Consider the following 225257-nt stretch of genomic DNA (forward strand, 5'->3'; position numbering starts at 1 on the left):
ACGCCCGGTTCCATTCCGAACCCGGAAGCTAAGCTCGATTGCGCCGATGGTACTGCACTCGGGAGGGTGTGGGAGAGTAGGTCGCCGCCGGACATCTTCATCGGGAAGGGTGGAGGACGTCGCTGGGATGCTCGTGAGAGTGTCTCGCCGTCCCCGCCCTTCCCTTTTTTCATGCCCCATTGCAGGCCGAGGCGTCCGGAGAGTACTCGCGTCGTCGCCTGCACGTCTTCGACGTACCGCGTCAGCGCGCGAGCAGGCGTGTGGCGTTGACCCGGTCGGGAGCATGCGGCCGCGGCGCGAGGAGCCACGCCGGGTAGACTTCAGCGGCGCACCAGGGGCAGGAACGCCCCTCGCGTCGGGCCTCGGCCCGCCACCGTTCTTCGTCCGTCGGTCCGCCGGCGAACGCCGACCCTCAGGAGAGCCATGCAGTCCTCGCTGCCGGCCGTTCCCGACATCGACGACGTGATCGCGGATCGCATCGTCGAGCGCCTCGTCGAGGTGGAGGAGCAGCTTCGCCAGTCCGTCGCCACGAGCGACGACATGGTGCGGTGGACGGGCAGGCACCTCATGGACGCCGGCGGCAAGCGCGTGCGTCCCATGCTGACGCTGCTCGCCGCCTCTCTCGGGGACATCGACGCGGAGGGCGTGGTCGACGCGGCCGTGCTCGTCGAGCTCACGCACCTCGCGAGCCTGTACCACGACGACGTCATGGATTCCGCGACGACCCGTCGCGGCGCCCGCAGTGCGCACGCGATCTGGGGCAACAACGTCGCCATCCTCACCGGCGACTTCCTGTTCGCCCGTGCGAGTGGGCTGAGCGCGAGCATCGGCACCGAGGCCGTGCGTCTGCACTCCCACACCTTCGAGCGCCTGTGCCTGGGGCAGCTGCACGAGACCGTCGGCCCCACCGAGAAGGACGATCCCTTCGAGCACTACATCTCCGTGCTCGCGGACAAGACCGCCTCGCTGCTCGCCCTCGCCGGCCAGCTCGGCGCCCTCCTCGGCGGTGCGGGGGAGGGCGCGGCGGAGATCATGCGCCGTTACGGCGAGAAGGTCGGTGTCGCCTTCCAGCTCGCCGATGACGTCCTCGACCTCGCGAGCGACGCGGGCACGAGCGGGAAGACCCCCGGGATCGACCTCCGTGAGGGCGTACCGACCATGCCGACCCTCATCGTGCGCCGGCGGGCCGCCCAGGACCCTCAGGACGAGGGCACCGCCGAGATCGTCCGCCGGCTCGACGGCGACCTCGAGGACGACGCCGAGCTCGCCGCGCTCGTCGCGCTGCTGCGGGAGGACCCGGCGCTCGAGGAGACCCGTCAGCTCGCCGAGCGCACCGCGGCGGAGGCCATCGCCGTGCTCGAGGAGCTTCCCGAGGGGTCGGTCCGCGAGGCCCTGATCACGTTCACCTCGACCCTGGTGCAGCGTCGCCGCTGAGCCCGGACCAGGCCCTCCTCCCGCGGGGGACCGGCTCTGCCCAGGTGGGGCGCCTTGTGGACACATGGCGCTGAACGCGACCTTTGAGTACCCTGATCGGGTCGTGCATGCGGTGGTCCGAGCCCGGGGGAGGTCCTGACCGGTCAACCGGACCCAGAGTGGCCGGTCGCCCGCACAGCGCCCGCCTCGGTGCGGAGGTCCGGTGCGGTTCCCCGGAGTTCCGCCCGCCCTCAGCACAGGTGCTCCGCGTCCACGACTCTCGAGCGAGTCTTCATGGGGGAACGAGCATGTCCGTCGACACCGGTGCGATCCGCCGTCGCCGTCGAACCGGCGCGATCTCCGGCGCGGTCCTCGCGATCGCCTCGCTCGTCATCACGGGGTTCGCGATCCACCACCCCGGCCTGAGCTCCTCCGAGGTCGACGTCAACAACGGCGGGGTCTGGGTCACCAACCGCCACGAGGGTCTCATGGGCCGCCTCAACGTCGACGCGCAGGAGCTCGACGCCCGCATCGCACAGACAGGTGACGACCTCGGGCTGCTGCAGTCCGGCTACGACGTCATCGAGACCGGCCCTCGCGGCTTCACGCCCATCAACACCGAGGGCCTCTCCCGCGGCGGCGTCGTCGAGCTCGCCACGGGCAGCCAGGTGAAGCTCGGCGGGGACCGCGTCGCGATCGCCTCCCCGGACGGCAAGGTCTGGGTCATGTCCCCGGACGAGGCCGCCGCCTTCACCCCCTCCGGCGCGGATCCCGTCTACGAGTCCCAGGGCACGGCGCCGCGCATCGCGGTGAGCACCGAGGGCACCGTGTTCGTCCTCGACGGCGACCAGCTGCTCACCTTCCCCCGCGAGCCCAACACGCGCAACACCAAGAAGGCCGCCCGCAAGCCGGTCACGATCAGCGGCGTCTCCTCCAAGCCGGAGTCCCTCCAGCTGTCGACCGTCGGCGAGGAGCCGGTCATCCTCGACGCGGAGAACCAGCTGCTGCGCCTGGGAACCAAGGGCAAGGACGTGAGCCTCGTCGACCAGGGGGTCGCCTCCCTCGAGGACGCCAAGCTCCAGCAGCAGAGCACCGAGTCCGACCAGGTGGCCGTCGCCACCGCCGATGCGCTGTTCCTCATCCCCCTCGGCGGCGGTGACCCGCAGAAGATCCCCGCCGGCGGCAACGGTGAACCGACGGAGCCTGCACAGGTCAAGGGCTGCGCCTACGGGGCCTGGTCCACCTCGAACCGCTACGTGCGTGCCTGTGAGGGTCAGGAGCCCGTGCCCGAGGCGGTCCCGGACACGCACGGGGGCGAGGAGCTCACCCTTCGCGTGAATCATGATCTCGTGGTCCTCAACGACCAGGAGTTCGGCCTCTCCTGGATGATCGCCGAGCAGATGCAGGTCGTCGACGACTGGGTCATCACCCAGGACATCGAGACCAGCACGGCGAAGGAGAAGGAGAAGGAGACGCTCACGACCACGATCACCAACGTGGCCGCCGAGCGCGACAAAGAGAACCGCAAGCCCACCGCGAACAACGACGAGTTCGGCGTGCGCGCCGGCCAGAGCATCGTGCTGCCGGTCGTGCGCAACGACACCGACCCCGACGGCGACGTGCTCACCGTCGGCGTGAAGGGTCGCCGGCCGTCGATCGGGACCGTGACACCCATCGAGGGGGACACCCAGCTGCAGGTGGACGTCGCGGACGACGCCACCGGCTCCCAGACCTTCACCTATACGGCGGACGACGGCCGCGGCGGCACGGACACAGCGACCGTGACGCTGAACGTCGTGCCGGAGGGGGAGAACTCCGCCCCCCGGCCCGCCGAGGACCGCCTCACCAAGGTGCAGGTGCGCTCCGGCGAGTCCGTCTCGCTCAACATCCTCCCGTACTGGGAGGACCCCGACGGGGACGCCTTCTACCTCTCCAACGCCACCATGGAGCCGGAGGACATCGTCTCCTTCACCCCGGACGGCCGCCTCACGATCAACGACGCGGGCCTCACGACAGGGAAGAAGGAGGTCACCCTCCAGGTCCGCGACGAGAACGGCAAGGTGGGGGAGGGGACCCTCGAGATCGAGGCCGTCGCGGACGCCGACCTCACCCCGATCACGACCGCGGACCACGTCAGCATCGTCCAGGGCCGCTCCGCGACGATCAAGCCGCTCGCCAACGACCTCAACCCCAACGGCGGCGACCTCGAGCTCACGAACGTCTCGAAGGACGACCGCCTCGAGATCGACCCCGCGCTCGAGGCCGGCACCGTCAAGGTCTCCGGGCAGGAGCCCGGCACCTATTACCTCGACTACGCGGTCGCCTCGAGCGGCACCACCGAGACCTCGCCGGGCGTGATCCGCGTGGACGTGCTGCCCGAGAGCTCCGAGGATCTCGTGCCCGTCGCCGTGGACGACCTGGGCACGGTCACCACCGGCACCGAGACCCTCATCGACCCGCTGCAGAACGACGTGGACCCCACCGGCGGCGTGCTCGTGGTCAACGGTGTGGACGTCCCCGAGGACAGCGGGCTGAAGGCGACGGTCGTCGGCCACAGCCTGCTGCGGATCGAGGCCGAGCCCGGGGCCGAGGTCACGGGCCGTCCCGTGCCGCTCACCTACCACGTCGCGAACTCCGCCGGTCAGAGCGAGGGCACGGCCCGGGTCATGCTCGCCCAGACCGACACCCAGTTCGCGAACCCCGTCACCGTCCCCGACCGCGCGACGGTCCGCGCGGGCGACATGGTGCTCATCGACGCCCTCGACAACGACTCCTCGCCCACCGGCTCCGACCTCACCGTCGAGAAGCTCCTGGACACCGAGAGCGCCGACGCGAAGGGACGACTCGAGGTCACCGAGGACAGGATCCGCTATCTCGCGGACCCGGGCACGAGCGGCGAGGTCACGCTCACCTACCAGGTGATCGACGAGACCGGCCGCCGCGGATCCGCACGGGTGACGATCTCGATCATCGCCGAGGACGCCGCGAACACCCCGCCGCGGCCGGAGAACCTCACCGCCCGGACCGTCTCCGGCACACCGGTGCGGATCCCCGTGCGCACCACCGGGGTGGACCCCGACGGCGACTCCGTCATCATCACCGGCATCGCCTCCCCGGCACCCTCGCTCGGCGAGGTCACCGAGACCACCGGCGAGTGGATCGAGTACACCCCGCACGACGGCGCGACCGGCACGGACCGCTTCCGCTATCAGGTGATGGATCGCAGCGGCGCCGTCGGCACCGCCGAGGTGCAGGTCGGCATCGCCGCCCCGAGCGAGCAGAACCAGCCCCCGTACGCCGTCAACGACACGGTCGAGGTGCAGCCGGGCCGCGACGTCCAGGTCCCGGTGCTCGCCAACGACACCGACCCCGAGGGGGCGCCGCTCTCCGTGGACGCCGGCCAGGTCGAGGCGATCAGCGAGATCGAGGTCGCGCCCCAGGAGGAGTCCCCCGAGGGCATGGTCACCGTGACCACCCCCGAGGAGCCCGGCACCCACACCGTGCAGTACGCCGCGAGCGACGGCCAGCTCTCCAGCACCGGGACGATCACCGTCAAGGTGAACCCCGACGCGCCGCTGCTCGCCCCGATCGCGCGCGACGACTTCGTCTCCCCGGACGACGCCCTCGACCCCGAGATCGAGTACGTGGACGTCGACGTGAGGGCGAACGACGCCGACCCGGACGGCGCGACGACCGACCTCGAGGTGACCCTGCCCGACGGCGCGCCCGAGGGCACGCAGGCCCGCGACGACGGCACCGTGCGCGTCACCCCGCGGGAGGAGCAGCAGCGCATACGCTACCGCGTCGAGGACCCCGACGGCCTCGAGGCCTACGGCTACATCTGGGTGCCGGGCACCGCGAAGCAGCCCCCCGTGTGGGTGGGCGAGCCGGTCACCGTCGACTTCGAGGGCGAGGCCAGCATCGATCTCTCGAGCCCCGAGAACGTGCGCGTGCGCCCCGGCGCCGAGGCCGCGACGATCACCGACGCCGAGAGCGTCTCCGCGGATCACGCCGACGGCTCGCAGCTCGTCACGGACGCCTCGACGATCACCTACCGCCCCGCCGCGGGCTTCTCCGGCCAGGACACCGTGTCGGTCGAGGTCTCCGACGGCGCGAGCGGGGACGCGACCGCGGCGACCGCGACACTCGCCATCCCGATCGAGGTGAAGCCCTCGACGGAGAAGGAGGAGAACCTCCCGCCCACCTTCCAGGGCGCCTCGCTGCGGGTCGAGCAGGGCGAGTCCTCGCCCCCCGTGGACCTCTCGGCCGGCGCGGAGGACCCCGAGGGGGACGCGCTCCAGTACGCCCTCGGCGCCGTGCCGGAGGGCAAGGGCGTCGACGTCGCGCTCGAGGGCAGCACGCTCACCGCGACGGCGTCGACGACGGCCGTCAAGGGGACGATCATCGACGTGCCCGTCACGGTCAGCGACGGCAGCCACGACCCTGTCGCGGCCTCCGTGCAGGTCAACGTCACCGGGTCGAACCGTCCGCTGATCTCCGCCGGCCTCGACACCGCGACGATCGACGCGGGGGAGACCCGCACGGTCGACGTGCTCGCCAACGACTCCAACCCCTTCGAGGACGGGAAGCGGACGATCGAGAGCGCCCGGGCGACCGCGGGCGAGGGGAAGGCCGTGGTGAAGGGCGGCCAGGTCGAGATCTCCCCGGACGCCGGCTTCCACGGCACCCTCACCGTCGAGTACGCGGTGCTCGACGACACCGGCGACCCCGACCGCCGCGTGACCGGCGAGGTCCGCGTGACCGTGCGGGACGTGCCGCAGGCGCCGTCGGCCCCGCGCATCGGCGAGGTGGGCGACGGCAGCGTCGAGCTGAGGTTCTCCGCCGGGGACGACAACGGCGCCCCTATCACCGGGTACACCGTGACCCCCGCGGGCGGATCGGCGAAGCCGACGCAGTGCCCCGCGACCTCGTGCACGATCACCGGGCTCGCCAACGACACCGAGTACACCTTCCGGGTCACCGCCACCAACGAGGTCGGGGAGTCGGAGCCGTCCGTCGCCTCCGCCAAGGCCCGGCCGGACGTGAAGCCGGAGAAGCCCGCCGCGCCCTCCGCCGAGCGCGGCGACACCCGCCTCAAGGTGGCGTGGTCCGCCCCGGAGAACCGCGGCTCCGCGATCCAGTCCTACGACGTGCAGATCCAGGACACCGCGACCGGGCAGACGGAGGTCGTGAACGTCGAGGGCGGCGCGACCACGCACGAGTTCTCCGAGCTCACCAACGGCACCGACTACCGGTTCCGGGTGCGCGCCAAGAACCTCGCCGACGACCCCTCGGACTGGTCCGCCTGGTCCGCCCCCGAGCACCCGGCCGGCAAGCCCGGCAAGCCCGGCGGGAAGATGGAGGCCTCGCGCGTCAACGATCCGATCGGCGGCGGCGTGACCGTCACCTGGCCCGCGATGACCACCGCGGAGTCCAACGGCGAGCCGATCACGCAGTACGTGATCACCTCCTCCGGCGGGCAGAAGAAGACCGTCACGGCGCGGAGCGGCACGAACTCGTACACCTTCCGCGGCCTCGACGAGGACACCGAGTACTCCTTCACCTACACCGGCGTGAACTCGGTGGGCACGGGCACCTCCGCCTCCGCCGCCTCGAACGAGGTCGTGCCCTGGGCGAAGCCCGAGGCACCGGGGAAGGTGACCGCGAAGCTGCCGGACGAGGGGAAGGGCGCCGGTCCCAACGGCCGCGTGGACGTCTCCTGGGAGGAGGCGGACGGCGGCGGCACCGCCGTCAAGGACTACGTGGTCAGCTGGTCCGGGCAGACGAAGATCGTGGACGCCTCTCAGCACTCGACGCGGATCGAGGGCCTGACGAACGGGAAGGCCTACACCTTCACCGTCAAGGCGCGGAACCGCTTCGAGGGCGGCGAGAGCGCCTACTCGAAGGCGTCCAACAGCGTCACCCCGTACACGACGCCCGCGGCGCCGAGCGTCTCCGCCGCTCCCGGCAGCTGCTCCGGCAGCTCCTGCTCGGTCACCTTCTCCTCCTCCGCCAACGGCAGCGGCGGGGCGGACCCGGTGACCCTCACCTGCAGCATCGACGGCGGCGCCTTCGGCGACTGCCCGGGCTCGGTGAGCGGCTCGAGCGGGCAGAAGCACACGATCACGGTGCGGGCGAGGAACCGCGGCGGGCTCGTCAGCGAGGCGAGCGCCGAGGCGAACGCCCCGACCGCGACGCCCACCCCGAGCGTCTCGGGCGAGGGGACCGTGGGCGACGCGAGCCATGAGAAGGGCTGCACGACGAGACGCGGCTGCTACTACATCGACTTCACGGTCTCGGGACTCGATCCGAACACGACCTACACCTACTGCGTGAAGGGTGAGGGCCTCGCCGGCGGGAACTGCTGGTACCCCACGACCGACGGCAGCACCGCCACCACCGGGACCCTGACCACGGACGGCAACGGCAGGTGGCAGCTGCACGGCGACGGCCGGAAGCCCTACTGGGGCAATGCCGACAAGGCCGTCTGGATCTGGGTCGAGAAGGACGGGAAGTCCGCCGACTCCAACAAGGTCCATCCGGTGAAGTGACCGCCTCCCCCGCGCCGTACCGCCCCACCCCCGACCACCCCACTCCGACCCCGAGGTGCTGACCCCATGAGCATGACCCCCGAACAGGCCCGCTGGTTCTCCGACACCTTCGACAAGCTCGTCCAGAGCGTCGGCCAGGCGGTGATCGGGAAGAACGAGGTGGTGCGCCTCGTGCTCACCGCGATGATGGCGCCCGGCCACGTGCTGCTCGAGGACGCGCCCGGCACCGGCAAGACCTCGCTCGCCCGTTCCATCGCGGCGACCGTGCAGGGCTCGAGCGCGCGGATCCAGTTCACCCCGGACCTGCTGCCCTCGGACGTCACCGGCGTGACGATCTACGACCAGACGAGCAAGCAGTTCGAGTTCCACCGCGGCCCCGTCTTCGCGAACGTCGTCCTCGCCGACGAGATCAACCGCGCGTCCCCGAAGACCCAGTCCGCGATGCTCGAGGTCATGGAGGAGGGGCGGGTGACCGTGGACGGCGTCACCCATGAGGTGGGCAGCCCCTTCATGGTCATCGCGACCCAGAACCCGATCGAGCAGGCGGGCACCTATCGCCTGCCCGAGGCGCAGCTGGACCGCTTCCTCATGAAGACCTCCCTCGGCTACCCCGACCACGCCTCGAGCGTCCAGATCCTCCAGGGTGCCTCGGTGCGCGACCGCAGCGCCCAGCTCGCCCCGCGGATCTCGCTGCAGGCCGTGAACGACATGACCCAGCTCGCCTCGACCGTCCACGTGGACCCGGCGGTCCTCGAGTACGTCTCCCGCCTCATGGAGGAGACCCGTCTCGCACCCGAGGTGCGGGTCGGCGTCTCCATCCGCGGCGCGCTCGCGCTCATGCGCGCCGTGAAGGTGTGGGCCGCGGTCAACGGCCGCCACTACGTCATCCCCGACGACGTCAAGCACCTCGTCGAGCCCGTCTGGCTGCACCGTTTCGTGCTCGACCCCGAGGCGGAGTTCGCGGGCACCACCGCGAAGACGGTCATGACGAAGATCCTCAGCGAGGTGGCGCCTCCGCAGGCGCGTCAGCAGACCGCATGAACGTCGACACCTCGCTGCCCCAGGACACGGCCGACGCGGAGGCCGCCCGCCGGGAGTCCCGCCGACGCCGACGGAGCTCCGGGCCCACGGACCCGCGCGGCGGCGCGCCCGCCCCGCAGGGCGCCGTCCAGGGCGACGGCGAGAACCCGGAGGCGGAGCCCACCGGCGCCGCGAGGATCCGCTCTCGCCTCGCCCGCCTCTGGCGGAGGCGGATCCGACCCGTGCTCGGCGTCGTCTCGCCGATCGGTTGGGCGGTGCTCGGCGTCGCCGTCGCGGCCTGGACAGCGGGCCTCCTGCTCCACGTCACCGAGCTGAACGTGCTCGCCCTCGTGCTCACCATCCCGCTCGTGATCGCGGCGGCCTTCGTGCTGGGGCGCGCGAACTACCGGGTGACCCTCGACCTCCAGAGCCACCGGGTGGTGGTGGGGACGCGCGCCGTAGGCCGCGTCGAGGTCTCCAACCCCACCCAGCGGCTCATCCTCCCCTCGCGGATCGAGCTCGCCGTCGGCGCCGCCACCGCCCAGTTCCTCGTCCCGCGCCTCGCCCCCGAGCAGACGCACGAGGAGCTCTTCGCCGTCCCCACCCGCCGACGCGCCGTGCTCGTCGTCGGCCCCGTCCGCTCCGTGCGCGACGACCCGCTGTCCCTCATGCGTCGCCAGGTGACGTGGGCCCGCTCCCAGGAGCTGTACGTGCACCCGCGCACCGTGCGCCTCGACGAGGCGGCGAGCGGCTTCCTCCGCGACCTCGAGGGCACCCCGTCCTCGGACCTCTCGAGCTCCGACATCGCCTTCCACGCCCTGCGCGACTACGTGCCCGGGGACGACCGCCGCCACGTGCACTGGCGCACGACGGCGCGCACCGGGAAGCTCATGGTGCGGCAGTTCGAGGAGACCCGGCGCTCCCACGTGGTCGTCGCGCTCGACGACCTCCGCGACCACTACAGCGGCGAGGACGAGTTCGAGCTCGCCGTCTCCGCCGCCGCCTCGATCTCCGCCCAGACCTTCCGGGAGGAGAAGGAGCTGACCGCCTTCACCGTCACCGCGAACCAGCGCACCGCCGCGTACCGCCCGCTCATGGACGACTACACGGAGCTCGAGCTGCGCGCCGGCCGCCAGGGGCTCCACGAGCTCGGGCAGAAGGCCGCCGACCTCGCCCCGAACGCCTCCGCCGTCATGCTCGTCGTCGGAGCCCACGCCACCGCCCGGGAGCTGAACGCGGCGGCCACCCAGCTGCCGCTCGGCGTGCTCGCCGTCGCGATCCGCTGCGTGGACGGCGCCGAGGTGCGCCGCTCCGCGATCGGCGGCCTCGACGTGGTGACCCTCGGCGCCCTCGACGACCTCCCCAAGGCCCTCCGCGCGGTGGGTCGATGAGCGCCGCCGCCCGCGCCCGCGCGCCGCGCTCCCGCAGCCTCTTCTCCGAGGTGCCGATGCGCCGTCACGTCATCGACCTCGCGGTCCTGCTCGTCCTGTTCGTGCTCGCCCTGGTCGGATTCCAGCCCGTCTACGGGGGAGCGCAGTACCTGGTCACCGGTGTGCTCGGGATACTGCTCGGCATGCTCATCGCCGTGATCGGCGCGCAGTGGCGCTGGGGCCCGCTGCGGATCACCGCCCTGCTGATCGGGGTCTACCTCCTGCTCGGCGCCATGGTCGCGGCGCCCACCCACGCGCTCTGGGGCGTGGTCCCCACCCCGGCCGCGCTGCTCGAGCTGCTCAGGGCGCCGGTGGCGACCTGGAAGTCCGTGCTCACCGTCGCCCCGCCCGTGGGCACCGCGCAGGGCGTGCTCGGCGTCGTCTGGATCAGCACCCTGCTGCTGAGCCTGCTGGGCTCCACGATCGTGCTGCGCACGCGCGCCGTCGTCGCCGCCTGGCTGTTCCCGATCGCCCTGCTCGCGGTGACGATCGTCTTCGGGACGACCGAGGCCTTCGCGCCCGTGATCCGGGCCGTCCCCTTCGCGATCCTCTCCGTCGCGTGGCTGACCTGGCGCTTCGAGAGCGATCGCCTCGCCGGGGCCCGCTCGACGATCATCTCCGACTCCACCGGCACGGTGAGCCCCGGATCCTGGCGCAACCCCGTGCTGCGCCGCCGTGTGGTGGGCGGCGCGGTGATCCTCGCGCTCGCCGGCGGCGTCGCGATCGGCGCGCAGTCCCTCCTGGACCCGCCGGAGGGTGCGGGCCGCACCGCGCTGCGCGACGAGATCACCCCGCCCTTCGACCCCCGCGAGTACGTCTCCCCGCTCGCGGAGTTCCGGGGCTACTACAAGTCCCAGCGCGATACCGAGCTGTTCTCCGCGACCGGGCTGGCGGGCGGGGATTACGTGCGGCTGGCCTCCTTGGACCGGTACGACGCCCAGGTCTACAACGTCGCGAGCTCGACCTCCAGGAACAGCGCCTCGGGCGCGTTCGTGCGCACCGCGAGCGGCGTGGACCTCCACGAGGGGACGAGCGCCCAGGCGACGAGCACCGTCACGATCGGCGCCTACACGGGGGTCTGGATGCCGACCGTCGGCAGCCGCACGGATCGCATCGACCTCGGTGACCTCACCCCGAGCCGTGAGGCGGACGTGGCCGAGAACCTGTTCCTCAACCAGCGCAGCGGCACGGCCGTCAACGCCTCGGGCATGGTCACGGGGGACACCTACACGCTCTCCTACGAGCCGTACACGCCGCCCACCGCGGAGGATCGACGCAGCGCGACGTTCGCCGACGTCGAGCTGCCCGAGAACCCGGAGCTCGATCCCCGGATCAGGGAGCTCGCCGAGGACTGGGCGGGGACCTCGGCCTCCGACTACGAGCGCTTCGCGAACCTCTCCCGCCAGATCAAGGCGGATGCCTTCTACTCCCACGGCGTGGACGACGACGACGCCGCCTCACCCTCGGGCCATGGCGTCATGCGCCTCCAGGACATGCTCGAGGACCCCTCCTTCGAGGAGGGGAAGGCCGACGCGCGTCCCAAGGGCCCCATCGGTGACGAGGAGCAGTTCGCGGCGCTCACCGCCGTCATGGCCCGCGAGATCGGGATCCCGGCGCGGGTCGTCATGGGCTTCCAGGTCCCCGAGGACGCCTCGGGCACCGTCTCGATCACGGGCGAGGACGTCACCGCCTGGGTCGAGGTGGACTTCGAGAAGCTGGGCTGGGTGCGCTTCGATCCCGCCCCCGAGGAGGACGAGGACCCCACCCAGCCCCAGCCCAAGGAGGTGGACAAGCCGCTGCCGCAGGTCGCCCAGCCCCCACCGCCCCCGGCCGAGCCGCCGAGCCCGCCGCCCGGCGCGATGAGCGACGACGCGGACGACGAGGAGGACGAGCAGGACGAGACCCTCTCCTGGGGCGTCTACGTGCTCCTCGGCGTCTCTCCGTTCCTCCTGATCGGGCTCGTGCTCACGTCGATCGTGGTCGCCAAGGTGGTGCGCCGCCGTCGGCGGAGGAACCGGGACTCGCTGCCGGCACGGGTCGACGGCGGCTGGCAGGAGATCCTCGACCAGGTCACGGATCTCGGCACGCCCCCGGACCCGCGGATGACGCGGCAGGAGATCGCCACGACCCTCGACGCCGCGGCGATGCCCGCAGGGGTGCCAGGTGCGGCAGGCCCCGGGGGCACGGGGACCGGGGTCGGTGCGAGGGCGCTCGCGGCGACCGCGGACCGCGTGGTCTTCGGACCGGACGACGTCCCCGCCGCGGTGGTCGACGCCTACTGGGACGACGTCCAGGGGACCCGGCGCGCGCTCGTCGCGGCGGCCCCGCGGCGTCGCCGCCTCCGTGCGCTGTTCTCGCTGCGCTCGTTCCGGCGCGGCCCGCGGGAGACGGCCCTCGAGCGCCGCTCCGAGCGGGCCCGGGTCCGTGCCCGCGCCGCCGCGGACCGCCGCGGGGCCGAGCTCCGACGCCGCCGGGCCGCCCCCGGCTCCCGCCCCGCCACCGGCGGCGGCGCGCTGACACCCCAGAACCTGCTCCCGGCGGTGCGAGGATTCCTCTCCCGCCTCGCCGGGCGGGTCCCGAGAGCGCCGAGGAAGGGCGATCGACGATGAACCAGACCCGATACTGCAGCACCTGCGGCGCGCTGCTCCCGGAGGGGGCGGCCGTGTGCGGCGAGTGCGGCGCCCGCTATCAGGCCTCCCCGTACGAGCGCCGCGCCACGGACGCACCCGATGCCTGGTCGCCGTCCCCGCGCGCCCGTTCCCGTGACCTCGGTCAGGAGGAGTCCGGCCCCGCGGAGGAGGAGGGGATCCAGCTCCTCTCCCGCGAGGACCTCGCTCCGCGTGAGCCCGGGGCCACGACGCTGCGGGGTGCGGACCAGTACGATCGGCGGATGGTCACACAGCCCGGAACGCAGCCCGGCGGGGACCCCGGCGCCTCGCCCGTCTACGGTTCCCCCGCTCCCGTACCCGCCTCCGCGACCCCGGGGGAGGGCGGCCCCGCCGCTCTCGAGCCCCCGCTGGACGGCTGCGTGCCCGCACCCGCCGCCAAGCGCCTGCTCGCCGCGATCGTCGACGGCGTGATCCACGGCGTCGTCCTCGTGCCGCTGATCATCGGCATCGTCCTGATCGCGACCCAGGAGTCGCCCGGCACCCTCGCCGCGGTGCTCACCGGGATCGGCGTCGCCCTGCCCGTCGCCTATGCCGTGGTGATCATCTGGCTGCACGGAGCGAAGGGCTTCACCCCCGGCAAGCTCGCCCTCGGCCTGCGCACGGCGCGGGTCTCGGAGGGCGGCCGCCTCGGCTTCCTGCGCTCCCTGGGCCGCGCGGTCCTGTACCGCCTGTTCCCGCTGCTCTTCGCGCTGTCGATCTTCCTGGACCCGCGCGGCACCCTGCGCGGCTTCCACGACCGCGTGGTGGACTCGGTCGTGGTCGACGTGAAGGCGGGCCGCGATCCTCTGCGTCCCCGCGCCGACGACTTCGAGCGTCGCAGCGACGCGGAGTACCTCGGCGCGCCCTCCGTCGCCGTCGACGCCCATGACAACCTGCTCGCCGCGCCCGGTGCCGCATGGTCGGGCGGCGTCCCGTCGGCGCCGTCCGCGCAGCCCGCCGGGGCGCCGGGGGCCCCCGACGCCCCGTGGTCGCCGCCGTCGGCCCCCGCGGCTCCCGCGTCCGAGGCGGCCCCGTCGAGCGGTCCCTCGGCCGCGCCCGCGGAGCAGTGGGGCCCTCCTGCTCCCGCGGCCTCGGCACCTGTGGATCAGCCGCCCGTGAGCTCCGCGCCCTCCGGCGCCGGTCACGAGTCCTGGGCTCCGTCCGCGCCGTCGGCCCCCGCGCAGGCGGAGCAGCCGGCTCCCGCCTGGGGTCCGCCGCCCTCGACGGAGCAGCCCGTCCCGCCGGCCGAGCCCGCACAGCCCGCCTCGCCGGTCCAGCCGGCTCAGCAGGCTCAGCCGGCTCAGTTCTTCCCGTCCGCTCCGCCGGCCCAGCCCGCCGCCGGGCACGCGCCCCCGCCCCAGGAGTCCTTCGCCCCGGCGCCGGTCCCGGAGCAGTCCGGCGACATCACGGGCGACGCCTGGGCCGCGCAGCCCGCGGTCGACGGCCCTGCCGAGGCGGGGACCGCCGTCGGCGCCGACGAGGTCGACGAGCAGACCCGCATGACCGCCCCGGTCGGCGAGGACCTGGGTGACCTCGAGGCGACCCGCATCTCCGCCGTCTCCCTGCCGCCCGTGCACCGTGCCCTGCTCACCGTCGACGACGGCACCGAGCACCGGCTCGACCGCACGACGGTCCTGGGCCGCAACCCGAGCGTCGAGGAGGGCGAGGCGGGCGTGGTGCTGCCGGACCCCACGCGCTCGATCTCCAAGACCCACCTGCGGGTGGAGCCGACGGCGGAGGGCGTCACCGTCACGGACCTCGGCTCGACCAACGGCTCCGCGATCCTCCTCCAGGACGGCACTCGCGAGGCGCTCGTCCCGCACACCGCCACCGAGGTCCCCGCGGGGGCGCGCGTGGGCATCGGCGACCGCTGGCTCACCGTGGAGAGGGAGCAGTGATCGACCGCTCACTCTCGGACCCGGACGCGCAGGGCACCATCCGCGTGGTCTCCTCGGCGACCACGCACGTGGGGCACGTGCGCGCCACGAACGAGGACAGCATGCTCGCCCATCCGCCGATCTACCTGGTCGCCGACGGCATGGGCGGGCACAACGCCGGCGAGGTCGCGAGCGCGATCACCGTCGAGGAGTTCGAGCGCCTCACGCTGCAGGAGAACGTGAGCGTCGAGCAGCTCGGCGACGCGCTGACCTCCGCCGGGGACCGCATCGCTGCCCTCACCGGCGAGGCGCAGCAGGGCGCCGGGACCACCGTCGCCCTCGTCGCGTCGATGGTCCTGGACGGCGTGGGCTACTGGGTGGTGATGAACCTCGGCGACTCCCGTGTGTACCGCCTCTCGGGAGAGATCTTCGAGCAGGTCAGCGTGGACCACTCCGTGGTCCAGGAGCTCATGGACCGCGGTGACCTCACTCCGGCAGAGGCGGAGGTCCACCCGTACCGGCACATGGTCACGCGCGCCCTGGGCGCCGGCCCGGACTCCGAGCCCGACTACTGGCTGATCCCGGCGGAGGTCGGCGATCGCATGCTCATCTGCTCCGACGGTCTGACCAACGAGGTCGAGGACGCGTCGATCGAGCGCGCCCTGCGCAGCCCGCGGGACGTGCGGACGATCGGCGAGGACCTCGTCCAGCTCGCGCTGGACGCCGGCGGCCGCGACAACGTGAGCGTCGTGATCGTCGAGGCCGTGGAGATCCTGGGCCTGTCGCTGCCCCCGGAGTCCACGGCGGACCTCCCCGGGGAGGACACCGACGAGCACGAGATCGACGAGGACACGCTGCCCCGCGGTCTCGAGCGCGAGGCCGGCGAGGGACGATGAGCGGAACCGGGGGCGAGGGAGCGGCGAGCACGGGCACCGGGGACGGCCCCGCGCCGCTGCTCGGGGCCGGGATCTGGGTGCAGAACGGGCCGGCGACGCTCGTCGTGCGCGAGCGCGGCTGGATCGTCCTCGTGCCAGGCACCCGCAAGGAGGTCATCGAGGCCGCGTGGAGCGTCCTCGGCGAGGACGCGGTCGACGGCGACTCCCTGCTGCCCCGGACCGCGGAGCTCGCGGGCCTCGAGGGGCCGGAGAAGATCCCGGCGATCCTCTTCGCCCTCGTCAGCGGGAGCTCGGCGCAGCTGGGCGTGAAGGGACGGACCCTGCTCTCGATCCACGACGCCGACGGCGCACGGCAGCTCGAGGGCGCCGACGGCGAGCTGCGCGGCGCGAGCGCCGAGGGCCTCGAGCGGATCGCCTTCGGCGACCTCCCTCCCGAGGATCCGACGGGCGGCCTGCGGATCGGGACCGGGGTCATGCGCACCAAGGGCTTCGTGCACATGCTCGTGGACCCGGCCGCGCTCCCGGACGAGCGTCGGGCCCGTCTCGCCGCGCAGGTCGAGAAGGGCGGTCGTTCGATCGAGTCCGAGGAGGCGAAGGCGAAGCGGGCCGCGGCCCCGGCGCCTGCTCGGCCCGCGGCGTCCTCGAGCTCCTCGACCCCCGTGAGGAAGCCCGCCGCGGCCACCCGCAAGCCGGGGGAGATGCCTCCTTCGATCGCCGGACGCGGAGGCTCCTCCTCGCGGTCCTCGCGGACCGAGCCCGAGGCGCCGCGCGGCCCCAGCGTGTTCGACGGGCTGTTCGGCGGTGACGCGCCGGCTCCCGCCGCGGCGACCCCGGCCGCAGCCCCGGAGCCCGTGGCCCCGGCCGCCGCCCCGACACCCTCTCCGGCACTCGCAGCCTCGCCCGTCCCCGCGCCGGCCCCGACGCAGGACGTGCCCTCGTCGCCGTCGCCGTCGGCGGAGCAGCAGCCCGTCCCGCAGCAGTCGACCGTGCAGGGCCACGCCGAGCAGCCCGCGCCCCGGCGCCGACTCGTGAGCACCTCGCTCTTCGACCGTCGTCGTCCTGCGGCCCCGCCGGCTCCGGCGCCGGCCGCCGCGTCGTCGCCGGTCGCGCCGGAGGACCCGGGGGCGACCCGGATCGAGCCGGCGGAGGACCGGATCGACGTCCCGGACGAGCAGACCCAGGTGCCGGTCACGGAGACCGCTCCCGCGGAGCCGGGGCCCGTAACCCCGGGACCTGCGGCGACGCCCGCCTCCGCATCGACGCCCGCACCCGCGGCGACGCGGGCATCCGCGGTGACGCCCGTGGCTGCGGCGACCCCCGCTCCGGCCTCGGCTCGGTCGCAGCCGGCCCATCGCGCCGCCTCACCGGTCCCCGAGCACTCCGGGGCGCGCGCCGGCTCCCGTCGGGAGCTCCCGCCGGATCTCGACACCTCCCTCACCTACGACGACCTCTTCGGGAAGACCGTCTTCCGCACGATCGAGGACGCCGCGGTCCGTCGCCGCGAGGAGGACGAGGAGCACGAGGGGGAGGTGGACGCACCGGAGCGTCCCGGCGCCGACGTCCCCGATGCGGGACGAGCGGACGCCGCGTCACCGGGGAGCGTCCCGTCGGCGCAGCCTGCCCCGTCGCCGAGCCTCGCCGCCCCCAGCCCGGCGCCCGTTCCCGAGCACACGGGCTCGGACTTCATCGACTGGGTGCCCGGGGTGGGACGCACGGCGCCGGAGATCGCGCAGGCCGCGGCGCAGCGCGCGGCGACCCCGCCCGTCGCCGCCCCCGCCTATCCGCAGGTCCACATGCCCGAGCCGTCGGCCCCCGCGGGCGCGCCGGGATCGCCGGTCGCCCCGCCGCGGCAGCGACCCACTGCTCCGCCGCAGCGACCCACGGCCCCGCCGGCGTCGGCGAACCCTGCGGCGCCCGCGCCCGGCCACCGGGCCGGGCCGACCGTGGTCCCGGCGTCGGGCCCGTCGAGCTCCCGGCCCGACGCGGTCACCCACGAGGTGACCCTCCCCGGGCTCGTCTGCCCCCGCGGCCATGCCAATGCCCCCGAGCGCGCGGTCTGCGCCGTGTGCCGGCTCCCGCTCCAGGGCCCGGTGCGGCCCGTCGCCCGTCCCGCTCTGGGGCAGGTCATGATCTCGACCGGCGGCGGGTTCGTCCTGGACCGCAGCGCGATCATCGGCCGGCGCCCCCGCGCCTCCCGCGTGAGCGTCGCCGACATGCCCCGGCTGATCACCGTCCCGAGCCCCCAGCAGGACGTCTCCCGCTCCCATCTCGAGCTGCGGCTCGAGGGGTGGCACGTCCTGGCCACGGACCTCGGCACCACCAACGGCACGACCCTGCACCGACCCGGCGCGGACCCGGTGCGCCTGCGCCCCCGCGAGGGCGTCGGACTGGGTCACGAGGACGTCCTCGACCTCGGCGACGGCGTGCTGCTGCGCTACCTGGGGGTGCGGTGATGGCGCGCCCGCCCCAGGCACCGCCGGAGCTCGCCGGCTACTCCTACGAGACCGTGCTGGGCTCGGGCGGCTTCGCCGACGTCTTCCTCTACCGCCAGCAGCGCCCGCAGCGACGCGTCGCGATCAAGGTGCTGCTGTCGACCGTGCTCGACGAGAGCGTCGCCCGCCAGTTCGAGGGCGAGGCCAACGTCATGGCCTCCCTCTCCACGCACCCCTCGATCGTCGCGATCTACGCCGCCGAGGTCTCCGCCGACCACCGGCCCTACATCGTCATGGAGTACTGCTCGCGCCCCAACTACGGCGTGCGCTTCCGGCGCGAGCGGATCACCGTCGCGGAGGCCCTGCGGGTGGGGGTGCAGATCGCCGGCGCGGTGGAGACCGCGCACCGCGCGGGGATCCTGCACCGCGACATCAAGCCTGCGAACATCCTCGTCACCGACTACAACCGGCCGGCGCTGACGGACTTCGGCATCTCCATCGCGACGACCGGCGGCCAGGACATCGAGGACAGCCAGGGCCTGTCGATCCCGTGGTCGCCGCCCGAGTTCTTCACCGACCCGCCGCGGGCGGACGTCCGCAGCGACGTGTTCTCCCTCGCCGCGACGATCTACTCCCTGCTCGCCTCCGCGACGCCGTTCGAACGTCGCGGTCAGCGCAACTCCGCCACCGATCTCATCCAGCGGATCAGCACGGAGCCCCTGCTGCCGCTGGACCGGCCCGACGTCCCGCCCGAGCTGGGGCGCGTGCTCGCCGTCGCCATGGCGAAGGATCCGCAGGCCCGCTACCCGAGCGCCCTCGACCTGGGCCGCGCGCTCCAGCAGGTCGAGCTGGGGCTCTCCCTGCCGGTCACGCAGATGGACGTGCTCGACGAGCGGGGACCCGCCCCCGAGGAGCAGGGCCAGGACGACGAGCTCGAGGCGCACACACGCATCCGGCGCGTCTCGACCGTGGACCCCGAGGAGTCCTCCCGTCGCCTCGACCGCTTCGCCGGGGTCGCGCCGGCGCTGTCCGGCCCCCGTCACGGCTCGCCCGGCTCGGGCACGTCGGCACACTCCGCGGCCTCCGCCGCGGAGCCGGGAGGGGAGTCCACCGTCCTGCGACCGGCCGGCGCGGCTCCCCTCGGCGCGACCCGGCTCGCGGCGACCGCCGCCGGCGGCGCGGCACCCGAGCGGACCACCCGGACCTGGCCCTGGATCGTGCTCGCCGCGGTGCTCGTCGTCCTCCTCGGCGTCGGCACCACGATCGGCGTGCGCGCCCTGGTCGTCGAGCCGGAGCCGGTCACCGCGACCTCGCCGGTCAACGTGCCCACGGGCGGGGCGGAGGCCCCGGGCGAGCCCGTCGACCCGAAGGTCGTCGTCATCACCGAGGAGTCGGAGGGCGTCACCGGGCGGGCCAAGGTCACCTGGGGCGTCCCCGAGGGCTACACGGAGGACGACTTCTTCCGCGTCCGGTGGAAGGACATGCCGGACAACTACGAGAAGTTCGGCGAGTGGACCGAGCAGCACGGGCGCAGCTCCGAGGTGCGCGACATGCCGCCGAACCTGAAGGATCGCTGCCTCGAGGTGCAGACCGTCTCCCCGGACGGGCAGTCGAGCGGGATCGTCGAGGCCTGCCTCGAGGACGACGGATGACCGGCACGAGCAGGATGGCCGACGACAGCAGCCCCCGACGGGGGCACGAGCACGAGGAGGGACGCCGATGACGTCCTCGATCTCCGTGGAGTTCTGCGGCGAATGGTTCACGGTCGCCGACGGCGAGGAGCTGACGATCGGCCGCGACGCGGATCTCAGCGTCGACGACGACAACCCCTTCCTGCACCGGCGCTTCCTGTCGATCGTGCAGGTGGACACGCTGTGGTGGCTCGTCAACATCGGCTCACGGCTCTCCGCCACGATCACCGACCCCGGCGGCGCGATGCAGGCCTGGCTCGCCCCGGGCGCCCGCATCCCGCTCGTCTTCGACGAGACCAAGGTCGTGTTCACCGCGGGACCGACCACCTACGACCTCTCCATCCACACCGAGTCGCCGTCCTTCGAGCGGATCGCCGGCCCGGACGACCCGGTGGGGGAGACGACGGTGGGCGCCGTGCAGCTCACCGCGAGCCAGAAGCTGCTCATCCTCGCGCTGTCCGAGCAGATGCTCGCCCGTGAGGGCAGCGGCATGAGCACCGTGCCGACCTCCGCTCAGGCCGCGGAGCGGCTGGGATGGCAGCTCACCAAGTTCAACCGCAAGCTCGACAACGTGTGCGACAAGCTCGACCGGATGGGCGTGCGCGGTCTGCGCGGCGGCCCCGGGAAGCTCGCGAGCAACCGTCGGGCCCGTCTCGTCGAGCACGCGGTCATGTCGCGGCTCGTGACCGCGGAGGACCTGCCGCTGCTCGACCAGGCCCAGCAGCCCGACGAGGACTGATCGACCGGGCGGCCGGCACCGCCGGACGCCGACGACGGCGGGGATGAGCCCGCCCCAGGGGGAGGACCCGCACCACCATGCGCATCAAGCTGACGCTGCGCCGTCCCGAGGACCGGCTCACCGACCTCGAGGTCACCGCCGACGCGACCGCCTCGGTCGCCGACGTGGCCAACGCCCTGTACCTCGCCGACCCCCTTCGCGACGAGGTCGAGCCGCCCGACGGCCTGACCCTCCAGGTCCAGGACCCGGGCGCGGGCCCCGGGGCGAGCGGCGTGCGCTCCCTGGACCGCGGCGCGGACCTCATCCAGGCGGGCCTGCGCTCCGGGAGCGTCGTCTCCATCGCCCGCTCCTCGGAGGACTTCGAGACCCGGGCGGAGTCACGCGGCGCGGCCGTCGCCCTGCTGCGGGTCCTCTCCGGGCCGGAGGCGGGCCGCGAGTTCCCGCTGCCCAGCGGCTCGAGCGTCGTGGGACGCGAGGGCGACCTCGACATCCGCATCGCCGATCCGATGCTCTCCAAGCGGCACGCGCGGATCAACGTCTCGGACACCGTCGAGGTCGTCGACCTGCACTCCTCCAACGGTGTGGTGATCGGCGGCGAGCAGGTCCAGCGCGCCGTCATAGGCCCCGCGGACACCGTCCTCATCGGCGGGACGACCTTCTCCGTGATCACCCTGCACCGACTGGGCGGCGCCGCCCCGAGCAGCCCGGTCGTCGAGTTCAACCGCTCCCCGCGGGTGGTGCCGCGCTTCCCCTACCGGCCGCTCAAGGCGCCCACCCCGCCCAAGGAGCCCGCCCCGCAGTACTTCCCGATCTTCATGATGTTCGCGCCCGTGCTCATGGGCGCCTTCATGTTATCCCTGACCCGCAGCCTCTTCTCGCTCATGTTCGTGGTGATGATGCCGCTCATGGCCACCGCGGGCTACCTCAACCGCAAGTGGCAGCAGAAGAAGCAGCTCGAGCGGCAGATCGAGAACTTCGAGGAGGGGCTCGCCTCGCTCAAGCGCCGCGTCACCGCCGCCCAGGACCTCGAGCGGGCGGTGCGTCTGGTGGAGACCCCCTCCGCCGCGGACACCGTCGACGCCGCGTTCCGCCTGGGCCGCCTGCTGTGGACGCACCGCACCGAGCACAACGCCTTCGGCACGGTGCGCCTGGGCCTCGGGGTCGCCGAGTCGCGCGTGGGCATCGAGATGCCGGGGGAGAACGACGCGATCCCGAAGTACTACGACATGCTCGACGACATGCACGAGAAGTACCGCCTGATCGCAGGCGTGCCGATCGTCGCAGACCTCCGCTCCGCCGGCAGCATCGGCGTCGCGGGCGGCGGGCAGGAGGCGGACGGCGTGGCCCGCGGGCTCGTCACCCAGCTGTTCGCCCTGCACTCGCCGGCGGATCTCGCGATCGCCGCGATCACCTCGCGCACCAGCCGCGACCGGTGGCAGTGGCTGAAGTGGCTCCCGCACACCTCGAGCCCCCACTCCCCGCTGCCCGGCGACCACCTCGCCGACAGCCCCGGCCGCGGCACCGCCCTGCTCTCCCGTATCGAGGAGCTCATCGAGCAGCGGGGCCAGGGCGCCCCGGCCCAGCTGCGCACCCCGCTCACGCCGGACGTGACGAAGGAGCCGCCGATCCCGCCGGAGCCGGTCGCCCCGCTGCTGCTCGTGGTCATCGAGGACGACGCGCCCGTCGACCGCGCCCGGCTCGTGCGCCTCGCGGAGAAGGGGCCCGACGTCGGCGTGCACGTGCTGTGGTCCGCCGCGAACGTCGCCGCGCTGCCCGCGGCGTGCCGCACCTATGTCTCGGTCGACGAGGCCGTGGAGGGCGCGAGCGCGGGCCACGTGCGGCTCGGGGAGCGGTACTACCCCGTGACCGTCGAGACCGTCGCCGTCGACGTCGCCGCCGGGGTGGCCCGCCACCTCTCGCCCGTGGTCGACGCGGGCGTGCCGGTGGACGACGACTCCGACCTCCCGCGCGCGATCTCCTATCTCAAGCTCGGTGGCATGGCGCTCGCGGAGGACCCGGGTCACATCATCGAGCGGTGGAAGGAGAACAACTCCCTCACCCCGCGGGACGGCTCCGAGCCGGTGCGACGCAAGCACGACGCGAACCTGCGCGGGCTGATCGGCCACAACGGCCAGGACGCCTTCCACCTGGACCTGCGCACCAACGGCCCGCACGCCCTCGTGGGCGGCACCACCGGCGCCGGCAAGTCCGAGTTCCTGCAGGCGTGGGTGATGGGCATGGCCACCGCCCACAGCCCGGACCGCGTGACCTTCCTGTTCGTGGACTACAAGGGCGGAGCGGCCTTCGCGGACTGCATCACGCTGCCCCATGCGGTGGGCCTGGTCACCGATCTCTCCCCGCACCTCGTGCGGCGCGCGCTCACCTCGCTGCGGGCCGAGCTGCACCATCGCGAGCACCTGCTGAACCGCAAGAAGGCGAAGGACCTCGTCTCGCTCGAGCGCACCGGCGACCCCGAGACCCCGCCGAGCCTCATCATCATCGTCGACGAGTTCGCGGCGCTGGCCAAGGAGATCCCCGAGTTCGTGGACGGCGTGGTCGACGTCGCCGCGCGCGGCCGCTCCCTGGGGCTCCACCTGATCCTCGCCACCCAGCGGCCGGCCGGTGTCATCAAGGACAACCTGCGCGCGAACACGAACCTCCGCATCGCCCTGCGCATGGCCGACGAGGCGGATTCCCAGGACATCCTGGGTGACAAGATGGCCGCCCACTTCGATCCGGGGATCCCGGGCCGCGCCGCCGCGAAGACCGGTCCGGGTCGCATCGCGACCTTCCAGACCGGCTACGCCGGCGGCTGGACGACGGAGGAGCCCGAGCGGGCCCGGATCGACATCGTCGAGCGGGACTTCGGCACGGGGGAGGCCTGGGACATCCCTGCCCCGCCGGTGAAGGAGGTCAAGGACCCCGGCCCCAACGACGTCAGCCGCATGGTGCACACGATCATCGGCGCCGCGGAGCAGGCCGGCGTGCCGGCCCCGCGCAAGCCGTGGCTCTCCGAGCTCGCGGACGCCTACGACCTCTCCCGCCTGCCCACCCGGCGCAGCGACGAGGAGCTGCTGCTGGGCGTCATGGACGTCCCGGAGCAGCAGGCCCAGCCCACGATCTCCTACTTCCCCGACCGTGACGGCAACATGGCCATCTACGGCACGGGCGGCTCCGGCAAGTCCACGACCCTGCGCACCCTCGCGATCTCCGCCGCCTCGACGGTGCGCGGCGGTCCTGTGCACGTGTACGGCCTGGACTTCGGCGCCTCGGGCCTGTCGATGCTCGAGGAGCTCCCGCACGTGGGCTCGATCGTCCCCGGGGACGACGAGGAGCGGGTCATCCGCCTGCTGCGCACCCTGCGCGGCCTCGTCGACGAGCGCGCCCGCGATTTCGCGCGCTTCCGCGCCGGCTCGATCTCCGAGTACCGCGCACTCGCCGGGAAGCCGGAGGAGCCGCGCATCCTGCTGCTCGTGGACGGCATGGCCGCGTTCCGCGAGGCCTACGACTACTCGAACCTCACCAAATGGTTCACGACCTTCGTGCAGATCGCGACCGACGGGCGCCAGGTGGGGGTGCACGTGATCGTCACCGGCGACCGCCCCAACGCGATCCCCACCTCGCTGGGCTCCTCGATCCAGCGCCGCCTCATCCACCGCATGACCGGGGTGGACGACTACGCGGGCTTCGGGGAGCCAAAGGACGTGCTCGACGGCTCCTCGCCCCCCGGCCGCGCGATCCTCGAGGGCCACGAGGTGCAGGTCGCCGTCCACGGCGGCGACGCGAACGTCGCGATCCAGTCCCGCGAGGTCACGAAGCTCGCGCGGGCCATGCGCCGGGCCGGTGTGCCGGAGGCCCCCGCCGTGGAGCGCCTGCCGGAGCGGGTCGAGCTGTCCTCGCTGCGGCCGGTCGTCGGCGGTCGCCCCGTGCTGGGCGTGGGCGACGAGACCCTCGCCGAGGTCACCTTCGAGCCGCGCGGCGCGTTCATGGTCACGGGGCCGATGGGCTCGGGTCGCACCACCGCGATGCTCACGATCGCCACCGGCCTCAAGGCGCTCGAGCAGCCGATGCGGCTCGTGCGCTTCTCCGCACGACGGACCCCGCTCACGGGGCTCGACGTCTGGGACGTGGAGGCCTCGGACCCGGAGACGGTCAAGGAGCTCGCCGCCCAGCTGCGCGGCACTGTGGAGTCCGGGACCGTGGGGGAGGGGCGTCTGGCCCTCTTCATCGACGGCGTCACCGACTTCACCGGGACGGGCGTCGAGAACGACCTCGACAAGCTGATCCGCGCCTCCACCCGCGAGGGCCAGTTCGTGGTGGGCGAGAACGAGTCCGCCTCGTGGTCGCAGGCCTACGTGCTCGCCCAGCCCTTCAAGTCCGGTCGCCGCGGCCTGCTGCTGCAGCCGGGGGAGATGGAGGGCGACTCGCTGCTGGGGACGAGCCTGGGCAGGATCCGGCGCGCGGACTTCCCGACGGGCCGAGGGTTCCTCGTCGCCGGCGGCCGCGCGACCAAGCTGCAGGTCGCCCAGCGCACGATCGACTGATCCGGTCCCACGTCGGCGCTCCCGCCGCGCTGGGGAGGACCGGTCGTCCACATGGGGACTCCTCCCCATCGTCGGATCCGGGAGGTCGACCTACAGTGAGGACGTCGACCAGGACGCAGGTGCCGGAGCCCCGGGCAGGGGAGCAGGCGCCGGTCCGATCAGCAGAGCACACCGAGCGAGGGGAGAGGGTCCCGTGAACGCCACGCAGGGCATGAACGTCGAGGAGGTCCGCCGGATGGCGAACCAGCTGCGCGATGCGGCGGAGGAGATCACCCGCATCGAGCAGGAGCTGACCTCCGGGCTGGAGGAGGTCGACTGGACGGGTCCGGATGCGGACCGCTTCCGCGGCGAATGGTCCGGGGAGATGGTCCCCGCGCTGCAGCAGGTCATGAAGGCCGTCGAGGAGCTGGGGCAGACGGCCGACTCCAACGCCGCGGAGCAGGAGGCCACCTCCTCCTGATCGGAGGGACGCGGTGACCCCTGGAGACGGGGGACAGGAGGCCCGGACGGAACACCCGTCCGGGCCTCCGGCGCGCTGGTATCTTGGGCGCCGTCACGGGTGGGACGAACGGAGCGGACAGCATGGTCAAGAGCATCTCGTACCCGAGCGCCGACTTCCCCGGGCCGCCGCGGATCAGCGCCGGCGTGCCCGAGGACTGGGAGGCGCTCACGGTCGCCGGTGTCCAGCTCGCTGTCGCCCAGCCGCGCATCGAGGGGCGCTTCCGCGCCAACGTGGTGGTCACCGTGCAGCGCTTCGGGCCCGGGTTCACGCTCGACCAGGCCGGTGAGTCGCTCACGCGCCGCAAGGCCGCCCTCCCCGAGCTCGAGGAGCTCGGCACGGGCCGGATCGAGGTGGGCGAGCGCGAGTGGATCGCGAGCGAGTACGGCTACACCCAGCCCGGCCGGCCCACCGTGGTGCAGGCCGCCCGGTACACGGTGGTCCCGCGCGGGGAGAGCGCGACGGATGTCGTGGAGATCGTCGGCAGCTGCGGGGCGGACGGCGCCGACGACGAGATCGAGATCGTGCGCGGCATCCAGGACTCGCTGCGCATCGACACCGACTGACCCATTCCCCGCCCGCCGGGGCGTCCCCGAGCGGGGAGTGCTCCACGGGGAGTTCTCCCCATCGACCCGCCGCCGGTCCCCGACATAGCGTGGAGCCATCAGCCCGGGAGATCGAGGAGGCGGCCACGGAGGCCGCGGAGGTCACCCGGGGAGAGTCCAGGGAACACCGGATGAGGGGATGGGGACCATGAAGAAGGGGATGAACCCGGAGGCTGTCGATCAGATGGCCACGCAGATCACCGATGCGGCTGATCAGGCGAACGAGGTGTACCAGCGGGTGCTGGCGCGTGTGCAGGAGTTCGACTGGACCGGTGAGGATCGTGACCGGTACGTGTCGGAGTTCGAGTCGACGGTGGGTCAGGCGGTGCAGCAGCTGGTGCAGCAGGCGCAGGATCTGTCGGAGCGGGCGTCGAAGAATGCTTCCGAGCAGCGGGATGCGTCCGCCTGATCGGCGGGTGCGTCAGCTTCTCATGGTCGTCGAGATCAGTTTTTTCTAGAGCGAGGGGATTGTCATGGCTTTCAAGGGAATGAACCCGGAGGAGGGTCGCGAGGTCGCGACCGCGATCAATGAGGCGGGCAGCCAGATCCTGGATGCGATCGATGCGGTGACCGGTGTGGTCAACGGTGTGGAGTGGGTCGGTCCGGATTACGACACGTATGTGGATGACTGGAACGGTTTTGTCTCGGGTCCGGTGAACAGCGTGGTCGAGGCGTGCAAGGCGAAGTCGGATGAGCTGAACCAGCATGCCGAGGAGCAGGACACGACCTCGAACAGCAACTGAGTCCGTCCGGTCGCGTAGTCGTCCGCGCCGCCGCAGGACCCCGTCCCGTCCCCCGCAGGGGAGCGGTGCGGGGTCCTTCGCCGTCCGCCGCCGGGACCGGCGCCGACCCCGGCGGGGAGCTGGGCGAGCGGGGGTGCGGGCCGACGGGGAGCTGGGCGGCCGGGGCGAGCGGCCCGAGCCGGCCGTCATCCACAACGGCTCCGTGCGGGCCGAGAGCGCGATCCCGCCTCTGACCTGTGGTGATGTTCAGCAGGCGGTATGGGGAGGGGGATGGGGAGTTGTCCCCATCGCCAGGTCGTGCAGGGCCGCCTAGTGTGGAGTCATCACCTGGAGGTCAGGGATCGAGGAGGCGGCCACGGCGGCCGCGGAGATCCGGGCCATGGGTGGACCAGGGAAGACACGACGAGGAGGAACGCCATGAAGAAGGGTATGAACCCGGAGGCTGTCGATCAGATGGCCACGCAGATCACCGATGCGGCTGATCAGGCGAATGAGGCGTACCAGCGGGTGCTGGCGCGTGTGCAGGAGTTCGACTGGACCGGTGAGGATCGTGACCGGTACGTGTCGGAGTTCGAGTCGACGGTGGGTCAGGCGGTGCAGCAGCTGGTGCAGCAGGCGCAGGATCTGTCGGAGCGGGCGTCGAAGAATGCTTCCGAGCAGCGGGATGCGTCCGCCTGATCGGCGGGTGCGTCAGCTTCTCGTAGTCGTCGAGATCAGTTTTTTCTAGAGCGAGGGGATTGTCATGGCTTTCAAGGGAATGAACCCGGAGGAGGGTCGCGAGGTCGCGACCGCGATCAATGAGGCGGGCAGCCAGATCCTGGATGCGATCGATGCGGTGACCGGTGTGGTCAACGGTGTGGAGTGGGTCGGTCCGGATTACGACACGTATGTGGATGACTGGAACGGTTTTGTCTCGGGTCCGGTGAACAGCGTGGTCGAGGCGTGCAAGGCGAAGTCGGATGAGCTGAACCAGCATGCCGAGGAGCAGGACACGACCTCGAACAGCAACTGAGGTCCCTCCCGGCCCCGCCGGGAGAGCGCAGGAGCCCCGATCCCACCCCGTGCAGGGGAGGGGATCGGGGCTCCTCGACGTGCTGAGGGGTCGCGGGCGATCAGCGGTAGTTGATGAACCGTCCGGGACGTCCTGTCGACCCCTGCGGATACCTGTAGCCACCTGTTGACCTGCTAGTTTGACACTGGAGGCAACTGGTGCTAACGATCTCTGACGGGGGTTCTTGCGGACTGGCTGCGGACTCACAGACCGCCCTCGAGTAGTCTCGCGTCATGCCAGACCTGCCGAAGTTCGTGCCCCTCGACCACGTCATGCACGAGCTCAGCATCAGCCGATCCCAGGCATACGCGCTCGTCCGTAGCGGCGCTCTCCGAGCGATCCAGGTAGGCGGGCGAGGACAGTGGAGAGTCAGCCTTGACGAGCTCGAGGCGTACATTCAACGCGCCTACGCCGAGACCGAGCAGGCGACGCCTCGGGGGCGTGGCGTCTAGCAGCCGTAGTCGTCCATTACGGGGACTAGGCCGGCGCAGCCGAGGACTGTCACTTCATCGCAGCCCCTGCAGCGCCACGACGGGTGCCCACCACCAGACGCCGTAACGCACCGGCAAAATTCCCACCCGGCGAGGACGCCCGTCGCGCCACACGGACACGGGTCGCGCGGCGGGTACACCCAGCCATGCGCAGTGCGGATCAGATCAGGCATGAAAGCATGATCACGGCTACCCCAGACATGCGAAATGCGCCCCCGCCCGGACCGATGGAGGCCAGACAGGGGCGCATTTGTTCAGCGAATGACGGATGTGCGTCGAGCAGGCGTTCGGCCCGATGACTCGCCTTCATTCTTCTCTGTGGGCGTTTTGGCCCCCAGGACGATGGCGAACGCTTCGGAGAGTGCCCTCAGTCCGTCCGGCCCCGGCCGACTCTCGGCCGTTTCCCTGATCGCCTCAAGTAGGGCACCCGCCGTGTCGCGCTTCAGCTCGTCCCGGAGCTCACCGGGCGTCTTTTCCTGCTCGGCCATGTGGCCACCTCCTCATCGTTGAGGACGACGATCGTCCTAGCCTGGACGGTAGCGCGAGGCTGAGACATCTGGAGCCGGATCTACGTCCTGGGTGTTCCTGGCGTCGGCACGGTGGCGGGACTACTTGCCGAACTTGCCGGTAGTCCGTTTCCGCTCCCACCGGACGAGCTGGTGCGTCGTCCGCCTGTCGTAGCCGATGGACTCCATCTTCTCCCTGATCGCTTCGACCGTCAGCCCCGCATCCGCAGCCTCTTGGAGCAACGCCGGCATCAGCGCCTCGGTCTGGCCGTTCCGATCCCACCCGTTGTTCCCGTAGAAGTCGAACTCGTCAAGGATCTTCCCTTGCTCCGGCGTCACTTCGAGCCACGACGCGTTCTCCGGCTTCCTCGCCATGTCTTTCCCTTGTCTTCGTAGATGTTGCTGTCAGTGTCGCAGTGGATCGCGTGAAGCCTGCCCGCGCTCCGCGGCCTCGGCGTACCTTCCTCTCAATCGACGAGAGGAGGTGAAGATGGCGAGAGGTCGTTCGGCAGGACGCAGCGGAGGCAAGTACCGCAGCGCGATCACGGGCAAGTACGTCAGTGCCCAGTACGGGAAGTCTCATCCCAAGACGACAGTCAAGGAGTCCAAGTGACGCCCTGACCGTCAGGCCGGGCGGGAGGTCACATCTCCCGTCCGGCCGCTCCTGCTCTCAGTCCTCCGGCTGCCCCGCCTTCGCCTTCGCCCGCTTGGCGATCTCGTCCGCATCGAGCGCCCGCAGGCCCCTGTAGCGGTCCCGGGACGACGAACGCGCCTCATCTCGGCGCTCCTCCGCACCATCCGCGGACGCGTACTGAATCCGCAGCCTCGCCCTGTCCTCCGGCGTGACCCCCAGCTTGGCCGTCCTCAGACGAAGCTCAGCAGCCCACCGCATCTCCCCCTTCCCCCACACCGCAGCATGTAGCAGAGCCGTGTCCATCAGGAACGCCCAATCCGAGCCTGTGAACTCCCGCGCGATCGGCTCATCAGCCCACGACTCCCACCACGCCCGCGTCCGCGCAGGCCACGCGTCACCCAGCGGCATCGTCTCCGGCAACTCCGGCTGCGGCACCGGCTCCACCTTGATCACCTTCATCTGGGCCGCACGAGCCTTCGCTCTACCGTGCCCGCCCAGCTTGCTCGGGTCCTTCGGAATAGGTCCGCGTCCTGGCATTACATACTCCAATCGATTGTTCAGATAGTGTTCAGAAAGCTTGCAGAGGCCGTACAGTCCGAGATCTGTAACCCGGGCACTTACCGGCCCGCTGGCGAGACCGTGGCGCCGCGGGAAGGTGGCCCCCGGGGTAAACCGCCCCCCACCTGCGGGTTTGCTCTCGGGGGCGGGGTGACGCCTGTTCTGTGCCTGGCGCTTCCGTGTCGCTTCGTCGGTCGAGGTTCAGGACTCGTCGGCGCTTTCCCTGAACCTGGACCGCCGCCATCTGAACCGTGAGCAGAAGCGGGCACTCGTCGCAGAGTCCGTCAAGGCGGACCCTGGGCTGACTGCCAGAGAGCACGCGAGCCGACAGTGCGACGCCCCCTCGCAGGTGCGTCATTTGACGCACCTGCCGTACAGCAGGGGGCGGACGGGAAGACCTACGCAGTTCCGGCCCGCCCCGCCGCCCCCGCGAACGTCAACAAGGACACCGGCGAGATTGAACCGGAGCGGTTCGCCGTTTTGCTGCATGAGCCGTGTTGTCGATCCGTGCTCTGTGCTCGTCGATGTGTTCGCCGTGATCGAGGTGCTCGATGTATTCGTGCTGTGTTGCTCGTTGCGCCAGCGGATCCGTTGGACTGCTGAGGTAGCGACGGTGCTGGTGTTGCGATGGGAGCGCGAGCAACGTGACGGGTTGCTCGCGCTTCCGCTGGTGGGGTCAGGCGTTGGCGGGCTCGCGGTTCTTCACGGATGCGAGGGCCTGGTCGATGTCGGCCTGGTTGATGTTGCGGCGGTCCTCGGGGTAGAGCCATGCGCGGATGCCGACCAGCTCGGTGTTCTTCGCGTGTTGCTGTTCGAGGTCGGCGAGCGACGGGACCCACAGCTCGGTGTTCCGTGCGGCCCAGAGGATGAACCGTGCGTAGTCCTCGTTGTTCGACGCGTTCATGGGGTAGTGGCCCTTGCCGATGGGGTGCCACGGGGTGGTGGGGGTGCCCTGGAAGTAGGCGCGTGCCTGCTCGACGCCGGGGGCGTCCCCTCGCTCCAGCCCGTACCCGTGCTGCTCGGCGGTGGCCTTGCGGGATCGGAGCCAGTAGGCGTCCACGTTGACGGCGTTCTTGAAGTGCCCGGTGGCGTCGAGGGCTTCGTGGCCGTTGCCGTAGGCCTTCTTCTGTGCGCGGCGGACCTCGCCGTAGGACCCGACGAGGACACGGATGGTGTTCAGCAGATCGACCCCGCCGTCTCCGTAGGCGATGGCGTCCTCGGCGTTCAGGGGCGTGTCGGCGGGGAGGGCGCGTGCAGCGTCAGCGATCTGGTCCATGACCCCGGCGAGGTAGTCGAGGGTCTCCTCGTTCTGCTCCCCGGTGGGGTAGTTCGTGCGGGAGTCACGAATGTTCTGGCGCGTGGTGTCGAGGTTCTGCATCACGCGCTGAAGCTCGTAGTGGCGCATGCTGTCCTGCGCCGCGTCGGCGAGCTGCTCGGGCGTCGGGGTTGCGCCGTTCTCGATCATCTCGGTCACGAGACCGGCGAGCGGGTTGCCGGTGTCCCTCTGGGCGAGTGTGTCGATGGCGCGGTTGGCGAGGTCCATCGCGTCCTTGATCCGCTGCGGCTGGGGGCAGATGTTGGTGTCGATGTGCTCGCGGATGTCGGCGGCGGTGGGGAAGGCCGGGGTCTTGGTCTTGGTCTTGGTGCTCATGGTTGGTGTTCTCCTCAGTAGTTGCTGGTGTTGGGGGTGTAGTTGTGGCCGGCGAGTCGTCCGCGTTCGATGGCGTCGGCTGCGGATTCCGTGTCGTCCGGGTCGTCAGAGTTGATGGCGGACGGCGGTGTCTGCTCGGTGCTGGTCCAGTTCTTTCCGGCCTGGTAGCCGTCGTTGAACGTCGCGCCCGGCTCGTCGTCGTGGCTGTTCATGGTCAGTTCTCCTCCTGGTCGTGATCGCTGCTCGTCGTGTAGGCGATCTGGTTGTTGCTCTGGTCGAGGTAGTCGGCGAGCTGGGTTGCGACGGTGAGGACGTCTTCGTCGGGGAACCACGTGTAGGAGCGGCCCCGTCCGATGCGGACTCCTCGGCGTCGCGGCTGTCCGATTTCGTCGGCCCAGTAGGAACCGGTTCTCACGCTCGTGTGGAAGGTCATGCGTTGTTCTCCTGCTGTTGGGGTTTGAGCTGGTCGATGGTGATTGCGCCGTTGTCGTAGGCGTCGGCTGTGTCGTGGAGTTGGTCGGCGAGGATGCGGAGGTTCGGGGCGGAGATGAACAGTCCGCCGCCGTGTGCGGGGATCGTGATCACCACGCCGGGGATCGCTTCACCTCGGGCGCCCCAGAGCTTCGGGTTGACGGTGGGGATGTAGGCGGTGACGTCTCGCCCGCTCACCCGGCTGCGTCCTTCCGGGGAGGGTCATCGGGCACGCCCTTGTCATGGAGGCGGGCGCGGAGATCCTTGTTATCCGCTTCGGCGCGTCGCGCCCTAGCGAGGACGCGCCGATATGCGGTGATCGGGTCACCGGCCGGGACGGGGCGGCGGGTCACTCGTGGGCCGCGATCTCGTCGAGCTCGCCGAGGATCGCGTCGAGGTGCTGGGTCGGGATGAAGATGCCTCGGCCGGCGTGGCCGGGGAGGTCGAGGAGAGCCCCGGGCTGCCCGTTGAAGTCGGTCTCGGTGACGCGGGGCTTGATCAGTTCAGGCATGGTTGGTGTTCTCCTGCTGTGATGCGGTTCGGCGGGCGGTGAGTGCTTCGAGTTCGTCGCGGATGATGCGTTCGATGACGGGCTCGTGGGTGGCGTCGTAGGCGTTGGCGGAGTCGCGTAGGTGTCGGGCGAGGGCTGCTGCCTCGTGTCGGGAGATGGGCATGGGGGTCCTTTCTCGGCCCGTGGTGGGCGTGTTGTTGTCGGGCTGCAGTCGCCCGTGTTGGTCGAGGACGAAGGTCTCGCCTCGATAGTTCGTGTGCCAGGGCATCGGTCTCCTGGGGATGCAGGGGAGCCCCGTGCCGGTAGTGGCGACGGGGCTCGAGGGGCGTGGTGGCGGCGCTGGTGGAGGGGCCTGCGCCGCCGTGTCAAAAGTGCAACTTCTTCCCAGTGATCCCCTACAACCTCTTCCCACGGGAATCTCTGGGAACTTTTTACAAAGTTGCATCAGTGCAGGTCAGGGAGATTTGGCCCTCAAGCGGCCTGCTCGGCGAGACGGAGCCCGACGAAGGTTCCGCCGTTCGAGCGGGTCCTCGTGATCCCGCCGTACGTCTCCGGCCGATCCTCGATGAGGGACTTCATCCGCCGACTCAGCATGTTCGGCGTCAGGGAGTCCTTCTTGTTCGCCAGCTGCCAGCGCAGGTACGCGGCGTCGAAGTCCTCCTTCGTTACCGCACCCGAGCCGATCACGCACTCCTCGGTGAGGAACTGCGTGAGCGCGTCGTTCTGGTCTCGGTACTGGTCCGTGGTCGCGAGGACCTTCGTCGGTGCCGTGAGCCGTCCCTGCTGCTGATACTTCGCGAGCCCTTCGACGGCCCAGCAGAGGATCGCCTCGAGCTGTGTCTCGAGATCCGCGGTCAGCGTCGTGTCCTCCCTGCCCTCGAACGACACCTCGAAGGGGACGACGCGGAGGCGAGCCCACACGGCCTGCGCGCGGGGATCGACCTCGGGCAGGTCGTTCGTCAGCATGAAGAAGGAGTGCGAGGGCGTGAAGGTGATGGGGTTCTGGCCCATGTGCTTCGCGTTGATCGTGTCGCCGCCCGTGAGCGCCTTCATGGTGGACTCGGCGAGCTTCGAGCCCCGCTCGATCTCGGACATGACGGCCCAGCGTGCCCCGCGGAGCTGCATCATCTGCGCCAGCTCCCCTGCGGACTTCCCTCCGTGACGGGAGGCGATGAGGAGATCGTTCGCGGCGTGCACGGCGTAGTCACCGAACGTGTTCGCGAGCGCCTCGGCGAGGACCGACTTCCCGTTTCGGCCCGTGCCGGTCGCGACGACGAGGACGTGCTCGAGGACCCTCCCGATGAGGGACATGCCGGCGTAGCGCTGCAAGAAGTCCCGGACCGCAACGTCGGGCAGGGACGACTCGAGGAAGTCGTTCCACCTGCTCGACTGTGCACCTGGCTCGTATGCGGCCCTGGTCTGCTTCGTGATGAGGTCCCGCGGGTCCGCGTCGCGCAGCTCGAGGGTCCGCAGGTCCAGGGTGCCGTTCGCGCAGTTGAGCAGCCATGGGTCCGTGTCGGTTTCGATCGCGAACAGCTGCCGGGAGGCGAGCTCGAGGACGCCTCGGGAACCGGTCGCGGTCATCGCGGACCGCACATCTCCTGCAAGTGCTTTGTCGGTGATCGCCTCGGTCCACGAGATGTTCAGGAGTCGGGAGAGCAGCTTGTGTGCCTGCGCGGAGTGGTGGTCGGGAGCCCAGCGGGACCCGTCCCAGTAGTGCCAGCCGGTGCCGTCGACGTAGAGCGCGCGCCCTTCCGCGTACGTTGCGAACCGTCGGGCGATCCGCTGGTGCGAGGTGAGGCCGCCGTCATCCCAGCGCTGGGGAGTCGGCGGGTAGGCGTAGGCGGGGCCCGCGTCGCCGACTGCTGCGTGCTCGCGGTCGAACTGTGCGGCGACCTCGGCCTCCCAGTCAGCCTGTTCGGCGTCGAGCGCCTCGGTGTACTCGGCGATGCTCATCGGCTGTGCGCTCAAGCTCGCACCTCCTGGGCCTCGAGGACGGTCACGAGGGCACGCGCGATCGCGTTGAGGTCCTCGGGGGCGATAAAGATTCGGGAGCGTCCGTTAGTGATCGCGAGGACGGTCATGGAGTCGCCGTCGGGGAGTCGCCAGCGTGCAGTACTTGCGACGACGGTCAGCGGCCTGGTAGTCTCATTCATGAGTTGATTCCTTCTGCCCCGTGGGGCCGTGGGCTCGAGGCGGCAACCTCGAGGCTCGATAACTTCATGCGATGAGGACCGGTGCGGCGATTGTTCAGCCACACCGGCCCTCATCATGTATTCCGCATGGAATCGGTGCTTCGTGCAATACTTTTGTGGCGAAACTTAGTGGATATTCTTGAGGTGCTGCTCGATGCGCCGATCCACGTACGGCTGTAGCTGCTCCTCGAGGTCCGCGAGGATCGCCTGGAACGAATCGCCGTTGCGGAACACGCCGCCCCAGCAGTCGCCGCCGCGGTCCTGGACCATCGTCCCGTCGGGGAGCTGCCCGGTCTCGAACAGGTCCCGTCCAACGCTCGAGAGGGTCCCCGCGACAGCATCGCCGGTCGGGTCCTTGTGCCAGCGGTCCACGTAGTCCTCGAGCGCTGCTCGAGCCTGCCGGATGATCCCGCGGGGGACACGGCGCATAGCGGCGGCTCCGAGGTTCCGGATGATCACCCGCTCCTCGTCCATCGGCTCGAGGGGGCGGGCACCCCGCCGCTCGACGACCTCCCCGCCGTCGTAGCCCTCGACGAGCTCATCGAAGACGAGGAACGGCACCTCGACGATCACGCGGCCCCGGACCTTCCTCGGTTCCGCAGCACGGGCGATCCGCTGGAACACGCGCTTCTTCGCCTTCACGTGCAGCGCCCCGGCCCCTCCGAGCCTCCACGCGGAGCGCGCCTCCCAGTGCCGCCGGTTCATCTCCTCGACAGCCTCGACGGCGGCGAGCCGGTACCCGCCCGTCGAGTCCTGCCAGTGGAGGGGAAGATCAGCACCCCACGTTCGGGCGGCTTCACGGCCACCGGACGCCGCGGCCCGCCGCTGCGCCGGACTCAGGTGCATGTACCGGGGCCGCCACGTGATCCGCTTGCCCGTGGCAGGGTCGCGCCGAGCTTTGCGGAGCCGGTCGACCTTGAGGGCGAGGACGGACGGGAGGTACTGCGCGTCGAGCTGCCGCTGGTAGGTCGAGCGGACGTCGATGCTGTCGGGGTGGGTCACTGGTCCTCCTCAGGGGCGGGGAGCTCGTAGGTGGCGATCCATGAGCGGAGTCGTGCGAGCTCGCCCGCGTAGTCGGGGTCGTGGGCGATCTGAAAGCGGGTCGTCTCCTCGGAGCGGTCCTGTCGGGCTTGCACCGCGGGGTTGCTGGGCGTCGAGTTCCACAGCGCCGGGAGCCGGTCGAGCAGGTTGCTCGGAGGCCGCTGTGGCCTCGAGATCGGGATGACCTTCACGCGGCGTCCCGCCTCATGGCGAGCAGGTCGGACGCCTCGACGCCGAGGTGGTCCGCGACGCGGAACAGGTCAGCGACGGTCGCTTCGCCGTCGCAGCCGCGGGGCTGTGCGAGCACGTTCCCCAGGTCGAACGCCTCGACGGGGGAGAGCACGAAGCCGAGGACCGTCCGCCCGTCGAGACGGATCGTGACCTCGGTCCGGTCCGCGTAGTGCTCGACGTGCGCGGTGCCGCCGTCGAGGGGGACCGTCCGCTCGATCGTGTCGAGGTCCGAGGCCGCGAAGGGCAACTCGTCGGCGGGGGTGGTGTGGTGCTCGGACTGCCACTGCTGCACCTCCTCCTCGGTGCGCGTGTACTCGTAGGCGAGCGGGTCGAAATCGTCGGCGGTGGCGGTGCGGAGGGATGCGGCGTACTTCGCCGGCGTGACGGACGTGTGAGGCATGGCGGGCTCCTTGTGGGTGGGTTGTGGTGAGAGTTCAGGCAGTGGGGCGGTTGCCGCGGAGGTAGGCGTAGTACACGTCCTGCGGTTCCTCGGACTCCCAGTGGTCGGCGTTCCAGACCGGGGCGTGCCCGGCCAGATAGATCAGCGCCTCGTAGTGCTCGGCATCGCTGATCGGGGTGCCGTCGTCGTGAAGAACCAATCGGAGGGCATAAGCGGCTCCATCGCGAACTTCCTGCTCGGGATGGTTGTCGCGCGCCCACACCAGGTGCTCCCGGTTCTCGCGGATCTTGTCGACGGATTCCATGAGGGGGCCGAAGGCGCGTCGAAGGCTGTCCTTGATTGCCTCGGCCCATTCGTCGCGGGTCTGCTGGCGTCCCTTGGCGGGCTGTGCAGGGGGGTCGATTTGACCCCCCCTCGTCGGCGGGGCGCAGGTCGGCTCGGACGGTGTTCCGGGCCAATCCCGTCGCGGCGGCAATCGCCTTGATCGGCATCCCGTGGGCAGCGAGCCCCTGGACGACTCCTCCCCGCTCGCCCTTCCCGAGACGAGGAATCTGTCCCCGGAACTCGGTAGTGCAGTACGCCTCCCAGGACGGGTATCCCAGCGTCTTCCAGTCCTCCGCGTCGTACGCGGCCGTGAGGAGGTCCCAGACAGCGGTGAGCCCTTCACGGATGAGACGGGCGCGGTCGCGGGCGGTCGTGGCGACGGCGCTCACGCGGACTTCTCGAACTGCTCGTTGATCCAGGCGTCGACCTCGGAGCGGCGGAACATGAGGCGCCCTCCGAGCTTCGCGGCGCGGGGGGCGGCGCCCGTGTAGCGGAGCCAGCGGAGGGACTTCTCCGACATGTGGAGGTAGGTCGCGGTCTCGGGGAGGGTGAGCAGATCGGCGGTCGGGGCGGTGGTGGTGCTCATGGCGGGAACCTTTCGGGGCATAGAGAAGCCCCGGTGCCGGGACTGGCATCGGGGCGGTGGTGCTGCGGGTCGTGCGGGTCAGGCGTCGACCGTGGTTTCGCGGTCGACGTAGTTGTTGAGGAGGTTTCCCCAGGCGGTGTTCGCGGTGGGATCTGACTTGCTGGTCCCCGCGTAGCCTCGGCTCATGGCCGACTGGCGGGTCATGTGCTTCTCGGCCTTGGCGATGATCTTCATAGCCTTCATCGGGCCGACGCCGTATCGGGCCATGACCTGATCGACGAGCGTGCGGGATGCGATGTTCTGGGAGTCCATCTGGTGCTCCTTGCTTCGGGGCCCCCGGTCTCTCCGGGGGACTTCGTTTCGAGTGGAACGACCACTGCGATACGTAGTTAACCACGGGAGCTAGTCAGTGAGCAACAGTAAACGCACGTTACTCGGGAGTAGTATTCTCAAAACCTAGTCGCACGTCCACTACCTGCGGTGATACCCTGAATGTCGTGAGCGACACGGACGCACAGATCGGGAAGCGACTCCAAGAGCTGCGGGGCGACATGTCCCAGGCGGCACTGGCTGCGGCTATGGCAGAGCGCGGGCACAAGTGGTCCCAGGCGACGGTATGGTCAGTCGAGCAGGGCAGGCGGCCCATGCGTCTCACGGAAGCGGGCGACGTTGCCGACATCCTTGAAGTACGTGTCGCGGACCTCCTCAAGCAGGACGATTACGACCGCCTCTGGGGCGGCTACCTCAACCACTCCCGGCAGTGGGCTGAACAACTTCGAGCTCTCCATGAGGCGGCGGTGGACCTCGAAACCCTCGGCCAGATCACCCGCTCGTACCGGCACCGGCTCCGACAGTTCGACCGGTCAAAACTCTCAGCCGGTCAGATCGCGGACCTTGACCTGCTAGTCGGGCCAGAGGACGAGGACATCGAGGTCCCTGCCTGGAAGTCGCTGAGGGAGGTCATGGAGGAGCACCGCGAAGACGTGATCGCCGTGGCACGCGAGGAGCTGGAGCAGAGCCGTGGCGTCGATCCAGAAGCGTCCTGACGGGCGCTGGCGAGCCCGCTACCGCGACGCGCAGAAGAAGGAGCACGCCCGCCACTTCACCCGGAAGATCGACGCGCAGAGGTGGCTAGACGAGGTAACCACCGCGGTAATCTCCGGGCAGTACGTCGACCCCAACGCCGGGAAGATCACCGCGCGGCAGTGGTACGGGCAGTGGGCCGACCGGCAAGTGTGGGCAGAGGGGACTCGAGTCGCCGCCGCCCAGGCGATCGGCGGCGCAACCTTCGCGGACCTCGAGCTGCGGTCCGTCGCGCGATCCCACGTCGAGCAGTGGGTGAAGACGATGACCGAGAACGGACTCGCCCCCTCTACGATCCGCACCCGCTTCAACTACGTGTCGATGGGGCTACGCGGCGCCGTCCGGGATCGCGTGATCCCCGTCGACCCGTCAGCCGGAGTCCGCCTACCCCGGCGCCGGCGCGCAGACGTAGCGATGAGCATCCCCACCGTGGAACAGGTAGGCGCCGCACTCGACGCGGCGCCGAACGAGTACAGGGCCGCGATCGCCGTCTGCGCCTTCGCAGGACTGCGACTCGGAGAGATGGCCGGACTACGGGCGGAGGATCTCAATCTCGAGCGGGGACGGCTTCACGTCCAACGGCAGGTGCAGGGGAACAACGTCGCGACGGCGACAGTCGTCCCACCGAAGGCCGGTTCGGAGCGGGAGATCGGCATTCCCGACGACCTGTCCGCCATGCTGCGGACGCACCTCGAGCACGTCGGCACGATCCGCGACGAGGCATACCTGTTCGGGCGGGGGAGTGACCTGCTGAACCGGAGCAGTGCCGGCCACATCTGGCGACAGATCCGAACCTCGATCAAGCTGCCCGCCGAGTACACGCTCCACACGCTCCGTCACTTCTACGCCTCCGCGTTGATCTCCGCGGGATGTGACGTGGTGACCGTTCAGCGGGCGCTAGGACATTCCCAGCCGTCGATCACGCTCAACACTTACTCGCACCTGTGGCCGTCCGCAGAGGACCGCACGAGAGCTGCCGCCGCGGACCTCATGGCGACAGTAGAAAAGTCTCGTGCGGACTCCTCGCGGACTATAGGTCCAAAACTGCCTGCTGAACAGGCCTCTCAGCGGTAGTTGATGAACTGCAGCGCGACCTCGAGGTCCTTGCCCTTGAGCAGGGCGATGATGGACTGGAGGTCGTCGCGGCTCTTGGAGGAGACCCGCAGCTCGTCGCCCTGGATCTGGGCCTTCACGCCCTTGGGGCCCTCGTCGCGGATGATCTTGGAGATCTTCTTGGCGTCCTCGGTGCTGATGCCCTCCTTGAGGGCGGCCGCGAGGCGCACCTCCTTGCCGGACTGCTTGGGCTCGCCCACCTCGATGGCCTTGAGGGAGATGCCGCGGCGCAGGAGCTTGGTCTGCAGGACGTCGAGGACGGCCAGCACGCGCTCCTCGGCGTTCGCGGTCATGACGATCTCGTCCCCGCTGAGGGTGAGCGAGGCGCCGGTGCCGCGGAAGTCGTAGCGCTGGCCCACTTCCTTCACCGCCTGGTTCACGGCGTTGTCGACCTCCTGGCGGTCGAGCTGGCTGACGATGTCGAACGATGAATCGGCCATGGGGTGCCTTCCTTCCTCGGGGGTTCCCTGCCCCTGCATGATGCACGATCCCCCGATGATGCCCGATCCGGGCGCTGCGCCGGGACGTGGCCCTGTGTGCCGAGGGAGAGGCGATCCGCGGGCCGTGCCGGATCGGAGCGGGACGCGTCGGCCGGGCCGCCGGCGGCGGGCCGACGATCCCCGTGACCCGGTGCTGACTCGGCGCTGCCCCGGTGCCGAGCGGGCACCGAATCCGCCGGAGGCATCGAAACTGCAGGTCAGAAGCCCTGTGACCATGGTCATGCGGCGGAGAGGCCTCCCGGGTTCGCGCACCGTCGCCCACCCCGCTATGCTTTCCGAGTCCGCTTCCGGCGGCCCTCGCACCTGGTTCCCAGGGGTGGAGGACGACGGGGGAGGCCAACCCGGCAGGTTACCCGAGTGGCCAAAGGGGGCTGACTGTAAATCAGCTGGCATTGCCTACGGGGGTTCGAATCCCTCACCTGCCACCGCGGAGGGTCCTTGTGATCCGAAGCACCGGGAACACCGCGAGAATTGCTCTCCGAGCAGGGATTGTGTAGTGTTCACCGGGTTGCCCTGATAGCTCAGTCGGCAGAGCATCTCCATGGTAAGGAGAAGGTCAAGGGTTCGATTCCCTTTCAGGGCTCTGATGGATGCCGGCCCGGTCTCGTCTCGAGATCGGGCCGTCGCATCGATCACGCCGGGGTAGCTCAGACGGTTAGAGCGCACGACTCATAATCGTGAGGTCGCGGGTTCGATCCCCGCCCTCGGTACCGCACCGGTCCTACCGGCGATAAGATTCATCTCCCCGCGAGGGGACCCAGCCAGGCGCGCGGGCGAGCGCGCTTCTCGGAACGAAAGAGGCGAGTCGTGGCGAGCAAGAGCTCTGACGTGCGTCCCAAGATCACCATGGCCTGCACCGAGTGCAAGGCCCGCAACTACATCACCAAGAAGAACCGTCGCAACACCCCGGATCGGCTGGAGCTCTCGAAGTTCTGCCCGACCTGCGGCAAGCAGACGGCGCACCGCGAGACCCGCTGACCGGGTCTCCCCAGCGCGACACGACAGGCCACTCGGGGCGACCCGGGTGGCCTTCGTGCATCCTGGGGGGAGGTGCGCCACGGGCGCGCCGTCCTCACGGCCCGCAGGCCACCACGCCCGCGGGCCCGCCGTCGGACCTGCGGCTCCGCAGTGCCACCGCCTTCGATCGCCCGGGGGATCACCCGCCCGGGCACCCTGGGAGAGACATGACCACCACCCCGGATCCGTCCTTCGCCGGTCGCACCTACCCCGCAGGGGCCGTGCACGAGGTCTCGAGCGCGAAGATCGCCGAGTTCGCGCGCGCCACCGGCGCCACCTCCCCGCTGCACCTCGATCCCGAGGCGGCGCGCGCGGCCGGCCACGCGGGCGTCGTCGCACCGCCCACCTTCCTGGTCTCCCTCGCCCAGGCCACCGAGGCGCAGTACATCGAGGACCCGGCCTCGGGGATCGACTTCACGCGCGTGGTCCACGGCGAGGAGGGGTTCACCCTCGAGCGCCCCGTCGTCGCGGGGGATCGGCTCGTCCCGACGCTCACCGTCGAGTCCGTGCGCGCCGCCGGCGGCCACGCCATGGTCACCACCCGGGTGGACATGACCGACGAGGCCGGCGCGCCGGTCGCGAGCGTGCGCAGCATGCTCGTCGTCCGCGGCGACTGACCCGCCGCAGCGACGGCGGCTCCTCGCGGCGACCTGCCGCACAGGGCCCGCCCGCCCCCTCCCCGCAGCGCCCCGGCACCGACGCCGGATCCCCGACCTCCCGCGGCCCCGGCCGCCCCACGCCCCTGGAGATGCGATGAACGACCTCGACCTCAGCACCCTCGAGAAGGGCCAGGTCCTCGCCCGGCGCGAGCACCGGCTCAGCCGCGACACCCTGGTCCGCTACGCGGGCGCCTCCGGCGACTTCAACCCGATCCACTACAACGACACGGTCGCCGAGGCCGCCGGCCTGCCCGGCGTCATCGCCCACGGCATGCTGACCATGGGCACCGCGATCACCGGCCTGCTCGAGGAGCTCGGCGACCCCTCGCTGCTGCGCGAGTACTCCACCCGCTTCACCAAGCCCGTGCCCGTCCCCGCCACCGGCGAGGCCGTGCTCGAGGTGACCGCGACCGTCGGCGCCGTCGACCCCGAGGCCGGCACCGTCCGGATCGACCTCACCGCCGTCACCGCGGAGGGCACCTCGGTGCTGGGCCGCGCCCGCGCCGTCATCGCGCTGCCGGTGCAGGCATGAGGCTCGCCGACCTCACGACCCTGCGGATCGGCGGGGAGATCCGGACCCTCGTCGAGGCGACGACCGAGCAGCAGGTCATCGACGCCGTCTCCGCGGCGGACGCCGCAGGGGAGCCGATGCTCGTGCTCGGCGGCGGCTCCAACCTCATCGCCTCCGACGCCCCCTTCGAGGGCACCGTCGTCCTGCTGAAGGACCCCGGGACCCCGCCCGGCCTCGACGCGACCTGCGAGATCCCGACCTCGGGTGAGCCCGACGGCAGCCCCGCGGATCCCGCCGCCCTCACGCCGCTGGACCCCACCTGCGGCGGCGCGATCGTCGAGCACTTCGCCGGGGTCAGCTGGGACCGCGCCGTGCAGTACGCCGTGGCGCGGGAGCTCGTGGGCATCGAGGCGCTCTCCGGCATCCCCGGGACCGTGGGCGCGACCCCGATCCAGAACGTCGGCGCCTACGGCCAGGAGGTCGCCTCGACGATCACCCGGGTGCGCACCTGGGACCGCGAGCGCGGGGCCGTGCGCACCTTCTACGCGGGCGACTGCGACTTCGCCTACCGCGACAGCATCTTCAAGCGCACGCCCTTCACGGGCGGTGCGCCGTCGGCCACCGGCCGCTACGTGGTGCTCTCCGTGAGCTTCCAGCACACCCTCGGCTCGCTCTCCGCCCCGGTGCGCTACGCCCAGCTCGCCGCGGCGCTCGGCATCGAGGTGGGCCAGCGGGCGCCGATGGCGGAGGTGCGGGGGACCGTGCTGCGGATCCGCGGGGAGAAGGGCATGGTCCTGGATCCCGCGGACCGCGACACGTGGAGCGCCGGCAGCTTCTTCACCAACCCGATCCTCCCGGCGGCGGAGGCCGAGCGGTTGCCCGAGGACGCCCCCCGCTTCCCCGCGGGCGACGGCCTCGTGAAGACGAGCGCCGCCTGGCTCATCAGCCATGCCGGCTTCGACCGCGGCTTCGCGGTGGGGGAGCGGGCGAGCCTGTCCACCAAGCACTCCCTCGCACTGACCAACCGCGGCGGCGCCTCGAGCGAGGATCTCGTGGCCCTCGCCCGCGCTGTGCAGGCCGGGGTCGCCGAGCGCTTCGGCGTCGCGCTGCACCCGGAGCCGGTGCGGCTCGGCGTCGACCTCTGATCCGGGGACGGCTGACCCGGGGCGGCTGATCCGAGGCGGCTGGCCGGGGACGCCGCGCAGGGCCGCGACGCTGCGGGACGGCGTGGACGATCCTGCCCGGGGCGGCGCGGCGATCTAGGATGGAGGGACGGCCCATGCCCGCCGATCCACCCTTGCCGCAGGAGGCCCTGTGAACGACGTCCTCTCCCAGTCCATCGCCGATCTCGACCCGGACATCGCCCAGGTCCTGGATCGGGAGCTCGCCCGCCAGCAGCGCACGCTGGAGATGATCGCCAGCGAGAACTTCGTGCCGCGCGCCGTGCTCCAGGCGCAGGGCTCGGTGCTGACGAACAAGTACGCGGAGGGCTACCCCGGTCGCCGCTACTACGGCGGCTGCGAGGAGGTCGACGTCGCCGAGGAGATCGCGATCCAGCGCGCGAAGGACCTCTTCGGCGCCGAGCACGCGAACGTCCAGCCGCACTCGGGCGCCACCGCGAACGCCGCGGTCATGCACGCCCTCGCCCGCCCCGGCGACACCCTCATGGGCCTCTCGCTCGCGCACGGCGGCCACCTCACCCACGGCATGAAGATCAACTTCTCCGGCCGCCTCTACGACATCGTGGCCTACGAGACCGAGCCCGGCACCGGCCTGATCGACATGGACAAGGTCCACGCCCTCGCCGTCGAGTCGCAGCCCAAGGTCATCGTCGCCGGCTGGTCCGCGTACACCCGCCAGCTCGACTTCGCGCGCTTCCGCGAGATCGCCGACGAGGTCGGCGCCGCGCTCTGGGTCGACATGGCGCACTTCGCGGGCCTCGTCGCCGCGGGTCTGCACCCGAGCCCCGTCCCCTACGCGGACGTCGTCTCCACCACCATCCACAAAACCATCGGCGGCCCCCGCTCCGGCATGATCCTGTGCAAGGAGAAGTGGGCGAAGAAGATCGACTCCGCCGTCTTCCCCGGCCAGCAGGGCGGGCCCCTCATGCACGTCATCGCCGCGAAGGCCGTCGCGCTCAAGGTCGCCGCCTCCGAGGACTTCAAGGATCGCCAGGCCCGCACCCTCGAGGGCGCGAAGATCCTCGCCGAGCGCCTCCAGCAGGAGGACGCCGCCGCCCAGGGCGTGAAGGTCATCTCCGGCGGGACCGACGTGCACCTCGTGCTCGTGGACCTCGTGGACAGCGAGCTCGACGGTCAGCAGGCCGAGGACCGCCTCCACGAGGTGGGCATCACCGTGAACCGCAACGCGGTCCCCAACGATCCGCGTCCCCCGCGCGTCACCTCGGGCCTGCGCATCGGCACCCCGGCCCTCGCGACCCGCGGCTTCGGCGCCGAGGAGTTCACCGAGGTCGCCGACGTCATCGCCCTCGCCCTCACGGGCGGCGCGGACCTCGAGTCCCTGCGGGCCCGCACCGCGGCCCTCGCCGAGAAGAAGCCGCTCTACGCAGAGCTCCAGCAGTACTGATCGACGTTCGCGGGGCCCGGCCGATGCCGGGCCCCGCGCTCGTCCCCGACCGTTCCCAGCGCTCCCCGGAAGGAGCCCCATGACCGCTCAGATCCTCGACGGCAAGGCCACCGCGAAGGCCATCAAGGCCGAGCTCGCCGAGCGCGTCAGCGCCCTCGTCGACGCCGGCCACCCCCAGCCCGGCCTCGCGACCGTCCTCGTGGGGGAGGACCCCGGCAGCGCCGCGTACGTGCGTGGCAAGCACCGCGACAGCGCCCAGATCGGCCTGAACTCGATCCAGCGCCACCTCCCGGCGGAGACCACCCAGGCCGAGCTCGAGGCCGTCATCGACGAGCTCAACGCCGATCCGGCGTGCACCGGCTACATCGTGCAGCTGCCGCTGCCCGCGCACATCGACACCGACGCGATCCTCGAGCGGATCGACCCCGCGAAGGACGCCGACGGCCTGCACCCGATGAACCTGGGCCGGCTCGTGCTCAACGCCTACGGCCCGATCTCCACGCCGCTGCCCTGCACCCCGCGGGCCGTCGTCGAGCTGCTGCTGCGCCACGACGTGGACCTCAAGGGCAAGGACGTCGTCGTGGTGGGTCGCGGCGTGACCGTCGGCCGCTCGATCGGGGCGCTGCTCACGCGCCGCGCGATCAACGCGACCGTGACCCTCACCCACACCGGCACCCGCGACCTCCCCGACCACCTGAAGCGGGCGGACGTCATCGTCGCCGCGGCGGGCGTCGCGCACCTCGTGCGACCCGAGGACGTCAAGCCCGGCGCGATCGTGCTCGACGTGGGCGTCTCCCGGGTCGAGGACCCCGAGGGCGGGAAGGCGACGCTCGTGGGTGACGTGGACCCGGCCGTCGCCGAGGTCGCCTCCTGGATCTCCCCGAACCCCGGCGGTGTGGGCCCCATGACCCGCGCGCTGCTCGTGCAGAACGTCGTCGAGATGGCGGAGCACGCCGCAGGGGCCGGCCCCGCCGCCTGACCCGCTCGCCGCACGCGCACGAGGCCGCCCCGGCCGGTGATCGGGGCGGCCTCGTCGCGTGCGGACGCCCCCCGGTGACGGCGCTCCGGGGGAGGGGCGCGGGCGGCGGGCGTCGGCCCGCCCTGGAATACTGGCGGGCATGACCTTCACACTCGCCACCGTCAACGTCAACGGCCTGCGCGCCGCCGCCCGGAAGGGCATGGGCGACTGGCTCGCCGCGACCTCCGCGGACGTCGTCACCCTCCAGGAGGTGCGTGCGCCGGACGAGCTGCTCGCCGACCTCATGGGGGAGGGCTGGAGCATCGTCGGCGAGGCGTCACGGCTCAAGGGCCGTGCGGGCGTCGCGATCGCGGCCCGCACCTCGCTCGAGCGGATCGATCTCGAGGGCGTGCGGCGCGGCCTGCCCGGCCTCGAGGAGGAGGACGCGCACTCGGGCCGCTGGCTCGAGGCGGACCTCGGCGACCCCCTCGGCGACGGCCAGGACCTCACCGTCATCTCCTGCTACATGCACTCCGGCAGCGTCGACAAGCCGCAGACGATGGTCGACAAGTACGCCTTCCTCGACGTCGCCCTCGAGCGCCTCGCCGCGCTGCGGGCCGACGGCCGCCACGTGGTCCTCACCGGCGACCTCAACATCGCCCACCAGAACAACGACATCAAGAACTGGAAGGGCAACCTGAAGTCCGCCGGGTTCCTGCCCGAGGAGCGCGCCTACCTCGACCGCCTCCTCGTCGAGGGCGACTGGGTCGACGTGCACCGCCGTCTCGCCGGCGACGTCCCGGGTCCCTACACGTGGTGGTCGCAGCGCGGGAAGGCCTTCGACAACGACTCGGGCTGGCGCATCGACTACCAGCTGACCACCCCGCACCTGGGGGAGCGGGCGACCGCCGCGCAGGTGGACCGCGCCCCGAGCTACGACACCCGCTGGTCCGACCACTCGCCGCTCGTGGTCACCTACGACTGATCCGACGCCCTCCTCCGGGACGACGGAGCGCCCGGCCCCCTCGAGGGGGCCGGGCGCTCCGTCGTGCGGGGGCCGCCCCGCAGGTGGGCGGGCCCCGCAGGATCAGACGCGACCGCGGATGACGGCCTGCTTGACCTCGGCGATGGCCTTGGTGACCTGGATGCCCCGGGGGCACGCCTCGGAGCAGTTGAAGGTCGTGCGGCAGCGCCACACGCCCTCCTTGGAGTTGAGGATCTCCAGACGCTGCTCGCCGGCGTCGTCGCGCGAGTCGAAGATGAAGCGGTGCGCGTTGACGATCGCGGCCGGGCCGAAGTACTGCCCGTCGGTCCAGAACACGGGGCAGGACGAGGTGCACGCCGCGCACAGGATGCACTTGGTGGTGTCGTCGAAGCGCTCGCGCTCCTCCGCGGACTGCAGGCGCTCGCGGCTGGGCTCCTGACCCTTCGCCACGAGGAACGGCATGATCTCGCGGTAGGACTCGAAGAACGGGTCCATGTCGACGATGAGGTCCTTCTCCACCGGCAGGCCCTTGATCGGCTCGACCAGGATCGGCTTGGAGATGTCGAGGTCCTTGAGCAGTGTCTTGCAGGCCAGACGGTTGCGGCCGTTGATGCGCATCGCATCGGAGCCGCACACGCCGTGCGCGCACGAGCGGCGGAAGCTCAGCGAGCCGTCCAGGTGCCACTTGATCTCGTGCAGGGCGTCGAGCACACGGTCGGTGCCGTGCATCGTGACGGTGAAGTCCTCCCAGGAGGAGTCCTTCCCGGAATCCGGGTCGAAGCGGTTGATGCGGAGGGTGACCTCGAAGGAGGGGATCTCCGCGGCGGAGGCCTCGGGGGCCGGGGTCTTCTCGGCGACGGCGGTCATCAGAACGTACGCTCCTTCGGCTCGTAGCGCGTGATCACGACGGGCTTGGTGCCGAGCCGGATCGAGGTGCCCTCGGCACCCTCCTCACCCTCGAGGGTGCGGTAGTACATCGTGTGGTGCAGGAAGTTGACGTCGTCGCGCTTGTCGAAGTCCTCGCGGAAGTGGCCGCCGCGGGACTCCTTGCGGTACAGCGCACCGAGTGCGACGGTCTCCGCGAGATCCAGCAGGAAGCCGAGCTCCACGGCCTCGAGCAGGTCGAGGTTGTAGCGCAGGCCCTTGTCCTGGACGGCGACGGTCTCGTAGCGCTTCTTGAGCGCCTCGATGTCCGCGAGCGCCTTCCGGCAGGTCTCCTCGGTGCGGAACACCTGGACGTTGGCGTCCATGGTCTCCTGCAGGTCGCGGCGGATGTCCGCGACGCGGTCCTCGGTGGCCGGGCGGTCGCGGAGACGCTGCAGCAGCTCGACCGTCGGGATCTCGACGCCCTCGGGCAGCTCGGGGGACTCGACCGTCGCCGCGTGCTCCGCGGCGGCGATGCCGGCGCGGCGACCGAAGACGTTGATGTCCAGCAGCGAGTTCGTGCCCAGGCGGTTGCCGCCGTGCACGGACACGCAGGCCACCTCGCCCGCGGCGTACATGCCGGGGATGACGTCCTCCGCGTTGCGGAGCACCTCGCCGCGGATGTTCGTGGGGATGCCGCCCATGGCGTAGTGCGCGGTGGGGAACACCGGCACCGGCTCCGTGTACGGCTCCACACCCAGGTAGGTGCGGGCGAACTCGGTGATGTCCGGGAGCTTCGCGTCGATGTGCGCGGGCTCGAGGTGGGTGAGGTCCAGCAGCACGTAGTCCTTGTTCGGACCGCAGCCGCGGCCCTCGCGCACCTCGTTGGCCATCGCGCGGGCGACGACGTCGCGCGGGGCGAGGTCCTTCAGCGTCGGCGCGTAGCGCTCCATGAAGCGCTCCATGTTGCTGTTGCGCAGGATCGCGCCCTCGCCGCGGGCCGCCTCGGAGAGCAGGATGCCCAGGCCCGCGAGGCCCGTCGGATGGAACTGGAAGAACTCCATGTCCTCGAGCGGGATGCCGCGGCGCAGCACCATGGCGGGGCCGTCGCCGGTCAGCGTGTGCGCGTTCGAGGTGGTCTTGAAGACCTTGCCGAAGCCGCCGGAGGCGAAGACCACGGACTTCGCACGGAAGACGTGGATCTCGCCGGTCGCGAGCTCGTAGGTGACCACGCCGGAGGCGCGGACGCCCTCGTCGGTGCGAGGGTCGCCGGTCATGAGGACGTCGAGCACGTAGTACTCGTTGAAGAACTCCACCTGCTGCTTCACGCAGTTCTGGTAGAGGGTCTGGAGGATCATGTGGCCGGTGCGGTCCGCGGCGTAGCAGGCGCGGCGCACGGGCGCCTCGCCGTGCTCACGCGTGTGGCCGCCGAACCGGCGCTGGTCGATCTTGCCCTCGGGCGTGCGGTTGAACGGCAGGCCCATCTTCTCGAGGTCGAGCACCGCGTCGATGGCCTCCTTGGCCATGACCTCGGCGGCGTCCTGGTCCACCAGGTAGTCGCCGCCCTTGACGGTGTCGTAGGTGTGCCACTCCCAGTTGTCCTCCTCGACGTTGGCGAGGGCGGCGCACATGCCGCCCTGCGCCGCGCCGGTGTGGGAGCGGGTGGGGTAGAGCTTGGTGACGACGGCGGTGCGGGCGCGCTTGGAGGCCTCGAGGGCGGCGCGCATGCCGGCGCCGCCGGCGCCCACGATCACCACGTCGTAGTCATGAGTCTGCATGGTCGGTGAGTGCTCCGTTTCGATCGCGATATGCGGGACGGCCGAGCCGTCAGCCCTGGCAGACGGCGGGCAGGAGGCTGGGCTCCGCGCCGGCCGGGCAGGGGTTGAAGGTGAAGATCACGAGGGTGCCGAGCACGATCGTGACGACCACGGCGACGAGCAGCAGGCCCTTGAGGACCAGGCGCGGCGTCGAGGAGCGGGCGTAGTCGTTGATGATCGTGCGCACGCCGTTGCCGCCGTGGATGAGGCCGAGCCACAGCATGAGCAGGTCCCAGACCTGCCAGAAGGGGTTGGCCCACTTGCCGGCGACGAAGGCGAAGTCGATGCCCTTGACGCCGAGGCCCAGCCAGAGGTTCACGAAGAGGTGGCCGAAGATGAGGATCACGAGCAGGGCGCCCGAGGCGCGCATGAACATCCACGAGAGCATCTCGGTGTTCACGCCGCGCTGGCCGGTGCGGCGGTAGCGCGTGGTGGGATCGGGGATCCGCGTGGGGGAGGTCTGTGCGCTCATGGTCAGGCTCCGAACATGTGCATGAGGTGGCGGGGGAGGAAGCCGGCCATGAGGACCACCCACAGCACGACGACGCCCCAGAACAGGCCGCGCTGGTGCTTGGTGCCCTTCGACCAGAAGTCCACCAGGATGATGCGGAGGCCGTTCAGCGCGTGGAACACCACGGCGCCCACCAGGCCGATCTCGCCGAGGCCGAACACCACCGTCTTGTAGTGCCCGATCACCTCGTTGTACGCCTCGGGGGAGACACGCACGAGGGCGGTGTCGAGGACGTGGACGAGCAGGAACAGGAAGATGAGCATCCCTGAGATGCGGTGAGCGACCCAGGACCACATGCCCTCGCGTCCGCGATACAGCGTCCCGGATTGGGCGGAAGCCACGGAGTTCCTCCAGAAGCGTCGGTTGAGTCGTCGGCGGACGGGATGACGGGCGGGCCCGCAGGGACCTGTCGCGCCGCACCCGGCCCGACGGCTGCAGGGCCCGCACTGGGGACCCGCAGAGGGCCGGTTCACGACACGGCGACATCATCATCGCCCCCGACAGGGGCCCGGCCAGCGTAACACCATGACGTGCGCTTTCTGTCCCGCTCGCGGCGGTGTCGGGTCGGTCCCCGGCGCCTCCACGGAGGGGTTGCAGAACGCCGCTACCCTGGCCGCATGCCCGAGGCCCCCTTCGTCCCTGTCATCCCCGCGGGCGGCTCCGGCACCAGACTGTGGCCGCTCTCACGGCGTGAGCGCCCCAAGTTCCTGCTCGATCTGACCGGCACCGGATCCTCCCTGCTCGAGCAGACCCTCGAGCGCCTGCTCCCGCTGGCCGACGCTCCTCCCGTGGTCGTCACCGGCGCCGTGCACCGGGCCGCGGTCGAGGAGCAGGCCGACGGGCGCGCGCGCGTGATCGCGGAGCCCTCGCCGCGCAACTCGATGCCCGCGATCGCGCTCGCCGCCGCCGTCGTCGAGCGGGAGATGCCGGACGCCGTCATCGGCTCCTTCGCCGCGGACCATCTGGTCGCCGACACCGCCGCCTTCGCCGAGGACGTCCGCGCCGCGCGCGCCGCCGCGGAGGACGGCCACCTCGTCACCCTCGGCATCGTCCCCACGCACCCGGCGACGGGCTTCGGCTACATCGAGCGCTCCACCGCGCCGGTGGCGTCCGTCCTCGAGCGCGCGGGGGCGCTGCCCGTCTCACGGTTCGTCGAGAAGCCGACCCGGGAGGTCGCGGAGGAGTTCCTCGCCTCGGGCCGGTTCCTGTGGAACGCCGGCATGTTCGTGGTCCGCGCGCGGGTCCTGCTCGACGAGCTGGCCGTGCAGATCCCGCCGCTCGCCGAGGGTGTGCGCAGGATCGCCGCGGCCCGCGGCACGGAGAAGGAGCAGGAGGTGCTCGAGGAGGTCTGGCCCTCGCTGCTCTCGATCGCGATCGACCACGCGCTCGCGGAGCCGCTCGCCGCGCGCGGCCGCGTGGCCGTGGTGCCGGCCCGCTTCGACTGGGACGACGTCGGCGACTTCGCCGCGCTGGCGCGGCAGCTGCGCTCGCCGGCGGCCGGCGGCGGCGTCCGGACGGTCGGTGCCGCCGACGGCACCGTCCGCGCGGAAGGTGTCGACGGGGCCGGTGACGGCGCCGGAGGTGGGGGAGATGTCCGGGTGCTGGGCACCGCCACCGTGGATGCCGTCGGCTCCCGGGCCACGGTGTACGGTGCCACGCATCGTCACGTGGCCCTCGTCGGCCTCGACGGGATCACCGTGGTCGATGCCGAGGACGCCCTCCTCGTGCTCGACGAGGACCACGCCCAGGAGCTCACGCGGATCGTCTCCGCCCTGTCCGGCGCCGGGAGGGACGACCTGCGCTGAGGTCCGCGCGGGGACGGGGAGCAGGAGCAGGGCCGGGCGGGGGGAGACCCGGCAGTCGCCGCCCGCGACCGCGGGCGGCCAGGATCGAGGGACGGGCCCCAGGGACCGCCCGGAAGGCAGGACGCACGTGCAGGCGCAGCAGGTTCAGCAGGAGCAGCACCCGGGCGGACCGGAGCAGGCGATGTTCGGCCCCGACGGGCTCATCATGCGCACCGTCCACGAGCGCTCCGACCACCTGCGGGGGATCCGCCGCCACCTCCACCGCCACCCCGAGCTCTCCCACGAGGAGCACGGCACCACCGACTACATCGCCGAGCAGCTCGAGGCGCTCGGGCTGAGCCCCGTGCGCATGCCCCGCACCGGGCTCATCTGCGACGTGCCCGGCAGCGACCCCACCCTGAAGCCCGTCGCCCTGCGCGCGGACATGGACGCGCTGGGGATCCCCGAGCTCTCCACCGTCTCCTTCCGCTCGAGCGTCGAGGGCGTCTCCCACTCGTGCGGCCACGACGTGCACATGAGCGCCGTGCTCGGCGCGGCCATGGCCCTCGTGCGGGTCGCCGAGGAGGGGCACCTGCGCCGCGGCGTGCGCCTGATCTTCCAGCCCTCCGAGGAGCGCCACCCCTGCGGCGCGCTCGAGCTGATCGGCGAGGGTGTGCTCGACGGCGTCGACTCGATCTTCGCCCTGCACTGCGACCCGGGCGTCGACGTGGGTCACGTGGGACTCAAGGTCGGCCCGATCACCTCCGCGACCGACCCGGTCAAGGTGCAGGTGCGCGGTGCGGGCGGCCATACCTCCCGACCCCACCTCACGCAGGACCTCGTCTTCGCGCTGAGCTCGATCGCGACCGGCCTGCCCGCGGCCCTCACCCGTCGCATGGACCCCCGCTCGGGCGTGAACCTCACCTGGGGCTCGATCCACGCGGGATCCGCCTTCAACGCGATCCCCAGCGCGGGCACGCTCGAGGGGACGCTGCGCTGCCTGGACCACGACGCCTGGGACCGCGCGGAGGAGCTGCTCGAGGAGCTCCTCGCCGATCTCGTGCGGCCGTGGGGCGTCGAGGCCCGCGTGACCCATGACCGCGGCGTGCCGCCGGTCTCGAACTCCGCCTCCTCGACCGCGGTGCTCGAGGCCGCCGCCTCCTCCGTGCTGGGCCGCGAGAACGTGGACCCCACCGCGCAGTCCCTGGGCGGCGAGGACTTCGCGTGGTACCTCGAGAAGGTGCCCGGCGCGCTCGCCCGGCTCGGGACGCGCACGCCCGGCGGCCGCAGCTACGACCTCCACATGGGGGACCTCATGATCGACGAGCGCGCGATCGGCAACGGCGCCGCGGTGCTCGCCACGGCGTGCCTGCAGCGCGACCTCGTCGCGCAGCGCGGCTGAGGCGCCGCGCCCCCGGGCGAGCACGACGGTCGCCTGCCGGCCATCTGCCCGTCGCCCGCGCGACGATTTCATAACGGTTCGAGACCGGGACCGCGACGGCGTCTCACGGAGTGTGCGGCGCGGCTAGTCTCCGGAGGACTGCGACGTGGTGACGCCCGACACCGGGCGCGTCCGGCATCCCTTTCCTCGGAGGAACTTCATGAAGAGCATCTCGCGCGCGATCGCCCTCACGGGCGCCGGCATCCTGACCCTGGCGGCCTGCGGCGCCCCGCCCGAGGAGTCCGCCTCCTCCGGTGGCAGCGACGGCGGCTCCGGGGCGACCTCGGACTTCAAGGCCTGCATGGTCTCCGACTCCGGCGGCTTCGACGACAAGTCGTTCAACGAGTCCGGCTTCACCGGGCTGACCGCCGCGAAGGAGAAGCTCGGCATCGAGACCACCACCGCCGAGTCCACCGACCCGGCCCAGTTCGCGACGAACATCGACAACCTGGTCTCCCAGGACTGCAACCTCATCTTCACCGTGGGCTTCCTCCTCGCCCCGGCCACGGGCACCGCCGCCCAGGCCAACGAGGACGTCGAGTTCGCGATCATCGACTCCACCGCGCAGGACGCCGACGGCAACGCGATCGAGGTCGGCAACGTCAAGCCGCTCTCCTTCGACACCGCGCAGGCTGCTTATCTCGCCGGCTACGTCGCCGCGGGCACCTCGAAGACCGGCAAGGTCGCCACCTACGGCGGCATGCAGATCCCGACCGTCACCATCTTCATGGACGGCTTCGCGGACGGCGTCGCCAAGTACAACGAGGTCCACCAGGCCGACGTGCAGCTCATGGGCTGGGACAAGGACACCCAGAAGGGCTCCTTCACCGGCGACTTCGAGGACCAGTCCAAGGGCAAGGCGCTCTCCGACACCTTCTACTCCCAGGGTGCGGACATCGTCATGCCGGTCGCCGGCCCCGTCGGCTCCGGGACCCTCGCCTCCGCGAAGGAGGCCGACGGCCGCTACGTCGTGTGGGTGGACTCCGACGGCTACGAGTCCGTGGACGACGACGCCGCGAAGCCGCTCATCCTCACCTCGGTCATGAAGGGCATCGCCCCCGCCGTCGAGGACGTCGCCACCGCCGCCTCCTCCGACGACTTCTCCAACGAGCCCTACGTGGGCACGCTCGAGAACGAGGGCGTGGGCCTCGCCCCGTACCACGACCTCGACGCCCAGGTCCCCGACGAGCTCAAGTCCGAGGTGGACCAGCTCAAGGCCGACATCATCTCCGGGACGATCACCGTCGAGTCCGACGCCTCCCCGCAGAACCTCGGCTGAGACCGAACACCTAGGTGGCCGCCGCCCCCGTCGGGACCCTCGACGGAGGCGGCGGCCACGCCCCTGCGGCGCCGACCCGGCACCGCCCACCCCGACGGAGAGAGCAGGCGTGAAGCTCGAGCTCAGAGGGATCACGAAGGTCTTCGGCACCTTCGTGGCCAACGACGCGATCGACCTCGTGGTCGAGCCCGGAGAGATCCACTCCCTGCTGGGGGAGAACGGTGCGGGCAAATCCACCCTCATGAACGTGCTGTACGGGCTCTACCGGCCCGACGGCGGCGAGATCCTCCTGGATGACGAGCCCGTCCGCTTCAGCGGCCCCGGCGACGCGATGCGCGCCGGCATCGGCATGGTGCACCAGCACTTCATGCTCGTGCCGCCCTTCACCGTCGCCGAGAACGTCATGCTCGGCAACGAGCCCGGCACCTTCGGGTTCCTCGACCTCGCCTCCGCCCGCCGCACCGTGCGCGAGCTCTCCGCCCGCTTCGGCTTCGACATCGACCCCGACGCCGTGGTCGAGGACCTGCCCGTCGGCGCCCAGCAGCGCGTGGAGATCATCAAGGCCCTCTCGCGCCAGGCGAAGGTCCTCGTGCTCGACGAGCCCACCGCCGTGCTCACCCCGCACGAGACCGACGAGCTCATGGGCATCATGCGCCAGCTGCGCGACGAGGGCACCTCGATCGTCTTCATCACGCACAAGCTCCGCGAGGTCAAGGCCGTCGCGGACCGCATCACCGTGATCCGCCGCGGCCGGATCGTCGGCACCGCCGATCCCTCCGCGGACCAGACCGAGCTCGCCTCCCTCATGGTGGGCCGCTCCGTCGCCCTCGACCTCGACAAGGCCCCCGCCGCCCCCGGCGAGGTGGCCCTCGAGGTGCGCGGCCTCGGCGTGACCGACGCCGACGGCGTCGTGCTCCTGGACGACGTGGACCTCGACGTGCACCGCGGCGAGGTGCTCGGCGTCGCGGGCGTGCAGGGCAACGGCCAGACCGAGCTCACCGAGGCCCTGCTGGGCCTGCAGAAGGGCGCCCGCGGCTCGATCCGCCTCGACGGCGCCGAGCTCGTGGGCCGCAGCACCCGCCAGATCCTCGACGCGGGCGTGGGCTTCGTGCCCGAGGACCGCACCCACGACGCGCTCGTCCCGGACTTCTCCGTCGCGGAGAACCTCGTCCTGGACCAGCACCACCGCGCGCCCTATGCGACCGGCGTGCTCCTGCACCCCGAGGCCGTGCGCCGCCGCGCGACGGCGGAGGTCGAGGAGTTCGACGTCCGCACCGGATCGATCGACGACGCCGTCTCGACCCTCTCCGGCGGCAACCAGCAGAAGGTCGTCATGGCCCGCGCCCTGGGCCGCGACCTCTCCCTGTTCATCGCCTCCCAGCCCACCCGCGGCGTGGACGTGGGCTCGATCGAGTTCCTCCACCGCCGCATCGTCGCCGAGCGCGACAAGGGCACCCCGGTCATCATCGTCTCGACCGAGCTCGACGAGGTCATCCAGCTCTCCGACCGGATCGCCGTGATGTACCGCGGCGGGATCCTCGGCATCGTCCCCGCGGACGAGGACCGTGACGTGCTGGGCCTCATGATGGCCGGCTACACCGCGGAGGCCGCGCGCGAGGCGGTCGCCGCGGGCGCCCGCACCAGCGACACCACGCTCGCCGACGAAGGAGACATCGTATGAGCGCCCCCACCGAGGGCCAGGCGCCCGCGGTCGCCCCCGGCACCGCCACGCAGCCCGGCGACCCCGGCACCCCCGGAGCCGAGGCCGCCGAGCGCTCCGCCGGCTCGGTGCTGCAGTCGATCGCGCGCAGCAACGTGCTCGTCGTCGTGCTCGCCTTCGTCTTCGCCTTCGTCGTCGGCTCCGTGCTGATCCTCGTCTCCGACGTGGACGTGCGCGCCGCGGCGGGCTACTTCCTCTCTCGTCCGGGCGACCTCATCGGCGCCTCGTGGACGGCGATCACCGAGGCCTACGCGGCGATGTTCCGCGGGGCCGTCTTCGATCTCCCCGGCGCGCGCAAGGTCGCCGGCGACATCGCCGAGCGCGGCGGCAGCGGGCTGTACCTGCTGATCCCCGCCTTCCTGCGCGGGATCAAGCCGCTGCTGGAGACCCTCACCGTCGCGACCCCGTTGATCATCGCCTCCGTCGGCATGGCGGTCTCCTTCCGCTCGGGCCTGTTCAACATCGGCGGCACCGGCCAGCTGATCGTCGGCGCGACCGCCGCGGGCTACGTCGGCTTCGCGGTGGACCTCCCTGTCGTGGTCCACCTGCTCGTCTGCATCCTCGCGGCGATCGTCGCGGGCGGCCTCTACGGCGGCGTCGCCGGCTTCCTCAAGGCCCGCTTCGGCGCGAGCGAGGTCATCACGACGATCATGCTGAACTGGATCGCGACCTACGCCCTCGCGTTCGCGCTGACCACCTCCGCCTTCACGGGCGCGAACAAGGCCCAGCCCACCTCTCCCGCGATCGCGGGGACCGCGCGCCTCCCGCTCCTCGCGGGCGACCAGTACCGCCTCCACCTGGGCCTGGTCGTCGCGCTCCTCGCGGTGATCTTCCTGTGGTGGCTCATGAGCCGCTCCACGCTGGGCTTCCGCTTCCGGGCCGTGGGCTCGAACCCGCGCGCCGCGGAGGTCGCCGGCATCGACGTGGGTCGCAGCGCGATCGGCGTCATGGTCGTCGCGGGCGCCCTCGTGGGCCTCGCGGGCGGTGTGCACGTGCTCGGCACGGAGCAGCGGCTGACCGGCTCGATCGCCGGGTCCATCGGCTTCGACGCGATCACCGTCGCCCTGCTGGGCCGCTCCGGCCCCGTCGGGATCCTGCTCGCGGGCGTGCTCTTCGCGGGGCTCTCCACGGGCGGGCGGTTCATGGAGTCCGCGCAGGGCGTCCCGATCGACCTCGTGCAGGTCATCCAGGCGCTCGTGGTGCTCTTCATCGCCGCCCCGCCGCTCGTGCGCTTCCTCGTGGGCCTCGGCGGCGTGGACCGCCCCCGCGCCCCGCGCCGACGCACCGCGACCGGCGCGCACGCCGCCCCGGTCCTCGCGGCCGACGCCGCCGCGGTCGCCTCCGCGGAGGGGCCCGCCGCCCCGCGCGAGGGCGCCCATCGCGCCCCGGTCGAGCCCGCGGCAGGCGACGCCGGTGACGGCGGCGCGCAGCCGCCGGGCCCGCCCGGCGATCCTGCGGAACCCGTCGGCCCTGTCGACTCGGCCGATCCCGCCGACACCGTCGGCACCGACAGCACCGTGGACCCCAGCGGCCCCGACGCCCCGAAGGGGGAGGACGCATGAGCACCCTCGTCCAGGACCCGGGCCCCGCGACCGCGGACGCCCCCGTCGTTCCCGTGCGCACCTCCGAGCGTCTGCGCTCCTGGTGGCACCTGCCCACCGCGCTGACGGTGCTCGCCCTCGCGGCGCTGCTCGTCTTCGGCCTCGGCTCGCCCGCGGCGGACTCCACCACCTTCCGCCTCGCCGCCGAGGGCGACCTCAACCCCGGTGGCATCGTCCCCGGGGACGTCGCGATCCCGGCGCGCGTGCTCGCGATCGTCCTCGCGGCGCTCTGCCTCGTCATCGCGGGCGTGCTCTGGTGGGCCTCGGCGACGGTGACCGCGCTGGGTCGTTGGCGCACCGCGCTCGTGGTCGTCTTCGGCCTGCTGTGGGTGATCGCCTTCCTCGACTGGGCCTTCCACGGCGCGACCGTGGACGTCGGCGCCATGCTGCAGACCATGATGGTGCTCGCCGTGCCGCTCGCCTTCGGCGCCCTCTCCGGCGTGCTCTCCGAGCGCTCCGGCGTCATCAACATCGCGATCGAGGGCCAGCTGCTCATGGGCGCCTTCGGCGCCGTGCTCGTGGGCTCGATGGTGGGCAGCCCCTGGGCGGGCCTGGTCGCCGCGCCCGTCATGTCCCTCCTGATCGGCGTGCTGCTCGCCCTGTTCGCCGTCGGCTACCGGGTCCAGCAGATCATCGTCGGCGTCGTGCTCAACGTCTTCGCGATCGGCCTGACGAGCTTCTTCTTCGGCACCGTCATGAAGCAGAACCCGCAGATGTTCAACCAGCCGCTGCGGCTGCCGACCCTGCGCATCCCGCTGCTCGCCGACCTCCCCGTGATCGGCCGGGTGCTGTTCGAGCAGAACATCCTCGTCTACCTCATGTGGATCATCGTCGCGGTGCTCACCGTCGCCCTGTTCCGCACCCGCTGGGGCCTGCGCGTGCGCGCCGTCGGCGAGCACCCCCGCGCCGCGGACACCGTCGGCATCAACGTCAACGGCACCCGCTGGGGGAACGTGCTGCTGGGCTCCGCCGTCGCGGGCCTCGGCGGGGCGACCCTCACCATCGGCACCGGCGTCGCCTTCGGCGAGGAGATGAGCGCCGGCAAGGGCTACATCGCCCTCGCCGCGATGATCCTGGGCCGCTACCACCCGGTGGGCGCGCTCGCCGCGGCGCTGCTGTTCGCCTTCACCGACGCCCTCCAGCTGCGGCTGGGCACCCTGCCCACCGGGAGCGGCGCCGGCATCCCGAGCCAGTTCCTGCTCATGCTCCCGTACATCGTCACCCTCTTCGCCGTCGCCGGCGTCGTGGGCCGCGTGCGCGTCCCGGCCGCCGACGGCGTGCCCTACGTGAAGCAGTGACCATGGGGGAGCGGCCGATGACGGCGAACGGCACCGGAGACGGCGCCGGCACGGCCGACGGTCGGGCCGGCGAGGAGTTCGCGGAGCTGCTCGCCGCGGCCCGCGAGATCGCCGAGCGCGCCTACACCCCGTACTCGCACTTCCGGGTGGGCGCCGCCGCGCTCACCGAGGACGGCCGCCTCGTGCGCGGCTGCAACGTGGAGAACGCCGGCTACGGGGTGACCCTGTGCGCCGAGTGCGGGCTCATCAGCGAGCTCGTCGCCGGAGGCGGCGGCCGGCTCTCCCGCTTCGTGTGCGTGGGCGGGGACGAGCACCTGGGCCGGGACGAGCGGCAGGTCGTCATGCCCTGCGGGCGCTGCCGGCAGCTGCTCTCCGAGCACGCGGGGGAGAGCCTGGTGGTGCTCACCCCCGCGGGACCGTGCACCATGGACGAGGTGCTCCCGCAGGCCTTCGGGCCCGCGGACCTCGAGCTCCCCTGACCCCGACACCGACGCCGGTACCGCCACCGACACCGCTCCTGAGGAGACCGATGAACCAGCCCGCCCCCGCCGTCGAGCCCTTCGACGCGGTCGACGTCATCCGCACCAAGCGGGACGGCCGCACCCTCGAGCCCGCCCAGATCGACTGGGTCATCGACGCCTACACCCGCGGCGTCGTCGCCGAGGAGCAGATGGCCGCGCTCGCCATGGCCGTCTTCCTCAACGGCATGGACCGCTCCGAGATCGCCCGCTGGACCGCCGCGATGATCGCGAGCGGCGAGCGCATGGACTTCTCCGCGCTCGCGAAGCCCACCACGGACAAGCACTCCACCGGCGGCGTGGGGGACAAGATCACCCTCCCGCTCGCCCCGCTCGTCGCCTCCTTCGGCGTCGCCGTCCCGCAGCTCTCCGGCCGCGGCCTCGGCCATACGGGCGGCACGCTCGACAAGCTCGAGGCGATCCCCGGCTGGCGCGCCGCGCTCAGCAACGACGAGATGATGCGCCAGCTCGACGAGGTGGGCGCCGTGATCTGCGCGGCCGGCTCCGGCCTCGCCCCGGCGGACAAGAAGCTCTACGCCCTGCGCGACGTCACCGGCACCGTCGAGGCGATCCCGCTCATCGCGAGCTCGATCATGTCCAAGAAGATCGCCGAGGGCACCGCCGCGCTCACGCTCGACGTGAAGACCGGCGCCGGGGCGTTCATGACCGACGAGGCCGACGCCCGCGAGCTCGCCCGCACCATGGTGGACCTCGGCACCGACGCGGGCGTGCGCACCGTCGCCCTGCTCACCGACATGTCCGCGCCGCTCGGCCGCACCGCCGGCAACGGCCTCGAGGTGCGCGAGTCCCTCGAGGTGCTCGCGGGCGGCGGCCCGGCCGACGTCGTCGAGCTCACCGTCGCCCTCGCCCGCGAGATGCTCGAGGCCGCGGGCGTGCACGACGCGGACGTCGAGGCGGCGCTGCGCGACGGCCGCGCGATGGACTCCTGGCGCGCGATGATCGCCGCCCAGGGCGGGGACGTGGACGCCCCGCTGCCCACGGCGAAGCACGTCGAGGAGCTGCGCGCGACCGAGGACGGCGTGGTGACGGGGCTCGACGCGATGGGCGTGGGCGTCGCCGCCTGGCGGCTCGGAGCGGGCCGCTCCCGCCCGGGCGAGGCCGTGCAGGCCGCCGCGGGCGTCGAGATCGAGAAGCACCTCGGCGACGAGGTGCGCGCCGGGGACGTCCTCGCCCGCCTGCACACGGACACCCCCGAGCGGGTGGCCCGCGCGCTCGAGGCGATCGAGGGCTCCTGGACCCTCGCCGCTCCCGGCACCGCCCTGCCCGAGCGCCGCATCGTCATGGACCGCATCGCCTGACGTCTGGCAGCGGCTGCACCACGGCCCCTGTCCCGCAGGCGCGGGGCAGGGGCCGTGTCACGTGCAGAGGCGGTGCGTCCGCGACGCCGCGGCCCTCAGGCCCGTCGCAGCGCCGGCAGGATGTGCTCGGTCATGAGCGGGGCGAGGCGGGGACCGGGAGCCGGGTCGTCGACGCTGATCCAGCGGTGGTCCGCGAGCTCGGCGCGCACCGCGAGCGGCTCCGGCAGGGCCGTGCGGCAGCGGAACACGGTCGAGCGCACGCGCGTGCCGGGCTCGTTCGCGGCGACCGCCTCGAACTCGCCGAGCACCTCGAGGTCCTCCGCGCGCAGCCGCACGCCGATCTCCTCCTCGACCTCCCGCAGGGCAGCCGCGAGCGGGCTCTCCCCGGGCTCGAGCTTCCCGCCCACCTGCATGTAGGAGCCGGTGCCGCGCTTGCGGACCGTCAGCAGCTCCACGCCGCCCTCACCCTCGCGGAGGAAGGCGACGGCCGTGATCTCCAGGACCGTGGGTGCCCCGGCGGTCCAGCGCTGGCGGCGCTCCGCCTCGGCGAGCTGGGTGAGGCGGCGCAGCAGGGCCGTCCCCTCGTGGAGCCCCACCGGCCGCATCCCCGCACCGCGCCAGCGCTCGAGGTCACCCCGCTGCTCCCGGGCGAGGGCCCAGCCGCGGCGCAGCAGCGTGAGCGGCGGCTTGCGGCCCTCGCGGAGGTCACGGGTGAGGCGCAGGGCGAACACCACGGGCACCGGCCGGTGCAGCACGATCGCATCCGCGAGCAGGCCCAGCGCCCGCAGCGGGGCGATGAGCTCCGCCGCGAAGATCCCCTCGGCGATGACGAGCTCCGCGCCGCCCACGTCGAGCGTGGTGGTGCCCGTGCGGCGGGAGCGGGGGATCGAGTAGACGGGCACCTGGGCGCTGCCCTCGTGGGCGAGGGAGACGAGCGCCTCGAGCGCGGCCCCGGCGTCCCAGGAGGCCGGGTCGTCCCAGTCCACGATGCCGAAGCGGCGGGGGAGGGAGGGATCGTCGTGGTCCCGGTAGAACTCGTCCAGCGGCACCGTGGGGAGCCCGGCGCGGCGGGACATCTCGCCCTTCCCGCTGCCCGAGGGCCCGGCCACGATGACGATCCGGCGCGGCGGGCTGGAGGCGGCAGCGGGAGCGGTCATGGACGTCGATTCTAGGCGCGGCGCCGGGCCTCGCTGTCCCGACACGGGACTGATGCACGTCGAGGTGACCGTCAAGGAACCCTCCGGGCGCGGGGAGGCGAGCAGCGGATCGAGGACGTGGAGCCCCGTCCCCGGCTCCCGTCGTCCCCGCCGAGCCGGCTGCAGTCGGGATCGACGTCGGACCCGCCCACGCGAGGACGGGGACACCGATCCGCATACGTGCCGGTCCCGGGGCGGGCACCACGTTCCCGGGATCGCTCAGGCGATCGTGAGCACGACCTTGCTGGAGCCGCGGCCCGCCGCCGCCTCGAAGGCGGCCTCCGCCTGGTCGAGGGGGAACTCGTCGCTGATCACCTGCTCGGCCTCGGGCGTGGTCGCGAGCAGCTCCACGGCGCGCTCGATCTCGTCGACGAAGCGGAAGGTGCCGCGGTAGTCGATCTCGCGGGTGACGAGGGTCGCGAGGGTCACCTGGACGGGGGTCGTGGGCAGATTGCCCACCTGCACGACCACGGAGGCTCGGGCGGCGTTGCGCAGGATCCCCTCGAGGGACGGGGCGACGCCGGCGGCCTCGAAGGCGACGGTGAACTCCTCGTCGAGGTCGTCGGGGGACTCGGCGGCGACGTCGGCCCCGAGGGCGAGCGCACGATCGCGGGCCACCTCGGAGAGGTCCACCGCGGTGATGCGGCGGGCTCCGGCGGCGCGGGCCGCGAGCACGACGAGCAGGCCCACGGGGCCGCAGCCGCTCACGAGCACGTGCTGGCCGGTGACGTCCCCGGCGCGGGAGACGGCGTGCATGGCGACGCCGAGCGGCTCGGCGAGCACGGCCCGTCGGGTCGAGAGGCCCTCGGGGAGCGGCACGACCTGGTCCGCGTCGACGGTGACCGACTCGGCGAAGGCGCCGTCGGTGTGCGGCTCGTGCTGGGCGGAGCCGAAGTAGGTCAGCTGCGGATGGAGGTTCTCGCGGCCGGCGAGGCGCTCGGGGAGCTCGCCGTGCGTGCGTGCCGGGTGGACGGTGACGCCCTGGCCCACGGCGAGGCCGGTGACGCCCTCGCCGAGCTCCGCCACGCGGCCGGAGATCTCGTGGCCGAGCACGAAGGGGTGGCGCATGAGGGCGGTGCCGGTGCCGCCGTGCTTCCAGTAGCCGAGGTCCGATCCGCAGATGCCGCCGTACTCGACGGCGATGCGGACCTGGCCGGGGCCGGGCGGGACGATCTCTCGCTCGGCGAGGCGGAGGTCGCGGACGGCGTGGATCTCGAGGCTGCGCATGAGGGTGGTCCTTCCAGGATCGGGATGGGTCGTTCGGTGGGTGGGGTGGTCAGCGGCGGACGGCGAAGTCGGCGGCGGCGGTCATGTGCGCGTCCATCGCGGCGGCCGCGGCGGCGGCGTCCCCGGCGAGGATCGCGGTGACGACGGCGCTGTGCTCGTCGTGCTCGGCGCCGACGAGGCCGCGCTGCTCACGGGTCACGCGCAGCTCGCGCATGGCCCGGAACAGCGGCCCGCTCACGGCGTCGAGCACGCCCTGCAGGGCGAGGTTGCCGGAGAGGTGGGCGATGAGCGCATGGAGCTCGAGGTCCAGCCGCGGGTACTCCTCGGCGTCGCCGAGCGCTTCCCCCATCCGGGCGAGCAGCTCCTCGAGCTGCTCGCGCCCGTCGGGATCGGCGGCGAGGCGATCCGCCGCGAGGGAGGCCGCGCGCACCTCGAGCGGAGCACGGAGGTCCATGAGCACGAGGAAGCCGTCCCCGGGGGTGTCGCGGATCGCGCGGGAGAGGTAGAAGCGCACGATCGAGCTGTCCGGGGGCCGGACGCGGGCGGCACGGCCGTTGCTGATCTCGACGATGCCGAGGGCCGCGAGGGCGGAGAGCGCCTCGCGCACCACGGCCTTGGAGACCCCGAACTGCTCCGCGAGGGTTCCCGCGGAGGGGAGGGCGTCCCCGGCGCCGAGGTGCTCGTCGTCGATGAGCGCGAGCACCGCGTCCCGGGCCCGGTCCACCAGGGTCTCGCGGGACAGGCCGTCGGAGCCGTCGGCCGTCGACGGCGCCGCGAGATGGCGGCGGGCGGCGTCGCCGAGCGGGAAGCCCGCGCCCTCGACGGCGGTCTCAGAAGGCATTGACCAGTCCGATCACGCCCACCGCGATGATCGCCGCGGCGGAGATCCACAGCATGACCTCCGTGGGTCGGCCGTCGCGGATCCGCGGGTCCGTCTGGGTGCGCGCGAGGTGGACCGTCGCGATGGCGGCACCGATCAGGTACACCGCGTTGAGGATGCCGGCGATGATCACGAGCAGCAGCGGTGAGGAGGCGATGGTGCCCAGCAGGCCCCAGCCGATCGGCAGGATGATCATGATGATCCGCTGCCAGCGGTTCCGGGCGGTCTGGTCGCGCCAGTCGTAGGCGCCTAAGACGGCGAGGGTCTGGCCCACGATCCGGCTGAGGCTCGGGACGTTCGCGAGGATCGTCTTGAACAGCGCGAGCCCGGCGCCCACGAGGAAGAGCACGCCGCCCCAGGTGCCGACGGCGGAGTCGAAGATCGAGGAAATCGTCACCATGACCTCGTTGCCCTCGGGGACGAGCCCCTGCGGGTGCAGCACGGCCGCGCCGAGCATGTAGAAGGCGGCGGTGGAGGCGGTGTAGACGACCCAGCTGACCCAGGCGTCGACCTTCATGACGGAGATCCAGCCGCGGGCGCGGGTGACCCAGCCGGGGGTGCCGTCGTTCGGGCCGGTCCAGGCGGCGTAGCCCTTCTCGACGACCCAGTAGGTGTAGGCGGTGGTCTCGCCGGCGCCCACGCCGGTCATGCCGAACATGGCGATGGCGACGCCGATCGCGCCCGCCGCGACCTGGAAGCGCAGGCCGCCGCCGAGGTCGCCGAGCGTCCAGGCGAACTGCGTGCCCTGGAGCAGGAAGACCATGGCGATCGCGAAGAGCGTCACGGCCAGGACGAGCACGGTGGAGATGCGCTCGACGACCGCGTAGCGGTTCAGGGAGTGGATGGCGATCGCGACGACGACGAGGATCGCGACCCAGCTGCCGATCGAGAGCAGCGAGTACGGCTCGGGGCCGATCGGCAGGAGCGAGGAGAAGGCGAAGGCCGAGGCGCTGATGACGCCCGCCTGGCCGATGAAGAACTGCAGGAGCATGAGCAGCTGGAGCCAGGCGATCCAGCCGCGCCTCCCGATCCTGGGCGGGACGTCGTCGTAGCCGTCCACGGCGGTGCGGCCGGTGGAGATGGACCAGCGGGCGAGCTCGATCTGCACCCAGACCTTGAGGAAGGTGGAGACGAGCACGAGCCACAGGAGCATGAAGCCGACGGTCGCGCCGAGGGCGGTGGCGGTCAGCAGCTCGCCGGAGCCGACGACGGCGGCGGAGGTGATCATGCCGGGGCCGAGGAACTTCAGCTTGCCCCGCAGGGTGGAGGGCGGCTCGGCGATCTGCGAGCCGTCCACGACGTAGGGGTCCACCTCCTTGGACAGGATGGTGGTGCTGGGGGCGTCCGCGGGGGCGGGGCCGGGGGACGTCGCCATCGACGCTTCTCCTTCGTGGGGCGGGGCGCTCGCGGAGGACCGACGGCGCCGTACGCGCGCAACCTATCAGATAGCTCGACAGGTGCGATGCTGCGGTCCGTCAGTGCTCGATCGTGGGAGGATTCGGGACATGACGAACCCCGCTGCCGGCACCGATCTCGCCGCCCTCATCGACCACACCCTGCTCAAGCCCGAGGCCACCCGCGAGGACGCCCTCGCCCTCGCCCGCGAGGCGGAGGAGCTCGGCACCTACTCCATCTGCGTCTCCCCGTCGATGCTGCCGATCGAGACGACCGTGAAGGTCGCGACCGTCTGCGGCTTCCCCTCGGGTCAGCACGCCCCCGCCATCAAGGCCGCCGAGGCCGCCGACTCCGTGGCCAAGGGCGCCGACGAGGTCGACATGGTCATCAACGTGGGCCTCGCCCGCGCCGGTGAGGACCAGGCGCTCGAGGCGGAGATCCGCGCCGTGCGCGAGGCCGCCCCGGCCCCCGTGGTGCTCAAGGTGATCATCGAGTCCGCCGCGCTCACCGACGAGCAGATCGTCGCCGCCTGCGAGGCCTCCGAGCGCGCCGGCGCCGACTTCGTGAAGACCTCCACCGGCTTCCACCCCGCGGGCGGCGCGAGCGAGCATGCCGTCCAGCTCATGCGAGCGACCGTGGGCGACCGCCTCGGCGTGAAGGCCTCCGGCGGCATCCGCACCCGCGAGGCCGCAGAGGCGATGGTCGCCGCCGGCGCGAACCGACTGGGCCTGTCCTCCTCGCGCGCGATCCTCGAGGGCGGGACCGGCACCGGCTACTGAGCAGCAGCCCGCACACTCGCGACGGAGGGCGGCCGGGACCACGTGGTCCCGGCCGCCCTCCCGTGTCGGTGCGCTCCTCGATGCCCCGTGCTCAGGCGCCCGTGAGCGCCGTGCGCATGTCCTCCGTGATCGCGGCGAGATGCTCCGCGGCGGCGACGCGGACCGTCCCGAGGGCGGCGTCGTCGGCCCCCGCGGCGACCTCCTCGTGGACCTCGATGTAGCACTTGAGCTTCGGCTCGGTGCCCGAGGGGCGCACGATCACGCGGGCGTCGTCCGCCGTCGCGAGCAGCACGCCGTCGGTCGCGGGGAGGCCCGTGGTCTCCACGGAGCCCTCGGCGAGGTCCTGCACCTCGGTCACCTCGGAGCCCGCGAGGGCGACGGGCGGCCGCTCGCGCAGGCGCGCCATCATGACGTCGCGGTCCGAGAGGTCCGTGACGCGCAGGGACAGCTGCGAGGTCGCGAAGAGCCCGTGCTCGCGGGCGAGCGCGTCGAGCCGCCCCACGAGCGTGGTGCCCTCCGCCTTCGCGTACGCGGCCATCTCCGCGACCATGAGGGCTGCGGAGAGCCCGTCCTTGTCCTTGACGACCTGCGGCAGCACGCAGTATCCGATCGCCTCCTCGTAGCCGAAGACGATGCCGGCGGCGCGGGCGATCCACTTGAAGCCCGTGAGGGTCGTCGCGGCCCTCGCGCCGGCCGCCGCGGCGATCCGGCCCAGCCAGCGGCTCGAGACGACCGAGTTCGCGACCGTGCCCCGGTAGCCGTGGCGGCGCAGCAGGTGGTCGCCCAGCAGCACGCCCAGCTCGTCCCCGGTGAGCATTCGCCAGTCCCCGAGGTGCGGGTCGAGGACCGCCGCGGCGCAGCGGTCCGCGTCCGGGTCGTTCGCGACGACGACGTCCGCCTCGACGGTGCGGGCGAGCTCGAGGGCCAGGTCGATCGCACCGGGCTCCTCCGGGTTCGGGAAGGCGACCGTGGGGAAGTCCGGATCCGGGTCCGCCTGCTTGCCGACGGTGTGCACGTCCGTGAAGCCCGTGCGGTGCAGGGCCGCGACGGCCGTCTCGGTGCCCACGCCGTGCATGGCCGTGTGGACGATCCGCACGGACCGCCCGCCGCCCACCTCGGCGAGCGCGGGCAGATCCACGAGGGCGCAGATCGCCTCGAGGTAGTCCTCGACCAGACCGTCGCCGATCATCTCCGGCTCGGCGTCGTGCGGGATCTCCAGCACGGGGCCGACGGCCTCGATGCTCGCGGCGATCTGCGCGTCCGACGGCGGCACGATCTGCACGCCGTTCCCGTCGGCGTCCGCGGCACGGCCGCCGAGGTAGACCTTGTAGCCGTTGTCCGCCGGCGGATTGTGGGATGCGGTGACGACGATCCCGGCGTCGGCACCCAGGTGCCGCACGCCGAAGGCGACGAGCGGGGTGGGCAGCGCCCGGTCCAGCAGCTGCACACGGCAGCCCGCCGCGGCCATGATCGCCGCGGAGCGGTGCGCGAAGTCGCGTGAGCGGTGACGGGCGTCGTGCCCGATCACCACGAGCGGCTCCTCGAGCCCGAGCGTGCCCACGAGGTGGTCGGCGAGCCCGCGGGCGGCGCGGGAGACCACCGCGAGGTTCATGCGCAGCGGGCCGGGTCCCATGTGGCCCCGCAGGCCCGCCGTGCCGAACTCGAGGGTGCCGGAGAAGGCGTCGGCGATCTCGGCGGCGGCCGACTCGTCGCCGCCCTCCGCCTGCTCCAGAAGGCTGCCGAGGACCGCGCGGGTCTCGGCGTCGGGGTCGTCGGCGATCCAGGCGCGCGCCCGCTCCTGCAGCTCGGGCGTGAGGACGGCGGCGCTCATGCCGGTGCGTCCTCCGTGCTCGCCCCGGTGATCCGTCGCACGGTCTCGGCGAGCAGGCGCGAGATGCGGAGACCGGCCTCGCGGCCCGCCTGCAGCACCTCCTCGTGGGAGAGCGGCACGGGGGAGATGCCCGCGGCGAGGTTCGTGACGAGCGAGATGCCGAGCACGTCCAGCCCCGCCTCGCGGGCGGCGATCGCCTCGAGCGCGGTGGACATGCCGACCAGGGTCGCGCCGAGGGTGCGCGCCATGCGGACCTCCGCCGGGGTCTCGTAGGCCGGCCCGTGGAACTGCATGTAGACGCCCTCGGGGAGGTCCGGGTCCACCTCGCGGGCGATGTCGCGCAGGGCGGGGGTGTAGACGTCGGTCATGTCCACGAAGGTCGCGCCGCGCAGCGGGGTCGCGCCCGTGTGGTTGATCTGGTCGGCGATGAGCACGGGGGTGCCGGGCTCCCACGACGGGTCGATGCCGCCGCAGCCGTTGGTCAGCACGATCGTGCGGCAGCCGGAGGCCGCCGCGGTGCGCACGCCGTGCACGACCGGGTCCACGCCGGCGCCCTCGTAGTAGTGGGTGCGCGCACCGAGCACGAGGGCGTGGGCGCCGCTGCCCTCCACCTCCACGGAGCGCAGGGTGCCCACGTGGCCGGCGACGGCGGGGGCGCGGAAGCCGGGGATCGTGGTCGCGGGGGCCTGCCAGACGGTCTCGCCGAGGAGGTCCGCGGCGCCGGCCCAGCCGGAGCCGAGCACGAGGGCGACGTCGTGCGAGCCGACGCCGCTGGCCTCGGCGATCGCGGCCGCCGCATCACGGGCGAGGAGGTACGGATCAGGGGTCGAATCGCTCATGGGAGAAACCTAGCGCGGGCCGTGCCCGCCGGGGGACGCCCCCGGTCCCTCCGTCGCCGCCCGCGCGGTGCGGGGCCTGGGCGAGAATGGCACCGTGAGCGATTCCACGACCGCGATCCCCGCCGGAGCACCTCGGATCACCGCCGACGACGGCGGCACCCGCCTGGCGGTGATCGGCGGCGGGCCCGGTGGCTACGAGGCAGCGCTCACCGCCGCCCGACTCGGCGCGGAGGTCGTGCTCGTGACCGCCGGACCCCTCGGCGGGGCCGCGGTGCTCACGGACGTGGTCCCCTCGAAGACCCTCATCGCGACGGCGGACGTCCTCGACCTCGTCGCCGGCTCCGGGGCGCTCGGCATCCGCGACGCCGACACCGCCGGGAGTCCCGGCGCCGGAGCGCTCACCGTGGACCTCGCGGCCGTCAACGCCCGCGTGCGCCGGCTCGCCCGGGCGCAGTCCGCGGACGTCACCGCCGCGCTCGCCGAGGCCGGGGTGCGGACGGTCCTCGGGCGCGGGCACCTCCTCGCGCCGGGGCTCGTCGCCGTGCACGCCCTGGACGGGGCGGGAGCGGAGATCGAGCGGATCCAGGCGGACGCCGTGCTGCTGGCCACGGGCGCCCGTCCCCGCGAGCTGCCCGGATCCCCGCCGGACGGCGAGCGGATCCTCTCCTGGACCCAGCTCTACGACCTCGATGAGCTGCCCTCGCACCTGGTCGTCGTCGGCTCCGGCGTGACCGGCGCCGAGTTCGCGAGCGCCTACCGGGCGCTCGGCTGCGAGGTCACGCTCGTCTCCTCGAGGGACCAGGTCCTCCCCGGCAGCGACCGCGACGCCGCGGCGGTGCTCGAGGAGTCCTTCCGGCGCCGCGGCATCACCGTGCGCTCCCGCTCCCGCGCCGCCTCCGCCCGGGTCGAGGGTGACGGGGTGCGGGTCGCCCTCACGTCGGGGGAGGAGATCCGCGGCAGCCACCTGCTGCTCGCCCTCGGTGCGATCCCCGCGACAGCGGGCATGGGACTCGAGGAGGCCGGGGTGCGGCTGCGGGAGAGCGGCCACATCGAGACCGACCGGGTCTCCCGCACCTCGGTGCGCGGGGTGTACGCGGCGGGGGACTGCACCGGCGTGCTCCCGCTCGCCTCGGTCGCCGCGATCCAGGGCCGCACCGCCGTGCACCATGCGCTCGGCGAGGCGGTCGCCCCGCTGATCCGGGCCCATGTCGCCTCCGCGGTGTTCACGAGCCCCGAGATCGCGACCGTCGGCGCGAGCGAGCAGGACGTCGCTGACGGCCTCGTCGTCGCCGGCGTCCGCTCCTACCCGCTCGGCACGAACGCCCGCGCGAAGATGCAGGGCGTGCGCGAGGGTTTCGTGAAGCTCGTGGTGCGCCACGACTCCGGGACGGTGCTGGGCGGCGTGGTCGTCGCCCCGCGGGCGAGCGAGCTCATCCACCCGATCACCCTCGCCGTCGCCCAGCGGCTCACCGTGGAGCAGCTCGCCAACACCTCGATCGTCTACCCGTCGATGACCGGCTCGCTCGCCGAGGCCGCCCGGCAGATCGCGATGACGCTGGGGGAGTGAGCCGGCCCGGAGTCCTCGCCCCGTCGGGGACGGCGCATGAACGTGGCCTCTCGATGGGCGCTCGGCCGATCGGCGGCAGGCCGCCGGGCCTCGACCGTCGGCAGGAGGCCGTCACCGGCGGACCGTCGACCGACAGCCTTCGCCAAGAACCGTCAGCAGGGGCTGCCGACCGCAGTCCGTCGTCGATCGCGGACCGCACTCGGGTCGGGGCGCCCTGCAGAAGAACGCGGACATCATGTACATGATGTCCGGGCTTTCCGGAACAGACGGTGCTCGGGAGCCGGCTCGCCCTCGGTGGGGCCGACCTGTCCGCGGACGACCGGCTCGGCCGACGCGTCCGCGGATCAGCGAGGGAGTGGTGGCCCGGCGGTGCCGGTCACCAGCTCGGTCTCAGTCGTCGATGGTGCAGAGCGCGGCGCCGGCGGAGACGGTCGCGCCGACCTCCGCGCTGAGCCCCGTGACGACACCGGAGCGGTGCGCCGTGATGGGCTGCTCCATCTTCATCGCCTCGAGCACGAGCAGCAGGTCGCCGTCGGCCACCGTCTGCCCCTCCTCGACCTGGACCTTCACGATCGTGCCCTGCATCGGCGCGGTGACCGTGCCGCCGGAGACCGCCGCCTCGCCCGAGGCGCGGTGCTGGCGCTTGCGGCGCTGGCGCACCGTCTGCTGCGGGGCACGCAGGGACGCGGGCAGGGAGATCTCGACGCGGCGACCGTCCACCTCGACGACGACCGCCTCGCGATCCTCGGGCTCCTCCGGCTGCGCGGGCAGGGAGGCCGGCGGGATCTCCCCGGTGAACTCGGTCTCGATCCAGCGGGTGTGGACCGAGAACGGCGCCTCGGGATCCTCCGGGGCGAAGGCCGGGTCCTCGACGACCACGCGGTGGAAGGGCAGCACCGTGGGCAGACCCTCGATGCGGAACTCGGCGAGCGCCCGGCGGGAGCGCTCGAGCGCCTCCTGCCGGGTCGCGCCGGTGACGACGAGCTTGGCGAGCATCGAGTCGAACGCGCCGGAGACGACGTCGCCCGAGCGCACCCCGGTCTCCACGCGCACGCCCGGGCCGCTCGGCGCGTCGAAGCGGTGCACGGGCCCCGGGGAGGGCATGAAGCCGCGGCCCGGGTCCTCGCCGTTGATGCGGAACTCGAAGGAGTGCCCGCGGGCGACGGGGTCCTCCTCGGAGATGCGCTCGCCGGCGGCGATCCGCAGCTGCTCGCGCACGAGGTCGACCCCGGCGACCTCCTCGGTCACCGGGTGCTCGACCTGGAGGCGCGTGTTCACCTCGAGGAAGGAGATGGTGCCGTCCTTGCCGACGAGGAACTCGCAGGTCCCCGCGCCGACGTAGCCGGCCTCGCGGAGGATCGCCTTCGAGGAGGAGATCAGCTGCGCGTTCTGCTGCGGCGTGAGGAACGGCGCCGGCGCCTCCTCGACGAGCTTCTGGTGGCGGCGCTGCAGCGAGCAGTCACGGGTGGAGACCACCTGGACGTTGCCGTGCTGGTCCGCGAGGCACTGCGTCTCCACGTGGCGCGGGGAGTCGAGGTAGCGCTCGACGAAGCACTCGCCGCGGCCGAAGGCGGCCGTCGCCTCGCGCACCGCGGAGTCGAACAGCTCGCGGACCTCGCCCTCCTCGCAGGCGACCTTGAGGCCGCGGCCGCCGCCGCCGAAGGCCGCCTTGATGGCGATCGGCAGTCCGTGCTCGCGCGCGAAGGCGACGACCTCGTCGGAGTTCTGGACGGGGTCCTTGGTGCCCGCGACGAGCGGGGCGCCGGCCTTCTGCGCGATGTGCCGCGCGGAGACCTTGTCGCCGAGCTTCTCGATCGCGTCGGGGCTCGGGCCGATCCAGGTCAGCCCGGCGTCGATGACCGCCTGGGCGAAATCGGCGCGCTCGGAGAGGAACCCGTAGCCCGGGTGGACGGCGTCCGCGCCGGAGCGCTTGGCGACGTCCAGGAGCTTGTCGATGACGAGGTAGGAGCTCGCGGCGGTGGTGCCGCCGAGGGCGTAGGCCTCGTCCGCGATGACGGTGTGCAGGGCGTCGCGGTCCGGGTCCGCGTACACGGCGATCGACCGCAGGCCCGCGTCCTTGCAGGCCCGGGCCACGCGCACCGCGATCTCCCCACGATTGGCGATGAGCACCGTGGTCAGGGGGCGGGGCTTGGGCTGGCGTGAAGCCATGGGGCGAGGGTCCTTCCGGGAGGCGACGACGATCGAGTCTAACGGGGCGGGCGCGCCGATCGGCGCAGGCGGCTCAGCCGGAGACGGCGTCGCCGTCGGCCTCGGGGAGGTCCCACAGATCCATGACGGTCAGCCCGATCCCCGCGAGCAGCTCCCGCAGCAGCGGCAGGGACAGCCCCACCACGGCGTGCGGATCACCGTCGACGCCGGTGACGAAGGGGCCGGCGATCCCGTCGATCGTGAACGCACCGGCGACGCCGAGCGGCTCCCCGGTCTCCACATAGGCCTCGATCTCCTCGTCGGTGACCGCGGCGAAGGTCACCTCGCAGCTGGCCGTCGCGCCGACGGTCGCGCCGGTCCCGCCGTCCTCCTCGTCGCGGTCGTCCACGAGCCAGTGGCCCGAGTGCAGCACGGCGGTGCGGCCGCGCAGCCGGTGCCAGCGCTCGACGGCGACCTCCGCCGTGTGCGGCTTGCCGATCGCCTCGCCGTCCAGCTCGAGCATCGAGTCGCAGCCGAGCACCACGTAGCCGCCCTCGCTGCGGACGGTCGCCGCCTGCGCCTTCTCCCGGGCGAGCAGCAGCACCTCCTCCGCGGCGGTGAGCGGCTCCTCGCCGGCGGCCTCGCGCGCCGCGGCGAGGATCGCCGCCTCGTCGAGGTCCACGGGCAGGGTCGAGTGCGCGATGCGGGCGCCCTCGAGGACGTGGCGGCGGCCCTGCGAGGCGGAGGCGAGCAGCAGCAGCGGCTCGAACCCGTCCTCGGTCGCGGCGGCGGACACGGGGGCGGTGCTCATCAGAGGGCTCCTTCGAGGACGGAGAGGGGGAGGCTGCCGAGCTCGAGGGCGCGGCGGTGGAAGTCGCGGACAGCGCCGGGGGAGGAGTCCGCGGCCGTCGCCCGGTCCCGGATCTGCTCCCAGGTGCGCTGACCGATCTTGTACGACGGCGCCTGCCCCGGCCAGCCGAGGTAGCGGTGCAGCTCGAAGCGGCGCTCGGCCTCCTCGATGCCCCAGTTCTCCGTCATGAAGTCCCAGGCGGTGCGCTCGTCCCACGCACCGCCGTCGGAGCCCGGCACGCCCGTCGGCATGGGCAGTCCCAGGTGCAGGCCGATGTCGAGGACCACGCGCCCGGCGCGCAGGCGCTGCGCGTCGAGCATGCCGAGGCGGTCGCCGTCGTCGTCGAGGTAGCCCAGCTGCTCCATGAGCCGCTCGGCGTACAGGGCCCAGCCCTCGCCGTGCCCGGAGACCCAGCAGAGCATCGCGCGCCAGCGGTTCAGGGAGCCCGCCTGCAGGGTCTGCGTGCCCACCTGCAGGTGATGGCCGGGGACGCCCTCGTGGTAGACGGTCGTGGTCTCCGCCCAGGTGCGGAACTCCTCGGTGCCCGCGGGCACGTCCCACCACATGCGGCCGGGACGGGTGAGGTCCTCGCTGGGGCCCGTGTAGTAGATGCCGCCGGAGCCGGTGCGGGCGATCCGGCACTCGAGCCGGTGCAGCGGCTCGGGGATGTCGAAGTGGGTGCCGGCGAGGTCCGCGATCGCCGTGTCGGAGAGCTGCTGCATCCAGGCCTGGAGCGCGTCGCTGCCGTGGAGGATGCGGGCGGGATCGGCGTTCAGCGCCTCCTTCGCGGCGGCGACGCTGCTGCCGCCGCCGGTGCCGTAGCGCTCGTTGAGGCGCGCGGCGACCTGCTCCTGCTCGGCGATGATCGCGCGCAGCTCCTCGACGCCCCAGGCGTAGGTCTCGTCGAGGTCGATCTCGGTGCCGAGGTAGGTGCGGGAGGCGAGCTGGTAGGCCTCGCGGCCGACGGCGTCCGCCTCGGGCGCCTGCGGCAGCAGCTCCTCGAGGACGTCCGCGATCCCGCGATAGGCGGCGCGGGCCCGATCCGCCGCCTCCCGCACGTGCGCCTTCTGCGCGTCGTCGCCGACGGCCTCGCCCGCGAAGGTGTCGAAGAAGCCGCCGTCGGCCGCGTAGCCGCGGGCCTGCTCGGCGCCCAGGCGCAGCTGCCGCTGGGCGGAGACGGTGCCCGCGGCGGCGGCCTCGCGCAGCGACTCGGCCCAGGAGCCGAGGGCGCGCGGGAAGCCGGCCATGCGCTCGGCGAGCACCTCCCAGTTTGCGGCGGTCTCGGTCGCCATGAGGTCGAGCACGTCCCGGGACTGCAGCACGGAGGCGAGGTTGTTCACGGCGGCCACGTCGAGGTGCTGTTCGGCCCGCTCCAGCTCGAGCCCGAGCCGCTCCTGCAGGGCCGCGCGGGTCACGGCGTCGACGCCGTCGGCGTCGGGCACCTCGGCGATCGCGGTGAGGAGCTCGCGGGAGAGGTCGTGGCGCGCCTGCTCGGCGGCGGGGGAGTAGTCGGTCACCTCCGCGTCGTGGCCGACGATCCCGAGCTGGGTGGAGAGGAACGGGTCCGCAGCGGCGAGGCGGTCGACGTAGGAGTCGGCCAGGGCGTCCAGGGCGGAGGGGGTGCGGCCGGTGGCCGGGGAGTCGCTCGACATGGGTCGCAGTCTAGGTCTCCTGCTGCCGCCGCACGCCCCTCCGATCGAGGTCAGGCCCTCCCGCCGCGGCGGGTGCCGAGATCGATGAGGATCATCTCGGTGTCGTCCGGGGTGCCCGGGTAGCGGGCGTCGTTGCTCGGGTAGTTGTTGTCGTTCGCGATGAGCAGGCGGCCGTCCTCGAGCATCACGACCGTCTCCACGGACTGCATGGGGAAGGAGAAGGTCTCGCCGACGCCGTAGGCGCCGGGATCCGCCGCGAGGCCGATGCCGTCCGGGTTGGGGATCGCGAGCAGGTCGATGACGAGGGTCTTCTCGAGCGTCCCGTCGGCGTCGGTGCGGCGCAGGTCCACCCGGTAGACCTTCTTCGTCACCGCGTCCGGCCCCCACATGTCGTCCCGCTCGAGGATCAGCAGGCGGTGGGGATCCAGGGCGAAGGCGTCGCCCACGAGGTTCCCGGGAAGGTCCGTGCGGTAGGTCCAGCGGCGATCGGTGTACGCGCGGCGGCGCACGTCGAACTCGAGCACCTCGACGCGGTGCTGGTCCTCCTCGCCGGGGAGGTACCCCTCGAGGATCGGGTGCAGGATCTTCCCGTTCGGGGAGGCGGCGAGGGCCTCGAAGCCCTTGCTCGCGCGGACGCTCGGCGTCTCGCCCTCCTCGAGGTACGGGCTCTGCGGGGAGCGCAGGCCGCCCGGGAGCGGGACCGGCGCCTCGAGCAGCGCGCCGTCGGCGTCCGCGTGGAGCAGGAACGGGCCGAACTCCTCGCCGATCCAGAAGCTGCCGTCCTTCGCGAGGACGAGCGACTCGACGTCGAGGTCCGCACCGGTGAGCAGCCGCTCCTCGGTGTCCTCGTGGACGATCGGGAAGTCGAGCACGCGCCGGGGATCCTTCAGGGACACGAAGGAGTCCAGGGAGATCGTGCCCGCCCCGCCGCGGGAGGTCTCCCAGCGCGGGGTCGCCCGGTAGATCCGCAGCAGGAAGTCCGCCGAGTTGCCCTTCGCGCCGAAGCCGTTGTCCGGCATCGCCCAGTAGCTCCCGTCACCGATCTCGGCGACCGCCGAGAACCCCGGGACGACCTGCCCGTCGAACGGACCGGACACCCCGTTCTCGGGGCTCACGGCCGCGCCCGAGACCGGGCCCTCCTCGAGGTGGTCGGAGGGGAGGGTCGCGCGGGCCACGAGCCGCGGGCCGCGGTCATGGCCGCGGGAGGGTGCGGCCAGCGCAGGGGAGGCGACGGCGAGCGGGGACACGGCGAGCGCGGCGAGGACGCCGCGGCGGGGGAGGGAGGTCATGGGCCGATCCCATCGGTCCCCGGCGACCACGGCATGGCGGCCGCGCGACGTCCGGATGAACGCCGTGCGACGCCCGCGGCGGGGCCGGGCGCGACGGGCGGTGCCCGGCGCGCCGGCGCGCTCAGCGGTCCGCGAAGACCCAGGCCGAGGCGGAGGGGTGGTGGCGCTCGCGGTGCCCGCGGGCGTGCGTGTGCACGGGGGAGGTCCAGGCGCTCTCCTGCACGGGACCGCCGTCGAGCGAGCGCTCCTCCGCCTCGAGGCGGCTCGTGACGCTCATCGCGGAGACGACGACGGCGATCGCCGCGAGCTCGTCGGCCTCGAGGCGGCCGGAGACGAGCCGGACGTCGGACCGCCCGTCGGGACCGCCCTCGGCGGCCGGGGACTCCGTGCTCACAGCGGGATGTTCCCGTGCTTCTTGGTGGGCAGGGAGTCGCGCTTGGTGCGCAGGGCGCGCAGCGCGCGGGCCACCTGGACGCGGGTCTCCGAGGGCTCGATGACCCCGTCGATCCAGCCGCGCTCGGCCGCCGCGTAGGGCGTCGCGAACTGGTCCTCGAACTCGGTCTGCAGGCGCAGCCGCTCCGCCTCGACGTCCCCGCCCTCCTCGGCGACCTGCTTGAGGCCCTGCCGGTGGAGGATGTTCACCGCGCCCTGGGCGCCCATGACCGCGATCTGCGCGGTGGGCCAGGCGAGGTTGACGTCCGCGCCGAGGTCCTTGGACCCCATGACGATGTAGGCGCCGCCGTAGGCCTTGCGGGTGATGACGGTGACCAGGGGGACCGTCGCCTCCGCGTAGGCGTACAGGAGCTTCGCGCCGCGGCGGATGATGCCGCTGTACTCCTGGTCCGTGCCGGGCAGGAACCCGGGGGTGTCCACGAGCGTGAGCACGGGGATGTTGTTCGCGTCGCACAGGCGCACGAAGCGCGCCGCCTTCTCCGAGGCGTCGATGTCGAGCGTGCCGGCGAAGTGCGAGGGCTGGTTCGCGACGATGCCGACGCTGCTGCCCTCGACCCGGCCGAAGCCGACGACGATGTTCTGCGCGTAGCCCGGCTGCACCTCGAGGAACTCGCCGTCGTCGAGGATCGCCCGCCACACCTCGCCCATGTCGTAGGGCTGGTTGGGGGAGTCGGGGATCAGCACGTCCATCGCGCGGTCCTCCGCGGTGGGCTGCTCCTCGAGCGGCGTGGGGAACACGGGCGCAGGGCTCAGCGTGTTCGAGGGGAGGTAGGAGAGCAGGTCCTTGACGTACTCGATCGCCTCGGACTCGTCCGGCGCCATGTAGTGGGCGACGCCCGAGCGGGTGGAGTGGGTGCGCGCCCCGCCGAGCTCCTCGAAGCCGACGTCCTCACCGGTCACGGTGCGGATGACGTCCGGTCCCGTGATGAACATGTGGGAGGTCTTCTCAACCATGACGATGACGTCGGTGAGGGCCGGGGAGTACACGGCACCGCCCGCGGCCGGTCCCATGATCAGCGAGATCTGCGGGATGACGCCCGAGGCGCGCGTGTTGCGCCGCATGATCCCGGCGAACATGGCGAGCGAGGCCACGCCCTCCTGGATGCGCGCGCCGCCGCCGTCGAGGATGCCGATGATCGGCACGCCGGTGGACAGCGCGAGGTCCTGGATCTTCTGGATCTTGCGGCCGTGGGCCTCGCCCAGGGAGCCGCCCATGACGGTGAAGTCCTGTGAGTACACGCACACCTGGCGGCCGTCGATCGTGCCGTAGCCGGTGACGATGCCGTCACCCGCGGGGCGCTTGCGCTCGAGGCCGAAGGAGTGGGACTGGTGCGCCACGAAGCGGTCGGTCTCGACGAAGGAGCCGTCGTCCAGCAGGTCGTGGATGCGCTCGCGAGCGGTGCCCTTGCCCCGGGCGTGCTGCTTCTGGACGGCGAGACCGTCGGCGTCGGAGACCGCGGCCGCCGAGCGGGCGCGCAGGTCCTCGAGTCGCTGAGCGGTGGTGAGCGGCCGTGGGGCGTCGGACACGGAGCCTCCAACTGCGACCCTGGGGCCGCCTGATCGGGGTGCAGGGGCGCGGGCGGGGTCCGGCGGCAGGCGCGGGTCCACGGCCCGAAACACAGGGATACTACGCTACCCCTCGGCTCCCGTCGGGGAGCCCGGCAGTGAGCCGCGGCATGCGAGGAGACCCCGGATGAACACGTCAGTCGTCCGCGGAGGGGCTCCCGGCGGGGCCGAGCCGCCCGCGGTCCCCGTCGAGCTCGTCGACCTGACGCCCTCGACGCAGGACCTCGCCGCGCGCCGGCGCGCGGAGGGGCGGGCGGCCCCCTTCGCCGTGCTCGCCGCGCAGCAGTCCGCCGCACGCGGCCGGCTCGGGCGCCGCTTCTCCTCTCCCGCCGGGGGCGCCCTCGCGCTCACCGTCGTCCACGAGTCCGCGCTCGCCCTCGGGGACCGCTCCTGGTTCCCGCTCGCCCTCGGCGTCGCCGCCCTGGACGCCCTGCACGCGCTGCCCGGGGTCGCCGCGGGTCTCGAGGCGGCCGGGCTCGGCCTGAAGTGGCCCAACGACCTGCACACGGCCGCGGGCGGGAAGCTCGGCGGGATCCTCGTCGAGGGCCGCGGCGCCGGGACCGTGCTGCTGGGCATCGGCCTGAACCTGCACGGCCCGATCCACGGCGAGGACGGCACGGAGGTGCCCGGTGCGGTGTGGCTCCATGGGCCCGGAGGGCTGCTGGACGACGAGGGCGGCGAGGGGCTGACCGCGGCGGAGGTGCCCGCGCTGCGGGACGCGCTCGCCGCCGGTATCGCCTCCCGTCTGGTCCTGGAGCTCGAGGCGCTCGAGGCGAGCGGCGGCGACGCCTCGGCCACCGGACTCGACGAGCGCTTCGCTATGACCTGTGTCACACTCGGGCGGGACGTGCGCGTCGAGCCCCTCGGGCACGACGGTCCCCGCGGGGCAGCGCCCCTCACCGGGAGGGCCGTCGGCATCGACGATCGCGGACGGCTCCTGGTCGACCCCGGCCCGGAGCAGGGCGGGGTCGTGGCGGTGGACGTCGGCGACGTCCGGCATCTCAGGGCCGTCCGAGGAAGCGGGGGCACCATGGCAGGTCCGGTTCGGAACGGTCACGACGGCGAGGAGGCAGGGACGCGGTGAGCAGCGACATCCACGGGACGGAGAGCGCGCCCGGGACCCCGGACGCCACGACGGCGCACGGGCCCACGACGCCCGAGGAGGCGGCGGGACAGGCCGCGCCGAGCGCGACGGACACCAGCCCGGACCTCGAGCAGACCTCGATCGACGGCGAGGAGGTGCTCGGGCTGAACCGACGCTTCGCACAGGTGCGCCGCAGCGTCGGCGCCCTCGAGAAGGTCCTCCTCCAGGGTCCCCGCAAGTACTCCCGGCGCGACCTCGCCGAGGAGCAGGGGATCCCCGAGCGCCTCACCTCCGTGTACTGGCGCTCCCTGGGCTTCAGCCCCGTGGACGAGGACACCGTCGTCTACACCGAGGAGGACGCCCACGCGATCGGCGACCTCGCCGCGATCGTCGAGGACGACGCCCTCTCCGAGCGCGCCTTCTCCTCCATCACCCGCGGCCTCGGCTTCCACATGGGACGCCTGGCCATGTGGATCACGGAGGCGATGGTCGACGAGGCGAAGGTGGTCGACGGCCTCGGGGACGCCGACGCCCGGCTCCAGATGCTCGACCGGATGCCCGAGCTGCTCGAGACCCTCGAGTCCCAGGTCGTCTTCACCTTCCGGCGCCAGCTCGCCGCCTACGCCGCCCGGGCGGGATCCGAGGTGCTCCACCGGGGCACCGACGAGCTGTTCCCGCTCCAGCGCGCCGTGGGCTTCGCCGACCTCGTCCAGTTCACCCGGCTCTCCCGCGACCTCTCCGGCTCCGAGCTGGCCGACGTCGTCGCCCGCTTCGAGGCCGTGGGCCGCGACGTCATCTCCGTGGGCGGCGGCCGCGTCGTCAAGACCGTCGGCGACGAGATCATGTTCCTCGCCGACACGCCCGAGGACGGCGCCCAGATCGCCGTCTCCCTCGCCGAGACCATCACCGCGGACCCGGACCTCCCCCCGCTCCGCGTGGGCCTCGCCTGGGGATCGATGTTCTCCCGCTACGGCGACGTCTTCGGCCCCACCGTGAACCTCGCCGCCCGCATGGAGTCCGTCGCGAGGCCCGGGACGGTCATGATCGACCCGGACACGGCGGACGCCGTCGAGAAGGCCGTCCCCGGCGGCTTCGAGGTCGCCGAGGGCGAGGACGTGGACCTCCACGGCATCGGCACGGTGCACCTGGCGGAGCTCCGGCGGGGCCGCTCGGCGGCCCTGGACCTGGGGCTGTGAGCGCGGGACGTACTATGGCTGACGTGACACGACTGCTTCTCGTCGAGGACGACTCGGCCATCGCTGAACCGCTGTCCCGCGCCCTGGACCGCGAGGGCTACACCGTCACCCGGGCCTCCCGGGGGATGGACGCGCTCGCGATCGCCGCGGGGGAGGACCCGATCGACGTGGTCATCCTGGACCTCGGGCTGCCCGACCTGGACGGCCTCGAGGTCGCCCGGCGCCTGCGCAAGGGCGGTCTGGAGTCACCGATCCTCATCCTCACCGCCCGCGCCGACGAGGTCGACGCCGTGGTGGGGCTGGACGCCGGCGCGGACGACTACGTCACCAAGCCCTTCCGGCTCGGCGAGCTCCAGGCGCGCATCCGTGCGCTGCTGCGGCGCGCCCAGGCTGTCGAGGAGACGGGCGACAGCTTCGACGTCAACGGCGTGAGCCTCGACGTCTCCGCCCGCCGCGCCTACGCCGACGGCGAGGAGCTCAGCCTCTCCGCCAAGGAGTACGACCTGCTCACCGTGCTCGTGCGCGAGTCCGGCAGCGTCGTCACCCGCGACGACCTCATGCGCGAGGTGTGGGGCGCCGAATGGTGGGGCTCCACGAAGACGCTCGACATGCACATCTCCTGGCTGCGCCGGAAGCTCGGCGACGACGCCTCCGATCCGCGACGCATCACCACGGTGCGCGGGGTGGGCTTCCGGTTCGAGACCGGCGACGGGAGCTGACCTTTGCGGCAGCGCGTGCTGCAGGCGACCATGATCACGGTGCTCCTGGTCGTCCTCATCCTCGGCATCCCGCTCGGCTACTCGTGGCTGACGCTGTCCCAGCAGAGCCTCACCACCCAGGCGACCAGCATCCTCGACGAGGTCCGCGTCGACACCGACTCCCGGCTCGCGAGCAAGCGCGATCTCGACCAGGCGCTGCTCCAGCGGCACGTCGACGCCCAGACCGACCTCCACGTCGCGATCGAGGTCACCCACGACGGCCAGGTGATCTCCGTCGGCGAGGACCCCGGCGACTCGCCGCTGCAGGTCTCGACCAACGGGGCGAACGGCCAGTCGATCCGTGTGCTCATCCCGCAGTCCGACGTGCGCGCCCACACCGCGAGCGCGATCGTGCTGCTCGTGGTCGCGGGCCTCGCGGCGCTCTCGATCGGCGTCTCGGTCGCGCTGTGGCAGGCGCAGCGGATCTCCATGCCGCTCTCACGGCTCGCCCGCCGTGCCGAGGAGATGGGCAGCGGGCGCGCCCGCGGCCCCTGGACCGACGCCGGCATCGTCGAGGTCGACGAGGTCGCCGAGGAGCTCATCCGCTCCGGCGCCCAGCTCACCGAGCGGCTCGAGGCGGAGTCCCGCCTCGCCTCCGACGCCTCCCACCAGCTGCGCACCCCGCTCACGGCGCTGTCCATGCGGCTGGACGAGATCCTCGCGACGAGCTCCGAGGAGTGGGTGCGCGAGGAGGCCCGCATCTCCCTCGAGCAGATCGACCGCCTCACCGAGGTGGTCCACGACCTCATCAACGCCCCCCGCTCCTCCCAGCGGCGCACGCCCGGCGTGGTCGAGCTGCGCACCGTGCTCACCCAGCAGAGCGAGGAGTGGGCGCCCGCGTACCGCCGCGCCGGCCGGGAGCTGCGCATCCAGGTGCCGCGCAGCGCCGCCGTGTGGGGATCGACGGGCCCCCTCACCCAGGTCGTCGCGACGCTCATCGAGAACGCCCTCATGCACGGCGGCGGCCGCACGAGCGTCAAGGTGCGCCGCAACGACCACTCGACCGTCGTCGAGGTCATGGACGAGGGCGGCGGCATCGACCCCGCGCTCGGGCACCGCATCTTCGAGCGCTCCGTCTCCGGGCGCAGCTCCAAGGGCACCGGCGTCGGCCTCGCCCTCGCGCGGACCCTCGTGGAGGACGACGGCGGCCGGCTCGAGCTGCTGACGGAGAGCCCCGCGACCTTCGGCGTCTTCCTCATCTCCGCGCCCGGCGAGGAGGAGCCGGCGGGGACCGAGCGCACCGACGACCTCTCCTCGCTGCCGCAGGGCTCCGTGGTGCGCCGGCGCCACCGCTCCCGCGGCTGAGGCTCGAGCTCGGACGCCGGCAGGGGCGGACGGCCGGGGACGGCGCCCACGGCCCCGCCTACACTGATCCGGTGCCTGATGCCCCCACCCCCCTGACCTCCGCCCGCAGCGCCCACAGCGCCCACCGCATCGGCGTCGTCGGCGCCGGGCAGCTGGCCCGCATGATGCTGGGCCCCGCGATCGAGCTCGGCCTGGACCTCACCGTCCTCGCGACCGACCCGGCCGAGAGCGCCGCCGCGGTCGCCGGGGACGTCACCCTCGGCGCCCATGACGACGAGCGCGCCGTGCGCGAGCTCGCCGGCGCCGTCGAGGTCGTCACCTTCGACCACGAGCACGTGCCGCCGCGGATCCTCGAGGGGATCGGCCGCGACGGCCTCGCCGCCGTCCGGCCCGGCCCGGACGCCCTCCTGCACGCCCAGGACAAGCTGCACATGCGCGAGCGGCTCTCCGCGCTCGGCCACCCCTGCCCGCGCTGGTGGCGCCTGCCCGACGCGGACGCCCTCGAGGCGGCGCTCGCCGAGGCGGGCGGCCGGATCGTCGTGAAGACCCCGCGCGGCGGCTACGACGGCCACGGCGTGCGGATCGTCGAGCGCGCCGAGGACGTCGCGGACTGGTTCGCCCAGGGCGGCGACCTCCTCGGCGAGGAGCTCGTGCCCTTCGCCCGTGAGCTCTCCGCCCAGGTGGCCCGCCGGCCCGGGGGAGAGGCCGTCGCCTACCCCGTCGTCGCCTCCCGTCAGAAGGACGGGGTCTGCTACGAGGTGATCGCCCCCGCGCCGGACCTCGACCCCGAGGCCGAGCGTCGGATCCGCGAGCTGGCCCTCGCGATCGCCGAGGACCTCGACGTGGTCGGCATGCTCGCCGTCGAGCTCTTCGAGACGGCCGACGGCGTGGTGAGCGTCAACGAGCTCGCCATGCGCCCCCACAACACGGGCCACTGGTCCATGGACGGCGCGGTCACCGGTCAGTTCGAGCAGCACCTGCGCGCCGTCGCGGACCTCCCGCTCGGCGCGACCACCCCGCTCGCCCCGTGCGCGGTCATGGTGAACCTGCTCGGCGGCGCCGCCGAGGACCTCCGCCCCGGCCTCGAGGCCGCGCTCGCCGCGGATCCCGAGCTCACGGTGCACCTGTACGGCAAGTCCGTGCGGCCAGGCCGGAAGATCGGCCACGTCACCCTGCTCGGCGAGGAGCCGGGCGCCCTCCTCGAGCGCGCCCATCGTGCCGAGCGCCTGATCGTCGACGGCCCGGAGGACGGCGACGCCGTCCCCGCCCCGTGACCCGCCACCGCGACCCGACCCGTCCCCGTCCTACCCCCGTCATCGCAGGAGAGACCGCATGAGCACCCCCGCGCCGCTGGTCGGCATCGTCATGGGATCCGATTCCGACTACCCCGTCATGAAGGCCGCCGAGGAGGCGCTCGCCGAGTTCGGGGTCCCCGTCGAGGTCGACGTCGTCTCCGCGCACCGCATGCCCGAGGACATGGTCGACTACGGCCGCGGCGCCGCGGGCCGCGGGCTGCGGGCGATCATCGCGGGCGCCGGCGGGGCCGCGCACCTGCCCGGCATGCTCGCCGCCCTCACCCCGCTGCCCGTGATCGGCGTGCCGGTGCCGCTCAAGCACCTCGACGGCATGGACTCCCTGCTCTCGATCGTGCAGATGCCCGCCGGCGTCCCGGTCGCGACCGTCTCGATCGGTGGGGCCCGCAACGCCGGGCTGCTCGCCGCGCGGATCCTCGCCGCCGGCGGGGACGAGCGCGCCGCGGAGCTCCGCGCGCGCATGGAGGCCTTCCAGGCGGAGCTGCGACAGGTCGCGCTGCGCAAGGGCGAGGCGCTGCGCTCCTCCCGCTGATCCCCCCAGCCCCCGCGGGCCCGCGTGAAGGGCCTGTGGAGGGCCGGGGCGAGATGTGCAACAGCTGCCGGGCCCGCGCCGTGGTTCCTGGGAAGCGGCTGGTCCGCGCGGTATCGTCGAGGCCATGACGAACACCCCCGCGTACCGGGTGGCCCCGGGCGCCGACATCGCCGAGGACGCCGTGATCGGCGCGGGCAGCGCGATCTGGCACCTCGCCCAGATCCGTGAGGGCGCCGTCCTCGGCGCCGACTGCATCGTGGGTCGCGGCGCCTACATCGGCTCCGGCGTCGAGATGGGCGCCGGCTGCAAGGTCCAGAACCACGCCCTCGTCTACGAGCCCGCCCGGCTCGCCGAGGGCGTCTTCGTGGGTCCCGCCGTCGTCTTCACGAACGACCACTTCCCCCGCGCCGTGAACCCGGACCTCAGCCCGAAGTCCGCGAGCGACTGGGAGCCCGTGGGCGTGACCTGCGAGCAGGGCGCCTCGATCGGCGCCCGTGCCGTGTGCGTCGCCCCCCTGACGATCGGCGCCTGGGCGATGGTCGCCGCGGGCGCCACCGTCGTGAAGGACGTCCCGCCGCACGCGCTCGTCGCCGGGGTGCCCGCCCGCCGCCTGGCCTGGGTGGGCCGCGCCGGGGAGAAGCTCGTCCCCGCCTCCGACGGCACCGACGCGTGGGTGTGCCCGGTGACCGGCGAGTGGTACATCCCCGACGAGTCCACGGGCGGCCTCCAGCTCGCCTCGACCCCCGTGGTCGACGCCCCCCGCCCCGCCCCGCTCGAGGCCGACGACGCCGACGACTCCACCGACGCCCCGGCCGCCGTGGGAGCCGACAGCAGCTCCAGCACCGACAGCACCGATGAACAGGACGGATCCGCACGATGACGACCGATCTCCCCATGATCCCCGCGGCCAAGCCGCTGATCGGCCAGGAGGAGCGGGACGCGGTGGATCGCGTGCTCGCCTCCGGCATGGTCGCCCAGGGCCCCGAGGTCGCGGCTTTCGAGGAGGAGTTCGGCGCGGCCCTCGTCGCCGGCCGCGAGTGCGTCGCCGTGAACTCCGGCACCTCGGGCCAGCACCTCGGCATGCTCGCGCTGGGCCTCGGCCCGGGCGATGAGGTCATCGTGCCCTCCTTCACCTTCGCCGCCACGGCGAACTCCGTCGCCGTCTCCGGGGCGACCCCGGTCTTCGTCGACGTGGACCCCGAGACCTTCACGCTCGACCCCGCCGCCGTCGAGGCCGCGATCACCGAGCGCACCGTCGGCATCCAGCCCGTGCACCTGTACGGCCACCCCGCGCCGATGGACGAGCTCCTCCGGATCGCGGACGCCCACGGCCTGTGGATCTTCGAGGACGCCGCCCAGGCGCACGGCGCCACCTGGCAGGGCGCGCCCGTCGGCAGCTTCGGCCGCGGCGCGATGTTCTCGCTGTACCCCACGAAGAACATGACCTCCGGCGAGGGCGGCATGGTCGCGACCGACGGCCCGGAGCTCGCCCGCCAGGTGCGGCTGCTGCGCAACCAGGGCATGGAGAAGCAGTACGCGAACGAGGTCGCCGGCTTCAACAACCGCATGACCGACATCCACGCCGCGATCGGCCGCGTCCAGCTGGGGAAGCTCCCCGCCTGGACCGCCCGCCGCCAGGAGCTCGCCGCCCATTTCGACGCGCACCTCGAGGGCGTCGTGACGCCCGTGGTCCGCGAGGGCGCCGTGCACGTCTACCACCAGTACACCGTCCGCATCGAGGGAGCGAGCGCCGCCGAGCGCGACGCCTTCGCGACCGCCCTGCGCGAGGAGCACGCCGTGGGCTGCGGGGTCTACTACCCGACCCCCGTGCACCGCCTGGACACCTTCCGCGTGGACCTCGACCTGCCCGTCACCGAGATGCTCGCGCGCGAGGTGCTCTCGATCCCCGTGCACCCGAGCGTGAGCGATGAGGACCGCGACCGCATCGTCGAGGCCGTCAACGCCGTCGCGAAGGCGGGGGCGTGAGCATGACGGACCAGACGCGCACCCCGCTCCGGGCCGGGCTGATCGGCCTCGGCATGATGGGGCGCCACCACGCCCGCAACCTCCGCGCCCTCGAGGGCGTGGACCTCGTCGCCGTGGCCGACGCCTACGGCGACCCGCACGGCGCCGCCCCCGGCCACGAGGTGCTGCCGGACGTCGACGCGCTCATCGCCGCCGGGATCGACTACGCGGTCGTCGCGGTCCCCACCCAGTTCCACAAGGACGTCGCCCTGCGCCTCGCCGAGGCCGGCGTGCACACCCTCGTCGAGAAGCCCCTCGCCTTCGACATCTCCGAGGCGGAGGAGATCACCGCCGCCTACGAGGAGGCCGGGCTCGTGGGCGCCGTGGGCTACATCGAGCGCTACAACCCCGCCCTGCAGGAGATGCGTCGGCGCATCGCCGAGGGCCAGCTGGGGGAGATCTACCAGATCATCACCCGCCGCCAGGGCGGCTTCCCCGCCCGCATCGCCGACGTCGGCGTCGTCAAGGACCTCGCGACCCACGACCTCGACCTCACCGCCTGGGTCGCCCAGTCCTCGTACGCGCAGGTCGCCGCGACCTCGACCCGCCGCTCGGGCCGCGAGGACGAGGACATGGTCTCGATCGCCGGGCGCCTCGCCTCCGGCACGATCACCAACCACCTCGTGAACTGGCTGTCCCCCTTCAAGGAGCGCGTGACCGTCGTGACCGGCGAGAACGGCGCGCTCATCGGGGACACCGTCAACGCGGACCTCACCTTCATCGCGAACGCCGAGGCGGACACGAACCACTGGGACCACATGGCGTCCTTCCGCGGGGTCAGTGAGGGCGACGCGATCCGCTACGCGCTCCAGCGCACCGAGCCGCTCGCGACCGAGCACGAGGCCTTCCGCGACGCCGTCCTCGGCCAGGGCTCGAACATCGTCACCATGCGCGAGGGCCTGCACACCGTGCGCACCGTCGAGGCGGTGCTCGAGTCCGCGCGCGAGGGGACCGTCGTCGTCCCCGATCCGGGCCCGGGGGCATGAGCAGGCAGGCCGCCGTCCGCGCCGCGCGCACCCATGCCCTGCGGTGGGCGGCGCGCGGCGCGCGCGTGCTCCCCGGTGCGCCCGGGGACCGCGCGCGCTACATGGACACCATGGACCGGATGGACCGCGGCGAGCTCCCCGCCGACGGCGCCGACGTGCAGGACGCCCTGCTCACCCGCTCCGACGCCCTCGTCGCCGCCGGGAGGCACGAGGAGGCGCTCGGCTGGTTCGACAAGGCGCTGCGCCTCGCCCACCACCCCGCGCAGCACTACGACGCGACCCCGTCGCCGCTCGCCACGGACCCCGCCGCCTTCCTCGCCCCGTTCCGGGCGGCGCGGCTGGGCCCGCTGCTGCTCGACCTCCCCGCGCACGACCCCGGCCCGAGGCGCCCCGCCCCGCGCACCGCGGAGGACGGCGCGCCCGTGCGGCTGCTCGTCGTCGCCCAGCGCAACTGGACCTTCGTCGACCCGGTCATCGAGTCGCTCGGCGCGCGCGGCGTGGAGATCCGCCGCTTCGAGGTGGACTCCCTGCCGGTCGCCGAGCGCCCCTCCCGGGAGCGGGTGCTCCGGGCCCGGCTCGACCTCGCCCTGCACGGTCGGCGCCTGCCCACCCCGGCGCCGCTCGCCGAGCAGATCGAGTGGGCCGACGTCGTCCTCGTCGAATGGGGCCACCACGTCCTGACCTGGATGTCGCTGCTCGAGCTGATGCCCCGCCGCACGGTCGCGCGCTTCCACCGCTTCGAGGTCTACACGCCGTTCCCGCTGCTGACGGTGTACCCGGTGATCGACCGGGTGCTCTTCGTCTCCGGGCACGTGCGCATCCTGCTCGACCACCTCACCCCGCACCTCTCCCGGGCCGGCTCCGTGCTCGAGGTGGAGAACTTCCTCGCCCACGGGCTCGGGCCCGAGCCGGGCGCCGGCCACGACCCGCACCTGCTCGCACAGGTGGGCTGGGTGCGCCCGGTCAAGGACGTGCTCTTCACGCTCGACCTGCTCGAGCACCTGCGGGAGACGGATCCGCGGTTCCGTCTGCTCCTCGTGGGGCCCGGCCTGCCGGACTCCTCCGCGGACGACTCCGCCCATGAGCGGAAGGTCCGCGCCCGCCTCGCGGCGCTGCCCGCCGGATCCGTGCAGATCCTCGGCCCGCGCGACGACGTCCCCGACGTGCTCGCCGGCGCCGGATGGATCGTCTCCTCCTCCCTCGTGGAGGGGGTGCACGAGGCCGTCATGGAGGGCCTCGCCGCCGGCTGCCTGCCCCTCGTGCGCGACTGGCCCGGCGCCCGCGCGTACGGCGGCGCCCGCACGATCTACCGCGAGGACTGGGTCGTGGCGGACGTCGACGCCGCCGCGGAGCGCGTGCGCAGCGTGCTCGAGGGCGGCGACCTCGCCGCGCTGTCCCGGGACGCCCGGCGCTGGGTCGTGGCCCGCCGCTCCCCGGAGTACGTGGTGCAGCGGTACGAGGACGCGATCGTCCCCGGCCGCCGTCCATGAGCACCGACTGGATCCTGCCGACCCTGCTGGCCGCGGCGCTGCTGAGCGCGCCCGGGCTGCTCCTGCTGCGCGCGGGCGGGGCGCGGATCGCCGTGGGCCTCGGCGCCGCGCCGCCCGTGACCGTGCTGCTGACGGTCCTCGCCGGGGCCGCCCTGAAGCTCGTGGGCCTCCCGTGGTCCCCGGTGACGGCGACCGGCTCCCTCGTGCTCGCCGTGCTCGTGGTGCTGCTCGTGCGCGCCCTCCTGCGCCGCCGCCGTGCGAGCACCGCGGCGGACGGGGCGGGGGAGCGGGAGCGGCGCCCGCTCCGGGCGCGGGTGCTCGACGGCCTCCCGGTGCTCGTCGCGGCCGTCACGGGCCTCGCGACCGCGGCCGGTGCGCGCGCCGGCATGGGCACGATCGACACGCTCAACGGCAGCTACGACTCCTTCTTCCACCTCGCCGCGATCGAGTTCGTGCGCGAGGACGGCGACGCCTTCCTGCTCACCGCGCTGCAGGGGATCTACCAGGAGCCCACCTTCTATCCGGCCGCCTGGGACGTGATCACGGCCCTCCTGCCCTTCGGGCCGGTGACCTCGGCGAACGCGATGGCGCTCGCGATGCTCGCCCTGCTCCCCGCCGCGCTCGCCGCGATGACCGGGCTGCTCCTGGGACCGGCGACCCCGCCGCTCGAGCGGCGCGTGCTCACCGCCGCCTCCGCCCTGTGCGCGCCCCTGTTCCTCTCGCTCCCGGTGATCACCCTCGTCATGGGGCTGTGGCCCTTCGTGCTCGGCTCGCTGTGCCTGCCCGTCGCGCTCGGCGCGCTGTGGCGGATCGCGGCGGTCCTGCCCGCGCCGGGCCGGCTGCGGGCGGAGCTCCCGCAGGCCGCGGGGACGCTGCTGCTCGGGACGGTGCTGCTCGTCGGCGCCGTCCTCGCCCACCCCTCGAACGTGTTCTCGCTCGGGGCGGCGGTCCTCGCCGCGCTGCTCGCGCGCGCCGTGGTCGACGTGCTCGGCACCGCCCACCGCCGGCGCGGGGTGCGACTGCTCGTGGCCCTCGCGGCGCTCGCCGTTCTCTACGCGGCGGGATCCGGGGTGCTGCTCGCCTCGATGGACCTCACGACGACCTCCCCCTGGGGCTGGCCCGCGCTGCTCGTCTCCGTGCTCATCGACCGTCCCCGGCTCACGGTGCTCCCGGTGCAGCCGTGGCCCGTGCTCGTGCCCTGGCTGCTCGCGGCCCTCGGCCTGCTCGCCGGCCTCCGCTCCCGGCGCACGGACCCCGCCGCCGTGGCCCTCGCGGCGAGCGCGACCGCGCTGCTCGGCGTCGTGCTCGCCCTCAGCATCCTCACCAACGTCCCCTCGCCGCTCGCCCGTGCCTGGGTGAACCCCTGGTACGGGGCCCGCGAGCGGATCGCCCCGCTGCTGCTGTGCGGCGTCACCCTGCTCGCGATGCTCGGAATGCGCGCCCTGCTGCGCCGCGACCGCAGCGGGCAGGGCCGGCGCTGGCGCACCCCGGTCGCGGCGGCCCTGCTGGGCGCGACGGCCGTCGGCGCCGTCGCCGTCCCGGACCGGCTGCCCTTCGTCGGCTCCCTCGCCTACACGGCGTACGGCGTGCAGCTCGCACCCTACGTCACCCCGCGCGAGCGGGCCTTCATCGAGCGCTCCGCCGCGGAGCTGCCCGAGGGCGCCGTCGTCATCGGCAACCCGCGCGACGGCGAGGCGCTCTACTGGTCGCTCGGGGGAGTGGAGACGGTGTTCCCCACCCTCGCCGAGCCGCAGACCCTCGACTCCCGCCGCGCGGCCCGCTACCTCGACGAGGCGGCGACCAATCCCGACGTGTGCGAGTCCTGGAAGAAGGTGGGTGCGGACCACCTCTACGTCGACACCTCCGCCGAGTCCGGCGAAGCGATCGCCCCGGGCCCCTCCGAGCTGTGGGAGGGACTGCAGGAGATCCCGCAGGACCGCCTCGTGCTCGTGGACCGCGACGGTCCCTATGCCCTCTACCGCATCGAGCCGCTGTGCTGAGCCCCGCCGGCTCGCCCCGCGATAGCGTGCACCCACCGAGCGCGGGGACGCCCCGTCCCCGCCGAGAGGAAGCCCACCCGTGAAACAGACCGTCCAGACCGTGCTGCGCACGATGTCCGTGCTGCCCCGCGACGCCAAGACGTTCCTGTGGACCTTCGCGGTCGTCATGAGCCTGCTCGCGCTGCTGGACGTCATCGCCCTCGGCGCCGTCGCGATCGCCCTGCCCGGGCTCACGGGCGGCGCCCCCGAGGTGACCGTCCCCGTCGTCGGCTGGAAGCTCGTGGGCTTCGGCCAGGTGACGAGCCTCGTCGGCGTGTTCGTGGTGCTCACGATCGTCAAGTCGGTGCTGAACCTCATCACGATCCGCGTCGCGACCCGGCGCTTCGCGAAGCACGAGGTCGCGATCGGCCAGATGCTCTTCCGCTCGTACATGTCCGCCCCGTGGGTGGACCGCACCTCGCGCTCGAGCCAGGAGATCATCCGCATGGTCGACTCCGGCGTCGCCGCGGTCGTCGCGAACGTGCTCATGCCCTCGATGACCGTGATCAGCGAGTTCGCCACGATCTCCGTCATCACCGCGGGCCTGTTCATCGCGGACTGGAAGATGGCGCTCGCCACGATGATCTACCTGGGCATCGTCGCGATCGTGCTGTCGCGGGTCATCTCCCCGCTCGCCGTGCGCAACGGCGCCGTGAACCGCGACAACTCGATCCAGGTGGTGCAGCTGCTCGGCGAGGTGCTCTCCTCCCTCAAGGAGATCACCCTCAAGGGCAACGAGAAGGAGGTCGAGGCGATCGTCGAGGACCGCCGCGGCACCGCCTCGGAGACCCGCGCCTTCGCGCAGTACTACAACCAGATGCCGCGCTTCGTGCTCGAGGCGGGGCTCGTGGGCGGCTTCGTCGTCGTCGGCGGGGTCGGCTACCTCGGCTCGGGCCCCACGGGCGCGCTCGCGTCCGTCGCACTCTTCGCCGTCGCGGGCTTCCGCCTGCTGCCCTCGCTCACCCGCTTCCAGTCCACCCAGAACCGGATCCTCACGAACGCCGCGTTCTCCGAGTACATCATCGACGACATCGAGCACGCCCGGGAGGCGGTCTCCCGCACGGAGCGCCCGGACAGCGGCGTGCTGCCCGCGGGCCCGCGCGACATCGTGCTCGACGACGTCACCTACGTGTACCCCAGCCGTGAGGAGCCCGCCGTGCGCCGCGTGTCGCTGCGGATCCCGGCCGGCTCGTCGGTCGCCTTCGTGGGCTCCTCGGGCGCGGGCAAGTCCACGATGGTGGACCTCCTGCTGGGCCTGCTCACCCCCACCGACGGGCAGATCCGCGTGGGAGGCGAGGACGTGACGACCGTGCTGCGGCAGTGGCGCTCCTCGGTGGGCTACGTCCCCCAGGAGGTCGCCCTGTTCGACGTGTCCGTCGGCGAGAACATCGCGCTCACCTGGGACCCCTCGGGAGTCGACGAGGAGCGGGTGCGGGCCGCCCTCGCACGGGCCCAGCTGCTCGACGTCATCGAGGCCCGCCCCGGCGGGATCCACGGCAAGGTCGGGGAGCGGGGCACGACGCTCTCCGGCGGCCAGCGCCAGCGCCTCGGCATCGCCCGCGGCCTCTACGCCGATCCCCAGGTGCTCGTCCTCGACGAGGCCACCAGCGCCCTGGACACCAAGACCGAGGCCGCCGTGACCTCCGCGATCCGCGACCTCGGCGAAGACGTCACCACGATCACGATCGCCCACCGGCTCGCGACGATCCAGCACTGCGACGTCGTCTTCTACATGCAGGAGGGCGAGGTCCTCGCCCAGGGCAGCTTCGAGGAGGTCGTCGACGCCGTCCCCGCCTTCGCGGAGCAGGCCGCGCTCGCCGGCCTCGCCCACGCCGCCGCCGACGGCGCCCCGTCCGAGTCCGCCGAGGAGCCCGCATGAGCAGCCTGCTGATCCTGTCCTTCTCCACCCTCACCTCCGACCCGCGCGTGCAGCGGCAGATCTCCCTGCTCGCCGAGCAGCACGAGGTGACCACCGTGGGCTTCGGGGAGCGGCCGCACCCCGGCGTGGAGCACGTGGAGATCCCCGACGGCACCCGCGCCTGGCCCAGCTCCAAGCAGCACCTGCTCACCGGCCGCTACCGCGGCGCCTACTGGTCGATGAGCGCGGTCGCCGCGGCCCGAGAGCTGCTCGCGGACCGGGTGGGGACGATGGACGCGGTCCTCGCCAACGACACGAACACGCTGCCGCTCGCGCTGTGGCTCGCCCCGCGCCGCGGCGTGCACGCGGACCTCCACGAGTACGCCCCGCGGGAGAAGGAGCACCAGCTCGCCTGGCGGACCTTCGTCGCCCCCTACCAGCGGTGGCTCTGCCGCACGTGCCTGCCCGAGGTCGCCTCGGTCACGACGGTCTCCCCGGGGCTCGCGCGCGAGTACGCGGCCCGGTTCGGCGTCGAGGTCGAGGTCGTCACGAACGCCTCCGCCCACCGCGACCTGCCCGTGCGCCCCACCTCCGCGCCGATCCGGCTGCTGCACACGGGCGTGGCCCGCGCGAACCGGCACCTCGAGGCGATGATCGAAGCCGTGCGCGGGCTCGAGGGCGCCGTCACCCTCGATCTCATGCTCATGCCCAGCGAGCCCGGGTACATCGAGCAGCTCGGCGCGCTCGCGGCCGAGGTCCCCGGCGCGGCCTTCCGCGACCCGGTGCCCTACGCGCAGCTCGTGGACACCGTCGCCGAGTACGACGTGTCCCTCGTCGTCTTCCCGAACTCGACCTTCAACCTCGAGCACTCCCTGCCCAACAAGCTCTACGAGGCGGTGCAGGGGCGCACCGGCGTGATCGTCGGCCCCTCCCCGGACATGGCAGACCTGGTGCGCGAGCACTCCCTCGGGGCGGTGCTGCCCGCCGCGACCGCCGAGGCCATGCATGCGGAGCTCGCCGCGCTCACGCCGTCGACCGTGGATGCCTGGAAGCGCGCGGCCGACGCCTCCGCCGAGGTGCTCTCCGCCGAGCGGCAGGTGCTCACATGGCAGCGCGCGATCGAGCGGATCCTGTCGGGACGATGAGGCTCTACCTGTCCTCGTACCAGCTCGGGGATCACCCCGAGGAGCTGGTGAGGATGGCGGGCGAGGGCGCCCGCGGCTGGGTCGTCGCCAATGCCCTCGACGGCGGCGACCCCGGGCGCCGCGCCCGCGACACCGCCCGTCAGATCGCGGCCCTCGCCCGGATCGGCCTGCGGGCGCGGGACCTCGACCTGCGCGAGCACGACCCCTCGACGATCGCCCGCGCCGTCGGGGAGCCGGACTTCGTCTGGCTCCGCGGCGGCAACGTGTTCACCCTGCGCGGGGCCCTCGCCCGCTCCGGGCTCGACGCGCTGCTCGTCGCGGGGATCCGTGAGGACGCCTTCGTCCACGCGGGGTTCAGCGCCGGGGCCTGCGTGCTCGCTCCCTCCCTCGCCGGGCTCGAGCACTGCGACGGCGTGGACGAGGCCCTCCGCCTGCACGGGGAGGTCCGATGGGACGGACTGGGCGTGCTCGATCGTCCCGTCGTCCCGCACCTGGACTCCCCGGGGCATCCGGAGACGGCGCTGCTCGGCGAGGTCGCCGCCCGCTACGCCCGTGGGGGCCAGGCCTTCTGGGCGCTCCGCGACGGCGAGGCGCTCGTGGTCGACGGCGACCGCACCGCCGTGGTGTGAGGCGCCGGGCCGTCGGGCGCCCCGCGCTCAGCCGCGGCGCAGGCGCGGCAGCTGCTGGACCGCGAGCGAGGCGGCCATGAAGCGCAGGGGCGCCTCACGGTGCAGGGCGGCGCCGAGCTCGCGCGGCAGCAGCGTGTCCGGGCGGCCGTGGCGGCGCCGGTCCCGCGCTGCGGCCATGAGCTCCGCCGCGGGGATCACCGGGTCCAGGCAGGCGTCGAGCAGGCGCCGGTCCGCTCTGGACAGGGGCCGCTCGCAGCCGGGGGAGCGCTCGAGCACGTCCGCGGTGATCGCGGCGAGGGACGCGCGCTCCTGCGCCGTCCAGATCTCCTCCTCCTGGCGGTAGAAGACCGCGCCGAACACGTGGATGCGCAGGATCTTCGTGCCGATCGCGGCGCGCGCCGCACGGGGGAGGCGCGCGTACCAGGGGGCCTGCAGGAGGTCGGGGAAGAAGCCCAGCTGCTCGGTCATCGGCCGGACGACGTAGGTGACGCGGTCGCCCGCGTCCTCCCCGATCACGTAGGGCGGGCCCAGCCGGTCGTAGGCCGTCGGGACCGTCGCCATGAGCTGCGTGACCATGCCGACGTCGCCGCCGACGGTCGCGCCCTCCACGAGGGCGGCGCCGGTGCGGGCGAGCATGTCGCGGCTCATGAGGCCCAGCGGCGCGGAGCGGTAGGAGAGTCGGTCCCGGACGAGGTCCGCGAGGCCCGCGCGGTGCATGCGCGCGGCGGGCGTCGGCACACCGCGGCCGGCCGAGCCGAGCGCGAGGCGGGTGATCACGAACTCGGCGCCGGTGCGCTCCTGCACGGCGAGCCAGGAGGCGACGGCGCCCGGGGCGAGCGTGTCGTCGGATCCCATGATCCCCACGAACGGCGTGGTCGCCGCGCGCATGCCGGCGTTGAACGGGCCGGAGGCGGAGCGGAAGGCGTCGCGGTGCTCGATGATCCGCGTTGCCTGCCGGTGCTCGGGGCGCAGCGCCCCGCGGATCTCCTCGGCGGGCCGGTTGTGGGCGACCACGAGCACCTCGGCGCTCTCGCCGTTGCCCTCGAGGATCGAGGCGACGGCCCGGCCCACGGGCCGCTCCGGGGTGTGGCAGGCGATGACGACGGTGAGCGGCCTCAACGGACGCTCCCCGCGCCGGCGAGCTCGGCCAGCAGCTGCGTGTAGGTGGCGCCCACCACGGGGGTCGAGAAGCGGTCGCCGATGGTCGCGGCGATCTCCTCGCTGGTCAGGTCACGGGTGCGGGCGTCGACATCGAGGATCGCCTCGGCATAGGCCTCCGGGTCCTGCACGTCGACGAGCGCCCCGACCTCGGGGCGCGTGTACTCGCCCTGGCCGCCGGTCGCGCCGAGCACGACGGGCCGGCCGGCGACGAGCGCCTCCGCCGCGGAGACGAAGAAGTTGTCCGCCTTCGTGGGACCGAAGAAGAGATCCGCCGCGCCGAGCGCCTCCCGCACCCCGGACGGGTCCGCGGTGCCGGCGAGATCCAGGCGGTCCTCGACGCCGAGCTCCCGGGCGAGCGCTGCGGTCGCCTCGCGCAGCGGGCCCTCGCCGAGCCACGTGAGGTGCGCGTCGACGCCGCGGCGCTCGAGCGCGGCGAGGGTGCGCACGGCGACGAGCGGGTCCTTGCGGTCGATGAGACCGCCCGTGGAGACCAGGCGCAGGGCGCCGTCGGCCCGGTCACGGCGGGGGACCAGCGGCCCCGGGTCCACGATGCAGGGCACGACGTCCGTCGGCCGGGCGCCGCGCACGGCGCGCAGCGGCGCGGCGAGGTACTCGCACACGGCGGTCGCGCGGTCCGGGAGGGCCAGCAGACGGGAGAGCACGGGCAGCGCCGCACGGGCCGCGGCGGGGAGCGTCGCGGGTGTGGTCAGCGCGGACCAGTGCTCGGTGTGCAGCCACGGGGCGCGCGGCCGGCGCAGCGCGAAGGGCAGCAGCGTGGAGAAGGCCATCGTGTGCACGGCCTCGGAGCCCTCGAGGGCGGGCCCCAGGGCACGGGTGGCCCGCAGCACCGAGAGCGGGCTGCGGGGGTCCATGGGGATCCGCAGCACCTCGATGCCCTCGTGGACGAGGCGGCGGGTGCCGTCGTCGTCCGCGGGCGGGACGAGGTGCACGAGCCGGATCGGCAGGTGCTCCGCGATCGAGAGCGCGTCCCGGACCACGAAGGCGCCGCGGGACGGCGCGGTCGCGGTCGGGAACCAGGTGGTGACGAGGGTCGTGGTCACCGGGCCTCCTCGGAGAGTCGGGCGTAGGCCTCGAGCAGGGGAGCGGCCTCCGCCTCCCAGGTCAGCTGCGGGGCGACGGCGCGGGCGCGCTCGCGGTAGGCGGCGGGGTCCTCGAGGATCCGCAGCAGCGCCGCGGCGAGGTCCGCGGGCTCCTCGCCGGAGAACACCTCGCCCACGCCGAGCTCCTCGACGACTGCGCGCATGTCCGGGAGGTCCGCGGCGGCGATCGGGAGCCCCGCGCGGATCGACTCGAAGAGCTTGTTGGGCAGCGCGTAGCGGTAGGAGAGGCAGACGGGCCGCACGTGGACCACGGCGACGTCGCCGTCGGCGAGGGCGGAGGAGACCTCCGCGGGGGCGACCGCGCCGACGAGGTGCACACGGCCGGCGACGCCGAGCTCGGCGGCGCGGGCCCGCACCTGGTCGAGGTAGTCCTCCTCGCCGTAGCCGAGCAGCACGAGGTGGACGTCGGCGGGCAGGTGGGGGAGCGCGGCGAGGGTCTCCTCGATGCCGCGGGCGGTCGTGATCCGCCCGCCGTAGGCGATGACCCGGTCGCTCGCGGAGAGACCGGCCCGCTCGCGCAGCACCCCGGTGCCCCGATCGGGCAGGGGACCGGCGACGGGCACGTTGCGCACCACGAGCGGGAGGCGGTCCAGGCGGTAGGTGCTTTTCAGCCACTCGGCGATCGAGGGGGAGACGGTGATCACGACGTCGGCCCGGGGGATCGCCACGTGCTCGATCGCGGCGTCCAGCAGCGGCGCGAGCAGGCGGCGGCCCTCGACGTTGCGGTGGCGCCACAGCTCGTGGGAGTCGTAGACGAGGCGCACCCGGCGGCCCTCGCGGCGGCCGAGCGCCTGGATCGCGAGCGCGGGGACCAGGGCGTTGGTGTCGTTCGCGTGGACGATCTCGGGGGCGAAGGCGTTCGCGGCGCGCGCGGAGCGCCACCACCAGGTGCCCAGCTCGATGGTCCGGTACGCGCGGCGGCCCAGGTCCCCTGCGGCGCGGGTGCCGAGCCGGCGCGCCAGGGCGAGGGGCGACGGCCGGCCGGCCTGCGGCGGGGCCGGGGCGGCCGACGAGACCGTCGTCGTCGCGGTGGCACTCCGGGCCGACGTGGTGGGCGAGTCCGCCGTGCCCGTCGCGGCGGGACGCCGGGTGAGGCGGGTCAGCGCGGGCGCGATCCGCTCGAGCGCGAACTCGGGGACCCGGTGCAGGTCGAGGCCGGGGGCGAGCTCGGAGGTCCCGGCGGCGCGGCCCTTGAGCCGCCGCTCGACGGCGACGATCCTCACGCGGGCGCCCTGCTCGCGCAGGGAGGCGGACTCCTTCAGCACCCGGGAGTCGTTCGTCGCGTCGTTGTGCACGAGGACCGCGACGCGCGGGGCGTTCCCTGACGAGGGCATGGTGCTCCTGGGACGAATATCGTGGGTCCGGCACACTGTAACGCGCGCACCGCACCCGAGCCGTGCAGGAACCGAGCCGTGCAGAAGCCGAGCCGTCCAGACCCCGAGCCGTCCAGGAGGACCCGCCCGATGAAGATCCTGTCCGTGGTGGGAGCCCGGCCCCAGTTCGTGAAGCTCGCCGCCGTGGCGGACGCCGCCGCGGCGGCGGAGGGCGTCGAGCACGTCATCGTCCACACCGGCCAGCACTACGACGCCGCGATGAGCGACGTCTTCTTCGCGGACCTCCGGATCCCCGCCCCCGACGTCAACCTCGGCAGCGGCTCCGGCACGCACGGCCGCCAGACCGGCTCCATGCTCGCCGCGATGGACGAGGTGCTCGAGGAGCATCGCCCGGACTGGGTGCTCGTCTACGGCGACACCAACTCGACCCTCGCGGGCACGCTCTCCGCGGTGAAGATGCACCTCAGGGTCGCCCACCTCGAGGCGGGCCTGCGCTCCTTCAACCGGCGCATGCCCGAGGAGCACAACCGGGTCCTCACCGACCACGCCGCCGACCTCCTCCTCGCCCCCACCGAGGTCGCCCGCGAGCACCTCGCCGCGGAGGGTCTCGCGGAGCGCACGGTCGTCGTCGGCGACGTCATGACCGACGTCTGCCTGCGCGTCGCCGCCGCCGTCCGGGACGAGCCGCTGCGGCTCCCCGAGGGGATCGACCCCGCCGCGGACTTCGCCGTCGCGACGATCCACCGGGCCGACAACACCGACGACCCCGAGCGGCTGCGCGCGATCGTCCGCGGTCTGCAGTCCCTCGACATCCCGCTCGCGCTCTTCGCGCACCCGCGGCTCGTGGCGAAGGCCGAGGCGGCGGGCATCGACCTCGCCGGCGGCGCCGTCCGCGTGGGGGAGCCGCTCGCCTACCCGGACCTCGTGGCCGCCGTGCAGCGTGCCCGCGCCGTCGTCACCGACTCCGGCGGTCTGCAGAAGGAGGCGTACCTGCTGGGCACGCCCTGCACGACCGTCCGCACCGAGACCGAATGGGTCGAGACCCTCGAGAACGGCTGGAACCAGCTCGTCGCGGATCTCGCCGGCCTCCCCGCGGCCGTCGGCCGGCCCCGCCCCACCGCGGACCGCCCGGACCACTACGGCGACGGGCAGGCCGCCCGGCGCGTCGTCGCGCTGCTGCAGGAGCGCGCCCGATGAGCCGCCGCCCCACCGACCCGCCGCGCGTCGTCGTCGCGACCCGCGTGTTCACGCCCGAGCCGGTCGCCGCCGCGTTCCGCCAGGAGGCGCTCGTGCGGGCCCTCGAGGAGGCCGGCTGCGAGGTGTCCGTGCTCACCACGCGCCCGCCGCGCGGCACCGTCGGCAAGGACCGCGTGCACGGCGTCTCCCGCTTCCCCGTCAAGCGCGACCATCAGCAGCAGGTGCGCGGCTACGTCTCCTACATGAGCTTCGACGTGCCCCTCGCGCTGCGCCTGCTGCTGCGGCGTCGGCCGGACGTCATCGTCGCGGAGCCGCCGCCCACCACCGGCATCGTCGCGACCGTGCTCGGCGTGCTCCGGCGCGTGCCCACCGTGTTCTACGCGGCGGACATCTGGTCCGACGCCTCCGAGAGCGTCGACAGCGTGCCCCGCGCGGTCGTCGCCGGCGTGCGGCTCATGGAGACCACCACCTGGCGCCGCGCCGCGAAGGTCCTCACGATCTCGACGGGCGTCGACGACCGGGTCGCCGCGCTGATCGGCCGGCGCCCCTCGCTGACCATGGTCGGCAACGGCATCGACACGGACACCTTCACGGCCGACGGCCCCGCCTCCGAGGAGCCCGGCCCCTACTTCGTCTACGGCGGCACCGTCTCGGAGTGGCAGGGGGCGGACATCTTCGTCGAGGCCTTCGCCCGGCTCCGCGCCGAGCGCCCCGAGGCGCGGCTGCTGTTCTTCTCGGAGGGCAGCGGCAAGGAGGAGCTCGCCGCGATGGTCGAGCGGCAGGGGATCGAGGGCATCGAGTTCCGGGGCCGGCTCGCCCCTGCGGAGATGTCCCGCATGCTCCGCGGCGCCGTCGCCGGGCTCAGCTCGATCACCCCGGGGCTGGGCTACGAGTTCGCGCTGCCCACGAAGATCTACGCGGCCACCGCCTCCGGCACCCCCGTCGTCCACGCGGGCGAGGGCGCGGCCTTCGAACGGATCCGCGGCGGCGGGCTCGGCTGGGCGAGCGCGTACGACCCCGCGCAGGTCGCGGACGCGATGCGCGCCGCCCTCGACGGGGAGGACCGCCCCACGACGGAGCACCTGCGGGAGTGGACCCTCGAGCACGCCTCGCTGCAGGGGGCGGCCGCCCGGGCCGCCGCCGCGGTCATCGAGGCCGCGGGCCGCTGAGCGCCCCGCGCGGCGGGGTCGGGGCGGCGCCCGGCACGGGCGCCGGGCTCAGATGATGAGCCGCAGCCCCGGCACCCGCTGCGCGACCAGCGCGATCACGAAGGAGACCGGCACGGTGACGAGCCACACCGTCGCCATCTGCCACAGGTCGTAGCCCTCGAGCGCGGGGATCTGCCGCAGCAGCACGAGCACCGCGAAGTGCACGAGGAACACCCCGAACGTCGCGTTGCCGAGCACCCGCAGCCAGGCCTGGGCGCGCGGCCCCACCCGCCATGACCCGGTGAGCGAGGCGAGCGCCAGGAACAGCAGCAGCGCGTAGACCATGACGCTCGGCGAGGAGTAGTCCGGCCGGAGCGTGCGCACGAGCAGCGATCCGCCGTCGTCCCGGCCCGCCTCGTACAGCCAGGTCAGCACCGCGATCGCGACGGGCGTCGTCGCGAGGGCCGCGAGCGTCCAGCGCCGCGCGACGGGCGCCACGATCGCCGCCCTGCCGATCACGAAGTACCCCGCGAAGGCCATCCAGTAGGTGAGCGAGCCCGGCTCGATCGGCCGATGGGAGTCCAGCCCCTCGATGCTCGGCTGCCGGGTCAGGTACGGCACCGCGAAGGCGAGCGCCGTCCACGCGCACGCGAGCAGCCCCAGCCCCCACGCGCGCCGACCCTCCTGCTCCGGCACCGCGTGCAGGAAGGAGCCGATCACCGGCGCGATCACGTACAGCCCGGCGATCGCCCACAGGAAGTACAGGTGGGTGAAGGTCTTGCCGGTGATGACCTGGTCGATCGCGGTGCCGACACTCATCTCCGCCCCCGCGAGGGGACCGATGACGAGCATGTAGAACGCGGACCACACCACGAGCGCGGGCAGGATCCGCACCGCCCGCTGCCGCCAGAAGGCGCCCGGGCCGCGGCGCAGCGCCGAAGGATGCAGGTTCAGGGCCCCCGCCATCATGAGGAACACCGGCACGGCCGCGGAGGCCGCCATGTCCACCGCCGTGACCCCGAGCGGCACCGAGCCCTCCTCGACGCCGCCGCCCACCACGTGCACCGCCACGACGCCGAGGATCGCGACGATCCGGATGACGTCGAGCGCGGGCACGTACTCCCGTCGCCGAGGCGCTGTGGGAGCCGGCGGTCCTGCCGCGGGCTGAGCGGGGTCCGGAGAGGTCACGTGGTCCCTTCGCAGTCGACGGCGATGAGGCGGGAGTGGTCGGTCTCGAACACGACGGTGCCGATCGCGGGATCGGCCCGGTTCACGAGGTCGAACGTCGAGGACCACTGGTAGGTGATCTGCTCCTGGTAGACGTAGCCCACGCCGGCCTCGTGCAGCAGATCGCACACCTGGGCGGCGGGCACCTCGCCGTTCGAGCCGGAGAGGGCGTAGAGCAGGGCCCGGTCCTGGTTCTCGAGCGCCATGCCCGCGACCGGGAAGTACACCTGCTGCCCGTGGATCGCGTACATGTGCGAGGCACCGGAGAAGGGGCTCGCGAGCACTTTGAGGGAATGGTCCATCGTGGGATCCGCGGCGGCCCAGGCCTCGAGCTCGTCCTGCTGGAGGAAGCGGCCACGGCCCGGGTACTCCGCGGAGAGGTTCTTCGCCGCGTTGTCGAGGCGGGTCGGGATCGAGCTCGCCCCCGCCGCGAGGGCGAGCACCACGAGCAGGGCGATCACCGGGCGGGAGGGGCGCGGGCGACGGCCGTCGGCATCGAGAGGGCCGCGCAGCCGGCCCCAGACCTGCAGGCCCGGCACGATCAGCAGCACGGAGAGCATGGCGAGCGGCATCGAGAGGCGGTCCTGCCCGCGGTACCAGAGGGTCGACAGGCCCAGCGGGGAGTCCACCGCGGAGTCGAGGTACAGCACGGCCACGACGATCCAGGCGGCCCCCACCCAGCGGGCCGGTCCGCGCCACAGCGTGCGCACGAGCCCCGGCCACCACAGGGCCGCGAGGATCATGCCGAGCGCCATCGGCCACACGGTCAGCAGGCCCAGCAGGATCTCGCCGAGCGCGGACCACCACGGCACCTGCAGTCCGCCCTGGAAGCCGGTGACGGCCGCGGCGAGCGGGGTCAGGGCCAGCAGCAGCACGGGGATCGCGCAGATCACGGGGACCAGCCACAGCAGGCGCCGGCGACGCCGTTCGCGGAGCGCGGTCGCCGCGGTGAGCACGGTCGTCAGCAGCAGCGCCATGACGGCGACGTTCGGGTGCAGCAGTCCCAGGCCCAGCGCTGCGAGGCCCGCGATCGCGAGGGCCGCGAGGGCCGGCCGCCACCCGGAGGCCGTGGGGGCGGCGTCGACCGCCGGCCCTTCCTGCAGCGCCGACGTCGGCCCCGTCGGGGTCGGCCCGGGGAGCAGCGCCTGCCAGAGCGCGAGGACTGCGGCGAGGGCGCCCGGGAGCGCCGCGAAGCCCACGAGGTTCGGGATCGCGGAGAGATGGATCCACTCGTCGAGCGGGGCGGCGGGCACGATCGCCGCGCCGATCGCGACGGCGAACGGCGCCCAGGCCACCTCGGGGAACACGGCCCGTGCGAGCAGCGCCGAGCCCAGCACCCAGGGCACGAGCGCGAGGGCCAGCACCGCGCCGTTCAGCACGATCGGCACCGGCACCCCCGGCACGAGGGAGGCCAGCGCATGGAACGCCGCCGGGTACGCGGTCGCCTCGCCCACCGTGCTCGAGACCGAGCCGACGTCGAGGCTCGATGCCGTGCCGGTCTCCCGGATCCGCTGCAGCGCGGAGAGGTGGTAGAGCGTGTCCCAGCGCTCGAGGACCACCCCGGGGGTCCGCGCCTGCACCGCGATCGGCACCACGGCGAGCGCCGCCGCGAGGGTGACCCATACCGGGGCGAGCAGCACCGTGCGCGGAGGCATCAGACGGCCCTCGAGGGCCGCGCCCGGCAGGCGCACGCCCCACCGGCGCAGCAGCACCGCGAGGCCCAGGAGCACGAGGGCGAGCCCCAGGTGCGGCAGCAGCGACCAGCCGACCCCGACGAACGGGGCGATCAGGGCGGCGGTGCCCGCGATCCCGGCGGCGACCGCCGGGGCGATCGCGAGGGACAGCAGGCGCGAGCCGCCGAGGGCGCGCGGCACCGCGTAGCCGGGCAGATAGGTCGCCGCGAGGACCAGCAGGACGCTCAGCAGCAGGAGCAGGACGTCGGTCATCCGCGATCGGTGCCGAGCATCCGCTCGCGGTAGGCGAGGGGCTGCTCCGACTCGTCCAGCGCCAGACGGCGGGCGAGCACGGTGGTGCGCTTCTCCGCGTTCTTCGTGCGGGCCTCCGCGAGCGCGAGCGAGCCCAGCAGCACGATCACCGTCGCGTAGAGGAGCAGGTCCGCGCCGCGGCCCACCCCGACGACGTGCGCGACCGAGGTCAGCACGCGCGGGAACATCACCGTGAGCACCGCGAACACGGCGAAGCCGAGGATCAGCAGGCGGCGCACGGCCAGCTGCTTCGCCCCGCGGGTGATGAACAGCCAGGCGATGATCCCGAGGATCCCCAGGACCAGCAGGATCTGGATGATCAGGGTGCGGCTCCCGGCGGGGATCGTGGGCCCCAGCGCGAGGATCAGCTCGTGGGCGCCCACCGGCTCAGGCCTCCTCGGCCTGCTGGTGGGTGGAGGCGGAGCCGTCGCCGAGCACCAGGCGCGGCGTGCCGGCCCAGTTCTCGGCGGTCGTGATGTTGCGGCCGTCGACCACGAGCTTCACCCCGGGGACCTCCGCGGCGGAGAGCTCCGCGTACTCCGGGTGGTTGGTCTGCACGATCACGAGATCCGCGGCCTCCCCCAGGTGGTACGGCGCCCAGCCGAAGCCCGCGATCTCCTCGTCGTCGTAGTAGGTGTCGTGCACCGCGACCTCGGCGCCCTGGGCACGGAGGGCCTCGACCACCGGGAACACGCCGGAGAACGCGGTCTCCTTCACCCCGGTGCGGTACGAGGCGCCGAGCACGACGGCCTTCAGACCCTGCAGTGAGCCGAGCAGGCCCGCGGCGCGCTCCACGAGGAGCGCGGGGACGGAGGCGTTGAGCTGGCGGGCGGTGCGGACCGTCGTCGCGCTCGGGTCGCCCGAGAGGTACAGGCGCGGGTAGACCGGGATGCAGTGGCCGCCCACCGCGATGCCCGGCTGGTGGATGTGGGAGTAGGGCTGGGAGTTGCTGGCCTCGATGACCTTGTACACGTCGATGCCGTGGTCCTGCGCGAAGAGGGCGAACTCGTTGGCGAGCGCGATGTTCACGTCGCGGTAGGTGGTCTCGGCGAGCTTCGCGAGCTCGGAGGCCTCGGGGGAGCCGAGGTCCCACACGCCGTTGGGGCGGGGCAGGTCAGGGCGCTCGTCGAAGGTCAGCGCGGACTCGTAGAAGGCGCGCGCCCGCGCGGTGCCCTCCTCGGAGATCGCACCGATGAGCTTGGGGTACTTGCGCAGGTCCGCGAACACGCGGCCGGTGAGCACGCGTTCGGGGGAGAAGACGGCGAAGAAGTCCTGCGACTCCTTCAGCCCGGAGATCTCCTCGATCATCGGCACGAAGCGGGTGCGCAGGGTCCCCACGGGGAGCGTCGTCTCGTAGGAGACGAGGGTGCCGGGGGTGAGGTGCTCGGCCAGCGAGCGGGTCGCCTCGTCCATCCAGCCGAAGTCCGGCTCCCAGCTCGCGTCGTCCACGAACAGGGGGACGACGATGACGACGGCGTCCGCGCCGGGGATCGCCTCGGCGTAGTCGGTGGTCGCACGGAGGCGGCCGGCGGGGACGAGCTCGGCGAGCTTCTCGGCGAGCTGGGCCTCGCCCGGGAACGGCTCCTTCGCCTGGTTGATCAGCTCGACCTGGCGGGCGTTGACGTCGACTCCCACGACCTCGTGGCCGGCATCGGCGAACTGGACGGCGAGCGGGAGCCCGATCTTGCCGAGGGCGACGACAGCTGTCTTCACGTGAGATCTTCCTTCCGGCGCACTGCGCCACTTCTGCGAGGGACGGTCGCCCGGGGGCGATCCACCGTGACAGGGTATCGTCCGTCGTTGTCCCGGGCCTGGACCCGGATGCCCTGCCTCGTCGTCCCGGACGTCCCGCGTCCCCAGGAGCCCTGCATGACCTCTACCGAGCATCCGGAGCCGGCGCCCGAGGCCGACAGCCCCGGCGCGGAGCGCACCTGGTTCGTGGTGCCCCTGTTCAACGAGGGTGAGGTCATCGGCGACGTCATCCGCGCCCTGCGCACCCGCTACCCGCTCGTGGTCTGCGTCGACGACGGCAGCGCGGACGCCTCCGCGCGGATCGCCGAGGAGGCCGGTGCGGCCGTCGTGCGCCATCCCTTCAACCTCGGCCAGGGCGCCGCGCTGAAGACCGGCATCGACTACGCGCTGCGGGACCCGGGGATGCGCCAGGTCGTCACCTTCGACGCCGACGGTCAGCACCAGGTCGACGACGCCGCCGCCATGATCGCCCTGCGCGAGGAGGAGGGCGTGGACGTGGTCCTCGGCTCCCGCTTCCTCGACGGGCGCACGCGCCCCGGCCTCATCAAGCGCATCGTGCTGCGCGGCGCGGTCTGGTACTCGAACATCACCAGCGGCGTGCGGCTCACGGACGCCCACAACGGGCTGCGGGTCCTGGGCCGCGAGGCGTGCGAGAAGATCGCGATCGAGCAGAACCGCATGGCGCACGCCTCGGAGATCGTCGAGGAGATCGGCCGCCACGAGCTGACCGTGCGCGAGCACCCCGTGCACATCCTCTACACGGACTACTCCCGCTCGAAGGGCCAGTCGGTGCTCAACTCCGTGAACATCGTCATCGACATGCTCTTCCGCTGATCCGATCCGTCCTCTCGCGACGGGACGGATCAGCGGGGAGCGCCGGCTCTGGCGGTCGTCAGGAGGCGGCCTTCGGCTCCGCGCTGCCGTCGGCGATCGAGCCGAAGAACGCGGCCGTGTCGGCGTCGTCCGTGAGGATCGCCTGGCCGGAGTGCTTCGTCCGGTAGGCCGGGTCCTCGATCGGCATGGTCACCGTGCCGGCCTTCATCGCGCTGCGCGCCGTGAGCGCCATCCGGCCCAGGTCCACGATCCCCGTGCCCTCGCTCGTCGCGAGGGCGTCCGTGCCGGCGCCCGCGAGGCGCACCTGGGCGAGCGGGTTCAGGAGCACGCCGGGGGAGGCGACGCGGGACATGAGGGCGCCCACGAACTGCTGCTGGCGGGCCTGGCGGCCGATGTCCGCGGTGGGGTCGAAGTAGCGGGCGCGCACGAAGGCGAGCGCCTGCTCACCGCCCACGTCGTGGCAGCCCTCGGTCATCTTCAGCCCGGACTTCTCGTCGTCCACGTCCTGGTCGATGCAGAGGTTCACGGAGCCGACGGCGTCGACCATGCCCTCGACACCGTCGAAGCCGATCTCGACGTAGTGGTCGATCGTCATGCCGGTGAACTGCTCCACGGTCTTCACGAGCAGCGGGGCGCCGCCGAAGGCGAAGGCGGCGTTGAGCTTGTACCTCCCGTGCCCGGGGATGTCCACGAGGGTGTCGCGGGGAAGGGAGACGAGGTAGCTGCGGCCGTTCGGGGCCTTGTGCAGCAGCATGATCGTGTCGGTGCGCTGGCCGGTCGTGCCGTCGTCGGCCACGGCGTCGCCGCCGCGGGCGTCGGATCCGGCGATGAGGTAGGTCTGCCCCTCGGTGGCCTCCGCCCCGGAGAGCGCGTCGACGTGCTCGATCCGGGAGTTCGTCCACAGCGCGAGGCCGGCGCCCCAGGCGAGGAGCACCATGAGGACCAGGGCGACGAGCGTCATCCCGAACCGCAGGGGGCGGGGCACGCGCGAGCTGCGGCCGGGTCGGCGCCCTTGGCGGCGGGGAGCGCCGTCCGGCACGTCCCCGACGGGCGCGCCGGCCAGGAGCGGATCGGAGGTGTCGCGGGCGGGCGCCGCATGGCGCTCCGGAGCCCGGTCGCGGGCGGGGGCCGTGCGGGGGTCGACGGCCGGGAAGGCGCGGGTCGGGGTCTCCTCGCGCTCGCCGCGTCCCGGCGCGGGGACGGGGCGGGCGCTGCCGCCGGCGCGGGCGCGATGGCCCCGGGGGCGGCGCGGTCCTCCGTGTCGCGGGGAGCGCGGGGGCTGCCGATCGCTCATGTGCCGTCTCCTCTCGCTCGCGTGGCGCGGGTCTGTTCGGGGGTCCGTCGCGGCGCGGGCCGGCGGGTGCTGACGGGTGATGGCGCCCGACAGGCTAGCCCCAACCCTCCCGCGTGACCGCACCGGGTCCATGACGTCGCGGAACCTCCTGCGAACCTTCACACGCCGTGCGCGGGGCTCCCGGGATCGGCCCGGGACCTCTCCGTACACTGGTCCGAGGCGCCCGCCGGCGCCGCCGGGGGACCCCGGCGCCACGACGAAGCACCAGCAGGAGGCCTTGTGGACAGCACCGCAGCACGGGGGCAGGAGAGCGCCCCGCGCGTGGTCGCGGTGGTGGTCACCTACAACCGCGAGCAGCTGCTCGAGCAGTGCCTGGACGGCCTCGCCGCCCAGGAGCGCCGCCCGGATGCCGTGGTCGTGGTGGACAACGCCTCCTCGGACGGCTCCGGTCGCGTCGCCGACGCCCACCCCCTGGGCGCCGACGTCCTGCACCTGCGCCGCAACGTGGGCGGGGCGGGCGGCTTCGCGGCCGGCATGGCCCGCGCGCTCGTGCGCCACGACGCCGACTGGCTGTGGCTCATGGACGACGACACGGTCCCCACGCCCTCCGCCCTCGCGGAGCTGCTGCGCTCGATCGAGGCGTCGCCGGTGCGGCTGAGCGTGCTCAGCTCCCGCGCCGTCTGGACCGACGGCCGCGACCACCCGATGAACACCCAGCGCACCCGCTTCCGGGCGAGCGCGGGGGAGAAGCGGGACGCCGCCGCCGCGGGCGGCCGGCCGATCCGCACCGCGAGCTACGTCTCCGCGCTGCTGCGCGGCGAGGACGTGCGCCGCCTGGGCCTCCCGTATGCCGACTACTTCATCTGGTCCGACGACTTCGAGCACACCGGCCGCCTGCTGCGCCGGGGCCGTGGCCTGCAGGTCCCCGCCTCCGTGGTCGAGCACCGCACCGTGCTCTTCGGCGACGCCCAGTCCAACCCGGGCTCGCGCTTCTACTACGACGTGCGCAACCGCACCTGGGCGCTGCTGCGCACCACCTCCTTCACCCCGTCCGAGAAGGTGCTCTACGGCGGCAGCACCGTGCTGGGCTGGCTGCGCCGGCTCGCCCGTCACCGCGGCGAGCTCACGGGCGTCGGTGCGCGCGGGCTGCTCGCCGCGCTGCGCCGCGGTCCGCGACCGTCGGCCGCGGTCCTCGCGACGGACCCGGAGGCCGCGGCGGACGTCCGCCGCATCGAGCGGGCGGCCGGGCGATGAGCGCCGTCCCCCCGTTCGCGGTGCTCATGCCCCTCTGGGGCCGCGACGAGCCCGCGCGCGTCGAGGCGGCGATCGCCTCCGCGACGACCGGCCAGACCCTGCGCCCGGACCTGTTCCTGCTCGCCGTCGACGGCCCGCTCCCGAGCGCGCTCGAGGAGCTCGTGGCGCGGGTCGGGGCCGGGGAGTTCGGTCCCGCCCGCGTGCTGCGCCACCCCCAGCACCGGGGCATCGCCCTCACCCTCCAGGACGGCCTCGAGGCCTCCCCGCACGAGATCGTCGCGCGGGCCGACGCCGACGACCTCTGCCGGCCCGAGCGCTTCGCCGTCCAGATCCCGCGGATGGCGCGCACGGAGGGCGGCGAGGGCGCCGATCTGCTGGGCGGGTCCATGCAGGAGTTCAGCGACCGGGTCGCCCCGGGGGAGGGGCCGCTGCGCACCCGCCCCCTCGAGCACGAGCAGATCGTGGGCTACCTGGGCCGCCACTCGCCCTTCCACCACCCCACGATCGTGCTGCGCCGCTCGGTCGCGCTCGCCGTGGGCGGCTACCGCGACCTCCCGCTGCTCGAGGACTACTGGCTGTGGGAGCGGATGATGCTCGGCGGGGCGCGCATGGGCAACGTCGAGGAGGTCGTCGTCGACTACCGCGTCGACGAGCACCTCTTCGAGCGCCGCGGCGGCTGGACGCTCTTCACGAGCGACCTGCGCCTCCAGCGCACGCTCCTGCTGGACCGTGTGATCGGTCCCCGCGCGTTCCTGACCAACATCGTGCTGCGCGGCGGGTACCGTCTCGCCCCGTGGCGGCTGCGTCGCTTCGGCTACCGCCGCTTCGTGGAGCCCATGCGCTGAGCCCGCACGGGCGGGCGCATGACAGGGCGCACATCGCCCGACGCGCCGTCCCCGGGGGCACCGCCCCCGCCACCTGCCTCCGCTACTGTGAGCTGGTCCGCCGAGGACCGTCCGACCGCTTCGAAAGGAACCCCCGTGGCCACTCCTGATCTGCTGATCGTCGGCTCCGGCCTGTTCGGCCTGACCATCGCCGAACGCGCCGCGACCGAGCACGGCGCCAAGGTCACCATCATCGACAAGCGGCCGCACCTGGGCGGCAACGCGTACTCCGAGGCCGACGAGGCCACCGGGATCGAGGTCCACAAGTACGGGGCCCACCTGTTCCACACCTCGAACGAGCGGGTGTGGGAGTACGTGAACCGCTTCACCGCGTTCACGGGCTACGTGCACAAGGTGTACACGAACCACCAGGGCATCGTGTACCCCATGCCGATCAACCTCGGCACCATCAACCAGTTCTTCTCCTCCGCGTACACGCCGGACGAGGCGCGCGCGCTCGTGCAGGAGCAGGCCGGGGAGCTCGCCGGGACCGATCCCGAGAACCTCAACGACAAGGGCATCTCCCTGATCGGCCGCCCGCTCTACGAGGCGTTCATCAAGCACTACACGGGCAAGCAGTGGCAGACGGATCCCAAGGACCTGCCCGCCGGGATCATCTCCCGCCTCCCCGTGCGCTACACGTACGACAACCGCTACTTCAACGACACCCACGAGGGGCTGCCCCAGCAGGGCTACACCGCGTGGCTCGAGCGCATGGCGGACCACCCCAACATCGAGGTGCAGCTGGGGGTGGACTACTTCGACGAGTCCCAGCCCTTCAACAAGAAGGCCGTGCGCGGCCAGCTCCCGGTCGTCTACACGGGCCCCGTGGACCGCTACTTCGACTACGAGCTCGGCGACCTCAAGTGGCGCACGATCGATCTCGAGACCGAGCACCTCGACACCACCGGCGACTTCCAGGGCACCTCGGTCATGAACTACGCGGACGAGTCGGTGCCCTTCACGCGCATCATCGAGCCCCGCCACTTCCACCCCGAGCGGGAGTACCCCAAGGACCGCACCGTCATCCAGCGCGAGTACTCGCGCTTCGCGGAGCGCGAGGACGAGCCGTACTACCCCGTGAACTCGTCGACGGACCGCGACTCGCTGCTGCGGTACCGCGAGATGGCCGACGCCGAGCCCCGCACCCTGTTCGGCGGCCGCCTGGGCACCTACCAGTACCTCGACATGCACATGGCGATCGGCGCCGCGCTGTCGATGGCCGACAACAAGCTCGCCGACCTGCTGCGCCGCTGAGCGCGTCCCCGAGGAGGAGACACCGATCGTGAGCACGACCCGTCCCCAGAGCACCGAGTCCGCCGAGTCCGCGGAGTCGGCTGAGAGCGCCCCGCAGCGGATCCTGCAGCGGCTCATCATGCCGCTCGCGCCGACGCCCGACGTGATCCCGCTGTACATCGAGTCGCAGGCCGCCCGCTCGGGCGCCCAGACCGGCTCCTTCGGGCTGGGCACCGCCACCGCGGAGAGCGCGGAACCCGCCGCCGGGGCCACCGGCACGACCGGGGCGTCGCAGCTCGACCTCGAGGAGCTCAGCGCCCGCCACGGCGTCGAGGTGCCGCCGCAGTCGCTGCGCTCCTTCGGCACCTACTTCAACGCCTTCCCGGCGAGCTACTGGCGCCGCTGGACCCCGGTGCGCGAGGTGACGCTCACGATCGCGACGAGCGGCCGCGGGCAGATCATCGTCTACCGCTCGAACGCGCGCGGTGCGATCCAGCGCCACGACATGGCCATCGTCTCCCGCCCCGGCGAGACCCGCTTCGACCTGCCGCTGACGGCCTTCGGCGACGGCGGCTGGTACTGGTTCGACGTCATCTCCGGCCCGGACCCGCTGACGATCCACGGTGCCCAGTGGACGGCCGACGCCTCCGCGGCCCGCACCGAGGGCACCTTCTCGATCGCCATGACGACGATGAACAAGGTCTCCTACTGCCTCGACAACATCGAGCTGATCAGCAAGGACACGGACCTCCGCGAGAAGCTCGACGTCATGTACGTCGTGGACCAGGGCACCGACCGCCTGAACGACCACGACGAGATCGAGCCCCTGCAGGCCGCGATGGGCGAGCAGCTGCAGATCATCGAGCAGGGCAACATCGGCGGTTCCGGCGGCTTCTCGCGCGGCATGTACGAGGCGTCGACCAACGGCTCCTCGACCTACGTCATCAACTGCGACGACGACATCGACATCGAGCCCGAGTCGCTCCTGCGCATGCTCACCTTCGCGGACTTCGCGCGCACGCCGATGCTCGTGGGCGCGCACATGTTCGACCTCAACAACCGCTCGGTGCTGCACGCCTTCGGCGAGAGCGTGGACCCGTGGGCGATCCAGCCCAAGGTGACGATCCCCGAGGGGCGCCTGGGCCACGACTTCGCGGTCGAGCCGCTGCGCTCCACCCCGTGGCTGCACCGTCGCGCCGACGTCGACTACAACGGCTGGTGGACCTGCCTCATCCCCACCGAGACCGTCCGGGCGATCGGCCTGAGCCTGCCCGTCTTCATCAAGTGGGACGACGCCGAGTACGGCCTCCGCGCGAAGAAGGCCGGCTACCCGACCGTCTCGATGCCCGGCGCTGCCGTCTGGCACATCACGTGGACGGACAAGAACGACGCGCTGGACTGGCAGATCTACTTCCACGAGCGCAACCGCATCATCACGGCGCTGCTGCACTCGGTCTACGAGCGCGGCGGCAAGGTGCTCACCGAGTCCCAGGGCATCGATGTCAAGCACCTCATGTCCATGCAGTACTACACCGAGGCGGCGCGCCTGATCGCCCAGGAGGACGTGCTGCGCGGTCCGGGCGTGCTGCACGACGAGATCGGCACCAAGCTGCCCGAGCTGCGGGCGATGGCGCAGACCTACGACGACTCCCTCACCAGGGCGGACGCCGACCAGTTCCCCGAGGTGCGGATGCACAAGCCGCCGCGCAAGGGCCGGGCGTTCTCCGCTCCGCGCCGCTCGATGCTCCCGCTGTGGACCGCGAAGACGATGGCGCGTCAGCTGATCGCCGCGCCGCCGGAGAGCTCGGCCGCGCACCCACAGGCTGCGATCGCCCACCAGGACGCGAAGTGGTGGACGCTGAGCCACTACGACAGCGCCGTGGTCTCCAACGCGGAGGGCACGAAGCTCGCCTGGTACCGCCGCCGTCCGGAGCAGGTCCGCTCGATGCTCGTCCGCACGGCGCGCACCCACCTGGACCTGTATCGCCAGTGGAACCGGCTGCGGGACGAGTACCGCGCCGCCGCGGAGGGCCTGACCTCCTTCGCCGCTTGGGAGCGCACCTTCAGCGAGAACCCGGCCCCGGTGCGCCCGGGCATCGACGACGTCGACACCGCCGCGCCGTCCACCCCGGAGGGGGCCTCCGCGTGACGGCGACCGCCCCGGCGCGTCGCACCCCCTCGGCCGCGGAGCGCGCCGAGGGGTGGAAGGCCCCCGGCCAGGACGCCGGGTGGCTGAACCCGCTCAAGGAGCGGTTCCTGCTGCGCCTGTTGGTGAAGAAGGAGCTGCGGGTCCGCTACCGCGGCAGCGTGCTCGGCATGGTGTGGAGCTACGTCAAGCCCGCCGTGCAGTTCCTCGTGTTCTACATCGCGATGGGCGTGTTCCTCGAGCTGAACAAGGGCACCCCCGCGTACGCGGTCTACCTCTTCAGCGGCATCGTCGTGGTGAACCTGTTCGGCGAGGTCTTCGGCAACGCGACCCGGTCGATCACGGGCAACGGCGCGCTCGTGTCGAAGATCTACATCCCCAGCCAGCTGTTCCCGTGGGCGAGCATGATGGTCGCCCTCGTGCACTTCCTGCCGCAGCTGCTCGTGCTCGTGGTGGGCGCCGTGCTCAACGGCTGGCTGCCCTCGCCCACGGCGGCGGTGGCCTTCCTGCTGGGGATGCTGATCCTGCTCGTGTTCACGATGGGTCTGGGCATGCTCACCGCGGCGCTGAACGCGGCGTTCCGCGACGTGGAGAACTTCGTGGACCTCATCGTCATGGTCGCGACCTGGCTGTCCCCGGTGCTGTACCGGATCGACATGGTGCAGAAGTCGCTCGACGGCACGATCTGGTGGTGGCTGTACCAGCTGAACCCGCTGACGATCGTGGTGCAGCTGTTCCACGTCGCCTTCTGGCGGTACTCGAAGCCGGTCGTCGACGAGCTCGCCACGGACCACCCGTTCGCCTACACCCTCGCCCAGCCGGGGGAGCCCTACGGGCTGTGGTGGGCCGGGCTGCTCATCGCCGTCGTCGTGTTCGCCCTGGGCACCGTGGTCTTCGAGCGCTCGAAGCGCCGCTTCGCGCAGGAACTGTGAGAGGAGGGCACCGATGACCCCGAACATCGCGGACGTCCCCACCTCCGCCGCGGTCCCCACGGATCGCGAGATGGTGCGCGTGGAGCATGTCTCCAAGCGCTTCTCCCTCCGCCACGACCGCTCCCTCAAGGAGCTCGTCTTCTCGGCCCTGCAGCGCAAGAAGCTCGCGGACACCTTCATGGCCCTCGACGACGTTGACCTCACGGTGCACGCCGGCGAGACGGTAGGCCTGATCGGGTTCAACGGCTCGGGCAAGTCCACCCTCCTGAAGACGATCTCCGGGGTGCTCTTCCCGGACGCCGGCCGGGTGATGCTGCGCGGACGCGTGGCGGGCCTGATCGAGGTCGGCGCGGGCTTCCACCCGGATCTCTCGGGTCGCGAGAACGTCTTCCTCAACGGCGCGATCCTCGGCATGAGCCGCGAGCAGCTCGAGGAGCGCTTCGACGACATCGTCGCGTTCAGCGAGATCGAGGAGTTCATCGACACGGAGGTGAAGTACTACAGCTCGGGCATGTTCCTGCGGCTCGCGTTCTCGGTCGCGGTGCACACGGACCCGGACATCTTCCTCGTGGACGAGATCCTCTCCGTGGGCGACGAGCCGTTCCAGAAGAAGTGCCTCGAGCGGATCCGTGAGCTGCAGGCCGCGGGCCGCACGATGGTCGTCGTCTCCCACGAGCTCGAGATGCTGCAGAAGCTCTGCACGCGGATCGTCGTGCTCCGCAAGGGCACGATCATCTTCGACGGCGACCCCACCGAGGCCGTCGCGGTGCTCCGCGCGAGCTGAGCGCTCCGCGCCCCCTGCGGGAGCGCAGGTGCGGACCGGGCAGGGCCCGTCCGGGGATCTCCCCGGGCGGGCCCGACCCCGTCATGGGTCATGGGCGGCCGGTGACCGCCTCGTCGGCCACGGCCCGCTCGTCGAGCTCCTCGGCGGGGCCGACGATCCCGCCCCCGGCGAGCCATGCCCCGAGGGCGGCCTCGACGTGGCCGAGGCCGTCGCCGGGGACGAGCAGCCGCGGGACTCCCTCGTGGTCGCCCCCGGGCTGCGGGCCGGACCAGGCGGGCAGGGCGGCGGCGAGGCGGTCGGGGTGCGCGCGCACCTCCTGCACCCAGTCGTGCGCGAGCGGCGGCAGCTCGCCGGCGAAGCGCGGGGCGAGGGAGACGGCGGCGAGGGCGAGCACGTCCTCGGCGTCGTCGGCGAGATCCGAGCCGGGACGGTCGGTGGCGAGCACGCGGATCCCGTCCTCGTGCACGTCGTCGGCCCCTGTCGCGAGGATCTCGACCCGGGCGCCGAGCGACCAGCCGGCGAGGGCGAGCACGAGCCGCTTCCAGTGCGGCGGGAGGTCGAGCACGAGCAGGTCACCGCTCTGCAGGGCGACCTCCGCGTCGAGGTGGCCGATCGCCTTGGTCACCCAGTTCGCGAGGACGTGGCCGGACAGCTCGATGCGGCCGCCCTCCTCGTGCCAGGCGAGCGCGGGGCGGGGGCCGAGGGACTCGAGGGCGGCGAGCAGCTCGGTGCCGCGGTGGAGGGAGGGGGCGGTGGTCATGCGGTCTCCTCGTGGATTCTCACGTGCAGCGGGGGGAGCGGGACGGCGATCTCCTCGGCGGCCAGGGCCGTGCGCACCCGCTCGCCGAGGGTCGCGGCGTCGAGGAGCCCCGCGGTCCCGGGTGCGGTGGGGTGCACGTCGATGCGGTCGGCGGCCGTGCGCTCGGCGCGGGCGGTGAGCGGGGCGGCTCCGCGGCGGGGGAGGGCGGCGACGGCGAGGGCGCGGTCGATGCGCTCGTCGTCGGGCTCGGGGGACATGCGGGCCACGGGCTCGTCCTCGAGGGCGAGGCCGAGGGCCTGCCAGACGGACTCGAGGCTCGGCCGGCGGAACCAGTCGTCGCCGCCGGTGCGGGCGAGGCGTGCGGCGGGCACCTCGTCGCGGGGATCCGCGACGACCGCGCCGGCGACCCCGCGCACGATCGCGACGGGCACGCGGCTCGCCTTGCCCTTGACGAGGTCCGCGGCGGCGGCGAGCTCGTCGGCCAGGTCGCGGACGGTCACGTGGAGCGTGCGGCCGGTGTCGTCGGACTCCCCCCGGAGGTCCTGGAGGGAGGCGACGCCCGCGGCGCCGAGGGCGACGTCCCCCACGCCCACCCGCCAGACCCGGGAGGAGGTGTCGGTCAGCAGCACGCCGAGCTCGACGCCGAGGGCGGCGACGAGGCCCTCCCGCAGCGTGCGGGCGCAGCCGTCGGGATCCTCGGGCAGCAGCAGCGGGCCCCCGGGGGCGTTGGAGCCGTCCACCCCCGCGGCGGCCATGACCGGACCGGAGGGGATCTCGACGATCGAGGTGACGCGCAGGGTGTGCAGGCGACGGGCGACGGTGCGCACGGCGACCCGCTCGATCGCGGCGTCGCGGTCGGCGGGATCGACGGTGAGGCCGAGGGACTTGGAGACGATCTTCGTGGACACGCAGACGACGTCGCCGTCGCGGAGCCCGGCCGTGCGCAGGGCGGGGGCGAGCAGGGTCACGAGGTCGTCCCCGGCCGTGACCTCGGGCAGGTGGGGGACGGGGACGATCTCGACGTGGCCGGGCTCGACGGGGCGGGTCGTGGGACGGGGCTGGGTCATCGGCGGGGTCTCCGATCGGGGCCGGCGGGTGGCCGACGGGCGGTCGGCGGGTGGTCGGCGGGAGGTGGGCACGAGGTGCTCCCCGCCGGGGTGACGGCGACCTCGGCGGGCGCCGCCCGCTTGACGGGGGAGAGTTACACGGGTGTATTTTAGGGGCGGACCAGGCCACTGGGGTGACCCTCGAGAGGAAGGAGCGGCCGGTGATGGACGATCAGGTCGAACCCGACGGGCGTGTCGAGCTGACCCTGCTGGATCATGCGCCGACCGAGGCCGAGGAGGAGCTGTCGTGGCACGAGCGCGCCCTGTGCGCGCAGACGGATCCCGAGGCCTTCTTCCCGGAGAAGGGCGGGTCCACCCGCGAGGCGAAGAAGGTGTGCGTCTCGTGCGAGGTGCGCTCCGAGTGCCTCGAGTACGCGCTGGAGAACGACGAGCGCTTCGGCATCTGGGGCGGACTGTCCGAGCGTGAGCGGCGCAAGCTCAAGCGCCGGGCGGTCTGACATCCTGTCCAGGTGACCTCGCGCCGCATCACCGCCGTCGTCCTGCTGTCCGGGACGTCGTCCGTCGACTCCTCCCGCGCCGCCGTGCAGGCTGTGCGCGATCAGACGACCCCCGCCGATCTCCTCGTCGCGGTCGCGCCCGCCGCGCTGGACCCCGAGGTGATCACCGCCCTCGAGGGCGCCGCCGGCGCCGACCACCTGCTCACCACCTCCGCCGGGGTGGGACGCGCGGGGGCCCTGCGCGAGGCGCTCGACATCCTCGACACGCTCACCCCCACAGGCCCCGATGACGCCGCGGGCGGCGCCCGGGACACCGACGGCGCCCACCCGCCCGAGGGGCAGGACGCCGACGGCCGGGGCACCGCGTCGGCCGGCCGCCGGGCGGCCGACGTCGACGTCGACGAGCTCGAGCGACGTCGCACCCAGGAGGCGGAGGACCTCGCCCGCGTCCCCGAGCGGCTCCGCCGACGCCGACGACGCGGCGGCCGCCGTGCCGCCGCCGCCGACCGCGACGACTGGCTGTGGATCGTCGAGGACGGCTCCCTGCCCTCCGCCGACGCGCTCGAGCAGCAGCTCGCGCTGCTCACCCGCTCCCCGACCACCGCGGTCGTGGGCACCAAGCGCGTGCGCCACGAGGACGCCCCCGGGGAGGGCCGCTTCGCCCGTGCGGCGACCCTCGTGGACGTCGGCCTCAGCCTCTCCCGCACCGGCCGCATCGTCACGGGCGTCGACCCGGGCGAGATCGACCAGGGGCAGTCGGACTGGCGCCACGACGTCCTCGCGGTCGCCCTCTCCGGCATGCTCGTGCGCGAGCGGACCCTGCGCGAGCTCGGCGGCCTCGATCCTTTGCTGCCCGCCCCCTGGGCGGAGATCGACCTGTGCCAGCGGGTCTGGCGCGCGGGGGAGCGGGTCGTCGTCCAGCCCACCGCCCGCACCGAGGTCCCCGCGCCGAGCACCCCCTTCCGCGAGCGCCTCCAGGAGCAGCGGACGGGCCGGATCCTGGTCCAGCTCAAGCACCGCCCGCTCCCGGCGGCCGTGCTGCTCCTCGTCCTCCTCCCGCTGATCACGCTGCTGCGGATGGCGGGGCACGTCGCCGCCGTCCAGCCGCGCCGGATCCCGGTGGAGCTGCTGGCCTGGGCATCGGCGATGCGCCGCGCCCCTGGCGTCATCCGTCGCGGGATGCGGGCCCGGCGCCGGGCCCGGGTGCCCCGTGGCCGCCTCGCCCCGCTCTACCTGCCGCTCGGCGAGAGCCTGCGCCGCACGGCCGCCGACGTCTGGAACCGGCTCTTCGCGGACGACGACCGCACCCGCCGCATCCGCCGCACCACCTGGGGGATCGCCGGCACGCGTCACGGGATCGACGACGCCGACTACGGCCGGCACGTCGTCTGGACCGCTGTCGTGGCGCTGTCCTCCGTGGTGCTCGGGCTCGTCTCGCTGCGAGCGCTGTTCGGGCGCGGCGAGCTGCGCGGTCCCGGGCTGCTCGCCCTCCCCGCGGACTGGCACGCGACCTGGGAGGCGGCCTGGTCCAGCTGGATCCCCGGCGGTCTCGGCACCCGCGGTCCCGCCGATCCGCTGATCCGGCTCCTCGGCCACCTCCGCGTGGACGGCGACCTGCTCGTCGAGGCCATCGTCTTCGCCTCCGTGCCCGTCGCCGCGCTCGCCGCCTGGTGGGCCGCCGGGGCGATCACCCGGGCGATCGGCGCCCGTCTCGCCCTGACCGTCGCCTGGGCGCTCGCCCCGGTCCTGCTCACGGGGCTCGTGGCGGGCGCCTGGCCGCTGCTGCTCGTGCACGCCCTGCTCCCGCTGCTCGCCCTTGCCGTGGGACGGGCGATCGGGCTGCCCCACAAGATCTCGCAGGCGAGCGTCTCCGCGGCGGCGGCCGCGGGCCTGCTGCTGCTCGCCATCGGCGCGGTCCAGCCGGTGCTGGTGCTCGTCGCGGCGCTCGGGCTCGCCCTGCTGGCCCCCGCGGTGCGCGGTCGCCGCTGGCGGCTGCTGTGGGTGCTCGTGCCGTCCCTCGCCCTGCACCTGCCCTACCTGGGCGTGTACGCGGATGCGCCGCGCACGCTGCTCGCCGTGGGCGGCATGCCCGCGACCGGCCCCGGGCTGCCGGACGTCGACGCCGTGCGCAGCGCCCTCGCGCCGCTCGCCGGCCTCACGGGGCCCGCGGCGGCGGCCTTCCTCCCGCTGCTGCCCCTGCTGCCGCTCGTGCCCGTGGTGCTCGGCGCGCTCGTCGCCCCGTTCCTCGCAGGGCCCGCCGGCCGCGTCGGCCGATTCTCCCTGCTGCTGGCCGCCGCGGTGCTCGCGGCGGCCCAGATCGCCCGCTCCGTCGCGGTCGCCGTGGACGGAGACCGGGTCGTGACGGCGGAGCTCCTGCCGCTGCTCTCGGTGCTCCTGCTCGCGCTGTCCGTGGGCGCGGCCGCCTCCTTCGACGCCCTCGCGCGCCGCGACGCGACGGTCTCCGGGGCGCGCCGCACGCTCACCACCGTGCTCGCCGCGGGCGTCGCCGCCGCATGCCTCGTCACCGTCGTCGGCTGGACGGTCCTGCTGCCGGGCCTGCTCGAGGTCGAGCGCACGGAGGCCGCCGAGGTCCCCGCCGCCGCCGCGGACCAGGGCCTCACCGACGCCCGCACCCGGGTGCTGACCCTCACGCAGGACGAGGACGGTGCCGTGAGCGCCGGTCTGGTCGTGCACGGCGGGGACAGCGCGCTGCAGCGGGCGGGCGTAGCGGACGCGCGCGACGTCGCGACCGTGGCCGCCGGGGAGCAGCTCGGGGCGGATCCCGGCTCGAATGCCCTGCGGACCTGGGTCTCCGGCCTGGTCTCGGGGGAGGCCGGCGCGACCGACGAGGCCGCCACCTCCCCGGCCGTCTCCTACGTGCTGGTCCCCGGGGACCCCGCCGCGCAGGCGGATCTCGTCGCCGCCCTCGACTCCTCTCCCGCTCTCGAGAAGGTGACCGTCTCCGCGACCGGCGGGCTCTGGCGCGTGGTCGACGCCCCGGCCCGCGCCGTCGTGCGCTCCGCGGACGACGCGACCCCCCTCGCGAGCACGGTCGTCGACGCGCGGGGCACGGTCGCCGCCGCCCCCGCCGAGCGCACGGTCGTCCTCGCCGAGCGCTACGACACCGGCTGGACGGCGACCCTCGACGGGGAGCGTCTCGAGCCGACCCTCGTCGACGGCTGGTCCCAGGGCTTCGTCCTCCCCGCGGGCGCCGAGGGCGACCTCGAGGTGGGACGCTCGACGCCCTGGCGGCCGCTCTGGCAGGTGCTGCTGTACGCCGGCACGGGCCTGACCGCCCTCATCGCGATCCCCTGGCGCGCCCGGACCCGCAGTGCGGAGGAGCTCCATGCCTGACAGCCGTGACCGCGACGAGCTCGCCGACGTCTTCGCCGAGGACGGGGCGCCCCGCCCCGGGGAGGCCGCCGACGCCGCCGACGACGGCGGGGCCGGGACCCCGCGCACCGGCGCAGGGCAGGACGCCTCCGGCGGGACCCGCCGCCGCCCCCTGCTCGCGCTCGGCGCGCTGCTCCCGCTCGCGGCCGCCGCGGCCGCCGTCGTCGAGCTGCCCCCGCGCGGCGGCCCGGAGGCGGAGCGCGCCGCGACGACCGCCCGCCCCGGGCCGCTGACCCTCCTGGTCCCCGGACCGGTGCAGGTGCCCCAGGAGGTGCTCGACACCGCGACCGACGCCGACCTCGCCGTCACACCGCCCTCGACGGCCGTCGCCGTGGGCGCGATCGCCCTCGAGACGGACTCGTCCCTGCTGTTCGGCCGGGTGAGCGGCTCCGAGACCCGGCGCGACGAGCAGGGGGAGGCGAGCGCCCCCGCGCTCACGCTCGAGGACACTGGGGGGAGCGCCCTCGACGCCACGGTGACCGCCGGGGAGGTCGGGAACACCGTGCTCGGCGCCTCCGCGGTCGAGGGGGCCGCACGGCTCGGCGCGGCGACCGCCGAGGACGACAGGCCCGTGGCCGACGCCGTCCAGTCGACCCTCACCCCGAGCGGCGACTACCGCTCGCTCGCGCTCACCCGCGCGCTCCCGCCGAGCGCCGAGGGGATCTTCCTCGGTCTCACGACGACCGCCGGCTCGAGCGCCCAGCTCGTGCTCCGCAACCCCTCCTCGCGCGCCGCGACCGCCGCGCTCCAGGTCTGGACGCCCGACGGCCCCGCCGCCATGTCCGGGCGCAGCCAGGTGGTCGTCGCCCCCGGCGAGGAGCAGTCCGTGCTCCTCGAGTCGATCGTCCCGGACCAGGAGGCCCTCGCCCTCGAGGTCGCCGTGCAGGGCTCGCCCCTGGCCATGCACCTCCAGCTCTCCGAGCGCAGCGGCCTCACCCCGGGCGGCGTCGAGATCCTGACGCCGATCGCCGCGCCGGACCGCGATCTCGTCATCCCCGGCGTCGAGGTGGCGGGCACGGCCCCCACGCTCGTGCTCGCGAACCTCCGCGCCCAGGACACGACCGCGCAGGTCGAGGTGCTCGGACCCGACGGCGTGATCGACGAGGGCTCCCCGGGCGAGGTCCCGGTGACGGGGGAGTCCGTGACCACGCTCGCCCTCGAGTCCCTCCCCGACGGCGCCGTCACGGTGCGGGTGCGCGCGGACGCCGCGATCTGCGCCGCCGTCCGCTCCCCGATCGCGGGGGCGGATCTCGCCGGCAGCACCCTCGGCGCCCCTGTCGACCTCGCCGTGCTCGTGCCGGCACCTTCGCTCACGAGCAGCGGGATCGTCGCGCTCCCGCCCGGCGGAGGCCACGGCTGGCTCACCCTCGCGGCGGAGGCGGACACCACCTGCACGCTCATCACGGTCGCGGCGGACGCCACCACCTCCGAGCCGATCGTGCGGGAGCTCGCCGCCGACACCTCGACCGTGGTCGCCGACCCGTCCCTGCGCGCGGGCGGGGCCCAGCCGGTGGCCGTGGTGGTCGTGCCGGACCAGCCCGGGGCGGTCCGCGCCGCCTGGATGCAGCGGGAGCAGGACGGCGCGGGCGGCGTGCTGCACTCCGCGGTGACCGTCGTGCCGAGCGCCGCGACCGGCGAGGGCACGAGCATCCGGGTCGAGGACTGACCCCACCTCGCGGGGGGGGTCCCCGGAGCTCGTCGGACCCTCAGTCCTCCCAGGCCTCCGGGTCGACGTCCTCCGCGGCCATGCCCAGCAGCGAGCCGATCTGCTCGGAGACCACCTGGCGCACGAGCGCCTCGAGCTCCTCGTCACCCGTGCAACGGGTCGCGACGGGCCGACGGTAGAGCACGACCCGCGGCGGGTGCTCCCGGGTCGCGGGCAGTGCACGACCCAGCACGACAGGGGCGTCCTCCCACGGCGCCGGGTCCTCGGGCGGGACCTCCTCGACCATGACCTGGAGGTGCGCGAGGCGGCGCGGGAACCGCTCGGCGATCGTGGCGACGGAGTCCGCGACGAGGTCGTCGAAGCGCTCGCGGCGGCTGCGGTGACCGGGCAGGTGCGCGGGGATCAGGTCCCGGCGGAACCCCCGCCCGTGGCGGTCCCGCCGCCGGGGCGCGGAGCGCGGATCGGGCACGGCGCGTGCGGCGAGGTCCCTGTCCATGGGCGGCACTCTAGCCCTCCCTCCTGCGCGCCCCGGATCCGGACGGGGTGCCGCACGACACCCCGGACCGGGCGGGCGATGCGGCCTGCGACCCCGCGGGCCTGCGTAGAATCCGGGGCGTGCCTGCACGTGAATGCTCCCGGACCGCCTGCTCGCGACCAGCGGTGAGCACGCTCACCTTCGTCTACGCGGACTCCACGGCCGTGCTCGGACCGCTCTCGCGGCACAGCGAGCCGCACACCTACGACCTCTGCGCCGAGCACGCCTCCCGCACGACCGCCCCGCGCGGCTGGGAGCTGCTGCGGGTCGAGGGCGGGCACGAGGTGCCCGACGAACTCGTCGCCCTCGCCGACGCCCTCCGCCCCGCGCGCGAGGTCCCGGGCGTCCCCGGTCCCGCGGACCGCACCGATCCCACCGCCCGCCCCGACCGCGCCGGTCGGGCAGGACGCGTCGCCGACCGCCCCGCCGCCGAGGCCGGGCGCCATCTCCATGTCGTGAGGAGCGCCGATGACTGAGCAGAAGACCGTGGATCTCCGCGGCATCGTCAAGAAGTACGACGTCCGCGGGGTGGCCGGGACCGAGCTCACCGAGGAGATCGCGCGCGCCCTCGGGGCGGCCTTCGCGGACCTCCTCGACGGGGCGCCGATCATCGTCGCCCACGACATGCGCGTCTCCTCGCCGGCCCTCGCCGCCGCCGTCGCCGAGGGCGCCGCGCACCGCGGGTCGACGGTCGCCGAGGCCGGCCTGTCCTCGACGGACCAGCTGTACTGCGCCTCCGGACAGCACGACGCCGCGGGCGTGATGATCACCGCGAGCCACAACCCCGCCCCGGACAACGGGCTCAAGCTCACCCGGGCCGGCGCGCGCGCGATCAGCCGCGAGACCGGTCTCGAGGACGTGCGCAGCGGCGCCGAGGCCTACCTCGCCGCCGGCGTGATCCCCGAGCGTGAGGGCGGCCGTCGCGCGCAGCTCGACACGCTCGAGGACTACACCGCGCTGCTGCACCGCCTGGTCCCGCTCGGCGGCCGCCGGCGCCTGCGCGTGGTCGTCGACGCGGCGGACGCCATGGCCTCCCTCACCGTCCCGGCCGTGCTCGGGAGCCTCGAGCACCTGGACGTCGTGCCGCTGCACTTCGGGCTCGACGGCACCTTCCCGCACCATCCCGCCAACCCGCTGGACCCCGCGAACCTCGTGGACCTCCACGACGCCGTCCTCGCCGAGGGGGCGGATCTGGGCCTCGCCTTCGACGGCGACGCGGACCGCTGCGTCGTCCTCGACGAGCAGGGGCGCCCGGTGGACCCCTCCGCCGTGACCGCGCTCATCGCCGGCCGCGAGATCGCCCGCGCCCGCGCCGCGGGGGAGGAGCGGCCCGTGGTCGTCGCGAACCTCGTCTCCTCGCGCCACGTGGACGAGGTGATCTCCGCCGCAGGCGGCGAGGCCGTGCGCTCGCCCGTCGGTCATTCGCTGATCAAGGCGATCATGGCGGAGCGGAGCGCCGTCTTCGGCGGGGAGCACTCGGCGCACTACTACTTCCGGGACTTCTTCTTCGCCGACTCGGGCCTGCTCGCCGCGATGCACGTGCTCGCGGCGCTCGAGGAGTCCGACGGCCCCCTCTCCGCGCTCGTCGCGGAGCATCAGCCCTACGCCGCGAGCGGGGAGCTCAACACGACCGTCGCCGACCCCTCGGCGGCGCGCGAGCGCGTGCGAGCGGCGCTCGGCGCGCGTCCCGGCGTGGAGGCCGACGACCTCGACGGGCTCACCCTCACCCACTGGAACGAGGACGTGCCCGCCGCGGAGCGCTGGTGGCTGTCCCTGCGCTCCTCGAACACCGAGCCGCTGCTGCGTCTGAACGTCGAGGCCGAGGAGGCCACCCTGATGGAGTCCGTCCGCGACGAGGTCCTCGCGATCGTCACCGATGCCGATGCCGATGCGGGTGCCGCTGCTGCTGCCGGCGCCGGGGCGGGCGGCTCGCTGCCCGCCGGGGCGAGCGGTGTCGACGTGCCCTCCTGGGTGCGTGCCGTGCTCCGCTGCCCGGACTGCGGCGGCACGCTGCAGGACGCGACCGCGGGGCTGCGCTGCGAGGCCTGCGGCCGTGTGCACGCGGTCGAGGGCGGGATCCCCGTCCTCATCGCCGGTCGCGCCGAGGCCCCCGACGGCGCCTGACCCCCGCGCCGCCGTCAGCGGCTGAAGGGCAGCGCCCGCATCTCCGCGCCGAGCTCGCGCCGGCGCGCGTCCGAGCGGCGCAGCCGGGTCTCGTCCCGGAAGGCGCGCTCGGCGACGACCGCGGCGAGGAACGCCTCCTGGTCCGTCCCCGGGGGAGGCGCCGGCGCGACGTGCGGCAGCGTCCGCTGGACGAGGTCGCGCGCCAGGGCGCGCCGGGACTCCGGATGGATCCTCTCCGCCCGCGGGAGGAAGGACCGGATCTCCTGGACGAGCGGCGCGGGCAGACGCCCCAGGTCCGCGGCGCGCGCCCACGGCTCGAGCGCCGCCGGCAGGGGCAGCGGCTCCGCGCTCCGGTGGCGCATGCGCTCCTGGAGGACGAGGGTGCCCGCCATCATGTCCCCGAGCCGGCGGGAACGACGATCGATGACCGAGCAGGTCAGGGCCAGGGCCCCCGCCGTCGCCCAGATCTCGAGCATCGCGCACACCGCGCGCAGGAGGCTCTGGCGCACGTGCAGCGGGCCGCCGTCGTCCCGCACCACCCGGGTGCCCACCACGAGCCGCCCCAGGGAGCGGCCGCGGCCCAGCGTCTCGCACAGCAGCGGATAGCCCACGTAGGCGCTCACCGCGGTGACCAGCAGGGCGGCGGTCGCGAGTCCCGTGTCCAGGGACAGCGCCGTGGCCGCCCAGGCCACGGCGACCGACCCGCCGATGAGCAGCAGCAGCTGGACGGCGCCGTCGATCGCTCCCGAGAGCATGCGCACCGCGAAGGAGGCGGGCCGCAGGTCCAGCAGCACCGCCTCACCCGTGATGAGCGCATCGCGCGTGCTCGCCGCCGCCGGGGCGGCCCCCGAGGAGACCATGCGCCCCATCCTGGCAGGCGGGGCGGCGCCGGGCACGCATCGAGCGTCGGCCTCCGGCCGGGGCGCATGCGACTTTCGTCGGCCTCGGCGACGGCGGCGCGGTCCTAGTCTGGGCCGGTGGACATCGACGCCGTCATCGCCGTGCACCGCCCGCAGTGGGAGCGGCTGCGCGAGCTGACCTCCCTCCGCCGCCTCGACGCGGAGGAGATCGACGAGCTCGTCGCCCTCTACCAGGAGACCGCGACCCACCTCTCGGTGGTGCGCTCGACGACGCCGGACCCGTCCCTCACCGCGGAGCTGTCGCTGCTGCTGCACCGGGCCCGGCTGCGGATCACCGGTGTGCGGATCGGCACCTGGGCGCAGCTGCGCGGCTTCGTGCTCGTGGACCTCCCGGCCGCCCTGTACTCCTCCCGACGCGCTGCGGCGCTCGCGACGGGAATCTTCCTCCTCGCGACCGTGGTCACCGGGCTGTGGTTCGGCCTCGACGCCTCGGCCCGTGACCTCGTGCTCCCGCAGGAGGCGCAGGAGGAGCTCGTCGAGCACGACTTCGTCGCGTACTACTTCCAGGGCCAGGCCTCGGGATTCGCCGCCCAGGTGTGGACCAACAACGCGTGGATCACCGTGCAGGCCGTCGTCCTCGGGGTGACCGGGGTGTGGCCGGTGCTCATGCTGCTCCAGAACGGGCTGAACGTCGGCCTCTCCGCCGGGGTGATGGGGGCCTACGGCGGGCTGCCCACCTTCTTCGTCTACCTGCTCCCGCACGGGCTGCTCGAGATCACGGCGCTCATGGTCGGAGCGGGCGCCGGCCTGCGCACCTTCTGGGCGTGGGTGCGCCCGGGGGTGCTTCCGCGGGGCTGGGCGCTCGCACGCACCTCGCGGGCGCTCGTGACGGTCGCGATCGGGCTCGTGCCGGTGCTGCTGGTCTCGGGGCTCGTCGAGGGCTTCGTGACGCCGAGCGCGCTGCCCGCGCCGGTGCGCCTCGGGATCGGGGCGCTCGTGTGGATCGCCTTCCTCGCCTACATGCTGGTGCTGGGCCGTCGCGCCCACCGCGCCGGTGCCCGCGGCGACCTCTCCGAGGAGCTCGTGGGCGCCCGCGTCGCGGTCGCCGGCTGAGCAGCGACCTGCGGCGGGTCGAGGCCGGCCCACGGATCGGTGACGGCCGACGGCGCTGTGCCGACCTTCCGCCCGGAGCCGGCCGGCGGCTCAGAGCCGGCCGGCGGCCTTGAGAGCGAGATAGGCGTCCGCGAGGGCCTGCGGCGCGCGCTCCGGCGGGGCGTCCACGACGTGCACGCCCGTGCGCTCGAGGGCCCGCGCGGTGCCCGCCGCCCGGGCGCGGGCGGTCTCCGCGGAGGCCGCGGCGTACAGCGCGGGGACGTCCTCGCGGCCCGCGGCGAGCTCGTCGAGGGCGGGATCGGAGACGGAGCCGATCACCACCGGATGATCGGCGGCGAGCCGCGCCGCGACCGGGAGCAGGGCCCCGTGGACGGTCGTCGCGTCCACCGGGGTGAGCAGGACGACGAGGGAGCCGCGGCGGGTGCGCTCGCGGATCCGCGCCGCGGCGAGCTCCCAGTCGGTCTCCACGAGCGCGGGGTGCACGGGCGCGGTCGCGGAGACCATGTCGTGCAGGGCGGTGCCGCGCCGCGAGCCGATCACCGAGAGGTGCTCCACGCGGTCCACGCACAGCAGGTCCACGCGGTCACCGGCCTGGCCCGCGAGCGCGGTGAGCAGGAGGGCGGCGTCGAAGGCCGCGTCCAGGCGCGTCCCCTCGCCGAGGCGCACGGCTCCGGTGCGCGAGGTGTCGACGACGACCAGCACGTGCCGATCGCGCTCGGGGCGCCAGGTGCGCACCACGACGCTGCGCCGCCGGGCGGTGGCGCGCCAGTCGATCGAGCGCACGTCGTCGCCGTCCACGAAGTCCCGCAGGGAGTCGAACTCGGTGCCCTGCCCGCGCTGGTGGACCGCGGCGAGCCCCTCGATCTCCCGCAGGCGCCGCACGCGCGAGGGCAGGTGGCGGCGGGCGCCGAAGGGGTGCAGGGCGAGCATCCTGCCCGGGGCGTCGATCCGTGCACTGCGCCGCGCGAGGCCGAGCGGTCCGCGGGAGTCGATCACGAGCGCGCGCGAGGAGTGCTCGCCGCGGCGGGTGGGCGAGAAGCGCTGGGGGATCTCCCGGCGCTCGTGCGCCGGGACGTCGATCCCGGCGCGCGGGGAGTCGAGGCCGGCGGTCGGGTTCCAGGCGTCGCGCACCTGCAGGCGCGCGCGTCGCGGGCCGGGGTTCGTCAGCAGCAGGCGGCCCGTGCCGGTCCCGCCCAGCACCACCTGGGCGGGGGAGCGGCGCACCACCTGCAGCCGGCGCGGGGAGGGGGCCGCGAGCGCGTCGCCGAGGACCACGAGCAGCCACACCGCGGCGCAGGCGAGCACGGTGCCCCAGGACGGCCACAGCACGAGCACGGGCAGGGCGAGCAGCCCGGCCGGTGCGGCGCGCAGGGTGGGCGAGATCCTCACCGCGGCACCGGGACCGAGGCGAGGGTCGCCGCGAGCACCGAGTCCACCTGGGTCCCCTCGAGCTCGGCCTCGGTGGTCAGGCGCACCCGGTGCCCGAGGGTCGCGGGCGCGAGCGTCTTGACGTCGTCCGGGGTGATGAAGTCGCGTCCGGCGAGGTAGGCCCAGGCGCGCGAGGTGCGTAGCAGCGCGATCGCCCCGCGCGGCGACACCCCGAGGGCGAGGCTCGGGGAGCGGCGGGTCGCCCGGCAGACGTCGACGATGTACTGCACGACCGGCTCCTCCGCGGCGACGGTCGCGACGTCGGCCTGCGCCCGGTGGAGCGCCTCCGCGTCGACCACGGCCCGCAGCCCCGTGGCGGCGAGGTCGGTCGTGTCGAAGCCGTCCGCGTGGCGGCGCAGCACGTCGATCTCGTCGTCCCGCTCGGGCAGGGGCATGACGGCCTTGAGCAGGAAGCGGTCCAGCTGCGCCTCGGGCAGGGCGTACGTGCCGTCGAACTCGATCGGGTTCTGTGTCGCGACGACGAGGAACGGGTCCGGGAGCGGCCGCGGCACGCCGTCGACCGTCACCTGCCGCTCCTCCATCGCCTCGAGCAGCGCGGACTGCGTCTTCGGGGGCGTGCGGTTGATCTCGTCGGCCAGCAGGAGGTTCGTGAAGACCGGGCCCTCGCGGAAGACGAGGTCGCTCGTCGCGTTGTCGTAGACCAGGGAGCCGGTGATGTCGCCCGGCATCATGTCCGGGGTGAACTGGACGCGCCGCATGCGCACGTCCAGCGCCGCGGCGAGGGAGCGCACGAGCAGGGTCTTGGCGACGCCGGGGACGCCCTCGAGCAGCACGTGGCCGCGGCACAGGAGCGCCACGACGAGGCTGGTCACGGCGGCGTCCTGGCCGACGACCCCCTTGTGGATCTCGGCGGCGAGGCCCTGCAGCGCATCGCGCGCGGGAGCGGATCCGGCGGTCCGGTCGAGGGGAGGCTCGGGGGAGGGGGCGGGGGTGGTCATCGGTCGATCTCCTTCTCGAGGACGTCGAGGTCGTGGGCGAGGCGGAGCAGCTGCTGGTCGTCCGTCACCGGACGGTGCTCGAGCAGCGCCCGCAGGCGGTCGGGGGACAGGGAGGTGTGCGGGGCGAGCGCGGCGAGCAGCGCATCGAGGGAGGTCTCGTGCCGCTGCCCGAGGCGGGCCGCGAGACGGCCTGCGGCGGCGGCGCGCAGCGCGGAGGCGGCGGCCGTCCGCTCCGAGGCCCTCTCGAGCAGACGCGCCCGGCCGAGCACGAGCTCCTCGCCGCGCGCCGTGACCGGCAGCGGCTCGACGACGACCGGTCCCTGGCGTCGGCCGGCCGCGACCAGGGCGACGACGACCAGCGCCATCAGCCACAGCGCGACGGGGCCGATCCAGCGCGGCAGGTGCGTGAGCAGGGACGGCGCGGTGAGGGCGAGGGGATCGGTCGCGGAGGGCACGTACCAGGTGAGCGTGTCCTCCGCGCCGAGCAGGTTCAGGGCGAGCGCGGCGTCGTCGGCCCCGGTGATGCCCTCGTTGGTGAGGACGTCCGCCGCGCCGAGCACCGTGATCGACCCGTCGGAGACGAGGAGGGAGCCGCCGCCGGCGTCGAAGCAGCCCTCGGCGTCCCCGCGCACCGCATAGGTGCGGGCGGCGCCGAGCCGGCCCTGGTCGGCGAGCGCGCCGTCCTCGCCGCGCACGGCGAGGGCGCGGGCCCCGTGGGCGAGGCCCCCGCAGTCGCCCGCGGGGACGGCCGCCTCCCCGGCGATCGAGCCCGCGGGCTCCACGTCGTCGGTGAGCGCGGCGAGGGTGAGGGCGTCCGGTGCCACGAGGACCAGGTGCCCGGCCCCCGGTGCGTCGAGGGACGAGGCCAGCAGGTCGAGCTGGGCGGGGGAGAGGCCCTCGGCGTCCGTGAGGAGCACCGTGCCTCCGCCGCGCAGGTCCCGGGCGGCGTCGCTCGTATGGCGGGCGGTGCCGACCTCGGTCCCGGTGTCCTCGAGGACGCGCACGACCGCCCGGCTGCCCTGGGGCGTGGGGGCGTCCGGCTCGAGCGCGCCGTCGCGGTAGGAGCCGCGCAGCACGGTCACGGCGACCGTCGCGATCAGCGCGATCGCGATCGCCGCCGTGAGGAGGACGCGGGAGCGCGGGATCGCGCGCACGCCGGTGGGGGTCGGCGCGGTCACGGGGCGGTCACCGCGGTCGAGGGCGCGGGGGCCGCGTCGAGGTCCGGCGCGGACTGCGCGACGTACTCGGCGAGCCGCAACAGGTCCTCCCCGTCCTTGAGCTGCGCGCTGCGTGAGGAGTAGGCGGCGGTGTCGAAGGAGGTCGCCCCGCGCTCGAGGCGGTGGCGGAGGTCGGGGAAGAAGCGCGCGGCGACCGCGGCGGCCTCGTGCGCGGTGAGGCCCTCGTCGGCCTCGAGCAGGGTGCGCTCGTCGAGGTCGCGGACGAGGGCGCGCAGGGCGAGCACCGTGGCGTCGTCGGCGCGCCGCTCGTTGAGGGCCTGGGCGGCGGCCTCCCGGAGCTCGGCCCCGGTGAGGGCGGACTCGGCGACGAGCGAGGAGGAGACGGCGAGGCCCGCGCTGCGGCGCAGCAGTCCCGTGCGGCGCAGGACGAGCACGACGACCGCGACGAGGACGAGCGCCGAGAGCACGGCGAGCGAGCCCTGGACCACGGAGCTCGCGCGGACGCCGTCCATGAGCGCGGTGAACCACAGCTCGAGGCGGTGCAGCACCCAGGCCACGAAACCCTCGGAGTCGGCGTACTCGCGCTTGGCGAGCTCCTCGTGCAGGCGCCGCCGCGCCTCCTCCGGGGTCACCGGTGCCCGCCGAGCGGGCCCGTGCCGCCGCGCTCGCCGAGCCCGGCGCGCTCACGGGCCGTGCGGGCGAGCTCGACGTCCCAGGCCTCGTCGCGCATCCGGACGTCGGCGTAGAGCGCGGCGAAGGCCGCGGCGCCGAAGGGGGCCAGGAGCGCCTGGGCGACGAAGGAGCCGAGCATCGTCGCGATCGTGAGCAGCGTGATGCCGAGGACGATCGCCTCGAAGGAGCTCGCGAGCAGCACCGCCAGGTAGGCGATGGTGCCGATCGTCCCGAAGACCCCGGAGACGACCTGGATCGCGATCGTGAACAGCACGGTGACGAGCACCGAGATGCCGAGCACGCGCCACTGGCGGCGACCCGAGGTCAGGCGCAGGGAGCGTCGCAGCGCGGCGACGGGTCCGAGCCCCTCCACGGCGAGGGCGGGCACCGAGAGCACGGTCCTCGCCCAGACGTACACCGTGGCCAGCAGGCCGATGACGAGACCGACGACCAGCAGGGACACGGTCGCGGCGTCCGCGCTCCCCGTGAGGATCAGCGGGAGCGCGCCGAGCACCGCGGGGACGAGCATCGCGAGGACCAGGAGCACGTTCGTCAGCAGCGCGGTGAGCACGGCGGTCGGGGCGAGGCGCCGGGCTGCGGCCCACACGTCGACGGGGGCGTCGGGGGAGGGATCCGTCGCGGCGTCGATCGCGATCCGGCTGAGCGGGGCGAGCACCACGGCGGTCGCGACGAGCATGATGAGGGAGGTGGCCACGGAGCTGACCGCCGTGAGGACCATGTCCCCGACGGAGCCGAAGACGTCGGTGGAGCTGCCCGTGGCGGAGGTCGAGGACTCCTGCATGATCGCTCGGAGGTCGCCGACCATCGGCGCGAGCCCCACCCCGGTGAGCAGGCCGGTGAGGATCGTCGCGACGCCGAACACGGCCGCGGAGAGCACGAGCACGGGACGCGCGCGGAGGCGGTAGATCCGGACGGCGGCGCCGAGGATCTCGCCCACGCCCAGCGGTCGCAGCGGGAAGAGGGGGAGGTGCAGGGCGAGCTCGCGGGCGGGCCCCGTGGGCAGGCCCCCCGGTCGCGGGGCCCCCGCGGGCACGGCGCCGAGAGGGTCCTGGTCGTCGGGGGCGCCCTGGCCCTCCTGCGGTCCCTCTGCTCCTGCGGCGCCGGGGGCGGTCCAGCCGGTGCTCATGGGATGGTGCCTCCTCGGCAGCTGCTGCGGGTCGGGGTCGGTGTCGTGTCCGGGGCGGCGCGGATGTGGGCGGGCGCCGGCACGGCGACGGTCGTGCCGCTCCAACGTACGGCCTCGGCGGGCGCGGGCCCTCCGACGAACGTCGATCGGGCCCTGCCCCGAGGGCGAGGGCGCGCGAGCTCCCCACCTGAACGGGGTGGGGGCGTGACGGTGGCACAATGACCCTCATGACGACGCCTTCACGGATCCTCGTTGTCGACGACGACCAGGCGATCGCCGAGATGGTCGGCATCGTGCTGCGCGGAAAGGGCTTCGAGGTCGCCACCTCGCCCGACGGCGCCTCGGCGCTGGAGACCTTCCCGCGGCTGAAGCCCGACCTGGTCCTGCTCGACCTCATGCTCCCGGGCATGGACGGCATCGAGGTGTGCCGCCGCCTGCGGCGCGAGTCCGGCGTGCCCATCATCATGCTCACTGCGCGCTCCGACACGGCCGATGTCGTCGAGGGGCTCGAGGCCGGGGCCGACGACTACCTCACCAAGCCCTTCGAGCCCGACGAGCTCGTCGCCCGCATCAAGGCGCGCGTGCGCCGCGCGGACGCGCCCACCACCGAGTCCCTCGCGATCGGCGACCTCGAGATCGACGTCGACGGCCACGAGGTGCGCCGCGCCGGCGAGGTCATCCCGCTGACCCCGCTCGAGTTCGACCTCCTCACGCAGCTCGCCCGGAAGCCCTGGCAGGTGTTCACCCGCGACGTGCTGCTGCGGGACGTCTGGGGCTACCGCCACAGCGCGGACACCCGTCTCGTCAACGTGCACGTGCAGCGGCTCCGCTCGAAGATCGAGCACGATCCCGAGAACCCGCGCATCGTCGTGACCGTGCGCGGCGTGGGCTACCGCGCGGGCGGCGCGGTCTGAGCGAGCAGCGGAGCCCCTCCGAGCCCGCCCCGGAGCGCGGTGCGGGACGCCCCGCGGTGATCCGGGAGCGGCTGCGGCGCGGCGTGGACGTGCGCACCTGGCCGCTCGCGCTGCGCGTCGTGACCGTGACGACGCTGCTCGCCCTGCTCGCGATCCTCGCCGTCGGCGTCTACCTCTCGACCGTCATCGCGGACGGCCTGTACGAGCAGCGGCGCGACCGCGTGCTCGAGGAGACGGTCGACGTGCGCGGCGCGCTCACCGACACCCTCACCCAGCTCCCCGGTGCCACGACCACCCAGCAGCAGGACGCCGCCTTCGCCTTCGTGCAGGACACCGGCGGCCAGGGCGACGCGACCCGCCGGGAGGTGGCGCTCGTGCCGGCGGACCCGTCCGGGACCGTCCTCTCCGTGGCCTCGGACCAGGACCTCCTCTCCCTCGTGGACCCCGATCTCGAGGACGAGGTCGCCGCGCACCCGGACTCCCTCGCCTGGCGCTCCGTGGGCCTGCCCGACGGCGCCCACGGCACCACGCCCGCCCTGCTCGTGGGCTCGCGGGTGACGGTGGCCGGGGTGGGCACCTACGACCTCTACGTGCTCTACCCCCTGCAGGAGGAGCAGCAGACCCTCTCCTTCGTGCAGCGGGTGATGCTCGGCGGCGGCGCGGTGCTCCTCGCCCTCGTGGTGGGCATCGCGATCGTCGTCGCCCGGCTCGTGACGGTGCCGCTGCGCCGGGCGGCCCAGGCGGCGGAGCGGATGGCCGCGGGCGACCTGCGCACGCGGGTGCAGGTCTCGGGCGGCGACGAGCTCGCTCAGGTGGGCCGGTCCTTCAACGATCTCGCCCTGAGCCTCGAGCAGAAGATCGACGACCTCACGGAGCTCTCCCGGGTCCAGCACCGCTTCGTCTCCGACGTGTCCCACGAGCTGCGCACACCGCTGACCACGATCCGGATGGCCGCCGCCGTGCTCGACGGGCGCCGTGAGGAGCTGCCAGGCGACCTGCACCGCACCGCCGAGCTGCTCTCCACCCAGGTCGAGCGGTTCGACTCGCTGCTCGCGGACCTCCTGGAGATCTCCCGCTTCGACGCCGGCGCGGCCGAGCTCGAGGCGCACCGCGAGGAGATCGACGACCTCGTGCGGCACGCGGCGGAGAACGCCGCCCCGCTCGCCGAGGCCCGCGGCTGCTCCCTGGACCTCCGGCTCGCGGGCCGCGGCACCTCCGCCGTCGTGGACTCCCGGCGGATCGACCGGATCCTGCGGAACCTGCTCACCAACGCGATCGAGCACGGCGCCGGGGGACCGGTGCTCGTGCAGACGGCGGCGGACGCCGACTCCGTCGCGGTCGTCGTCCAGGACTTCGGCCGGGGGATCTCGCCCGAGGACGCCCGGCGCGTCTTCGACCGCTTCTGGCGGGCGGACCCCTCGCGCGCCCGCACCCTCGGCGGGACGGGCCTGGGCCTGTCGATCTCCGTCGAGGACGCGCGCCTGCACGGCGGGTGGCTGCAGGCCTGGGGGCAGGAGGGGCGCGGCGCCGTCTTCCGCCTGACCCTCCCGCGCCGGCCGGGCACCTCCCCGACCCGCTCCCCGCTGCGCCTGGAGCGCTCCTTCGACCGGGAGGCGCCGGAGTTCGAGCCCTCGACCCTCACGGGGGAGATCCCCATCGGCCCCGACCGTCTGCCGGACCTGGGCCCCGGGACGGCCCCGTCCCCGACCGAGAAGGAGGGCCGATGACCGCGCCCCGTCCCCGCCCGGCGCCCCGACCCCGCCGGCGGCAGGTGCTCGGCGCGCTCGGTGCCGCTGGCCTCGTCGGGATCGGTGCGGCCTGCGCCCGGATCCCCTCCTCGTCCACCGTCTCCGTGCGCCCGCTGGGCGACCAGGCCCAGGGCGGCGCCCCGTACGTCCAGGCGGTGCCCCCGGCGGACGGCGCGACCCCGGCGCAGATCGTGCTCGGCTTCGTCCAGGCCGGGGTGGGGCCCGAGGACGACTACGCCGTGGCCCGCGAGTTCCTGACCTCCGAGGCCTCGTCCTCGTGGGACCCGGGCGCCGGCGTCACGATCTACTCGGGCAGCCAGGACCTGCGGGCGGAGCCCGTGGACGACACCCACGTCCGCCTCATCGCCGAGGCGGTGGACACGGTGGACGTGGACGGGGTGCGCACGACGCTCGCGGTCCCCGCGATGCGGGAGATCACCGTCGAGCTCTCGCAGGAGGGGGACAGCTGGCGGATCGTCGACCCGCCGGACGGCATCTTCCTCTCGGAGGCGGTGTTCGAGTCGCTCTTCGCCCCGGGCCGGCTGTACTTCGTGGACGCCCGGGCCCGTCACCTCGTGCCCGATCACCGCTGGTTCTCCCTGTTCGACGGGGCGAGCGGCGTGCTCGCCCGGCTCGCCGACGGCCCCTCGGACTTCCTCGCGGGGGCGGTGAGCTCCGAGGTGCCGGATGCGGAGGGGATCGCGGACGCCCGCGTCACGACGGGGGCCGACGGCGGCGTCCAGGTGACCGTGCCCTCCGCCGTGGGTGACCTGTCCGACGAGCGTCGCGCCCTCGCCCTGGCGCAGCTCGAGGCGTCCCTCCGCTCGCTGCGCACCCTCTCCGGGGTCCAGCTCGTGTGGGACGGCGCCGATCTGAGCGCGACCCAGGAGGCGCGGATCGAGCGGGCGCTGCCCGGGCACCGGCCCATCGCCGCGGGGGACACCGGCGTCGTCTCCCTCGCCGAGGCGAGCGCCACGACGGCCCTCCCGCAGCTGGTGCCCTCGCTCTCGGACCGCACCGTGCACGCCCCCGTCATCGCGCAGGACGGCCTGCTCGTCGCGGCGCTCTCCCCGGAGGAGAAGGTCGTGCTGGTGACCGCGACGGACGGCTCGGTGCCGCTGCGCGAGGCCGCGACGGGCGCGGGCTTCGTCGCCCCGCGGATCGACGACGCCGGATACGTGTGGACCGCGAGCCGGGACAGCGGCGGCGTGCTGCTGGCCCTCTCGGGGCGCGCCGCCGAGGAGGACGTGAAGATCGACGCGCCGTGGCTCGAGGGGCGCGAGGTGCGGGCCCTCGACGTCGCGGCGGACGCGACGCGCCTGATCGTGCTTTCCGCCGACGCGACCGGCACCAGGCTCGACCTGTGCGCGATCGTCCGCGACGCCTCGGGCGCGCCGAGCGGGCTCACGGATCCCCGGCAGGTCCCCGCCCCGCTGCTCGGGGACCTCACGCGGGCGACCTGGTACGACGAGATCGCCGTCATCGTGCTGGGCACCGATACCAGCGCCGAGCAGGTGCGCGGCGCCGTCCTGGACCTCGCGACGGGCCGGGACCTGCTCCCGGTGTTCGAGACCGCGGTGAAGAGCCTCGCCGGCACGGCCGTCGCCGAGGCCTTCTGGGCGGGCACGGTGGAGGGGACCCTGCTGCGCAGCGACGGGGAGGGATGGACCGACATCGGCGTGCGGTCCACCGACCCGGCCTTCTACTGATCCCGGGGCGGTGGTGTGGTCCCTCCCCAGCGCAGCGCCGTCCACCGCGGGGGAGCGGGGGAGGCGGGTGGGACGCCGTCCGGCTGGGATGGGCGCATGACCGCACATGCCGGAGCGACTGCTCCGCTCCCGTCCCCTGACCCGCTCCCGTCCGGCATCCTCCGCGCCGCGCTCGCCGTTCGCGCCGCTCTCCTGGAGCTGCTGCGGCGCACCGCGGATCTCGTCGCGCCCCGCGACTGCCCCTGCGGTGCGGAGGGGGACTGGCTGTGCCCGGACTGCGCCGCGCTGCTGCACGGGGTGCCCGCGCGGGTCGAGGACGGCTGCGACGCCCTGCAGGTGCTCGCCGCCGCCCGCATCCGCGCCGGGACCACGGCGGAGGGCGTCGAGCTCCCCGCAGGCGTCGACCACCGGCCGGTGATGCCGGTGCTCGCGCTGGGGGAGTACACGGCCGGTCTGCAGTCGCTCGTCCTCGCCTGGAAGAACGGGGGCCGAGCCCACCTGACGGCCCCGATCGCGGCGGCCCTCGCACCGGCCGTCGCGCTGCTCGCGGGTGCCGCCGGAGAGGGACCGGGAGAGGACGGACGGCACGGGCGCCGGCGATCGGACGTCCCGGCGGATCCGCCGCCGGTCGAGCTGGTCCCCGTGCCCTCCCGCCGCGCGGCGCGGCTGCGACGCGGGGAGGACCACACCGCGGAGCTCGCCCGCGCCCTCGAGCGCGAGGGCGCCGGGACCGTGCTCCTGCTCCGCTCGCGTCCCACGACGGCGCAGGAGGGACGCGGGCGCCGCGGCCGGCGCGAGCGGCGGATCGAGCTCGCCCTCTCCCGGCGCCGCGGCCGGCCCGATCTTCTGACCGGTCGTCGCCTCGTGATCGTCGACGACGTCGTCACGACCGGCGCGACGCTCCGGGCGATGCACGACGCGCTCGTCGCGGAGGGCGCGGAGGTGCTCGGCGCGGTCGTCGTGGCGGCCTCACGGCTGCCGTCCCCGCCCGTCGTGCGGTGATCCCCGCCGGTCCCGGAGGCGCCGGCGGCACGCGCCGCGCGGTGTCCCCGGAACCGAGGGAGGAGACCTCCGGGAGGCCCAGGACACACGCAGGGAATCCGTGGCACACTGGTGCGACTCGTCACACCGACGACCCCTCTGAACCGGAGGAGGTGCGCACACCCAGCCCACGAGCCACTGCGGCCGGGCTCCGAGCGGCCGCCCACCGAACCTGAGGAGTACTCATGGAGATCAATGTCGTCGGACGCCACATGGACGTCCCGGATCGATTCCGCCGCCACCTCGCCGAGAAGCTCGACAAGGTCACGCAGCTCGCCCCCGCGGCGCTGCGGGTCGACGTCGAGGTCTCGCAGGAGAAGAACCCCCGGCAGGCCGAGCTCAGCGATCGCGTGGAGCTGACCGTGTTCGAGAACGGATCCGTCATCCGCTCCGAGGCCCGCGCGGACGACCTCTACGGCGCGCTCGACGTCGCCTACGGCAAGCTCCTGGAGCGCCTGCGCCGCGCCCGGGACCGTCGCAAGGACCGCCACCGCGGCCGCGACCGCGCGCACAGCCCCGGTGCGGCCTCGGTGCGCACCATGCCGGCGGACGCCGAGCTGCCCGCCTCCCTCCAGGAGACGGAGCCCGAGGGCACCGTGGAGGACGCCCCCACCGGCCTCGAGGGCACCGGTGCCGACGATCCCGCCAGCCCGGTGGTGATCCGCGAGAAGAAGCACCCCGCCACCCCCATGAGCATCGACGACGCCCTTTACCAGATGGAGCTCGTCGGCCATGACTTCTACCTCTTCGTGGATGCCGGGACCGGGCACCCGAAGGTGGTCTACCGCCGCAAGGGATGGCACTACGGCGTCATCGAGCTGGACGGCGAGCTGACGCCCTCCTGATCCCGCCCCGCACCATCTGAAGCCACCGACCGCCCCGGGCGGGAGGCGCCCCGCGCGCCTCCCGCCCGTCCCACGCCGAGGACGCCCCATCCCATGACGACCACCCTGAGCTGGGCCGAGGCCCGTCGCATCGCCCTGCGCTCGCAGGGCATCGGCGGCACCCGCCGCACCGCCGTCCCCTCGCCGGCCGTGAGCCGGGAGGCGCTGCGACGGACGGTCGCCGTGACGCACCTGCTCCAGATCGACTCCGTGAGCGTCTTCGCCCGCGCCCACCACCTGCCCGTCTTCACCCGCAGCGGCAGCTGGGACGTGAGCGCGCTGGACCAGCTCTCGATGCCCGGCACCCGGCACGAGCGGCTGCTGCGCGAGGCGCTCGCCCACGAGGCGACGTTCACGACGGAGGAGGTCCACGCCCTGCTGCGCTTCCGCCGCCGCGCGGCCGGGACCCGCGACTGGGGCGCGGTGCGGGAGGCCGCGGCGCGCTCGCCGCACCTCGTCGAGCACGTCCGCGGCCTGCTCGAGGAGCACGGTCCGCTCAGCGCCGCCGCGATCTCCCGGCTGCTCGGTGACGAGGAGCGCGGCGAGGGATGGGGATGGCGACGCACCTCGAGCCAATGGGTCGTCGAGTACCTCTTCCGGACCGGGGCGCTGGACTGCGTGGGCCGCAGCGTGCAGTTCGAGCGGCTCTACCTCCCCGCCGAGGACGACGAGGCCTGGGCCCGCGCCGCCGGGGCGGAGCGGGACGGTCCCGCGCCCGGCCCGGGCGACCACCACGCCGAGGTCCTCGCGCTCACCCGCCTCGCCTCCCGCGCGCTCGGCGTCGCCGATCCCGCCGCGATCGCGGACTACTTCCGCCTGCGCGCCGCCGACGCCCGACCGGCGATCGCGGAGCTGCGGCGGCGGGGCGAGGTCACCGAGGTCGAGGTCCGGCGACCCGACGGCCCCGTGACGATGCTCCTGCACCGCGACGCGCCGCAGCCCGCGCCGCTGCGCACCGCCGCCCTGGTCAGCCCCTTCGACCCGATCGTCTTCTTCCGGCCCCGGCTGCAGGGGCTCTTCGACGTCGAGTACCGGATCGGGATCTACACCCCCGCCGCGAAGCGCACCACCGGCTACTACGCGCTGCCCTTCCTCCACGGCGACCGCTTCCCGCTGCGGGTGGACCTGCGGGCCGATCGCGCCCGCGGCGTCCTCGAGGTGCGCGGGGTGCACGCGGAGCCCCTGCCGCGCCTGGGGCGCTACCTGCGCACGGGCCCCGACGAGCTCGCCGCCGCGCTCGCCGGTGAGCTCGCGCGCGCCGCCCGCTGGCAGGACCTCGACGGGATCGAGGTGAGCACCGGCAGCGGGACGGGGGAGCTGTCGGGGGTGCTCGCGGAGGCCGTCCGCGACGACGGCCCGGGGGAGCAGTCGGCGGGGACCACGGGGAGAGCGGGGACCGCGGGCCCCGTCTGAGGGGCGGGCACGGGGCGCCGCGCGGAGTGATCCGCGACGGCCAGGACGCCCGTCCGGGACCGCGCAGGCGCCGTCCAGGGGCGCGGCGCTTACGATGGGTCCGGCACGACGCGCCCACCCGGGCGCAGACGACAGCAACGGGAGCACGTGTGGCAAACCTCTTCGATACGATCCTGCGCGCCGGCGAGGGCCGCGAGCGGCGTCGGCTCGAGTCCATCGCCCAGCGGGTGACGGCCGCCGGTGACGTCTTCACCGAGCTGAGCGACGAGGAGCTGAGGGAGGAGACCTCCCGCTTCCGTGAGCGCCTGGCCGACGGCGAGACCCTCGACGACATCCAGGTCGAGGCCTTCGCGGCCGTCCGCGAGGCCGCCGAGCGCACGCTGGGCCAGCGCCCCTACGACGTCCAGGTGATGGGCGGCGCGGCCCTGCACCGCGGCCGGATCGCGGAGATGAAGACCGGTGAGGGCAAGACCCTCGTGGCGACGCTGCCGGCCTATCTCAACGCGCTCGCCGGCAAGGGCGTCCACGTCGTGACCGTCAACGACTACCTCGCGACCTACCAGAGCGACATCATGGGCCGCGTCTTCCGTGCCCTGGGCCTGACCACGGGCGTGATCACCGCGGGCCTGACCCCGGCGGAGCGCCGCGAGCAGTACGCCGCGGACATCACCTACGGCACGAACAACGAGTTCGGCTTCGACTACCTGCGCGACAACATGGCGCTCACCCCGGAGGACCGCGTGCAGCGCGGCCACTTCTTCTCGATCGTGGACGAGGTCGACTCGATCCTCATCGACGAGGCCCGCACGCCGCTGATCATCTCCGGCCCCGCCTCGGGCGACGCGAACAAGTGGTACTCCGAGTTCGCGAAGGTCGTGCAGAAGCTGCGCCGCGACCGCGACTACGAGGTCGACGAGAAGAAGCGCACCGTCGGCGTGCTCGAGGCCGGCATCGACAAGGTGGAGGACCACCTCGGCATCGAGAACCTCTACGAGTCGCTGAACACCCCGCTGATCGGCTTCCTCAACAACGCCATCAAGGCCAAGGAGCTGTTCAAGAAGGACAAGGACTACGTCGTCCTCAACGGCGAGGTCATGATCGTCGACGAGCACACCGGCCGCATCCTCGCCGGTCGCCGCTACAACGAGGGCATGCACCAGGCCATCGAGGCCAAGGAGGGGGTGAAGATCAAGGCGGAGAACCAGACCCTCGCCACGATCACCCTCCAGAACTACTTCAAGCTCTACGAGAAGCTCTCGGGCATGACCGGCACGGCGGAGACCGAGGCCGCCGAGTTCATGAACACCTACGGCCTCGGCGTGGTGCCCATCCCGACGCATCGCGAGATGCAGCGCGTGGACCAGGCCGATCGGATCTACCGCACCGAGCGGGCCAAGTTCGACGCGGTCGTCGAGGACATCGTCGCCCGTCACGAGAAGGGCCAGCCCGTGCTCGTGGGCACCACGAGCGTCGAGAAGTCGGAGTACCTCTCGAAGCTGCTGACCGCACAGGGCGTCACCCACGAGGTCCTCAACGCGAAGAACCACGCCGGTGAGGCCGCGATCGTCGCGATGGCGGGCGCGAAGGGCGCCGTCACCGTCGCGACCAACATGGCCGGCCGCGGCACCGACATCATGCTCGGCGGCAACGTCGAGTTCATGGCGCACGCCGAGGTCCAGGAGTCGGGGCTGGACCCCGAGGAGCAGGCCGAGGAGTACGAGGCCGCCTGGGACGAGGCGCTCGAGCGCGCGAAGGCGGCCGTCGAGGAGCAGCACGACGAGGTCACCGAGCTCGGTGGTCTGTACGTGCTCGGCACGGAGCGCCACGAGTCCCGGCGCATCGACAACCAGCTGCGCGGCCGCTCCGGGCGTCAGGGCGACCCGGGCGAGTCCCGGTTCTACCTCTCGCTGCAGGACGACCTCATGCGCCTGTTCAACGCGGGAGCGGCCGAGGCGCTGCTCGCTCGCGGCGGCGTGGACGAGGCGATCCCGCTCACGGGCCGCATGGTCTCCGGCGCGATCCAGCGCGCGCAGAACTCGATCGAGTCGCGCAACGCCGAGATCCGCAAGAACGTCCTGAAGTACGACGACGTCCTGACCAAGCAGCGCAAGAAGTTCTACGAGGAGCGCTCGCGGATCCTCGAGGGCGAGGACCTCGACGAGCACGTGGACCGCTTCATCGAGGAGGTGATCGGCGGGATCGTCACCGAGCACACCAAGGGATCGAACCCCGAGGACTTCGAGCTCGAGGAGCTGTGGGGGGCGCTGCGCAGCGCCTACCCGATCTCGGTCACCGCGGAGGAGCTCATCGAGGAGGCCGGCGGCAAGGAGGACCTCACCGCGGCGATGCTGCGCGAGGAGATCCTCTCCGACGCGCGGCTGGCCTACGACCGTCGAGCCGACGAGCTCGGCGAGGCGGCCGTCCACCAGCTGCAGCGGCGCGTGCTGCTCTCCGTCATGGATCGTCGCTGGCGCGAGCACCTCTACGAGATGGACTACCTCAAGGAGGGCATCGGGCTGCGGGCGATGGCCCAGCGCGACCCGCTCGTCGAGTACGAGCGCGAGGGCCACCTGATGTTCAACGAGATGATGGAGGGCATCAAGGAGGACGCCGTCGGCTACCTCTTCAACCTCGAGGTGCAGGTGCAGCAGGCCTCGCCCGTGGTGCCGCAGGCCGTCTCCGAGCTCCTGCGCACGACCTCCGCCGCCGCCCAGGCGGCGACCGCCTCGGCCGCGCGGGAGGACGAGAAGACCGAGGAGGCCGGGGGATCGGCCGACGAGGCCGTCGTCGATCGCGAGAGCGCCGAGGCCGTTGACCGGACCGCCGACGACGGGACCGCCGAGGACGAGGGCGAGCTCGAGAGCCTCCTGGACGACCGGGAGGGCGAGGACTCAGAAGCCGGCTCGGAGGAGGCGGAGCTCGAGGACGCCGACGAGCTCGCCGCCGAGCGGAGCGTCGTGGTGACCGCGAAGGGCCTCGGTGACGGGCCCGATCCGCGCCGGCTCAGCTACAGCTCCGCGGAGGGCTCGGGCCGGACGGATCCCGGGACCATGTCCCGTGCGCAGCGTCGTCGCCAGGCGCGCCATGACGCCAAGCACGGTGCGGACCACACCGAGGCGGATCACGGTCCGAAGGACCGCGACAAGCCCAACCGTGCGGAGCGCCGACGCCGCCGCAAGGCCTGAGCAGGGCGCGGGGTCGGTCCCGCCGCTGACGACGAGGCCCGTCCTCCCCTCGGGGAGGACGGGCCTCGTCCTCGTGTGCGCCGCTCGGTCAGCCGATCTCGAGGACGGTCACCCGCCAGCCCGTGTGCCGCAGCTCCCAGCGCATGGCGAGGAAGCGGGCGCGGTCGAGGTCGCGGATCACGCAGCTGGCCTCGACGGTGGTCTCGTTGACGATGCAGGTGTGGACGCCGGTGACCTGCATCCGGCGCGAGGGCGTGTGCCCGGTGGAGTCGCGGAGACGCCGGGTGAGCCGGGCACGCCGCGCGAGCATGGTCGCGACCTCCGGGGTGACCACCCGCGCGAGCGCGTTCTCGGGCCGCATGTCCCGCACGATCTCGACGGCGAACCGGGCGACGGGCTCGACCATCCGCTCGACGCTGCGGGGGTCCTCCGGGGCGAGCGCCGCGCCGTCCGTGAGCGTGGCGGCGGGCAGGGGTCGCTGGTCGGTGGTGGTCATGACGACTCCTCGTCGGTCAGGGCGGAGGGCACGGTGAGGACCTGCCCGGGGGTGAGCTGATCGGGATCGGACCCGATCTCGTGTCGATTGGCCTCGTAGAGCCGGGGCCAGGAGCTGGCGATGTCCTGAGGAGAATCCGCTCCCGGGCCGAGGGCCTCGTCGGTGAGGGTCCACAGCGAGTCCCCGGCGCCGACGACGATCGTGTGCGGCGGGGTCGTGGCATCGGTGGCGCCGGGGGAATCCGTGGCGTCGGTGGCGTCGGTGGAGTCGGCGCCGTCCGCAGGGTCGCTCGCACCCTCCGCCGGTGCGGTGGGGTCGGCGGGGACAGGGGCGTCGGAGGGCTCCGGGTCGGCATCGGACGTGTCGTCGCCTTCGTGCGCCTCGTGCTGGACGGGCGCCTCGTCCTCGGTGGTGCCCGGATCCTGCGAGCTCGGAGCGCTCTCCCAGCCGAGCGGGGGCAGCTCGCCCTCCTCGGTGGGTGCTGCGCCCCCGGCCTCGCCTCCGCCGTCGGAGGGGGCAGGGTCCACCGGAGCGGTGAGCTCCTGCGCGGCGCCGGCCCCGACGCCCGAGAGGTCGAGGAACCCCGTCCCCTGGTCCGCGGCGCTCGCGGGACCCAGCACCATCGCGGTCGCGGCGGTGCCGAGAGCGGCGGCGACGGTGATCCGACGCGCCAGCTGGGGAGCGATCAGACGGAGCGCGCCGAGCAGGGTGCGGCCCAGGGCGGTGGCCGGCCCGGCGACGAGGACGAGCGTGGCGAGGGCCCACACGACCGTGAGGTAGAGGCACAGCAGGGCGCCGGCGGCCGCGAGCACCAGCAGCACACCGTTCAGGAGCGCCTGCTCCCCGCTGCCGGTGAGGGCCGGCTCGACCAGGGTGCGTGCCGCCGCCGCCATGGCGAGGGTGCCGGCCGCGGCGAGCACCGCCGTCAGCCCGGTGCGGACGGCTCCCGTCCGTCCCGGTGCGGCCTCGGCGACCTGCGATTCCCCCATGGTTCTTCTCCTCTGATGGCCGGTGCCCCTCGACCCGTGCGTTTGATGCCGTTTGGTGTCGATGACGTCGTAGTCCAGGAATCTACGGACGGGTGACACGGCGCACAATCGGTCATCGGTACGAAAATCCGGCCCCATCACCGCAGGTCAACAGCACCAAAGGACGAGGGGCGCTTGATCGTTCGTCCCTAGGTACGACCGGAATGGGTGATGCCTCACGCTCTGAGGGGAACGTCCGTATCGGGTGTCATGGGTGCAGCAGCGGGGACGGTCGCCGTCAGGGACGGACCCGTTCCCGCCGGGGCGCCGCCTCCGTACAGTGAGCCCATGCGGTTCGAGCGGATCTTCGAGGACATCGAGGGCCGTCATGCCCACGAGCAGAGGGAGGAGATGCGCGCCCTCGCCGAGGACCTCACCCGTGCCGAGCGCTCGCAGCTGCTGCTCGCGGACAGGATGCGCGCGGCGATCGGGGCGCAGCTCGTGCTCCATCTGCGCGGCGGCCGGAGGATCGGCGGCCGCCTCACCGAGGCCACCGACGGATGGGTCCTCCTCGCCGAGGGAGGTGCGCGACGGCTCGTCCCGCTGCCCGCCGTGGGCATGGTCGAGGGGCTCGGCGCGCGAGCTCGTCCCCGTGCCGAGGGAGCGGCGCCGGAGCAGTCCCTCACCTCGGTGCTGCGCGCGCTCGCGCGGGACCGCGGAGTGGTCCGGGTGACCACGATCGCGGGAGAGGTGACCGGACGCATCTCGACCGTCGGCGCCGACGCCCTGGACCTGAGGACGGTGCCGACGGGGGAGGCCGGGGCCGCGTCCGGGCCCGGGTCGATCACCGTCGCGCTCGGCGGCCTGCTCCTGGTCTCCTCGAGCTGAGTGACCCGGCGTCCTTCGGCGTCGCGCGCCTGAGCTCCGCTCGGATCAGGCCCGCGCCGATGGGCTCGGCACCGCTCAGCGGTGCGTGCGCTCCCGCTCCTCCTCGAGCACCCGCTCGGTGGCGGCGTAGCTGCGCTCGATGTAGGACTCGATCTCGGTCATCTCGACACGCCACTGACCGCGGCCCCCCACCTTGATGGCGCGCAGCTCTCCCGTGCGCACGAGCGCGTAGGCCTGCGATGCCGAGATCGAGAGCATCTCGGCGACGTCGGTCAGCGGCACGAAACGGGGCTGCATCGGCGCTCCTTCCGGCAACGGGGCCTGGCGGGTCGGACGGTCCGGGACAGTCTCACACCTCCGGCGCCCGGGCGTGGGGGTGTTGTGGACGAACGGCCGACGACCCCTCCTCCGCGGCGGGCTGTCCACAATCCGCCGCCCTCCCGGGTAGGCGAGGCGCCGTCTCCCGTACTCTCCCGGCCAGGACCCGGTCGGGACGCGATCGGGCGGAGCGCAGGAGGGGACCGTGGGGGCCAGCACAGGAATGATGAGGCTGCGGCGGCCGCGGTGGAAGGACCCGCGGCTGATCGTCGGCGTGGTGCTCGTCCTCGGCAGCGTGCTCATGGGCGCCCTGCTGGTCTCCCGTCTCGCCGAGACCACGCCCGTGCTGGTCGCACGCTCCGTGATCGTCCCCGGGCAGGCGCTCGCCCCGGAGGACCTCACCGTCGTCGAGCTGCGCCTCGGCGAGCAGGACGGCATGTACGTCGGCTCGCTCGAGGCGATCCCCGAGGGCGCGGTCGCCACGCAACCGGTCCGTGCCGGGGAGCTGCTGCCCGCCGCCGCCGTCGGCCAGAGCGCCGACGTCGACCTGCGGCCCGTGGTGATCCCGGTGGACTCCTCCGTCGCGCAGTCGGTCCAGGCCGGCAGCACCGTCGAGCTCTGGCACACGGGCGAGGTGGACGAGGGCACCGGCCAGGCCGAGCTGCTCGTCGAGGACGCCGTCGTGAGGACGATCGACGAGGGCAGCACCCTGGGCATGCGGTCGATGGCCGTCGAGGTGCTCGTGCCGCGGGACGATCTCGCCGGGGTCCTCGAGGTGCTCTCCCGGGAGGAGCGGCTCGACGTCATCGGGGTGCCGGGTGCCTACGGGGTCGGCACATGATCGACCTGGTGCTGTGCGCCTCGGGCGCCGACGAGGTCCGCATCGTCCACGATCTCGCCCAGGACGGCGATCACGACGTCCGGGTGGTGCGCCGCTGCGCCGATCTCGCCGAGACCGCCGCCGTGGTCGGCGCCGGGATCGGGCAGGCGGTCCTGCTGGACCTCTCGGTGCGCGGGCTCGGCCGGGACGTGGCCGCCGGTCTGCTCGAGCACGTCGCCGTCATCGGGCTGCGTGCGGAGACCGCCCCCGAGCAGACCTCCCTCGGCCTGCGCCAGGTGGTGGATGCCGGGGCGCCGATCGACGAGATCCTCGCCGCGATCTCCGCCGCGATCGACGGCGAGGAGACCGCGGAGCCCTGGACGCAGGACCCGGTCCTGGACGACGCCCCCGAGGGCGGCCGCGTGGTCGTGGTCTGGGGGCCGGCGGGCGCCCCGGGACGCTCGACCCTCGCCCTGAACCTCGCCGCGGAGGCCGCCCGCGCGGGACGCGACACCGTCCTCGTCGACGCGGACACCTACGGTCCGGCGCTCGGCCAGCTGCTCGGCGTGCTCGACGAGGCCCCGGGGATCGTCGCGGCCTGCCGCGCCTTCGACCGGGACACCCTGGATTCGCGCACGCTCGACGCGCTGCTGCCCGTCGTCCAGCCCCGCCTGCGGCTCCTCAGCGGGATCGGGGTCCCCTCACGATGGGCGGAGCTGGGACGCAGCTCCCTCGACGGACTCTGGCGGGCGCTGTCCCGCCGGGGTGAGCTCGTGATCGTGGACGTCGCCGCCCCGCTCGAGGAGGACGAGGAGCTCAGCTACGACACGGCCGCCCCGCAGCGCAACTGGGCGTCGCTCACCGCGATCCAGCGGGCCGACGCCGTCATCGCGACCGCGACCGCGGATCCGGTGAGCCTGACCCGGCTGCTGCGTGAGAACGACCGGCTCCGCGACCTGGGCGTGCGAGAGCTCCACGTGGTCGTGAACCGCATGGGCTCACCGGTGCCGGGGGATCGGGTGAAGGAGCTCCTCGGCACCCGGATGCCGATGACGAGCCTGCACCTGCTCCCGGACGATCCGGGCGCGTGCCGCACCGCCGTGTGGGACGGTGCGCTGCTCGCCGAGAGCTCACCGCGCTCACCGCTGCGCCGCGCGCTGCGGGACCTCGCCGCCTCGCCCGCCCTCCAGGGGGAGGCCCCGAGCACGGGGCCGGCGGAGGAGGCCGCACCGGAGCCCGCCCGGGCCGGATGAGAGGATGTCCGCATGAGGATCTTCCTTCCCCTGACCGCCGAGGACCGCTCCCTGCTGAGCGCCGCGGGCACCCGGATCGAGATCGCCGCGGGTCGCCCGGCCTGGGCGGTCACCGCGCCCGCCCGCGCCGATCGGCCCGGGGAGGACGAGGAGGATCTCGAGTACGACGCGCTGCAGGACGCGGTGCACGTCGCGCTGTCCGAGGCCGGTCCCACCTCGCGCGGGCTCGTCCTCGCGCTCGACGTGCCGGACCGTGCGCTCGGCCTCGCCGAGGAGACCGGCGGCGCCTATGGCGCCGTGCTCCTCGAGACGGTCACGTCGTCGCTCGCCGCGGTGCACGTCACCGAGCTCACGGCGCAGGCCGCTGCCGAGGACGATACCGACCCCGCCCTGCTCTGGTTCGACCCGAGCGAGGGGCGCGAGGCGATCGCCTATCTCGACGGGAACGGCTGACCCCTCCGACGACGCCCCGGCCGGGGCCCCGCCCCGGACCGGACACGACGGCGCCCTCCCCCGTGCAGGGGGAGGGCGCCGTCATGATCCGGTGAGCGGGATCAGCGGGTGCGCGAGTCCTGGTACGTGCGCGCGGCGCGCTCCTCGGCCCGCAGGACCTTGGAGACGTACGGGACGGCCGTCTTCTCGAGCTTGCCGCCGAGCAGCGGTACCTTGACGGTCAGGTCGCCGTCGATGACCACCTGGCTCGTGGCCTCGCCCTGCGGGGTCAGCGCCAGCGCCGCGGTGAAGGTCGCGGGGGTGCCGGCGACGTCGATCGACATCGTGCCCGTGCGGGCGCCGTCGGCCGCCGGGGCCGACCACACCTGCTCCTCGCGGATCGTGACCGTCGCACCCACGAAACGGCGGGCCACGTCCGGCACCTTCTCGGTCGTCATGGCGATCTCGGTGCGCACGGTGAAGGCGCCCGCCGGGTCGCCCTCCACCCGGGACGAGGCCGAGCTCGCGCGGAGCGTCGCGCGCCGCACCTCGGCGTAGGACTCGTCGGCGTACATCGCGGCGGCATCGGCCGCCGAGGCGGGGATCGTCAGGTTCTCGGAGAGCTTCACAGGCGTCCTTCCAGCGGGAACGGGCAACGGCGCCAGCCTACGGCAGGCGTCGCGGTCGATTCCCAGGAGCACGGGCCGCGGCGCCTATCCTGTGCTCATGCCGAGCCTGTCCAAGTACCTCTCCGACATCAGCTCCTTCTCCGAGAAGGGCGCCGATTGGCTGCAGCACCTCGTCGGCGACTGGAACCTCGTCTCGGACCTCCTGCGGGCGGATCTCGTGCTCTGGGTCCGCGCCGAGGACGGCCCCATGGCCGTCGCCCACTGCCGTCCCGCGACCGGCTCGACCGTGTACTTCGAGGATCCCGTCGGCGACCGCCTCCCGCGCGGCGCCGATGCGGACCTCGACGCCCTGCTCGACGGGGAGCGCAGTCAGCGCGGCGTCGTCGTCCTCGAGCGGGAGGGCCGGGAGGCCCGCGGTCTGCTCACCCCGGTCCGCAAGGACGGCCGGACCCTCGCGGTCCTCGCCGTCGAGTCGCCCGCGCCGACCTCGAACCCCTCCTCGAGCGAGACGCACCAGCAGGAGCTCGGCACCCGCCTGCTGCGGATGATCGAGCACGGCGCCTTCCCGATCGACGGCGCGCCCATCCCGCCGCGCCGCGGAGCGCCCCGTGTGGGCGACGGCGTCGTGCAGCTCGACGAGAACGGCGTGGTCCAGTGGGCGTCCCCCAACGCGCTCTCCGCCTTCCACCGCTTTGGTATCGCGGGGGACATGCTCGGCGGCACGCTCGCCGAGACCGCGACGGAGGTGCTCCAGAGCCGCGCACCGGTGGACGAGTCGCTGCCGCTCGTGCTCATGGGGCGCGCGGCCTGGCGCTCCGACATGCAGGCCCGCGGCGGCACGCTCTCCCTGCGCGCCGTCCCGATCACCGAGCAGGGCGCCCGCACGGGGGCGATCGTGCTGGTGCGCGACGTGACCGAGCTGCGCCGTCGGGAGCGGGAGCTCATGACGAAGGACGCGACGATCCGCGAGGTCCACCACCGGGTGAAGAACAACCTCCAGACCGTCGCCGCGCTGCTGCGCATGCAGTCGCGCCGCATGAAGACCGACGAGGCCCGGGACGCGCTCGCCGAGGCGATGCGCCGCGTGTCCACGATCGCCCTGGTCCACGAGTCGCTCCTCCAGGGCTCGCAGGAGGCCGTGGTCTTCGACGACGTCATCGACCGCTGCCTGCGGCTCGCGGTCGACGCGGCGAGCGCGACCGTGCACCGCGAGGGCTCGCCGCGGATCGCGGACAGCCAGGTCGAGGTGCGCACCGAGAAGGTGGGGCGCGTGGGGCAGATCCGCGCCGACGAGGCGACCCCGCTCGCGCTCGTCGTCACCGAGCTCGCGACCAACGCCGTCGAGCACGGTCTCTCCGAGACCGGCGGGACGCTCACGATCCGCAGCGAGCGCACGGGCGCCCACCTCGTGATCTCCATCGAGGACGACGGTGCGGGGATGGGGACGGCGAAGCCCTCGGGCCTCGGCACGAACATCGCCCAGACCCTCGTCCAGGGCCAGCTCGGCGGCACGCTCACCTGGCAGAACCTGCCCGACGGCGGCACGAGCGCGGTCATCGACGTGTACCTCGAGCCGATCGGGCTCTGAGGGAGGGGCCCCGAGCCGCCGGCCCCCGCGGGGCGGGCGGCGAGGGGACGGGTGCTCCGACGACGACGGCGCGGCCGACGGAGGGTCGGCCGCGCCGTGGCGGAGCAGGGGTCCCGCGGCGGGCGGGACGAGGCCCTGATCAGGTCAGGGGTGCCGCAGGCGGTGCGGCGGTGCGATCAGCTCGCGCGACGGGCGCGGGCGTTGCGACGCTTGAGGGAGCGGCGCTCGTCCTCGGACAGGCCGCCCCAGACGCCCGAGTCCTGGCCGGACTCGAGGGCGAACTTCAGGCAGGCGGTCATGACCTCGCACTTCTGGCACACCGCCTTCGCCTCCTGGATCTGCGTGATCGCCGGTCCGGTGTTCCCGATCGGGAAGAACAGCTCGGGATCATGGTTGAGGCACTCGGCACGGTGGCGCCAGTCCATCGTCACTCTCACTTTCCGGAATCGCCCCGTCCCACCGCTGCGGTGGCGCGAGGCGAGGATTGCCCCCGCAAGGGGCGTGCTCGGGGTCGGCGGCCCCGCCGGAGCGTCCCCGTGACGGAGGGACTCCGCCGCGGTTCTCCTCGCCGTGGAGGGGCCTCATCCATTCTCAGCACCGCTCCCGGCGGCGACAAGGGCCTGGCCGCAAAGCCTGGGTGGCACTTCCCACACGGTCCTGCGGGTCCTGTGATGCCGCTCCCGGAGCGCTGGACAGGAGCCCGTGGGAGGGGCATAGGGGCGGATACAGTGCCTCCATGCCCCGCGCCTCCCGTCCCGGCTCCGAGAGCCCTGCCGCCCCCGCCACCGCGAGCGAGCGCGACCCGCGGATCCGCCCTGTGGCCGCCGCGCTGCTCGCCCTCGAGGCGGTCCTGCTCGTCGCCGTGGCGACCTTCTGCTTCGTCGGCGTCTCCGGCGGGCAGCTCGACGGCCGCTTCGGCACCGGGCTCGGCGTGTTCCTCCTGCTGTTCGCGGCGGGCGCCGCGGTGGCCGCGCGCTCGATCCTCGTGCGGGGCCGCTTCGGCCTCGGCTACGGCATCACCTGGCAGCTGTTCCAGGCCCTCGTCGGGGCGAGCATGCTGAGCGGCGGCCTCGTCTGGCAGGGCGCGCTCGCCCTCGTCGTCGCGATCGCCGCGTTCCTGCTGCTGCTCTCCCTGGTGCGCTCGACCCCGCTGCCCACCGGTGAGGGGCGCTGAGCGGGCCCCGACCCGCAGGAGACCGAGAAGAAGGGCCCGGAGGAGCGATCCTCCGGGCCCTTCCGCGTCAGCGGCGGTGACGGCCCCCGCCGCGGGGCCTCACTCCGCGGCGGCGAGCGCCGCGGCCGGGGCCGTGCGGGCCGCGGAGCGACCCGGCAGCACGGAGGCCAGGAAGCCGGCGAGCACGGCGGCCACGACCACCAGGACCACCTGGCCCCAGGGGATCGTCACGGTCACCGCGACGGCGGAGCCCAGCAGCGCGATGACGCCGAGCCCTCCGTAGACCGCGCCGAGGACGATCCCCAGCGCGGCGCCGATGAGCGCGAGCAGCACGCCCTCCCAGCCGAGCATCGCGCGCATCTGGCGGCGCGTGGTTCCCAGCGCCCGCAGCAGCGCGTTCTCCCCGCGCCGCTCGACCACGCCGAGGCTCAGGGTGTTCGCCACGCCGACCAGCGCGACGAGCACGGCGACGGCGAGCAGGCCCACCGTGATGCCGAGCAGGACCCGCAGGACCTGGCCGTACATCTCGCGCTCGGCGCCGCCGGCGACGACGTCGGCCTCCGAGTACCCGTCCCCGGAGGTCACCAGGTACACGGCGTCGACGATGCCGTAGGCGTCGGTGTCGCCGCGGGCGGCGGTGCCCTCGTCCTCGAAGTCGGCGACGACCACGGGGCGGGTGCCGCCCTGGGCGACGGCCTCGAGCGTGCCGGGCGTGAGCATCGGCATCTTGAGGTTCGCGTCGTAGCGGACGGTGAGCTCGCGGGTGCCGCCGTCGGCGGTGGGGACGGTGATCCTCTCGCCGTCCTGCAGGCCTGTCTCCTCGGCGCGCTCCCAACCCACGAGCAGGGTGTCGTCCGCGAGCTCGTCGGCCACGGCCGGTCGGTGCGAGGTCTCGCGCACGGTCTCGGGGTCCAGGCCGTAGACGAGCAGGGGCTCGTCGGCTCCGACGTCGATCCTGCCGACGGTGCCGGACTCGGCGACGCGCACGCCGTCCACGGCGCCGATCTGCGCCGCGGCGTCCTCCGGCATGGCGGCGGCGGAGACCACGAGGTCGATGGGCCGGTTGGAGTCGAGCTCCGCGGTCAGTGACGCCTCGGTGGTGCGGGCGCCGACGGCCATCATCGTCATGAGCGTGGTGCCGATGAGCAGGGCGGCGACGGTCGCGGCGCTGCGGCCCGGGCTGCGGGCGATGTTCGCCCCGGCGATCCGCGCGGGGAGACCGCCGATCCGGCCGGCGACGCGGCCCAGCAGCAGGGCCAGCGGCCGGGTGAGCACCACGAGCGCGAGCAGCATGCCGCCGAAGCTCAGCAGCCCGCCGAGCACCGCCAGGAGGATGCCCGGCAGGGGGTGGGAGCCGGCGAGCACGGCGCCGCCGATCATGAGGGCGAGACCCACCCCGGCGCCGATCACGCCGAGCACGCCTCGCACCCCGAAGCCGCCGCGGGGCGGGGCGGCGACGGAGCGCAGCGCCTGCAGCGGGGCGACCCGTGTCGCCGCCCGCACCGGGGCGAGGCCCGCGAGGACGGTGAGGAGGAGACCCGCGAGGATCGGCACGAGGACGGACGTGGGCGAGACGGGCACGGCCATGACCGCGTCGAGCCAGCCGGCGGCGGCGGCCCCCGCGAGCGCGGCCTGCACCAGCAGGTGCCCGCCGATCACGCCGAGCACCGCGCCGACCACGCCCACCAGGGCGGAGTCGCGCAGCACGATGCGGCCCACGCGGCCGCGGGTCGCGCCGAGGGTGCGCAGCAGGGCGAGCGATCGGGTGCGCTGGGCGACGGTCACCGTGAACGTGTTCGCGATGACGACGGCGCTCGTGAACAGCGCGATGACGACGAAGACGCCGAGGATGACGCCGAGGGCGGCGAAGCCCGTCATGAGCTGGTCGACGGCCTCCTGCTCGGCGTCCTCGACGGTGGTGACGGTCGTGCCGCCGGTGCTCGCCGCGGCGGCGACGTCGGCGGGATCGGTGCCGGCGGGGACGGTCGCGAGCCAGGTGTCCGTCGTCGTGCCGCGGGTGGGGCCGAGCAGGAGCGCGGAGTTCGCGTCGTCCGCGAGGATCCGCGGGGTCGCGCCGAGGGCCGCGCCCTCGGCGGCCGGGGCGATGCCGGAGACGGTGAGCGTGTGATCGGTCGTGTCCTCGGGGACGATCGTGCCCGCGGGCAGGGTGACGGTGTCGCCGACCCCCACCTCGAGGGCGTCGGCGGCGGTCCGGTCGAGCACCACCTGGGAGTCGTCCGCGGCGGGGGAGCCCTCCTCGAGGGTGTCCTCGCCGGGCGGGGTGAGGACCACCTGCAGGTAGGGACCGTCGGCCACGGCCGAGGAGGTCAGCTGCGCGAAGCCCTGGGTGAGGGGCCAGACGTCCTCGGTGCCGGCGACCTCGGGGGCGGGCAGCGGCGTCGTGCTCTCCCAGGCGTCGTCCGGGATCTCTTTCTCGACGACGAGGTCGGCGCCGGAGTAGGTCTGGGCGGTGGAGGCGCGCAGGGACTCCTGCACGAGGTTGCCGGCGAGCACCATCACCGCGACGAACGCGCAGGAGAGGGCCACCGTGAGGATCGCCGCGAGGTGGCGGCGCATCGGGGTCAGGCGGATCGGGACGCGGCGTGCGGAGGCGCTCATCGGCGGGCCCCGCGGAGGTCCTCGTCGGAGGCCAGGCGGCCGTCGGCCAGGGTGATGATGCGGTCCGCGCGCTCGGCGGCGTCCCGCTCATGGGTGACCATGACGACGGTCTGGTCGAACTCGTCGACGCTCAGGCGCAGGAAGTCCAGGACCTCCTCCGTGGTGCGGGAGTCGAGGTTGCCGGTGGGCTCGTCCGCGAAGACGACGGCGGGGGAGGTGACCAGGGCGCGGGCGATCGCGACGCGCTGGATCTGCCCGCCGGACATCTGCGAGGGGAGGTGGCCCAGCCGGTCGGTGAGGCCGAAGGCGGAGGTGATCGTGTCGAGCCAGGCGCGGTCCGCACGGCGGCCGGCGAGCTCGAGCGGGAGCAGGATGTTCTGCTCCGCGGTGAGCATGGGCAGCAGGTTGAAGGACTGGAAGACGAAGCCGATGCGGTCGCGGCGCAGTCGGGTCAGCGCATCGTCCCGCAGGCCCGTGATCTCGGTGCCGTCCAGGAGGATCGAGCCGGAGTCCACGGTGTCGAGCCCGGCGAGCACGTGCAGCAGGGTCGACTTGCCGGAGCCGGAGGGGCCCATGACGGCGGTGAAGGCGCCGCGCTCGATGTCCACGTCGACGTGGTCGAGGGCCGTGACGACGCCCTCGCCCCTGCCGTAGGTGCGCACGAGATCGCGGGCGACGAGGGCGGGGCCCGTGCCCGCGCTCGTGGCGGGGGCGAGGGCGGACGGGGACGGCTGGCTCATTGCTCTCCTCGGGACGGGGTCGGGATCCTCGTCGATCCTCGCCCGCGCCGGGCACCCCGGGCATCCGTCCACGGGCCCCGCGCCCTCCACCGCGGGAGGGGGAAGGACGCCCCCGATGTCATACCGAGGGCGGAGCCCCGCCCTCCCCGGGCGTCACGAGCCCCGTCTCGAAGGCTATGATGACGGCCTGCACGCGGTCCCGTGCGCCGATCTTCGCGAGGACGCGCCCCACATGGGTCTTGACGGTGGCCTCGGCGACGAAGAGCTGGGCGCCGATCTCCTGGTTCGAGCAGCCGCGGCCCATGAGCACGAGCACCTCCCGCTCACGCTCCGTGAGCGCGTCGAGCACGGAGGTGTCGCGCTGCTGGGGCTCGGGGGTGCTCACGACCCGCTCGAGCAGGCGGCGCGTCGCCGAGGGGGCGATGACGGCGTCGCCGCGGTGGACGGTGCGGATCGCGGCGAGGAGGTCCTCGGGCTGGGCGTCCTTGAGCAGGAAGCCGCTCGCCCCGGCGCGGATCGCGGAGACGACGTACTCGTCGAGGTCGAAGGTGGTCAGGACGATGACCTTGGGGGCGCGGTCCGGCGGGGACTGCTCGAGGATGCGCGCGGTGGCCTCGATGCCGTCCATCCGCGGCATGCGCACGTCCATGAGCACCACGTCGACCCGGTGGGCGCGCAGCTGCTCGACCGCCTCGGCGCCGTCGGAGGCCTGGACGGTGACCTCGAGGTCGTCCTGCGTGCCGATCACCATCGCGAAGCCCGCCCGGACGAGGGGCTGGTCGTCGACGAGGGCGACGCGCAGGGGGCGGCCGCCGGTGGCGTCGGGGGAGGAGGCGGGAGTGCTCACGGGAGTGTCCTCTCGGGATGGGGCGGGACGTTCGGTGACGGCGGGGCCGACGGGGCCGCGGGAGCCGACGAGGAGCTCGAGGGCGGCGAGGACGTCGGGGCCGATGGCGAGGTCGATGCGGGGGCGCCGAGGGGGATCCGGGCGAGCACCCGGAAGCCGTGCCCGGGCAGCGGGCCCGCCTGCAGCGTCCCGCCGAGCACGCTCATGCGCTCGCGCATGCCGGTGATGCCGTGGCCCTGCCCGTCGGAGGCCGGATCGGTGCCCTGGCCGTCGTCGATCACCTCGACCTCGAGGCCCCCGGCGGAGCGCCGCACGCGCACGGCCGCCGTCGCCCGCGGGCCCGCGTGCTTGAGCGTGTTCGTCAGCGCCTCCTGCACGAGACGGAACAGGGAGGTGCCGACGGACCGGGGGAGGTCGTCGAGGCGCCCGTCCACGTGCAGGTCGACGTCGAGTCCTGCCGTGCGCACCCGGGCCACGAGCTCCTGCAGCATCTCGGGACCCGGCTGGGGGCCGTAGCTCGTCTCGTCGTCCTGGCGCAGCACGCCGAGCAGCGAGCGCATGTCCGCGAGGGCGGAGCGGCCCGTGTCGGCGATCGTCGCGAGGACGTCCGCCGCCTGCTCCGGGCGCACCGAGGCGACGTAGCGGCCGCCGTCGGCCTGCGCGATGATCACGGAGAGGGAATGGGCGACGACGTCGTGCATCTCCCGGGCGATGCGGCTGCGCTCGCCGGCGACCGCGAGGGCGGTGCGCTGCTCCCGCTCCCGCTCCGCCTGCTCCGCGCGCTCGGCGACGAGCCGCATCTGCTGGACGCGGGCGCGCTGGAGGTTCGCGAGCGCCCAGACGGCGACGAGCGCCACGGTCCCCGCGAGAAGCAGCCCTATGAGGGTCACGAGCGCCTCGAGCGGGGAGGACGAGCCGCTCAGCAGCGCGTGGAGCGCCCAGTACGCCGATTGGACGAGCGCGCCGACGACGCCCGCGACGATGCCGAGGGCGTGGACGAGCGGGCGGCCGTAGGCGATCGCGCAGAACATCGCGTAGAAGGTCAGGGCGTCGCCGAGGACCACGGGCACGAGCGGCATGTGGAGCAGCGCGAACGCGGCCATGAGCGCGACGCCGAGGCCCGGGCGGCTGCGGCACACGGCGGCCGCGCCGAGCATGGGCAGGGTCGCCGGCAGCCACCAGCCCCAGGCGCCGGTGAGCAGCGTGAAGCCCAGGAGGGCGACGGCCGCCGCACCGAAGACGGCGGCGTCCACCGTGCCCGGATGGTCGATGACCCAGCGGAAGGGGTCCCGGCGGCCGCGCTCGGGGCGCGCCGGTGCCGGGTGGCTCGAAGGGGTCATGTCCGGAAGCGTAGGGGCCGGCGCCGCCCGCGGTCGTCATCCTGCGGGCGGAGGGCGCCTCCGCCCGGGGTCGGGCGGGTCAGAGCAGCCGCTCCTCGGGCTCGATCAGCTCGGGGCCGTCGTTGCCGACCTTCCCGACGGCGGGGCCGACCTCGCGCAGCTCGAGCGTCGCATCGTCCAGGAGGTGGGCGTCGTCGCGGATCCAGGCGGCCGCGTCGTGCCGGTCGTCCATCGACGTGTCCAGCCAGGCGTCCACCGCGTCGCGGCGCAGCATGACGGGGGTGCGGTCGTGGATGCGGGCGAGCTCCCCGGTCGCCTCGCGGGTGATGATCGTGGCGCTGAGCAGGAAGGTGCCGTCCGTGCTCGCCGCAGGGCCCTCGTGATGGCCCGGGCCCTTCCACCAGGAGACGAGCGCGGCCATGTACAGGCGCGAGCCGTCCTGCGGGGTGATGAAGTACGGCTGCTTCCTGGAGCGCCCGCCCTCGCCGCGCACCCACTCGAAGTAGCCGTCCATCGGGACGATCGCCCGGTAGCGGCCCAGGCTCCCGCGGAAGCTCGGCTTCTCCTCGATCGTCTCCCGCCGCGCGTTGAAGGTGCGCGAGGAGAACGCCTCGTCCTTCGCGAAGGGCGGCAGCAGGCCCCAGCGGGCGACCCGGAGGGCGCGCACCACCTCACCGGACTCCTTGTCCACCGACTCCGTGACCACGTGGATGGGGGCGTTGGGCGGCACGTTCCAGCGCCGGCGCAGCTCGCCGTCCGTGAGGTCCACGGCGTCGAGGTCGTCGAGCAGCGGATCGATCTCCTGGTAGAAGGCGAAGCGACCGCACATGTCAGGAGTCCTTGGACCCGGTCTCGTCCGTCCCGGCGCCCTCGCCGCCGGCGGCGCCTTCCCCGCTCGTCTCGCGCGGGGTCAGGCGGTACTCCTCGGATGTGTAGGAGTCGGCGTCACGGTGGAGGTTCCGCAGGCGGATGTCCCGGCCCTCGTCCACGAGCTTCTCGTGCTTGGACTCCGCCTTCTGCGCGCCCTTCTCGCCGCGCAGCGGGAGGGCGAGGCCGTCCTCCGCGGGACGCCCGGCCTCGAGCTCGCGGGCGCGCTCGAACTCGGCGTCGACCTCCGCGCCGATCAGCACCACGATGTTCATGATCCACAGGGCGAACAGCACGGCCATGATGCCGCCGATCGCGCCGTAGCTCGAGTAGCTCGCGAAGGTGGTCATGTAGATCGAGACGGCGACCGCGGCGACGGCCACGCCGATGATCGCGACGACGCCGCCGGGGGAGATGAGGCGGAACGGCTTGTCGACGTTCGGGGCGCCCCAGTAGAGCAGGGAGATGAGCGCGAAGGCGAGCAGCAGGATGACGGGCCACTTCACCCACGCCCAGATCGGCAGGAAGGAGTCCATGAGGAAGGTGAGCACGCCGCCCGCGCCGATCGAGTCCGCGATCGGGCCCAGCACGCCCTGCACGATCGTCTCGTTGAGCAGGATCGAGACGAGCACGAGCAGGATCCCGAGGACGAGCGCGGCGGTGAGGGCGAGCATGCCGCCGTTGAGACGGATCGGGCCACGGCCCTCGGGCACCTCGTAGATGTCGTTGGCGACGCGGCCGAAGGCCTTCACGTACGCGGAGGCGGACCACAGCGCGGTCGCGATACCGATGATGAGCGCGATCGTGCCGCCGCTCGCGGAGCCCATGAGCGAGTCGACCGTGGACTTCACGGCGCCCTCGGCGCCCAGTCCGCTGCCGCCGGCCGCGCTGTTGATCGCGTCGACGAGGAGCTGGGAGATCTGGTCCTTGATGCTCGAGAGCAGCAGGGTCGCGAGGGAGAAGACGGCCAGCAGGGTCGGCGCGATGGACAGCACCATGAAGTAGGTCAGCTTCGCGGCCTGATCGGTGCCGCCGTCCCGGGAGAACTCCGAGAGGACCCGCTTGGCCATGTACTTCAGCGTGGGCCGGCTGAGCCGGGGGGAGGAGTCGAGCTCGCCGTTCGAGCCGGGCGATGCGGAGGACAGTGCCATGAACGTGCTCCTGACGGGACGGGGCGCGCGGCGGCGCCACGGTGTGTCACCTGCACCGACATCCTTGCACGAAAGGAGTCTGGGAGAGTTGTCCACATTCTCGGGGAGCGGCGAGCGGGCGGGGTGCCGCGCTTCCTACAGTGACCGGCGAGGAACGACGCGGGACCGACCGAGGGGTCGGCGCCGCCCGCGATCGTCAACCGCCGAGGGGAGTGGGATGGACGCCGCCACCATCATCGAGGCCGAGTCGCGGGAGCTGATCCGCCGCCGCGGCCTCGATGCGCGCGCCGACGGGCTCGAGCCGCTCATCCGTGAGGTCGTCACCGACTACGACCGCCGCGCCGCGGGCGGCGCCGTGCCCACCATGCGCGACACGGACCTCGTGGTCGCGGAGGTCGCGGCGAGGATCGGCGGCTTCGGCCCCCTCCAGGACCTGCTCGACGACCCGGGCGTCGAGGAGATCTGGGTCAACTCGCCCACTCAGATCTTCTGCGCCCGCAACGGGCGCAGCGAGCTCACCACGATCGTCATGACGGACGACGAGGTGCGCGGGGTCGTCGAGCGGATGCTCGTGAGCTCCGGGCGCCGGCTCGACCTCAGCACCCCCTTCGTGGACGCTCTCCTGCCGGACGGCTCCCGCCTCCACGTGGTCATCCCCTCGGTCACCCGGCGCCACGCCTCCGTCAACATCCGCAAGTTCGTCGCCAAGGCCCACGACCTCGAGGGCATGGTGCAGCTCGGCTCGCTCACCCCGCAGGCCGCGGCCTTACTCGACGCCGCCGTCGCCGCCGGCCTCAACGTCATCGTCAGCGGCGCGACCGGTGCCGGGAAGACGACCTTCCTGCGCTGCCTCGCCCAGTCCGTCGGGCCCCGCGAGCGCGTCGTCACCATCGAGGAGGTCTTCGAGCTCGCGCTGCCGCTGCGGGACGTGGTCGCCCTCCAGACCCGCCAGGCGAACCTCGAGGGCACCGGCGAGATCTCCATGCGGCGCCTCGTGAAGGAGGCGCTGCGCATGCGCCCCAGCCGCATCGTCGTGGGGGAGGTGCGCGAGGCGGAGGCGCTGGACATGCTCATCGCCCTCAACAGCGGGCTGCCCGGACTCTGCACCCTGCACGCGAACTCCGCGCGGGACGCGGTCGCGAAGCTCTGCACGCTGCCGCTGCTCGCCGGGGAGAACGTCGCGAGCCGCTTCGTCGTCCCCACCGTCGCGAGCGCTATCGACATCGTCGTCCACCTCGACATGTTCGCCGACGGCCGCCGGCGGGTCCGCGAGATCGTGGGCCTCTCCGGGCGCGTCGAGGACGAGGTCATCGAGGTCTCCGACCTCTTCAGCGTCCAGGGCGACCGCCTCGTCCGCGGCGACGGGCACCCGCCGCACCCGGACCGCTTCGCCCGTGCCGGCGTCGACCTCCGCAGGATCCTCGCGCCCGGGGAGGCGGCATGATCGACGGCGCCTTCGTCGGCCTCGTGCTGGGCCTCGGGCTGCTCGCGATCTGGTGGTCGCTCTGGGAGCAGGAAGGATCCACCGCGCGCCGCGGCCGGATCGGCGAGGTCCTCGACCGGCTCCGCGACGACCTCGTCGTCGTCGGTCTCGGGACGGTCCCGCCGATCGCGGTCCCCCTGCTGAGCGCCGGCCTCGGGCTGGTGGTCGCCGCGGCGCTGTGGGCGGTCTCCGGCGCGGTGGTCCCCTCGGTCACCATCGGCACCGCCTCGAGCGGCCTCCCGGTCCTGCTGCTGCGCTCCGCCGCGCGGCGTCGCGCCACCGCCCTGCGCGAGGTGTGGCCGGAGGCCGTCGACCACATCAACTCCGCGATCCGGGCGGGGCTCTCGCTGCCCGAGGCCCTCGTCCAACTCAGCCGCAAGGGCCCCGAGCAGCTGCGTCCCGCGTTCACCGAGTTCGGGCGGGACTACCAGGCCAGCGGTGACTTCGCCTCGAGCCTGGACCGGCTCAAGGTGCGCCTCGCGGATCCCGTCGGCGACCGCATCGTCGAGGCCCTGCGCATCACCCGCGACGTGGGAGGCACCGACCTGGGCGCACTGCTGCGCACGCTCTCGGCGTTCCTGCGCGAGGACGCCCGGACCCGCGCGGAGATCGAGGCCCGCCAGTCCTGGACCGTGAACGCCGCCCGCCTCGCCCTCGTCGCCCCGTGGCTCGTGCTGGCCCTCATGGCGACGCGGCCCGAGGCCGCGCAGGCCTACGACTCGAGCGCGGGGCTCGTGATGATCCTCGGCGGCGCCGTCGTCTCCGTGATCGCCTACCGCGTCATGCTCGTCATCGCGCGGCTCCCTCAGGACGAGCGGGTGCTGCGATGACCGGGCCGAGCACCGTCGTCGCGGGAGCCCTGCTGGGCCTCATGCTCGGCGTCGGGCTGGTCCTGATCAGCGGGTTCCTGCCCTGGCTGCGACGCCGCGACCTCGCCGCGCGCGTCGACCCGTACCTGCGTCGCGCCGCGGACAGCGCCCTGCTCGACGCCTCGCCCTCCTCCGGCCGCGCCCGCCTCGTGGTCGAGAACCTCCTGGGCCCCGTCGCCCAGCACGCGCTCGGCCTGCTCGAGCGGCTCACGGGAGGCGCGGAGCAGCTCGAGAAGCGGCTGCGCCTCGCGGGCCGGCGCAGCAGCGTGGACTCCTTCCGCATCGAGCAGGTGGTTCTCGGTGCGATCGGCCTCGTGGTCGGCCTCGGCGTCGCGCTCGCCGCGATCGGCCTGCGCGGGACGAGCCCCCTCATGGGTCTGCTCATCGTCGCGATCGGCGTGATCCTCGGGGTCCTCCTGCGCGACTACCTGCTGACCATGGAGATCAAGCGCCGCGCCTCGCGCATGGCCCGGGAGTTCCCCACCGTCGCCGATCTCCTCGCGCTCGCCGTCGCGGCCGGCGAGAGCCCCATCGGGGCGATGGAGCGGGTCGCCCGCTCCTCGACCGGTGCGCTGCCGGACGAGTTCGCGGCGACCGTCGCGGACATCCACGCCGGGACCGGCGTCGCCCCGGCGCTCGCGGCGCTCGGCACGCGCACCCCGCTCACGGCACTCGCCCGGTTCGGTGAGGGCGTCTCCGTCGCCATCGAGCGCGGCACCCCGCTCGCGGACGTGCTCCGCGCCCAGGCGCAGGACGCGCGGGAGTCCGCCAAGCGGGACCTCATGGAGACCGCCGGCCGCCGTGAGGTGGTCATGCTCGTCCCCGTCGTGTTCCTGGTCCTGCCGCTCGTCATCGTCTTCGCGATCTTCCCCGGCCTCGCCGTCCTGGAGATCGCGCTGTGAGGCGCTCCGCGCCGACCTGTCCCACCCCGCCCATCCGTCCCTGCATCGCACGCACACCGAACCGTCCGAGGAGGACACCATGACCGTGCACCGCACCCACCTCGCCCGCCCGAAGCCGCCGGTCCACCGCCGGCTGCTCGCCGCCCTCGCCTCCCGCCTCTGCTCCGAGCGCGGGGACGTCCCCGGCTGGGTCCTCATCACCCTGATGACCGCCGGGATCGTCATCGCCCTGTGGGCCGTGGCGAGCGACCAGATCGTGCAGATCTTCGAGAACGCGATGGCGCCGTTCCTCGGCGGCTCGCTCTGAGCGTTCCCGTCCCGTCCTGACATCCCGCACGACCAGCCCGGAGAGGAGGTCCTCGTCGATGACGCGTCCATCAGACCTGTCCCCGACGTCTCGTCCGGCATCGCGCCCAACGGCGGTGGCGACGGCGACCGGAGCCTTCTCACGCGCACGGCCGATCCGCCTCGACCGACTGCGGGACCAGCTCGCCTCGGAACGGGGCTCCGCCGTCGCAGAGTTCCCGATGGTCGCGGCGCTGATCATCGTCATCGCCCTCACGATCGTGCAGGCGGCGCTGCTCCTGCACACGCGCAACACGCTCACCGACGCGGCCGTCCAGGGCGCGCACCGGGCGGCACTCGTGGGCGCCACCCCGGAGGACGGCGCGCTCCGGGCGGAGCGGCTGATCGCCGAGCGCTTCGGCTCCGGATACGACGCGCATGCCGTGGCCTCCCAGGACGCCGACGGCCTCGTGACCGTCGAGGTCGAGGCGACGCTCCCGCTCGTGGGACTGCTGGGTCCCGAGGCCTCCCTGCACGTCGAGGGGCGCGCCCTGGACGAGGAGTCCTGGTGAGCGGGCGGCCGGTCCCGCGACGGCGTCGGGGACCCGGCGCCGAGCTCCGCCTCGCCACTGGCCGCCACCTCCCGGCGGGCGCGCGGCGCGGCGTCCGGACCGCCGGGCCCGCGGGGGAGGACGGCAACGCCCTCGTGGAGTTCGTCGTGCTCGGCGTCGCGCTCCTGATCCCGACCCTGTACCTCGTGCTGACCCTCGGCTCGGTGCAGTCCGCGGTCTTCGCGGCGGACGTCGTCGCCCGCGACGCCGCCCGCATCCACGCCGTCGAGGAGGATCCGGGCACGGCCCGGGACCGCGCCGCCCGGCACACCCGGCTCGTGCTCGAGGACTTCGGCCTCGAGGCCCAGGACGTCGTGACGATCTCCTGCACCGAGGATCCCTGCTCGACCCCCGGCGGCCTCGTCACCGCGCAGGTGCGGATCCCCGTGCCGGTGCCGGGCCTCGGACCCGTCCTCGGCGGTGGGGGACCGGTCGCCGTGAGCGCGACCCACGCCGTGCCCGTGGACCGCTATCGGGCGCCGAACGGATGAGCGCCGTGCCCCGTCCCGTGCATCGCGCCCGCCCCCACGGTCCCGGACCGCGCTCCCTGCGCGCGGCGATCCGCGCGAGCGAGGGATCGATGACCGTCCTCACCACCGGGGTGCTCGTCGTGATCCTGCTGGTGATGGCCGTGGGCGCCGCGATCACCGGGGTGCACCTCGAGCGCAACGAGCTGCAGTCCGCGGCCGACTCGATCGCGCTCGCCGCTGCCCAGGGAGTGGACATGGAGGAGATCTACACGGCCGGCGACTCCTCCCCGATCACGGAGTCCTCGGCCCGGGCCGCCGCGGAGGAGCAGCTCTCCCGCTACCCGCTGGACACCACCCGCACCCACGACATCGGGCTCGACGAGGTGAGCGTGGAGGCGGACGGCACCGTGCGCATCGTCCTCTCCGCGCGCACGGACCCGCCGCTGGCCGGATGGTTCACGCGCCGGAGCGGCACCTCGATCCCGCTCCATGTCGAGGGCGAGTCGCGCGCCCGCTGATCGGGACGGGCGCACCCGCCCGCCGACCCCGGCACCGACCGATGGGCAGGATGCGCGCGCCCGGCTCACGCCCCTCCCGACCCGTGGCCGCACGTCGACCCCGGTGAGCGCCGTCGACTAGCGTGCGTGCAGCACGCGCCGCAGAGCCGCCGCCCGCAGCGCCCGTCCCGCCCGCACCACCCGGAGACCCGCCGATGACGCCGTCGCACCCGAGAACCGCTCCTTCCCCGCACCCGGGAGCCTCGGCATGACGGCCGTCCTGCTCGCCCCGGACAAGTTCAAGGGCTCCCTCACCGCCGCGCAGGTCGCGGCCGCCCTCGCCCGCGGGATCACGGCGACATCTCCCGGAGCCTCGCTCGCGAGCTGCCCGATCGCGGACGGCGGCGACGGCACGGTCGACGCCGCGATCGCCGCCGGCGCCGAGGAGCGCACGACGTGGATCACCGGGCCCACGGGCGAGCCGCGCGAGGGGACCTGGGCCCTCGACGGGGACGTCGCCGTGCTCGAGCTCGCGAGCGCCGTGGGCCTCGCGGCGCTCCCGGGCGGGCACCTCGCCCCGCGCGCTGTCTCGACCCGCGGGCTCGGGGAGCTGATCCACGCGGCCGTCGGCGCCGGAGCCCGCACGATCGTCGTGGGTCTCGGAGGGAGCGCCTCGACCGACGCCGGCGCGGGACTGCTCCAGGCCCTCGGCGCGGGACTGCTCGCCGCCGGCGGCGAGCCGATCGCCCCGGGTCTCGCCGGGCTCGAGCAGCTCGCGCAGGCGGACGTCGCCCCGGCCCTCGCCGCCCTCAACGGCGTGACCCTGATCGCCGCGAACGACGTCGCGAACCCCCTGCTCGGCCCCGAGGGCGCGGCCGCGGTGTACGGCCCGCAGAAGGGCCTGGACGAGGACGGCGTGCGCGAGGCGGAGGCGATCCTCACGAGCGCGGCCGCGCTCCTGGACCCCGACGGTGGGCACGCGCGCGCCGCCGGCGCCGGGGCTGCCGGGGGGACCGGCTTCGCCCTGCTGCTGCTCGGGGCGACCCAGCGCTCCGGGGCGGACGTCGTCCTCGAGCTCGCCGGCTTCGACGAGCGTCTCGCCGGCGCCGATCTCGTGGTGACGGGGGAGGGGAAGCTCGATGAGCAGACCCTGCACGGCAAGGGCCCGGCGGAGGTCGCCCGCCGCGCCGTCGCCGCCGGGATCCCGGTGTGGGCGGTCGCGGGAGCCGTCACCCTCGGCCCCGAGCAGCTCGAGCAGACCGGGATCCGCCGCGCCCTGGACCTGGTCTCCCGCGCGGACGGCGTCGAGGACGCGATCGCCCGCGGCGAGGAGCTGCTGGAGGCGATCGGCGAGGAGATCGGGCAGGCGATCGAGGCGGGTCACGTCCGTGAGATGGGACGCCCCGCGACCGTCGCACCCGGCGATCCCGCAGGCCCCCGGCCGCCCCTGCCGTAGACTCCCCCCTCGTGGCTGCCATCGACTTCTCCGAAGAGATCCCCCATCTGCGCTCGACGCTCTCGTCGATCGAGCAGGTGACGGACATCGACGCCCTCGACGAGAAGATCGCCGGGCTCGAGCAGCAGGCCTCCGCGCCCGATCTCTGGGACGACGTCGAGAACGCCCAGAAGGTCTCCGCCGCCCTCTCGCACGCCCAGGCCGAGCGCCGCCGCATCTCCGAGCTCTCCAGCCGCATCGAGGACCTCGAGGTCATGGTCGAGCTCGCCGCGGAGGAGGACGACGAGGACACCCTCGCCGAGGCGGAGTCCGAGTACCGCTCGATCAAGAAGTCCCTCGACGAGCTCGAGGTGCGCACCCTGCTCGCCGGCGAGTACGACGAGCGCAATGCGGTCGTGACGATCCGCGCGGGCGCCGGCGGCGTCGACGCGGCGGACTTCGCCGAGATGCTCCTGCGCATGTACGTGCGCTGGGCGGAGCGCCACGGCTACCCGACCAAGATCATGGACACCTCCTACGCGGAGGAGGCGGGCCTGAAGTCCGTCACCTTCGAGGTCTCCGCGCCCTTCGCCTACGGCACCCTCTCCGTCGAGGGCGGCACCCACCGCCTCGTGCGCATCAGCCCCTTCGACAACCAGGGGCGCCGCCAGACCTCCTTCGCGGCGGTCGAGGTGATCCCGCTGATCGAGTCCACGGACTCCGTGGAGATCCCGGAGAACGAGCTCAAGGTCGACGTGTTCCGCTCCTCGGGCCCCGGCGGCCAGAGCGTGAACACGACCGACTCGGCCGTGCGCATGACCCACATCCCCACCGGCATCGTGGTCTCGATGCAGGACGAGAAGTCGCAGATCCAGAACCGCGCTGCGGCGCTGCGGGTCATGCAGTCCCGGCTGCTGCTGCTGAAGAAGGCCGAGGAGGCCGCGGAGCGCAAGGAGCTCGCGGGTGACGTGAAGGCCAGCTGGGGCGACCAGATGCGCTCCTACGTGCTGAACCCGTACCAGATGGTCAAGGACCTCCGCACCGAGTACCAGGAGGGCAACCCCTCCTCGGTGTTCGACGGAGAGATCGACGCGTTCATCGACGCGGGCATCCGCTGGCGCGCCGGCCAGAACCGCTCCGAGGACTGATCCACGGGGCAGGACCACCCCGCCGCCGCCCGCTGTATCGCCGCTCCTGCGGGCCGCCGCGTCTCCGCCCCGGTCAGGTTTGACCAGGTCTTGACCTCGATCCGGGCGGGCCGTACGGCGCGCCGCCCCGCGCGCCTTCTACCCTGGAACGGCACGACGCCCCCGATGTGACAGGCACCGATCCCCTCCCGTGATCCGTTTCGACAACGTCACCAAGACGTACCTGCGCGGTCAGAGCCCCGCGGTGGAGAACCTCGACATCGAGTTCGCCCGCGGGGAGTTCGTGTTCCTCGTCGGCGCCTCCGGCTCCGGGAAGTCCACCCTCATGCGGATGGTTCTCAAGGAGGTCGCGCCCACGCGCGGCTCCGTCCACGTGGCCGGCAAGGACCTCGCCCGGATCCCCTCGTGGCGCGTGCCTGCGCTGCGCCGCGACATCGGCATGGTGTTCCAGGACTTCCGCCTCCTGCCCTCGAAGACGGCCTACCAGAACATCGAGTTCGCGCTCGCGGTGATCGGCACGCCCCGCAAGGTGGTGCGGCGCCTGGTCCCCGAGATGCTCGAGATGGTGGGCCTGGAGGACAAGGGCCGCCGCCTCCCGCACGAGCTCTCCGGCGGTGAGCAGCAGCGCGTCGCGATCGCCCGCGCCTATGTCAACCGGCCCTCGATCCTGCTGGCCGACGAGCCCACCGGCAACCTCGACCCGGCCACCGCGGAGGGCATCCTGGACCTGCTCGCCGAGATCAACGAGCGCGGGACGACGGTCGTCATGGCCACCCACGACCGCGCCGCCGTGAACCGGATGCGCCGCCGCGTCGTCGAGATGGTGGGCGGCGAGGTCGTGCGCGACGAGGAGGGCGGCGGCTACGAGTCCGCCGTCGAGGACAGCGTCATCTCGGGCCATGCGGAGGACGGCGAGTCGGTGACCGTCGCCGGCGCCGCCGACCCTGCCGATCCCACTCGGCCGTCGGACCCGACGCCCGCTCCCGACGGCGCCGAGAGCGCCGATCGCGCCGGCCGTGATCACGTCGACGAGGTCCGCGCCTCCGAGGACGTCCTCGAGGAGGACCTCATCGACGAGCGCGAGGCCCACCACCTGGACGCGGACGACGCCGCCTTCGCCGAGGACGAGGAGGACCACCGATGAGGGCCCGCTACATCCTCGGGGAGATCCTCACCGGCCTCTGGCGCAACGTCGCGATGGTGATCTCCGTGGTCATCGTGACCGCCGTGTCCCTCTCCTTCGTGGGCGCCGGTCTGCTGATGCAGAAGCAGATCATGGACATGAAGTCCACGCTCGTCGAGCAGTCGCAGGTGACGATCTACCTGTGCTCCCCGCACTCGACCGCCGCCTCGTGCGCCGGGGGAGCGGCGAGCGACGCCCAGATCGAGGAGGTGCGCACCGCCCTCGAGGGCGACGTGCTCTCCCCGTACGTCGAGTCCTACGAGGAGCGCTCGCAGGAGGAGGCGCTGACGATCTACCAGGACCAGTTCTCCGGCGAGGGGTTCGTCTCGAACTTCACCGCCGAGGACATGCCCGTCTCCTTCCACCTCACGCTCAAGGACGCGGAGCAGTCCGCCGCGGTCGTGGAGTTCTTCCAGGGCAGGGACGGCGTCGACGAGGTCACCGATCTCCTGAGCGCCTTCGCCCCGTTCATCGACGTGCTGAACCAGTCCACGCTCTTCGCCCTCGGGCTCGCGGTGCTCATGCTCATCGCGGCCGCGCTGCTGGTCGCCACCACGATCCGCATGTCCGTCGCGGGCAGGCGGCGGGAGATCGCGATCATGCGCCTCGTGGGCGCGTCCAACGTCTTCATCCGTGCCCCGTTCCTGCTCGAGGGGGCGGTCGCCGCGATCATCGGCGGCGTCATCGCCTCGGGGATGCTGTGGCTGGGCCTGCACTACATCGTCGAGGACTGGCTCACGCCGACCCTCGGCGCGGAGCTCATCACCATCACGACCGGGGACCTGCTGTGGGCCGCGCCGATCCTCGTGGTGCTCGGCGCCGTGCTCGCGATCGGCGCCTCCGTGGTGTCCCTGAACCGCTACCTGAAGGTGTGAGCATGAGGCCCTCCGCGCTGCGCCGCCCGCTGACCGTGCTCGCCGCGGCGGCCCTGCTCATGGGGCCGCTGCTCACCGCGCCCGCGGCCCTCGCCGAGGGCTCCAAGGACGACAAGGTCGCCGAGCGCGCCTCGGTGGACCAGCAGCTCGAGGACCTCCGCATCGAGCTGAGCGACGTCGACGACGACCTCGCCCAGACCTACCTCGACCTCGCGGAGACCGAGCTGCTGATCCCGCAGGCGCAGCAGGACCTCGACGACGCCCAGGCGGAGCTCGAGGCGGCCCGCCAGGAGGACCAGCAGACGGGTGACCGGCTCGAGGCGGCGCAGGAGGAGGAGCGGCAGCTCTCCGGCGAGGTCGACACCGGGCAGCAGGAGGTCGACTCCTCCGACGAGGAGCTCAAGCAGGTCGCGATCGAGGCGTACAAGGGCGGCGGGCTGCCCAGCCCGGCGAGCGTGTACCTCGACAGCGCGACGCCGCAGGACGCGGTGGACCGCTCGATGAACTACCGCCTCACCCTGGCCTTCCAGGGCAGCCGCCTGGACTCGCTGCGCACCGATCAGGCGCTCACCGAGAACTCCGCGGACCGCCTCACCGCCGTGCGCGAGGAGATCGACGACCTCAAGCAGCAGTCCGAGGACGCCGTCCAGCGCACCGAGGACGCGGAGCAGAAGGCCTCCGACGCGAAGTCCTCCCTCGACGACCTCTACGCCCAGCAGACCCAGCAGCGGGACGACCTCGAGGCGAAGAAGAAGCAGTACCAGGACCAGGAGGGCGACCTCGAGGACCGCGGCAGCACGCTCGACGACGAGATCGCCGAGCTCGCTCGCCAGGAGAAGGAGCGCGAGCAGGCGGCGGCCGCGTCCACCCCGGCGCCCTCGGGCGGGGACAGCGGCGGCTCGAGCTCCGCGAAGGGCGGCTGGATCCGGCCCGTGGACTCGCGCATGAACTCGAACTTCGGTTGGCGCTACCACCCGATCTACCACACGCGGAAGCTGCACGCGGGCGTCGACTTCCCGGTCGCCTGCGGCACCCCCGTGAAGGCCGCGCACGACGGGCGCGTGCTCTCCACGACCTCCAACCACAACGCGGGCAACAAGCTGATCCTCAGCCACGGCATGTCCGGCGGCAAGGTCATCACGACCTCGTACCACCACCTGCAGAGCTTCGCGGTGAGCACGGGACAGTCGGTCAAGGCCGGCCAGACCGTCGCCTACGTCGGCACGACCGGCTCCTCGACCGGCTGCCACCTGCACTTCGAGGTGCACGAGGACGGCAACGCCGTGGACCCCGCCGGCTACGTGTGACCGTCCGCCCCGCACGCGGCGGCCCGAGGACGGCCGACGGCGGCAGGTGACGTCCGCCCAGGGCGCAGGAAAACGGCTCGTCGCACGGCGCGTCGCCGCGTAGGCTGGGGTGTCCGTCCGCCGCACGAAGGGTGCGGCCCACCGCGGGCGAGCGACAGGAGGACTCCATGGCGAAGAAGACCGACAAGGGCCGGGCGGCGACCGACGACGGCCCCGTCAAGAAGCTCATCGCCTCCAACAAGCGCGCCCGTCACGACTACTTCATCGACGACACCTGGGAAGCGGGCATCGTGCTGACCGGCACCGAGGTGAAGTCGCTGCGCGACCGCGGCGCCTCGCTGATCGACGGCTACTGCTTCATCGAGGGCGGCGAGGTGTGGATGGAGGCCGTCCACATCGCCCCGTACGTCAAGGGCACGTGGACCAACCATGCCGCGCGCCGCAAGCGCAAGCTCCTCCTGCACAAGCGGGAAATCCTCAAGCTCGCCGGCAAGTCCAGCGAGAAGGGCTACACGATCGTGCCGCTCGAGATCTACTTCCTCGGCTCCCACGCGAAGGTCAGCATCGGCCTCGCTCGCGGCAAGAAGGAATGGGACAAGCGGCAGACCCTCCGCGAGCAGCAGGACATGCGCGAGGCGCAGCGCGCCATGCGCCAGCGCGAGCTGGTCTGACGCCGCTCAGAGGCCGCGCTCGAGGCGACGCACCGCACGGCGGCTCGCGCCCACGAGGTCCTTGTCGTCCGCGGCGAGGTGCTCCCGCATCATGAGCGCGCGCCGGGCATCCTCGAGCGCGCTCGTGCGCAGCCGCTCCGCCGCTCGGGGTCGCTCCGCGCCGAGCTCCGCGCGCGCATGCTCGAAGCGGCTCAGCGCCCGCTGGTGGAACACCGCGGCGAGCACGGAGAGCGAGGAGGGCGTCGTCGGGTCCTCGAGGCCGGTCTCCTCGGCGGCGAGGTCGAACTGCTCGTCCGCCGGGAGGAAGGCGCCCTGCCACTGCAGCACCTGCGCGTAGCGGGCGCGGCGCACGGCCCGCACGAGCGGGGGCAGGGCCGGGTCCTCGAGGCCGCGCCGGCCGGCGGCGGCCGCCTCGTCGAGCCGGCGCAGCATCCGCAGGTAGGCGACGGTCCGCGGATCCTCGGGGTGCGCGTCGCACCAGGCGGCGAGGGTGGCGGGATCCTCGACCACCTCGCGCAGGGTGGACTCGTCGATGGTCACCGGTACGCCCTCGGCGAGGAATCCGCTCATCGCCGCATCATCCCGCCGCGGGCGCCGCGAGGTCCAGGGTGAGCCGCTTCGCCGTGAGCTGACGGATATCCGCTGGGCAGTGCGGCCGAGGAGGAGTAGACTCGTCCTCGCTCCCGGGGACCGCGTGCGGCTGCCGGGGACGGGTTGCTTGACAACAGAAGAGTGAGTGCAGGGACGGCCCGAGGGCCGTCACCTACGTGCTGCAACCCACGCAAGGGGACGATCGGTTTCGACGGTAGTTGTCCTGCGAGGGGAAGCGGGCCGAGAACCCGGAGTCAACTCGTTAATGTCCTCCGGAAACCCATAAGTGCCGAAACCAAGCGCACTGACTTCGCTCTCGCTGCCTGATTCAGCGTGAGCAGTCTGGAACCCCGGGCTTGCTCCTGACCCGGATCGTTCCATCATCAAAGGAGCCACTGCTGCCGACCTTCGTCATCGAGGTCGGGTGAACACCTCAGAGTGACTGAGTCCGTCGACGACGTGTCCGTGTGATCGTCGGGACTGAGAAAACGCCTTCACGGACTGCGCCCGGAGAAGCCCTGGCTTCGCACTATCGGACGCGGGTTCGATTCCCGCCGTCTCCACGACTGCACTCACCGACGAAGGCCCCTCACCTGCGCAGCCGCGCGGGGGAGGGGCCTTTCTCGTGCCCGCAGGTCGTCGAGGAGAGGCCTTCGCAGGCGCTCCGAGGGCCCGCCCGAGTTGCCGGGAGTTGCCCCTGGCAAGGGTTGGCAACGGATGCCGGGAGGACTGCAACGAGCCCCAGGATCGGCGCCGGGGCCGTACCGCAGAGGCCTCGTTCTCCCGCGCAGCAGTCGGACCCGCGGCCACCGCGGCCCGTCGCCGGCGCTCCCCGCGGTCCATGAAAGGAGACATCGATGTCTCAGCTCCACGACACCGCCGAGCTCACCGGCTCCGGCGCCCCGACCCCCAGCCGCGGTGCGCCCGGCGCGGTCCCGCACGGGCGTGGTCGCACGGTCGCCGCGCTCGGCTTCTCGCAGGCCGTCGACAACTCCGAGTCCGGCCTCATCAACGTCTTCTTCCCGCTGATCCGCACGGCCTTCGGCCTCGACTACGGCGCGCTCGGCATGCTCACCGCGATCCCGCGCCTCGCGCGCATGCTCTTCGGGCCGTTCTGGGCGATGATGGCGGACCGCTTCGGCCGCAAGAAGATCCTCTTCCTCGTCACGGGCGTCTGGGGCCTGTGGACAGTGCTCGCGGGCTTCGCCCCGAACTACACCGTGCTCGTGGTGCTCTTCGCGATCTCCGCGATCGGCACCGTCGCCTCGGAGCCGATCCTCAACGGCCTGCTGCCGGACATCTTCGCGAAGTCGGAGCGCGGGAAGGCCTACGGGCTCGTGCGCGGGATCGGCGGCGGCGTCGGCATCGTCATGGGTCCCGCGATCGGCATGTTCGGCGCGAACCCCGACGGCTGGCGCTACGCCATGTGGGCCATGGGCGGCGTCTCCATCCTCTCCGGCATCCTGATCCTGCTGTGGGTGCCGAGCACCCGCGGCGTCTCCTCCTCGCTCATCAGCGCGGACCCCGATTCCGGCACCTTCTCCTTCAGCGACGCGCTGAAGCTGTTCCGGATCCCGACCATCGCGCTCACGGTCGCGATGATCCCCCTCGTCACCTCGGTGGCCGTGCTCCCGTTCTTCTCGACCTTCCTGGTCGACGTGCGCCACTACTCGGTGCCCGAGTCGACGGTCATCATGGCCGTGTACTCGGTGGGCACGATGTTCTCCGCGTTCCTGGGCGGCTACCTCGGAGACCTCTTCGACAAGCGCTTCGGGGCGAAAGGGCGGGTCATGCTCATGCAGATCTACCTCGTGACCTTCGCGATCACCGTCGCGCTCACCACCCAGCTGCCCTTCGAGAACCGCCCGTTCGTGTACGGCTCGGCGCTCGTGCTGGGGCTCGTGTTCTCGATCGGCTTCTCCGGCTGCGTGCTGCCGATGATCTCCACCGTCGTCCCGCTGCAGCTGAGCGCCACCGCCTTCGCGTTCCTCTTCTCCTTCGTCCAGGGCGGCATCGCGGCGCTGTTCTCGATGTTCGCCGGCAACATCGCCGACGCGATCGGCCTGGGCGGCACCTTCCTGTGGTTCATGACGGTGCCCTACCTGCTGAACGCCGTCCTGTGGTTCGGCTTCTACAAGGTGTACCCGCGGGACCGCGCCAAGCAGGACGCCCGCACCGCCGCGGTGCTCGACGGCGCGATCTGATTCCTCCCCCGTCGGCGGGACCAGGGGCGCGGCCGCCTATCGTGGCCCGGTGACCTCGGATCCCGTCCCTCCGCCTCCGTCGGCCCCGCTGCCTGTCAGTCCGTCGACCGTCAGCCCGCCGCCCGCCGACCTCCCCGTCGACGAGCGGCGGGTCCGGCGTCTGCTGGAGGAGCTGGACCTCGAGCCCGGCGTCGAGCACACGTCACTGCAGCTGCGCATCGGGCCCGCGCCGCTCGGTGAGGGATGGGACAACGTGCTCTGGCCCGTGGGGGAGCACCGGCCAGTGGGGGAGGTGCGGCCTGAGCGGGGGCATCGGCAGGAGGCCGGGGTCGACGGCCGATCGGTCGTGCTGCGGGTCGTCCGACGGGAGGCGGCGCGGCCGCTGCTCATGCGCGAGGCGATCGTGCTGCGCCTGCTGAACGGTGCCGGGCCGCTGCCGATGCGCATCCCTGATCTGCTCGGAACGCACCCCGAAGCGCTGCTGGTGACCTGGACGTCCGGGGACGTCGCCGCCTCGGCCCCGGCCGCGCAGCAGGAGCGGGCCGCCGTGGCGCTCGCGGAGATGCTCGGCGCGGTGCACTCCCTCCCGATCGCTGCCTCCCTCGAGCGGAACCCCGTGCGGGGTGTGCCGCTCGTGACCCGGGCCGCGGCCTTCGCGCACGATCTCGACCGGGCGGAGCTCCCCTGCCGGGCCCGCGAGGAAGCCCGCCGTCGCTGGGAGCGCGGGCTCGGCGCCGCGACCTGGGCGGGCCCGGACCTGCTGCTCCACGGGGACCCGCACCCGGGGAACCTCGTGGTCCCGGAGGCCGGCGCCGAGCCGCCCGTGCTCATCGACTGGGGTGACGCGACCCCCGGGGACCCGGCGAGCGACCTGGGCGCCCTGCTGCTCCATCACCCGGATGCGACGATCCTCGCGGGCTACCGCGAGGCGGCCAGCTGGCGCGGCGTCGCGGACGAGGCCGTCTGGGCGGCGCTCGTCGACCGTGCGGGCGCGTGGTCGGTGCGGCTCGCCCTCGCCCTGGTCATCGCCTATCCGGCGGAGCACCCGCTGGGACGGGCGGGGCGTCGCCTGCTCGACGCCTGAACAGCGTCCCGCCCCGGCCCCAGCGGCGAGCCCCGGCCCCGCCCCGGAGGTGCCGAGGCGGGGGAGGTCGGACCGTCAGCCGTGCACGGCGGCGCGGGCGGCGACGAAGGCGCGCACCGCGGCCTCGACGTCCTGTTCGGTGTGCGCGGCGGAGAGCTGCACACGGATCCGCGCCTTCCCCTGCGGGACGACCGGGTAGGAGAAGGCGGTGACGAAGACGCCCTGCTCGAGCATGGCGTCGGCCATGCGCCCGGCGAGCGCCGCGTCGCCCAGCATGACGGGCACGATCGCGTGCTCGCCGGGGAGCAGGTCGAAGTTCTCCTCCGTCATCCGGGCCCGGAACAGCTCCGCGTTGCGGAAGAGGGTCGCCCGCAGCTCGGCGCTGCCCTCGACGAGCTCGAGCGCCTGCAGGGTCGCCGCGGTGATCGAGGGGGCGAGGGAGTTGGAGAACAGGTAGGGGCGGCCCTTCTGCCGCAGCAGCGCGACGATCTCGCCGCGGCCGGAGACGTATCCGCCGCTCGCCCCGCCGAGCGCCTTGCCGAAGGTGCCGGTGTAGAGGTCCACGCGGTCGGAGACGCCGAAGTGCTCGGGGGTGCCCGCGCCGGTGGCGCCCATGAAGCCCACGGCGTGGGAGTCGTCGACCATGACCAGTGCCCCGAACTCCTCGGCGAGGTCGCAGATCCCGGGGAGCGGGGCGAGGTAGCCGTCCATCGAGAACACGCCGTCGGTGACGATCACGGTGCGGCGGGCGGGCGCGCCGTCGTTCTGGGTGCGGGTCGCCTCGAGCTGGGTGCGGAGGTCCTCGAGGTCCGCGTTCGCGTAGCGGTAGCGCACGGCCTTGGACAGCCGGATCCCGTCGATGAGGGAGGCATGGTTCAGGGCGTCGGAGACGATCGCGTCCTCCCGGCCGAACAGCGGCTCGAAGACCGCGCCGTTCGCGTCGAAGCACGAGGAGAACAGGATCGTGTCCTCGGTGCCGAGGAAGGCGCTGAGCGCCCGCTCGAGCTCGAGGTGGAGGTCCTGGGTGCCGCAGATGAAGCGCACGGAGGCCATGCCGAAGCCGCGCTCGTCGAGCGCCCGCTTCGCCGCGTCGACGAGACGCGGGTCGTCGGCCAGGCCGAGGTAGTTGTTGGCGCAGAAGTTCAGCACCTCGGCGCCGTCGCGGCCGGCGGGCCCGGCGGTGATCCGGCCGGCCTGGGGCGTGGTGATGACGCGCTCGCGCTTGAAGGTGCCGGCCTCCTCGATCGCGGTGAGCTCGGCGGTCAGCTGGTCCTTGAGATCGGTGTACACGGGGGTCCTTCCGGGACGGGGCAGGAGGGGGCGAGGGGTGGCGGTGCCGGGGTGGGCGCGGGCCGACGGGTCAGTCCGAGTGCTCCCAGCCCAGGAGCACCTTCCCGCCGCTGCCGGAGCGGGCGACGTCGTACGCCTCCTCCCAGCGGGCGGCGGGGAGGACGTGGGAGACGGTCGCGAGGACCCGCTCGCGCAGCACGGGCGAGGTGGAGATCATGGCGCTCATCGCGTTCCAGGTCTCGTACATCTCGCGGCCGTAGATGCCCTGCAGCGTGAGCATGTGGGTGATGACGGTGGTCCAGTCGAGCTCGAAGTGCCGGGCCGGCAGTCCGAGCAGGGCGATCTTCCCGCCGTGGTTCATCGTCGCGATCATGCCCTGGAGGGCGGAGGGCTGGCCGGAGATCTCCAGGCCCACGTCGAAGCCCTCCTTGAGGCCCAGGTCCAGCTTCGCCCGGTCGACGGTGGTCGTCGCGACGTTCAGAGCGAGGTCCACCCCGGCGGCGCGCGCCATCTCGAGGCGGTGCTCGTGGACGTCGGTGACGGCGATGAAGCGGGCCCCGGCGTGGCGGGCGACGGCGGCGGCCATGAGGCCGATGGGTCCGGCGCCGGTGATGAGCACGTCCTCGCCGACGAGCGGGAACTTCAGCGCCGTGTGCACGGCGTTGCCGAAGGGGTCGAAGAGGGCGCCGAGCTCGGGGGAGATGAGGTCGGTGCGGCCCTCGTGCTCGTGGACCCAGACGTTGAGGTAGGGGATCGCGACGTACTCGGCGAAGGCGCCGTCGCGCTGCACGCCCACGCTGCGGGTGCGGATGCACATCTGCCTGCGGCCGGCGCGGCAGTTGCGGCAGGTCCCGCAGACGACGTGGCCCTCGCCGGAGACGCGGTCGCCCACGCGCACGTCGCCGGCCTCGGCGCCGACCTCGACCACCTCGCCGTAGAACTCGTGGCCGGGGGTGAAGGGCACCGTGTCGCACATGGCGCGGGCGGAGTCGTCCCAGTCATGGACGTGGAGGTCGGTGCCGCAGATCCCGGCGCGCAGCACCCGGATGAGGACGTCGTGGGGGCCGCATGCGGGCCGGGGCAGCTCGACGAGCTCGAGGCCGGCGGCGGGAGAGGTCTTGCGCAGTGCGCGCATGGGGGGCTGGGACATGGGTGGTCTCCGTGGCTCCATCGCTCGGGGTGCGCCGGGGTCTCCGGACGCAGGGCACGAGTCTAGGGGCCGGGCCGCAGGAGCGCGGGGCTTCGCACCGTCCTGCGGGGCGGAGGGAATCCCCGTGACCGTCCAGGTCGTCGGCCCGTAGAATCGATCCGCCATGACCACGCCCGCCCTGCGCATCCAGTACCCAGCGGACCTCCCCGTCTCCCAGCGTCGCGACGACATCGTCGAGGCGCTGCGCGAGCACCAGGTCGTCGTCGTCGCCGGCGAGACCGGCTCCGGCAAGACCACGCAGATCCCCAAGATGCTGCTCGAGATGGGGCTGGGAGCGGAGGGCCGGCTCGTCGGCCACACCCAGCCGCGACGGATCGCGGCGCGCTCCGTCGCGAGCCGGATCGCGAGCGAGCTCGGTGAGACCCTCGGCGAGGGGACCGTCGGCTACCAGGTCCGCTTCACGAAGCAGACCGCCGAGGGCGCGCGGCTGAAGCTCATGACGGACGGCATCCTGCTCGCGGAGATCGGCCGCGACCGCCTGCTGCGCCGCTACGACGCGATCATCATCGACGAGGCGCACGAGCGCTCGCTGAACATCGACGTCATCCTCGGCTACCTCCGCCAGATCCTCCCCGAGCGGCCCGACCTCAAGGTCGTCATCACCTCCGCGACCATCGACCCGGAGCGCTTCGCCGAGCACTTCGCCGCGACCCTTCCCTCCGGCGAGCGGGTCCCCGCACCGATCATCGAGGTCTCCGGGCGCACCTTCCCCGTCGAGGTCCGCTACCGCCCGCTCGTGCTCGAGCCCGACCTCGAGGAGGACGACGAGCTCGAGGACGTCCACTCCGTCGAGCGTGACCTCACCCAGGCCGTCCTCGACGCGGTCGACGAGCTCGCCGCGGAGGGACCCGGGGACATGCTCGTCTTCCTCCCCGGGGAGCGGGAGATCCGAGAGATCTCCGACGCCCTCACCGCGCACCTCGCCCGCGGCACCCGCGGCCGCGCCGCCCTGCCCGTCGAGGTGCTGCCGCTGTTCGGCCGGCTCTCCGCCCAGGACCAGCAGAAGATCTTCTCGCCGCCCGCCGCGGGCACCTACCGCCGCGTCATCCTCTCCACGAACGTCGCCGAGACCTCGCTGACGGTCCCCGGCATCACCTACGTCATCGACTCGGGCCTCGCCCGCATCTCCCGCTACTCCCAGCGCACCAAGGTCCAGCGCCTGCCCATCGAGCCCGTCTCGCAGGCGAGCGCGAACCAGCGCTCGGGCCGCTCCGGCCGCACCCACGCCGGCATCGCCGTGCGCCTGTACTCCGAGGAGGACTTCGAGGGCCGCCCCGAGTTCACCGAGCCGGAGATCCTGCGCACCTCCCTCGCCTCGGTCGTGCTGCTCATGACCTCGCTGGGCCTCGGCGACGTCGAGTCCTTCCCCTTCGTCGAGCCGCCCGCGAGCCGCGCGATCATCGACGGCGTGCGCCTGCTCGAGGAGCTCGGCGCGATCGAGGACGATCCGCGCTCGCCGGGCGGCCGCCGCCTCACCCGCGTGGGCCGCACCCTTGCCCGCTTCCCGCTGGACCCGCGGATGGCGCGCATGCTCATCGAGGCGGACCGCCTGGGCGCCCTGCGCGAGGCCCTCGTCATCGTCGCCGCCCTCTCCATCCAGGACCCCCGCGAGCGGCCGCTCGGCCAGGAGCAGCAGGCCCGGGAGAAGCACAAGCGCTTCGAGGACGAGACGAGCGACTTCCTCGCCCTGCTGAACCTCTGGAACCACCTCAAGGAGCGCCGCGACGAGCTCTCCTCCTCCGCTTTCCGGCGCGAGGTGCGCCAGGAGTTCCTCCACTACCTGCGGATCCGCGAGTGGTGGGACCTGCACGCCCAGCTGCGGGACATGGCCAAGGACGCCGGGCTCTCCGCGAACGACACCCCGGCCTCCCCGGCCGCGATCCACCAGTCGCTGCTCGCCGGGCTGCTCAGCCACGTCGGCCTCTACGACGACCGCACCCGCGAGTACTCCGGCGCTCGCGGCGCCCGCTTCGCCCTGTGGCCCGGCTCCGCCCTCGCCAAGAAGCGGCCCGAGCTGGTCATGGTCGCCGAGCTCGTGGAGACCTCCCGGCTGTGGGGGCGCACGGCCGCCCGCATCGACGCCGCCTGGGCGGAGGAGGTCGGCGCGCACGTGCTCAAGCGCTCCTACTCCGCCCCGCACTGGTCCTCGAAGCAGGCGAGCGCCATGGCCCACGAGAAGGTCACGCTCTACGGCGTGCCGCTCGTCGCGGACAGGGTCGTCGGCTACGGCCGCGTGGACCCCGAGGCCGCGCGCGACATCTTCCTGCAGAACGCCCTGGTCGAGGGGGACTGGCGCACCCGCCACCACTTCTTCCGCGACAACCGGGCGCTCGTCGCCGAGCTCGAGGAGCTCGAGGCGAAGACCCGCCGGCGGGACCTGCTGGTCTCCGACGAGCAGGTGTTCGGCTTCTACGACGCCCGGATCCCTCGCGAGGTCGTCTCCGGCCGGCACTTCGACTCCTGGTGGAAGAAGCAGCGCCACGAGACGCCGGACCTGCTCACCCTCACCCAGAAGGACCTGCTCGCGGCGGAGGACGGCGTCGCCGAGACCCTGCTCGCCGAGTTCCCCGACGTCTGGGTGCAGGGGGACCTCACCCTCCCGCTGAGCTACTCCTTCGGCGAGGTCGGCGCGAAGGGCGCCGACGGCGTCACCGCGACCGTGCCGCTCGCCGTGCTCAACCGGCTCGAGCCGCGCGGCTTCGACTGGCTCGTGCCGGGCATGCGCGAGGAGCTCGTCACCGAGCTGATCCGCTCCCTGCCCAAGCCCATCCGCCGCCACCTCGTGCCCGCCCCCGAGCGGGCGAGGACGGTCGCCGCGACCCTGCACGACGACGACCCCGACGCCGGCGAGCCCTTCCTCGAGGCGGTCGCCGACGAGCTCGTGGGCCTGCCCGGCGTGCCCGACGACCTCGGCCTCTACGGCCCCGAGTTCGACACGGCGAAGCTGCCGCCGCACCTGCGCATGCACTTCCGGGTCGTGGACGCGAAGGGTCGCCAGATCGGCGCCGGGGACGACCTCGCGGCGCTCAAGACGCAGCTCAAGGCCCGGATCGACACGACCGTCTCCACCCAGGGCGACGACCTCGCCCGCACCGACCTGCCCGGCTTCCCCGAGGCCGGGGTGCCCCGCGCGCACGTCTCGCGCACGGGTGGGCTCACCGTCACCGGCTATCCGGCGCTCGTCGCCCGGCGCGGGGAGGACGGTCGCCTGCAGCGCGTGGACCTCGCCGTGCTCGCGACCGCGGACGAGCAGGCACTCGCCCACCGCGAGGGCGTCATCGCGCTCGTGGACCGGGCCGTCGGCACGGATCTCCAGGGCGTGCTGAACGCCCTCCCGAACCCCACGAAGCTCGCCGTCGCCGGCTCCCCGTACGCGAGCACCGCCGCGCTGCTCGAGGACGCCTCCCGCGCCGCGACCTCCGCGCTCGTGGGGGAGGGGGACGTGCGCGAGCGCCCCGCCTTCGACGCGCTCGTCGCCGAGGTCCGCGCCCGGCACGACGACCTCGCTGCCCAAGCGGTGAAGGACGCCGCCGCCGCGCTCGCGGTGAACGGGAAGCTCCAGAAGGAGCTCTCCCGGGTGCCCTCGCTGTCGGTGCTCGGCCAGCTCACCCGGGTGCGCGAGCACGCCGCCTCGCTGCTGGGGGACGGCTTCGTCTCCCGCACCGGGGTGGAGCGCCTGGGCGATCTGCGCCGCTACCTCGAGGCGGATCGCCTGCGGCTGCAGAAGCTCGCCGAGAACCCGCGCCGCGACGAGCAGCTCGACGGGCAGCTGCGGATGGCCGAGGAGCACTGGCACGCCGTGCGCGGCCGCCTCTCGCCGCGCCGCCGGCGCGAGGCCGACGTGCTCGAGATCGACCGGATGCTCGAGGAGTACCGGGTGAGCCTGTTCGCCCAGACCCTCGGCACCGCGATGACCGTCTCCGACAAGCGGATCCGCAGCGCCATCGCGGCGCTCTGAGGACGGCGCGGCGGCGCTCCGAGCGGTGCCGTCCGCGTGGTCGGGCGCACATCCCGGGGCCGTCGGAGCGTGCTCGCGCTCACGGGACGCGCCCGGTGGTCGAACTTTTGCCGTCGGATCCTCGGCGCGGGCGCTGCGGAGCGGCTCCGGCCCCGGTCGCGCCCGGTTCCCGGGCGGTCACCGGCGACGATGCCCTGACAGGCAGGTGTCCGAAACGCCGTCAAGGACGGTCAAGGATCGTCATGCGTCGGCAAAACGGCACTCCGGCGAGGCGGACATTCCCGGTGTGATCCGCGAAACCCCTGTTCACAGCGCTGCGAGCGGTCCGTACCGTCGATCGGACTCCCACCGGGGCGCGGTCGGCCCATCTCCTGGCCCGCAGCCCCGGTCCGCCGCCGGGTCCCCGGCCGCGGATCCGACCGCGTCCTCCGGGGCGCCCCGCCCGAAGGTGCTCTCCCGTATGACCGTCTCCCGCCGCCACCTGCTCCGCGCCGCTCCGCTGGGCCTCGCCGCCGTCTCCGTCCCCACGTTCGCCGCGACCGCGCTGGCCGCCCCGTCGGCCCCCGCCGAGGCCTCCGACGAGTGGACCGAGGAGTTCCTGACGCGCGCCGAGAACCGCGAGTACTTCGCGCTGGACGACATGGACGACTGGCAGACCGACAACGCGCGCTTCGTGATCGCGGTGTGCAAGGGCCACGGCATCAGCGCGCACGGCGCTCAGATCGTCCTCGCGACCGCGATCGTCGAGGCGTGGCTGTACAACTACGAGCCGGCCGTCGACCTCGACTCCGGCGGCATGTTCCAGCAGCGCCCCTCCATGGGCTGGGGCACCGCGGAGCAGGTCCGCCACAAGAAGCGCGCGATCGACGCCTTCCTGGGCCTCGGCGACCACTCGGAGGCGCCCGGCTTGCTCGACGTGGCCCCCGACTACGAGAGCTGGGACGTGGGCAGCGCCGCGCAGGCCGTGCAGGCCAGCGCCTTCCCCGAGCGCTACCAGGAGCAGGCCGAGGCCGCAGCGGCGATCTGGGACCGCTACCAGTCCGAGGTCGATCCGTACACCGACTGACGCACCCGCCGCCGCGGGGCGGTGCTCGCCACCGCCCCGCGCTCGTTAGGCTGTGCCTCATGTCACCGTCGCCGTCTGTCAGCTACTCCATCACGATCCGCCTCGAGTTCGAGGCCCGCTCCGCCGCGGTCAGCGACATCACCAGTCGCCTCGAGCAGGGCGGGGCCACGGTCACCGCACTGGACGTCTCCGCCTCGGGCCCCGAGCGCATGCGCGCGGACATCACCGTGCTCACCGCCGGCCACGACCATGCGATGCAGGTCGTGGAGTCCCTCAAGGACCTCTCCGGGGTGGAGCTCGGCAAGGTCTCCGATCGCACCTTCCTCGCCCACCTGGGCGGCAAGCTCACCGTCGAGTCGAAGCTGCCGATCCGCCACCGCGACGACCTCTCGATGATCTACACCCCGGGCGTGGCCCGCGTGGTCAAGGCCATCGCGGAGAACCCCGAGGACGCCCGTCGCCTCACCATCAAGCGCAACACCGTCGCGGTCGTCACCGACGGCTCCGCGATCCTGGGCCTGGGCGACCTCGGCCCGCTCGCCGCGATGCCGGTCATGGAGGGCAAGGCCGCCCTCTTCAAGCGCTTCGCGAACATCGACGCCTTCCCGATCTGCCTGGACGCCCACTCGGTGGACGAGATCGTCTCCCACGTCAAGGCGATCGCCCCGGTCTTCGCGGGCATCAACCTCGAGGACATCTCCGCCCCGCGCTGCTTCGAGATCGAGGACCGCCTGCGCGCGGAGCTCGACATCCCCGTCTTCCACGACGACCAGCACGGCACCGCGATCGTGGTCGTGGCCGCGCTGCGCAACGCGCTGCGGGTCGTCGAGAAGGACATCGCGACCGCCCGCATCGTGCTCTCCGGCGCGGGCGCCGCGGGCACCGCGATCCTGCGCCTGCTGCGCGCCGCGGGCGCCCGGGACGTCGTCGTCACGGACATCCACGGGATCGTCCACGAGCGGCGCGAGCAGCTCGAGGGCCGCCTGCCGTGGATCGCGGAGGTCACCAACCCCCGCGAACTCACGGGCACGCTCTCCGACGCGATCCGCGGCGCGGACGTCTTCATCGGGGTGAGCGCCGGCAACATCCTCTCGGCCGAGGACGTCGCGTCGATGGCGGAGCGCTCGATCGTGTTCGCGATGGCGAACCCGACCCCGGAGATCGACCCGGCGGAGGCCGCCAAGCACGCAGAGGTCGTCGCGACCGGCCGCAGCGACTTCGCCAACCAGATCAACAACGTGCTCGCCTTCCCGGGCGTGTTCCGCGGGCTGCTGGACGCGCACGCGACGAAGGTCAGCGACCGGATGCTGCTCGCCGCCGCGAAGGCCCTCGCCGACGTCGTCACCGGCGAGGAGCTCAACCCCACCTACATCGTCCCGAGCGTCTTCCACGACGGGGTGACCAAGGCGGTCGCGAGCGCGGTCGAGGAGGTCGCCCGCGAGGAGGCCGGCACGGTGGACACGATCACGGGCGCCATGCGGCCGGTCTACGCGGACGAGATCGTCCTCGAGCGCTGAGCGTGCGCGGCCGCTGGCCGCGCCCCGGGCGTGACCCGGATCAGGCCCGCGGGCCGTCGACGGCGAGCTCCGGCTCGTCCTCGGCGGCCCGTTCCCGCGCCCGTCTCCGCTCGAGGGACCAGGCCGCCACGCCCGCGCCCACGCCGATCACCCCGGCGAGGAGGTCGAGCGGATCGGCGGAGCGCTCGGGCATGAGCGCCCCCTGCAGGATCTCCACGAGCGCCGCCTCGAGGACCACGCCGATCGCGACCCAGCCGATCGGGAAGCGGCGGAGCGGGGCGAGCAGGCGGCCGATCGCCCACACCGTGATCGCCATGACGAGCAGATGCCAGAGCTTGTCCATCCCCGGCACGCCCACGCCGGGGGTGCCCTCGGGCAGCGAGGGCAGGAAGAAGCCGATGTTGAGGACGAGAGCGAGCGCCGCGACCGCGATCCGGGCGGCGGGGTAGCCGCCGGCGCGACGCACCTCGGAGGGGACACGGGAGAGGAACGCCGCCGCTCGCGCGGGGATCGTCGGGGGCAGGTCCGTCCCGGTGCTCATGCCCCGCATCGTCCCACCGCCGCTCCCTGACAGCGCGGAGGCGGGGCCGCTAGGCTCGGGGGGTCCGCCCGCGCCATCGCCCCAGGGAGCCGTCATGTCCTCCACCTCCGACCCGTCGCGCACCGACCCCTACGCCGATCAGCCCGGCTCCGGCTCGACAGCCGTCCTCGACCGCCAGAAGCAGGCCCAGGAGCAGGAGACCGACGGTGGCGACCACGACCGCTTCGCCCACTACGTGCGCAAGGACAAGATCACCCAGGCGGCCCTCGACGGCACGCCCGTGATCGCCCTCTGCGGCAAGGTGTGGGTGCCCGGCCGCGACCCGAACAAGTACCCGGTCTGCCCGGAGTGCAAGGAGATCTACGAGGGCCTGCGCGAGCCCGCCGACGGCGGCGACGGCAAGGGCGAGGGGAAGGGCGGCGGCTTCCGCGGCTTCTTCGGCGGCCGCCGCTGATCCTCGCATCGGCCCCGCGGGCCCGTGCCCGTCCCGACCGGGGAGGGTGCGGGCCCGCGTCCGTGGCGACGCGCCGGGGCGACTTCCTCACATCGTCCCTGCAGGTGGATCGTCGGCCCGCGACGGTACGGTGGACGGCGTTGTGACGACTCCTTCCCTCTTCTCCGCGAGCGACCCGCGCCACCCCTCCGAGGCGGCCGCGCGATCGCTGTCCCCGGCCTACCCCGAGCGCGCCGCGTGGGGCACCGCCACCAAGCTCCGCGCGTGGCAGGCGGAGGCCCTCGAGCTCTACCGCAGCAGGTCCCTCAAGGACTTCATGGCGGTCGCGACCCCCGGCGCCGGCAAGACGACCTTCGCCCTGCAGATCGCCGCCGGCCTGCTGCAGGAGGGGACCGTCCGCCGGATCACGGTGGTCGCCCCGACCGAGCACCTCAAGACCCAGTGGGCGGACGCCGCGGCGCGCGTGGGCATCTCGCTGGACCCGAACTTCTCGAACGCCCAGGGCCGCCACGGCGCCCACTACCAGGGCGTCGCGCTCACCTATGCGCAGGTGGGCATGCATCCGGCGCTGCACCGGGCACGCACTGAGGCCGACCGCACCCTCGTGATCCTCGACGAGATCCACCACGCGGGCGACTCCCGCACCTGGGGCGACGGCGTGCGCGACGCGTTCGACCCGGCCGTGCGGCGGCTCTCGCTCACCGGCACGCCGTTCCGCTCCGACGACTCGCAGATCCCCTTCGTCACCTACGAGGAGGACGGCGAGGGCTTCCTGCGCTCGAAGGCGGACTACACCTACGGCTACGGCGAGGCGCTCGAGGACCACGTCGTGCGTCCCGTGCTGTTCATGACCTACTCCGGGCGCATGCACTGGCGCACGAAGACGGGCGACGAGGTCTCCGCGCAGCTCGGCGCGCTCGAGACGAAGGACATCACCCAGCAGGCCTGGCGCACCGCGCTCGACCCCAAGGGCGACTGGATCCAGACGGTGCTGGCCGCCGCCGACCGCCGCCTCACCGAGGTGCGCCGGCACGTGGCCGACGCCGGCGGCCTCGTCATCGCGACGGACCAGAAGGCGGCCCGCGCGTACGCCGCGACCCTGCACGACATCACCGGCGAGCAGCCCACCGTGGTGCTCTCCGACGACGCCGGCGCGGGCGCCCGCATCGAGGCGTTCTCCGCCTCGAAGGACCGCTGGATGGTCGCCGTCCGCATGGTCTCCGAGGGCGTCGACGTGCCGCGGCTCTCCGTGGGCGTCTACGCCACCTCGACGGCGACCCCCATGTTCTTCGCCCAGGCCGTGGGGCGCTTCGTGCGCTCGCGGACCCGCGGCGAGACCGCGAGCGTCTTCCTGCCGACGGTGCCGATCCTCATGGCCCACGCCGCCGCGATGGAGGCCGAGCGGGACCACGTGCTGGACCGTCGGCCCGCGGAGGGTGACGCGGAGACCGGTCTCGACGAGTCCCTCATCGAGCAGGCGAACCGGCCCGAGCAGGCCTCCGACCAGCTCGAGATGTCCTTCGAGGCGCTCGAGTCGAAGGCGTCCTTCGACCGCGTGCTGTTCGACGGCGGCGAGTACGGCTCCGGCGGCGTCGAGGGCAGCGAGGACGAGCAGGACTTCCTGGGGATCCCCGGGCTGCTCGACGCGGACCAGATGCGCACCGTCCTCCAGCAGCACCAGGCCGATCAGCAGGAGCGGCTGCGGCGTGCTGGCGGGTCCCGCCCCGAGGAGCGGCAGGTGCCGGTCGTGGACCACCGCCGGCTCATGGAGCTGCGCAAGGAGCTCAGCTCGCTCGTGGGCGCCTGGTCGCGCAAGTCCGGCACGCCCCACGGCTCGGTGCACAGCTCGCTGCGCTCCCGCACCGGAGGCCCCGCCGTCGCCCAGGCGAGCGCGGAGCAGATCCAGGCCCGGATCGACCTGCTGCGCGGCTGGTTCGTGGGCCGGAAGTAGCCCCCGGGCGAGCCGACCCCGGCGGGGCGGGCTCGATGCCGGACCGCCGTCGGCCCCCGGGGCGTCGTCAGCCCAGGGCGCGGGCCGCCTGGCCGCCGTCGGTCAGGGTCGGGATCGCGATCGGGCCGTCGGGGCCGTCCTCCGGTCGCAGGCAGAGCTCCGCGAGCGAGGAGGCGTGCCGCTCCCGCCCGTGCTCGAGCGCCTCGACGGGGGAGAGGTCCCAGACCCGGTGCCCCCCCTGGAGCAGCGGCACCTGGAGCGGCCGCAGCCGCGTGCGCGCCCACTCCGCGGGGGCCTGCGAGGCGAGCAGCTGCGCGGTGAGCTCCCGCTCGAACTCCGCGACCTCCGCCTCGCCGGGGAGCACGAGCTCGGCTCGCGCCCGGTCGCCCACGAGGAGCCGGTAGGCGCTCTTGCCGGCGCCGAGGGTCTGCTTGTCCGCGGAGCGCTTGCCGACCGGGTGCATGGCGCCGTCGGCCCCCTCGCGCTCGACGAGCTTGAAGACGAAGCCGGGAGCGGGGTGACCGCCCCCGGTGACGAGCCGCGTGCCGATGCCGTAGCCGTCGATCGGGGCGTCGGCGAGCTCGTCGAGCCGGTGCTCGTCCAGGTCGCTCGTCGCGGTGATGCGGGTCGACGTCGCGCCGAGGGAGTCCAGCAGCGCGCGGACCTCCTGCGCCTGTGCGCCGAGGTCCCCCGAGTCCAGGCGCACGGCGCCCAGCTCCGGTCCGGCGATGTCGACGGCGGTGCGGACAGCCTGCTCGACGTCGTAGGTGTCCACGAGCACCGTCGTCCCGGCGCCCTGGGACACGATCTGCGCGCGGAAGGCCTCCTCCTCGGTGTCGAAGAGCAGGGTGAAGGCGTGCGCGGAGGTCCCCGCGACGGGGATCCGGTAGTGGGCGCCCGCGGCGAGGTTCGAGGTCGAGGCGAAGCCCACGAGGTAGGCGGCGCGGGCGGCGGCGATCGCGGCGTCCTCGTGGACGCGGCGCCCGCCCATCTCGATGCAGGGACGGCCGCGGGCGGCGGTGATCATCCGCGAGCCCGCGGAGGCGACGCCGGAGTCGTGGTTGAGGATCGAGAGCACGACGGTCTCGAGCATGACGGCGTCCGCGAAGGTGCCCTCGATGCGGAGGACGGGGGAGCCCTCGAAGAACAGCTCGCCCTCGGCGTAGCCGTGCACGTCGCCCGTGAAGCGGTAGTCGGCGAGGAAGGCGAGGGTGTCCTCGTCGAGCACGCCGGTGCGCCGCAGGTAGCGGAGGTCCGCCTCGTCGAAGCGGAAGTCGGCGATCGCGCGGAGCACCCGGTCCGTGCCCGCGAGCACGCCGTAGCGACGGCCTTCGGGGAGGGAGCGGGTGAAGACCTCGAACACGCAGGCGCGCTCCGCAGTGCCCGCCTCGCGGGCGGCGCGGAGCATCGTCAGCTCGTACAGGTCGGTGAGCAGCGAGGAGGTCACGGTCCCACCGTAATGTGTACGGCCGCCTCCGACGCAGGCGCGCCACGTAGAATCGCCCCTGCCTTCCCCCGTCCCGTCAGGAGATGTCATGCCCGCCGTGCTGTCGCAGCCCCGATCCGCGCCGGGCGCCGCGACGGACCTCACCCCGCAGGAGCGGCCGACCGCGGAGGGCCCCTGGGCGACCGCGGTTCACAACGACCCCGTGAACCTCATGAGCTACGTCGTCTACGTGTTCCGCCGCCACTTCGCCTACTCGCGCCCGGTCGCCGAGGCGCTGATGACGCAGGTGCACGAGAAGGGCCGGGCGATCGTGTCCCGCGGGTCCCGCGAGCGGATGGAGACGGACGTGCAGGCGATGCACTCCTACGGCCTGCGGGCCACGCTCGAGCGGGCGGGGGAGGACTGAATGGCCCACGCGTTCCGCCGGCGACCCGACTCGACCCTGGCCTGCCGCCTCGACGGTGAGGAGAAGGCGATCCTCGCGCAGGTCGCGCAGGAGACCGCCGAGCTCATCCGCACCGACCTCGGCATCGAGACCGGGAACGGCTCCCTCCGCCGCGCCGCGCGCAGCGAGGACCCCCTGCAACGGCTCGAGGCGGAGTTCGCGACGCGGGAGGCGCGCGAGCCCTCCGACAGCGCCGTGCGGCGCCTGTTCCCCGCCGCGAGCGAGGACCCGGAGCTGGCCGCCGAGTACCGGCGGCTCGGCCAGCAGGACCTCGCCGAGGCGAAGCTCGCGGACCTGCGCACGGTGATGTCGATCCTCGACGGCTCCGGTCCCGGGCACGGCGAGGTGGTGATCGACGAGGAGCAGGCGGTCGTCGTCCTGCGCGCCCTGAACGACGTGCGGATCGTGCTCGCGGACCGCCTCGGCCTCGAGCGGGACGGCGACTTCGACACCGTGCGGATGCTCCAGCAGATCGGGGAGCGCGTCGAGGGCGCCTCCCCGGAGGACGACGAGCACGTCGGCTCCGAGGTCGTCATCGCGGTGTACGAGCTGCTCTCCTGGCTGCAGGAGTCGCTCCTGCGCGCCCTCGACTGATCCCCGTCGGCTCCCCGGCGCCTTCGTGCTCCGACGCCTCTCGCGTGGCGGGCGCGGCGCTGTGACCCTCGCCCCACTGAGCGCGCCGTCACTGCTCGCGCGGCGCGGGCGCCCTAGCCTTCTGGGATGGACAGCGTGGCGGGGACGAGCGGTCCGGGCGAGCACGGCCCGGCCTCCGGCAGCGCGCCGATCGGCGTCTTCGACTCCGGCGTGGGCGGGCTGACCGTCGCCCGCGCCATCCTCGACCAGCTGCCCGGCGAGGAGATCCTCTACATCGGGGACACCGCCCACACGCCCTACGGGCCCCGCCCCATCGCGGAGGTCCGCGCGCTGGCCCTGGACATCATGGACTCGCTCGTGGAGCGGGACGTGAAGATGCTCGTCATCGCCTGCAACACCGCGAGCGCCGCCGTGCTCCGCGACGCCCGTGAGCGCTACGACGTGCCCGTCGTCGAGGTCATCCAGCCGGCCGTGCGCCGCGCCGTCGCCGCGACCCGCAACGGGAAGGTCGGCATCATCGGCACCCGCGCGACCATCTCCTCCCGCGCCTACGACGACGCCTTCGCCGCCGCCCCCGCCCTCGAGATCACCTCCGCCGCCTGCCCCCGCTTCGTCGAGTTCGTGGAGCGCGGCGAGATCAGCGGCGACGAGGTCGTCGAGGTCGCCGAGGAGTACCTCGCCCCGGTCAAGGCCGCCGGCGTGGACACGCTGGTGCTCGGCTGCACCCACTACCCGATGCTCGCCGGACCGATCCGGCTCGTCATGGGGCCCGAGGTCACGCTCGTCTCCTCCGCGGAGGAGACCGCGCTGGACGTGTACCGGCAGCTGCGCGCCGCCGGTATCCAGCGCACCGACGCGCGGCCCCCGCAGCACGTCTTCGCGGAGACCGCGGACGGCCTCGGCGGGCCCTCGATGTTCGCCCGCCTGTCGCGCCGCTTCCTGGGCCCGGCCGTGACGATGACGACGACCCTCCCGGTGGTGGTGCCATGAGGATCCGTGTGATCGGCTGCAGCGGCAGCTTCGCCGGCCCGGACAGCGCGGCCTCGAGCTACCTGCTCGAGGAGACCGACGCCGCCGGCCGCACCTGGCGCGTGCTCCTGGACCTCGGCTCGGGCGCTTTCGGGCCCCTGCAGTCCGCGATCGACCCCACGGAGCTCGACGCGGTGATCGTCTCCCACCTGCACCCGGACCACTTCCTCGACGTCACCGGTCTCGAGGTGTTCTGGGCGTACCACGAGCGCACGGACCTGCCCCAGCTCCCCGTGCACGGCCCCGCCGCCCTGCCGGACCGCCTCGCGGCCGTGCTCAGCCGCGACGGCCACGTCCCCGACGGCGTGGACCGCGTGCCCTTCGCCTACGGCGCGATCGAGGACGGCCAGCTCCTCGAGATCGGTCCGCTGCGCATCGAGGTGCGCGCCGTGCTGCACCCGGTGGAGGCCTACGGCTTCCGCGTCACCAGCGGCGACCAGGTGCTCGCCTACTCGGGGGACACGGACACCTGCCCGGCGCTGCTGGACCTCGCCGCCGATGCGGACCTCTTCCTCTGCGAGGCCGGCTACATCGAGGGCCGCGACGACCGCTTCACGGGCGTGCACCTCACCGGCCGCCGCGCCGGGCTGATCGCGGAGCAGGCGCGCGTGCGCTCCCTCGCGCTCACCCACGTGCCGGCCTGGACCGACCCGGCCGTGCCGCTCGCGGAGGCCCGCGAGGTCTTCGACGGCCCTGTCCGCCTCGTCGCCCCGATGGATATCCTCGACCTGTCCCGCTGAACGACCCCGAGGAGCATCACCCCGATGACCACCCCTGCCACCTCCGCCCCGCGCGTCGACGGACGCACCCCCGAGCAGCTCCGCGAGGTGCGCATCACGCGCGGCTGGCTCGACCACGCGGAGGGCAGCGCGCTCGTGGAGTTCGGCCGCACCCGGGTGCTGTGCGCCGCCTCCTTCACCGAGGGCGTGCCGCGCTGGAAGAAGGGCTCCGGCTCCGGCTGGGTCACCGCCGAGTACGCGATGCTGCCGCGCGCGACCGACTCCCGCTCGCAGCGCGAGAGCGTGAAGGGCAAGATCGGCGGGCGCACCCATGAGATCTCCCGCCTGATCGGCCGCTCGCTGCGCGCCGTCATCGATCTCGACGTGCTCGGGGAGAACACGATCCAGCTCGACTGCGACGTGCTCCAGGCCGACGGCGGCACCCGCACCGCCGCGATCACCGGCGCCTACGTCGCCCTCGCGGACGCGATCACCTGGGGACGCCGCCACACCTCGCTCTCCGCGACCGCCGAGGTCCTCACCGACTCCGTCTCCGCGATCAGCGTGGGCATCGTCGACGGCCGCCCGCTGCTGGACCTCGAGTACCGCGAGGACGTCGCCGCGGACACCGACATGAACGTCGTCGTCACCGGCAGCGGCGGTCTCGTCGAGGTGCAGGGCACCGCCGAGGGCGCCCCCTTCTCCCGCGCCGAGCTGAACCAGCTGCTGGATCTCGCCGAGGGCGGCTGCGCGGATCTCGCGCGGATCCAGCGCGAGGTGCTGGCGGAGCAGCGATGAGCGTGCACTCCGTCCTCGGCGGAGCACGCGTCGTCCTCGCCTCGCACAACACGGGCAAGCTCGAGGAGCTGCGGCGGATCCTCGCCGAGGCCGTGCCCTCGCTCGCCCCGGAGCAGGTGGTCTCCTCCGCGGGGATCGCGCTGCCGGACGTCGTCGAGGACCAGGTGACCTTTGAGGGCAACGCCCTGATCAAGGCCCGCGCCGCGGCGTCGGCGACGGGACTGCTCGCCGTGGCCGACGACTCCGGTCTCGCCGTGGACGTGCTCGGCGGGTCCCCGGGGATCTTCTCCGCCCGCTGGAGCGGCCGGCACGGGGACGACGCGGCGAACAACGCCCTGCTGCTCGCCCAGCTCTCCGACATCGCCGACGCCCACCGCTCGGCCCGCTTCGTGTGCGCCGCGGCGCTCGTCTCCCCGGACGGCTGCGAGCTGGTCCTGCGCGGGGAGATGACCGGACGCCTGCTCACCGAGGGGCGCGGGGAGGGTGGCTTCGGCTACGACCCGCTCTTCGTGCCCGACGGGGAGACCCGCACCTCCGCGGAGCTCACGGCCGCGGAGAAGGATGCGATCTCGCACCGCGGGAAGGCGTTCCGCGCGATCGCCGGGCACGTCGCGGAGCTGCTCGAGGGCTGAAGAACCTCCCGACACGATCGACCGTCGCAAGCAGCAGGCCCCCGGGGACGTCCCCGGGGGCCTGCTGCCGTCCCGTGGCGTGCGCGCGGCGGCGTGAGGGCTCAGATCACCCCGGCGTGCGCGAGGGCGCGGCGCACGACGATGTCGTGACCGCCCTCCATCTCGTCGAGGATCGTGGAGTCCAGGAGCTCCTGCACGGGCAGCCAGGCCAGCTCGAGGGCGTCCTCCTGCGGCTCGGTCTCCCCGCCGATCGGCACGAGGTAGGCGAGGGAGATCGCGTGCTGCCGCGGGTCGGTGAACAGGGACTGCCCCGGGGTGGGGAAGTACTCGGCGACGGTGAAGGGCGTCGGGGACGCGGGGATCCGCGGCATGGCCATCGGCCCGAGGTCCTTCTCGACGTGACGCGCGATCGCCTCGCGCAGGGTCTCGTGGACGAGCACGCGGCCGGAGATGATCGTGCGCACGATCCGGCCGCTGCCGGAGGCGCGCAGGAGCAGGCCCACGTCGCTGACGGTCCCGTCCACGTCGGTGCGCACGGGCACGACGTCCACGTAGGGGATGGGCAGGAGGCGGCGCAGCTCGGTGATGCGCTCCGGCTCGAACCAGGCTCCCTCGGCGTCGACGGCGGTGCGGTTCACGGTGTCTCCTCGGTGGTGATGTCGACGGATCGGTCCAGGCGGCTGCTGCCGCCGGTGGGGCGGGCCCGCGTCAGTCGCGGGCGGGCTCGAGGCCCTGCGGGCGCAGGTGGTGGTCCTCGAGGGCGAAGCGGGGGGATCGGTCGCGCGGCACGGTGACGGCCGGGAACTCGACCTCGTCACCGGCGACCATGCGCACCCGCCAGGTCTCGCCCTCGACCTCGATGAGGGAGAGGGTCCCGTTCGGGATCGAGGGCAGGTGCTCGCCGGTGACGCCGGAGAGGAGCAGGCGGATGAGCGTGCCGTGGGCGACGATCAGGACGTTCTTCCCGGGGTGCTGCTCGGCGAGGTCCTCGAGCGCCTCGGCGGCGCGGTCCACGACGGACTGGGTGGTCTCGCGGCCGGGGAAGGCGCGGCCGGGGTAGCGCTCCTCCATCTCGGCCACCGGGTTGCCCTCCGCGGCACCCCAGTCGATCTCCACGAGCCGCGGCTCGGTGCCCGCGAAGGGGATGTCGTGGTCCTCCGCGATGATCCGCGCGGTCTCCTCCGCCCGGGAGAGGGAGGAGGACATCGCGAGGTCCCAGTCGACCGGGGGGACGGTGTCGAGCGCGACGTGGGCCTGCTCGCGCCCCGTCTCGTTCAGCGGCACGTCGCTGGATCCCTGGAAGAGGCCCTGCCGGTTGTACTCCGTCTGGCCGTGGCGGACGAGACCGAACAGGGTCATCGGGGATCTCCTCGAGGTCGGTGCGTGCGGGCGGTCGCGGCGCACGCCCGCCAGCGTACCGTCGGTGGTCGGCGCGGTGATCGGCGTGCCGCCCGTGGGGCGGGGCAGGATCAGTGCGCCTCGGCCGTGCGCGAGTCGGTGAGGGTGAGCGCGCCCCATCCGGCGAGCAGCCCCACGACCACCGCGAGCGCCCCGTAGGTGATCGCCTCGCCGTGGTGGAAGAGCGTGACGAGCGCCGTGTCCCAGGTGCCGGCGGGCAGCACGGAGGCGACGAGGACGGCGATGAGCGTGCCGACGAGGGCGGTGCCGATGCTCGTCCCGAGCTCCTGGGCGGTGTCGTTCAGGGCGGCGCCGAGCGAGGTGCGGTTCTGCGGCATCGCCTCGACGAGGGCGACGGCGCAGATGGTCATCACGGTGCGCATCCCGAGGGTGAGCACCACCATGGCCGCGGCGATCGCGAGGTAGCCGTGGCTCACGGCGAGTGCCATGCCCGCGAGGCCGAGGGCCAGCAGGCCGACGCCCACGAGGCACGCCATGCGATGGCCGAGGCGGGAGAGCAGCGCCTCGGAGACGGGCGTGGCGGCGATCATCGTGAGGATCATCGGGAGGTTCGCGAGGCCGGCGACGAGCGGGCTCCAGCCGTTCGCGTACTGGAAGTGCAGGATCAGGCCGAACATCATGCCGGCCATGGCGAGGGAGGAGCCCATCTGCGCGAGGGCCGCGCCGCGGATCGTCGGCCGCCCCAGCAGGGAGAGGTCGAGCATGGGGGCGGCGGTGCGCCGCTCGTGGACGAGGAACGCCGCGAGCGCGGCGAGGGCGCCGATCGCGCAGCCGAGGGTGAGGGTGCTGGTCCAGCCGTGCTCGACGCCGCTGGTCAGGGTGAAGCAGCCGAGGCCGATCGCGAGCATGCTCAGCAGCGCGCCGGGCAGGTCGAGGCGGTCGTGGGTGAGGTCCTCGGGGCGGTCCGCCGGCACGCCGCGGAGCACGCCGAGGACGGCGAGCAGGGCGAGCGGGGCGTTGAGCAGCAGCAACCACTGCCAGGGGAGGTGAGCGAGGGCGGTGCCGCCGAGGACGGGTCCGAGGATGAAGCCGCTCATGCCCACGACGATCATGACGGTCATGGCGCGGCGTCGCAGGGCCGGGTCCTCGAAGAGCCGGAAGACGAGGGAGTTCGTGATCGGTGCGGTGAGCGCGGCGGCGAGGCCGAGGGCCGCGCGCAGGGCGATGAGCTCCCCGCCGGTGCTCACGGCGAGCACGGCGAGGCTGATGAGGCCGAAGGCGGCGAGGCCCACGAGCAGCACGCGGCGGCGGCCCAGGCGGTCCGCGACGGAGCCGGCGGTGAGCAGCAGGCCGCCGAAGGTGAGGGAGTAGGCGCCGGTGATCCACTGCAGGGTCGTGGTGCTGCCGCCGAGGTCGCGGCCGATGGTGGGCAGGGCGATGGTCAGCAGCGTGTTGTCGACCATCTCGACGAAGAACGCGAGGCAGAGGGCCGTGAGCGGCACCCAGGCCGCCCGCAGCGAGGTGTAGGTGCGCGCCGGCGAGGGCGCGAGGGTGGTGGTCATGGTATCCTCCAGAAGGATCGAACGATGTTCGAGAACCGAACACAGTTCGAGAAGATAGAACGGCGTTCGGTCCGGCGCAAGTGTGATGTGATGAGCGGATGGAAGAACGACGTCCCCCCGGCCCCGCGCCGCGCCGCGGAGGCGGCCGCCCCGAGCGTCCCGGCGGTGGTCGCGGTGCAGGGGCGCGACGTCCCGAGGGGCGCGGCGGACCGGGCCCCGGCGGGCGGCGGGATCCCCGCGCCCGGGCCTCGCTCTCGATGGAGGCGGTCGTCACGGCCGCCGTGGCCCTGCTCGACGAGGCGGGGGAGGGGGCGCTCACCTTCCGGGCCCTCGCGGTGCGACTGGGCGGCGGCGTGGGCAGCATCTACTGGTACGTCTCGAGCAAGGACGAGCTGCTGGACCGCGCGGCGGACCACGTCGTGGGGGAGATGCTCGGGCGTGCGACGGTCTCACCCGCCACCGAGGACCCGATCGCGGATCTGCGCGCCCTCGCGGTCGCCTTCTTCGAGGCGATCGTGCGCCGGCCCTGGATCTCCGCCTACTACCTGCGGGACACGGGCGTGCAGCCGAACGCCCTCGAGCTCTATGAGCGTATGGGGCAGCAGGTGCTGCGCCTGGGGCTGCCGCCCAAGGAGACCTTCCACGCGGTCTCCGCGGTGGTCGGCTTCGTCATCGGCATCGCCGCGGACCTCGGCCAGCAGATGCCTCGGGAGGTGCGCGAGGGGGAGATCGACCCGGCCGTGTACCTCGAGCGGGAGGTCGAGCGCTGGCGCGGGACCGACCCCGAGCAGTACCCCTTCATCCACTACGTCGTGGACGTGGTCGCGGTGCACGACGACACCGAGCAGTTCCTCGCGGGCCTCGACCTCCTGCTGGAAGGGCTGCGACGGAAGGCCGACGGCACGTCCTGAGGCCCCTCGACCGCCGCTGGACTCCTCCGTGCGCGAGGGGGGACTCGAACCCCCACGCCCTGGGGCACTGGAACCTAAATCCAGCGCGTCTACCGATTCCGCCACTCGCGCGCCGGACCAGGGTAGCGGCAACCGGTAGGCTTCCCCGGTCACGTCCCCGTCCCACAGGAGAAGCAATGAGCGCCCTCGCAGGCAAGACCGCCGTCGTCACCGGATCCTCCCGAGGCGTCGGCGCCTCCACCGCGAAGCAGCTCGCCGCCCAGGGCGCGAACGTCGTCGTCAACTACCGCCAGAAGGCGCCCCGCGCGAACAAGGTCGTCGCGGAGATCGAGGCCGCCGGCGGCCACGCGATCGCCGTCGGCGCGGATCTCACCGACCCCGCGGGCGTCCGCTCCCTGCTGCAGGCCGCGGTGGACACCTTCGGCGGCCTCGACCTGCTCGTCCTGAACGCCTCCGGCGGCATGGAGAGCGACCTCGGCGAGGACTACGCGATGAAGCTCAACCGCGACGCCCAGGACGACGCCCTCACCGCCGGCCTCGAGCACCTCGGCGAGGGCTCGCGCGTCGTGTTCGTGACGAGCCACCAGGCGCACTTCATCAACGAGGTGGAGACCATGGCGCAGTACGAGGCCGTCGCCCGCTCCAAGCGCGCCGGTGAGGACGCGCTCACCGCGCGCCTCCCCGAGCTCGCCGAGAAGGGCGTCTCCCTCGTCGTCGTCTCCGGCGACATGATCGAGGGCACCGTCACCGCGACCCTGCTGAACCGTGCCGAGCCGGGCGCCCTCGAGGCGCGGCGCGAGGCCGCCGGCCGGCTCTACTCGGTGGACGAGTTCGCCACCGAGGTCGTGAAGGCCGCGACCGCCGACGTCCCCTCCGGGCACGTCGAGCTCGTGGGCGGCGCGGGCGACTTCCTCGCCCGCACCCAGGGCTGATCCCCGCTCGCGATACGATTCCCGCAACCGAGACCGCAACCCCGCACGGAGGCAATGGTGGCCAAGAAGCAGAGCCTGGACGACATGCGCGACGAGGCCTACCGGCGTCAGGACAACCTCGCCGCTGACATCGACGAGCTGATCGACCGGGTCAACCCCAAGAATGCAGCGCTGCGCTGGAAGAACGAGCTCGTCGGGTCGCTGAAGGGTTTCTCCGACGCCGGTGACGGGAAGTCCCCCGCGGTGCCCCTGAAGGCCATCGCGGGCGGCGTCATCGGCGTGGCGGTGCTGGGAGCGGGCGTTGCGATCGCGGTCGCCGCCTCCCGCCGCGAGCCCACCCGCGGGCAGAAGGCCGCGAAGGCCATCAAGCAGGGCCGCAAGCAGACCGGTCGGTCCGCGAAGGACGTCCGGAAGGCCCTGAAGAAGTCCACCCTGCCGGGGACCGACGAGGCCGAGCGCTATGCCGGCGAGCTCGCGTCGCTCCTGCAGGACGCCGCGAAGCGCGCGGAGAAGAAGGCCGCGGCCGTCGGCCGCTGATCGCCCTCTCCGACCGGACGCCCCGGGCCCGCCTCAGCGCGGGCCCGGGGCGTCCGTCGTCAGTGCGAGCCGGGCGCGTTCGTCAGCTCGCCGGAGACGTACAGCCACGTGCCGTCCTCCCGCACGAAGCTCGAGCGCTCCCGCAGCTCCCGCCGACCCGCCGGGGTGCGCGCGATCGCGGTGAACTCCACGATCCCCTCGGCGTCGAAGGGGCCGCCGGCCTCGGTCGCCGTGACCTGCAGCCGCTTCCACACGAAGCCGTCGTCGAAGGAGGACTCGAGGTCCCGGTAGGAGGGGCTCGTGCGGGGGTGCCAGGTGCGCAGCAGGTGATCGGCGTCGTGGACCACGTTCGCGGTGAAGCGCGAGCGCATGAGCGCCTCCGCGGTGGCGGCGCGCTTCGTGCCCGCGAGCAGCGGACCGCAGCATCCGCCGACGGTGTCGCCGCTCCCGCAGGGGCAGCGGGCGGAGTCCTCGAGGGGCGTGGGGGAGATGCTCATCCCCCGATTATCGGGGCGGCGGGGGTCGGCGCGGTGCGGCCGTCGCCGCGAGCGTGCCGAGCGCCTCATCGTGTGCGGCGGATTCTCCGGGTGTACGCCCGTACGCTTGGCCCATGAAGCCCTTCCAGATCGATGAGAACGACCCGCGCCCCGCGATCGAGCGCATGCAGGCGGGGGACTGGTACATCGCGGACGACCCCGCGATCCAGCAGGCCTACCGCCGCGCCCTCGAGGCCGCCGCCCGCTTCGAGCGCGCCTACCCCGAGGACCCCGACGGCTCCCAGGAGATCCTCCGCGCGCTGCTCGGCGAGCTCGGCGAGGGTGCCCACGTGCGCGCCCCGCTGCGCCTGGACTACGGCACCCAGCTGCACATCGGCGCGGGCACCTTCGTGAACTACGGGCTCACCGCCCTGGACGTCGTGGACATCCGGATCGGGAAGGGTTGCCAGCTGGGCCCGAACATCCAGCTGCTGACCCCGATCCACCCGCTCGAGGCGGAGCCCCGCCGGGCCGGGTGGGAGGCCGCGGAGCCGATCACCATCGGCGACAACGTGTGGATCGGCGGCGGGGCGACGATCATCGGCGGCGTGAGCATCGGCGCGGATTCCGTGATCGGTGCCGGCTCCGTGGTGACCAGGGACGTCCCCGCGAGCTCCGTCGCGGTCGGTAGCCCCGCGAAGGTCATCCGCACGCTCTGAGCGCGAGCACAGGGGCCCCGCCGTCGTCGACGGCGGGGCCCCTCGCTCTGCTCAGGGTGCTGCTGCGCTCAGCGGCGGGACCAGCCCGGGGTGGAGGGGCCGACGGTGGGGCGCCAGCCCGTCTCCGACATGAAGCGCACCGAGGAGACGCGCAGCGAGCGCCGCTGCGTCTCGAGGCGGGTGCCGACGATCGCCTGCGTGATCTCCGGGTAGAACTTCGCCGGGGCCGAGGCGCCGGCCTCCGTCGCGAGATCCTTCGCCCAGCGGCCCTTCGTGATCGGCTCGCCGCCCACGTTGTAGAACCCGCTGCCGGCGCGGAGGGCGGCCACGAAGGCGCGGCCCGCGTCGCTGTGGTGCAGCAGGGTGATGTAGTCCTGCTGGCCGCCCAGCAGGATCGGGTCGCCCTGGCGGACGGCCTTCAGGGCATGCGTGGTGTGCTGGTCACGGCCGAACAGCTGGCCGAGGCGCAGCACGACGGCGGTGCGGCCCGCGGTCGCGAAGTCGACGGCGGCGCGCATCTCCCGCACGCGCGGGCGGAACGCCTGATTGCGCACGGAGAGCGGCTCGTCCTCCCCGATCCAGTCCGAGCCGTTGCTCGGGTAGAGGTACACCGTGGACTCCTGGACCAGGCGCGTGGCGCCCGCGCGGGCGGCGGCCTCGGCGATCGCGACGGAGGCCTCGAGGTGGAGGCGGTCGTCCTCGCGCCAGGCGAGGGGGCGCAGGCCGGACATGCCGACGGGCACGTGGGCGAGGGTGTTGATGACGACGTCGTGGCCGCGAAACGCGCGGGCGAGGTCCCCGGAGGAGAAGACGTCCGCGACGACGGCGCTGCCGCCGCGCCCCTCGATGATCTTGGCTCCGGAATCACGACGGGTGACCCCCGTGACCTCGTGGCCCGCGGCGACCAGTGCCTCGACGGCCTCCTGGCCGAGCACGCCGGTGGCTCCGGTGACGGCGATCCTCACGCAGACCTCCTGTGCGGTGGTGGCGGACCGCCCGGGGTGCGACGGTCCGGGCGGCCGAGTCTAGGAGGTCGAGTCTAGGCGATCCTCCAGGTGGAGCCGGGGAGTCGGCTGGATGGCGGGCGCGGGGCCATGGCGGGCGTGCCGGGCGGTCGTCGCTGTCAGCTCCCTCACAGAGGGCCCTCTGGAGTTGGCGCGCGGCCGGGCGGGCGGTAATGTTCTTCCTCGTCGGCGCCATTAGCTCAGTTGGTTAGAGCAGCTGACTCTTAATCAGCGGGTCCGGGGTTCGAGTCCCTGATGGCGCACCCGATGAGAAGCCCCTCGGTCGAGAGACCGGGGGGCTTCGTCGTTCCCCGGTCATGTCGGCCGACGATCCGGCCCGGTGCCCGGCGTCGCCCGGCCCGGTGACTGGCATCCCGGATCCATGTCCGTTTGCGCGGCTGAGTTCCCGTTGTGGAACCCCAGTGCGCAAACGGACATGGCCCAGGGGGTCATCGGCCCTCGGGTCGGGGTGGGCCGGTCAGGTCTGTTGCGGGGCGTGGTGGTCAGGACCCGGCGGGCCAGGTGTCGGGGACGTCGGCCCCGCCCTCGACGACGTGCTCGCGGGCGCCCGGGAGGTCCACCCAGGAGTCCTCCGGCCGGTAGCCGAGCTCGAGCGTCGTGTTGGTCATCGACCAGCGGCGGTTGGGGTTGTCGGAGATCGCGTAGTAGAGGCCGAAGGTGCTCTCCGCCTCGATCGCGCGGCGCACCACGCGCACGCAGTCCCCGGGGCTCAGCCACATCGCGCGCAGCACGTCCTCCTCCGCCTCGAGCGGGTCCTCGGTGACCCAGCCGATGCGCAGGGAGATCACGTCGAGGCCGTGCTCGTCGTGGTAGAAGCGGCCCAGCGCCTCGCCGAAGATCTTCGAGACGCCATAGAGCGAGTCGGCGCGGGGGAGGGTGTCGGGGTAGACGGGCCACTGCTCGAGGCGGTCGTACATGCCCATCGCATGGTTCGAGGAGGCGAGGACCACGCGCCGCACTCCGGCCTCGCGGGCGGCCTCGAGCACGTGGCGGGTGCCCACGATGTTCGTCTCCAGCACGTCGTCCCAGTCGGACTCCGGGGAGGCGGCGCCCGCGAGGTGGACGACGGTGTCGACGCCGTCCATGAGGGCGAGCACCTCGGGGTAGGCGGAGATGTCGGCCTTGTGCAGGGCGCCCTCCTGCTCGGGGGTGCGCGGGGTGCGGCCGTGCTGGATCAGGTCGTACTCCTCGCCCAGACCCTGGACGAGGTGGAGGCCCACGCCTCCGGTGGCTCCGGTGATGAGGACGCGGCGTCGATCGTTCATCCCCCGATGATCCCGTCCCCGGGTGACCTGGGCAACACGCATAATGATCCTCATCGAGTCGAAGGGAACCTGTCATGCCGACCGCCTACCCGTGGTATCTCCGTTTCTCGTGGATCGCCGCCCTGCTGGTGGGGGTGGTCGCCTATGTCGTGCTCTTCGTCGTCATGCTGCTCACCCAGAACTCGACGATGCTGCCGAGCGTCCTGCTGGTCGGCGCGGCGACGGTCCCGCTCACGGTGCTGCTGTTCGCTCAGTCGAGCCGGGCCGGCGCTCTCGTCCCCACCCCCATCGTGCTCGTCACGGTCGTGCTCGCCGGGCTCGTCGGCATCACGATCGCGGGGCTCGAGGAATCGATCGCGGGGGCGCTCCTGGGCCGGGAGTCGATCCTGCTCGTGGGGGTCATCGAGGAGACCGCGAAGCTCGTCGTGCCGCTGGTGGTGCTCGCGACCGCGCACCGCACCACCCGCAGCGGCGGGATCGTCGTGGGGATCGCCGCGGGAACCGGCTTCGCGGTGCTCGAGACGATGGGCTACGGCTTCAACGCGCTCCTGGAGAGGGGCGGGGGCCTCGCCCAGCTGGACGCGACGCTCATCCTGCGGGGCGTGCTCGTCCCGGCGGGCCATGTGGCGTGGACCGGGGCGATCTGCGCGGCCCTGTGGCATCTCGTGGACTCCTCGCGCAAGGTGCTCGCGGCGCTCGAGCTCGCGGCGACCTATGTCGCGGCGATCGTGCTGCACACCGCCTGGGACGCGACCTCCAGCATGGCGGTTCACGTGGTGATCGGCGTGGTGAGCGTCGGCGCGCTGCTCGTGCTCACACTGCGGGCGCACCGCGCGCACGTGCGGGCGGCGGTCGCTCGGGCGACGACGGTCGACGCGTCGTCCGCCGCACGTCCCGGCGGCGTGGCCCCGATCTGACCCACGGACATCGCGCCGGGGTCCGGGCGGGCGGGATGTCCGGATGGTCCGCACCACGATGTGACGGGTCCGACACCTGCGCACTGCATTGGCGCAGGAAGAAATAAAGCGCGCACGCAACGAGTTGGCCCGGTGGGCCCGCTCCCGAGCGGGCCGGAACATCCCCTCGTGCGAAGGAGACCCCTCCGGTGCCCTCTCAGCTGCTGTCCCCGATCGCCCTGCGCGACCTCACCGTGCGCAACCGCATCTGGGTCCCGCCCATGTGCCAGTACTCCGCCACCGGCCGCGACGGCGTCGTCACCCCCTGGCACCTCATGCACTACGGCTCCTTCGCCCGCGGCGGCGCCGGCGCCGTGATCGTCGAGGCCACCGCCGTCGTCCCCGAGGGCCGCATCTCGCCCACGGACCTCGGCCTCTGGGACGACTCGCAGCGCGACGCCCTCCGGCCCGTCGTCGAGCTCGTCCACGAGCAGGGCGCCGTCGCCGGCATCCAGCTCGCGCACGCCGGTCGCAAGGCCTCCACCGGCGCCGAGTGGGGGACCGGCCGCCCCGGCCAGTCGCTCCCGGAGCCCGAGGGCGGCTGGACCACGCTGGCGCCCTCCGCGGTGCCCTACGAGGGGCTCGCCGATCCCGTCGCCCTCGACGAGGCCGGGATCGACCGCGTCGTCGACGCCTTCGTGGCCGCCGCCGAGCGCGCCGTCGAGGCGGGCTTCGACCTCCTCGAGATCCACGGCGCCCACGGCTACCTGCTCCACGAGTTCCTGTCGCCGCTGAGCAACCGCCGGACCGACTCCTACGGGGGCGACCTCGCCGGGCGCGCGAAGCTGATGCTGCGCGTCGTCGACGCCGTCCGCGCGCGGATCCCCGAGGGCATGCCGCTGCTCGCACGGCTCTCCGGGACCGAGTGGACCGACGGCGGCTTCGACCTCGAGGAGACCACCCAGGTCGTCACCTGGCTCGGCGAGCACGGCGTGGACATGGTCGACGTCTCCTCCGGCGGCAACGTGCCCGCCACGATTCCGGTCGGCCCCGGCTACCAGACCCCGCTCGCCGCGCACCTCAGCGCGCACACGGACGTGCCGATCTCCGCGGTCGGCATGATCGACGAGCCCTTCCAGGCCGAGCACGTGCTCGTCACCGGCCAGGCCGAGGTGGTTCGTGTGGGTCGCGCCTTCCTCCGCGACCCGGCCTGGGCTCTCCATGCCGTGATCGCGCTGCACGGCGACGCCGAGATCATCCCGCCGCAGTACCGCCGCGCCTACCGGCAGCAGCTGCGTCAGGGCTGAGCGGGCCCCGGACCCACCTCGCTCGCGGAGCGACGCCCGCGCGTGCGGGCGCGGGTGCGCCGATCCGGCTCACCCGCGCCCCGCGCGCGCCTCCCGCCGATCAGGTGCATGAGCGTGCCGACGGCGACGAAGGCGGCGAGCACCACGAGGACCGTCACCAGCACCGGACCCCAGCCGGTGACCGTGGGATCCAGGAAGGCGTAGGGGTACCAGCCCGTGATCGCGCCGCGGATCCAGGTGAGCGTCAGGTAGGCGAGCGGGTAGGCCAGCCACCACAGGATCCGGGTGCGGTGCGCGGGGCCGCGGCGCGGGGTCAGCAGCCAGTCGGCGAGCGCGGCGAGCGGGGCGAGGCGGTGCAGCACGATGCCCTGCCAGCCGATGTCCCAGCGCCCCAGCTCGGAGAGCGGTGCCACGAGCAGCGCGTACACGAGCCCCGTCATCACGAGGTAGAAGGCGACCGCGCCGCGCAGGTCGTCGATGCGGCGGGGGAGCACCGCCGCCCATGCCGTCGCCACCGCGAGCACCACGAGCATGGCGTTGCTCTGGTTGGTGAAGTAGGAGACGTCCTGCGCGAGCAGCCCGTCGCGGGCCGCGTGCACCGCATCGGAGGTCAGCGCCGCGAGGACCACCGATGCGAGCGCGAGGCGCAGCATCAAGGCGTGGGTGCTCCTCCGCGGAGCCGGGGTCTGCATCGGCTCATGATCCCCGGCGCCCGCGGGGCCGACAACCCCGCGCGGGGGAGACCGGCCGACGGGGCCGCGGTGCTCAGCCCTCCGCGGGCGGTGCGGGCCGCTGGGCGAACAGACTGCCCTCGTGGACGGGCATGGGGCGGATCTCCCCGCGCAGCCGTTCCATGCGGGCGTCGAGGTCGTCGGCGACCCGGGCGGCGTCGTCGAGCTCCGCGCGCAGCTCGGGCGGCAGGTTCCGCTCGTATTTGTAGGAGAGCTTGTGCTCCACGCTCGCCCAGAAGTCCATGGCGATCGTGCGGATCTGCAGCTCCACGGGGACCTGCTCGACGTGCGTGGAGAGGTACACGGGCACCCGCACGATGAGGTGCAGGGAGCGGTAGCCGTTGGCCTTCGGGGAGGCGATGTAGTCCTTGACGGTGAGCACCTCGAGGTCGCCCTGCGCGGCGAGCATCTCCGCGACCCAGTAGGCGTCGGAGACGAAGCTGCAGGTGATGCGGATCCCCGCGATGTCGTGGATCCGCTCCCGGATCGCCCGCACGGTCATCTCGCCCTCGGTGCGCAGCGCCTTCTCGACGAGGGACTCCACGGACTTCAGCCGGGTGCGCACGTGCTCGATGGGGGAGTACTCGTGCATCTGCTCGAACTCCTTGCGGAGGATCTCCACCTTCGTCAGGACCTCGTCGATCCCGAACTGGTAGTGCATCCGCAGCTCGGTGAACTCCTCGAACACCTGGTGGAGCTGCTCCGCGAGCGCCTGCGGGTCCGCGCCGACGTTCGCGAGCTGCTGCTGGCGCGCCGCCACCATGTCCCGCACCCGGTCGGGGACGTCGGCGTCTCCAGGCGTCGCGGTCATCGCAGGGTCCTTCCGTCGGGTGCAGGAGGACCGATGGTGCCACGGGGAGCTGGCAGACGCCCGGGCGGCTCCGCGCAGTGATCAGCCGCGGTCCACGTCGCCGAGAGCGGCCAGCGTGATGCGCAGCACCCGGAGCGCCGCCTCGAGGTGCTCGTCCGGCTGAGCGCCCCGACCGTCGTGCGATCGGCGCTCTGTCCTCGCGCGCTGGGGGACCGCACGGGCGGCTCGTGCGTCGGACCCGGGCGGCAGACTCACGGGCATGAGCACGAAGGAGCAGTACGCGCTGTGGGCCCATCAGGTGCGCGAGCGGGTCGACGCCCGACAGGCGGAGCTCGAGCTCGGTCTCGTCGCGCGCGGTCCTCGTGCCTCCACGTGGTGGCGGGACGAGCTCGGCGAGGAGAGCCAGGACCCGGGCGGCTGGGACGCCGCATGAGGAAGGACCGCGGTGCCCCTCGGTGACCGCGGGGCGGGACAGGGGCGCGCAGGACATGAAAAAACGCCCTGTCGCCAGGGCGTTTCTTGGGGTGATCGACGGGATTTGAACCCGCGACCGCCTGGACCACAACCAGGAGCTCTACCAACTGAGCTACGACCACCATGTGCGGAGCGAGCTCCGCAACGAGAACCGAGCATACCGTCCTCGGAGCGGATCTCCGCACCACGGAGCGGGATTCGTGGTGTGAGACGCGCCCCATCCGGGCGGGAGCCCCGCCTGGGCGCTCTGTGGAGGAGACTGGCCGCATGATCGTCGCCTTCTCCGTCCAGCCCACCGGCACCCCCTCCGATCCGCAGCTCGAGCGCACGCTCGGCGAGGGGGCGGATGCCGCGAGCGTGCACGACGCGGTCGCCGCCGCCGTGCGCGTGGTCCGTGACTCGGGCCTGCCCACCCGCACCAGCTCGATGTTCACCGAGATCGAGGGGGAGTGGGACGAGGTGATGGCCGTGGTGAAGGCCGCCACCTTCGAGGCCGGCCGCTACGGCTCCCGGATCTCCCTCGTGCTCAAGGCGGACATCCGTCCCGGCCACGACGCCGGCGAGCTCGACGGCAAGATCGAGCGCCTCGACGCGGCCGTGGAGCGGCTCGAGGAGGGCTGAACCCCGCGCCTCCTCCCGGTGCGCGGAGGGGCCCGGGGAGCTCGCCGTGTCGGCGTCGCTCCCCGGGCCCATAGGTGTCGGGGTCGCTTCCCTCAGGCCTGGCTGTCCAGGAGCCCCTCGCGCAGCGCTTCCGCCATCGCCGGGGCGACCGGCAGGCGCGGGATGATCGTGGCCTGGAAGGCGTGGTAGATGTCCGGCTTCCCGGGCCAGGTCACGCCCTGCACCTCGTTGTCCGCGTCGAGCTCGTGGAACCATGAGCCGCCCTCGGCGTCCAGCAGGTACGTGGAGACGTACTCCCACCACTGCTCGTAGCGCTCGGCCCACACCGGGTCGCCGGTGACGCGGTACATGACGGCGGCGGCGCCCACGGCCTCCGCCGCGACCCAGTGCATGCGCTCCTGGGCGACGGGCTTCCCGTCCCAGTCCACCGTGTAGACGAAGCCCGGCGCGCCGTCGAGCCCGAAGGTCGCCGCGGACTTCTCCATGAGCGCGGTCGCCGCCTCGAGCATCCACTCGGGCGCCTCGCCGTCCGCCGCGATGAGCGCGGAGCGGGCCTGCAGCACGAGCCGCGCCCACTCGATCCAGTGACCGATCGTCGCGCCGTAGGGGCGGAACGGGTGGTTGGGCTCGTCGGCGTTGTACTCGAGAAGCGGGTTCCAGTCGGTGTCGAAGTGCTCCGGCAGCGCCCAGTCGTTGGCGCGCGCGAACTCGTCGATCGCGCGGGTCGCGATGCCCACGGCGCGGTCCAGCCAGCGGCGGTCGCCGGTGACGTCGGCCGCGGCGAGGAGCGCCTCGACGGTGTGCATGTTCGCGTTGATCCCGCGGTAGTCCTCGAGATCGGTGAAGGTGCGGTCGAAGGTGTCGACGCTGAGGCGGGCCTCGGCGTCGAAGAACTTCGCGTCGAGCACCTCGAGCGCCTCGTCCAGGAGCGCGGCGGCGCCGGGCCGGCCGGCGGCGGTCGCAGAGGCCGCGGCGAGCACCACGAAGGCGTGGGCGTAGGCCTGCTTGGTGTCGTCGACGACCTTGCCGCCCTCGACGGCGGCGAACCAGCCGCCGTGCTCGCGGTCCCGGAAGGCCCCGGTCAGGGCGGCGATCCCGTGATCGGCGAAGCGGCCGAAGTCCGGGCGCCCCAGGAGGTGGCCCAGGGAGAAGCAGTGCGTCATGCGGCAGGTGATCCACAGCTCCGAGGGACGGGAGAGATCGGGCTCGCCGTTCTCGTCGAGCCAGGCGAAGCCGCCGTCCTCGCGCACGGACTCCGAGCCGAACAGCAGGAGGTCGTCACCCTCGCCCTCGAGCCAGGTCCGATGGACCGGGGCGTCGAGCCACGGAGTGCGCGGCGGGCGCGCGGCCTCGACGGGGGCGGCGACGGAGCCGGCGGGCAGCTCGAAGGCGCGGGAGGCCTCCTGCGCCTGGGCGGTCGTCGGGCCGGGATCGGCGACGAACAGCACCTGTCGGTAGTACTTGAGCTCCTGGATGGACTCGCGGATGTCCGCGAGCGCCCGGTGGCCGCCGTGCTTCTTGGGGACGTTGTAGTAGACCCGCGGGAACCAGCGCTTGGCGAGCTCCTTGAGGCTCGAGACGTCGATCGTGCGGTAGGAGAGCCAGTTCGCGAACTCCGGCACGTCGCGGTCCAGGAACGCGCGGTCGGTGCCGACGCTGTTCCCGGCGAGCGGCGCCTTGCCCGGCTCGGGGCAGTGCTCCTTGACGTAGGCCAGGCACAGCTCCTCCGCCTCGCGCATGCTCATGCCGCCGTCGAGCTCGTCGATGAGCCCGGAGGTGGTGTGCATGGTGACGACGAAGGGGTCCATGCCGTCGAGCGCCCCGGCCGGGGGCTTCACGACGACGTCCACCCCCTCGCCGAGGATGTTGAGGTCGGCGTCGGTCACGAGGACGGCGATCTCGATCAGAGCATCGTTCTGCTTGTCGAGTCCGGTCATCTCGCAGTCGACCCAGATGATGCGGTCAGAGGCGGCGCGGGCGCTGGTGGAGGTCACGAGCGCCTACCCTACGCCGAGCACGGGCCCGCCCGCCGGGCCCTGCTCGCGGAACCGCGTGCCCCCGTCAGTGCCACGAGTAGTTACCATCGGGTCATCGTCGCGGGGGCCGCCCCGCACGGCACCGTCGCCGGGAGGACCTCACCGATGAACATGTACCTGCGCCTGCTGTGGCTGATGATCCGACTCCGCCTGCGTCGCGGCCGCACCCTGAGCATCTGGGACACCTCCCGCACGGCGTTCCGCGTCAACCCGCTCGACCTCGACGTCCAGCGGCACATGAACAACGGCCGCTACCTCTCCCTCATGGACCTGGGCCGGATGGACCTCATGATCCGCTCCGGGTTCTGGCAGCACATCTCCGCCCAGGGCTGGTACCCCGTCGTCGCCGGGCAGACCATCACCTACCGTCGCTCGCTCACGCTCGGCCAGCGCTTCCACCTCTCCACCCGCGTGCTCGGCCACGACGAGCGATGGATCTACATGGAGCAGGTGTTCCGGGTGGGGGAGACCGTCTATGCCGACGCGATCGTGCGCGCCCGCTTCCTGCGCTGGAAGGGCGGCTCGGTGGACGTCTCCGAGGTGCTCGAGGGCGCCGGCCCGATGCCGGAGCACCTGGTGGTCCCCGACTGGGTCGAGCGCTGGAACGCGGAGTCCTCGGCGCACAGCCGCGCGGTGGGGGAGAACGACCGCGGACGCTGAGCGGACCGGGTGGACGTCAGTCGGCGTCCTCGGCGCGGGTGAGCCGGAAATGGTCCTTGGGATCGAGACCCGCGACGATCGGCTCGAGGGCGTCGGCCAGCTGCTCCATCTGGGCGGGGCTGAGCTTCTCGAGAACCCCGGCGCGCACCGTCTCCAGATGCCCGGGCGTCGCGAGGATCATCGCGCGCCGGCCGTCCTGGGTGAGCGTCGCATTGGTCGCGCGGCGGTCCTCCGGGTGCGGGGTGCGGGAGACCCAGCCGCGGTGCTCGAGACGCTTGATCGCCTTGGAGAGCCGGGGGAGGGAGGAGTTCGTCGCGACGGCGAGCTCCTTCATCTGCAGCTTGTGCCGCGAGGCGAGGTTCAGCCGGCCCAGGAGCTGGAACTCGAAGTGGGTCATGCCGGCGTCCGCCTGGAGCTCGGCGTCGAGCGCCGCGGGGAGCAGCTCGCAGGTCGCGATGAGCGCCAGCCAGGCCCGTGACTCGGTGGCATCCATCCTCGGCGGCGTGAAGGTCATGGGGGCATCCTACGGAGCAGGCGTCCCCCTACTATCGATCGGACACGACATCGATGCAGGTCGCGTCCGGGATGCCGGATTCACGCGCGTCCGGGGGTGAGGGACTGTGCCGCTCCGGGGTCATCACCTGTGCTGATGACGGTATGTGGCGGAGCTTGGTGACCTCCGCGTGCACGATCCCTAGCGTGTGCCCATGACCCTCACCGACAGCACCTCCCTCGACACCGACCTCGCCGAGAGCGCCGCCGCCCGGTCCGAGCGCCTCACCGCCGCCGGGCAGGTCTGGGGCGAGCGCATCGACGCCCGTCGCGACTCCGCCCACCTCACCTACCGCGTCACCGGCACCGGCGTCGGCTCCGTCGCCTCCCGGATCACCGCCGGCAAGCATGAGTTCGCGGTCGACGAGCCCGCCGCGCTCGCCGGCGACGACCTCGCCGCGAGCCCGGTCGAGGTCGCGCTCGGCGCGCTGATCTCCTGCCAGGTCGTCGTGTACCGCCTGTACGCCCACGCGCTCGGCATCCAGGTGGACGACGTGGACGTCACCGCCGAGGGCGACCTCGACGCCGCGCGCCTCTTCGGCAAGGACGAGTCCGTGCGCGCCGGCTTCGGGGACGTGCGCCTGACCGTGCGCCTCACGGGCCCGGAGACCGCCGAGCGCTACGAGGAGCTCCGCGCCGCCGTCGACGCCCACTGCCCCGTGATGGACCTCTTCCAGAACCCGACCCCCGTCACGACGACGGTCGAGGTCACCGCCTCCTGACGGGATCACGGCCCGCGAGCCGGCGCCGCAGCTCCTGGACGCCGCTGATCACCAGCAGGACCCCCACCACGGCGAGCAGCGTCCACTGCTCGGTCGCGACGGCCGCGACCCCGGCGACGACGAGCGCCGCGAGGTAGACGAACGCCAGCACCCGCTGGGAGACGCCCAGCAGTCGGGCGCCGAGGCGGGTGCCGGCGAGGCGCAGGAGGACCAGCAGCACGATCGCCCCGAGGGTCACGAGCTTCAGCATCGGATCCCTCCTCGTCCGGGCGACAGGTCGGTGCCCCCACCCGGACTCGAACCGGGAACCGACGGATTAGAAGGCCGTTGCTCTATCCATTGAGCTATGGAGGCGCGGCGCGGCGGGCCGGAGCTGGTCCGGATCGGCGCCGCACAGAGTCTAACGACCGGTGCGACCCCGCGGTCCGCGCCCCGCGTGCGGTGACCAGGCCCGGGCCCCGGTCGACGTGCCGCGCGGGTCCTCGCCCTGGCAGCGCGGGCAGGTCCAGAACACCCGGCCCTCGGTCCCCTCGAGGCGCGGCTCGGCGATCTCGGAGCGCAGGATCCGGGCGCGGCAGCGGCGGCACTGCTGCCCGCCCCTCCCGTACACCCAGAGGTCGCCGTCCCGCCCCAGCATGCCGCCGGTGGTGACCCGCACCTCCCGCTCGGCGTTCAGCAGGAGCAGGCGGCGGGCGAGGTCCACGAGCGCGCCGAGGTCCCCGGCCTGCGCGACGGTCGCCGCGGGATGCACCCGGCGCAGGAAGCACAGCTCGCTGCGATAGATGTTGCCCACCCCTGCCAGGAGGTGCTGGTCCAGGAGGGCGAGGCCGATCGACCGGTCGGTCTCCGCGGCGAGGTTCGCGATCGCGCGCTCCCGGTGCCCCTCGGACCAACCGGGGTCCAGGAGATCCGGTCCGAGCGTTCCCACGAGCTCGGCCTCGTCGGCCGTGCGCAGGAGCCGCACCTGCTGGACCTCGTACGCGATCGCCCGCGCCTCGCGGCCGTCGTCGTCCCGTGCCGTGAGCCGGATCCGGATCGTCGCGGGGTCGCGCGGGCCGGCGCTCGTGTCGCTCGAGCGGAGGGCGCGGCCGTCCACGCGCCAGATGCCGTCCATCATCAGATGGGAGTGCAGGGTCATCGGCGGCGCCCCGGAGCCCTCCGGCGGGACGAGACGGATCAGCAGATGCTTGCCGCGTGGGCGCACCTCGCGCACCCTCCAGCCCGTGAGATCCGCGGTCGCGTGCCGGGGGACGCGCAGCTCGCTCGACGTGAGCGTCGCGCCCGCGAGCGCCTCGTGAAGGATCCGGCACTGCCGGAAGACGGTGTCCCCTTCCGGCATCAGCGTCCTCCTGCCCGCACGCGCAGCGACTTCGGCGAGCGGTAGCAGCCGGCGTCCACGAGCGCCTGCGCGATCCCCGTGACGGCCTCGGCTCCGATCGCATGGCCGTTGATCCGCTCGATCTGCAGCTGGGGGAGGCGGGAGTCCTCGACGACGGCACGCACCAGCTGCTCCGCGGCCGGGGTGATCAGCTCGCCGTCGGCCCACCACAGCAGGCTCCGGGCGCCCTTGTCGACGACCGCGAGGGGATGGCCGTCCACGAGCATCACGAGGGCGCCCGCGCGGCGGGCCGGTCGGACGGTCGCTCCCTCCGGCGGGGCAGGGGCGAGAGGCGGCCAGGGCAGCGACGCACCGTAGGGGTTCGCGGGGTCCGTCGCGGCGAGCGCCACGGCGCCCGCCTCCGGCGACGGCCCGGAGTGCTCCTCCGCCTCCCGCTCGCGGTCCCGCAGCAGGTCCACGGCCTCGACCGGCGCGAACTGGGAGGCGCCGAGGCCGTCCACGAAGTAGCCGCGGCGGCAGCTGCCGTTCTCCTCGAGCACCGACAGCACCCGGTACACGCCCGCGAAGCCGCCCGGCAGGTCCTCGACGTCCATCGCGCCGCGGGTGACGACCCCGTGCCGGTCCAGCAGCAGCGTCGCGAGCGCACCGGCCCGTGCGGCCGGGTCCACCGGCTCCACGCGCACGGCGGACCACCTGCCGGCGCCCGTCGGCCCGGTGACGAGCTCCGACGGGCTCGACGCGCCCTGCCGCATCATCGCCGCGGAGAGCCGGGCGGCGCCGCGACGGCTGGGCTGCCGGGAGCGTCCGGGCGTGCGCGAGCGGGCGGAGCGCGGGGCGCTGCCGCGGGTGAGCACGCGCAGCGCCTCGAAGGAGTCGTTCGTGACGAGGGAGGCGAACGCGAGCTCCCACAGCGCCTCCTGCAGCTCCTCCGGCGGGACCGCCGCGCCGTCCTCCGCAAGGGCGGTGAGGAGCTCCCCGGTCCGGAGCGCGCCGGGCGTGCCGCGCAGCAGGGCCAGCAGCCGCGCCGCGGTGGAGCCCTCCGGGAGCGCGGCGGCCGAGGTCTCGAGCTCCGCTGCGTCCAGGCCGAGCGGCAGGGCGTCCGCGAGGTGCAGGCGCACCCAGGCGTCGTCGGCGCCGAGCCGGCCGTGCCCGGTCCACACGAGCTCGCCGGCGGCGAAGGCGGAGTCCACGAGCGCCGGCGTGATCTCCGGCAGCCGCGCCGGGAGCACCTGCGACTCCCAGGCGGAGGCCGGCAGGGACACCCCGGTGAGCTGGTCGATCACCGAGAGCAGCCCGTCCCGGCCGTGCCAGTCGGGGCGGGCGCGGCGGCCATCGGCCCGGCGCGGCACCAGGTGCTGCCAGGTGCCGAGGAAGCGCGCGTACACGGGGCCGGGCACGGGAGCGATGTCGCGCCGGGACGCGGCGAGGCTCGCCCGACGGATCCGGCGCAGCACCTCCGCGTCCACCCACTCCTCCCCGGTGCGGCCGGGGGTGAACTCGCCGGTCTGGAGGACACGCTCGGAGGCGAGCTGCTCGAGCGCGGCCCGGGCCACGCCGGGGGCGAGACCGAGCGCCTCGACCACGTGCTCCGCGGGGAAGGGGCCGCGGGAGCGCGCCCAGCGCTGCAGAAGCTGGGGGACGGCGCGGTCCACGGGAGCGAGCAGGGACTCGGGGAGACCGGGCGGCAGAGCCACGCCGAGGGCGTCCCGCAGCAGCGCGGCGTCCTCGATCCCGGCCACGTGCTCGGCCCCCGCGAAGCGCACGGCGATCACGCGCCGCGCCCGCTCGAGCTCCTCGATCGCCGCGTCGACGTCGAGCTCGCCGGCGGCGCGATGGGCGAGCTCGGCGCGGGTGAGCGGTCCCAGCCGGCGCAGGGCGTCCGCCACGTTCTCCGCGGTGCGCAGCGCGCGCTCCTCGGTGAGACCCTGCAGGCGCTGCTCGACCTCCGCGATCACCTCCGCGTCCAGCAGCTCGCGCAGGCTCACCGATCCCAGCAGCTCCGCGAGCAGCGACTGGTCCAGGGCGAGCGCGGCCGTGCGGCGCTCCGCGAGCGGAGCGTCGGTGTCGTAGATGAACTGGGCGAGGTAGCCGAACAGCAGCGAGCGGGCGAAGGGGGACGGCGCCTCCGTCTCGACCTCGCGCACCTGCACCGTCCGCCGTGTCACCTGGGACATCAGGTCCACGAGGGAGGGGAGGTCGTAGACGTCCTGCAGGCACTCGCGCGCGGCCTCGAGCATGATCGGGAAGTCCGGGTACGGGCGCGCCACCTCGAGCAGGTGGGCGGAGCGCTGGCGCTGCTGCCACAGCGGTGCCCGCTGGTTCGGGTCACGGCGCGGCAGCAGCAGCGCCCGCGCCGCGCACTCGCGGAAGCGGGAGGCGAAGAGGGCGGAGGAGCCCACGAGCCGCCGCACCTCCTCCTCGATCTCCTCCGGGGTGAAGACGAAGAGGTCCGCGCCGGGCGGCTGCTCGCCGTGCGGGATCCGCAGGACGATGCCGTCGTCCGCGGCCATGACCTGGCCGTCGAGCCCGTAGCGCTCCTCGACGCGGGCGCCGACGGCGAGGGCCCAGGGGCCCGTGATCCGCTGGCCGAGCGCGCAGTGCAGGACCACCCGCCAGTCGCCGAGCTCGTCGAGGAAGCGCTCCACGACGAGCTGCCCCGGGCCGGGCACCGCCCCCGTGACCTGCTGCTGCTCGGCGAGCTGGTCGAGCAGCACGGTGCGGGCGTTGCCGTCGAGCCCCAGCGCTTCGAGCCGGCTCTCCGCCTCCTCGCGGGGGAGGGCGGCGAGCTCCGCTTGCGCGGCCTGCAGGGCACGGCCCAGGCTCGCGGGGCGGCCGTCGCCGTCACCGTGCCAGAAGGGGATCCGGCCCGTCAGGCCGAAGGCGGGGGAGACCGTGACCCGTGAGGCGGTGATCTCCTCGATCCGCCAGCTCGTGGTGCCCAGAGTGATGACGTCGCCGCGGCGGGACTCGTAGACCATCTCCTCGTCGAGCTCTCCCACGCGCCGCTGCTGCGTGTCGTCGTCCCCGGTGACCAGGTGCACGGGGTAGAGGCCGCGGTCCGGGATCGTGCCGCCGCTGGTCACCGCGAGGCGCTGGGCACCCGGGCGCCCGGAGAGCGTTCCCGCCTCGTGGTCGTGGACGAGCCGGGGCCGCAGCTCGGTGAAGGCGGTCGAGGGGTAGCGGCCGGCGAGCAGGTCGATCGTCTGGTCGAAGGCCGCGCGGGGCAGGGCGCGATAGGGGTGCGCGCTGCGCACGAGCTCGAACCACTCCTCGACCTGGAGGTCCTCCATCGCGGCGGCGGAGACGGTGTGCTGGGCGAGCACGTCCAGGGCGTTGCGCGGGACGGAGAGCGGCTCGATGCGGCCCGCGACCGCCTCTTGGACGGCGACGGCGGAGCGCAGCACGTCCATCGCGTGCAGCGGGTGCAGCACGCCTCTCGAGACGGCGCCGACGTCGTGCCCGGCACGCCCCACGCGCTGCAGCAGGCTCGAGACGCTCATCGGCGCGGCGACCTGCAGCACGAGGTCGACGGCGCCCATGTCGATGCCGAGCTCGAGGGAGGAGGTCGCGACGACGCAGCGGAGGCTGCCGGACTTCAGCTGGTCCTCGATCTGGGCACGGATCTCCTTGGACATGGAGCCGTGGTGGGCGCGGGCGATGTCCTCCAGCTCGGTGCCGTCGGGGCCCTCGACCCGCTCCGCCCCGTCGGACAGCGGCGAGGGATCGGCGGCCATGCGGCGGGCGTGGAGCCGGTTGAGCTTGCCGGTCAGCCGCTCCGCCTGGCTGCGGGAGTTCGTGAACACGATCGTCGAGCGGTGGGCGAGGACCTCCGCGAGCACCGCCCGCTCCACGTGAGGCCAGATGGTGCCGGAGACGTCCTCGTCGTCGACCGCGTCGACCGGCGGCTCGATCGCCTGGAGATCGGGGACGGGCATCGTGATCGTGAGGTCCCAGCGCTTCGTCGAGGGCGGTCGCACCACGGTCACGTCCCGATGCCGGCCCGCGCCGGAGAGGAAGGCGGCGACCTCGTCCACCGGCTCCACCGTCGCGGAGAGCCCGATCCGCTGCGCGGGCCGCTCGAGAAGGGCGTCGAGGCGGGCGAGCGACAGCGCGAGGTGCACGCCGCGCTTGGTGCCGGCGACCGCGTGGACCTCGTCGATGATCACCGTGTCCACGGCGGTGAGCGTCTCCCTCGCCTGGGAGCTGAGCATGAGGAACAGGGATTCGGGGGTCGTGATGAGCACGTCCGGGGGATGCGCCGCGAGACGGCGGCGCTCCGCGGCAGGGGTGTCCCCGGTGCGCACGCCCACGCTGATCTCCCGGCGCGGCAGGCCGAGCCGCTCGGCGGCGCGGGCGGTGCCGACGAGCGGCGAGGTGAGGTTCCGCTCCACGTCCACCCCGAGCGCCTTGAGCGGCGAGATGTAGAGGACGGAGGTGCGCCGTCGCTCCCGGGGACCGCGCGCGGAGCGAGCACCGCGGGGCGACGACGGAGTCTCCTCCGGCGCCGCCATGGTGAGGCGGTCGATCGCGGTGAGGAAGGCGGCGAGGGTCTTGCCGGAGCCGGTGGGGGCGACGACGAGGGTGTCCTCCCCGCGCTCGATCGCGGCCCAGGCGCTGCGCTGCGCCGGGGTGGGGCCCGCGAAGGACTCGGCGAACCAGGCGGTCGTCGCGGGGGAGAAGGAGGCGGGCAGGCCGGTGCCCTCCCCGGAGGCGGGGTCAGGGTCCTGCGGGCCGGTGCGCATCCGCCCATTGTGGCGCGCAGGGACGACGATCGTGCGGCGCGCCGGCCCCGGACGGCTCAAAAGGAGGCCGGGAGTGTTCGCTCCCTGTGAACTGCCCGGACCATTCGAGGAGCGCACGTGGCAGGATGAATCCACGGCGGGACCCGCACCTGCGGCTCCCGCGCACGACACCTCGAAGGGATGATCCGAATGGCTGCGTCCACGTACACGCTTCCCGATCTCGACTACGACTACGGCGCTCTCGATCCGTCGATCTCCGGCAAGATCATGGAGCTGCACCACTCCAAGCACCACGCGACCTACGTCAAGGGTGCGAACACGGCGCTCGAGAAGCTCGCCGCGGCCCGCGAGGCCGAGGACTTCGGCACCGTGAACCAGCTGTCGAAGGATCTCGCCTTCAACCTCGGTGGTCACACCAACCACTCGATCTTCTGGAAGAACCTCTCGCCGGAGGGTGGCGACAAGCCGACCGGCGAGCTCGCCGCCGCGATCGACGACCAGTTCGGCTCCTTCGACGCCTTCCGCGCGCACTTCTCCGCCGCGGCGCTGGGCATCCAGGGCTCCGGCTGGGCGATCCTGGCCTACGAGCCCGTGGGCGGGAACCTCGTCATCGAGCAGTTCTACGACCAGCAGAACGGCGTGCCCGTCGCGACGATCCCGCTGTTCCAGCTGGACATGTGGGAGCACGCCTTCTACCTCGACTACCAGAACGTTAAGGCGGACTACGTCAAGGCGATCTGGAACATCGTGAACTGGGCCGACGTCCAGAAGCGCTTCGAGGCCGCGACCTCGACCGCCTCCGGCCTGGTCGTGCCGCAGGCCTGATCGACCCCGCCCGGCAGGTCCCGGGCAGCTGACGGACGGCCGGTCCCCGCGAGGGGGCCGGCCGTCCTCGCGCGTCCGGGGACCGATCGTTCCTCCCCAGCGGGGGTCCGTCCACAACCCCGCCGGGGGCATGGCTCCGACGGGCGGGACGACGGGACAGTGAGGGCAGTCGGCACGGTGCCGGCGCCGGGAGCCTCCCGGCACAGGGAAGGACATCCCCCATGAAGGACGCCACCGTCATCACCATCCGCGGGAACCTCACCGAGGACCCCCAGCCCAAGACCCAGGGCAACGGCGCCAAGCTGCGGGTCGCGGTCACCGACAGCTACTTCGACCGTGAGTCGCAGACCTGGAAGGACCTCAGGTCCGAGTTCTACACCGTCTTCACCGGCCCCGCGCTGGGCGCCAACGTGCTCTCCTCGGTCCGCAAGGGCAACCCGGTCGTGGTCACCGGGCGGCTGAGCACGAACACCTGGCAGGACGACGCCGGAACGGACCGCACGGACCTCCAGATCAACGCCGAGAGCGTCGCGGTGGACCTGGTCTGGGGCAGCGCCACCTACAAGGGACGCCTGCGCCTGGACACCATCCCCGAGCACGATCCGAGCACCGGGGAGGTCCTCACCCCCGGCGAGGAGGAGGTCACGATCCCCGAGGAGGCCGTCGCCGTCGCGTGAGCGCAGGCCCATCCACCGGGGCCGGGGTGATGCAGGATCGTCCCGGCCCCGAGCGGGAGGAGCGCCCCGAGCACGAGGGCGGGGTTCAGCCGTCCTCGCGCAGGGACTGCAGCAGGGCGGAGGACAGCTCGGGCACGAGGGCCTCGCCCAGCACGAATCCGTCCCCGCCGGGCCTGCGCACGGCGGACCACGAGGTGCCGTCCTCGAGAGCGGCGACGACGATCCGGAGCGTCGAGCCGGCCGGCAGGGTCTCCTGGCCCTCCTCGGCGCGAACCGTCCAGGCGGAGGCGGCGAGATCGCAGGCCAGCGCCCCGCCCACGGCGAGATCGGGCCAGGCGATGCTCGCGAGGCCCTCGAGCGGGTCCGTGGGCGCGGTGCCCGGCCCGGCGGCCGCGGCGTCGTCGAGCTCGACGGGGGTCAGGGCGTGCTCGTCCGCGGCGCTCTCCCCGGCGGCGGCCTCCTCGACCCCCAGCAGCGAGGCGAGCGAGGGTGAGGCGGCGAGCAGCTCGGAGACCCGCGCGAGCGCGAACCAGCGCGGCGTGGGGAGCGGCTCCTCGGCCACGTGACGGGCGACCTCGAGCACGGCGGCCGCGAGCGCGGCGGTGGGGGCGTCCAGAGGGTCCGGAGTCGTCATCGAATCGTGAGCCGCCCTTCGCGGTCGACCTGACAGAATGGTGGGGACCACCACTGCCGGTGGTCACTCCCCACTGTATCCGGGGCCCGCGGTCCGTCGTTCGCACGTCGGGGTCCCCAGCTGCACGACCCGAGGACATCTGTGAGCTTCTCCGCGCCCTTCGGCGACACCCCCCGACCCCGACCTGCGCCGGAGGGAGGTGCCCCGAGCCGGCGGCGGATCTCCCCGCTGGCGATCACCCTCGGCGTGCTCGCCCTCGTCGTGCTCGTGCTGCTGCTGGCCTCCGAGGTCTGGACCAAGTACCTCTGGTTCGACCAGCTGGCCGTCACCGAGGTGCTCGTGGTGCGCTGGGGCACGGAGGCGGTGCTCTTCGTGCTCGGCTTCCTGCTCTTCGCCGCTCCGCTCTTCCTCAGCCTCCGCCTGTCCTACCTGCGGCGTCCGGTGTATCCGCCGGTCACCCGTGAGCAGGAGGCCCTCGAGCAGTTCCGCACCGCCGTGGAGCCGCTGCGGCGCGGGCTGACCATCGCCGCGCCGATCGTGATCGGCGCCTTCGGCGGTCTCGCCGCCGCGCGACGCTGGCAGGACGTGCAGCTCTTCCTGCACCCGCAGCAGTTCGGCGAGACCGATCCGATCTTCTCCAAGGACATCTCCTTCTACGTCTTCCAGCTGCCGCTGATCGACCTCGTGATCTCCTTCGGGCAGTTCGTCCTGCTCGTGGCGATCGTCGGCGCGCTCATCGGCCACTTCGTCTACGGCGGCGTCGCCTGGGGCCAGGAGAGCGGCCTCGAGGTCACCCGATCGGCCCGTCGCCACCTCGGCGTGCTCGCCGCGATCTACGTGGTGCTGCTCGGCGCGGGCCACTGGTTCCGTCGCTACGACCTGCTCGTGGGCACGCACAGCCGCTTCGACGGCGCGTCCTACACGGATGTCAACGCGATCCTCCCGGCGCAGACGATCCTCGCGATCTCCGCGATCGTGGTGGCCGCGCTGTTCGTCCTGTGGATCTTCCGGGCGGACTGGCGGATCCCGGCCGTGGGGGCCGGGCTGATGATCCTCGCGACCCTCGTGGTCGGCAACATCTACCCCTGGGCCGTGCAGCGCTTCCAGGTGAGCCCCAACGAGCGCACCCTCGAGCAGCCGTACATCCAGCGCAACATCGACGCGACCCGCGCCGCCTTCGGCATCGACGGCGTCGAGGAGGTCCCCTACACGGCGACGACGGACGCCGAGCCCGGCGCCCTGCGCGAGGACGCGGCGACCACCGCCCAGATCCGCCTCATGGATCCCAACGTCATCGCGCCGACCTTCCAGCAGCGTGAGGCGAACCGTCGCTACTGGGGCTTCGACGACGTGCTCTCCGTGGACCGCTACGAGATCGACGGGCAGCAGCAGGACACCGTGATCGGCGTGCGTGAGCTGCGCCCGGACCGGTTCCAGCTGGACACCCAGGGCTGGGTCAACCAGCACATCGTCTACACCCACGGCTACGGCACCGCCGCCGCCTACGGCAACCAGCGCAGCAGCGACGGCGAGCCCACCTTCCTCGAGTCCGGCGTGCCGGGCTCCGGCGCCTTCGGGGACTACGAGGAGCGGGTCTACTTCGGTCGGCATTCCCCGGACTACTCGATCGTCGGCGCCCCGGAGGGCTCCGAGCTCGAGGAGTTCGACTACCAGTCCGGCGGCACCGACGACGAGGGCGGCGACCAGGTCAACTACACCTTCACCGGGGACGGCGGCCCGTCCGTGGGCAGCTTCGTGAACCGGCTGCTGTACGCGATCAAGTTCCGCGATCCCAACATCCTCATCTCCAGCTACGTCAACGACGAGTCGCAGATCCTCTACGACCGCGACCCGCAGGAGCGTGTCCGCGAGGTCGCCCCGTTCCTCTCGCTGGATTCGCAGATGTACCCGGCGGTCGTGGACGGCTCGCTCGTGTGGGTGGTCGACGGCTACACCACGTCGGACCGCTATCCGTACTCGACGTCCTTGGACCTCGACACCGTCGTCACGGACTCGCAGACCTCGGCGGGGGACACCTCGCAGAACCGGGTGCCGAACGCGAACTACATGCGCAACGCGGTCAAGGCCACGGTCAACGCGTACGACGGCTCGGTGACCCTCTACGCGTGGGACACCGAGGACCCGATCCTCAAGGCGTGGAACGAGGTGTTCCCGAAGTCCCTGCACGACCACACCGAGATCAGCAGCGAGCTCATGAGCCACCTGCGCTACCCGGCGGACTACTTCAAGGCCCAGCGCGAGCAGCTCTCGAAGTACCACGTGACGGATGCCGGGGAGTTCTTCGGTCAGCAGGACTTCTGGCAGGTCACGCCTGATCCCACGAAACCGGCCCCGGAGAACCCGGACGGCACCACGGGCGAGCAGGCGGCGCAGCCCCCGACCTACCTCACGATGCAGGTGCCGGGAGCGGACGAACCCCGCTTCACCGTGTCCTCGACCTACCGGCCGCAGCAGGGCCAGAACGTCCTCACCGGCTATCTCGCCGTGGACTCGGAGACCGGGGACGAGAAGGGCAACCCCGCGGAGAGCTACGGGCAGATGCGCCTGCTCGTGCTGCCGGCGTCCAACCCGGTCAACGGGCCCGGTCAGGTGCAGGCGACCTTCAACTCGGAGCCGAACGTCTCGCGGGCGCTGAACCTGCTGAAGTCCGGCAACTCCGAGGTCATCAACGGCAACCTGCTCACGCTGCCGGTCGGCGGCGGTCTGCTCTACGTGCAGCCGGTGTACCTGCAGTCCTCCTCCGCGGGAGGCGGCACGCAGTACCCGCTGCTGCAGATGGTGCTCGTCTCCTTCGGCGACAAGATCGGCTTCGCGCCCACGCTGGACGAGGCGCTCGACCTCGTCTTCGGCGGCGACTCCGGCGCCAACGCCGGTGACGCCTCCGTGAGCGACACCGGCGGTGCGAGCGGCGCCGTCGACGCCGAGACCGGGGACGCCACGACCACGGAGCCGTCCACCGGGGACGAGGGCACGCAGACCGAGGCTCCGGCGAGCGGTGACCAGGGCTCCGCCGAGGAGCGCCTGAACCAGGCGCTCGCGGACATGGACCAGGCCGTCAAGGACGCGGATGCGGCGATGGAGGAGGGGGACTGGGCCGCCTACGGCGAGGCCCAGGACCGCGTCTCCGATGCGCTGAACCGCGCGATCGCCGCGCAGGAGGAGATGGGGCAGAGCGTTCCCACCGGGTCGCCGTCCGACGGCGGCGAGGGCTGACCGATCCGATTCCTCGCGGCCTGCCCGCCCGTCGATCACGGCGGGCGGGCAGGCCGTTCAGGCACGGGAGCGTGCGTGAACAGCACGTGAACGTGGCTTGGCCCACGTTCGGCCCCTATGGATTGGACCTGCGGGTTCGGTCGTCGTAGAGTTACTCATGTCGCCGCGGGGTGGAGCAGTTCGGTAGCTCGCCGGGCTCATAACCCGGAGGTCGTAGGTTCAAATCCTGCCCCCGCTACGAAGGAAGACCCCCTGGCCCGGGATGACCGGGCAGGGGGTCTTCATTGTCCTATTCCGTACCGATCGAGGTCCAGTGCGCGCGCGATCACCTGCGGCACGGACGACGAGCTCCCGCGCGGGCGCCTCGCTTCCGCGACGAGACGGGGTCCTGGCGTCACGTGGTCCGATCGCTCGGGCCTGAGGGCGGGAATCGCGCAACGGCGGGTTTCGGGGCGAGTTGGTTCCCATGCTCTTCGGGAGCGCTTGCGCTGGTTCGGAGATGTGGTAGGATGATTGATCGTGCGATCCAGTGCGAGTGAAGGTCAACGTGGGATGCTGCAACATCAGGACGGGAGGCCAAGGTCAGGCCGCCGTGCACTTCTCAGGGGTGCCGCGTGGGTGACCCCTGTCGCCATGTTGTCAGTTGCTGCGCCGGCTGTCGCCGCGTCCTCGTCGACCGTGTCGGGGAGTACGAATATCACCTCGAACTGTTCGACGAGCGGTGCGACCGCGACCCAGACGTTGGGTCTGGGCGAGACTGCCGCCTACCCGACGTTCGGGTTCTGGATGGACTCCGTCCCCAGCGGATCGACGCCGACGAACGCGCGTTTCACGATCTACTTCTCCACGTCCTTCGGCACTCTGCCGTGGACCCGCACGAGCGCGGGCGCGTCGACATGGAGCCTGCCGACCGTCGATGCGACCGCACCTGCCATCTCGGGGTACACGGCCTACACGACGACGTACTCGGGAGCGTGGACGTATGACCCGCAGCGACGGCGGTACCGCGTCAATGGCGTGATCGGCTTCCAGGCCGTCCGACGTTCCACCAGCTGCATCGACCCCGTGACAATCCACTCTCTGCGTCGCGTGACGTGGAACGGCCAGGCCTACTCGCTGCGCCGAGGTCCGTCCAACCTGGTCACCTCCTGACACGTCGAGATCTCCCGCGTGCTCGGTGCGCGCCGCCGCGCATCACCAGCTGCGACGACGTCGCGAACCCGCCACCGGGTGATGCACTCGGAACGATTCGTCGCCCCGGCGCTCCGACTGCCCGGCTCCGATCTCGATCGTGCTCGCGGCTCCACGCGGCGGACGCCGACGCTCTGGCAGGATGTGCGCATGACCATGACGTCCACGCCCGCGCCCCGCACCTTCGTGTTCATCGGCGACTCGATCACCGACTGCAGCCGCACCGAGGACCCCGAGGGCCTCGGATTCGGGTACGTGCGTCTGCTCGCCGAGCACTTCGCCGCCCACGAGCCCACCGCGACCGTGATCAACCGCGGCATCAGCGGGAACAAGGTCCTGGACCTGCGAGAGCGCTTCGACGCGGACTGCCTGGACCTGCGCCCGGACGTCGTGACGATCTACGTGGGCGTCAACGACGTGTGGCACGGCTTCACCCGCGGTGAGCACGTCACCGACGAGGACTTCGAGGCGGACTACCGCTTCCTGCTCGACCAGCTCTCCGCGTCCCGCCCGGGCCTGCCGGTGGTGCTCGTGCTGCCCTTCGTGGCGGACGTCGACGAGGAGAAGGCCGGGTACCACGGGGAGCTGGACCGCAAGATCGCGATCATCCGTGCGCTCGGCAAGGAGTTCGGCGCGGCGATCGTGGACCTCGAGGCCGTGCTCGAGGACGCCTGGGCCGTGGGGCACACGCCCGCGAGCATCGCCCAGGACGGCGTGCACCCCACGATCGCCGGGCACCGTCTGGTGGCGGACGCCTGGCTGGACGTCTTCGGCACGCTCGACCACACGGTCGCCCGCCGCTCCTGAGCCCTGGGCTCCCGCGGCCACGGCGCGGCCCCGTCGGCCGCGGGGAGGCGCGTTCAGCGCAGGGGAGCGGTGACGTCCACGGCGAGGAAGCCGCGGCGGAAGCTGCGCGAGTCCACCCGCAGCAGCGCGGCAGGGCGCACGGGATTGCGCAGCAGCACGTGCCCGGTGCGCGGATCGGCGTCGACCACGGCGAACACGTGGTTCGGGGGCAGCGGTCCGTGCTCGGTCCCGACGAGCGGGCTCAGCGGATGCGTCGACGCGGTGATCGCGCGGTGCTCCGCGCGCCAGCGGCGGATCGTCGCGGCGTCGGGGGAGCGCAGCAGCATCCGGCCGCGGCCGCCGGTGAGGATCTGGAGCCCGTAGCGGGCGAGCCCCCACTGCAGGAACCCGTACCCGCCGGCGACGTGCTCCGCGATGGCCTTCTCGAGCACGCCCGCCCAGCCGGGGCCGTGCCCGTCGATCCGTCCGTAGAGGAAGCTGCCGTGCTCGTCGACCGGCAGTGAGCGCTCCACGCGCATGGGCGCCGCCCCGGGGAGGGTGACGAGCACGGCGCCGTCGGCCTGCTCGGCGAGCAGGGCGCGCAGGCGTTCCGGCGCGGTCTCGTGGACCGCGAGCATGGAGGCCATCACCCAGCAGTCGCCGAGCATGCCCTGCCGGGGCCGGCCCGGCGCCCACAGGGGCGAGTCGTCCTCCCGCAGCACGACGGCGCGCGCCCCTCCGGGACGGAGGAGCGCGCGCAGGCCGCGGCGCCAGGTGAGGATCCGCGGCGCCATCTCAGCGGCTCGGGGTGGCCGGGGTCAGTGCTTCTCGGCGGGGACGACGCCCTGGCCGGTGCGCTCCATGACCTCGTGGAACCACGGCTGGGAGACGTCGAAGGCCTTGTGGCCGGCGACGCGGGAG

The 225257-nt window shown here is 73.2% G+C and carries 203 protein-coding genes, 8 tRNA genes, 1 rRNA gene, 1 other RNA gene and 1 pseudogene (1 of these 214 running past the window's edge); 128 read left to right on the plus strand and 86 right to left on the minus strand.

Going from position 1 to position 225257, the window contains the following annotated elements:
- The 19 genes from rrf to ACYVAP_RS05295 all read left to right on the plus strand — a co-directional run.
- Positions 1-93: ribosomal RNA gene (rrf, locus tag ACYVAP_RS05205) — 5S ribosomal RNA — on the plus strand; the annotation flags it as partial.
- 330 nt (positions 94-423) lie between these two features.
- Positions 424-1434 (plus strand): polyprenyl synthetase family protein, encoded by a 1011-nt coding sequence (locus ACYVAP_RS05210; protein WP_498859856.1) that lies wholly within the window; start codon positions 424-426, stop codon positions 1432-1434.
- Between the two features lie 287 nt (positions 1435-1721).
- A complete protein-coding gene (locus tag ACYVAP_RS05215; protein WP_498859857.1) occupies positions 1722-7964 on the plus strand; it encodes an Ig-like domain-containing protein in 6243 nt (2080 codons plus the stop codon).
- A 66-nt stretch (positions 7965-8030) separates the two neighbouring features.
- Complete coding sequence (locus ACYVAP_RS05220) at positions 8031-9005, plus strand: AAA family ATPase (protein WP_343906577.1); 975 nt, start codon at positions 8031-8033, stop codon at positions 9003-9005.
- Positions 9002-10375 carry a DUF58 domain-containing protein gene (locus ACYVAP_RS05225; protein WP_498859858.1) on the plus strand — a complete coding sequence of 458 codons (1374 nt, stop codon included), beginning with the start codon at positions 9002-9004 and terminating at the stop codon, positions 10373-10375. Before ACYVAP_RS05220 ends, ACYVAP_RS05225 begins: the two co-directional genes overlap by 4 nt.
- The gene (locus tag ACYVAP_RS05230) at positions 10372-13023 is read left to right on the plus strand and encodes a transglutaminase-like domain-containing protein (protein WP_498859859.1); all 2652 of its coding nucleotides are present in this window, start codon (positions 10372-10374) and stop codon (positions 13021-13023) included. Before ACYVAP_RS05225 ends, ACYVAP_RS05230 begins: the two co-directional genes overlap by 4 nt.
- A complete protein-coding gene (locus ACYVAP_RS05235) occupies positions 13020-14960 on the plus strand; it encodes an RDD family protein (protein ID WP_498859860.1) in 1941 nt (646 codons plus the stop codon). The genes ACYVAP_RS05230 and ACYVAP_RS05235 overlap by 4 nt, the downstream gene beginning before the upstream one ends.
- Complete coding sequence (locus ACYVAP_RS05240) at positions 14957-15835, plus strand: protein phosphatase 2C domain-containing protein (RefSeq protein ID WP_498859861.1); 879 nt, start codon at positions 14957-14959, stop codon at positions 15833-15835. Before ACYVAP_RS05235 ends, ACYVAP_RS05240 begins: the two co-directional genes overlap by 4 nt.
- Entirely contained in the window at positions 15832-18288 is a 2457-nt protein-coding gene (locus tag ACYVAP_RS05245; RefSeq protein ID WP_498859862.1) for an FHA domain-containing protein, read from the plus strand. Before ACYVAP_RS05240 ends, ACYVAP_RS05245 begins: the two co-directional genes overlap by 4 nt.
- On the plus strand, positions 18288-19919 hold the full coding sequence (locus ACYVAP_RS05250) for a serine/threonine-protein kinase (RefSeq protein WP_498859863.1): 1632 nt from the start codon (positions 18288-18290) through the stop codon (positions 19917-19919). The genes ACYVAP_RS05245 and ACYVAP_RS05250 overlap by 1 nt, the downstream gene beginning before the upstream one ends.
- 67 nt (positions 19920-19986) lie before the next feature.
- The gene (locus tag ACYVAP_RS05255) at positions 19987-20697 is read left to right on the plus strand and encodes an FHA domain-containing protein (RefSeq protein WP_259359366.1); all 711 of its coding nucleotides are present in this window, start codon (positions 19987-19989) and stop codon (positions 20695-20697) included.
- Positions 20698-20774: 77 nt separating this feature from the next.
- Complete coding sequence (locus ACYVAP_RS05260; RefSeq protein WP_498859864.1) at positions 20775-25241, plus strand: type VII secretion EssC family protein; 4467 nt, start codon at positions 20775-20777, stop codon at positions 25239-25241.
- Positions 25242-25434: 193 nt separating this feature from the next.
- The gene (locus tag ACYVAP_RS05265) at positions 25435-25701 is read left to right on the plus strand and encodes a WXG100 family type VII secretion target (RefSeq protein WP_259359368.1); all 267 of its coding nucleotides are present in this window, start codon (positions 25435-25437) and stop codon (positions 25699-25701) included.
- A 122-nt stretch (positions 25702-25823) separates the two neighbouring features.
- A complete protein-coding gene (locus tag ACYVAP_RS05270) occupies positions 25824-26306 on the plus strand; it encodes a hypothetical protein (protein WP_264451819.1) in 483 nt (160 codons plus the stop codon).
- A 187-nt stretch (positions 26307-26493) separates the two neighbouring features.
- On the plus strand, positions 26494-26754 hold the full coding sequence (locus ACYVAP_RS05275) for a hypothetical protein (protein WP_498859865.1): 261 nt from the start codon (positions 26494-26496) through the stop codon (positions 26752-26754).
- 64 nt (positions 26755-26818) lie between these two features.
- On the plus strand, positions 26819-27088 hold the full coding sequence (locus ACYVAP_RS05280) for a hypothetical protein (protein ID WP_137770309.1): 270 nt from the start codon (positions 26819-26821) through the stop codon (positions 27086-27088).
- 417 nt (positions 27089-27505) lie between these two features.
- Entirely contained in the window at positions 27506-27766 is a 261-nt protein-coding gene (locus ACYVAP_RS05285; protein WP_137770308.1) for a WXG100 family type VII secretion target, read from the plus strand.
- Between the two features lie 64 nt (positions 27767-27830).
- On the plus strand, positions 27831-28100 hold the full coding sequence (locus ACYVAP_RS05290) for a hypothetical protein (protein WP_137770309.1): 270 nt from the start codon (positions 27831-27833) through the stop codon (positions 28098-28100).
- A 272-nt stretch (positions 28101-28372) separates the two neighbouring features.
- Positions 28373-28591, plus strand: a complete 219-nt coding sequence (locus tag ACYVAP_RS05295) for a helix-turn-helix transcriptional regulator (protein ID WP_498859866.1) — start codon at positions 28373-28375, stop codon at positions 28589-28591.
- Between the two features lie 293 nt (positions 28592-28884).
- Here the strand turns inward: ACYVAP_RS05295 and ACYVAP_RS05300 are convergent, their stop codons facing one another.
- Positions 28885-29118 carry a hypothetical protein gene (locus ACYVAP_RS05300; RefSeq protein ID WP_498859867.1) on the minus strand — a complete coding sequence of 78 codons (234 nt, stop codon included), beginning with the start codon at positions 29116-29118 and terminating at the stop codon, positions 28885-28887.
- Between the two features lie 120 nt (positions 29119-29238).
- Positions 29239-29511 carry a hypothetical protein gene (locus tag ACYVAP_RS05305; protein WP_498859868.1) on the minus strand — a complete coding sequence of 91 codons (273 nt, stop codon included), beginning with the start codon at positions 29509-29511 and terminating at the stop codon, positions 29239-29241.
- A 115-nt stretch (positions 29512-29626) separates the two neighbouring features.
- On the opposite strand from ACYVAP_RS05305, the gene ACYVAP_RS05310 reads away from it, so the two are divergent.
- Positions 29627-29749: a hypothetical protein gene (locus ACYVAP_RS05310; protein ID WP_498859869.1), complete on the plus strand. Its 123-nt coding sequence runs from the start codon at positions 29627-29629 to the stop codon at positions 29747-29749.
- Between the two features lie 57 nt (positions 29750-29806).
- Here ACYVAP_RS05310 and ACYVAP_RS05315 read toward each other — a convergent pair whose 3' ends face one another.
- From ACYVAP_RS05315 to ACYVAP_RS05385, 15 genes are all read right to left on the minus strand, one after another.
- Positions 29807-30307: a phage terminase small subunit gene (locus tag ACYVAP_RS05315; RefSeq protein WP_498859870.1), complete on the minus strand. Its 501-nt coding sequence runs from the start codon at positions 30305-30307 to the stop codon at positions 29807-29809.
- Positions 30308-31004: 697 nt separating this feature from the next.
- Positions 31005-31979, minus strand: coding sequence for a hypothetical protein (locus tag ACYVAP_RS05320; protein WP_498859871.1), 975 nt, complete (start codon positions 31977-31979; stop codon positions 31005-31007).
- 14 nt (positions 31980-31993) lie between these two features.
- Positions 31994-32191 carry a hypothetical protein gene (locus tag ACYVAP_RS05325; protein WP_498859872.1) on the minus strand — a complete coding sequence of 66 codons (198 nt, stop codon included), beginning with the start codon at positions 32189-32191 and terminating at the stop codon, positions 31994-31996.
- Positions 32192-32193: 2 nt separating this feature from the next.
- Positions 32194-32412: a hypothetical protein gene (locus ACYVAP_RS05330; RefSeq protein ID WP_498859873.1), complete on the minus strand. Its 219-nt coding sequence runs from the start codon at positions 32410-32412 to the stop codon at positions 32194-32196.
- On the minus strand, positions 32409-32648 hold the full coding sequence (locus ACYVAP_RS05335) for a hypothetical protein (protein ID WP_498859874.1): 240 nt from the start codon (positions 32646-32648) through the stop codon (positions 32409-32411). The genes ACYVAP_RS05330 and ACYVAP_RS05335 overlap by 4 nt, the downstream gene beginning before the upstream one ends.
- A 151-nt stretch (positions 32649-32799) precedes the next feature.
- Positions 32800-32961 carry a hypothetical protein gene (locus ACYVAP_RS05340; protein WP_498859875.1) on the minus strand — a complete coding sequence of 54 codons (162 nt, stop codon included), beginning with the start codon at positions 32959-32961 and terminating at the stop codon, positions 32800-32802.
- Positions 32954-33124 carry a hypothetical protein gene (locus ACYVAP_RS05345; protein ID WP_498859876.1) on the minus strand — a complete coding sequence of 57 codons (171 nt, stop codon included), beginning with the start codon at positions 33122-33124 and terminating at the stop codon, positions 32954-32956. Before ACYVAP_RS05345 ends, ACYVAP_RS05340 begins: the two co-directional genes overlap by 8 nt.
- A 308-nt stretch (positions 33125-33432) precedes the next feature.
- Positions 33433-34932, minus strand: coding sequence for a DNA primase family protein (locus ACYVAP_RS05350; protein WP_498859877.1), 1500 nt, complete (start codon positions 34930-34932; stop codon positions 33433-33435).
- Positions 34929-35117, minus strand: a complete 189-nt coding sequence (locus ACYVAP_RS05355) for a hypothetical protein (RefSeq protein ID WP_498859878.1) — start codon at positions 35115-35117, stop codon at positions 34929-34931. Before ACYVAP_RS05355 ends, ACYVAP_RS05350 begins: the two co-directional genes overlap by 4 nt.
- A 165-nt stretch (positions 35118-35282) precedes the next feature.
- Positions 35283-36158, minus strand: a complete 876-nt coding sequence (locus tag ACYVAP_RS05360) for a hypothetical protein (protein ID WP_498859879.1) — start codon at positions 36156-36158, stop codon at positions 35283-35285.
- Entirely contained in the window at positions 36155-36388 is a 234-nt protein-coding gene (locus ACYVAP_RS05365) for a hypothetical protein (protein ID WP_498859880.1), read from the minus strand. Before ACYVAP_RS05365 ends, ACYVAP_RS05360 begins: the two co-directional genes overlap by 4 nt.
- On the minus strand, positions 36385-36828 hold the full coding sequence (locus tag ACYVAP_RS05370) for a hypothetical protein (RefSeq protein WP_498859881.1): 444 nt from the start codon (positions 36826-36828) through the stop codon (positions 36385-36387). The genes ACYVAP_RS05365 and ACYVAP_RS05370 overlap by 4 nt, the downstream gene beginning before the upstream one ends.
- A 34-nt stretch (positions 36829-36862) precedes the next feature.
- A complete protein-coding gene (locus tag ACYVAP_RS05375; RefSeq protein WP_498859882.1) occupies positions 36863-37132 on the minus strand; it encodes a hypothetical protein in 270 nt (89 codons plus the stop codon).
- A gap of 405 nt (positions 37133-37537) precedes the next feature.
- Positions 37538-37738: a helix-turn-helix transcriptional regulator gene (locus ACYVAP_RS05380; RefSeq protein WP_498859883.1), complete on the minus strand. Its 201-nt coding sequence runs from the start codon at positions 37736-37738 to the stop codon at positions 37538-37540.
- A gap of 78 nt (positions 37739-37816) precedes the next feature.
- Positions 37817-38050, minus strand: coding sequence for a hypothetical protein (locus tag ACYVAP_RS05385; RefSeq protein WP_498859884.1), 234 nt, complete (start codon positions 38048-38050; stop codon positions 37817-37819).
- Positions 38051-38235: 185 nt separating this feature from the next.
- Between ACYVAP_RS05385 and ACYVAP_RS05390 the strand changes: the two genes are divergently transcribed.
- Together ACYVAP_RS05390 and ACYVAP_RS05395 are read left to right on the plus strand one after the other, a co-directional pair.
- Positions 38236-38784, plus strand: coding sequence for a hypothetical protein (locus tag ACYVAP_RS05390; RefSeq protein WP_498859885.1), 549 nt, complete (start codon positions 38236-38238; stop codon positions 38782-38784).
- The gene (locus ACYVAP_RS05395; protein WP_498859886.1) at positions 38759-39895 is read left to right on the plus strand and encodes a tyrosine-type recombinase/integrase; all 1137 of its coding nucleotides are present in this window, start codon (positions 38759-38761) and stop codon (positions 39893-39895) included. The genes ACYVAP_RS05390 and ACYVAP_RS05395 overlap by 26 nt, the downstream gene beginning before the upstream one ends.
- On the opposite strand, the gene ACYVAP_RS05400 is transcribed toward ACYVAP_RS05395, so the two are convergent.
- Positions 39886-40374 carry a YajQ family nucleotide-binding protein gene (locus ACYVAP_RS05400; RefSeq protein WP_498859887.1) on the minus strand — a complete coding sequence of 163 codons (489 nt, stop codon included), beginning with the start codon at positions 40372-40374 and terminating at the stop codon, positions 39886-39888. The two genes, ACYVAP_RS05395 and ACYVAP_RS05400, sit on opposite strands and share 10 nt — an antisense overlap.
- A gap of 403 nt (positions 40375-40777) precedes the next feature.
- Here ACYVAP_RS05400 and ACYVAP_RS05405 point away from each other — a divergent pair.
- The 10 genes from ACYVAP_RS05405 (at position 40778) to ACYVAP_RS05450 (ending at position 47150) form a co-directional block, all read left to right on the plus strand.
- Positions 40778-40859 (plus strand) — tRNA-Tyr (locus tag ACYVAP_RS05405).
- 85 nt (positions 40860-40944) lie between these two features.
- Positions 40945-41017 (plus strand) — tRNA-Thr (locus tag ACYVAP_RS05410).
- 53 nt (positions 41018-41070) lie between these two features.
- Positions 41071-41144 (plus strand) — tRNA-Met (locus tag ACYVAP_RS05415).
- A gap of 97 nt (positions 41145-41241) precedes the next feature.
- Positions 41242-41412, plus strand: a complete 171-nt coding sequence (rpmG, locus tag ACYVAP_RS05420; RefSeq protein ID WP_017823818.1) for a 50S ribosomal protein L33 — start codon at positions 41242-41244, stop codon at positions 41410-41412.
- A 206-nt stretch (positions 41413-41618) separates the two neighbouring features.
- Positions 41619-42068 (plus strand): MaoC family dehydratase, encoded by a 450-nt coding sequence (locus tag ACYVAP_RS05425; protein WP_137770311.1) that lies wholly within the window; start codon positions 41619-41621, stop codon positions 42066-42068.
- Positions 42069-42204: 136 nt separating this feature from the next.
- A complete protein-coding gene (locus ACYVAP_RS05430) occupies positions 42205-42642 on the plus strand; it encodes a MaoC/PaaZ C-terminal domain-containing protein (RefSeq protein WP_137770312.1) in 438 nt (145 codons plus the stop codon).
- Complete coding sequence (locus ACYVAP_RS05435) at positions 42639-43766, plus strand: UDP-N-acetylmuramate dehydrogenase (RefSeq protein WP_137770313.1); 1128 nt, start codon at positions 42639-42641, stop codon at positions 43764-43766. The genes ACYVAP_RS05430 and ACYVAP_RS05435 overlap by 4 nt, the downstream gene beginning before the upstream one ends.
- A 169-nt stretch (positions 43767-43935) precedes the next feature.
- Complete coding sequence (glyA, locus tag ACYVAP_RS05440; protein WP_137770314.1) at positions 43936-45207, plus strand: serine hydroxymethyltransferase; 1272 nt, start codon at positions 43936-43938, stop codon at positions 45205-45207.
- A gap of 79 nt (positions 45208-45286) precedes the next feature.
- On the plus strand, positions 45287-46186 hold the full coding sequence (locus tag ACYVAP_RS05445) for a bifunctional methylenetetrahydrofolate dehydrogenase/methenyltetrahydrofolate cyclohydrolase (RefSeq protein WP_498859888.1): 900 nt from the start codon (positions 45287-45289) through the stop codon (positions 46184-46186).
- Positions 46187-46325: 139 nt separating this feature from the next.
- Positions 46326-47150 carry an exodeoxyribonuclease III gene (locus ACYVAP_RS05450; protein WP_343906063.1) on the plus strand — a complete coding sequence of 275 codons (825 nt, stop codon included), beginning with the start codon at positions 46326-46328 and terminating at the stop codon, positions 47148-47150.
- Between the two features lie 102 nt (positions 47151-47252).
- On the opposite strand, the gene ACYVAP_RS05455 is transcribed toward ACYVAP_RS05450, so the two are convergent.
- The 4 genes from ACYVAP_RS05455 to sdhC are packed head-to-tail and all read right to left on the minus strand — an operon-like array spanning position 47253 to position 50683.
- On the minus strand, positions 47253-48017 hold the full coding sequence (locus ACYVAP_RS05455) for a succinate dehydrogenase iron-sulfur subunit (protein WP_343906061.1): 765 nt from the start codon (positions 48015-48017) through the stop codon (positions 47253-47255).
- Complete coding sequence (sdhA, locus tag ACYVAP_RS05460; protein ID WP_137770318.1) at positions 48017-49792, minus strand: succinate dehydrogenase flavoprotein subunit; 1776 nt, start codon at positions 49790-49792, stop codon at positions 48017-48019. Before sdhA ends, ACYVAP_RS05455 begins: the two co-directional genes overlap by 1 nt.
- 49 nt (positions 49793-49841) lie before the next feature.
- Complete coding sequence (locus tag ACYVAP_RS05465) at positions 49842-50303, minus strand: succinate dehydrogenase hydrophobic membrane anchor subunit (RefSeq protein ID WP_137770319.1); 462 nt, start codon at positions 50301-50303, stop codon at positions 49842-49844.
- A gap of 2 nt (positions 50304-50305) precedes the next feature.
- On the minus strand, positions 50306-50683 hold the full coding sequence (gene sdhC / locus ACYVAP_RS05470; protein ID WP_103385101.1) for a succinate dehydrogenase, cytochrome b556 subunit: 378 nt from the start codon (positions 50681-50683) through the stop codon (positions 50306-50308).
- Positions 50684-50959: 276 nt separating this feature from the next.
- On the opposite strand from sdhC, the gene ACYVAP_RS05475 reads away from it, so the two are divergent.
- The 8 genes from ACYVAP_RS05475 to ACYVAP_RS05510 all read left to right on the plus strand — a co-directional run bounded on the left by ACYVAP_RS05475 (position 50960) and on the right by ACYVAP_RS05510 (position 61302).
- Positions 50960-52147, plus strand: coding sequence for a mannose-1-phosphate guanylyltransferase (locus ACYVAP_RS05475; protein ID WP_498859889.1), 1188 nt, complete (start codon positions 50960-50962; stop codon positions 52145-52147).
- 127 nt (positions 52148-52274) lie between these two features.
- Entirely contained in the window at positions 52275-53528 is a 1254-nt protein-coding gene (locus tag ACYVAP_RS05480) for an amidohydrolase (RefSeq protein WP_498859890.1), read from the plus strand.
- Positions 53529-53727: 199 nt separating this feature from the next.
- Complete coding sequence (locus ACYVAP_RS05485; RefSeq protein ID WP_498859891.1) at positions 53728-54846, plus strand: BMP family lipoprotein; 1119 nt, start codon at positions 53728-53730, stop codon at positions 54844-54846.
- Between the two features lie 109 nt (positions 54847-54955).
- Positions 54956-56527: an ABC transporter ATP-binding protein gene (locus ACYVAP_RS05490; RefSeq protein WP_137770322.1), complete on the plus strand. Its 1572-nt coding sequence runs from the start codon at positions 54956-54958 to the stop codon at positions 56525-56527.
- Positions 56524-58128, plus strand: coding sequence for an ABC transporter permease (locus ACYVAP_RS05495; protein ID WP_498859892.1), 1605 nt, complete (start codon positions 56524-56526; stop codon positions 58126-58128). The genes ACYVAP_RS05490 and ACYVAP_RS05495 overlap by 4 nt, the downstream gene beginning before the upstream one ends.
- The gene (locus tag ACYVAP_RS05500) at positions 58125-59465 is read left to right on the plus strand and encodes an ABC transporter permease (RefSeq protein ID WP_498859893.1); all 1341 of its coding nucleotides are present in this window, start codon (positions 58125-58127) and stop codon (positions 59463-59465) included. The genes ACYVAP_RS05495 and ACYVAP_RS05500 overlap by 4 nt, the downstream gene beginning before the upstream one ends.
- Positions 59466-59482: 17 nt before the next feature.
- Entirely contained in the window at positions 59483-59944 is a 462-nt protein-coding gene (locus ACYVAP_RS05505) for a cytidine deaminase (protein ID WP_137771705.1), read from the plus strand.
- 50 nt (positions 59945-59994) lie between these two features.
- Entirely contained in the window at positions 59995-61302 is a 1308-nt protein-coding gene (locus ACYVAP_RS05510) for a thymidine phosphorylase (RefSeq protein WP_498859894.1), read from the plus strand.
- Between the two features lie 95 nt (positions 61303-61397).
- Here ACYVAP_RS05510 and ACYVAP_RS05515 read toward each other — a convergent pair whose 3' ends face one another.
- The 4 genes from ACYVAP_RS05515 to ACYVAP_RS05530 form a co-directional block, all read right to left on the minus strand.
- Positions 61398-62459, minus strand: coding sequence for an NUDIX domain-containing protein (locus tag ACYVAP_RS05515; protein WP_498859895.1), 1062 nt, complete (start codon positions 62457-62459; stop codon positions 61398-61400).
- A gap of 258 nt (positions 62460-62717) precedes the next feature.
- Entirely contained in the window at positions 62718-63725 is a 1008-nt protein-coding gene (locus ACYVAP_RS05520; RefSeq protein ID WP_498859896.1) for an L-idonate 5-dehydrogenase, read from the minus strand.
- A 49-nt stretch (positions 63726-63774) separates the two neighbouring features.
- On the minus strand, positions 63775-64566 hold the full coding sequence (locus ACYVAP_RS05525) for a FadR/GntR family transcriptional regulator (RefSeq protein ID WP_498859897.1): 792 nt from the start codon (positions 64564-64566) through the stop codon (positions 63775-63777).
- A complete protein-coding gene (locus tag ACYVAP_RS05530; RefSeq protein WP_498859898.1) occupies positions 64556-65980 on the minus strand; it encodes an NRAMP family divalent metal transporter in 1425 nt (474 codons plus the stop codon). Before ACYVAP_RS05530 ends, ACYVAP_RS05525 begins: the two co-directional genes overlap by 11 nt.
- Positions 65981-66110: 130 nt before the next feature.
- Between ACYVAP_RS05530 and deoC the strand changes: the two genes are divergently transcribed.
- Positions 66111-66779, plus strand: coding sequence for a deoxyribose-phosphate aldolase (deoC, locus tag ACYVAP_RS05535; protein ID WP_264450277.1), 669 nt, complete (start codon positions 66111-66113; stop codon positions 66777-66779).
- Between the two features lie 91 nt (positions 66780-66870).
- On the opposite strand, the gene ACYVAP_RS05540 is transcribed toward deoC, so the two are convergent.
- Both ACYVAP_RS05540 and ACYVAP_RS05545 read right to left on the minus strand, forming a co-directional pair.
- Entirely contained in the window at positions 66871-68610 is a 1740-nt protein-coding gene (locus ACYVAP_RS05540; RefSeq protein WP_498859899.1) for a phospho-sugar mutase, read from the minus strand.
- Positions 68607-69449, minus strand: a complete 843-nt coding sequence (locus ACYVAP_RS05545; protein WP_498859900.1) for a purine-nucleoside phosphorylase — start codon at positions 69447-69449, stop codon at positions 68607-68609. The genes ACYVAP_RS05540 and ACYVAP_RS05545 overlap by 4 nt, the downstream gene beginning before the upstream one ends.
- A 94-nt stretch (positions 69450-69543) precedes the next feature.
- Here ACYVAP_RS05545 and ACYVAP_RS05550 point away from each other — a divergent pair, with 94 nt between their 5' ends.
- Positions 69544-71016, plus strand: coding sequence for an NAD(P)/FAD-dependent oxidoreductase (locus tag ACYVAP_RS05550; protein WP_498859901.1), 1473 nt, complete (start codon positions 69544-69546; stop codon positions 71014-71016).
- A 390-nt stretch (positions 71017-71406) separates the two neighbouring features.
- On the opposite strand, the gene ACYVAP_RS05555 is transcribed toward ACYVAP_RS05550, so the two are convergent.
- From ACYVAP_RS05555 to ACYVAP_RS05580, 6 genes are all read right to left on the minus strand, one after another.
- Positions 71407-73185: an acetyl/propionyl/methylcrotonyl-CoA carboxylase subunit alpha gene (locus tag ACYVAP_RS05555; RefSeq protein ID WP_498859902.1), complete on the minus strand. Its 1779-nt coding sequence runs from the start codon at positions 73183-73185 to the stop codon at positions 71407-71409.
- 73 nt (positions 73186-73258) lie between these two features.
- Positions 73259-73975, minus strand: a complete 717-nt coding sequence (locus ACYVAP_RS05560) for a Maf family protein (RefSeq protein ID WP_498859903.1) — start codon at positions 73973-73975, stop codon at positions 73259-73261.
- Positions 73975-75666 carry a DUF885 domain-containing protein gene (locus tag ACYVAP_RS05565; RefSeq protein ID WP_264450281.1) on the minus strand — a complete coding sequence of 564 codons (1692 nt, stop codon included), beginning with the start codon at positions 75664-75666 and terminating at the stop codon, positions 73975-73977. The genes ACYVAP_RS05560 and ACYVAP_RS05565 overlap by 1 nt, the downstream gene beginning before the upstream one ends.
- A 50-nt stretch (positions 75667-75716) precedes the next feature.
- The gene (locus tag ACYVAP_RS05570) at positions 75717-76955 is read right to left on the minus strand and encodes an esterase-like activity of phytase family protein (RefSeq protein ID WP_264450282.1); all 1239 of its coding nucleotides are present in this window, start codon (positions 76953-76955) and stop codon (positions 75717-75719) included.
- A 121-nt stretch (positions 76956-77076) separates the two neighbouring features.
- Positions 77077-77349 carry an acyl-CoA carboxylase epsilon subunit gene (locus ACYVAP_RS05575; RefSeq protein WP_264450283.1) on the minus strand — a complete coding sequence of 91 codons (273 nt, stop codon included), beginning with the start codon at positions 77347-77349 and terminating at the stop codon, positions 77077-77079.
- The gene (locus ACYVAP_RS05580; protein WP_137770337.1) at positions 77346-78935 is read right to left on the minus strand and encodes an acyl-CoA carboxylase subunit beta; all 1590 of its coding nucleotides are present in this window, start codon (positions 78933-78935) and stop codon (positions 77346-77348) included. Before ACYVAP_RS05580 ends, ACYVAP_RS05575 begins: the two co-directional genes overlap by 4 nt.
- Before the next feature lie 166 nt (positions 78936-79101).
- On the opposite strand from ACYVAP_RS05580, the gene ACYVAP_RS05585 reads away from it, so the two are divergent.
- The 14 genes and pseudogenes from ACYVAP_RS05585 (at position 79102) to ACYVAP_RS05650 (ending at position 95334) form a co-directional block, all read left to right on the plus strand.
- Positions 79102-80058 (plus strand): biotin--[acetyl-CoA-carboxylase] ligase, encoded by a 957-nt coding sequence (locus tag ACYVAP_RS05585; protein WP_264450284.1) that lies wholly within the window; start codon positions 79102-79104, stop codon positions 80056-80058.
- Positions 80055-81254, plus strand: coding sequence for an adenylate/guanylate cyclase domain-containing protein (locus ACYVAP_RS05590; protein WP_498859904.1), 1200 nt, complete (start codon positions 80055-80057; stop codon positions 81252-81254). The genes ACYVAP_RS05585 and ACYVAP_RS05590 overlap by 4 nt, the downstream gene beginning before the upstream one ends.
- 23 nt (positions 81255-81277) lie before the next feature.
- The gene (locus ACYVAP_RS05595; protein ID WP_137770340.1) at positions 81278-81973 is read left to right on the plus strand and encodes a response regulator transcription factor; all 696 of its coding nucleotides are present in this window, start codon (positions 81278-81280) and stop codon (positions 81971-81973) included.
- A gap of 15 nt (positions 81974-81988) precedes the next feature.
- Complete coding sequence (locus tag ACYVAP_RS05600; protein ID WP_264450286.1) at positions 81989-83317, plus strand: ATP-binding protein; 1329 nt, start codon at positions 81989-81991, stop codon at positions 83315-83317.
- A 71-nt stretch (positions 83318-83388) separates the two neighbouring features.
- Positions 83389-84591, plus strand: coding sequence for a 5-(carboxyamino)imidazole ribonucleotide synthase (locus ACYVAP_RS05605; RefSeq protein WP_498859905.1), 1203 nt, complete (start codon positions 83389-83391; stop codon positions 84589-84591).
- Between the two features lie 58 nt (positions 84592-84649).
- Complete coding sequence (gene purE, locus ACYVAP_RS05610) at positions 84650-85162, plus strand: 5-(carboxyamino)imidazole ribonucleotide mutase (protein WP_498859906.1); 513 nt, start codon at positions 84650-84652, stop codon at positions 85160-85162.
- Positions 85163-85286: 124 nt separating this feature from the next.
- Positions 85287-85880: pseudogene (locus ACYVAP_RS05615) on the plus strand (acyltransferase); the annotation flags it as partial.
- 158 nt (positions 85881-86038) lie between these two features.
- Positions 86039-87148, plus strand: coding sequence for a DegT/DnrJ/EryC1/StrS family aminotransferase (locus tag ACYVAP_RS05620; protein WP_498859907.1), 1110 nt, complete (start codon positions 86039-86041; stop codon positions 87146-87148).
- Positions 87149-87150: 2 nt separating this feature from the next.
- The gene (locus tag ACYVAP_RS05625; protein WP_498860433.1) at positions 87151-88173 is read left to right on the plus strand and encodes a Gfo/Idh/MocA family protein; all 1023 of its coding nucleotides are present in this window, start codon (positions 87151-87153) and stop codon (positions 88171-88173) included.
- Positions 88170-89663 (plus strand): glycosyltransferase family protein, encoded by a 1494-nt coding sequence (locus ACYVAP_RS05630; protein ID WP_498859908.1) that lies wholly within the window; start codon positions 88170-88172, stop codon positions 89661-89663. The genes ACYVAP_RS05625 and ACYVAP_RS05630 overlap by 4 nt, the downstream gene beginning before the upstream one ends.
- Positions 89660-91663 carry a DUF6541 family protein gene (locus ACYVAP_RS05635; RefSeq protein WP_498859909.1) on the plus strand — a complete coding sequence of 668 codons (2004 nt, stop codon included), beginning with the start codon at positions 89660-89662 and terminating at the stop codon, positions 91661-91663. Before ACYVAP_RS05630 ends, ACYVAP_RS05635 begins: the two co-directional genes overlap by 4 nt.
- Positions 91664-91742: 79 nt before the next feature.
- Positions 91743-93581: an ABC transporter ATP-binding protein gene (locus ACYVAP_RS05640; RefSeq protein WP_498859910.1), complete on the plus strand. Its 1839-nt coding sequence runs from the start codon at positions 91743-91745 to the stop codon at positions 93579-93581.
- Positions 93578-94705, plus strand: coding sequence for a glycosyltransferase family protein (locus ACYVAP_RS05645; protein ID WP_137770349.1), 1128 nt, complete (start codon positions 93578-93580; stop codon positions 94703-94705). The genes ACYVAP_RS05640 and ACYVAP_RS05645 overlap by 4 nt, the downstream gene beginning before the upstream one ends.
- Positions 94702-95334 carry a Type 1 glutamine amidotransferase-like domain-containing protein gene (locus ACYVAP_RS05650; RefSeq protein WP_498859911.1) on the plus strand — a complete coding sequence of 211 codons (633 nt, stop codon included), beginning with the start codon at positions 94702-94704 and terminating at the stop codon, positions 95332-95334. The genes ACYVAP_RS05645 and ACYVAP_RS05650 overlap by 4 nt, the downstream gene beginning before the upstream one ends.
- Positions 95335-95361: 27 nt before the next feature.
- Here the strand turns inward: ACYVAP_RS05650 and ACYVAP_RS05655 are convergent, their stop codons facing one another.
- From ACYVAP_RS05655 to ACYVAP_RS05665, 3 genes are read right to left on the minus strand one after another with little or no spacing between them, the layout of a single operon-like run.
- Positions 95362-96453, minus strand: coding sequence for a glycosyltransferase family protein (locus ACYVAP_RS05655; protein WP_498859912.1), 1092 nt, complete (start codon positions 96451-96453; stop codon positions 95362-95364).
- Entirely contained in the window at positions 96450-97556 is a 1107-nt protein-coding gene (locus tag ACYVAP_RS05660; RefSeq protein ID WP_498859913.1) for a glycosyltransferase family protein, read from the minus strand. The genes ACYVAP_RS05655 and ACYVAP_RS05660 overlap by 4 nt, the downstream gene beginning before the upstream one ends.
- Positions 97553-98950, minus strand: a complete 1398-nt coding sequence (locus ACYVAP_RS05665) for a glycosyltransferase family protein (protein ID WP_498859914.1) — start codon at positions 98948-98950, stop codon at positions 97553-97555. The genes ACYVAP_RS05660 and ACYVAP_RS05665 overlap by 4 nt, the downstream gene beginning before the upstream one ends.
- Before the next feature lie 129 nt (positions 98951-99079).
- Here ACYVAP_RS05665 and wecB point away from each other — a divergent pair, with 129 nt between their 5' ends.
- Both wecB and ACYVAP_RS05675 read left to right on the plus strand, forming a co-directional pair.
- Entirely contained in the window at positions 99080-100147 is a 1068-nt protein-coding gene (gene wecB / locus ACYVAP_RS05670) for a UDP-N-acetyl glucosamine 2-epimerase (RefSeq protein ID WP_498859915.1), read from the plus strand.
- On the plus strand, positions 100144-101316 hold the full coding sequence (locus ACYVAP_RS05675) for a glycosyltransferase family 4 protein (RefSeq protein WP_498859916.1): 1173 nt from the start codon (positions 100144-100146) through the stop codon (positions 101314-101316). The genes wecB and ACYVAP_RS05675 overlap by 4 nt, the downstream gene beginning before the upstream one ends.
- A gap of 48 nt (positions 101317-101364) precedes the next feature.
- Here ACYVAP_RS05675 and ACYVAP_RS05680 read toward each other — a convergent pair whose 3' ends face one another.
- From ACYVAP_RS05680 to ACYVAP_RS05695, 4 genes are all read right to left on the minus strand, one after another.
- The gene (locus ACYVAP_RS05680; protein WP_498859917.1) at positions 101365-102411 is read right to left on the minus strand and encodes an acyltransferase; all 1047 of its coding nucleotides are present in this window, start codon (positions 102409-102411) and stop codon (positions 101365-101367) included.
- A 68-nt stretch (positions 102412-102479) separates the two neighbouring features.
- Positions 102480-104468, minus strand: a complete 1989-nt coding sequence (locus ACYVAP_RS05685; protein ID WP_498859918.1) for a DUF6541 family protein — start codon at positions 104466-104468, stop codon at positions 102480-102482.
- Positions 104465-104890, minus strand: a complete 426-nt coding sequence (locus ACYVAP_RS05690; protein ID WP_137770358.1) for a DUF2304 domain-containing protein — start codon at positions 104888-104890, stop codon at positions 104465-104467. The genes ACYVAP_RS05685 and ACYVAP_RS05690 overlap by 4 nt, the downstream gene beginning before the upstream one ends.
- Before the next feature lie 4 nt (positions 104891-104894).
- On the minus strand, positions 104895-106220 hold the full coding sequence (locus ACYVAP_RS05695) for a nucleotide sugar dehydrogenase (RefSeq protein WP_498859919.1): 1326 nt from the start codon (positions 106218-106220) through the stop codon (positions 104895-104897).
- A gap of 156 nt (positions 106221-106376) precedes the next feature.
- Here ACYVAP_RS05695 and ACYVAP_RS05700 point away from each other — a divergent pair, with 156 nt between their 5' ends.
- Positions 106377-107093, plus strand: a complete 717-nt coding sequence (locus tag ACYVAP_RS05700; RefSeq protein ID WP_462588059.1) for a glycosyltransferase family 2 protein — start codon at positions 106377-106379, stop codon at positions 107091-107093.
- A gap of 58 nt (positions 107094-107151) precedes the next feature.
- Here the strand turns inward: ACYVAP_RS05700 and ACYVAP_RS05705 are convergent, their stop codons facing one another.
- Positions 107152-108387 (minus strand): LCP family protein, encoded by a 1236-nt coding sequence (locus ACYVAP_RS05705; RefSeq protein ID WP_498859920.1) that lies wholly within the window; start codon positions 108385-108387, stop codon positions 107152-107154.
- Positions 108388-108666: 279 nt separating this feature from the next.
- Between ACYVAP_RS05705 and ACYVAP_RS05710 the strand changes: the two genes are divergently transcribed.
- The 6 genes from ACYVAP_RS05710 (at position 108667) to ACYVAP_RS05735 (ending at position 115623) form a co-directional block, all read left to right on the plus strand.
- Positions 108667-109641, plus strand: a complete 975-nt coding sequence (locus tag ACYVAP_RS05710) for a glycosyltransferase (RefSeq protein ID WP_137770361.1) — start codon at positions 108667-108669, stop codon at positions 109639-109641.
- Entirely contained in the window at positions 109638-110486 is an 849-nt protein-coding gene (locus tag ACYVAP_RS05715; RefSeq protein WP_498859921.1) for a glycosyltransferase family protein, read from the plus strand. The genes ACYVAP_RS05710 and ACYVAP_RS05715 overlap by 4 nt, the downstream gene beginning before the upstream one ends.
- A 135-nt stretch (positions 110487-110621) precedes the next feature.
- The gene (gene glf / locus ACYVAP_RS05720; RefSeq protein WP_137770363.1) at positions 110622-111782 is read left to right on the plus strand and encodes a UDP-galactopyranose mutase; all 1161 of its coding nucleotides are present in this window, start codon (positions 110622-110624) and stop codon (positions 111780-111782) included.
- Between the two features lie 118 nt (positions 111783-111900).
- Positions 111901-113910, plus strand: a complete 2010-nt coding sequence (locus ACYVAP_RS05725) for a glycosyltransferase (RefSeq protein WP_498860434.1) — start codon at positions 111901-111903, stop codon at positions 113908-113910.
- Entirely contained in the window at positions 113907-114839 is a 933-nt protein-coding gene (locus ACYVAP_RS05730; RefSeq protein WP_498859922.1) for an ABC transporter permease, read from the plus strand. The genes ACYVAP_RS05725 and ACYVAP_RS05730 overlap by 4 nt, the downstream gene beginning before the upstream one ends.
- Positions 114840-114852: 13 nt before the next feature.
- On the plus strand, positions 114853-115623 hold the full coding sequence (locus tag ACYVAP_RS05735; protein ID WP_498859923.1) for an ABC transporter ATP-binding protein: 771 nt from the start codon (positions 114853-114855) through the stop codon (positions 115621-115623).
- 88 nt (positions 115624-115711) lie between these two features.
- On the opposite strand, the gene ACYVAP_RS05740 is transcribed toward ACYVAP_RS05735, so the two are convergent.
- Together ACYVAP_RS05740 and ACYVAP_RS05745 are read right to left on the minus strand one after the other, a co-directional pair.
- Complete coding sequence (locus ACYVAP_RS05740; protein ID WP_498859924.1) at positions 115712-116383, minus strand: TIGR03089 family protein; 672 nt, start codon at positions 116381-116383, stop codon at positions 115712-115714.
- Positions 116380-117450, minus strand: a complete 1071-nt coding sequence (locus ACYVAP_RS05745; RefSeq protein WP_498859925.1) for a coenzyme F420-0:L-glutamate ligase — start codon at positions 117448-117450, stop codon at positions 116380-116382. The genes ACYVAP_RS05740 and ACYVAP_RS05745 overlap by 4 nt, the downstream gene beginning before the upstream one ends.
- A gap of 203 nt (positions 117451-117653) precedes the next feature.
- Between ACYVAP_RS05745 and ACYVAP_RS05750 the strand changes: the two genes are divergently transcribed.
- The 3 genes from ACYVAP_RS05750 to ACYVAP_RS05760 are packed head-to-tail and all read left to right on the plus strand — an operon-like array spanning position 117654 to position 123006.
- Positions 117654-117947, plus strand: coding sequence for a WhiB family transcriptional regulator (locus ACYVAP_RS05750; RefSeq protein ID WP_498859926.1), 294 nt, complete (start codon positions 117654-117656; stop codon positions 117945-117947).
- A gap of 12 nt (positions 117948-117959) precedes the next feature.
- Entirely contained in the window at positions 117960-121301 is a 3342-nt protein-coding gene (locus ACYVAP_RS05755; RefSeq protein WP_498859927.1) for a glycosyltransferase, read from the plus strand.
- Positions 121294-123006 carry a DUF5719 family protein gene (locus ACYVAP_RS05760; protein WP_498859928.1) on the plus strand — a complete coding sequence of 571 codons (1713 nt, stop codon included), beginning with the start codon at positions 121294-121296 and terminating at the stop codon, positions 123004-123006. The genes ACYVAP_RS05755 and ACYVAP_RS05760 overlap by 8 nt, the downstream gene beginning before the upstream one ends.
- Before the next feature lie 40 nt (positions 123007-123046).
- Here ACYVAP_RS05760 and ACYVAP_RS05765 read toward each other — a convergent pair whose 3' ends face one another.
- Positions 123047-123502: a metallopeptidase family protein gene (locus ACYVAP_RS05765; protein WP_264451730.1), complete on the minus strand. Its 456-nt coding sequence runs from the start codon at positions 123500-123502 to the stop codon at positions 123047-123049.
- Between the two features lie 164 nt (positions 123503-123666).
- Here ACYVAP_RS05765 and ACYVAP_RS05770 point away from each other — a divergent pair, with 164 nt between their 5' ends.
- Both ACYVAP_RS05770 and ACYVAP_RS05775 read left to right on the plus strand, forming a co-directional pair.
- Positions 123667-124017: a DUF3499 family protein gene (locus tag ACYVAP_RS05770; protein WP_498859929.1), complete on the plus strand. Its 351-nt coding sequence runs from the start codon at positions 123667-123669 to the stop codon at positions 124015-124017.
- A complete protein-coding gene (locus ACYVAP_RS05775) occupies positions 124010-125665 on the plus strand; it encodes a phosphomannomutase/phosphoglucomutase (protein WP_498859930.1) in 1656 nt (551 codons plus the stop codon). The genes ACYVAP_RS05770 and ACYVAP_RS05775 overlap by 8 nt, the downstream gene beginning before the upstream one ends.
- A 14-nt stretch (positions 125666-125679) precedes the next feature.
- Here the strand turns inward: ACYVAP_RS05775 and ACYVAP_RS05780 are convergent, their stop codons facing one another.
- Positions 125680-126525, minus strand: a complete 846-nt coding sequence (locus ACYVAP_RS05780) for an RDD family protein (RefSeq protein WP_498859931.1) — start codon at positions 126523-126525, stop codon at positions 125680-125682.
- Between the two features lie 117 nt (positions 126526-126642).
- On the opposite strand from ACYVAP_RS05780, the gene ACYVAP_RS05785 reads away from it, so the two are divergent.
- Positions 126643-127638 (plus strand): stage II sporulation protein M, encoded by a 996-nt coding sequence (locus tag ACYVAP_RS05785; protein ID WP_498859932.1) that lies wholly within the window; start codon positions 126643-126645, stop codon positions 127636-127638.
- A gap of 90 nt (positions 127639-127728) precedes the next feature.
- On the opposite strand, the gene ACYVAP_RS05790 is transcribed toward ACYVAP_RS05785, so the two are convergent.
- From ACYVAP_RS05790 to ACYVAP_RS05810, 5 genes are read right to left on the minus strand one after another with little or no spacing between them, the layout of a single operon-like run.
- On the minus strand, positions 127729-129027 hold the full coding sequence (locus tag ACYVAP_RS05790; protein WP_498859933.1) for a DUF58 domain-containing protein: 1299 nt from the start codon (positions 129025-129027) through the stop codon (positions 127729-127731).
- On the minus strand, positions 129024-130025 hold the full coding sequence (locus ACYVAP_RS05795) for an AAA family ATPase (protein WP_498859934.1): 1002 nt from the start codon (positions 130023-130025) through the stop codon (positions 129024-129026). The genes ACYVAP_RS05790 and ACYVAP_RS05795 overlap by 4 nt, the downstream gene beginning before the upstream one ends.
- Entirely contained in the window at positions 130022-131203 is a 1182-nt protein-coding gene (locus ACYVAP_RS05800; protein WP_498859935.1) for a DUF4350 domain-containing protein, read from the minus strand. The genes ACYVAP_RS05795 and ACYVAP_RS05800 overlap by 4 nt, the downstream gene beginning before the upstream one ends.
- Positions 131200-131835, minus strand: a complete 636-nt coding sequence (locus ACYVAP_RS05805; protein ID WP_498859936.1) for a DUF4129 domain-containing protein — start codon at positions 131833-131835, stop codon at positions 131200-131202. Before ACYVAP_RS05805 ends, ACYVAP_RS05800 begins: the two co-directional genes overlap by 4 nt.
- Positions 131832-133022, minus strand: a complete 1191-nt coding sequence (locus tag ACYVAP_RS05810) for a glycerophosphoryl diester phosphodiesterase membrane domain-containing protein (protein WP_498859937.1) — start codon at positions 133020-133022, stop codon at positions 131832-131834. The genes ACYVAP_RS05805 and ACYVAP_RS05810 overlap by 4 nt, the downstream gene beginning before the upstream one ends.
- 218 nt (positions 133023-133240) lie before the next feature.
- On the opposite strand from ACYVAP_RS05810, the gene mtrA reads away from it, so the two are divergent.
- The 7 genes from mtrA to secA all read left to right on the plus strand — a co-directional run bounded on the left by mtrA (position 133241) and on the right by secA (position 143916).
- The gene (mtrA, locus tag ACYVAP_RS05815; RefSeq protein WP_137770377.1) at positions 133241-133936 is read left to right on the plus strand and encodes an MtrAB system response regulator MtrA; all 696 of its coding nucleotides are present in this window, start codon (positions 133241-133243) and stop codon (positions 133934-133936) included.
- Positions 133937-133992: 56 nt separating this feature from the next.
- A complete protein-coding gene (mtrB, locus tag ACYVAP_RS05820; protein ID WP_498859938.1) occupies positions 133993-135663 on the plus strand; it encodes a sensor histidine kinase family protein in 1671 nt (556 codons plus the stop codon).
- On the plus strand, positions 135660-137393 hold the full coding sequence (locus ACYVAP_RS05825; protein ID WP_498859939.1) for an LpqB family beta-propeller domain-containing protein: 1734 nt from the start codon (positions 135660-135662) through the stop codon (positions 137391-137393). The genes mtrB and ACYVAP_RS05825 overlap by 4 nt, the downstream gene beginning before the upstream one ends.
- 96 nt (positions 137394-137489) lie before the next feature.
- Complete coding sequence (locus ACYVAP_RS05830; RefSeq protein ID WP_498859940.1) at positions 137490-138395, plus strand: ComF family protein; 906 nt, start codon at positions 137490-137492, stop codon at positions 138393-138395.
- 224 nt (positions 138396-138619) lie between these two features.
- Positions 138620-139279 carry a ribosome hibernation promotion factor gene (hpf, locus tag ACYVAP_RS05835; protein ID WP_498859941.1) on the plus strand — a complete coding sequence of 220 codons (660 nt, stop codon included), beginning with the start codon at positions 138620-138622 and terminating at the stop codon, positions 139277-139279.
- A 93-nt stretch (positions 139280-139372) separates the two neighbouring features.
- Positions 139373-140731, plus strand: a complete 1359-nt coding sequence (locus tag ACYVAP_RS05840) for a winged helix-turn-helix domain-containing protein (RefSeq protein ID WP_498859942.1) — start codon at positions 139373-139375, stop codon at positions 140729-140731.
- Positions 140732-140880: 149 nt separating this feature from the next.
- Positions 140881-143916 (plus strand): preprotein translocase subunit SecA, encoded by a 3036-nt coding sequence (gene secA / locus ACYVAP_RS05845; RefSeq protein WP_498859943.1) that lies wholly within the window; start codon positions 140881-140883, stop codon positions 143914-143916.
- Positions 143917-144004: 88 nt separating this feature from the next.
- Here secA and ACYVAP_RS05850 read toward each other — a convergent pair whose 3' ends face one another.
- Positions 144005-144412 (minus strand): Rv3235 family protein, encoded by a 408-nt coding sequence (locus tag ACYVAP_RS05850; RefSeq protein ID WP_137770384.1) that lies wholly within the window; start codon positions 144410-144412, stop codon positions 144005-144007.
- A complete protein-coding gene (locus ACYVAP_RS05855) occupies positions 144409-145401 on the minus strand; it encodes a LysM peptidoglycan-binding domain-containing protein (RefSeq protein ID WP_498859944.1) in 993 nt (330 codons plus the stop codon). Before ACYVAP_RS05855 ends, ACYVAP_RS05850 begins: the two co-directional genes overlap by 4 nt.
- Before the next feature lie 327 nt (positions 145402-145728).
- Here ACYVAP_RS05855 and ACYVAP_RS05860 point away from each other — a divergent pair, with 327 nt between their 5' ends.
- Positions 145729-146268 carry a hypothetical protein gene (locus ACYVAP_RS05860; protein WP_498859945.1) on the plus strand — a complete coding sequence of 180 codons (540 nt, stop codon included), beginning with the start codon at positions 145729-145731 and terminating at the stop codon, positions 146266-146268.
- A gap of 75 nt (positions 146269-146343) precedes the next feature.
- Here the strand turns inward: ACYVAP_RS05860 and ACYVAP_RS05865 are convergent, their stop codons facing one another.
- Positions 146344-146565, minus strand: coding sequence for a helix-turn-helix domain-containing protein (locus tag ACYVAP_RS05865; protein ID WP_103384782.1), 222 nt, complete (start codon positions 146563-146565; stop codon positions 146344-146346).
- 226 nt (positions 146566-146791) lie between these two features.
- Here ACYVAP_RS05865 and ACYVAP_RS05870 point away from each other — a divergent pair, with 226 nt between their 5' ends.
- The 3 genes from ACYVAP_RS05870 to ACYVAP_RS05880 are packed head-to-tail and all read left to right on the plus strand — an operon-like array spanning position 146792 to position 149112.
- The gene (locus tag ACYVAP_RS05870) at positions 146792-147427 is read left to right on the plus strand and encodes an SAF domain-containing protein (protein WP_137770386.1); all 636 of its coding nucleotides are present in this window, start codon (positions 146792-146794) and stop codon (positions 147425-147427) included.
- Entirely contained in the window at positions 147424-148659 is a 1236-nt protein-coding gene (locus ACYVAP_RS05875; RefSeq protein ID WP_498859946.1) for a CpaE/TadZ family protein, read from the plus strand. The genes ACYVAP_RS05870 and ACYVAP_RS05875 overlap by 4 nt, the downstream gene beginning before the upstream one ends.
- Before the next feature lie 12 nt (positions 148660-148671).
- Complete coding sequence (locus tag ACYVAP_RS05880; protein WP_498859947.1) at positions 148672-149112, plus strand: DUF6912 family protein; 441 nt, start codon at positions 148672-148674, stop codon at positions 149110-149112.
- 101 nt (positions 149113-149213) lie between these two features.
- Here ACYVAP_RS05880 and ACYVAP_RS05885 read toward each other — a convergent pair whose 3' ends face one another.
- Positions 149214-149720, minus strand: coding sequence for a DUF2505 domain-containing protein (locus ACYVAP_RS05885; RefSeq protein ID WP_264450720.1), 507 nt, complete (start codon positions 149718-149720; stop codon positions 149214-149216).
- Positions 149721-149817: 97 nt separating this feature from the next.
- Between ACYVAP_RS05885 and ACYVAP_RS05890 the strand changes: the two genes are divergently transcribed.
- Positions 149818-151308, plus strand: a complete 1491-nt coding sequence (locus tag ACYVAP_RS05890; protein ID WP_137770390.1) for a sensor histidine kinase — start codon at positions 149818-149820, stop codon at positions 151306-151308.
- Positions 151309-151484: 176 nt separating this feature from the next.
- Here ACYVAP_RS05890 and ACYVAP_RS05895 read toward each other — a convergent pair whose 3' ends face one another.
- A complete protein-coding gene (locus tag ACYVAP_RS05895; RefSeq protein ID WP_103385108.1) occupies positions 151485-151733 on the minus strand; it encodes a WhiB family transcriptional regulator in 249 nt (82 codons plus the stop codon).
- A gap of 311 nt (positions 151734-152044) precedes the next feature.
- Here ACYVAP_RS05895 and ACYVAP_RS05900 point away from each other — a divergent pair, with 311 nt between their 5' ends.
- A complete protein-coding gene (locus tag ACYVAP_RS05900) occupies positions 152045-152482 on the plus strand; it encodes a hypothetical protein (RefSeq protein ID WP_137770391.1) in 438 nt (145 codons plus the stop codon).
- 99 nt (positions 152483-152581) lie between these two features.
- Here ACYVAP_RS05900 and ACYVAP_RS05905 read toward each other — a convergent pair whose 3' ends face one another.
- The 6 genes from ACYVAP_RS05905 to ACYVAP_RS05930 form a co-directional block, all read right to left on the minus strand.
- The gene (locus tag ACYVAP_RS05905; protein WP_498859948.1) at positions 152582-155101 is read right to left on the minus strand and encodes an ABC transporter permease family protein; all 2520 of its coding nucleotides are present in this window, start codon (positions 155099-155101) and stop codon (positions 152582-152584) included.
- Positions 155098-155841 carry an ABC transporter ATP-binding protein gene (locus ACYVAP_RS05910; RefSeq protein ID WP_498859949.1) on the minus strand — a complete coding sequence of 248 codons (744 nt, stop codon included), beginning with the start codon at positions 155839-155841 and terminating at the stop codon, positions 155098-155100. Before ACYVAP_RS05910 ends, ACYVAP_RS05905 begins: the two co-directional genes overlap by 4 nt.
- A gap of 118 nt (positions 155842-155959) precedes the next feature.
- A complete protein-coding gene (locus ACYVAP_RS05915) occupies positions 155960-156688 on the minus strand; it encodes a transcriptional regulator (protein ID WP_498859950.1) in 729 nt (242 codons plus the stop codon).
- Complete coding sequence (locus tag ACYVAP_RS05920) at positions 156685-158028, minus strand: sensor histidine kinase (RefSeq protein ID WP_498859951.1); 1344 nt, start codon at positions 158026-158028, stop codon at positions 156685-156687. The genes ACYVAP_RS05915 and ACYVAP_RS05920 overlap by 4 nt, the downstream gene beginning before the upstream one ends.
- 79 nt (positions 158029-158107) lie before the next feature.
- Positions 158108-158857 carry an SOS response-associated peptidase gene (locus tag ACYVAP_RS05925; RefSeq protein ID WP_498859952.1) on the minus strand — a complete coding sequence of 250 codons (750 nt, stop codon included), beginning with the start codon at positions 158855-158857 and terminating at the stop codon, positions 158108-158110.
- A gap of 1 nt (position 158858) precedes the next feature.
- Positions 158859-160046, minus strand: a complete 1188-nt coding sequence (locus ACYVAP_RS05930; RefSeq protein WP_498859953.1) for a YihY/virulence factor BrkB family protein — start codon at positions 160044-160046, stop codon at positions 158859-158861.
- 217 nt (positions 160047-160263) lie between these two features.
- On the opposite strand from ACYVAP_RS05930, the gene ACYVAP_RS05935 reads away from it, so the two are divergent.
- From ACYVAP_RS05935 to smpB, 13 genes are all read left to right on the plus strand, one after another.
- A complete protein-coding gene (locus ACYVAP_RS05935; RefSeq protein WP_498859954.1) occupies positions 160264-161490 on the plus strand; it encodes a TadA family conjugal transfer-associated ATPase in 1227 nt (408 codons plus the stop codon).
- Positions 161487-162359: a type II secretion system F family protein gene (locus ACYVAP_RS05940; RefSeq protein WP_498859955.1), complete on the plus strand. Its 873-nt coding sequence runs from the start codon at positions 161487-161489 to the stop codon at positions 162357-162359. The genes ACYVAP_RS05935 and ACYVAP_RS05940 overlap by 4 nt, the downstream gene beginning before the upstream one ends.
- Positions 162356-163300, plus strand: a complete 945-nt coding sequence (locus ACYVAP_RS05945) for a type II secretion system F family protein (protein WP_498859956.1) — start codon at positions 162356-162358, stop codon at positions 163298-163300. Before ACYVAP_RS05940 ends, ACYVAP_RS05945 begins: the two co-directional genes overlap by 4 nt.
- 79 nt (positions 163301-163379) lie before the next feature.
- Positions 163380-163607 carry a hypothetical protein gene (locus ACYVAP_RS05950; RefSeq protein ID WP_498859957.1) on the plus strand — a complete coding sequence of 76 codons (228 nt, stop codon included), beginning with the start codon at positions 163380-163382 and terminating at the stop codon, positions 163605-163607.
- A gap of 115 nt (positions 163608-163722) precedes the next feature.
- Positions 163723-164157 (plus strand): TadE/TadG family type IV pilus assembly protein, encoded by a 435-nt coding sequence (locus tag ACYVAP_RS05955; protein ID WP_498859958.1) that lies wholly within the window; start codon positions 163723-163725, stop codon positions 164155-164157.
- Entirely contained in the window at positions 164154-164687 is a 534-nt protein-coding gene (locus tag ACYVAP_RS05960) for a hypothetical protein (protein WP_498859959.1), read from the plus strand. Before ACYVAP_RS05955 ends, ACYVAP_RS05960 begins: the two co-directional genes overlap by 4 nt.
- The gene (locus tag ACYVAP_RS05965; protein WP_498859960.1) at positions 164684-165184 is read left to right on the plus strand and encodes a pilus assembly protein TadG-related protein; all 501 of its coding nucleotides are present in this window, start codon (positions 164684-164686) and stop codon (positions 165182-165184) included. The genes ACYVAP_RS05960 and ACYVAP_RS05965 overlap by 4 nt, the downstream gene beginning before the upstream one ends.
- A 247-nt stretch (positions 165185-165431) precedes the next feature.
- Positions 165432-166619, plus strand: coding sequence for a glycerate kinase (locus ACYVAP_RS05970; RefSeq protein WP_498859961.1), 1188 nt, complete (start codon positions 165432-165434; stop codon positions 166617-166619).
- Between the two features lie 11 nt (positions 166620-166630).
- Positions 166631-167746: a peptide chain release factor 2 gene (gene prfB, locus ACYVAP_RS05975; RefSeq protein ID WP_264449361.1), complete on the plus strand. Its 1116-nt coding sequence runs from the start codon at positions 166631-166633 to the stop codon at positions 167744-167746.
- Between the two features lie 190 nt (positions 167747-167936).
- On the plus strand, positions 167937-168890 hold the full coding sequence (gene ftsE / locus ACYVAP_RS05980) for a cell division ATP-binding protein FtsE (RefSeq protein WP_498859962.1): 954 nt from the start codon (positions 167937-167939) through the stop codon (positions 168888-168890).
- Positions 168887-169804: a permease-like cell division protein FtsX gene (ftsX, locus tag ACYVAP_RS05985; protein ID WP_264449364.1), complete on the plus strand. Its 918-nt coding sequence runs from the start codon at positions 168887-168889 to the stop codon at positions 169802-169804. Before ftsE ends, ftsX begins: the two co-directional genes overlap by 4 nt.
- Before the next feature lie 2 nt (positions 169805-169806).
- Positions 169807-171111, plus strand: coding sequence for a M23 family metallopeptidase (locus ACYVAP_RS05990; RefSeq protein ID WP_498859963.1), 1305 nt, complete (start codon positions 169807-169809; stop codon positions 171109-171111).
- Positions 171112-171278: 167 nt separating this feature from the next.
- Positions 171279-171782: an SsrA-binding protein SmpB gene (gene smpB, locus ACYVAP_RS05995; protein WP_103384891.1), complete on the plus strand. Its 504-nt coding sequence runs from the start codon at positions 171279-171281 to the stop codon at positions 171780-171782.
- 6 nt (positions 171783-171788) lie between these two features.
- Here the strand turns inward: smpB and ACYVAP_RS06000 are convergent, their stop codons facing one another.
- Positions 171789-172352 (minus strand): hypothetical protein, encoded by a 564-nt coding sequence (locus ACYVAP_RS06000; RefSeq protein ID WP_498859964.1) that lies wholly within the window; start codon positions 172350-172352, stop codon positions 171789-171791.
- A gap of 215 nt (positions 172353-172567) precedes the next feature.
- On the opposite strand from ACYVAP_RS06000, the gene ssrA reads away from it, so the two are divergent.
- From ssrA to ACYVAP_RS06015, 3 genes are all read left to right on the plus strand, one after another.
- Positions 172568-172939: a transfer-messenger RNA gene (gene ssrA / locus ACYVAP_RS06005) on the plus strand.
- A 291-nt stretch (positions 172940-173230) separates the two neighbouring features.
- A complete protein-coding gene (locus tag ACYVAP_RS06010) occupies positions 173231-174577 on the plus strand; it encodes an MFS transporter (protein ID WP_498859965.1) in 1347 nt (448 codons plus the stop codon).
- Between the two features lie 49 nt (positions 174578-174626).
- Positions 174627-175661 carry a protein kinase family protein gene (locus ACYVAP_RS06015; RefSeq protein WP_498859966.1) on the plus strand — a complete coding sequence of 345 codons (1035 nt, stop codon included), beginning with the start codon at positions 174627-174629 and terminating at the stop codon, positions 175659-175661.
- 75 nt (positions 175662-175736) lie between these two features.
- Here ACYVAP_RS06015 and ACYVAP_RS06020 read toward each other — a convergent pair whose 3' ends face one another.
- Positions 175737-176951, minus strand: coding sequence for a PLP-dependent aspartate aminotransferase family protein (locus ACYVAP_RS06020; protein WP_498859967.1), 1215 nt, complete (start codon positions 176949-176951; stop codon positions 175737-175739).
- Between the two features lie 70 nt (positions 176952-177021).
- A complete protein-coding gene (gene tdh / locus ACYVAP_RS06025; RefSeq protein ID WP_498860435.1) occupies positions 177022-178086 on the minus strand; it encodes an MDR/zinc-dependent alcohol dehydrogenase-like family protein in 1065 nt (354 codons plus the stop codon).
- A 178-nt stretch (positions 178087-178264) separates the two neighbouring features.
- Between tdh and hrpA the strand changes: the two genes are divergently transcribed.
- The 3 genes from hrpA to ACYVAP_RS06040 all read left to right on the plus strand — a co-directional run bounded on the left by hrpA (position 178265) and on the right by ACYVAP_RS06040 (position 184702).
- A complete protein-coding gene (hrpA, locus tag ACYVAP_RS06030; RefSeq protein WP_498859968.1) occupies positions 178265-182119 on the plus strand; it encodes an ATP-dependent RNA helicase in 3855 nt (1284 codons plus the stop codon).
- Positions 182120-182579: 460 nt separating this feature from the next.
- A complete protein-coding gene (locus tag ACYVAP_RS06035) occupies positions 182580-183185 on the plus strand; it encodes a hypothetical protein (RefSeq protein ID WP_343905807.1) in 606 nt (201 codons plus the stop codon).
- A gap of 59 nt (positions 183186-183244) precedes the next feature.
- Positions 183245-184702 (plus strand): NAD-dependent malic enzyme, encoded by a 1458-nt coding sequence (locus ACYVAP_RS06040; RefSeq protein WP_498859969.1) that lies wholly within the window; start codon positions 183245-183247, stop codon positions 184700-184702.
- A gap of 40 nt (positions 184703-184742) precedes the next feature.
- Here ACYVAP_RS06040 and ACYVAP_RS06045 read toward each other — a convergent pair whose 3' ends face one another.
- Positions 184743-185243, minus strand: coding sequence for a VanZ family protein (locus ACYVAP_RS06045; protein ID WP_498859970.1), 501 nt, complete (start codon positions 185241-185243; stop codon positions 184743-184745).
- Between the two features lie 94 nt (positions 185244-185337).
- On the opposite strand from ACYVAP_RS06045, the gene ACYVAP_RS06050 reads away from it, so the two are divergent.
- The gene (locus ACYVAP_RS06050) at positions 185338-185697 is read left to right on the plus strand and encodes a DUF3039 domain-containing protein (protein ID WP_498859971.1); all 360 of its coding nucleotides are present in this window, start codon (positions 185338-185340) and stop codon (positions 185695-185697) included.
- A gap of 142 nt (positions 185698-185839) precedes the next feature.
- Positions 185840-187648, plus strand: a complete 1809-nt coding sequence (locus ACYVAP_RS06055) for a DEAD/DEAH box helicase (protein WP_498859972.1) — start codon at positions 185840-185842, stop codon at positions 187646-187648.
- 67 nt (positions 187649-187715) lie between these two features.
- Here the strand turns inward: ACYVAP_RS06055 and ACYVAP_RS06060 are convergent, their stop codons facing one another.
- Positions 187716-189095: a nicotinate phosphoribosyltransferase gene (locus ACYVAP_RS06060; RefSeq protein ID WP_498859973.1), complete on the minus strand. Its 1380-nt coding sequence runs from the start codon at positions 189093-189095 to the stop codon at positions 187716-187718.
- A gap of 88 nt (positions 189096-189183) precedes the next feature.
- Between ACYVAP_RS06060 and clpS the strand changes: the two genes are divergently transcribed.
- The 6 genes from clpS to rdgB all read left to right on the plus strand — a co-directional run bounded on the left by clpS (position 189184) and on the right by rdgB (position 193312).
- Entirely contained in the window at positions 189184-189501 is a 318-nt protein-coding gene (clpS, locus tag ACYVAP_RS06065; protein ID WP_498859974.1) for an ATP-dependent Clp protease adaptor ClpS, read from the plus strand.
- A complete protein-coding gene (locus ACYVAP_RS06070; RefSeq protein WP_259359490.1) occupies positions 189502-190134 on the plus strand; it encodes a DUF2017 domain-containing protein in 633 nt (210 codons plus the stop codon).
- A gap of 126 nt (positions 190135-190260) precedes the next feature.
- Positions 190261-191124: a glutamate racemase gene (gene murI / locus ACYVAP_RS06075; protein ID WP_498859975.1), complete on the plus strand. Its 864-nt coding sequence runs from the start codon at positions 190261-190263 to the stop codon at positions 191122-191124.
- Positions 191121-191903 (plus strand): MBL fold metallo-hydrolase, encoded by a 783-nt coding sequence (locus tag ACYVAP_RS06080; RefSeq protein ID WP_462587925.1) that lies wholly within the window; start codon positions 191121-191123, stop codon positions 191901-191903. The genes murI and ACYVAP_RS06080 overlap by 4 nt, the downstream gene beginning before the upstream one ends.
- Before the next feature lie 24 nt (positions 191904-191927).
- Positions 191928-192680, plus strand: a complete 753-nt coding sequence (rph, locus tag ACYVAP_RS06085; protein ID WP_498859976.1) for a ribonuclease PH — start codon at positions 191928-191930, stop codon at positions 192678-192680.
- Positions 192677-193312 carry a non-canonical purine NTP pyrophosphatase gene (rdgB, locus tag ACYVAP_RS06090; RefSeq protein WP_498859977.1) on the plus strand — a complete coding sequence of 212 codons (636 nt, stop codon included), beginning with the start codon at positions 192677-192679 and terminating at the stop codon, positions 193310-193312. The genes rph and rdgB overlap by 4 nt, the downstream gene beginning before the upstream one ends.
- A 101-nt stretch (positions 193313-193413) precedes the next feature.
- On the opposite strand, the gene ACYVAP_RS06095 is transcribed toward rdgB, so the two are convergent.
- The 3 genes from ACYVAP_RS06095 to ACYVAP_RS06105 form a co-directional block, all read right to left on the minus strand.
- Positions 193414-193950: an NUDIX hydrolase family protein gene (locus tag ACYVAP_RS06095; RefSeq protein WP_264449388.1), complete on the minus strand. Its 537-nt coding sequence runs from the start codon at positions 193948-193950 to the stop codon at positions 193414-193416.
- Positions 193951-194020: 70 nt separating this feature from the next.
- On the minus strand, positions 194021-194671 hold the full coding sequence (locus ACYVAP_RS06100) for a histidine phosphatase family protein (protein WP_498859978.1): 651 nt from the start codon (positions 194669-194671) through the stop codon (positions 194021-194023).
- A 110-nt stretch (positions 194672-194781) separates the two neighbouring features.
- Positions 194782-196233 carry an MFS transporter gene (locus ACYVAP_RS06105; protein WP_498859979.1) on the minus strand — a complete coding sequence of 484 codons (1452 nt, stop codon included), beginning with the start codon at positions 196231-196233 and terminating at the stop codon, positions 194782-194784.
- 257 nt (positions 196234-196490) lie between these two features.
- Between ACYVAP_RS06105 and ACYVAP_RS06110 the strand changes: the two genes are divergently transcribed.
- Positions 196491-197144, plus strand: coding sequence for a TetR/AcrR family transcriptional regulator (locus tag ACYVAP_RS06110; RefSeq protein ID WP_498859980.1), 654 nt, complete (start codon positions 196491-196493; stop codon positions 197142-197144).
- Between the two features lie 29 nt (positions 197145-197173).
- Here ACYVAP_RS06110 and ACYVAP_RS06115 read toward each other — a convergent pair.
- Positions 197174-197255 (minus strand) — tRNA-Leu (locus ACYVAP_RS06115).
- A 65-nt stretch (positions 197256-197320) separates the two neighbouring features.
- Here ACYVAP_RS06115 and ACYVAP_RS06120 point away from each other — a divergent pair.
- Together ACYVAP_RS06120 and ACYVAP_RS06125 are read left to right on the plus strand one after the other, a co-directional pair.
- A complete protein-coding gene (locus ACYVAP_RS06120) occupies positions 197321-198076 on the plus strand; it encodes an SDR family oxidoreductase (protein WP_137770428.1) in 756 nt (251 codons plus the stop codon).
- A gap of 54 nt (positions 198077-198130) precedes the next feature.
- Positions 198131-198613 carry a hypothetical protein gene (locus ACYVAP_RS06125; RefSeq protein ID WP_498859981.1) on the plus strand — a complete coding sequence of 161 codons (483 nt, stop codon included), beginning with the start codon at positions 198131-198133 and terminating at the stop codon, positions 198611-198613.
- Between the two features lie 59 nt (positions 198614-198672).
- Here ACYVAP_RS06125 and ACYVAP_RS06130 read toward each other — a convergent pair whose 3' ends face one another.
- A complete protein-coding gene (locus tag ACYVAP_RS06130; RefSeq protein ID WP_498859982.1) occupies positions 198673-199110 on the minus strand; it encodes a YchJ family protein in 438 nt (145 codons plus the stop codon).
- A 113-nt stretch (positions 199111-199223) separates the two neighbouring features.
- Here ACYVAP_RS06130 and ACYVAP_RS06135 point away from each other — a divergent pair, with 113 nt between their 5' ends.
- Positions 199224-199808: a sugar O-acetyltransferase gene (locus ACYVAP_RS06135; RefSeq protein WP_498859983.1), complete on the plus strand. Its 585-nt coding sequence runs from the start codon at positions 199224-199226 to the stop codon at positions 199806-199808.
- 68 nt (positions 199809-199876) lie between these two features.
- Here the strand turns inward: ACYVAP_RS06135 and ACYVAP_RS06140 are convergent, their stop codons facing one another.
- Entirely contained in the window at positions 199877-200773 is an 897-nt protein-coding gene (locus ACYVAP_RS06140) for an NAD-dependent epimerase/dehydratase family protein (protein ID WP_498859984.1), read from the minus strand.
- A 228-nt stretch (positions 200774-201001) separates the two neighbouring features.
- Here ACYVAP_RS06140 and ACYVAP_RS06145 point away from each other — a divergent pair.
- Positions 201002-201075, plus strand: a tRNA-Lys gene (locus ACYVAP_RS06145).
- A gap of 240 nt (positions 201076-201315) precedes the next feature.
- Here ACYVAP_RS06145 and ACYVAP_RS06150 read toward each other — a convergent pair.
- Positions 201316-202098: an NAD-dependent epimerase/dehydratase family protein gene (locus ACYVAP_RS06150; protein WP_498859985.1), complete on the minus strand. Its 783-nt coding sequence runs from the start codon at positions 202096-202098 to the stop codon at positions 201316-201318.
- Between the two features lie 74 nt (positions 202099-202172).
- On the opposite strand from ACYVAP_RS06150, the gene ACYVAP_RS06155 reads away from it, so the two are divergent.
- Positions 202173-203015 carry a PrsW family intramembrane metalloprotease gene (locus ACYVAP_RS06155; RefSeq protein WP_498859986.1) on the plus strand — a complete coding sequence of 281 codons (843 nt, stop codon included), beginning with the start codon at positions 202173-202175 and terminating at the stop codon, positions 203013-203015.
- A gap of 188 nt (positions 203016-203203) precedes the next feature.
- Positions 203204-204301, plus strand: a complete 1098-nt coding sequence (locus ACYVAP_RS06160; protein WP_498859987.1) for an NADH:flavin oxidoreductase/NADH oxidase — start codon at positions 203204-203206, stop codon at positions 204299-204301.
- Here the strand turns inward: ACYVAP_RS06160 and ACYVAP_RS06165 are convergent.
- Positions 204292-204954 (minus strand): Pr6Pr family membrane protein, encoded by a 663-nt coding sequence (locus tag ACYVAP_RS06165; RefSeq protein ID WP_498859988.1) that lies wholly within the window; start codon positions 204952-204954, stop codon positions 204292-204294. The genes ACYVAP_RS06160 and ACYVAP_RS06165 overlap by 10 nt on opposite strands.
- Positions 204955-205066: 112 nt before the next feature.
- Positions 205067-205843, minus strand: a complete 777-nt coding sequence (locus tag ACYVAP_RS06170) for a GTP pyrophosphokinase (RefSeq protein WP_498859989.1) — start codon at positions 205841-205843, stop codon at positions 205067-205069.
- Between the two features lie 259 nt (positions 205844-206102).
- Here ACYVAP_RS06170 and ACYVAP_RS06175 point away from each other — a divergent pair, with 259 nt between their 5' ends.
- Positions 206103-206276, plus strand: coding sequence for a hypothetical protein (locus tag ACYVAP_RS06175; protein ID WP_264449405.1), 174 nt, complete (start codon positions 206103-206105; stop codon positions 206274-206276).
- A gap of 87 nt (positions 206277-206363) precedes the next feature.
- On the opposite strand, the gene ACYVAP_RS06180 is transcribed toward ACYVAP_RS06175, so the two are convergent.
- A tRNA-His gene (locus tag ACYVAP_RS06180) sits at positions 206364-206439 on the minus strand.
- 145 nt (positions 206440-206584) lie between these two features.
- Between ACYVAP_RS06180 and ACYVAP_RS06185 the strand changes: the two genes are divergently transcribed.
- Complete coding sequence (locus ACYVAP_RS06185; RefSeq protein ID WP_264449406.1) at positions 206585-206938, plus strand: thiamine-binding protein; 354 nt, start codon at positions 206585-206587, stop codon at positions 206936-206938.
- Positions 206939-207030: 92 nt separating this feature from the next.
- Here the strand turns inward: ACYVAP_RS06185 and orn are convergent, their stop codons facing one another.
- Entirely contained in the window at positions 207031-208932 is a 1902-nt protein-coding gene (gene orn, locus ACYVAP_RS06190) for an oligoribonuclease (RefSeq protein WP_498859990.1), read from the minus strand.
- A 147-nt stretch (positions 208933-209079) separates the two neighbouring features.
- Here orn and ACYVAP_RS06195 point away from each other — a divergent pair, with 147 nt between their 5' ends.
- On the plus strand, positions 209080-209634 hold the full coding sequence (locus ACYVAP_RS06195; RefSeq protein ID WP_498859991.1) for an acyl-CoA thioesterase: 555 nt from the start codon (positions 209080-209082) through the stop codon (positions 209632-209634).
- A 16-nt stretch (positions 209635-209650) separates the two neighbouring features.
- Here the strand turns inward: ACYVAP_RS06195 and ACYVAP_RS06200 are convergent, their stop codons facing one another.
- On the minus strand, positions 209651-210148 hold the full coding sequence (locus ACYVAP_RS06200; protein WP_498859992.1) for a MarR family winged helix-turn-helix transcriptional regulator: 498 nt from the start codon (positions 210146-210148) through the stop codon (positions 209651-209653).
- 193 nt (positions 210149-210341) lie between these two features.
- Here ACYVAP_RS06200 and ACYVAP_RS06205 point away from each other — a divergent pair, with 193 nt between their 5' ends.
- Entirely contained in the window at positions 210342-210908 is a 567-nt protein-coding gene (locus ACYVAP_RS06205; RefSeq protein ID WP_498859993.1) for an OsmC family protein, read from the plus strand.
- On the opposite strand, the gene ACYVAP_RS06210 is transcribed toward ACYVAP_RS06205, so the two are convergent.
- The 4 genes from ACYVAP_RS06210 to ACYVAP_RS06225 form a co-directional block, all read right to left on the minus strand.
- A complete protein-coding gene (locus ACYVAP_RS06210; protein ID WP_498859994.1) occupies positions 210895-211158 on the minus strand; it encodes a hypothetical protein in 264 nt (87 codons plus the stop codon). The genes ACYVAP_RS06205 and ACYVAP_RS06210 overlap by 14 nt on opposite strands.
- 31 nt (positions 211159-211189) lie before the next feature.
- Positions 211190-211262: transfer RNA gene (locus ACYVAP_RS06215), tRNA-Arg, on the minus strand.
- 46 nt (positions 211263-211308) lie between these two features.
- Positions 211309-212247 carry a DNA-formamidopyrimidine glycosylase family protein gene (locus tag ACYVAP_RS06220; protein WP_498859995.1) on the minus strand — a complete coding sequence of 313 codons (939 nt, stop codon included), beginning with the start codon at positions 212245-212247 and terminating at the stop codon, positions 211309-211311.
- Complete coding sequence (locus tag ACYVAP_RS06225; protein WP_498859996.1) at positions 212247-216989, minus strand: DEAD/DEAH box helicase family protein; 4743 nt, start codon at positions 216987-216989, stop codon at positions 212247-212249. The genes ACYVAP_RS06220 and ACYVAP_RS06225 overlap by 1 nt, the downstream gene beginning before the upstream one ends.
- Before the next feature lie 189 nt (positions 216990-217178).
- Between ACYVAP_RS06225 and ACYVAP_RS06230 the strand changes: the two genes are divergently transcribed.
- Positions 217179-217814, plus strand: coding sequence for a superoxide dismutase (locus ACYVAP_RS06230; RefSeq protein ID WP_137770453.1), 636 nt, complete (start codon positions 217179-217181; stop codon positions 217812-217814).
- Between the two features lie 221 nt (positions 217815-218035).
- Positions 218036-218491, plus strand: a complete 456-nt coding sequence (locus tag ACYVAP_RS06235; protein WP_264449415.1) for a single-stranded DNA-binding protein — start codon at positions 218036-218038, stop codon at positions 218489-218491.
- Positions 218492-218576: 85 nt separating this feature from the next.
- Here the strand turns inward: ACYVAP_RS06235 and ACYVAP_RS06240 are convergent, their stop codons facing one another.
- Positions 218577-219125 carry a PPA1309 family protein gene (locus tag ACYVAP_RS06240; protein WP_498859997.1) on the minus strand — a complete coding sequence of 183 codons (549 nt, stop codon included), beginning with the start codon at positions 219123-219125 and terminating at the stop codon, positions 218577-218579.
- A gap of 141 nt (positions 219126-219266) precedes the next feature.
- Between ACYVAP_RS06240 and ACYVAP_RS06245 the strand changes: the two genes are divergently transcribed.
- From ACYVAP_RS06245 to ACYVAP_RS06260, 4 genes are all read left to right on the plus strand, one after another.
- Positions 219267-222359: a UPF0182 family membrane protein gene (locus ACYVAP_RS06245; protein ID WP_498859998.1), complete on the plus strand. Its 3093-nt coding sequence runs from the start codon at positions 219267-219269 to the stop codon at positions 222357-222359.
- A gap of 164 nt (positions 222360-222523) precedes the next feature.
- Positions 222524-222597: transfer RNA gene (locus tag ACYVAP_RS06250), tRNA-Met, on the plus strand.
- A gap of 380 nt (positions 222598-222977) precedes the next feature.
- Entirely contained in the window at positions 222978-223511 is a 534-nt protein-coding gene (locus ACYVAP_RS06255; RefSeq protein WP_498859999.1) for a hypothetical protein, read from the plus strand.
- A gap of 189 nt (positions 223512-223700) precedes the next feature.
- Positions 223701-224357, plus strand: coding sequence for an SGNH/GDSL hydrolase family protein (locus tag ACYVAP_RS06260; RefSeq protein WP_498860000.1), 657 nt, complete (start codon positions 223701-223703; stop codon positions 224355-224357).
- A gap of 53 nt (positions 224358-224410) precedes the next feature.
- On the opposite strand, the gene ACYVAP_RS06265 is transcribed toward ACYVAP_RS06260, so the two are convergent.
- Positions 224411-225130, minus strand: coding sequence for a calpain family cysteine peptidase (locus ACYVAP_RS06265; RefSeq protein ID WP_498860001.1), 720 nt, complete (start codon positions 225128-225130; stop codon positions 224411-224413).
- A 24-nt stretch (positions 225131-225154) separates the two neighbouring features.
- Positions 225155-225257: the end of a pyrophosphate--fructose-6-phosphate 1-phosphotransferase gene (locus tag ACYVAP_RS06270; protein WP_259359528.1), read on the minus strand. The gene runs 1118 nt beyond the window's last position; only the last 103 of its 1221 coding nucleotides appear in the window; its start codon lies beyond the right edge, outside the window; it ends in the stop codon at positions 225155-225157.

It is taken from the genome of Brachybacterium horti (assembly GCF_054777615.1).

Coding starts and splice junctions, on each gene's coding strand:
- ACYVAP_RS05210 (WP_498859856.1), top strand. CDS start 424: ATGCAGTCCTCGCTGCCGGCCGTTCCCGACATCGACGACGTGATCGCG.
- ACYVAP_RS05215 (WP_498859857.1), top strand. CDS start 1,722: ATGTCCGTCGACACCGGTGCGATCCGCCGTCGCCGTCGAACCGGCGCG.
- ACYVAP_RS05220 (WP_343906577.1), top strand. CDS start 8,031: ATGAGCATGACCCCCGAACAGGCCCGCTGGTTCTCCGACACCTTCGAC.
- ACYVAP_RS05225 (WP_498859858.1), top strand. CDS start 9,002: ATGAACGTCGACACCTCGCTGCCCCAGGACACGGCCGACGCGGAGGCC.
- ACYVAP_RS05230 (WP_498859859.1), top strand. CDS start 10,372: ATGAGCGCCGCCGCCCGCGCCCGCGCGCCGCGCTCCCGCAGCCTCTTC.
- ACYVAP_RS05235 (WP_498859860.1), top strand. CDS start 13,020: ATGAACCAGACCCGATACTGCAGCACCTGCGGCGCGCTGCTCCCGGAG.
- ACYVAP_RS05245 (WP_498859862.1), top strand. CDS start 15,832: ATGAGCGGAACCGGGGGCGAGGGAGCGGCGAGCACGGGCACCGGGGAC.
- ACYVAP_RS05250 (WP_498859863.1), top strand. CDS start 18,288: ATGGCGCGCCCGCCCCAGGCACCGCCGGAGCTCGCCGGCTACTCCTAC.
- ACYVAP_RS05255 (WP_259359366.1), top strand. CDS start 19,987: ATGACGTCCTCGATCTCCGTGGAGTTCTGCGGCGAATGGTTCACGGTC.
- ACYVAP_RS05260 (WP_498859864.1), top strand. CDS start 20,775: ATGCGCATCAAGCTGACGCTGCGCCGTCCCGAGGACCGGCTCACCGAC.
- ACYVAP_RS05270 (WP_264451819.1), top strand. CDS start 25,824: ATGGTCAAGAGCATCTCGTACCCGAGCGCCGACTTCCCCGGGCCGCCG.
- ACYVAP_RS05275 (WP_498859865.1), top strand. CDS start 26,494: ATGAAGAAGGGGATGAACCCGGAGGCTGTCGATCAGATGGCCACGCAG.
- ACYVAP_RS05280 (WP_137770309.1), top strand. CDS start 26,819: ATGGCTTTCAAGGGAATGAACCCGGAGGAGGGTCGCGAGGTCGCGACC.
- ACYVAP_RS05285 (WP_137770308.1), top strand. CDS start 27,506: ATGAAGAAGGGTATGAACCCGGAGGCTGTCGATCAGATGGCCACGCAG.
- ACYVAP_RS05290 (WP_137770309.1), top strand. CDS start 27,831: ATGGCTTTCAAGGGAATGAACCCGGAGGAGGGTCGCGAGGTCGCGACC.
- ACYVAP_RS05295 (WP_498859866.1), top strand. CDS start 28,373: ATGCCAGACCTGCCGAAGTTCGTGCCCCTCGACCACGTCATGCACGAG.
- ACYVAP_RS05300 (WP_498859867.1), bottom strand. CDS start 29,118: ATGGCCGAGCAGGAAAAGACGCCCGGTGAGCTCCGGGACGAGCTGAAG.
- ACYVAP_RS05305 (WP_498859868.1), bottom strand. CDS start 29,511: ATGGCGAGGAAGCCGGAGAACGCGTCGTGGCTCGAAGTGACGCCGGAG.
- ACYVAP_RS05310 (WP_498859869.1), top strand. CDS start 29,627: ATGGCGAGAGGTCGTTCGGCAGGACGCAGCGGAGGCAAGTACCGCAGC.
- ACYVAP_RS05315 (WP_498859870.1), bottom strand. CDS start 30,307: ATGCCAGGACGCGGACCTATTCCGAAGGACCCGAGCAAGCTGGGCGGG.
- ACYVAP_RS05320 (WP_498859871.1), bottom strand. CDS start 31,979: ATGAGCACCAAGACCAAGACCAAGACCCCGGCCTTCCCCACCGCCGCC.
- ACYVAP_RS05325 (WP_498859872.1), bottom strand. CDS start 32,191: ATGAACAGCCACGACGACGAGCCGGGCGCGACGTTCAACGACGGCTAC.
- ACYVAP_RS05330 (WP_498859873.1), bottom strand. CDS start 32,412: ATGACCTTCCACACGAGCGTGAGAACCGGTTCCTACTGGGCCGACGAA.
- ACYVAP_RS05340 (WP_498859875.1), bottom strand. CDS start 32,961: ATGCCTGAACTGATCAAGCCCCGCGTCACCGAGACCGACTTCAACGGG.
- ACYVAP_RS05345 (WP_498859876.1), bottom strand. CDS start 33,124: ATGCCCATCTCCCGACACGAGGCAGCAGCCCTCGCCCGACACCTACGC.
- ACYVAP_RS05355 (WP_498859878.1), bottom strand. CDS start 35,117: ATGAATGAGACTACCAGGCCGCTGACCGTCGTCGCAAGTACTGCACGC.
- ACYVAP_RS05370 (WP_498859881.1), bottom strand. CDS start 36,828: ATGCCTCACACGTCCGTCACGCCGGCGAAGTACGCCGCATCCCTCCGC.
- ACYVAP_RS05375 (WP_498859882.1), bottom strand. CDS start 37,132: ATGGAATCCGTCGACAAGATCCGCGAGAACCGGGAGCACCTGGTGTGG.
- ACYVAP_RS05380 (WP_498859883.1), bottom strand. CDS start 37,738: ATGAGCACCACCACCGCCCCGACCGCCGATCTGCTCACCCTCCCCGAG.
- ACYVAP_RS05385 (WP_498859884.1), bottom strand. CDS start 38,050: ATGGACTCCCAGAACATCGCATCCCGCACGCTCGTCGATCAGGTCATG.
- ACYVAP_RS05400 (WP_498859887.1), bottom strand. CDS start 40,374: ATGGCCGATTCATCGTTCGACATCGTCAGCCAGCTCGACCGCCAGGAG.
- ACYVAP_RS05425 (WP_137770311.1), top strand. CDS start 41,619: ATGACCACCACCCCGGATCCGTCCTTCGCCGGTCGCACCTACCCCGCA.
- ACYVAP_RS05430 (WP_137770312.1), top strand. CDS start 42,205: ATGAACGACCTCGACCTCAGCACCCTCGAGAAGGGCCAGGTCCTCGCC.
- ACYVAP_RS05435 (WP_137770313.1), top strand. CDS start 42,639: ATGAGGCTCGCCGACCTCACGACCCTGCGGATCGGCGGGGAGATCCGG.
- ACYVAP_RS05445 (WP_498859888.1), top strand. CDS start 45,287: ATGACCGCTCAGATCCTCGACGGCAAGGCCACCGCGAAGGCCATCAAG.
- ACYVAP_RS05450 (WP_343906063.1), top strand. CDS start 46,326: ATGACCTTCACACTCGCCACCGTCAACGTCAACGGCCTGCGCGCCGCC.
- ACYVAP_RS05455 (WP_343906061.1), bottom strand. CDS start 48,017: ATGACCGCCGTCGCCGAGAAGACCCCGGCCCCCGAGGCCTCCGCCGCG.
- sdhA (WP_137770318.1), bottom strand. CDS start 49,792: ATGCAGACTCATGACTACGACGTGGTGATCGTGGGCGCCGGCGGCGCC.
- ACYVAP_RS05465 (WP_137770319.1), bottom strand. CDS start 50,303: ATGAGCGCACAGACCTCCCCCACGCGGATCCCCGATCCCACCACGCGC.
- ACYVAP_RS05475 (WP_498859889.1), top strand. CDS start 50,960: ATGCCCGAGGCCCCCTTCGTCCCTGTCATCCCCGCGGGCGGCTCCGGC.
- ACYVAP_RS05485 (WP_498859891.1), top strand. CDS start 53,728: ATGAAGAGCATCTCGCGCGCGATCGCCCTCACGGGCGCCGGCATCCTG.
- ACYVAP_RS05495 (WP_498859892.1), top strand. CDS start 56,524: ATGAGCGCCCCCACCGAGGGCCAGGCGCCCGCGGTCGCCCCCGGCACC.
- ACYVAP_RS05500 (WP_498859893.1), top strand. CDS start 58,125: ATGAGCACCCTCGTCCAGGACCCGGGCCCCGCGACCGCGGACGCCCCC.
- ACYVAP_RS05505 (WP_137771705.1), top strand. CDS start 59,483: ATGACGGCGAACGGCACCGGAGACGGCGCCGGCACGGCCGACGGTCGG.
- ACYVAP_RS05510 (WP_498859894.1), top strand. CDS start 59,995: ATGAACCAGCCCGCCCCCGCCGTCGAGCCCTTCGACGCGGTCGACGTC.
- ACYVAP_RS05515 (WP_498859895.1), bottom strand. CDS start 62,459: ATGACCGCTCCCGCTGCCGCCTCCAGCCCGCCGCGCCGGATCGTCATC.
- ACYVAP_RS05520 (WP_498859896.1), bottom strand. CDS start 63,725: ATGCGCAGCCTCGAGATCCACGCCGTCCGCGACCTCCGCCTCGCCGAG.
- ACYVAP_RS05525 (WP_498859897.1), bottom strand. CDS start 64,566: ATGCCTTCTGAGACCGCCGTCGAGGGCGCGGGCTTCCCGCTCGGCGAC.
- ACYVAP_RS05530 (WP_498859898.1), bottom strand. CDS start 65,980: ATGGCGACGTCCCCCGGCCCCGCCCCCGCGGACGCCCCCAGCACCACC.
- deoC (WP_264450277.1), top strand. CDS start 66,111: ATGACGAACCCCGCTGCCGGCACCGATCTCGCCGCCCTCATCGACCAC.
- ACYVAP_RS05540 (WP_498859899.1), bottom strand. CDS start 68,610: ATGAGCGCCGCCGTCCTCACGCCCGAGCTGCAGGAGCGGGCGCGCGCC.
- ACYVAP_RS05545 (WP_498859900.1), bottom strand. CDS start 69,449: ATGAGCGATTCGACCCCTGATCCGTACCTCCTCGCCCGTGATGCGGCG.
- ACYVAP_RS05555 (WP_498859902.1), bottom strand. CDS start 73,185: ATGGCTTCACGCCAGCCCAAGCCCCGCCCCCTGACCACGGTGCTCATC.
- ACYVAP_RS05560 (WP_498859903.1), bottom strand. CDS start 73,975: ATGAGCACCGCCCCCGTGTCCGCCGCCGCGACCGAGGACGGGTTCGAG.
- ACYVAP_RS05565 (WP_264450281.1), bottom strand. CDS start 75,666: ATGTCGAGCGACTCCCCGGCCACCGGCCGCACCCCCTCCGCCCTGGAC.
- ACYVAP_RS05570 (WP_264450282.1), bottom strand. CDS start 76,955: ATGACCTCCCTCCCCCGCCGCGGCGTCCTCGCCGCGCTCGCCGTGTCC.
- ACYVAP_RS05585 (WP_264450284.1), top strand. CDS start 79,102: ATGAACACGTCAGTCGTCCGCGGAGGGGCTCCCGGCGGGGCCGAGCCG.
- purE (WP_498859906.1), top strand. CDS start 84,650: ATGAGCACCCCCGCGCCGCTGGTCGGCATCGTCATGGGATCCGATTCC.
- ACYVAP_RS05620 (WP_498859907.1), top strand. CDS start 86,039: ATGACGACCGATCTCCCCATGATCCCCGCGGCCAAGCCGCTGATCGGC.
- ACYVAP_RS05625 (WP_498860433.1), top strand. CDS start 87,151: ATGACGGACCAGACGCGCACCCCGCTCCGGGCCGGGCTGATCGGCCTC.
- ACYVAP_RS05630 (WP_498859908.1), top strand. CDS start 88,170: ATGAGCAGGCAGGCCGCCGTCCGCGCCGCGCGCACCCATGCCCTGCGG.
- ACYVAP_RS05635 (WP_498859909.1), top strand. CDS start 89,660: ATGAGCACCGACTGGATCCTGCCGACCCTGCTGGCCGCGGCGCTGCTG.
- ACYVAP_RS05645 (WP_137770349.1), top strand. CDS start 93,578: ATGAGCAGCCTGCTGATCCTGTCCTTCTCCACCCTCACCTCCGACCCG.
- ACYVAP_RS05650 (WP_498859911.1), top strand. CDS start 94,702: ATGAGGCTCTACCTGTCCTCGTACCAGCTCGGGGATCACCCCGAGGAG.
- ACYVAP_RS05665 (WP_498859914.1), bottom strand. CDS start 98,950: ATGCCCTCGTCAGGGAACGCCCCGCGCGTCGCGGTCCTCGTGCACAAC.
- wecB (WP_498859915.1), top strand. CDS start 99,080: ATGAAGATCCTGTCCGTGGTGGGAGCCCGGCCCCAGTTCGTGAAGCTC.
- ACYVAP_RS05675 (WP_498859916.1), top strand. CDS start 100,144: ATGAGCCGCCGCCCCACCGACCCGCCGCGCGTCGTCGTCGCGACCCGC.
- ACYVAP_RS05685 (WP_498859918.1), bottom strand. CDS start 104,468: ATGACCGACGTCCTGCTCCTGCTGCTGAGCGTCCTGCTGGTCCTCGCG.
- ACYVAP_RS05700 (WP_462588059.1), top strand. CDS start 106,377: ATGACCTCTACCGAGCATCCGGAGCCGGCGCCCGAGGCCGACAGCCCC.
- ACYVAP_RS05705 (WP_498859920.1), bottom strand. CDS start 108,387: ATGAGCGATCGGCAGCCCCCGCGCTCCCCGCGACACGGAGGACCGCGC.
- ACYVAP_RS05715 (WP_498859921.1), top strand. CDS start 109,638: ATGAGCGCCGTCCCCCCGTTCGCGGTGCTCATGCCCCTCTGGGGCCGC.
- ACYVAP_RS05725 (WP_498860434.1), top strand. CDS start 111,901: ATGCCGCTCGCGCCGACGCCCGACGTGATCCCGCTGTACATCGAGTCG.
- ACYVAP_RS05735 (WP_498859923.1), top strand. CDS start 114,853: ATGACCCCGAACATCGCGGACGTCCCCACCTCCGCCGCGGTCCCCACG.
- ACYVAP_RS05740 (WP_498859924.1), bottom strand. CDS start 116,383: ATGACCACCGCCCCCTCCCTCCACCGCGGCACCGAGCTGCTCGCCGCC.
- ACYVAP_RS05745 (WP_498859925.1), bottom strand. CDS start 117,450: ATGACCCAGCCCCGTCCCACGACCCGCCCCGTCGAGCCCGGCCACGTC.
- ACYVAP_RS05750 (WP_498859926.1), top strand. CDS start 117,654: ATGGACGATCAGGTCGAACCCGACGGGCGTGTCGAGCTGACCCTGCTG.
- ACYVAP_RS05760 (WP_498859928.1), top strand. CDS start 121,294: ATGCCTGACAGCCGTGACCGCGACGAGCTCGCCGACGTCTTCGCCGAG.
- ACYVAP_RS05765 (WP_264451730.1), bottom strand. CDS start 123,502: ATGGACAGGGACCTCGCCGCACGCGCCGTGCCCGATCCGCGCTCCGCG.
- ACYVAP_RS05775 (WP_498859930.1), top strand. CDS start 124,010: ATGACTGAGCAGAAGACCGTGGATCTCCGCGGCATCGTCAAGAAGTAC.
- ACYVAP_RS05780 (WP_498859931.1), bottom strand. CDS start 126,525: ATGGTCTCCTCGGGGGCCGCCCCGGCGGCGGCGAGCACGCGCGATGCG.
- ACYVAP_RS05795 (WP_498859934.1), bottom strand. CDS start 130,025: ATGACCACCCCCGCCCCCTCCCCCGAGCCTCCCCTCGACCGGACCGCC.
- ACYVAP_RS05810 (WP_498859937.1), bottom strand. CDS start 133,022: ATGAGCACCGGCTGGACCGCCCCCGGCGCCGCAGGAGCAGAGGGACCG.
- mtrA (WP_137770377.1), top strand. CDS start 133,241: ATGACCCTCATGACGACGCCTTCACGGATCCTCGTTGTCGACGACGAC.
- ACYVAP_RS05825 (WP_498859939.1), top strand. CDS start 135,660: ATGACCGCGCCCCGTCCCCGCCCGGCGCCCCGACCCCGCCGGCGGCAG.
- ACYVAP_RS05830 (WP_498859940.1), top strand. CDS start 137,490: ATGACCGCACATGCCGGAGCGACTGCTCCGCTCCCGTCCCCTGACCCG.
- hpf (WP_498859941.1), top strand. CDS start 138,620: ATGGAGATCAATGTCGTCGGACGCCACATGGACGTCCCGGATCGATTC.
- ACYVAP_RS05840 (WP_498859942.1), top strand. CDS start 139,373: ATGACGACCACCCTGAGCTGGGCCGAGGCCCGTCGCATCGCCCTGCGC.
- ACYVAP_RS05850 (WP_137770384.1), bottom strand. CDS start 144,412: ATGACCACCACCGACCAGCGACCCCTGCCCGCCGCCACGCTCACGGAC.
- ACYVAP_RS05855 (WP_498859944.1), bottom strand. CDS start 145,401: ATGGGGGAATCGCAGGTCGCCGAGGCCGCACCGGGACGGACGGGAGCC.
- ACYVAP_RS05860 (WP_498859945.1), top strand. CDS start 145,729: ATGCGGTTCGAGCGGATCTTCGAGGACATCGAGGGCCGTCATGCCCAC.
- ACYVAP_RS05865 (WP_103384782.1), bottom strand. CDS start 146,565: ATGCAGCCCCGTTTCGTGCCGCTGACCGACGTCGCCGAGATGCTCTCG.
- ACYVAP_RS05875 (WP_498859946.1), top strand. CDS start 147,424: ATGATCGACCTGGTGCTGTGCGCCTCGGGCGCCGACGAGGTCCGCATC.
- ACYVAP_RS05880 (WP_498859947.1), top strand. CDS start 148,672: ATGAGGATCTTCCTTCCCCTGACCGCCGAGGACCGCTCCCTGCTGAGC.
- ACYVAP_RS05890 (WP_137770390.1), top strand. CDS start 149,818: ATGCCGAGCCTGTCCAAGTACCTCTCCGACATCAGCTCCTTCTCCGAG.
- ACYVAP_RS05895 (WP_103385108.1), bottom strand. CDS start 151,733: ATGGACTGGCGCCACCGTGCCGAGTGCCTCAACCATGATCCCGAGCTG.
- ACYVAP_RS05900 (WP_137770391.1), top strand. CDS start 152,045: ATGCCCCGCGCCTCCCGTCCCGGCTCCGAGAGCCCTGCCGCCCCCGCC.
- ACYVAP_RS05905 (WP_498859948.1), bottom strand. CDS start 155,101: ATGAGCGCCTCCGCACGCCGCGTCCCGATCCGCCTGACCCCGATGCGC.
- ACYVAP_RS05910 (WP_498859949.1), bottom strand. CDS start 155,841: ATGAGCCAGCCGTCCCCGTCCGCCCTCGCCCCCGCCACGAGCGCGGGC.
- ACYVAP_RS05920 (WP_498859951.1), bottom strand. CDS start 158,028: ATGACCCCTTCGAGCCACCCGGCACCGGCGCGCCCCGAGCGCGGCCGC.
- ACYVAP_RS05925 (WP_498859952.1), bottom strand. CDS start 158,857: ATGTGCGGTCGCTTCGCCTTCTACCAGGAGATCGATCCGCTGCTCGAC.
- ACYVAP_RS05930 (WP_498859953.1), bottom strand. CDS start 160,046: ATGGCACTGTCCTCCGCATCGCCCGGCTCGAACGGCGAGCTCGACTCC.
- ACYVAP_RS05935 (WP_498859954.1), top strand. CDS start 160,264: ATGGACGCCGCCACCATCATCGAGGCCGAGTCGCGGGAGCTGATCCGC.
- ACYVAP_RS05940 (WP_498859955.1), top strand. CDS start 161,487: ATGATCGACGGCGCCTTCGTCGGCCTCGTGCTGGGCCTCGGGCTGCTC.
- ACYVAP_RS05945 (WP_498859956.1), top strand. CDS start 162,356: ATGACCGGGCCGAGCACCGTCGTCGCGGGAGCCCTGCTGGGCCTCATG.
- ACYVAP_RS05950 (WP_498859957.1), top strand. CDS start 163,380: ATGACCGTGCACCGCACCCACCTCGCCCGCCCGAAGCCGCCGGTCCAC.
- ACYVAP_RS05965 (WP_498859960.1), top strand. CDS start 164,684: ATGAGCGCCGTGCCCCGTCCCGTGCATCGCGCCCGCCCCCACGGTCCC.
- ACYVAP_RS05970 (WP_498859961.1), top strand. CDS start 165,432: ATGACGGCCGTCCTGCTCGCCCCGGACAAGTTCAAGGGCTCCCTCACC.
- ftsX (WP_264449364.1), top strand. CDS start 168,887: ATGAGGGCCCGCTACATCCTCGGGGAGATCCTCACCGGCCTCTGGCGC.
- ACYVAP_RS05990 (WP_498859963.1), top strand. CDS start 169,807: ATGAGGCCCTCCGCGCTGCGCCGCCCGCTGACCGTGCTCGCCGCGGCG.
- smpB (WP_103384891.1), top strand. CDS start 171,279: ATGGCGAAGAAGACCGACAAGGGCCGGGCGGCGACCGACGACGGCCCC.
- ACYVAP_RS06000 (WP_498859964.1), bottom strand. CDS start 172,352: ATGAGCGGATTCCTCGCCGAGGGCGTACCGGTGACCATCGACGAGTCC.
- ACYVAP_RS06010 (WP_498859965.1), top strand. CDS start 173,231: ATGTCTCAGCTCCACGACACCGCCGAGCTCACCGGCTCCGGCGCCCCG.
- tdh (WP_498860435.1), bottom strand. CDS start 178,086: ATGCGCGCACTGCGCAAGACCTCTCCCGCCGCCGGCCTCGAGCTCGTC.
- hrpA (WP_498859968.1), top strand. CDS start 178,265: ATGACCACGCCCGCCCTGCGCATCCAGTACCCAGCGGACCTCCCCGTC.
- ACYVAP_RS06035 (WP_343905807.1), top strand. CDS start 182,580: ATGACCGTCTCCCGCCGCCACCTGCTCCGCGCCGCTCCGCTGGGCCTC.
- ACYVAP_RS06040 (WP_498859969.1), top strand. CDS start 183,245: ATGTCACCGTCGCCGTCTGTCAGCTACTCCATCACGATCCGCCTCGAG.
- ACYVAP_RS06045 (WP_498859970.1), bottom strand. CDS start 185,243: ATGAGCACCGGGACGGACCTGCCCCCGACGATCCCCGCGCGAGCGGCG.
- ACYVAP_RS06050 (WP_498859971.1), top strand. CDS start 185,338: ATGTCCTCCACCTCCGACCCGTCGCGCACCGACCCCTACGCCGATCAG.
- clpS (WP_498859974.1), top strand. CDS start 189,184: ATGCCCGCCGTGCTGTCGCAGCCCCGATCCGCGCCGGGCGCCGCGACG.
- ACYVAP_RS06070 (WP_259359490.1), top strand. CDS start 189,502: ATGGCCCACGCGTTCCGCCGGCGACCCGACTCGACCCTGGCCTGCCGC.
- murI (WP_498859975.1), top strand. CDS start 190,261: ATGGACAGCGTGGCGGGGACGAGCGGTCCGGGCGAGCACGGCCCGGCC.
- ACYVAP_RS06080 (WP_462587925.1), top strand. CDS start 191,121: ATGAGGATCCGTGTGATCGGCTGCAGCGGCAGCTTCGCCGGCCCGGAC.
- rph (WP_498859976.1), top strand. CDS start 191,928: ATGACCACCCCTGCCACCTCCGCCCCGCGCGTCGACGGACGCACCCCC.
- rdgB (WP_498859977.1), top strand. CDS start 192,677: ATGAGCGTGCACTCCGTCCTCGGCGGAGCACGCGTCGTCCTCGCCTCG.
- ACYVAP_RS06100 (WP_498859978.1), bottom strand. CDS start 194,671: ATGACCCTGTTCGGTCTCGTCCGCCACGGCCAGACGGAGTACAACCGG.
- ACYVAP_RS06105 (WP_498859979.1), bottom strand. CDS start 196,233: ATGACCACCACCCTCGCGCCCTCGCCGGCGCGCACCTACACCTCGCTG.
- ACYVAP_RS06110 (WP_498859980.1), top strand. CDS start 196,491: ATGGAGGCGGTCGTCACGGCCGCCGTGGCCCTGCTCGACGAGGCGGGG.
- ACYVAP_RS06120 (WP_137770428.1), top strand. CDS start 197,321: ATGAGCGCCCTCGCAGGCAAGACCGCCGTCGTCACCGGATCCTCCCGA.
- ACYVAP_RS06125 (WP_498859981.1), top strand. CDS start 198,131: ATGGTGGCCAAGAAGCAGAGCCTGGACGACATGCGCGACGAGGCCTAC.
- ACYVAP_RS06130 (WP_498859982.1), bottom strand. CDS start 199,110: ATGAGCATCTCCCCCACGCCCCTCGAGGACTCCGCCCGCTGCCCCTGC.
- ACYVAP_RS06135 (WP_498859983.1), top strand. CDS start 199,224: ATGAAGCCCTTCCAGATCGATGAGAACGACCCGCGCCCCGCGATCGAG.
- ACYVAP_RS06150 (WP_498859985.1), bottom strand. CDS start 202,098: ATGAACGATCGACGCCGCGTCCTCATCACCGGAGCCACCGGAGGCGTG.
- ACYVAP_RS06155 (WP_498859986.1), top strand. CDS start 202,173: ATGCCGACCGCCTACCCGTGGTATCTCCGTTTCTCGTGGATCGCCGCC.
- ACYVAP_RS06165 (WP_498859988.1), bottom strand. CDS start 204,954: ATGCTGCGCCTCGCGCTCGCATCGGTGGTCCTCGCGGCGCTGACCTCC.
- ACYVAP_RS06170 (WP_498859989.1), bottom strand. CDS start 205,843: ATGACCGCGACGCCTGGAGACGCCGACGTCCCCGACCGGGTGCGGGAC.
- ACYVAP_RS06175 (WP_264449405.1), top strand. CDS start 206,103: ATGAGCACGAAGGAGCAGTACGCGCTGTGGGCCCATCAGGTGCGCGAG.
- ACYVAP_RS06185 (WP_264449406.1), top strand. CDS start 206,585: ATGATCGTCGCCTTCTCCGTCCAGCCCACCGGCACCCCCTCCGATCCG.
- ACYVAP_RS06195 (WP_498859991.1), top strand. CDS start 209,080: ATGAACATGTACCTGCGCCTGCTGTGGCTGATGATCCGACTCCGCCTG.
- ACYVAP_RS06200 (WP_498859992.1), bottom strand. CDS start 210,148: ATGACCTTCACGCCGCCGAGGATGGATGCCACCGAGTCACGGGCCTGG.
- ACYVAP_RS06205 (WP_498859993.1), top strand. CDS start 210,342: ATGACCCTCACCGACAGCACCTCCCTCGACACCGACCTCGCCGAGAGC.
- ACYVAP_RS06210 (WP_498859994.1), bottom strand. CDS start 211,158: ATGCTGAAGCTCGTGACCCTCGGGGCGATCGTGCTGCTGGTCCTCCTG.
- ACYVAP_RS06220 (WP_498859995.1), bottom strand. CDS start 212,247: ATGCCGGAAGGGGACACCGTCTTCCGGCAGTGCCGGATCCTTCACGAG.
- ACYVAP_RS06225 (WP_498859996.1), bottom strand. CDS start 216,989: ATGCGCACCGGCCCGCAGGACCCTGACCCCGCCTCCGGGGAGGGCACC.
- ACYVAP_RS06230 (WP_137770453.1), top strand. CDS start 217,179: ATGGCTGCGTCCACGTACACGCTTCCCGATCTCGACTACGACTACGGC.
- ACYVAP_RS06235 (WP_264449415.1), top strand. CDS start 218,036: ATGAAGGACGCCACCGTCATCACCATCCGCGGGAACCTCACCGAGGAC.
- ACYVAP_RS06240 (WP_498859997.1), bottom strand. CDS start 219,125: ATGACGACTCCGGACCCTCTGGACGCCCCCACCGCCGCGCTCGCGGCC.
- ACYVAP_RS06260 (WP_498860000.1), top strand. CDS start 223,701: ATGACCATGACGTCCACGCCCGCGCCCCGCACCTTCGTGTTCATCGGC.
- ACYVAP_RS06265 (WP_498860001.1), bottom strand. CDS start 225,130: ATGGCGCCGCGGATCCTCACCTGGCGCCGCGGCCTGCGCGCGCTCCTC.